This window comes from Roseivirga thermotolerans (genome assembly GCF_014653175.1).
In the GTDB taxonomy this organism is placed as follows: domain Bacteria; phylum Bacteroidota; class Bacteroidia; order Cytophagales; family Cyclobacteriaceae; genus Roseivirga; species Roseivirga thermotolerans.
Map to the genome: position 1 here is coordinate 1 of NZ_BNAG01000005.1, position 184,447 is coordinate 184,447.

General features: G+C 43.4%; 162 protein-coding genes, 3 tRNA genes and 2 riboswitches. Of the genes, 75 read left to right on the top strand and 90 right to left on the bottom strand.

Annotated features, from left to right (window positions below; translation table 11 throughout):
- Positions 1-218: 218 nt before the first annotated feature.
- Genes IE164_RS16825 through IE164_RS16840 form a run of 4 tightly spaced genes read right to left on the bottom strand, consistent with a single transcriptional unit; the run spans position 219 to position 4,574 of the window.
- Positions 219-1,487 carry an adenylosuccinate synthase gene (locus IE164_RS16825; protein ID WP_189631441.1) on the bottom strand — a complete coding sequence of 423 codons (1,269 nt, stop codon included), beginning with the start codon at positions 1,485-1,487 and terminating at the stop codon, positions 219-221.
- Between the two features lie 15 nt (positions 1,488-1,502).
- Complete coding sequence (locus tag IE164_RS16830; RefSeq protein ID WP_189631442.1) at positions 1,503-1,844, bottom strand: STAS domain-containing protein; 342 nt, start codon at positions 1,842-1,844, stop codon at positions 1,503-1,505.
- A gap of 2 nt (positions 1,845-1,846) precedes the next feature.
- Complete coding sequence (locus IE164_RS16835) at positions 1,847-2,305, bottom strand: Fur family transcriptional regulator (RefSeq protein ID WP_189631443.1); 459 nt, start codon at positions 2,303-2,305, stop codon at positions 1,847-1,849.
- A 49-nt stretch (positions 2,306-2,354) separates the two neighbouring features.
- Complete coding sequence (locus tag IE164_RS16840; protein ID WP_189631444.1) at positions 2,355-4,574, bottom strand: RelA/SpoT family protein; 2,220 nt, start codon at positions 4,572-4,574, stop codon at positions 2,355-2,357.
- 109 nt (positions 4,575-4,683) lie between these two features.
- Between IE164_RS16840 and IE164_RS16845 the strand changes: the two genes are divergently transcribed.
- From IE164_RS16845 to clpX, 4 genes are all read left to right on the top strand, one after another.
- A tRNA-Leu gene (locus IE164_RS16845) sits at positions 4,684-4,765 on the top strand.
- Between the two features lie 62 nt (positions 4,766-4,827).
- Positions 4,828-6,159, top strand: coding sequence for a trigger factor (gene tig, locus IE164_RS16850; RefSeq protein WP_189631445.1), 1,332 nt, complete (start codon positions 4,828-4,830; stop codon positions 6,157-6,159).
- Positions 6,160-6,251: 92 nt separating this feature from the next.
- The gene (locus IE164_RS16855) at positions 6,252-6,920 is read left to right on the top strand and encodes a ClpP family protease (RefSeq protein ID WP_189631446.1); all 669 of its coding nucleotides are present in this window, start codon (positions 6,252-6,254) and stop codon (positions 6,918-6,920) included.
- A gap of 6 nt (positions 6,921-6,926) precedes the next feature.
- The gene (gene clpX, locus IE164_RS16860; RefSeq protein ID WP_189631447.1) at positions 6,927-8,153 is read left to right on the top strand and encodes an ATP-dependent Clp protease ATP-binding subunit ClpX; all 1,227 of its coding nucleotides are present in this window, start codon (positions 6,927-6,929) and stop codon (positions 8,151-8,153) included.
- Positions 8,154-8,208: 55 nt separating this feature from the next.
- Here the strand turns inward: clpX and IE164_RS16865 are convergent, their stop codons facing one another.
- The 17 genes from IE164_RS16865 to lepA all read right to left on the bottom strand — a co-directional run bounded on the left by IE164_RS16865 (position 8,209) and on the right by lepA (position 34,037).
- Positions 8,209-8,628, bottom strand: coding sequence for a 6-pyruvoyl trahydropterin synthase family protein (locus IE164_RS16865; protein WP_189631593.1), 420 nt, complete (start codon positions 8,626-8,628; stop codon positions 8,209-8,211).
- A 71-nt stretch (positions 8,629-8,699) separates the two neighbouring features.
- Entirely contained in the window at positions 8,700-9,065 is a 366-nt protein-coding gene (locus IE164_RS16870; RefSeq protein ID WP_189631448.1) for an SxtJ family membrane protein, read from the bottom strand.
- 1 nt (position 9,066) lies between these two features.
- Positions 9,067-10,878 carry a carbamoyltransferase family protein gene (locus tag IE164_RS16875; protein ID WP_189631449.1) on the bottom strand — a complete coding sequence of 604 codons (1,812 nt, stop codon included), beginning with the start codon at positions 10,876-10,878 and terminating at the stop codon, positions 9,067-9,069.
- Between the two features lie 11 nt (positions 10,879-10,889).
- Positions 10,890-11,039, bottom strand: coding sequence for a DUF5989 family protein (locus IE164_RS16880; protein ID WP_189631450.1), 150 nt, complete (start codon positions 11,037-11,039; stop codon positions 10,890-10,892).
- Positions 11,040-11,086: 47 nt separating this feature from the next.
- Positions 11,087-12,052, bottom strand: a complete 966-nt coding sequence (rfaD, locus tag IE164_RS16885) for an ADP-glyceromanno-heptose 6-epimerase (protein ID WP_189631451.1) — start codon at positions 12,050-12,052, stop codon at positions 11,087-11,089.
- A gap of 48 nt (positions 12,053-12,100) precedes the next feature.
- Positions 12,101-15,427, bottom strand: coding sequence for a CRTAC1 family protein (locus tag IE164_RS16890; RefSeq protein ID WP_189631452.1), 3,327 nt, complete (start codon positions 15,425-15,427; stop codon positions 12,101-12,103).
- 185 nt (positions 15,428-15,612) lie between these two features.
- Entirely contained in the window at positions 15,613-17,472 is a 1,860-nt protein-coding gene (locus IE164_RS16895; RefSeq protein ID WP_189631453.1) for an SGNH/GDSL hydrolase family protein, read from the bottom strand.
- A gap of 62 nt (positions 17,473-17,534) precedes the next feature.
- Positions 17,535-17,963 carry a hypothetical protein gene (locus IE164_RS16900; RefSeq protein ID WP_189631454.1) on the bottom strand — a complete coding sequence of 143 codons (429 nt, stop codon included), beginning with the start codon at positions 17,961-17,963 and terminating at the stop codon, positions 17,535-17,537.
- 40 nt (positions 17,964-18,003) lie between these two features.
- Positions 18,004-18,510, bottom strand: coding sequence for a hypothetical protein (locus IE164_RS16905; RefSeq protein ID WP_189631455.1), 507 nt, complete (start codon positions 18,508-18,510; stop codon positions 18,004-18,006).
- A gap of 69 nt (positions 18,511-18,579) precedes the next feature.
- Complete coding sequence (locus IE164_RS16910) at positions 18,580-20,076, bottom strand: RagB/SusD family nutrient uptake outer membrane protein (RefSeq protein WP_189631456.1); 1,497 nt, start codon at positions 20,074-20,076, stop codon at positions 18,580-18,582.
- Between the two features lie 22 nt (positions 20,077-20,098).
- Positions 20,099-23,149 (bottom strand): SusC/RagA family TonB-linked outer membrane protein, encoded by a 3,051-nt coding sequence (locus IE164_RS16915; RefSeq protein ID WP_189631457.1) that lies wholly within the window; start codon positions 23,147-23,149, stop codon positions 20,099-20,101.
- A gap of 547 nt (positions 23,150-23,696) precedes the next feature.
- Positions 23,697-25,172 (bottom strand): RagB/SusD family nutrient uptake outer membrane protein, encoded by a 1,476-nt coding sequence (locus IE164_RS16920; RefSeq protein ID WP_189631458.1) that lies wholly within the window; start codon positions 25,170-25,172, stop codon positions 23,697-23,699.
- A gap of 13 nt (positions 25,173-25,185) precedes the next feature.
- Positions 25,186-28,401 carry a SusC/RagA family TonB-linked outer membrane protein gene (locus IE164_RS16925; RefSeq protein ID WP_189631459.1) on the bottom strand — a complete coding sequence of 1,072 codons (3,216 nt, stop codon included), beginning with the start codon at positions 28,399-28,401 and terminating at the stop codon, positions 25,186-25,188.
- A gap of 244 nt (positions 28,402-28,645) precedes the next feature.
- Positions 28,646-30,496 (bottom strand): OmpA family protein, encoded by a 1,851-nt coding sequence (locus tag IE164_RS16930; RefSeq protein ID WP_189631460.1) that lies wholly within the window; start codon positions 30,494-30,496, stop codon positions 28,646-28,648.
- 2 nt (positions 30,497-30,498) lie between these two features.
- Positions 30,499-31,128 carry a 7-carboxy-7-deazaguanine synthase QueE gene (locus IE164_RS16935; RefSeq protein ID WP_229838745.1) on the bottom strand — a complete coding sequence of 210 codons (630 nt, stop codon included), beginning with the start codon at positions 31,126-31,128 and terminating at the stop codon, positions 30,499-30,501.
- 138 nt (positions 31,129-31,266) lie between these two features.
- Positions 31,267-32,142: a bifunctional methylenetetrahydrofolate dehydrogenase/methenyltetrahydrofolate cyclohydrolase FolD gene (gene folD / locus IE164_RS16940; RefSeq protein ID WP_189631461.1), complete on the bottom strand. Its 876-nt coding sequence runs from the start codon at positions 32,140-32,142 to the stop codon at positions 31,267-31,269.
- Between the two features lie 107 nt (positions 32,143-32,249).
- Positions 32,250-34,037 carry a translation elongation factor 4 gene (gene lepA / locus IE164_RS16945; RefSeq protein WP_189631462.1) on the bottom strand — a complete coding sequence of 596 codons (1,788 nt, stop codon included), beginning with the start codon at positions 34,035-34,037 and terminating at the stop codon, positions 32,250-32,252.
- 138 nt (positions 34,038-34,175) lie between these two features.
- Here lepA and IE164_RS16950 point away from each other — a divergent pair, with 138 nt between their 5' ends.
- Together IE164_RS16950 and IE164_RS16955 are read left to right on the top strand one after the other, a co-directional pair.
- Positions 34,176-34,760 (top strand): DUF4924 family protein, encoded by a 585-nt coding sequence (locus IE164_RS16950; protein ID WP_189631463.1) that lies wholly within the window; start codon positions 34,176-34,178, stop codon positions 34,758-34,760.
- A gap of 104 nt (positions 34,761-34,864) precedes the next feature.
- Entirely contained in the window at positions 34,865-37,603 is a 2,739-nt protein-coding gene (locus tag IE164_RS16955; protein WP_189631464.1) for a hypothetical protein, read from the top strand.
- Positions 37,604-37,607: 4 nt separating this feature from the next.
- Here IE164_RS16955 and IE164_RS16960 read toward each other — a convergent pair whose 3' ends face one another.
- Together IE164_RS16960 and IE164_RS16965 are read right to left on the bottom strand one after the other, a co-directional pair.
- On the bottom strand, positions 37,608-38,885 hold the full coding sequence (locus tag IE164_RS16960) for a metal-dependent hydrolase family protein (RefSeq protein ID WP_189631465.1): 1,278 nt from the start codon (positions 38,883-38,885) through the stop codon (positions 37,608-37,610).
- 93 nt (positions 38,886-38,978) lie between these two features.
- A complete protein-coding gene (locus tag IE164_RS16965) occupies positions 38,979-39,668 on the bottom strand; it encodes a class I SAM-dependent methyltransferase (protein ID WP_189631466.1) in 690 nt (229 codons plus the stop codon).
- A gap of 305 nt (positions 39,669-39,973) precedes the next feature.
- Between IE164_RS16965 and IE164_RS16970 the strand changes: the two genes are divergently transcribed.
- From IE164_RS16970 to IE164_RS16990, 5 genes are all read left to right on the top strand, one after another.
- Positions 39,974-42,454 carry a DUF5916 domain-containing protein gene (locus tag IE164_RS16970; protein WP_189631467.1) on the top strand — a complete coding sequence of 827 codons (2,481 nt, stop codon included), beginning with the start codon at positions 39,974-39,976 and terminating at the stop codon, positions 42,452-42,454.
- Between the two features lie 14 nt (positions 42,455-42,468).
- Positions 42,469-43,068 (top strand): acyl carrier protein phosphodiesterase, encoded by a 600-nt coding sequence (locus IE164_RS16975; RefSeq protein WP_189631595.1) that lies wholly within the window; start codon positions 42,469-42,471, stop codon positions 43,066-43,068.
- Complete coding sequence (locus IE164_RS16980) at positions 43,065-43,508, top strand: hypothetical protein (protein WP_189631468.1); 444 nt, start codon at positions 43,065-43,067, stop codon at positions 43,506-43,508. The genes IE164_RS16975 and IE164_RS16980 overlap by 4 nt, the downstream gene beginning before the upstream one ends.
- Complete coding sequence (gene crcB, locus IE164_RS16985; protein WP_189631469.1) at positions 43,505-43,882, top strand: fluoride efflux transporter CrcB; 378 nt, start codon at positions 43,505-43,507, stop codon at positions 43,880-43,882. Before IE164_RS16980 ends, crcB begins: the two co-directional genes overlap by 4 nt.
- 283 nt (positions 43,883-44,165) lie before the next feature.
- Complete coding sequence (locus IE164_RS16990; protein WP_189631470.1) at positions 44,166-44,996, top strand: DUF3592 domain-containing protein; 831 nt, start codon at positions 44,166-44,168, stop codon at positions 44,994-44,996.
- A 191-nt stretch (positions 44,997-45,187) separates the two neighbouring features.
- Here IE164_RS16990 and IE164_RS16995 read toward each other — a convergent pair whose 3' ends face one another.
- The 9 genes from IE164_RS16995 to IE164_RS17035 all read right to left on the bottom strand — a co-directional run bounded on the left by IE164_RS16995 (position 45,188) and on the right by IE164_RS17035 (position 57,287).
- Positions 45,188-46,240: a M42 family metallopeptidase gene (locus IE164_RS16995; protein WP_189631471.1), complete on the bottom strand. Its 1,053-nt coding sequence runs from the start codon at positions 46,238-46,240 to the stop codon at positions 45,188-45,190.
- An 80-nt stretch (positions 46,241-46,320) separates the two neighbouring features.
- Positions 46,321-46,875: a hypothetical protein gene (locus IE164_RS17000; RefSeq protein WP_189631472.1), complete on the bottom strand. Its 555-nt coding sequence runs from the start codon at positions 46,873-46,875 to the stop codon at positions 46,321-46,323.
- A gap of 124 nt (positions 46,876-46,999) precedes the next feature.
- A complete protein-coding gene (locus IE164_RS17005) occupies positions 47,000-47,593 on the bottom strand; it encodes a hypothetical protein (protein ID WP_189631473.1) in 594 nt (197 codons plus the stop codon).
- 154 nt (positions 47,594-47,747) lie between these two features.
- Positions 47,748-48,581, bottom strand: coding sequence for a fimbrial biogenesis chaperone (locus tag IE164_RS17010; protein ID WP_189631474.1), 834 nt, complete (start codon positions 48,579-48,581; stop codon positions 47,748-47,750).
- Positions 48,582-48,591: 10 nt separating this feature from the next.
- On the bottom strand, positions 48,592-51,435 hold the full coding sequence (locus tag IE164_RS17015) for a hypothetical protein (RefSeq protein WP_189631475.1): 2,844 nt from the start codon (positions 51,433-51,435) through the stop codon (positions 48,592-48,594).
- A gap of 463 nt (positions 51,436-51,898) precedes the next feature.
- The gene (locus tag IE164_RS17020) at positions 51,899-54,304 is read right to left on the bottom strand and encodes a TonB-dependent receptor plug domain-containing protein (protein ID WP_189631476.1); all 2,406 of its coding nucleotides are present in this window, start codon (positions 54,302-54,304) and stop codon (positions 51,899-51,901) included.
- Between the two features lie 96 nt (positions 54,305-54,400).
- Positions 54,401-54,940 (bottom strand): hypothetical protein, encoded by a 540-nt coding sequence (locus IE164_RS17025; protein ID WP_189631477.1) that lies wholly within the window; start codon positions 54,938-54,940, stop codon positions 54,401-54,403.
- Between the two features lie 84 nt (positions 54,941-55,024).
- Positions 55,025-55,702 carry a response regulator transcription factor gene (locus IE164_RS17030; RefSeq protein WP_189631478.1) on the bottom strand — a complete coding sequence of 226 codons (678 nt, stop codon included), beginning with the start codon at positions 55,700-55,702 and terminating at the stop codon, positions 55,025-55,027.
- A complete protein-coding gene (locus IE164_RS17035; RefSeq protein WP_189631479.1) occupies positions 55,689-57,287 on the bottom strand; it encodes a sensor histidine kinase in 1,599 nt (532 codons plus the stop codon). The genes IE164_RS17030 and IE164_RS17035 overlap by 14 nt, the downstream gene beginning before the upstream one ends.
- Before the next feature lie 117 nt (positions 57,288-57,404).
- On the opposite strand from IE164_RS17035, the gene IE164_RS17040 reads away from it, so the two are divergent.
- Positions 57,405-58,265, top strand: a complete 861-nt coding sequence (locus tag IE164_RS17040; RefSeq protein ID WP_189631480.1) for a GLPGLI family protein — start codon at positions 57,405-57,407, stop codon at positions 58,263-58,265.
- A gap of 34 nt (positions 58,266-58,299) precedes the next feature.
- The gene (locus tag IE164_RS17045; RefSeq protein ID WP_189631481.1) at positions 58,300-60,987 is read left to right on the top strand and encodes a carboxypeptidase-like regulatory domain-containing protein; all 2,688 of its coding nucleotides are present in this window, start codon (positions 58,300-58,302) and stop codon (positions 60,985-60,987) included.
- A gap of 54 nt (positions 60,988-61,041) precedes the next feature.
- Here the strand turns inward: IE164_RS17045 and IE164_RS17050 are convergent, their stop codons facing one another.
- Positions 61,042-62,220 carry a DegT/DnrJ/EryC1/StrS family aminotransferase gene (locus IE164_RS17050; RefSeq protein ID WP_229838749.1) on the bottom strand — a complete coding sequence of 393 codons (1,179 nt, stop codon included), beginning with the start codon at positions 62,218-62,220 and terminating at the stop codon, positions 61,042-61,044.
- A 20-nt stretch (positions 62,221-62,240) separates the two neighbouring features.
- Between IE164_RS17050 and IE164_RS17055 the strand changes: the two genes are divergently transcribed.
- Positions 62,241-62,810 (top strand): DUF4287 domain-containing protein, encoded by a 570-nt coding sequence (locus tag IE164_RS17055; protein WP_189631482.1) that lies wholly within the window; start codon positions 62,241-62,243, stop codon positions 62,808-62,810.
- Positions 62,811-62,836: 26 nt separating this feature from the next.
- Complete coding sequence (locus IE164_RS17060) at positions 62,837-63,229, top strand: DUF1801 domain-containing protein (protein WP_189631483.1); 393 nt, start codon at positions 62,837-62,839, stop codon at positions 63,227-63,229.
- Between the two features lie 81 nt (positions 63,230-63,310).
- Here the strand turns inward: IE164_RS17060 and IE164_RS17065 are convergent, their stop codons facing one another.
- Positions 63,311-64,405, bottom strand: a complete 1,095-nt coding sequence (locus IE164_RS17065; RefSeq protein WP_189631484.1) for an alkene reductase — start codon at positions 64,403-64,405, stop codon at positions 63,311-63,313.
- 226 nt (positions 64,406-64,631) lie between these two features.
- Here IE164_RS17065 and IE164_RS17070 point away from each other — a divergent pair, with 226 nt between their 5' ends.
- Together IE164_RS17070 and IE164_RS17075 are read left to right on the top strand one after the other, a co-directional pair.
- Entirely contained in the window at positions 64,632-65,504 is an 873-nt protein-coding gene (locus IE164_RS17070; RefSeq protein ID WP_189631485.1) for a pirin family protein, read from the top strand.
- A gap of 79 nt (positions 65,505-65,583) precedes the next feature.
- Positions 65,584-66,039, top strand: coding sequence for a hypothetical protein (locus tag IE164_RS17075; protein ID WP_189631486.1), 456 nt, complete (start codon positions 65,584-65,586; stop codon positions 66,037-66,039).
- Here IE164_RS17075 and IE164_RS17080 read toward each other — a convergent pair.
- The 5 genes from IE164_RS17080 to IE164_RS17100 all read right to left on the bottom strand — a co-directional run bounded on the left by IE164_RS17080 (position 66,036) and on the right by IE164_RS17100 (position 69,466).
- On the bottom strand, positions 66,036-66,404 hold the full coding sequence (locus IE164_RS17080; RefSeq protein ID WP_229838751.1) for a SnoaL-like domain-containing protein: 369 nt from the start codon (positions 66,402-66,404) through the stop codon (positions 66,036-66,038). The genes IE164_RS17075 and IE164_RS17080 overlap by 4 nt on opposite strands.
- A 381-nt stretch (positions 66,405-66,785) precedes the next feature.
- A complete protein-coding gene (locus tag IE164_RS17085; RefSeq protein WP_189631487.1) occupies positions 66,786-66,941 on the bottom strand; it encodes a hypothetical protein in 156 nt (51 codons plus the stop codon).
- Positions 66,942-67,128: 187 nt separating this feature from the next.
- A complete protein-coding gene (locus tag IE164_RS17090) occupies positions 67,129-67,509 on the bottom strand; it encodes a DUF8817 family protein (protein ID WP_189631488.1) in 381 nt (126 codons plus the stop codon).
- Positions 67,496-68,983: a bifunctional metallophosphatase/5'-nucleotidase gene (locus tag IE164_RS17095; RefSeq protein WP_189631489.1), complete on the bottom strand. Its 1,488-nt coding sequence runs from the start codon at positions 68,981-68,983 to the stop codon at positions 67,496-67,498. The genes IE164_RS17090 and IE164_RS17095 overlap by 14 nt, the downstream gene beginning before the upstream one ends.
- Before the next feature lie 96 nt (positions 68,984-69,079).
- Entirely contained in the window at positions 69,080-69,466 is a 387-nt protein-coding gene (locus tag IE164_RS17100) for a hypothetical protein (RefSeq protein WP_189631490.1), read from the bottom strand.
- Positions 69,467-69,743: 277 nt separating this feature from the next.
- Here IE164_RS17100 and IE164_RS17105 point away from each other — a divergent pair, with 277 nt between their 5' ends.
- The 4 genes from IE164_RS17105 to IE164_RS17120 are packed head-to-tail and all read left to right on the top strand — an operon-like array spanning position 69,744 to position 72,277.
- Positions 69,744-70,289: a hypothetical protein gene (locus IE164_RS17105; RefSeq protein ID WP_189631491.1), complete on the top strand. Its 546-nt coding sequence runs from the start codon at positions 69,744-69,746 to the stop codon at positions 70,287-70,289.
- Between the two features lie 2 nt (positions 70,290-70,291).
- Complete coding sequence (locus tag IE164_RS17110; protein WP_189631492.1) at positions 70,292-70,897, top strand: hypothetical protein; 606 nt, start codon at positions 70,292-70,294, stop codon at positions 70,895-70,897.
- A complete protein-coding gene (locus tag IE164_RS17115; protein WP_189631493.1) occupies positions 70,876-71,673 on the top strand; it encodes a sensor histidine kinase in 798 nt (265 codons plus the stop codon). Before IE164_RS17110 ends, IE164_RS17115 begins: the two co-directional genes overlap by 22 nt.
- Positions 71,663-72,277, top strand: a complete 615-nt coding sequence (locus IE164_RS17120; protein WP_189631494.1) for a response regulator — start codon at positions 71,663-71,665, stop codon at positions 72,275-72,277. Before IE164_RS17115 ends, IE164_RS17120 begins: the two co-directional genes overlap by 11 nt.
- Here IE164_RS17120 and IE164_RS17125 read toward each other — a convergent pair.
- The 6 genes from IE164_RS17125 to mltG all read right to left on the bottom strand — a co-directional run bounded on the left by IE164_RS17125 (position 72,270) and on the right by mltG (position 78,097).
- Entirely contained in the window at positions 72,270-75,305 is a 3,036-nt protein-coding gene (locus IE164_RS17125) for a DNA polymerase III subunit alpha (RefSeq protein WP_189631495.1), read from the bottom strand. The genes IE164_RS17120 and IE164_RS17125 overlap by 8 nt on opposite strands.
- 161 nt (positions 75,306-75,466) lie before the next feature.
- Positions 75,467-75,538, bottom strand: a tRNA-Glu gene (locus tag IE164_RS17130).
- Positions 75,539-75,557: 19 nt separating this feature from the next.
- Positions 75,558-75,642: transfer RNA gene (locus IE164_RS17135), tRNA-Ser, on the bottom strand.
- Positions 75,643-75,706: 64 nt separating this feature from the next.
- The gene (locus IE164_RS17140) at positions 75,707-76,657 is read right to left on the bottom strand and encodes a YihY/virulence factor BrkB family protein (protein WP_189631496.1); all 951 of its coding nucleotides are present in this window, start codon (positions 76,655-76,657) and stop codon (positions 75,707-75,709) included.
- A complete protein-coding gene (locus tag IE164_RS17145) occupies positions 76,654-77,061 on the bottom strand; it encodes an acyl-CoA thioesterase (protein WP_189631497.1) in 408 nt (135 codons plus the stop codon). The genes IE164_RS17140 and IE164_RS17145 overlap by 4 nt, the downstream gene beginning before the upstream one ends.
- 1 nt (position 77,062) lies before the next feature.
- The gene (gene mltG, locus IE164_RS17150; protein WP_189631498.1) at positions 77,063-78,097 is read right to left on the bottom strand and encodes an endolytic transglycosylase MltG; all 1,035 of its coding nucleotides are present in this window, start codon (positions 78,095-78,097) and stop codon (positions 77,063-77,065) included.
- A 51-nt stretch (positions 78,098-78,148) separates the two neighbouring features.
- Here mltG and IE164_RS17155 point away from each other — a divergent pair, with 51 nt between their 5' ends.
- From IE164_RS17155 to IE164_RS17165, 3 genes are all read left to right on the top strand, one after another.
- Entirely contained in the window at positions 78,149-78,772 is a 624-nt protein-coding gene (locus tag IE164_RS17155; protein WP_189631499.1) for an L-threonylcarbamoyladenylate synthase, read from the top strand.
- Positions 78,772-79,407 carry a WbqC family protein gene (locus IE164_RS17160; protein ID WP_189631500.1) on the top strand — a complete coding sequence of 212 codons (636 nt, stop codon included), beginning with the start codon at positions 78,772-78,774 and terminating at the stop codon, positions 79,405-79,407. The genes IE164_RS17155 and IE164_RS17160 overlap by 1 nt, the downstream gene beginning before the upstream one ends.
- A 94-nt stretch (positions 79,408-79,501) precedes the next feature.
- On the top strand, positions 79,502-82,066 hold the full coding sequence (locus IE164_RS17165; protein ID WP_189631501.1) for an ATP-dependent Clp protease ATP-binding subunit: 2,565 nt from the start codon (positions 79,502-79,504) through the stop codon (positions 82,064-82,066).
- Positions 82,067-82,126: 60 nt separating this feature from the next.
- Here the strand turns inward: IE164_RS17165 and IE164_RS17170 are convergent, their stop codons facing one another.
- The 5 genes from IE164_RS17170 to IE164_RS17190 form a co-directional block, all read right to left on the bottom strand.
- Positions 82,127-83,254 carry an amidohydrolase gene (locus IE164_RS17170; RefSeq protein ID WP_189631502.1) on the bottom strand — a complete coding sequence of 376 codons (1,128 nt, stop codon included), beginning with the start codon at positions 83,252-83,254 and terminating at the stop codon, positions 82,127-82,129.
- A gap of 88 nt (positions 83,255-83,342) precedes the next feature.
- Positions 83,343-84,485: a cytochrome-c peroxidase gene (locus tag IE164_RS17175; RefSeq protein WP_189631503.1), complete on the bottom strand. Its 1,143-nt coding sequence runs from the start codon at positions 84,483-84,485 to the stop codon at positions 83,343-83,345.
- Positions 84,486-84,545: 60 nt separating this feature from the next.
- Positions 84,546-85,031: a Spy/CpxP family protein refolding chaperone gene (locus IE164_RS17180; RefSeq protein WP_189631504.1), complete on the bottom strand. Its 486-nt coding sequence runs from the start codon at positions 85,029-85,031 to the stop codon at positions 84,546-84,548.
- 10 nt (positions 85,032-85,041) lie between these two features.
- Complete coding sequence (locus tag IE164_RS17185; protein WP_189631505.1) at positions 85,042-85,356, bottom strand: hypothetical protein; 315 nt, start codon at positions 85,354-85,356, stop codon at positions 85,042-85,044.
- A 38-nt stretch (positions 85,357-85,394) separates the two neighbouring features.
- A complete protein-coding gene (locus IE164_RS17190; protein ID WP_229838753.1) occupies positions 85,395-86,069 on the bottom strand; it encodes an RNA polymerase sigma factor in 675 nt (224 codons plus the stop codon).
- Between the two features lie 543 nt (positions 86,070-86,612).
- On the opposite strand from IE164_RS17190, the gene IE164_RS17195 reads away from it, so the two are divergent.
- The 12 genes from IE164_RS17195 (at position 86,613) to pfkA (ending at position 97,783) form a co-directional block, all read left to right on the top strand.
- Positions 86,613-87,560, top strand: coding sequence for a succinylglutamate desuccinylase/aspartoacylase family protein (locus IE164_RS17195; protein ID WP_229838755.1), 948 nt, complete (start codon positions 86,613-86,615; stop codon positions 87,558-87,560).
- 2 nt (positions 87,561-87,562) lie between these two features.
- Positions 87,563-88,918, top strand: a complete 1,356-nt coding sequence (mgtE, locus tag IE164_RS17200) for a magnesium transporter (RefSeq protein ID WP_189631506.1) — start codon at positions 87,563-87,565, stop codon at positions 88,916-88,918.
- A 76-nt stretch (positions 88,919-88,994) separates the two neighbouring features.
- Entirely contained in the window at positions 88,995-89,552 is a 558-nt protein-coding gene (locus tag IE164_RS17205; RefSeq protein ID WP_189631507.1) for a 7-cyano-7-deazaguanine synthase, read from the top strand.
- A complete protein-coding gene (locus IE164_RS17210; protein WP_189631508.1) occupies positions 89,542-90,573 on the top strand; it encodes a hypothetical protein in 1,032 nt (343 codons plus the stop codon). Before IE164_RS17205 ends, IE164_RS17210 begins: the two co-directional genes overlap by 11 nt.
- A gap of 4 nt (positions 90,574-90,577) precedes the next feature.
- Complete coding sequence (locus tag IE164_RS17215) at positions 90,578-91,507, top strand: CBASS oligonucleotide cyclase (RefSeq protein ID WP_189631509.1); 930 nt, start codon at positions 90,578-90,580, stop codon at positions 91,505-91,507.
- Between the two features lie 22 nt (positions 91,508-91,529).
- Positions 91,530-92,075 carry a hypothetical protein gene (locus IE164_RS17220; RefSeq protein WP_189631510.1) on the top strand — a complete coding sequence of 182 codons (546 nt, stop codon included), beginning with the start codon at positions 91,530-91,532 and terminating at the stop codon, positions 92,073-92,075.
- Positions 92,059-92,709: a hypothetical protein gene (locus IE164_RS17225; protein ID WP_189631511.1), complete on the top strand. Its 651-nt coding sequence runs from the start codon at positions 92,059-92,061 to the stop codon at positions 92,707-92,709. The genes IE164_RS17220 and IE164_RS17225 overlap by 17 nt, the downstream gene beginning before the upstream one ends.
- Positions 92,710-92,979: 270 nt before the next feature.
- Positions 92,980-93,534 carry a thioredoxin family protein gene (locus IE164_RS17230; protein ID WP_189631512.1) on the top strand — a complete coding sequence of 185 codons (555 nt, stop codon included), beginning with the start codon at positions 92,980-92,982 and terminating at the stop codon, positions 93,532-93,534.
- Between the two features lie 301 nt (positions 93,535-93,835).
- Entirely contained in the window at positions 93,836-94,066 is a 231-nt protein-coding gene (locus IE164_RS17235; RefSeq protein ID WP_189631513.1) for a hypothetical protein, read from the top strand.
- Between the two features lie 144 nt (positions 94,067-94,210).
- The gene (locus IE164_RS17240; RefSeq protein WP_189631514.1) at positions 94,211-95,320 is read left to right on the top strand and encodes a DUF4934 domain-containing protein; all 1,110 of its coding nucleotides are present in this window, start codon (positions 94,211-94,213) and stop codon (positions 95,318-95,320) included.
- A 169-nt stretch (positions 95,321-95,489) separates the two neighbouring features.
- Positions 95,490-96,701: a DNA polymerase IV gene (gene dinB / locus IE164_RS17245; protein WP_189631515.1), complete on the top strand. Its 1,212-nt coding sequence runs from the start codon at positions 95,490-95,492 to the stop codon at positions 96,699-96,701.
- A gap of 98 nt (positions 96,702-96,799) precedes the next feature.
- Positions 96,800-97,783, top strand: coding sequence for a 6-phosphofructokinase (gene pfkA, locus IE164_RS17250; protein WP_189631516.1), 984 nt, complete (start codon positions 96,800-96,802; stop codon positions 97,781-97,783).
- A gap of 93 nt (positions 97,784-97,876) precedes the next feature.
- On the opposite strand, the gene fbaA is transcribed toward pfkA, so the two are convergent.
- A complete protein-coding gene (fbaA, locus tag IE164_RS17255; protein ID WP_189631517.1) occupies positions 97,877-98,941 on the bottom strand; it encodes a class II fructose-bisphosphate aldolase in 1,065 nt (354 codons plus the stop codon).
- Positions 98,942-99,331: 390 nt separating this feature from the next.
- Between fbaA and IE164_RS17260 the strand changes: the two genes are divergently transcribed.
- The 11 genes from IE164_RS17260 (at position 99,332) to IE164_RS17310 (ending at position 110,514) form a co-directional block, all read left to right on the top strand.
- Positions 99,332-100,375: a LacI family DNA-binding transcriptional regulator gene (locus tag IE164_RS17260; RefSeq protein ID WP_189631518.1), complete on the top strand. Its 1,044-nt coding sequence runs from the start codon at positions 99,332-99,334 to the stop codon at positions 100,373-100,375.
- A gap of 130 nt (positions 100,376-100,505) precedes the next feature.
- Positions 100,506-102,911, top strand: a complete 2,406-nt coding sequence (locus IE164_RS17265) for a glycoside hydrolase family 31 protein (RefSeq protein ID WP_189631519.1) — start codon at positions 100,506-100,508, stop codon at positions 102,909-102,911.
- 1 nt (position 102,912) lies between these two features.
- Positions 102,913-104,265, top strand: coding sequence for an alpha-amylase family glycosyl hydrolase (locus IE164_RS17270; protein WP_189631520.1), 1,353 nt, complete (start codon positions 102,913-102,915; stop codon positions 104,263-104,265).
- Positions 104,266-104,313: 48 nt separating this feature from the next.
- Entirely contained in the window at positions 104,314-105,627 is a 1,314-nt protein-coding gene (locus IE164_RS17275) for an MFS transporter (RefSeq protein ID WP_229838757.1), read from the top strand.
- Positions 105,628-105,696: 69 nt separating this feature from the next.
- The gene (locus tag IE164_RS17280) at positions 105,697-107,154 is read left to right on the top strand and encodes a M20/M25/M40 family metallo-hydrolase (protein ID WP_189631522.1); all 1,458 of its coding nucleotides are present in this window, start codon (positions 105,697-105,699) and stop codon (positions 107,152-107,154) included.
- Positions 107,155-107,172: 18 nt separating this feature from the next.
- Positions 107,173-107,919, top strand: coding sequence for a sulfite exporter TauE/SafE family protein (locus IE164_RS17285; protein ID WP_189631523.1), 747 nt, complete (start codon positions 107,173-107,175; stop codon positions 107,917-107,919).
- Positions 107,920-108,183: 264 nt separating this feature from the next.
- Positions 108,184-108,765, top strand: coding sequence for a Crp/Fnr family transcriptional regulator (locus tag IE164_RS17290; protein WP_189631524.1), 582 nt, complete (start codon positions 108,184-108,186; stop codon positions 108,763-108,765).
- A 59-nt stretch (positions 108,766-108,824) separates the two neighbouring features.
- The gene (locus IE164_RS17295) at positions 108,825-109,388 is read left to right on the top strand and encodes a DinB family protein (protein WP_189631525.1); all 564 of its coding nucleotides are present in this window, start codon (positions 108,825-108,827) and stop codon (positions 109,386-109,388) included.
- Between the two features lie 29 nt (positions 109,389-109,417).
- Positions 109,418-109,867: a YybH family protein gene (locus tag IE164_RS17300; protein WP_189631526.1), complete on the top strand. Its 450-nt coding sequence runs from the start codon at positions 109,418-109,420 to the stop codon at positions 109,865-109,867.
- Between the two features lie 5 nt (positions 109,868-109,872).
- Complete coding sequence (locus IE164_RS17305; RefSeq protein WP_189631602.1) at positions 109,873-110,055, top strand: glycine zipper domain-containing protein; 183 nt, start codon at positions 109,873-109,875, stop codon at positions 110,053-110,055.
- Positions 110,056-110,103: 48 nt separating this feature from the next.
- Positions 110,104-110,514, top strand: coding sequence for a GNAT family N-acetyltransferase (locus tag IE164_RS17310; RefSeq protein ID WP_189631527.1), 411 nt, complete (start codon positions 110,104-110,106; stop codon positions 110,512-110,514).
- A gap of 96 nt (positions 110,515-110,610) precedes the next feature.
- On the opposite strand, the gene IE164_RS17315 is transcribed toward IE164_RS17310, so the two are convergent.
- A complete protein-coding gene (locus IE164_RS17315; RefSeq protein ID WP_189631528.1) occupies positions 110,611-113,013 on the bottom strand; it encodes an ABC transporter permease in 2,403 nt (800 codons plus the stop codon).
- 130 nt (positions 113,014-113,143) lie between these two features.
- On the opposite strand from IE164_RS17315, the gene IE164_RS17320 reads away from it, so the two are divergent.
- Positions 113,144-114,004 (top strand): endonuclease/exonuclease/phosphatase family protein, encoded by an 861-nt coding sequence (locus IE164_RS17320; protein WP_189631529.1) that lies wholly within the window; start codon positions 113,144-113,146, stop codon positions 114,002-114,004.
- On the opposite strand, the gene IE164_RS17325 is transcribed toward IE164_RS17320, so the two are convergent.
- Together IE164_RS17325 and dusB are read right to left on the bottom strand one after the other, a co-directional pair.
- Positions 113,979-114,881: a DMT family transporter gene (locus IE164_RS17325; RefSeq protein ID WP_189631530.1), complete on the bottom strand. Its 903-nt coding sequence runs from the start codon at positions 114,879-114,881 to the stop codon at positions 113,979-113,981. The genes IE164_RS17320 and IE164_RS17325 overlap by 26 nt on opposite strands.
- Before the next feature lie 111 nt (positions 114,882-114,992).
- A complete protein-coding gene (gene dusB / locus IE164_RS17330; RefSeq protein ID WP_189631531.1) occupies positions 114,993-115,988 on the bottom strand; it encodes a tRNA dihydrouridine synthase DusB in 996 nt (331 codons plus the stop codon).
- A 35-nt stretch (positions 115,989-116,023) separates the two neighbouring features.
- Here dusB and IE164_RS17335 point away from each other — a divergent pair, with 35 nt between their 5' ends.
- The 5 genes from IE164_RS17335 to IE164_RS17355 all read left to right on the top strand — a co-directional run bounded on the left by IE164_RS17335 (position 116,024) and on the right by IE164_RS17355 (position 120,014).
- A complete protein-coding gene (locus IE164_RS17335) occupies positions 116,024-116,971 on the top strand; it encodes a CPBP family intramembrane glutamic endopeptidase (RefSeq protein ID WP_189631532.1) in 948 nt (315 codons plus the stop codon).
- Entirely contained in the window at positions 116,968-117,180 is a 213-nt protein-coding gene (locus IE164_RS17340; RefSeq protein ID WP_189631533.1) for a putative signal transducing protein, read from the top strand. The genes IE164_RS17335 and IE164_RS17340 overlap by 4 nt, the downstream gene beginning before the upstream one ends.
- Positions 117,173-117,985 (top strand): phosphatidate cytidylyltransferase, encoded by an 813-nt coding sequence (locus IE164_RS17345; protein WP_189631534.1) that lies wholly within the window; start codon positions 117,173-117,175, stop codon positions 117,983-117,985. The genes IE164_RS17340 and IE164_RS17345 overlap by 8 nt, the downstream gene beginning before the upstream one ends.
- A gap of 84 nt (positions 117,986-118,069) precedes the next feature.
- Positions 118,070-119,347, top strand: coding sequence for a Glu/Leu/Phe/Val family dehydrogenase (locus tag IE164_RS17350; protein ID WP_189631535.1), 1,278 nt, complete (start codon positions 118,070-118,072; stop codon positions 119,345-119,347).
- Between the two features lie 4 nt (positions 119,348-119,351).
- Entirely contained in the window at positions 119,352-120,014 is a 663-nt protein-coding gene (locus IE164_RS17355; RefSeq protein ID WP_189631536.1) for a phosphatidylserine decarboxylase family protein, read from the top strand.
- Between the two features lie 97 nt (positions 120,015-120,111).
- Here IE164_RS17355 and IE164_RS17360 read toward each other — a convergent pair whose 3' ends face one another.
- From IE164_RS17360 to ribD, 3 genes are all read right to left on the bottom strand, one after another.
- Positions 120,112-120,564: a hypothetical protein gene (locus IE164_RS17360; RefSeq protein WP_189631537.1), complete on the bottom strand. Its 453-nt coding sequence runs from the start codon at positions 120,562-120,564 to the stop codon at positions 120,112-120,114.
- An 11-nt stretch (positions 120,565-120,575) separates the two neighbouring features.
- Entirely contained in the window at positions 120,576-121,058 is a 483-nt protein-coding gene (msrC, locus tag IE164_RS17365; RefSeq protein WP_189631538.1) for a free L-methionine (R)-S-oxide reductase MsrC, read from the bottom strand.
- A gap of 93 nt (positions 121,059-121,151) precedes the next feature.
- Entirely contained in the window at positions 121,152-122,213 is a 1,062-nt protein-coding gene (ribD, locus tag IE164_RS17370) for a bifunctional diaminohydroxyphosphoribosylaminopyrimidine deaminase/5-amino-6-(5-phosphoribosylamino)uracil reductase RibD (protein WP_189631539.1), read from the bottom strand.
- Positions 122,214-122,259: 46 nt separating this feature from the next.
- Here ribD and prmC point away from each other — a divergent pair, with 46 nt between their 5' ends.
- The 3 genes from prmC to IE164_RS17385 all read left to right on the top strand — a co-directional run bounded on the left by prmC (position 122,260) and on the right by IE164_RS17385 (position 125,535).
- A complete protein-coding gene (gene prmC / locus IE164_RS17375; RefSeq protein ID WP_189631540.1) occupies positions 122,260-123,060 on the top strand; it encodes a peptide chain release factor N(5)-glutamine methyltransferase in 801 nt (266 codons plus the stop codon).
- A gap of 358 nt (positions 123,061-123,418) precedes the next feature.
- Positions 123,419-123,787: a BlaI/MecI/CopY family transcriptional regulator gene (locus tag IE164_RS17380; RefSeq protein ID WP_189631541.1), complete on the top strand. Its 369-nt coding sequence runs from the start codon at positions 123,419-123,421 to the stop codon at positions 123,785-123,787.
- Positions 123,784-125,535, top strand: a complete 1,752-nt coding sequence (locus tag IE164_RS17385) for a M56 family metallopeptidase (RefSeq protein WP_189631542.1) — start codon at positions 123,784-123,786, stop codon at positions 125,533-125,535. The genes IE164_RS17380 and IE164_RS17385 overlap by 4 nt, the downstream gene beginning before the upstream one ends.
- 66 nt (positions 125,536-125,601) lie before the next feature.
- On the opposite strand, the gene IE164_RS17390 is transcribed toward IE164_RS17385, so the two are convergent.
- The 5 genes from IE164_RS17390 to pnuC form a co-directional block, all read right to left on the bottom strand.
- The gene (locus IE164_RS17390; RefSeq protein WP_189631543.1) at positions 125,602-126,249 is read right to left on the bottom strand and encodes a hypothetical protein; all 648 of its coding nucleotides are present in this window, start codon (positions 126,247-126,249) and stop codon (positions 125,602-125,604) included.
- Positions 126,250-127,248: an ROK family protein gene (locus IE164_RS17395; protein ID WP_189631544.1), complete on the bottom strand. Its 999-nt coding sequence runs from the start codon at positions 127,246-127,248 to the stop codon at positions 126,250-126,252. It lies immediately after the preceding gene.
- Between the two features lie 294 nt (positions 127,249-127,542).
- Positions 127,543-129,999, bottom strand: a complete 2,457-nt coding sequence (locus IE164_RS17400) for a TonB-dependent receptor (RefSeq protein ID WP_189631545.1) — start codon at positions 129,997-129,999, stop codon at positions 127,543-127,545.
- A 50-nt stretch (positions 130,000-130,049) separates the two neighbouring features.
- Positions 130,050-130,164, bottom strand: a riboswitch (TPP riboswitch).
- Between the two features lie 65 nt (positions 130,165-130,229).
- A complete protein-coding gene (locus IE164_RS17405) occupies positions 130,230-130,739 on the bottom strand; it encodes an AAA family ATPase (RefSeq protein WP_189631546.1) in 510 nt (169 codons plus the stop codon).
- Positions 130,736-131,380 carry a nicotinamide riboside transporter PnuC gene (gene pnuC, locus IE164_RS17410; RefSeq protein ID WP_189631547.1) on the bottom strand — a complete coding sequence of 215 codons (645 nt, stop codon included), beginning with the start codon at positions 131,378-131,380 and terminating at the stop codon, positions 130,736-130,738. Before pnuC ends, IE164_RS17405 begins: the two co-directional genes overlap by 4 nt.
- A gap of 11 nt (positions 131,381-131,391) precedes the next feature.
- Between pnuC and IE164_RS17415 the strand changes: the two genes are divergently transcribed.
- From IE164_RS17415 to guaB, 3 genes are all read left to right on the top strand, one after another.
- A complete protein-coding gene (locus IE164_RS17415) occupies positions 131,392-131,970 on the top strand; it encodes a thioredoxin family protein (protein ID WP_189631548.1) in 579 nt (192 codons plus the stop codon).
- Entirely contained in the window at positions 131,960-133,120 is a 1,161-nt protein-coding gene (locus IE164_RS17420; protein WP_189631549.1) for an aminotransferase class V-fold PLP-dependent enzyme, read from the top strand. Before IE164_RS17415 ends, IE164_RS17420 begins: the two co-directional genes overlap by 11 nt.
- Before the next feature lie 104 nt (positions 133,121-133,224).
- On the top strand, positions 133,225-134,694 hold the full coding sequence (gene guaB, locus IE164_RS17425) for an IMP dehydrogenase (protein ID WP_189631550.1): 1,470 nt from the start codon (positions 133,225-133,227) through the stop codon (positions 134,692-134,694).
- Positions 134,695-134,796: 102 nt separating this feature from the next.
- Here the strand turns inward: guaB and IE164_RS17430 are convergent, their stop codons facing one another.
- A complete protein-coding gene (locus tag IE164_RS17430) occupies positions 134,797-135,210 on the bottom strand; it encodes a hypothetical protein (RefSeq protein ID WP_189631551.1) in 414 nt (137 codons plus the stop codon).
- 197 nt (positions 135,211-135,407) lie between these two features.
- Here IE164_RS17430 and carB point away from each other — a divergent pair, with 197 nt between their 5' ends.
- The 3 genes from carB (at position 135,408) to IE164_RS17445 (ending at position 140,134) form a co-directional block, all read left to right on the top strand.
- Positions 135,408-138,221 carry a carbamoyl-phosphate synthase large subunit gene (gene carB / locus IE164_RS17435; protein ID WP_189631552.1) on the top strand — a complete coding sequence of 938 codons (2,814 nt, stop codon included), beginning with the start codon at positions 135,408-135,410 and terminating at the stop codon, positions 138,219-138,221.
- A 2-nt stretch (positions 138,222-138,223) separates the two neighbouring features.
- On the top strand, positions 138,224-138,469 hold the full coding sequence (locus IE164_RS17440; RefSeq protein WP_189631553.1) for a DUF4834 family protein: 246 nt from the start codon (positions 138,224-138,226) through the stop codon (positions 138,467-138,469).
- A gap of 543 nt (positions 138,470-139,012) precedes the next feature.
- Complete coding sequence (locus tag IE164_RS17445; RefSeq protein ID WP_189631554.1) at positions 139,013-140,134, top strand: hypothetical protein; 1,122 nt, start codon at positions 139,013-139,015, stop codon at positions 140,132-140,134.
- Here IE164_RS17445 and IE164_RS17450 read toward each other — a convergent pair.
- Positions 140,115-141,185 (bottom strand): 3-oxoacyl-ACP synthase III family protein, encoded by a 1,071-nt coding sequence (locus tag IE164_RS17450; RefSeq protein WP_189631555.1) that lies wholly within the window; start codon positions 141,183-141,185, stop codon positions 140,115-140,117. The genes IE164_RS17445 and IE164_RS17450 overlap by 20 nt on opposite strands.
- 1 nt (position 141,186) lies before the next feature.
- Positions 141,187-141,774 (bottom strand): TetR/AcrR family transcriptional regulator, encoded by a 588-nt coding sequence (locus tag IE164_RS17455; protein ID WP_189631556.1) that lies wholly within the window; start codon positions 141,772-141,774, stop codon positions 141,187-141,189.
- A 188-nt stretch (positions 141,775-141,962) separates the two neighbouring features.
- Here IE164_RS17455 and accD point away from each other — a divergent pair, with 188 nt between their 5' ends.
- A complete protein-coding gene (gene accD / locus IE164_RS17460) occupies positions 141,963-142,805 on the top strand; it encodes an acetyl-CoA carboxylase, carboxyltransferase subunit beta (protein ID WP_189631557.1) in 843 nt (280 codons plus the stop codon).
- A gap of 235 nt (positions 142,806-143,040) precedes the next feature.
- Here the strand turns inward: accD and IE164_RS17465 are convergent, their stop codons facing one another.
- The 3 genes from IE164_RS17465 to IE164_RS17475 all read right to left on the bottom strand — a co-directional run bounded on the left by IE164_RS17465 (position 143,041) and on the right by IE164_RS17475 (position 146,114).
- Positions 143,041-143,961 carry a YeiH family protein gene (locus tag IE164_RS17465; RefSeq protein WP_189631558.1) on the bottom strand — a complete coding sequence of 307 codons (921 nt, stop codon included), beginning with the start codon at positions 143,959-143,961 and terminating at the stop codon, positions 143,041-143,043.
- Positions 143,962-143,973: 12 nt separating this feature from the next.
- Complete coding sequence (locus IE164_RS17470; RefSeq protein ID WP_189631559.1) at positions 143,974-145,155, bottom strand: threonine synthase; 1,182 nt, start codon at positions 145,153-145,155, stop codon at positions 143,974-143,976.
- A 62-nt stretch (positions 145,156-145,217) separates the two neighbouring features.
- Entirely contained in the window at positions 145,218-146,114 is an 897-nt protein-coding gene (locus tag IE164_RS17475; protein ID WP_189631560.1) for a LysR substrate-binding domain-containing protein, read from the bottom strand.
- A 123-nt stretch (positions 146,115-146,237) separates the two neighbouring features.
- A riboswitch (SAM riboswitch) is annotated at positions 146,238-146,364 on the top strand.
- 158 nt (positions 146,365-146,522) lie between these two features.
- Between IE164_RS17475 and IE164_RS17480 the strand changes: the two genes are divergently transcribed.
- The 4 genes from IE164_RS17480 (at position 146,523) to IE164_RS17495 (ending at position 151,731) form a co-directional block, all read left to right on the top strand.
- Positions 146,523-147,590, top strand: a complete 1,068-nt coding sequence (locus tag IE164_RS17480) for a homoserine O-acetyltransferase family protein (RefSeq protein ID WP_189631561.1) — start codon at positions 146,523-146,525, stop codon at positions 147,588-147,590.
- Complete coding sequence (locus IE164_RS17485; RefSeq protein ID WP_189631562.1) at positions 147,587-148,864, top strand: homoserine dehydrogenase; 1,278 nt, start codon at positions 147,587-147,589, stop codon at positions 148,862-148,864. The genes IE164_RS17480 and IE164_RS17485 overlap by 4 nt, the downstream gene beginning before the upstream one ends.
- 126 nt (positions 148,865-148,990) lie before the next feature.
- Positions 148,991-150,295: an NADH:ubiquinone reductase (Na(+)-transporting) subunit F gene (nqrF, locus tag IE164_RS17490; RefSeq protein WP_189631563.1), complete on the top strand. Its 1,305-nt coding sequence runs from the start codon at positions 148,991-148,993 to the stop codon at positions 150,293-150,295.
- 569 nt (positions 150,296-150,864) lie between these two features.
- Positions 150,865-151,731, top strand: coding sequence for a sugar phosphate isomerase/epimerase family protein (locus tag IE164_RS17495; RefSeq protein ID WP_189631564.1), 867 nt, complete (start codon positions 150,865-150,867; stop codon positions 151,729-151,731).
- A gap of 129 nt (positions 151,732-151,860) precedes the next feature.
- Here the strand turns inward: IE164_RS17495 and IE164_RS17500 are convergent, their stop codons facing one another.
- Positions 151,861-154,881, bottom strand: coding sequence for a cadherin domain-containing protein (locus IE164_RS17500; protein ID WP_229838759.1), 3,021 nt, complete (start codon positions 154,879-154,881; stop codon positions 151,861-151,863).
- Between the two features lie 299 nt (positions 154,882-155,180).
- On the opposite strand from IE164_RS17500, the gene IE164_RS17505 reads away from it, so the two are divergent.
- The 3 genes from IE164_RS17505 to IE164_RS17515 are packed head-to-tail and all read left to right on the top strand — an operon-like array spanning position 155,181 to position 157,801.
- Positions 155,181-156,140 carry a Gfo/Idh/MocA family protein gene (locus IE164_RS17505; RefSeq protein WP_189631566.1) on the top strand — a complete coding sequence of 320 codons (960 nt, stop codon included), beginning with the start codon at positions 155,181-155,183 and terminating at the stop codon, positions 156,138-156,140.
- 1 nt (position 156,141) lies between these two features.
- A complete protein-coding gene (locus IE164_RS17510; RefSeq protein WP_189631567.1) occupies positions 156,142-156,915 on the top strand; it encodes an HAD-IIA family hydrolase in 774 nt (257 codons plus the stop codon).
- Positions 156,916-156,943: 28 nt separating this feature from the next.
- Entirely contained in the window at positions 156,944-157,801 is an 858-nt protein-coding gene (locus tag IE164_RS17515; protein WP_189631568.1) for an aldose 1-epimerase, read from the top strand.
- A 5-nt stretch (positions 157,802-157,806) separates the two neighbouring features.
- Here IE164_RS17515 and IE164_RS17520 read toward each other — a convergent pair whose 3' ends face one another.
- Positions 157,807-158,631, bottom strand: coding sequence for a universal stress protein (locus IE164_RS17520; RefSeq protein ID WP_189631569.1), 825 nt, complete (start codon positions 158,629-158,631; stop codon positions 157,807-157,809).
- A 276-nt stretch (positions 158,632-158,907) separates the two neighbouring features.
- Here IE164_RS17520 and IE164_RS17525 point away from each other — a divergent pair, with 276 nt between their 5' ends.
- A complete protein-coding gene (locus IE164_RS17525) occupies positions 158,908-159,069 on the top strand; it encodes a DUF1328 family protein (RefSeq protein WP_189631570.1) in 162 nt (53 codons plus the stop codon).
- 73 nt (positions 159,070-159,142) lie between these two features.
- Here the strand turns inward: IE164_RS17525 and IE164_RS17530 are convergent, their stop codons facing one another.
- The 7 genes from IE164_RS17530 to IE164_RS17560 all read right to left on the bottom strand — a co-directional run bounded on the left by IE164_RS17530 (position 159,143) and on the right by IE164_RS17560 (position 164,702).
- Positions 159,143-159,508 carry a hypothetical protein gene (locus IE164_RS17530; protein ID WP_189631571.1) on the bottom strand — a complete coding sequence of 122 codons (366 nt, stop codon included), beginning with the start codon at positions 159,506-159,508 and terminating at the stop codon, positions 159,143-159,145.
- Between the two features lie 65 nt (positions 159,509-159,573).
- A complete protein-coding gene (locus tag IE164_RS17535) occupies positions 159,574-160,473 on the bottom strand; it encodes a mechanosensitive ion channel family protein (RefSeq protein ID WP_229838761.1) in 900 nt (299 codons plus the stop codon).
- A 6-nt stretch (positions 160,474-160,479) separates the two neighbouring features.
- A complete protein-coding gene (locus IE164_RS17540) occupies positions 160,480-160,674 on the bottom strand; it encodes a general stress protein CsbD (protein WP_189631572.1) in 195 nt (64 codons plus the stop codon).
- Positions 160,675-160,885: 211 nt separating this feature from the next.
- A complete protein-coding gene (locus tag IE164_RS17545) occupies positions 160,886-161,404 on the bottom strand; it encodes a Dps family protein (protein ID WP_189631573.1) in 519 nt (172 codons plus the stop codon).
- Positions 161,405-161,536: 132 nt separating this feature from the next.
- Positions 161,537-162,970, bottom strand: a complete 1,434-nt coding sequence (locus IE164_RS17550) for a PAS domain-containing sensor histidine kinase (protein WP_189631574.1) — start codon at positions 162,968-162,970, stop codon at positions 161,537-161,539.
- Positions 162,967-164,340, bottom strand: a complete 1,374-nt coding sequence (locus IE164_RS17555) for a sigma-54-dependent transcriptional regulator (RefSeq protein WP_189631575.1) — start codon at positions 164,338-164,340, stop codon at positions 162,967-162,969. Before IE164_RS17555 ends, IE164_RS17550 begins: the two co-directional genes overlap by 4 nt.
- Positions 164,337-164,702 (bottom strand): response regulator, encoded by a 366-nt coding sequence (locus tag IE164_RS17560; RefSeq protein ID WP_189631576.1) that lies wholly within the window; start codon positions 164,700-164,702, stop codon positions 164,337-164,339. Before IE164_RS17560 ends, IE164_RS17555 begins: the two co-directional genes overlap by 4 nt.
- Positions 164,703-164,810: 108 nt before the next feature.
- Between IE164_RS17560 and IE164_RS17565 the strand changes: the two genes are divergently transcribed.
- The 3 genes from IE164_RS17565 to IE164_RS17575 all read left to right on the top strand — a co-directional run bounded on the left by IE164_RS17565 (position 164,811) and on the right by IE164_RS17575 (position 167,839).
- Positions 164,811-165,587, top strand: a complete 777-nt coding sequence (locus tag IE164_RS17565) for an OmpA family protein (protein ID WP_189631577.1) — start codon at positions 164,811-164,813, stop codon at positions 165,585-165,587.
- A 105-nt stretch (positions 165,588-165,692) separates the two neighbouring features.
- Positions 165,693-167,138, top strand: a complete 1,446-nt coding sequence (locus tag IE164_RS17570) for an SDR family oxidoreductase (RefSeq protein ID WP_189631578.1) — start codon at positions 165,693-165,695, stop codon at positions 167,136-167,138.
- 113 nt (positions 167,139-167,251) lie between these two features.
- Positions 167,252-167,839: a hypothetical protein gene (locus IE164_RS17575; RefSeq protein WP_189631579.1), complete on the top strand. Its 588-nt coding sequence runs from the start codon at positions 167,252-167,254 to the stop codon at positions 167,837-167,839.
- On the opposite strand, the gene IE164_RS17580 is transcribed toward IE164_RS17575, so the two are convergent.
- From IE164_RS17580 to IE164_RS17630, 11 genes are all read right to left on the bottom strand, one after another.
- Entirely contained in the window at positions 167,836-169,365 is a 1,530-nt protein-coding gene (locus tag IE164_RS17580) for a GH3 family acyl-acid amido synthetase (RefSeq protein ID WP_189631580.1), read from the bottom strand. The genes IE164_RS17575 and IE164_RS17580 overlap by 4 nt on opposite strands.
- A gap of 501 nt (positions 169,366-169,866) precedes the next feature.
- A complete protein-coding gene (locus IE164_RS17585) occupies positions 169,867-170,727 on the bottom strand; it encodes a helix-turn-helix domain-containing protein (protein WP_189631581.1) in 861 nt (286 codons plus the stop codon).
- A 243-nt stretch (positions 170,728-170,970) separates the two neighbouring features.
- Entirely contained in the window at positions 170,971-171,546 is a 576-nt protein-coding gene (locus IE164_RS17590) for a c-type cytochrome (protein ID WP_189631582.1), read from the bottom strand.
- Positions 171,547-171,706: 160 nt separating this feature from the next.
- Entirely contained in the window at positions 171,707-173,518 is a 1,812-nt protein-coding gene (locus IE164_RS17595) for an alpha-L-fucosidase (protein ID WP_189631583.1), read from the bottom strand.
- A 98-nt stretch (positions 173,519-173,616) separates the two neighbouring features.
- Positions 173,617-174,888 carry a hypothetical protein gene (locus tag IE164_RS17600; RefSeq protein ID WP_189631584.1) on the bottom strand — a complete coding sequence of 424 codons (1,272 nt, stop codon included), beginning with the start codon at positions 174,886-174,888 and terminating at the stop codon, positions 173,617-173,619.
- A 60-nt stretch (positions 174,889-174,948) separates the two neighbouring features.
- Entirely contained in the window at positions 174,949-175,878 is a 930-nt protein-coding gene (locus IE164_RS17605) for a hypothetical protein (protein ID WP_189631585.1), read from the bottom strand.
- 433 nt (positions 175,879-176,311) lie between these two features.
- Positions 176,312-177,220: a pyocin knob domain-containing protein gene (locus tag IE164_RS17610; protein ID WP_189631586.1), complete on the bottom strand. Its 909-nt coding sequence runs from the start codon at positions 177,218-177,220 to the stop codon at positions 176,312-176,314.
- Positions 177,221-177,649: 429 nt separating this feature from the next.
- Positions 177,650-178,939, bottom strand: a complete 1,290-nt coding sequence (locus IE164_RS17615) for a TMF family protein (RefSeq protein WP_189631587.1) — start codon at positions 178,937-178,939, stop codon at positions 177,650-177,652.
- Positions 178,940-179,367: 428 nt separating this feature from the next.
- Positions 179,368-180,276 carry a pyocin knob domain-containing protein gene (locus tag IE164_RS17620; RefSeq protein WP_189631588.1) on the bottom strand — a complete coding sequence of 303 codons (909 nt, stop codon included), beginning with the start codon at positions 180,274-180,276 and terminating at the stop codon, positions 179,368-179,370.
- A gap of 428 nt (positions 180,277-180,704) precedes the next feature.
- Positions 180,705-181,712: a hypothetical protein gene (locus IE164_RS17625; RefSeq protein ID WP_189631589.1), complete on the bottom strand. Its 1,008-nt coding sequence runs from the start codon at positions 181,710-181,712 to the stop codon at positions 180,705-180,707.
- A 390-nt stretch (positions 181,713-182,102) separates the two neighbouring features.
- The gene (locus IE164_RS17630; protein ID WP_189631590.1) at positions 182,103-182,330 is read right to left on the bottom strand and encodes a hypothetical protein; all 228 of its coding nucleotides are present in this window, start codon (positions 182,328-182,330) and stop codon (positions 182,103-182,105) included.
- A gap of 109 nt (positions 182,331-182,439) precedes the next feature.
- Between IE164_RS17630 and IE164_RS17635 the strand changes: the two genes are divergently transcribed.
- Positions 182,440-182,796: a helix-turn-helix domain-containing protein gene (locus IE164_RS17635; RefSeq protein ID WP_229838762.1), complete on the top strand. Its 357-nt coding sequence runs from the start codon at positions 182,440-182,442 to the stop codon at positions 182,794-182,796.
- 50 nt (positions 182,797-182,846) lie between these two features.
- Here the strand turns inward: IE164_RS17635 and IE164_RS17640 are convergent, their stop codons facing one another.
- Both IE164_RS17640 and IE164_RS17645 read right to left on the bottom strand, forming a co-directional pair.
- Positions 182,847-183,275 carry a hypothetical protein gene (locus IE164_RS17640; protein ID WP_229838763.1) on the bottom strand — a complete coding sequence of 143 codons (429 nt, stop codon included), beginning with the start codon at positions 183,273-183,275 and terminating at the stop codon, positions 182,847-182,849.
- The coding region (locus IE164_RS17645; RefSeq protein ID WP_189631592.1) for an RHS repeat-associated core domain-containing protein at positions 183,256-184,447 on the bottom strand (1,192 nt) is incomplete at its 5' end. The genes IE164_RS17640 and IE164_RS17645, both read right to left, overlap by 20 nt.

Sequence of the window (184,447 nt, forward strand, 5' to 3'; positions counted from 1 at the left end):
ATTCCCTTGTTCCAAAAGCGGATGCAAAGGTAAAAAACTTATTTTATTAAGTGCAAAAGAATTTGAAAAATTTATTTCCAATCCCACACAGCCTCTCAATTTATCCCCCCGTTCCTTGCAAACGGGAGGACAAAAGTAGGAGATTATTTTTGATCTATAAAGCCCTTTTCGAAAATATTTTGAAAAGTTTTTGAGCCATTTTTAGATAGCTCTAGTTATCAACGGATTACGGTTTGAGTTCTGTCAGGCCCTACCGAAACTATCTTTATTGGAGTATTAGTTTTAGACTCAATAAACTCTATGTATTGCTTGAGTTGGTCTGGCATATCTCCATAAGATTTTACTTTGGTAAGATCTTTTTTCCAGCCTGGTAACGTTTCATAGACCGGCTCTACTTCTTCATCGAGCAACTGAAATGGCATTTCCTGAGTAAGGGTTCCGTCTTTGAGCTTGTATGCCGTACACACTTTGATCTCGTCTAAAAAGGAAAGAACGTCTGCCTTCATCATAAAAAGTTGGGTTACTCCGTTAATCATGATGGCATAGTTGAGTGCCGGAATATCTAACCAGCCGCACCTACGTGGCCGACCGGTGGTGGCTCCGAACTCATTGCCTTCTTTTTGTATGGCGGCACCAGTACTATCGAACAACTCGGTAGGGAATGGCCCTCCTCCTACTCTCGTACAATAGGCTTTGAAGATACCGAACACCTCTCCAATGTTTTTGGGAGCTACTCCCAAACCCGTACAGGCTCCGGCTGTCATTGTATTGGAACTGGTTACGTAGGGGTAGCTCCCAAAGTCGATGTCTAGCAACGATCCTTGCGCTCCTTCCGCCAGCACTGTCTGATTGGAGCGTATGCATTCGTTAATCTTATATTCTGAATTAACCAGAGTGAAGTTCTTCAGAAACTCTACTGCCTCAAAGAATGGTTTTTCTACCTGGTTGAGGTCATACTCAAAGTCATAATGCTGAAGTATTCTCTCGTGTTTATTGACGAGGTTTCTGTAGCGATCTTCGAAGCCAGGAGCCAGTATATCTCCAACTCTCAGTCCGTTTCGGGCAATTTTGTCCTGATATGAAGGCCCTATACCTTTTAAGGTTGAACCTATTTTATCTTTTCCTTTAGAATGCTCATAGGCAGCATCCAGCAATTTATGTGAGGGCAGAATGAGCTGAGTTTTCTTTGAGATAAAGAGGTTTTTGGTAAAGTCTATATTGAACTTGGACAAACCTTCTATCTCTTTCTTAAAGATCACCGGGTCTAGCACGACTCCATTACCAATAATATTGAGGATTTGCTCTCTGAATATACCTGATGGAATTTGATGCAAGACGTGCTTGTGGCCATCGAACTCTAGCGTGTGGCCTGCATTGGGCCCTCCCTGAAATCTTGCCACTACATTATACTTTGGAGCAAGGTAATCTACAACCTTACCTTTTCCTTCGTCTCCCCATTGTAAGCCTAATAAGACGTCTACTTTCATTATTTATTTATTCTATCAGGAAATTAATTCGTTAACGGCCTGCTCTACTGAGTCGGCTATTTTAAAGATTGCTGTGAGCTTGGTAATTATTAACAGCTTTTTTACGTGTTCTGAAGGGTTTACAATAATGACTTCTCCTTCTTGATTTCTAAACTTAGTGAGCAACGTAATGAGTACACCGATACCACTACTGTTAATGTATTTCACCTTTTCTATATCTATTGCACACTGTACGAGCCCATTGTTAATGGCATCGTTGGCAGCATCGAGCAGACCTGACCCTACTTCTTCGCCAATTAAATTACCTTCTATTTGGAGTACAATGACTCCCTGGTTTTCGTAGCTCTTAAATGTCATGATTAGTCGATTTTGGCTTTTTTGGCCCTTGGTTTAGCGAAAAAGTACAGGGTATGATGCATGATGTCTATATCGAACATTTCTTCCAGGGTGTTTTTGATGTTTTGGATTCTTGGGTCGCAAAACTCAATAACTTCAGAAGAGTTCATCATGAGAATGTGGTCGTGCTGTTTAAAACCGTATGACTTTTCGTATTGGGCCATGTTTTTACCGAACTGGTGTTTGGTAACCAGATCGCATTCAACGAGCAGATCGAGTGTATTATATACAGTGGCCCGGGAAACTCTGTAGTTCTTGTTTTTCATACTGATGTACAGAGATTCAACATCGAAATGACCGTCTCTTGTATAAATTTCTTCGAGTATGGCGAATCGTTCGGGCGTTTTACGCAACGTCTTGTTTTCCAGGTAGGCTGTAAATATCTGTTTTACCTGATCGAATACTTTTGGATTAAGCGCCATTACTCCGGGTTAGGGTGCAAATATAAAATAGTTTATGGAATAGCCGCAGCTAGATTTCATGAGTGGAATCGTAGCGCGTAACTCTCATCACACCAGTAACCTTTTCTAGTTTTCTTATGAGTTCATCGAGGTGCTTGGTGCTATTTACGTATAACCGAATTTGCCCATCGAAAATTCCTGTCTCAGTGTCAATGCTGATGGACTGCATATTTACTTTAAGTTCGCCTGAGATAATATCGGTTACGTCTCTCATCAATCCTACCCTATCGGTACCTATGATGCGGAGCACTGCCAAGAAGGCATTTTGTTGCTGAGACATCCACTTGGCCTTTACAATGCGGTTGCCATGGCGTGAAAGTAGTTCGGGAGCATTGGGGCAAGTGGTACGATGGATTTTTATCCCTTCATTGACGGTGATAAACCCAAAGACATCGTCTCCCGGAATGGGGTTACAGCATTTGGCAAAGCGATAATCCAGCACATCCATATCTTCTCCTATAAGGAGTATGTCTTTACCGCCATGCTCGGCCTTTTTAATGTCATCTGTAAACTCAAACTCTTCGGCCTTGACCTTAAGGGACTTTGTACGTTCTTTTTTAAAGTCTCTGAAGTTTTTTATTTGAGAGGGGTCAATTATTCCGCGGCCTACTTTATAATAAAAATCAATAATTGTTTTTTCATCGAAGTATGCCCTCAATTGGTTAACCACATCGCCATCGAAGGGAATCTTCATTTGCTTGAGCTTGCGCTGCACAATTTCCTTTCCGTCTATGGCTGCTTGTTTTTTTGCTTCTTTAAGAGTGTCTTTAATCTTGGATTTAGCCTTTGAGGTAACAACAAACCTCAACCAATCTTCATTGGGCTTTTGCTTGTTTGAGGTAAGTATTTCAATCTGATCTCCATTTTTTAACTGGTAATTGAGTGGTACCAGCTTGTTGTTAACTTTTGCCCCGAGGCATTTGGCCCCAATTTCGGTGTGTATATCAAAAGCAAAGTCCAGTGCGGTTGCGCCACTAGGCAGTATCTTGAGGTCTCCTTTAGGAGTAAATATGAAAACTTCTTCGTTGAAGAGGTTGGAGCGGAAGTCGTCCACAAATTCAATGGCATTGGTATCGTTTTGCTCCAACATATCTCTGACCTTCTGAATCCACATTTCCAGACCAGACTCATGAGATGGACTCATTCCGTCTTTGTACTTCCAGTGAGCGGCATACCCCTTTTCTGCGATATCGTCCATACGTTGGGTTCTAATCTGTACTTCAACCCACTTACCGGTGCGGCTCATTACGGTAGTATGGAGCGATTCATACCCGTTGGCCTTGGGGGTGCTTACCCAATCTCGTAGCCTGTCGGGGTTGGGTGTATAAAAATCTGTTACTATGGAATATACTTGCCAACAGGCCGACTTCTCCTGATCGTATGGCGTATCGAGAATTATGCGGACTGCAAACAGATCGTACACTTCTTCAAAAGGTATGCTCTGTTTTTTCATCTTATTCCAAATGGAGTAGATTGACTTTGGCCTGCCTTTTACCTCGTACTTTAGACCTGTCTTGTTGAGTTCGTCCAATATTGGGGCAATGAAGCCTTTAATAAAACGAGCTCTGGACGATTTGCTCTCGGCAATCTTTTCTACAATGTCCTGATATATCTCCGGTTCGGTGTATTTGAGCCAAAGATCTTCGAGCTCCGACTTAATGGCATATAGCCCCAGCCTGTGGGCTAAGGGGGCGTATAGATAAATAGTTTCAGAAATTATCTTGAGTTGCTTATGACGAGGCATGCTGCCCAATGTGCGCATATTGTGTAGCCTATCGGCCAGCTTCACCAAAATAACCCTAACATCTTCTGAAAGGGTAAGCAGCATTTTTCTGAAGTTTTCGGCCTGTTGAGAGCTACCATGATCGAACACTCCAGATATCTTGGTGAGACCATCGATAATTTTAGCCACTTTTGGACCGAAGGAGTTTTTTATTTCATCGAGCTCAATCTCGGTATCTTCTACCACATCGTGAAGAAGTGCCGCTATAATGGATGTAGTACCTAGACCAATCTCTTCAACGCAGATTTCGGCTACTGCCAGTGGATGAAAGATATATGGCTCTCCTGATTTTCTGCGCATCTCTTTGTGCGCATCCAGCGACAAATTGAAAGCCTTCTTAATGAGTTTGGCATCATTGTCTTTCAGAAAGGGTTTGGCCTTTCTAAGCAGTCTTCTATACCTTCTAAGAATCTCTTTTCGTTCCGCTTCAACATCAACTGCAATCATAAAGTAAAGTTAGCTAGAAGTAAGGTTATAAGTGTTAAAAAAATATGCAAACAATTTATTGACTTCAAAAGGAATTCCTATACCTTTGCAATCCATTTCGAAACAGCCAGCGGATGTGGCGAAATTGGTAGACGCACTAGACTTAGGATCTAGCGCCTCCGGGCATGGGGGTTCGAGTCCCTCCATCCGCACAAATTGAACCCTCGGTCGAAAGATTTGAGGGTTTTTATTTATTGACAAAAACAGTAAAGCATTGGACATTACTTTAGACAAAAAAGATTCGAATGTCGCTTCTATTAAAGTTAAATTAAACGAAGCTGATTATCAATCGAAAGTAAACGAAAAGATCAAGGACTATAGCAAAAAAGCCCAGATCAAAGGTTTCAGACAGGGCAAGGTTCCACAGGGTCTTATCAAGAAAATGTACGGCAAGTCTATTTTGGTTGATGAAATCAACCATATGGTAGGTCATGCTATCCAAGACTACATTAGAGATAATGAGCTTAAAATTTTGGGAGAGCCAATTCCCAACCAGCAGCAAATTGAATCGGTAGACTGGGACAATCAGGTGGACTTTGAGTTCGAGTACAACATTGGTCTTGTTGACGACTTTAAAGTAGACCTAACAAAAAAGGTAAAAGTAACCGAGTACGAGATTGACGTAAACGACAAGGTTATTGACCAAACCATTGACGATGTCAGAAGTCAGTTTGGAAAAATGACTAACCCGGAAGTGAGCGAAGAAGGAGATTTGCTTTATGGCACCCTAACTCAAGAAGGCACGGACTTTAGCCATGACACTACTTTCGATCCTTCTGTACTTACCAAAACCAATGCTAAGAAGTTTGTAGGCAAAAAGAAGGGCGATGTGATTGCTCTCGATTTGGGCAAACTTTTCAAAGAGAAAAGTCAGCAAGCCGCTCATTTAGGAAAAACACCTGATGAAATCGAAGGCATGGATCTGAACTTCAGTTTTGAAGTTAAGAATGTAAACCGAAGAGAATTGGCTGAGGTGAATCAGGAGTTATTCGACAAAACCTTCGGCCCGGATACTGTTTCGAACGAGGAAGAATTCAGAGCTAAAGTAGCCGATACTATATCTGAAAATTACTCAAGAGAAACCACGGCTTGGTTAAATAAAACCATTCAGGACGAGCTAATTAAGAATACCAAGATTGCCCTTCCCGATGGATTCCTTAAAGATTGGTTGAAGCTTTCTAGTGAAGGCAAAGTGACCGATGCTGACCTGGAGAAAGAATATGATATTTATGCCGATCAGCTAAGATGGAACCTCATTTCAGGTCAGGTAGCTAAGGAGAACGAGATTAAGCCTGAGCATGAGGACATTAAAGCAGCCACGCAAAAAATGATTGAGGCTCAATTTAGAGGATCAGGATTAGGACAGCTGGCCGATCAGATGGATTCGTTTGTTGAGCACTACCTACAAGGCGAAAACGGCCAAAATTATATGAAAATGGCTGAGCAGGTGCAGGAAGAAAAGGTGCTCGAATTCATCAAAGAGAAGATCGAAATTAAGTCGAAAAAAGTTAGTCTGGACGAGTTCAAGGAAATCGTTAATAAGTAAGCGAACCTTTGGTACTTGCAAGATGTTAAATGAAAGTCCTTTCTCGGAAGGGCTTTTTTTTTAATTTTGTTCAGTTAAGGTGAATTAAACTAATGATCAACAAAGACGAATTCAGAAAATACGCTATTCATAATCAGGGAGTTCAGGGTTCTACATTCGATGCTTATACGAATTGGGTAGAGAACATGACTCGTTCGGTTATTGAAGAAAGACCGACCCGATTTGCAGAAATTGATGTTTTCTCCAGACTTATTATGGACAGAATCATCTTTTTGGGCATGGGGGTAGACGATAATATTGCGAACATTATTACAGCACAGTTGCTCTTTTTGGAGTCGGTAGATCCTCAAAGAGACATCACCATGTATATCAACAGCCCTGGTGGGTCTGTATATGCCGGCTTGGGCATGTATGACACCATGCAGTTTGTTAAGCCCGATGTGGCTACCATTTGCACCGGTATGGCTGCTTCTATGGCTGCAGTGCTAATGAGTGCCGGAGCGGAAGGCAAAAGAGCCGCTTTACCTCACTCAAGAATAATGATTCACCAGCCAAGTGGCGGTATGCAGGGGCAGTCCAGAGACATGGAAATTACCCTAAAGCAGATGCAGGAACTACGAAAGGACTTGTACGACATTTTATCAAAACACACTGGCCAGCCTTACGAGAAAATTGAGCAAGACTCTGATAGAGATTATTGGATGCGTGCGGCTGAAGCTAAAGAGTATGGTCTTATTGACGAGGTACTCTCAAGAAAATAAAAGATTATGGCAGAGGTTACTTGTTCGTTTTGCGGACGCAACAAAAAAGATGTTGACTTGATGATATCGGGTATTCATGCCCATATATGTAATCACTGTATTACTCAAGCCAACCAGATTCTTTCGGAAGAACTTAAAACGAAGTCTTCTGAAGACTCTCCTAAATTCAACCTAATTAAACCGGTTGAAATGAAGAAGTATCTTGACCAGTATGTGGTAGGTCAGGATGAAGCCAAGAAGGTAATCTCTGTAGCTGTTTATAATCACTATAAGCGGCTTATTCAAAAATCTAACGATGATGATGTTGTGATTGAAAAGTCCAACATCATCATGGTTGGTGAAACAGGTACGGGCAAGACCTACATCGCTAAAACGCTGGCCAAAATACTTCAGGTTCCTTTTTGCATAGCTGATGCTACAGTTCTTACTGAAGCTGGTTATGTTGGAGAGGATGTTGAAAGTATTCTCACCAGACTTCTCCAAGCGGCCAACTATGATGTTGAGTCTGCCGAACGAGGAATCATCTATATTGATGAGATTGATAAAATAGCCCGCAAATCGGATAATCCATCCATTACGCGCGATGTTAGCGGTGAAGGTGTTCAGCAGGCACTTTTAAAGCTTTTAGAGGGAACGGCCGTAAATGTCCCCCCTCAGGGAGGAAGAAAACACCCTGATCAGAAAATGATCTCGGTAAATACGGACAACATTTTGTTTATCTGTGGTGGCGCTTTTGATGGTATTTCGCGACACATTGCCAACAGGTTAAACACTCAGCCTCTGGGCTTTGCTGTAGGTAAGGATGAACAGATGCAGGTTGATCGTGACAACCTTCACCAATATGTAAATGCTCAAGACCTTAAAAACTTTGGTCTGATTCCGGAGTTGATCGGTAGGCTTCCTATTGTCACTCACCTGAACCCTCTGGATCCGGAGATTCTCAAGAATATTCTAACAGCTCCTAAGAACGCTCTGATAAAGCAGTACACCAAGCTTTTTGATATGGAAGAAAAAAAGCTGGTGTTCGAAGAAAGTGCGCTTGACTATATAGTCGAAAAAGCGTTAGAGTTTAAGCTTGGTGCCAGGGGACTTCGCTCTATCTGTGAGGCGATTATGACCGATGCTATGTTTGAGTTGCCCTCTGACCCTGAAACACAGGAGCTAGTTATTGACAAAAAATACGCAAGAGAGAAGTTCGAGAAGTCTAAGTTCAAGAAACTTAAGGTGGCGTAAGAAGTCGAGCAAGGTTTAACCGAATCTACTTCAGGTTTCTTTTGCCGATCGACTCTTATTCCCCGAAGTACTCTACAAAGTTTCTTGGGGTCTCGTAGAGCTTTAACGAATGAAGCTTGCCGTGTGGAGTAATGGCATCTACCTTGGGTGCCAAAATTTTCCATATCTCCATCACTAATATCTCACAGCTCGCCATTTTACCTCTCATAAAATCTACATCGAGGTTGAGGTTTTTATGATCGAGCTTATCGATCACCTCGGCTTTAATAAGTTCAGAAAGTTGTTTTAAATCCACTACAAAACCGGTTTCCGGATCTGGCATACCCTTTACAGTGGTGATTAACTCAAAATTATGGCCATGCCAGTTGGCATTGGCACAGGGACCAAAAACCTCCTGATTCTTTTCATCGCTCCAATTGGGATTATACAACTTGTGTGCAGCGTTGAAATGTTCTTTTCTACTGACGTAAACCATACTTTCTAAAATTGGCTGCAAATATAAGTGTTTTCTGAGCAAGGGACATGTCTAATCGGAAAGATTACTACCTACCAGGGTAACTCAATATCCTGACCTGTAAATAGATGCGATCTGGACACAAAGGCTGTTTGGGCTTGCTCTACGCCTCTCTTCCTTTTTTTCCTATCCACCAACTTTCTGAGCAAGGCCAATGGAGTAAGGATAAGGAGATATAAAAGACTAAGCAAAACGGCTCCGTTAATTCTACCCAACACGTGCCCAAGCCCCAACCACAAGCTTGCCAGTGCGTGGGTTAGTTTGCCGGAAATGCTACACAAAACGGAAGTGGCTATAACCAGATATGTAATCCACTCCTCTTCAACAAAGTAGTTAATAACCAGCAGGCCGGCCACAAAGCCCAGAACCATAGCGTGGGGGTTCGTAGGTTTAGGCATTTTAAACATGGTCGTTTTCTTTAGTAATGTAAAAATTACCAACTGCCAGGCTGTCCATGTGAGTGCTCAAAAAGCATTGATAGGCCTCTTGAGGAGTACAAACAATAGGTTCATTGTTTACATTAAAGCTTGTGTTTACTAAAAGCGAATGCCCGGTTTTTTCTTTAAACTTAAGCAATAGCTCATATAAAAGCCTGTTGGTCTCTTTATCTACCGTTTGTATTCTGCTGGAGTAGTCTACGTGTACAATACCGGGAAAGCTCGAATTTACCCATTGACACTTTTCTTTAATGGTAAGAGCCTCGTAGTTATGCGGTCTTGGCTTTCTCCATTGCTCGGCTATCTGGGCTACAATAGCCATATAAGGACTTGGCTGATTCAGGTTAAAGTAGTCTTGCAAGTCTTCTTCTAAGAGTATGACTGCAAAAGGCCTGAACGATTCTCTAAACTTTATTTTTCTATTGAGTTGCTCCTGAATGCCTGGGTTAGCAGCATCGGCCAAAATAGACCGGGAGCCGAGTGCCCGAGCACCAAATTCCATTCTCCCCTGAAACCAGCCTACTACCCTACCTTGTATCAGGTCATCCACTACTCTATCTAAAAGTTCACCAGTCTGGTATGGCACTGTTGGACCGTCTACCGACCGCAAAACTGACGAAATTTCAGTATTGGTAAACTGAGGCCCCAAAAATGAGATCTCATTTTTGAGGTAGCGTGTATCTTTTGCCACATGGCCTAACAAGCTGCTGACCAAAAAGCCGGCTCCCACGGCCGAGCCTGCATCGCCAACAGCGGGAGGCACATGAACACTTTTAAAAATTTCTTGCTCTATTATTTTCCCATTGACCACACAGTTGTACGCCACACCTCCTGCCAGACAAAGGTTCTCCTCTCCGGTTTCTAACTTTAAATGGCTAACCAACTTTAAAACAACCTGTTCAGTAAAGTTCTGTATGGCCAGGGCCAAATCGCAATGTTCTTGCCTGATTTGATCTGCACTATTTCTCATTGGCAGTCCAAACATCTGTTCCCATCGTTTCTGATGAATCATTCGACTCCCCAGCTGAAAGCAAAAGAACTCCATATTCAAGCGAATTGAACCGTCTGGAAACACCCTTACCAGATGTTTTTTGATGGTTTCTTCTGCTCTCTTATAGGTATAGCTTTCACTGTTGCCATAAGGGGCCAAGCCCATCATTTTATATTCTCCATCATTCACCTTAAACCCCAGGTATTGGGTAAATGCAGAATAGAGAAGGCCAAGGGAATGTGGGTAATGCTGCTCTTTTATAAGTTGAATAGCTCCATCTTGTATCCGGTATAAAGCAGTGGTAGTCCATTCACCCACACCATCGATTGTAAGCACAGCGGCATCTTTAAAGGGAGATGTGTAATAGGCCCAGGCCGCATGAGACAGGTGGTGTTCAACAAACTTAACAGTGGGCAGTTTTTTTGCTGCTTTGTCTATGGTTTTTAGTTTGTCGTTGAGATACTTTCTGAAAAAAACTTTTTGCTTTACCCACGCAGGCATGTAGCGAACAAAGGCCAATACTCCCTTAGGAGCTATATCGAAAAAATTCTCCAGTACTCGCTCGAATTTCAATAATGGTTTTTCGTAGAAAGCCACATGGTCTATCTGCTCCAGGCTCAAATGAGTGTATTCTAAACAGAACCGAATGGCATTGACCGGGAATGTGGAGTCATGCTTTAGCCTGGTAAATCGTTCTTCTTGAGCAGCTACCAGTATTTCTCCATCGTGAATAATACAGGCTGCGGAATCGTGATAAAGAGCTGAAACACCGAGCACATACATTGCGGATGGAATTAAAACATACTATATATGAATGGTGCTACTGCAGAACCTTCTACAAAAACAATCAATAGGCCTAGCAATACCAAAACGATGATTATGGGTGCCAGCCAAAGCCTTTTTCGGGCAGCCATAAACTGAAAGAGCTCTTTAATTTGGTTCATAGGGCTTCACTAACATTATTCAATGCGTATTAGCATCTTTGCCCAAGCTAGCAATAATTATCGTTTTGCAAATAGTTCTTTACATAGTCGTCAATTCCTTCTTCTAAAGGAGTAAATGGTCTTGTGAAGCCAATGGCTTTTAACTTATCCATATTGGCCTGGGTATAGTATTGATATTTATCCCTTATGTCTGCCGGGGTATCGATAAAAGACACTACAGGTTCTTTGTCCATGGCCTTAAATGTGGCATTTACGAGATCTAGAAAGGTTCTGGCCTCTCCACTCCCCAGGTTGTAAATGGCCGAGTCTTTTCGGTGATGCATGAGGAAGTAACATACTTCTACCACATCCTTAACGTACACAAAGTCGCGCATTTGACCACCGTCTTTGAAGTCCGGATTATGGGATCGGAACAATTTCATTTGGCCTGTATTTCCAATTTGATTGAATGCATGGAATATCACGGAGGCCATTCTGCCTTTGTGGTATTCGTTGGGACCATACACATTAAAAAACTTGAGCCCGGCCCAAAAGAGCGGCTGTTGTTCCTGTTTCAGCACCCATTTGTCGAACTCATTTTTAGAGATACCATAGGGATTTAGTGGGGCAAGATTTTCGATAACGGAATGATCATCATTATACCCATGCTCTCCACCACCATAGGTAGCGGCAGATGAGGCATAAACTAATGGAATCTGATACTCAATGCACTTATTCCACATCTGCTTGGAGTAGTTCAGGTTTAATTCATTGAGCAGTTCCATGTCGAATTCTGTAGTGTCGGTTCGCGCTCCTAAATGAAAAACGAATTCAACCTGCTTATGATTTTGGTCTAACCAATGGAAGAATGAACCTCTCTCTACCTGCTCAGTTATTTTCTTTCCTTTCAGGTTTTTGTTCTTAGCGGGGGTGTCGAATTTATCGACTGCAATGATATTATTGAATCCTTCTTGATTGAGCTTGCTAATTAGACAGCTCCCTATAAACCCAGCGGCACCTGTTACAATGATCATTGTTGTTGTTTTGGTGCCAAAGATACCGGATAACTATGAAAAGGGGAATCAAAGCTTAGACTGACTTAACCAGTCTACCGAGTTTACCCTAAAAAGATGAGCCTTGTCTGCATTAAGAAGTGTAAGGATGTGTGAATCTCCATCTATACTAATTTTCTCTACAGCGGTTATGGCTCCTTCCATTATAAAACCTGAACCGAAAAGCGGCACTGCCTCAAACTCACCCTTTCCATTACCTCTCAAAAGAAGTGCGGTTTGCGCATCATAATTACCGGTAAATACCTCGGTACCATAAGAGTTACCGGCTAGTAGGATATCATGGTATCCGTCTTGATCGTAATCAAAAATGAGCATGTCGTTAACTCTTGTAAACTGTGCCTGAAGTGGCATTTCCTTCATTTGGAAGGTTCCATCGCCATTATTTATAAAGTATGAGCTCTGAAAATGTGTCGCCTTTACTTGATAAGCTCTTTCTAACACGGGTTGTGGTAAGACTTTATCTATAGTAGATTCAGCGTATTTAAGATTATTGGTAAACTTCTTCTTTATGGGAGGCATTTGCTGAGTAATTGTAGCCCGGTCGGCCAACGGATACTCCCTACCTTGATTGTAATAGGTAAGCACGGCATCGAGTGTTCCATTTCCGTCAAAATCACTGGCATATGCACTCAATGGCTCTGTAACAGATGCCTTATATCTGCTATTCAACCCTAGATTGCCTGCAATTATATCCATGTCGCCATCTCCCTCAACATCGAGAACTTCTATGGTATTCCACCAACCCACGTAATCTTCCAGCCCGCTTATACTGGCTCTGGGTTTAATAATACCATTAGCTACTTCAAAGATCATTAGGGGCATAAACTCACCGGCCACCAGCAGCTCCTTTTTCTCATCGCCTAATAGATTTACCCATTTAGCGTCTTTTACCATCCCTACATTCTTAAGCGATGGTGCGTATGCATCAATCTTATCGATGAATTTGCCTTTCTCATTAATTAACAATTGACAAGTGCCTGGCTTTGGGTAATTCTGGGGTAGTGATCGGCCACCAATAAACAGGTCGAGGTCTCCGTCTCCGTCTACATCATTAGCTACCACCACACTGCCACTATAGTAAGCCAGCGGAAGACTTTCTTTGCTTCGCACGAAATTGCCATTACCATCGTTTAAATAGAGTCTGTCGAGGTATCGTTCGTCTCCTACAGGAAATTCATTACTACCACTTACCACATATAAATCAAGATCACCGTCAGAATCTGCATCAAAGAACAAGGCTCCGGCATCTTCACTTTCTTTCTGATCTTCGATGAGGCGTTTTTCGAAAGTAGCTCCTTGTATTCCATGCTTTTGCAAGAAAATTGTAGCCGGCAGACCTGCCGATCCTCCAATGTAGAAATCTTCAAGGCCATCGTTGTTCACATCGCCCAATGCGGTAACAGGCCCTTCGGTCGATAGTTTGTGCGGCAGCATTGCTTCTCTTTTAAAGTCTACATAAGGAGACTCTTGATGAGTAAAGTCTATGCCTCTTTCTTCAGCTTTATCTACAAAGGCCTGGGCTACATTGGCTGAAGGCGCAGACTTCTTTATTTCTACTTTATTTTTCTCAACTGTTATTCGGGAGTTGATCTTAACATCGCTAAGAACAGACTCCGAAAGGTCGGGCCAAATCACCTTAACTTCCTTTATTGAAGAGGACTCACCAAGGCCCAAATGAACGGTCGGGTCTACGCTGGATTGGAAGCCTCTGTAAGGGTTAACCTCGGCCATTAGTTCTTCTCCTGAATTAAGCGCAACTACCACTTTTGTTCCAATGGCCAATTGTTGGTTGCCGTCTATACTGAAGTCTATTTGCAGATAGTTCTTCTTAAACTTCTGAGAACTCATGTTTTCGTAAAGAAAAGACGGGTCGTTCAAGTTGTTTACCACCAAGTCCAAATCGCCATCATTGTCCAAGTCGCCATAGGCTGCTCCGGTAGAAAAGCTTGGCTGGGTTATGCCCCACTCTTCTGAAACATTGGAGAACTGAAGCCCATTCGTATTTCTAAAAGCATAGTTTAATACCTTCTCGCCCTTAAGGTCTTGCAGTGCTCCTATAAGCACCTGAGGATCAAAGACTCTGTTTCTCTTTCTGGTTTCATTAACTACATAATCTCTAAAATCAACATCCGTAACATCCTTTACATAGCCGTTAGTAATGTAAATATCTTTAAGACCATCATTGTCTAAGTCGGCAATAAGCGGACTCCAACTCCAGTCTGTTGTACTTATACCAGCCAGATAGCCTATTTCCTGAAACTTCTCCTTCCCCGTGTTCAGTTGCAGTGTGTTGCGCATGTATTGCGGCAGATAACCTCTTGCCAATAGCATCTGCTGCCGATCGTAGTTCATTCCGCTCAGGAGCTTTTTCTGTCTTCTGTTGTCTTCAGGAAGCATATCTACTTGTAACAAATCTGGTTTTCCATCATTGTTTACATCGGCCAGATCTATACCCATACCGAAATTGCTGGTATGTTCAAAATATAGGTTTAAAGACTCTTTGAAGGTACCGTCTTGTTGATTGATATACAGAAGGTCGTCATAGGCAAAATCATTGCTAACATAAATGTCTAACCAACCATCGCTATTGAAGTCAGAGGTGTGAATACCCAATCCATAGCCTTCATGTATTATCCCTGCTTGTGCAGACACTTCTTTAAAAATCTCGCCATCATTTCTATATAACCTATCTTGGCTTACAGTATTGCCCGAGAGGTTCTTTGGTCGTATAACATTGGGGTCTTTATTGGGGTTGTTCTCATAATTAAGAAGATAGGCATCTAAATCGCCATCTTGATCATAGTCGAAAAACACCGTATGCGTGGTCAGTGAAGTGTCGGCCAAACCAAAGCGCGCTGCTTCTTCCTCAAAAAGCATATCACCTTTATTTACATAAAGCTTGTTAGCGGCCTGCGCAGATTTTTTTATCCCCCCCACACTTAAATAAATATCTTGAAGGCCGTCATTGTTAATATCTACGATGCTCACTCCATGCACCCAAGGAGTTACTCCTTGCAGAGGGAGTTCAAGTGGCTCAAATTGTAAATCGCCCTTATTCACATATACGGTAGTAGGAACCATATTTCCGGCCATCACTACATCTTTAAGGCCATCGTTATTTAGGTCGGCAATTGCAACACCTGAACCGTTGTAGATATATAGGAAAGTATAGGCGTTGATTGAATCTGATTCGGAAAGGATATTTTGAAAATTTAGTCCGGAGGAGCGCGTATCTATGGACTGAAAGATGGCATTTCTTCCACTTTTTTTGCCACAACCAATGCATACAACAACACTGATGGCAAGAACAAGACTTGTCAGATATCGATTATTCACAGCTTAGTTTAAGGTTGACACGGCAAAGCTGAACCTTGCCTAACAGACAACTTAAAAAAAGTTACGAACTCAAAAAAAGGGATTAGAATATAATTTTCAGAAACGGAGCAACTTTAACCGATAATCCTAAATTATGTAGAAAAAGTATCGATTCATTCGGACGCTAATATTAAGAACCAAATAATCTAGATACTACCAAGCCTTCTTTCTAACGATAATAACCTCTCGCTTGAGTCTCTGCCAACTTTCAGACTGCCTAGCAATTGCTGCGCGGCTTCTGATTTTTCAAGGAAAATATACCCCTCTAAAGCATCTAATAGGACTGATTCAGGCATTTCATGCAGTTTCTTCCCAGGCTCCAACAAAAGAATAATAGACTCAATACTCTTGAGTTGATTGGACAAGAGATAGTCTTTGGGTTTCTGACTAAGCAACTCTTTGGTCAACTCTGCCGCCAGATAGAACTGATTGTTGGCTAGAGCGTTTTTCTGCCGTAGTGTGGTAATTCTTACAGACTGTAATTGCTTTGGCATGGCAGACAGAAGCTGTTCAACTTTTTCGAACTGCCCCAAACGGAGGTAGGCTTCTCCTGTTAAAAGGTAAGGTTCTTCTCTATGAGGCGAATCCTGAAGCATTACTCTTGCCGTTTGCAGGGCCTGGTACGGAGTACTCCCCAACTGGGAATAATAGCTATCGAGTAAAACCTGGTCCCATGAAATAGCTCCTGAAAAAACCTGAGCTGCTCTTGAGCCGGGGTCTATGCGCTGTGACTCATCACCTCTGTTAAATGGCCAGTCGAGCAATAGTTGACTTATCAGTATTTCGGCATAAAGACTATCGGCCGGAGCAATGGCATATTGAAAGCCACCTCCTTGAGAGGGAAATAGCCCCCATTGTTCGGCAATTGTTTGAGCAACCGCAGTAAAAGCTCTATCGGCCATCAGCCGTTGCCCCTTTAAATTGGGATGCACATGTTCATGCATCAATTCACCACCAATTAATCGGTCAGGACTGTATTGTTCAAAAGCATCTTTTATGTCAATCAAACGCGCTTCATACTTATCGCTGAGTTGAATAATAAGGGAGTCGATACCTGATGGAGCTCTAAACTTTAGCAAGTCCATATCTTTAGCCTTATTGAATAAGGAAACCGCCTCCTCGAGTTCACCATTCCTTCTTTTCTCTAAACCATCATTGTATAAAGTCAGGGCACTCTCACTACCGTTTTCCGAAAGAAACGGGCTAAAATCTGCCAGGTTTGACACCAACGTGGAGAGCCCCACGCTAACTCCCGCCCTGCGATACTTATTGAGCAACCTCGACAAATTAAACTCATACTGTTTCAACCCTTTTACATAAAGGTCCGACCCGTAGGGGATAGCATCTTCTCTGATCATTCTGGCCATGAGCGTATGGGAACTTGAATTGGGCAAGTTAGCCTTCGCCCTTATGCTCTGGGTTAGCTTACTAAGCAACTGTACAATTCTGTACTTCTTTAAACTGAGATAGGTATTTACCAACCGCGGAGAACTACCCTTTGACTGGGTAGAAGCTACTCCAAGGGCTCCATAATACTCATTGTGGCCGCCATAAATAATGACCATATCGGGCTGAGCATTGATAATCTCATTGGCCATGTCAAGCATAGCATAACTGTTCGTAGCTACTAGACTGGTGTTAATAACTTCTACATTAAGCGTTGGGTACTGTGCTTGCAGTCTTTGCTCCAAAAGTTTTGGAAATGAGGCATTGTGATACGGAAAGCCTGCAGAGGATGAGGCTCCCTGAACGAAAATTCTGAACGTAGAGTCTCCTTTAGCCTTTTCCATAACCTCGTATTGTGGGGCGGTTGCAAACGCCTGGTCACTAAAGTAACGCTCTGCAAATCTTGGGTTAAGCGTCCAATATCCACTATCAAATTTGTCTGTTACAAAGAGCGGCTGAGGAGATTCTCCATAACCAAACATTCTGAGTAAAAGCTCCAACGCAATTAACAGAATGATAGGAGTAAGGAGAGTAATAGCATAGAAAACTATTCTTTTCATAAAAAAAGCCCTTTACCATACTTAAACAATGGCAAAGGGCTTTTGTCAATTCTATGACCCAATTATTTTATCACCGGATTGCCGGGCCCTTGCAGCCCAACCTCTTTGATAAATTCAAAGTCTCTCAGGTAATATAAACTATTTTCATTTGAAAACTTGAGCTGCCGAACGGCTTCTTCCATTTCAGGCTTAGTGGCAAAAAAGTGAATTAGCTTACTCGCATTAGGGTTCTTTAACCTCATGGCTTTAGCTCCTAACTGTTCCTTGGCTACTCTTAGTAACAATTGTTTATTGGTTGCCTGCACAGCTGACAAATTACTAACCAACATTTTCTTTGATACAACCAACGAGTCAGTATCAGTTAAAACTTGCAGTCCACTCTTGAGCTCAAAGTTGCCAAAAAAGTAAACCGTTGTATCTGCCGGGTTCCTAGTTTGTGCCTGGACAGCTACAGAAAGGCAGAATAAAACTGTAATAATTGAAAGTCTCATAGTTATATAGTTTAGTTAGCAGTCGTAAAATCATCAAATATCATTCCACTTTACGCACAGCGGCACCATATCCCTCACTGGTGCTCACCTTGATTTTCTTTCCATCATGCCTCATAAGGGTCATCTTACCACGTGACATGTCTAACGAGTGACCAGCAAACTTATATATCTGATTGCCTTGTTCATCGCTCTTCACTGCTAAATGTTTAAAAAGCTCAAATACCACCTGAGCATCGCCATAGGTAGAGAGAAACTCGTGCGATTCAGCACCGGGAATATAAATCTGCTGGAGAGTTGTGGGAAGGATATCAACGGTGTAGAATTCATTTTCCGGAATGGAGTCCTCCTTCAATGCCTCGTACGTGTCTAAGTGTTTAAAAGTAACACCATCAATAGAAATCCACTCATCTTTCTTAAGTGTATCATAATACTCTATCTCAACTGTTTCGGCTAGCACATACTTCACTTTATCTCCTCCAGAATTACAGCTCATAGCCAGGCTCAGAGAAAAGATTAATAATACGGCCAATCTTATTTTAGTCATCATCAATAAATGGATTAAAGGGAAATAAAAAAGCCCCGGTAAACCGGGGCTTAAAATTATCTAAATATGGTCTTATGCGCCACCAAAAGTGTACACATCAATACCAAGAATCTCAAGTTCTTGAGCCGGAACAGGCATTTGCTGAGGAGTTCCCGGCTGAAGCTGATACTGATCTACAGTAGTCATTCTTCTGAAGAACCAACCATTCAACGCGCCATCCCAGGTAAACTCTACCAAACGCTCATAGTAAAGTGCCTTAAGCATATCAGCATTAGACTCTAAACCAGTAAGAGCTGGAAGTTCACCATTATCTACTCTGGTGTTGTTGATATAAGCCGCAGCCTGCAACTTATCACCACCAGTTCTGATCAATGCTTCTGCTTTGATTAAGTTTTGCTCATTCAAAGTCAAGTGAGGCATAGGTCCTAAGAAAGCGGCCAAATAATCAGGATACTTTCTGAAATTGTAGCTTGAGAAGAAGTAATAACCTCTTGCTGACTGGAACTGCACACCTGTATTGTACTGATAGTACTTAGTGATTCTAGCATCTCTTGGATTGGTAATCTCAGGAAGAGTGCTAGTACCATCAGGCCATGGATATGGAGCTGTTGGATGATTAGGATCGTTGGTACTAGGACCACCGATACCACCTTCCATCATGTTGATCAATCGTTGTGAAACTCTAGACCATAGAGGGAACTGTCCTTGAATTAGAATTCTAGTCCACCAGAACTGACCATCACCAGCAGGTGAAATGTCTGCAGTAGTACCACCGTTAGCCAAAGTAAGAATTCTATTCCAATCGTTAGCAGCGGTTTCAGCACCAGATCTGGCTTTGTAAGCCAAAAGCTTAGCGGCATAGGCTCTACAGAACTGAGCAGCACCAGTGTTATCATAATTCAAACCGTTGATCGCAGTGTGAGTAGTTCCACTGTTTGCGGCAAACATAGTAGCAGCCTCAGTCAGCTTAGTCACAGCAGCCTCAATCACATCAGTGTAAGGACTCATCTCTAAAGCAGCAAGATCCTCAGCACTCAAAGACTCGTCAGCTATAAAGGCCTGGTCGAAAATAAGACCCAACCAACCTAGAGTAAGACCTTGAAGCATTTTGGCGTTAGCCACAGTTTGAGCTGTCAGGTCATTACCTTGATTATCCTGAATAGAGCCGTTAAACTCTGTTTCCAATACTCTTAACACTTCATTGGCCTGAGCCAGAGCGTTGTTAAGGTTATACCAAGGCGTTGTCATGAACGCTCGGTTGTTATAGGTCACGGTGTTTTGGATTGGGGCTCTTGGAATAGTACCCAAATCTTGCATACCCCAGTTACCCCAGCTTGAACTCAATGTTTGAGCCGCCACCGAAACAGGCATGTTAGGCGAGCTCAACTGAATTCCTTGCCACCAGGTAAGGAACGCACCGTCAATTACGCTAGGAAGAGAAGTTGCATCAGCATAAACTGCCCTACTATCGAGGTCATTTAAGTTCTCAACCTCCAAATCTTCACACGAAGTAAGAACGACAGCCAAGGCCACCATCATTACTCCTAATTTTTTGAACGTTTTTTTCATTGTTCTTTACTGTTTTTAATTATTAGAAAGTGAACGAAACTGAACCAGTAAATGTCCTTACAAGAGGGAAGTTGAAGTCATCAACTCTAGAGTTGAAGCCACCGGTAGCAGGATCGTATCCAGGGTACTTGCTAAGAAGCAACAAGTTTCTACCGATCAAGCTTACGTTCATTCTCTTGAACACATTATCCAATCCAATTTTAGCAAGTTGAGCCGAACCAAAATTGTAAGCAACAGAAAGCTCTCTTAGTCTCAGGTGCGTAGCATCTTCAACCCAGAAGTCAGTTGCTCTGTTTACGTTATAAATAGTCAACAAATAAGTGTTGTACTGTCTTTGTCCTTCAGGATACTGTCCTTGGCTAAACATTGGGTGTAACCTGTCTCTAGCCAACCACTGACCACCTTGGTAGTAAGTATCTCCACCGTTCTGGTATTCCCATGACATGAACACTGACAACCCTTTGTAGTTGAAGTTTGTTTGCATAGCCATGTTAAAGTTAGGCTGAGCATCACCAATCAACAAGTCATCTCTCTGCACACCAGACTCATCTGTAATATATACAGCAGCCTCGTTAGCAGTAAATTCGTTAGCAGCAACGATCAAGATACCATCTCTGTTTACCTTGAAGTCTGCAGGAGTCAAACCACCTGAAACGTTAGCCACTGTACCATCATCAAGAACGGTCAAATCACTTACAGAACGAGCAATTTTACGTCCGAACATGGTTGTTGGAGAGTTTCCTACATCCCAGATGTTCAATCCGGTAGGGAATCTTGGTCTGTCGAATTCAGTGATTTCCTGACGAGTTCTGTCAAAGATCAAGTTGAAATCTAGGTTCATGTCATTCTTCTGAATGGCAGTATAACCCAATGTGAATTCTATAGTGTTAGTTTCCAAGGTACCAGCGTTCTGCACCTGAGAGCTACGTCCGGTTGCAGCAGAAAGAGGTACAGAAAGAATCTGGTCTCTGTTGTCCTGCTTAGAATAAGAAGCAGCGGCAGTAAATCTGTCAAGGAACTCAACGTTCAAACCAATTTCAATCTCATCTGTAATACCAGGACCGATAAGTGGGTTAGGTAAATTAGTAGGGTTATTTACATTACCGTTGGTAACTGTGGCAATCTCGAATCTATCATCGAAGTTAGGAAGAGTACCTGCCTGACCCCATGATGCGTTAATCTTACCTTCCTGAACACCAGGGATATCCAAGTCCTCAGTGAATCTCCATCCACCTGAGAAACGAGCAAAAGTATTCCAACGGTTATCCTCACCAAACAATGAGCTACCGTCACGTCTTACCACGATATCGAAAAGGTACTTATCAAGGTAGTCACCACCTACTGAGAATGAGAAACTGTTCGATACGATAAGATCTTGATCGAATGAGTCACCATTTAGGTAAGGGATACCATCATTTGGAGAAAGAGTTACGTTATCAATATCATCGAAACCAGGGATACCAAGGTTTGAACCACTAATATTGAATCCAGTACCACCTCTTTGCTCATACAAGAAGAAGGCGTTTGATCGGATATTCCAGTCACCTAACTTCTTAGCATATGTCAACTTAATAGATGTGTTGATTGCTTGGTAGTCATCAAATGAACGAGAAAGGTTACCTACACCTGGAACACCTTGGTTAGCTAGGTATCCAATGTCTTGATAGAATCTCGTTTTATCCATCCAAGTATCTAAACCGAACTGACCTTCTAATTGAAGACCTCTAATGATTTCGTACTTCAATGCAGCAGAACCAACAAATCTTCTTCTAACAAACTCATTTCTCTGATTTGCCAACTGATAGAATGGGTTAAATTCTGACGTTGGAGAGAAACGGTTAGCATTGTAGTTGTAAGGAGAACCATCCTCTTCGTTAGGAGCGAAAAGATCAGCACTTGGATCCATCATGGTCAAAGTTCTGATGTTTCTTGGACGGTTGTCATTTTTCTGATGGATGAACTTCATACTGGTAGACAAAGTGAGTTTGTCTCCCAAGTATTGGTCAGCATTAAAGGCAATGTTGTAACGCTGGCTACCATCGTGTAGTTTAATACCACCAGTTTGGTCTTGGTACTCAGCAGAAACCACCATGTTTCCTGAAGTTCCTCTTGTACTCAATCTTGCATACTGAGTAAGGAAAGTTGAACCCTGGAAGAAATCTTTAATATGATCTCTGTAGCTAGGGAACTCCCCATCAGAGATACCACTTGGATCGTCAACAGCAGTACCAGTGTTATCCAAAAGGAAATCACCAGTAGCCGGGTCAATCTGGAATGGGTGATTAACCGCTTTCTCAGGAGATCTTGAGTTGTAAGCGTTTTGGTTACCCACCTCAGTTCTTACAAATACTTCAGTAGTTCCTACTTCAAGGTTTCTACCTCTTTTAGTAGTAATGGCAATTACACCATTAGCAGCACGTGAACCATAAAGAGTAGCCGCAGAAGCACCTTTCAATACTTCGAAACGCTCCACATCCTGTAGGTTAATGTTTGCCAAAGATCCTTCAACGAATACACCATCTAATACGATAAGTGGTGAACTTCCTCTGGCAAGAGAGGTGTTACCTCTAATCTGAATAGCTGGTCCTCCACCAGGTACGTTACTTGGCTGAACCCTTACACCGGCAATTTTACCTGCAAGTGCAGATCCAACGTCAGTAGCAGGTACTTGCTGGAATACTTTCTCGTTAACAGAACTTACTGTGAAAGGAAGTTTTTTAGCCGGAGTAGCTGCCGCCACACCAGTTACAACAACCTCTCCCAGGTTAGCCACGTCAGGAGATAGAGGCACGTTGATCACAGATCTGTCCCCTACTACCACTTCCTGAGTCACATAGCCCAAGAATCTGAATACTAAAACAGCATCCGGACCTGGCACCTCAATGCGATACTCTCCGTTGGCTTCAGTAGGTACACCTGTGGTCGTACCCTTCAACAAGATAGTCACACCAGGCAATGGAAGACCATCGTCTGAACCAGTAACTTTACCGGTAACTATCCTGCTCTGTGCAAATGCTGAGGTGGTTAAAACCATCAGCACCAACGAGAAACAAGTCAGTAAAATTCTCTTCATTTTGCTTTCGTTTTTAGTTTAATAGTTGATTAAAAAGTTTGTTTAGAAAGTCAAACATAAAATAAAATGTCATCAATTAATAATAATGACGAAACAAAATGGGGAGTCTGAGCAGCATGAAAATGTGCTCTATTTTTGGCTAAACGGCACTTTTGAGGTCAATCAAAAAATTTTATTCCGATGAGTAAGGGTCTTTATAGGCTAAGGTAGCGTTAACAAAAATTAACTTTTGGTTGACAATAGTGTGTTAGATTTTTATTAAAAATTAAAGATCAATTTGAAACATTATGTTTTCGAAAAAAATAAATATTCTGAATAGTTTTTCATTTACAACAATTAGCAATTCTCAACTATAATTTCTCCTGACCTGAATACCCCCAGATGGCTTGTTTTGAAAATAAACAATTATGGCAAATAATATTTGGCGGCATTTTTTTAAAAAAAATTGAGGAATGAACGACATTTTTTTTGCCGTAAACCTCATATCCTTCTACTAAAAAAGGGAGCCGACAGCTCCCTTTTACATATTAAGTAATTCAGCTCCTATTTAGTTAATGAAGGGGTTGTTCTGAATTTCCGCCTGAGGTATTTCAAAGGTCAGTCGGTCATCATCATAAGGAATAGGCTCACCAACGAAAGAGAGGTGATTAGAGCCCCTTACTATAGTAGCCTGATTTCTCTTCATGGCCAAGTATGACTTACCTTCAGCAAAGAACTCGATTCTGGTCTGCAGATAAATCTCATCAATCAAGGCCTGACCCGTAAGCAGATCTACATAAGCATAATCCAATGGGTCTGCAAAACGCTCAGCCAAAAGAGCCTTCAGAGAGTTTCTTGCCGTAATCAAATCACCGGTTTTCGCTGCGGCCTCTGCATTTAACAAGTACATCTCTGCCACTCTCATATAGATATAGTCTGTGGTTACTGTTCTCTGTCCACCGGTTACACGTGCCGGGTCATAGAACTTATTCTGTGCAACCAGATGGTAGCTGCTGTTAGGGTTGTTCAAAAACTGTCCCTTTCTCACATCATTTGCCGGAATCTGATCGAACAGACCTTGATCCAAAGCTTTTCTATCACCTGCCCATTGATAGCTATAGGTGTAGCGGTCCATCTGACCCCACCAAGACACAAGGTTGATACCATTGTCGGTGGTAATATCTACACCCCACATCCAACCCGGAGTATTCACATCATTGAATCCACCAAGAACTTCAGTGGCATCCATGATAGGATAGGTACCTGAGTTAATGACATCAGCTGTAAGTGTTTTTACTTCAGCATAGTTGCCCAATGCTGCATGAACGTAAGCTAAGATACCCTGTGCCACACTTTTATCGATTTGTGTTTTGGCGCTACGGTTGAATCCATCCAAAAGCGAAATAGCGTCTGTCAGGTCATCTACAATAAGATTGTAAACCTCCTGAGCAGTGCTCTTAGGCTGGTTAGGCAAACTTGGATCATCGTAAATCGGCAGTATTTCTTCAGAAAGATCGAGGCCTTCCTGGAAGAACTGAGCCAGATAGAAATACGAATGAGCTCTCATAGCCTTCGCCTGACCCATGATATAGCGGTTTTCGGCAATTTCGGGAGTAGCATCGTTACCACCCAAGGCGTCAATTACCAAATTGGCCGAACGAATGAGTCGGAAGTAGTATCTCCAAACCTGATAGTTATCATTGAACGTAAAGTCCTGTGTGGCCTGGAATTCCGTAATAGTTCTATACCAACCGTAGGTACTTACAGTGAGCGCAAGGTCTCCAGACAGCATATCGCTGAAGATGTCATATCCTTTTTGCCCAAAATCGTCATGTCCACCGGTTCCTCCTGTGAACGCCTGAAACATGAGCGTGTAAATACCGCTCATACTACCGGCAATAACCTCAGGGTTATTGGCCGCAGCCTCCGCAACCTGCTCTGCCGTTAGGAACTCAGATGGTTGCACTTCAAGGTAGTCTTCGCTACAACCCAGCATGCTGAGTATAGCAAAGCCACATAGAATAGAATATATTTTATTTCTCATGTTCTTCATTGTTTTAGAATCTAACCCTCAAACCAAGAGTGAACGTTGTTAATGGGTCGTATCTGTAAATACTAGAAGCACCAGTCTCTGAAGTTGAAGGGTTAAAGCCTTCTCTGGCGCTGAGCAAGAACAGGTTATCGGCAGAACCAGAAACACTAACTGCTTTCAATCCTGTACCGTTCAACCAAGCCTGAGGCAAGTTGTAACCAACTCTAATGTTATTTAAAGACAAGAAGTTGGTAGATGTAATGAATCGAGAAGACTGGCTGTTCACGTTTGTGTCGAAGTTATCCGAGAGTCTTGGCACATTGGTTACATCGCCAGCCTGTTGCCATCTGTCTCTGATATCCACATGCCAGTTTTGGTTACCCGCTTGAGGGTTCCCCATTAGGTTGGCATAGGCTCCGTCATACGCATGACCACCAAGGCTATATATAAACTGAGCACTCAAGTCTATTCCTTTGTAACTTGCTGCCAGTCTGAAAGCACCACTCACAACCGGAATTGGCGATTTGTCGAGGAATTTCTGAGTCGCATCGGAGTAAGATTTTGTTGTAGTCTTCTGAACATTAGCGTCAGGGTTTTCTACCAGATACTCATATAGGGAAGCGATCTCTTCACCACTATCATAAATACCATCATTGTTGGCATCATCATAATAGAGGTTCCACATGGCTCTACCATCTTGTGGGTCTACACCAGCCCACTCTCTCATGTAGAAATCGAAGAGAGATCGACCTGCTGTTCTACCGTAAGCACCATTGATGTCGAGTACCTTTTCTTTACCCGTGGCCGGGTCAATAGGCATTTTAGTAAGCTCATTACCCAGGAACGATCCATTTACGGTAAAGTCCAGTTTAAAGTCGCTCTTATTAAAGATGTGAGTAGTCAGGTCAAACTCCAATCCTGAGTTTCTCAAACGTCCATCGTTAACAGTTTCTGTAGCATAACCTACAGATGGCCCCACGTTTCTGTTGAAAATCAGGTTGGTCGTATTCTTAATATAGTAATCGATAGAACCGTCCAACACTCTACCAATGGTAAACTCGGCTCCTACCTGATATAGATTGGCTGTCTCCCATGTAAGGTTAGGGAAACCAATGTTTCTTTCAGAAATTGAAATAGCACCATTCAGGTTGTCTACATTAAAGGTGTTGTATCCTGGATACAGACCTACACCTGCCTGATCACCACTCACTCCATAGCTGGCCTTCAGTTTAAAGAAGTCAACAAATGGCAGAGCATCCTGGAAGAAGTTCTCTTCAGACATAATCCAGGAAGCACCTACAGAACCAAAGGTATCCCACTTGTTATTCACGAATCGGGAAGAACCATCGCGTCTTAGTGAGGCACTAAAGAAATACTTCTCTTTATAGTTGTAGTTGGCTTGGCCAAAGTAAGACTCCAAGCGGCTGCTGTTCTTAAAGGATGTTGGAGGCGAAGAAACAATAATGTAGTTATTGAACTCTGCCAGGTAAGGTAAAACAGCCTTCTCTTTGCTTTGCGAAGCAAATGTTTGGTCGAAGCTATTTGTTTCATGAGCGGCCAGAACTTCAATCGAATGATTTCCAAAGCTCTTCTCATATCGAGCCAAATTCAGGAAGTTTTGAACAAAAAGCTCAGTATCTGTTCTAAACAGTGAACCTCCCTGAGATGCTCCAGAACCATAGAATGGGTTTCTCAATGAGGTAGCTCTGTTATTGTAGTATTGAGCACCAAACTTAGACTGGAAAGAAAGCTCCGGTGTAATTTGAGCATCAAAAGTAAAGTTGGCGTTCAACTCATGTCTTTTACTTCCATTTCTGTCAAAATGTGCATCGGCAATAGAGTTAGTAAGCGCACCAAAACCTCTACCGGAATCGCCATAATCATACTGATTGCCTCCAAAGATTGGGTCTTGCACAATATTACCCTCTGAATCCCTTAGAAACAGTGGATAAATTGGAGGAAGATTATCTACGAACCAGAAGATGCTTCCTGAGTTACTCGATTGACCGTTGGTTTGGTTTTCAGAAAGGGCATAACCAATGTTTACGGAACCTGACAACCACTCTTTTACATTGTGGGTAAGGTTGAGTCGGGTTGAGTAACGCTCGTAGTCCGAGTTAACAATATACCCCACATCATTCAAGTAACCGAAAGAAGTAAAGTACTTGGTGTCTTCGCTACCACCACTCAATCGAATGTTTGCCTCGTTTCTTGACGAGTTCTGGAAACCATAGTCTTCCCAGTTTTCCGGGTTGTATCTACGGGTTACTCCAGGTCTCACTGTTCTGGTGTTAGGGTCGATAAGTTCGCCTCCATTGGCCACATTCCACATATTATAGAATGGAGCAATACCTCCACCTGAGAACAAGCGTGCATTAGCATATGCCTCAGGATCGGGCTCACCAGTAGCCACACCTCTATTGTACAAACTCTCCCAGGTAAGGGCAATGTACTCCTCAGGAGACTTGATGGTTTGTTGACGCGGCAACAGGCTCATGTTAACTCCAGACTTCAGGTCGATTTCTATAGAGTTGTTAGAAGCCGAACCGCTTTTCGTGGTGATCAAGATAACACCGTTAGCACCTCTGGCACCATAAATGGCAGTAGCCGTAGCATCTTTCAACACGGTAGTCGATGCGATATCGGCTGGGTTGATAGAGTTAATGCTTCCTGAAAATGGAACACCGTCTACTACATACAGTGGATCTCTGTTTCCGTTAACCGAGCCAAAACCTCTAATACGAATAGTAGAAGCTGTTCCCGGCTGGCCAGAAGTATTGATTACCGTAACACCAGCCACCTCACCGGCAAGAGCCTGTGATACGTTGGAGAAGTTTTTGGACTCAATATCCTCTTGTTTCACCGTCTTAGCCGTACCGGTGAAAGACTTCTTTGTAGACTCACCGTAACCGGTTACCACTACCTCTCCAAGAGATACGGCATCGGGCTCTAGTGAAACATTAATAGTTGTTTGATTACCTACAGTGACTTCCTTGGTGATGTACCCTAGGAATCTGTATACCAAGACAGTTTCCGCGCTGGGAACTTCCAGGCGGTAATTACCCTCAAAATCGGTAGTAGTACCGTTTGTGGTCCCTTTGATCATAATGGTCACTTGCGGTAGCGCAAGACCATCATCTGCTCCCGTTACTGTTCCCGTTACAGTTCTGGATTGACCATAGGCCACACCAGAAAACAATAAGCACAGCAAGGAGACCAAAGACAATGAAATTCTCTTCATCCCTTGTTAGTTTAGTTTAATAATAAATAGTTTGTCTATGATTAAATTGAATTAATCCTATACAGTTACGAACAACTGAGAAAGAACTTACCCTAAAGCCACTAGGGTTTTATGGATAAAAATACTCATCCCCAAATGTTCAATTGGCGAATTTATAACTTTAAGTAGACAAAACAATATTATCAGGCTAAGAGAAAGCTTTTTAAATGTACATACACAAATAAACACTTGGTAATCAGGCGGTTTATTTTCTAACCGTTCGTATAATAATTTCTACCCTACGGTTGTTTTGCTGGCTTTGAGGGTCTACTTCCGGGCTAATTGGGCGTTTTTTTCCAAATGAAGAAATGAAAACTCTATTATGGCCAATGCCATGGGCTTGCAACCAGGCGGCTACAGCCAATGCCCGTTTTTCAGAAAGCTGTTGATTATAGGCCTGCCCTCCTATACTGTCTGTATGGCCCTGCACTTCTATATCTAATTCCGGATGAGCTTTGAGCAGTTCCAGAACGCTCATCAATTGAGAACTTACACTTGGCTTTAACTCAAAACTATCGAAGTCGAAGAGTATGGGTTCGTTGAGCAGCGCCTGACCTACTGCGAAGGGTTCCATTCGAATGGTGGAGTCTGTAATGAACTCAGACCATTCCACCAGTTTGGTTCGATAACCGGTTTTTTTCGCTTTCACCTGGTTGGCCTTTTGCAATTCAAACACCCCACCTTCGGTTTCTAGCTCAATCAGGCCCGAGTTATTGAGAAGCTCTACTTTGGCTTGTAATGGACGTTCATCTCTTGCATCAATTACCCGACCAAACACCCTTGGCGTCTCTACTTGGGGCAGCACATTTTCAGGAATTTTGAATCGCTTCAGCCTCAAACTACCGCTGGCATCGCTTGCACTAAAATAGGCCCATAAGTCGGCCGATACACAGTAGCCAACCTGATCAAAGGCATCGTTGATGGGGTACCCCAGGTTCTCCGGTACACTCCATTTTGCATCGGCCAGCCTCAACGTTTTAAATAAATCGTATCCTCCAAGTCCTACCCTCCCCTTGGTGGAGAATATAAGTGTTTGTCCATCGAGGTAGATAAATGGTGAACAGTCGTCTTCCGGAGTGTTGACATCTTCTCCTAAATTAACAGCCTGCTGCCACTCTCCATCTTCCTTTCTACTCATCCAAATATCTTGTTTACCCATTCCTCCCGGGCGAAGACTCACAAAGTAGAGGGTTGCTCCATCGACTGTAAGCGAGGGTTGAGAATCCCACTCAGGGCTGTTTACGCGTTCATTTAACAATTCTGGCGCTGACCATTGCTGCCCTTGTTTGTACGAAACGTATAAGTCGCAGCTACCAATATTGTCAGGCCTGTTACAACTGGTGAACACCAATGTTCTGCCATCGGCAGAAATAGATGCTGTACCCTCGTTCCTGTCTGTATTTATCTGATCTGATATGTTTGCGGGTTTGGCCCAGCCTCTTTCGGTCAACTGGCTAAAGAATATATTTTCGTCCCCTCGCCCATTATTGTCACGAGTAGTAAAAACCAATTGCCCCTGTCTGGTAATGGATGGAAAATACTGCTGTTCGAAGGCATTAATGGGATGAGGAAGCTCTTCGAAAGTGAGCGGCATTGGGTCTGCCACTTGCTCTAGGGAAAACTGTATAGATGTTTTAAGAAACTCAACCTGCTCAGCCCCAACTCCATATACTTCATGACCCAACTGTGTTATATATTGCTGTGCCTGGGTATATTCTCCCAATTGATAGGCATAATTGGCCTGAAACAGCAAAAGTCTATTAAGGTAGGGTGCTTCTAGTTCCTCTCGTTTGGCAGCAATAAGTGCCACCGCCCTTTGAGGCTCATCTCTCTTCAGTAAAACCTCATGCAGCAATACGATCGCTTCATCAAAACCAGGATCCTTGTTGAGTACCTCGTTCAGAATTTCTGCCGATTTAAAAAGGTTACCTATACGAACCAGTTCTTCGGCCTGTTGGTACTGTTCAACGAGTTTTTTTTTCTTGGTGTGGTAGTCGATTTGCCCCCAACACAAAGTGGAGCATAACAGAAATGAAATAATAACGGCTTTTTTCAACGCTAAGGAATATGCATAAACTTATGTGTTTGTAGCGAAATTTTCCAGCGAGGGTTGTCTTTTACGTAATCAATTATTTGCGGAAGCATCTTGTCTGACTTGTCCCATTCGGGTTGTAGATAAAGTAAACACTCCGGTCTAACCTTGGCAGCGTGCTCTTCCGCCCACTTAAAGTCACTTTTGTTGTACACCACTACCTTAAGCTCATCGGCTGCGGCATAGAACTCTTCTTTGGGTTGCATAAACTTTTTGGGCGAGAAGCAGAGCCAATCCCATGTTCCGCTGAGTGAATGAGCTCCTGAGGTTTCAATGTTTGTATGGTACCCTTCTGCCCGTAACCTATCGGTCAATGCGTTAAGGTTGTACATGAGGGGTTCCCCTCCGGTAACTACAACAAGCTTCCCTTTGTATTTTTTTGCACCGCCAACAATCTCATCGATGGAATGAAGGGGCCAGCGCAATGCATCCCAGCTATCCTTTACATCGCACCAAACGCAGCCAACATCGCATCCTCCCAACCGAACAAAATAGGCTGGGTTTCCTGTAAAATGACCTTCGCCCTGGATGGTGTAAAATGCTTCCATTACAGGAAGCTTGCCGTGGAGTTCGGCTGTTTGTTTACTTTCTTTCATAGACAATTTTTTATAGCAGGTGTTGAAACTGCTTTACTATTGAATCTCTTTAAAACGTCATTCCCAACCCGATCAGCCAACTGCTATTCATGGAAGATATTCCCACAGCAAGGGACTGACGACAGTGTTGGATTTCAGTTATACTAATTTCTGACTGGCCAAATAGGTATTCCAAAGCAGTGAAGCGATGGTCATCGGCCCTACACCTCCCGGAACAGGGGTAATGTAACTACACTTTGGTGCTACTTCATCGAACCGAACGTCTCCCTTGAGCTTGAAGCCTGACTTAGTCTTATCGGAGGGCACTCGATGTATACCCACATCGATGACAATAGCTCCTTCCTTCACCATATCTTCAGTAACGAAACCTTCCCTGCCAATTGCTACAATAAGGATATCGGCCTGTCGGGTTACCTCCGCCAAGTTCTTGGTTCGGCTATGACACAAGGTAACCGTAGCATTTCCGGGCTTAGAATTGCGACTCATCAATACACTTATGGGCGTACCAACGGTGTGGCTTCTCCCAATCACTACACAATGTTTGCCACTGGTTTCAATACCGTTTCTCTCCAAAAGAAGCATCATTCCCTTAGGCGTAGCGGGTAAAAGTGTGGGCAGATCCAACAGCATTTTACCCAAATTGGTCGGATGGAATCCGTCTACATCTTTTTCTGGCAAAATAGCCTCTACAACTTTCTGTTCATCGATTTGCTTTGGCAAAGGTACCTGAACAATAAACCCGTCAATTTCAGGGTCTTTGTTCAGTCGGTCTACCGTGGCCAGCACCTCTTCTTCAGAGGTTTCTTCCGGCAAATGAAAAAGGGTAGAACCAAAGCCGATAGCCTCACAGGCTTTTACCTTGGCGTTTACATAGGTTTTGCTGGCACCATCTTCACCAACCAATACGGCCGCTAAATGAGGCACTTTTGCTCCTTTTGCTTTTATTTCATTTACTTTTTCGGTCAGCTCATCTTTTATTTGCTGAGCTGTGGCTTTTCCATCGAGTAACTTCATTTTAAGTTTTTTGGTGTTTGGTGCACAGTGCTCGGTTTACTTCTTCAAATCATTAATATCGGCTTGAACGAATTTCATTCAACGGATAGCTGACTTACTTACGCTTTTTAATCCAACTTCAGAACCGCCATGAAGGCCTCTTGCGGAATCTCCACATTACCTACCTGACGCATTCTTTTCTTTCCTTTTTTCTGCTTTTCAAGCAATTTACGCTTACGCGTAATGTCTCCTCCGTAACACTTGGCCAACACGTTTTTACGCATGGCTTTTACAGTTTCTCTGGCTATTACTTTTGTACCAATCGATGCCTGTACCGCAATTTCAAACATCTGCCGTGGAATAAGATCCTTTAGTTTTTCGCAGAGCCTTTTTCCCCACTCATAGGCTTTGTCTCTGTGCACTATAGCCGAAAGCGCATCTACTTTGTCTCCATTGAGCTGGATGTCCAGCTTTACCAGGTTGGACTGTCTGAAGCCTATCAACTCATAGTCTAATGAAGCGTAGCCTCTGGAAATGGTTTTGAGTTTGTCGAAGAAATCGAAAACTATCTCGGCCAGAGGCATTTCAAAGGTTAGCTCTACTCTGTCTGAGGTAAGGTAAACCTGGTTTTTAATGATACCACGCTTTTCCATGCACAGCCCCATGATGCCTCCCACATACTCAGACTTGGAAATAATTTGAGCACGGATAATCGGCTCTTCCATGTGAGACATCTTATTGGCCTCGGGCATTTCGGAGGGTGCATTGATTTTCTTCACCGTGCCATCGCCCATTATGGCATGAAACTGAACAGACGGAACGGTTGTAATCACCGTCATGTCAAACTCCCGCTCCAATCGCTCCTGCACAATTTCTAAGTGCAGCATTCCCAGAAAACCACATCGGAAACCAAAACCTAGTGCTGCCGAAGTTTCAGGCTCCCATACCAACGAGGCGTCATTTAACTGAAGTTTCTCCATAGAAGCCCTCAGTTCTTCAAAGTCTTGTGTGTCGACCGGATAAATTCCGGCAAAAACCATGGGTTTCACATCTTCAAAACCCTTTACCATTTTCTGAGTAGGCCTATCGACATGGGTAATGGTATCACCCACTTTTACCTCCTTGGCCACTTTAATACCGGAAATGAGGTAACCTACATTACCTGCCTTAATTTCTTGCTGTGGAGACTGTTTTAATTTGAGAATACCAATTTCATCGGCATCGTATACCTTGCCCGTATTCACAAACTTTACCTTATCTCCCTTTCTTATAGTTCCGTTGAAAACGCGGAAGATTACTTCAATTCCTCTGAAAGAGTTGAAGACTGAATCGAAAATCATGGCCTGAAGGGGTTCGTCAGGATCTCCGGTGGGTGCCGGAATTTTTTCTACTATGGCCTCCAGGATTTTATCTACACCAATCCCCTCTTTACCGCTAGCCAGAATTACATCTTCTCTCGCACAACCGAGTAATTCAACAACCTGATCGGTCATTTCTTCGGGCATGGCTCCCGGCAAATCAATTTTATTCAACACAGGAATAATCTCCAGATCATGCTCCAGGGCCAGATACAGATTAGAAATGGTTTGTGCTTCTACACCCTGCGAGGCATCCACAATAAGCAGTGCTCCTTCACAGGCAGCAATGGAGCGCGACACTTCATAAGAAAAATCAACGTGGCCGGGAGTATCAATTAAGTTAAGAACATACTCTTCACCCTTGTAGTTATAGTTCATCTGAATGGCGTGCGATTTAATGGTAATACCTCGCTCGCGCTCCAAATCCATATCATCCAACAGTTGATTTTGCATCTCCCTTTCCGACACAGTACCTGTGTACTGCAACAACCTATCGGCCAGGGTGCTCTTGCCATGGTCGATGTGCGCAATGATGCAGAAATTCCGAATTCTCTTCATATACCTCTAAACGAACCGCAAAAATAGAAAAAGTTGATGCATTTTAAGATTCTGACTACCACTCATTTTAGAATGACTGCTCAGGCTGCCACTTAAGCGGCATGTGCCCATTTGTTTTGGGCCGCTACGCCCCAGAAGATGATGAAATATATTCGGCATCACGGCCATATTGGCTACTTTTGCCGCATGCTTTTGGCCGACAAGAAAAAACAGGAAAACATTTCGGAATACATCATTTACATGTACCAGACCGAGATGCTCATTCGAAACTTTGATTTCGATCTTGAGAAAATAAAAATTCATGTTTTTGGAAATATCCCCGATGAAAAGATGACTGAAGCCCAGCGAGAAGAGGCCATTGACTGGTATGCTGAGGTAATTGCTCAAATGAAGAAGGAGAAGCTAGAAAAAGAAGGTCACCTGGCAGAAGTGCAACAGATTGTAGAACAACTGTCTGAGCTTAGTATTAGGTTACTGTCAGAAAATGAAGATTACCGTGCAGTATTCAATGCAGCGCGCCCGGCTATCCGCGAAAACATTGAAGCTTCTGAAGGGCTAATCTCAAACCCTGTTCAGGTTTGCCTCAACGGGGTTCTTGGGCTATTAATTGCCCGCATGAACGGCCGCCATATCCCGGACGACACTATGGCTCAGATTGAACACTTCGGAAACATACTTTCCCTGCTCTCCCACTTTTATAAAAAGAATCAGTCTTCGAGCTAGCGTAACAGTATTCGATTATACATACTTCATCTTCTCATTGTTTTATTTTGTAACTTATGGTTGCGATATTGACCTCAACCAGTTACTCAAGCCACACAATGAGCATGAAGCACATACATACACTGGCTCTATTCCTATTTGCCCTATGGCCTTTGAGCGCTCAAACCATTGAAAAGAGCTACATAAGCACCGATAAGAATATCTATGCCCCCGAAGACACCATTTGGTTTAAAACCTTTGTAGTGGGTATAGACAACCAATTATCTGACCGCAGCTTGGCCTACCATGTACTGCTAGCCGATAGTTTGGGCAATAAAAAAGCCGATACAAGCTGGCCGGTTTACAATGGCATGTCAGACGGTTACCTAATTGCCCCGGCCGAAGAGGGACTTTATACGCTTATGGGTGTTTCGGGGCAAATGGTTGGTTCAGACTCGTCCCTGTATTTTTCAAAGTCGGTTTTTGTAAGAAGTATTGAGCCCGATGCGTACAAGTTACTGGCCTTTCCCAGATACAGCAGGTTTAGTAAAGATGCCGCCAACCCTGTGGATGTTTATGCCCGAATTGACAATGACAAACCGGTTGCTCAGCTTAACCTTACCTACAGAGCTTTGGCCAACGGAGTGACCGTTGAAAGTGGAAAAATAAAGACGGATACTACAGGGGCAGCAAGGGTGTTTCTCGGTTCTTCCAAAAAATCTATACCAACTCCCTCTCACCTATGGATTCAGGTCGATGAAGCATCACTAAGCAAACCCATTCATCTTTATGTTCCTCTTCCGGCAGAGCAGGAAGAAAAGATAGACTTACAGTTCTTTCCGGAAGGTGGGCACCTAATTGCCAATACCATAAACCACATTGCTTTTAAAGCTATTGATCGAAGAGGCCGCCCTTTCGATTTCGAAGGATATCTGAAAGATGAAACAGGCACAATACTGGATACTCTCAAGAGCACCCACGCGGGCATGGGAAGTTTTGAACTCATGCCAGAACTCCACAAAGAATATTCAGTGGTCATAGCTAACTCCCCTCAGCCAGAAGAAATCTACTATTTACCAGAGAGCCATTTAACCGGTATTGCACTACACCTCAAGCGCCAGAACAATGATAGAGTTTTAGCAATAAAACCCAGCCAAAACCTAATGAATACGAAAGGCTTTCTTACGCTGAGCAATCAGACCGATACTATTATGCACCTAGACTTTACCTTGCAAGAGAACTTGGCCTGGAGAGTACCTGAACAAAATTTAATTGCAGGCATTTATAAGGTTACTGTGCAGAGCAAAACACTTGAACTCGTTGCAGAGCGACTCATATTTGTTAATGCCGAACGAAAACTGAACATAGACCTTCAACTGGACAAAAAAGATTATTCTCCTCGCCAAAAAGTAGAGTTGACACTTACTGTCAAAGACGAAACAGGTGCTCCGGTAAAAGGAAATTTTGCCTTGGCCGTAACCGATCAGGAGTTCTCTAAAGCCCCTAACAATCAACAGCCTCATTTGCTTTCGCAACTGTTGCTTACGGCCGAGTTAAGAGGAAAAATTCCTACTCCTAATTTCTACTTTTCTGGCCAACCCGGGGCCTTAGAAGGACTCGACCTGGTAATGCTCACTCACGGCTGGCGAAAATACAGTCCAAGCCGTTATAAAGATCCCGAAGCCATTGTTGGCCAGAGCCTATCCTTTATTGGTAACAACCCCATTACCGGTGTAGAAATACTTATTGCTACCAAATACTCTGAAAAACCTGACACTGTGCGCTCAGGAGAGAACGGACGCTTCATTGTTGAGTCATCTTTTTTCAAAAGTAAGGGAGACTCTGTCTTACTATTTCTGGCCGGGCAAGAGAAAGGGAAGAGAAAAGTACAATTGGTTTCAGACACGGAAAGACGTAAAGCATTAATAGGTTCTCTCATTAGAGGAATAGGGCATGAGAAAAACTCGTATGCCCCTCTTGAGATATATAAACTACAATTTAAGGTGGCAAAGAGCCGATTCAATAATTCTACTCTACTGAGTACTTTCAAAGTAAAGTCCAGCACTGTCATACCTCGAGGGAGCTGTAATGTAGAGGATTTTCACACTCAGTTTCCCTGGAAAACCAAAACCATTGAAGAACTAGATTTATCGGATAACGATATAATTGAGTTAATAAAACAAGTAAGCAACGAAGTAGAAGGTATTGGTGCCACCAAATTAAACCTCGATTACTCCGACCCCTTTTCAGGATCAAGAATTCCCATCAACGATGTTTTGAAAAGCAAAAAATGGCCACATGTATTTTCTATAAAGGTAAACTGTGACCCTCGCGGCATGCAAGCTGTTGGCAAACGCACAGTAAGAGAACCCATGGGAAGAGGTCAAGTTGAAGTACCCCGTGGCGGAGCCTATGAAACTCTCTACACCATTGACTGGAGCAACCTGGAGTCTATATCAGTAAGCTATCCTGCACCCTCATCTTTGATTTTAGGTCATGGAGACGATGGAAAGCCCAACGAGCTCAACTTTCCGGAGGTAATTCTGAGAACTAAGAACGGAGTGGTAATTCCTAAGCCTGCTATTAACGATCGAATAGTTCATCCGGTGCACCGCAATTACACCAAAGAATTTTACTCACCCCTATACGAAACCGATGAGCAAAAAAACGACCCTGTGCCGGACTTAAGAACAACCATATATTGGAATGCCAACGTGGTAACGAACGAAAACGGTCAGGCCAAAATAACGTTTTACAATGCCGATAGGCCCAATCCAATTCAAGTTACGGTAGAAGGCATTGGAGCCTACAGCCGTCTGGGTTATTCCAGTATAAACTATCAGGTTATTGAAAGCAACCAGTAAAGATCTATTGCTTAACTATTTGCCCACCTTTCATCACAAAGCTCACGCGAGTCATGACTGAGATATCTTTTATAGGATCTCCCTCCACAGCCACTATATCGGCCAGTTTCCCAACCGAAAGGGAGCCTACCGTATCATAAATACGCAACAGTTCTGCGGCTGTCTTTGTGGCCGACTGGATAGTCTCCATGGGGCTCATCCCCGCTTCCACCATATATACAAACTCCTTTCCATTCTCTCCATGAGGAAAAACACCCGCATCGGTTCCAAACGCAATCTTAACTCCCTTTCGGTAAGCTTTGGCAAATGTGTCTTGTATTTGAGGGCCTACCTCCAAAGCCTTAGGCACTACTACCGGAGGAAAATAACCCGGTATCTGTGCCTTCTCTACCACAAACTTTCCGGCCGAAATGGTAGGCACATAATAGGTGCCTTTTTCAATCATCAGATCCATGGTTCTTTCACTCATAAAAGTGCCATGTTCAATTGAATTAATACCTGCCTCAACAGCCCTGTACATTCCCTCATCGCCATGAGCATGGGCAGCCGTCACAAAACCGTATTCACGGGCTGTCTGCACAATCCCCTTAAGTTCATCCATTTGAAATTGAGGCCCCTGACCATCCTTGGCAACCGAAAGCACCCCTCCGGTAGCCGTAATTTTAATTACATCGGCTCCATTCTTATACCGCTGCCTAATAGCCTTTCTGGCCTCATCATAACTATTTACCACACCTTCCTTGGGACCCGGGTCTCCCATTAACTCAGCCTTTCCCCCATTAGTAGGGTCGCCATGACCTCCTGTGGTTGCAATGGTCTTTTCTGCAGTATAAATGCGGGGACCTAACACCTTTCCTGCATTAATGGCATTGCGAAGCGATACATTGACTCCGGTTCCTCCAAGATCTCTAACAGTAGTAAAACCGGCCATTAAAGTGCGTTCGGCATATACCTGAGCATCATAGGCTATATCTGCCGGATTGAGCGTATAGCGTTGTACTTGCGAATTCGGACTGCTCTGACTTTCAATGTGCACATGCATATCCATAAGTCCAGGCATTACTGTCTTACCTTTTAAATCGATCACCCGGTCGTCTTTTCCAGGCGCGGAAAAGCCGGAGTTGATGGCCACAATTTTATCGCCTTCCACTACAAGGGTCATGTTTTTTTGCACCCTGCCCAACTCAACATCAATCAACTGCCCGCAATAAATTAGCTGGCGTTGCGCCCATGCCTGAGTATAAAATAAACTGATGATAACAAGTACTATTAACCGATTCATTGCCTATAGATTTATTCAGAAAACTAAATATAGGAATTTGAAGCTTGTCGCAAGCAACTATCTATTGATGGCATTTTTTTTCGAAAAACGACTCTATTTCTTTCGAATGAGTCTGGCGAGATACTGATCGTTTTCTTCGTGTAGAATGTAGGTGTGCCAGCCAAGCGCATCAGCCTCCACAGTCAGGGTATCCGCATCAATATATACCCAATCGAACCAGTCGCCCCTCTTGCCTCTGTATTCATACTGAAAGCTTACTTCACCATAGTAGGAGTCTAAAGGCTTGACACTAGCCTCGTAGAGGTAAGAAATATCGCTCGAGTCCACAATAATTTGCCCTTCTTCACCCAATAACTCTGAAGCCTTTTTGAGAAAAACCCGAAGACTGCTAAGCCTGCCTATAAAACCAATGCCATTCATAAGACACAAAAGTGTATCGAAAGGAGCCGCTGTATAGCTGAAAAAATCGTGACACACAGCATTTTCTATACCTGATTCCTTTGCAATGCGCATAGCCTCTTGCGAGGTATCAAGGGCCACAACCTCATGCCCCCAATGTTGCAACACCAGGGCATGGCAACCTGTGCCTGCACCTACATCGAGCACACGACCTTCGCACACGGAGAGGGCCATTTTTTCCAGATCAGGCATTTCTTCATAACTCCTGAAAAAATACCACAATGGCATTTCTTCGGCCGGACCATAAGTGTTGTGAAGAAGTAGTTTATGCTCTTCGTTACCAGAGAAAAAATCGCTCAGGGCGCTATCGTAAGGTGTTTTCATGTGCTCCGGCAAACTTAGCCAAAATATCGTTGTACCCTGCAACCCCTTACCACAATGCACTACCGAACTTTCTTCGGTAATTAGCAAGAATAACCGAACAGAAAACCCGCATTCACAAACATAACCTTACGGAAAAAATGCCATGGGGAGAAAGTAAAAAATTCAATAAATATCAGTAGAACAGATAGTTACATGAGCGGTAACCATTCAAACCCAAAATAGACCGATTTGGATAATTCTGATATAGCCCCCAATTAACAATCGCGACTTTTACATGTTCATACATTGGAATGCTATTGCCAGACATGAAAAGGTCGATTCTTTTACTGCTACTACTCACTTCGCTAAATTTTGGTGTTGCGCAAGTTCAACCAAAATCCTTCAATGCTGTTCGTACTACCGAAAAGATAAAAATAGATGGGGTGTTCGATGAAGCTTCCTGGCAGGAGGCTCCTGTGCTTACAGACTTTGTACAACGCAGACCAAACCCGGGAGCTCCCTCTCAGCGCAAAACAGAAGTACGGCTAATGTATGATGACGAAGCTGTTTATATAGCGGCAAAGATTTATGAAGATCGGGATCAGGTTTTCAATATACTCACTAACCGTGATAACATAGGCAACTCCGACTACTTTGGCGTTGCTATAGACCCTTTTAAGGCCGGTCTCAATGGAGTAGGTCTATTTGTAACCGTGGCGGGCGTTCAGTACGATGCCCTTTATTCTAATGGTGGTAATGAAAGAATATGGCGCAACGACAACGACTGGAATGCAGTATGGTTGTCGGACACCAAAATAAATGACGATCACTGGACGGCCGAGTTTAAGATTCCTTATGCTGTACTTCGCTTTAATTCCAGAGAGGTGCAGGAGTGGGGTATTAACTTCTTCAGAAAATCTACCGCTCTCAATGAAGACTCGTTCTGGAACCCTATTGATCCTCAAATTGATGGTTTTCTAAACCAGGCCGGAGTGGTAAAAAACCTTAGAAACATAGAAACACCCACCAGGTTGTTCTTTTACCCTTATGTGTCTACAGTAGTAAGCCGCTCTACGGCTACTGGCTTTGTAGAGCCTCAATTCAATGGGGGAATGGACATTAAGTATGGTATAAACGATGCCTTTACCCTGGATGCAACTCTAATTCCCGATTTTAGTGGAGTGCGGTCAGATAATCAGGTGCTCAACCTCTCGCCCTTCGAAGTTCGGTTCGATGAAAACCGCCAGTTTTTCACTGAAGGTGTGGAGCTATTTAACAAAGCGGGTCTTTTCTATTCCAGAAGAATTGGTAGCACATTTGGCAACCTTACCGAAGAATTGAACGACAATGAAACTATAATAGTAAGACCGCAGGCCGCTCAGCTTATCAATGCCTCTAAAATTACAGGAAGAACCAACAGCGGTCTTGGCATTGGCTTCTTTAATGCCTTAACCGAGCGCACCTTCATTACTGTTCAGGATACTGAAACGGGAGCTGTTCGGGAGATAGAAGCCGATCCGCTCACAAACTTTAATGTAATTGTACTGGATCAAAACCTTAAAAACAACTCCAGCCTTACACTAACCAACACCAACGTTCTGCGAGGAAAAAATGCTGACGATGCCAACGTAACGGGCTTAAATTTCAACCTCAATGACGAATCGCTCACCTGGCGTGTTCGGGGTTTTTATGCCTATAGCCAGATTGCATCGCATAATATCGAAAACAACAACATTGACAGAAAGACCGGGTATAAATACAACATAGGCTTTTCTAAAACCCGTGGCAATTTTCAATTTGGTGTTAACAGAAATGTAGAAACAGACGACTACGACATTAACGACCTGGGCTTTTTAAGAAGAGCCAACCGAATAGACCATGAGCTAAACCTCTCCTATTTACAGTTTGAACCCAAAGGCATATTCAACGACTATCGCTACGGAGTTCGTCTCGAACACAACAAACTGTACAACCCCAACATGTTCTCAGAATTTCAGGTAAGTGCAAACTTTGGAGGTAGTTTTAGAAACTTTTGGGGTTTCTCTGTAGATGCCAATACCAACCCGGTAGAGAGCAACGACTACTTTGAAGCTCGTGTACCGGGCTACATTTTCAAGCGGCCGGAAAGCTACTCTTTTGGAGCCCGCCTAAACACCGATAGCCGAAAAAACTTTCGACTCTCCGGACGTTTAAGGTTTTGGAAACGACCCGACTGGGATCAGGTAGACAATTCTGCCAATATTGGCGCTCGCCTGCGAATGGGTACGAGAGTAGAAATTAACCACAATGTAGACTATTCGTTCCGTGAAAATGAAAGAGGCTATGTGAGAAGAATCTATGACAACAGCGGAGCACTGGAGCATGTGGTATTTGGAATTAGAAATGTGAGAAACCTCACCAATACACTATCCTCCAGCTACATCTTTACCAATCGCATGGGAATCACCTTTAGAATGAGACACTACTGGAGCCGGGTTGAGTACAACGATTTCCTTGAACTTACAGAAGACGATAGACTGCAAGACATTGATTATACCGGAACCGACTCTACTACAGGAGAACCACTCCACAACCGCAACTTCAACCAGTTTAACATAGACATGGAGTACAACTGGCAGTTTTTGCCAGGTAGTGAAGTGCGGGTAATCTGGAAACGATCTATTGGTACAGACGACCTGAATACTCAGCTCGACTTCTTCGATAACTTTGGCAATACGCTTTCCGCGCCCAACTTTGACACAATAACTATTCGTATGGTGTATTTTGTTGACTATCTTAAAATCAAGAATATTTTCAGAAAGTCTTAACAAACGTAAAACCTATTAACTTTTTAGCGCACCTCTATCTTTCAGGCCCCAACGCACAGTTAACTGTTGGCAACTTTATGGGTGACTTTGTGAAAGGAAGCCAATTGGGCCATTTGCCGGAGATGGTGGCAAAGGGCGTGATACTGCACCGCGAAATAGACCACTACACAGACCACCATCCAATCGTTGGTCTTAGCAAGGATAAACTCCGGCTAAAGTATAGGCATTATGCAGGAGTGATCGTGGACATGTATTATGACCATTTTCTGGCCAAAAACTTCAATGAATACTCTAGCCAACCACTATGGGCCTTTGCTCAGGAAAAATACGAGCTTCTTCAGGCCAACTACGAGTTCATTCCTCCACGCGGCCAACACATGCTACCCTACATGATCAAAGGCGATTGGCTGACCAATTATGCCCGCAAAGAAGGTTTACACAGGTCGCTCACCGGCCTTTCCCGTAGAACCAAATTCAACTCGAAACTTGAGCTTGCCATCCAGGACCTTACGGAGCACTACTCCGTTTTTGAAACAGAATTTCGTGAATTCTTTGCTGAAATAAGGGAGCACATTTCCCAATTCAGGCAAGATTTGATTAATTCGAAGCTATGATCGTTTCCCGTCCTAAAAGGAACACCATTTTTGCCCTGGGAGTGTCCACCCTTATCTGCGGTTTTGGGTCGCTCTATTTTATGCGCCAAGTATTAGCCGAACCCGATGGCGTGTGGAGATATATAGTACTGGGTATATTGTTGTTGTGTACCTCCATTCTTATATACAAGCTGCTATTCAATTATAAGGTCATTAAAATAAGCCACGATCTGGTGCATATTTATTACCCCTTTCGCTTCTTTAAAACGGTTCAGCCCATCAAAGACCTTGGTGCCTGGCAAGAAACTATTATTGAAACGAATAAAACTGAATTTAGAGAGCTAAAGCTGGTTTTTTTGAACAAAGGGTTTGTAAAAATTACAAACCAGGAAAATAGCGACTATGACAAGGTATATAAATACGTGAAGAAAAAAGCTCCCAAAAAAGAAGTGAAAGAATGATTAAAAACCTGCTCTTAGTGGCCTTAGGTGGTGGAGTAGGCAGTGCCTTGCGCTACTTTATTCAAGAAGGATTGCACAAGCAGCTAGAAGGCTTTGCTCCATACGGCACCTTTGTGGTTAATATAGTGGGCAGTTTTCTTATTGGCCTGTTTATGGGCTGGGCACAAAGTGAAAAGTACCTTTCCGAAGACACCAATCTGCTACTCATTTCCGGCTTTTGCGGTGGTTTCACTACCTTCTCTACTTTTGCTATGCAAAGCAATGAGCTTATGCTAGGAGAAAAACCTCTTCAGGCTATTCTATATGTTGGGTTAAGTGTGGTGGTGGGCATGACTCTAGCCTATTTAGGGTATAAGCTGGGGAAGATATCCTAATTGCACCCTTAGACTTATCTTTTCGGCTATATAGAGCTTGAAAAGACCTTAGAAGTAACAGGTTCTGCATTTCAGAAAACATATGCTAAGATGAATTAAGAAATTTCAGCTGCTCAAGAATGTTTCCTTACAAAGGAATGCTCTATTCTTTTATGGGAAATCATGAACTCAAAAAATCCTGGGTCAATTAGGTCAGCATAGAGGAATAGATCTTGATACAGCCATACCAAGCTGACTATTTTTATCTTTCACGTCTCGATCGATAAGATTAAAACTTATATTATTGTCAAAATCAATAAGTCAAGATTATTCCGTGAGCAGTGCATCGAGAAGTTTGAGGTTTTCTACGGTTCTCAACATTCTAAAAAAGAGACCAATATCAGCCGTCTTGGGAATTCTACCCATATTAATTCCGGGTTTTGTAGTGATTATCTTGATGATTGTATTTTCTTCTATTGATAACGATGTACCGAAAGTAGACTTAGACCTGATACACGCTAAAGGCGTAGACAAAACTGCACGAATCATTGATATTGAAACTCAATATAATATATCAATTAATGGCGTTCATCCAACAATAATACACTACAGTTACAATGACAATGGACAGGACAGAGTGTCTAAATACCGTGTTCTTGAAGATCGAAAAATTCAAGACTTCGGAGTAGGAACCGAAATTGATATTAAACTATATCAGGGAAGTAGTATAATACTCGGGCTAAAGCCTTACAACTTAGAGAAAGGCCTCTTCTTACTCATCCTATTCCCCTTTCTAGTTGTTGGAGCACCATTCCTAGCGTACTATGTGTATCACCTATTGAAAGAGATAAAGCTATACAAACATGGAAATTTGATGCAGGGTAGACTTATATCATCCATTCAAAAAAGAGGTCTACCGTTTTCAAATATTGGCCACAGTGTTTCTGTGCTCTACGAATATGAAATCAATGGCCAGAGAATGGTAGGTGAGTCAAAAACAGACGACTTGTCCTTCGTGAATAACCAACCAGGTGACTTAATCCCCATATTTGTCTCGAATAGCAACCCTAAAAACTCATGTGTGGTCCCAAAACAGGAAGCTTTTCGAAATAGTTGGAACATTAAGTTTGAATAAAGCCTCCACCAAAGAAGAGGAGACTAATAACTACCTTCGTAAGTCTTATTTGACAGGGAATACAGAACCATTCTACCAGAGGGAACTAGAAAATCAGGTCGCTCAATCATTACATCCCCCTAATCGGACTGTGGCAAGCTGGCAACATGATCTGAATATGCTTGTAAACAATCTCCTTGAGTGTATGGAGGCTAATGACTCCAATCATAGCCATCCAACCCCTCTAAACAAGCAATTAGCAAATCAATAGCACCTTGAATATCGTCTTTGTCGGCCATTTCAATCACCTGATGCAAGTGTCTGGTTGGAATGGAAATAGCGCCTGAAATAGCTCCTTCCTTACCCATTCGCTGCACTCCGGCCGTATCGGTACCTCCCGCAGTCAACACCTCAGGTTGCCATTTAATTTGAGCCGATGTGGCCGTTTTCTTCATGAAATCTACCATGCGATAATCGCAAATGGTGGAAGCATCCATAATTTTAATGGCCACCCCTTCTCCCAACTTTGTTACCATTTCGTGAGGTTGGGCTCCCGGCAAATCGTAGGCAATGGTAGTATCTAAACCAAAGCCAAAATCGGGATTAATAGTGTGTGCCGAAACATTGGCACCTCTCAAGCCAACCTCTTCCTGAACGGTAAACACACCATAAACATCATACGGATGGTTTTGAAGTTGTTTCAGCGCTTCTATGAGAATAAAAACCGAAACCCGATTGTCGATAGACTTGCAGTTTACACAGTTGCCCATCTCAATTAGTTCACGCTCTCTGGTAATGGGGTCTCCTATAGCCACCCACTTTTCTACCTCTTCTTTCTTCATTCCAAGGTCAATAAAGTAGTCAGAAGTTTTAGCCACTTTACCTCGTTCTTCCTGACTCATTACATGTATGGGCTTACTTCCCATAACCCCCACCACATCTTTCCGACCATGAATAATCACTCGCTGAGCAGTTAGTGTTTTAGGATCGAAGCCCCCCAGCGTATGAAAGCGTACAAAGCCATTGTCATCGATATGAGTAACTATAAAGCCAATTTCATCCATATGGGCAGCTACCATGGCTTTCTTTCCTTCCGGGTTATTCTTACCCTTTTTTACCGTGATTACATTGCCCATATTATCTACCCTCCACTCGTCTACATGGTTCTTCACTTCTTCAATAACCATCTCGCGTACGCGCTTTTCGAACCCAGGAGCACCAGCTACTTCACAAATTCGCTTTAGTAGGTCAACGTTAATAGACATATCGATTTAATTTTTGGTCGAATATAAAGCTTGAGAAAGGGGAATAAAAGAGGAAGGAAAAATAGAATACAGAAAGACCACTAAAGGTCTTCGGCCAGGGTAAACACAACGGTGAGCGAGTAAACTCCCGGTCTATATCCCATACCGGGAGTTAATTTATAGTCAATTCGGAAACGGTGGGTAAAAGGATCGTTTGAGCCATCACCAGGCGCATTGGTGCCTACTCCGGAGTTTACCCGAGCATCATCGGCTGCCGAACCTATTAAGTAAACCGGGTTAGATACATCCTGTAACTGAAAGAAGGTATTTTGCTGAGAAGTTCCACCCGGGCTAACTGCCCTTATTTCTAAAATTGAGACTGGTACTGTAGAGGAACCTGCACTGGAGTATGAGGTGAGCAAATCCCACTGACCGGGTGTGGTAGTTTGGGTGCCTACATACAAATCCCACTCGGCAGTAGACTCAATTCTAAACTCTGTGGCGTTGGGACGAATAATACCATTGGTGTATTGACGTATGGTATTAAAGGTAAAATCGATATCGGTACCTCTTGTAATAGAAATGTCCAGGGTCTGGGCAAAACAATAAGAGGCAATTAGGTGAAAAACAATCAGAAAGGTTACCCTTCTGCTCATATACAAAAATATGGAATAAAGTAATACAAAAAGAGGTAACATGAACTGTTACCCCTTTTACCAATCAACATAAATCGAACTAACTTATTTACTACGTCTTAGTAAAACTGTATTTCTTAATTTCTTAAAGGTCTTCTGCCAAAGTGTAGATCACGTTCAAACCATAGTAACCAGCCTGATATTGTGCTGTCAGAGTAGGGATAATTCTGTAGTCTACTCTGAAGAAGTGAGTATCAGGAGTTGTTAGGTAAGAACCAGCAGCAATACCGTCACCGGCAGCTACAGTACCTACAATGTCCAAGCGAGTATCTGTCAAAGAAGTAAAGTTGTTCAAAGCAGAGTTTCCGGCACCATCTATAATTCTTACCTCTAACAAAGTAGAAGGAATTGTTGAAGTACCTGCGCTTGAGAATGCCTGCAACTGAGACCAGTTAGCAGTTTCGGCCTGTACGTAAAGATCCCAAGGCACAGTAGACTCAACACGAAGTTCAGTTACGTTTGGCTTGATGATACCGTTTACGTAGCTAGGAATGGTATTAAAGGTGAATTCTACGTTAGGGTCTGTAGCCAGCGTAAGGTCCAAAACACCTTGCAAGTCCATAGCTACATACACGAATTCATTGTCGTCTGGTAAAACCTGAGCATTTGCCTGGTTTCCGAGAGCTAAGGCAAAAACTGCCGCTACGACAAATGCCTTAAAGTTTACTAATCTTTTCATGAGTATTAATGTTTAGGTTAAAAGTTTAGACATGTGAATATATGGACTTATATTCATATATACAAATATTCCTCAAAAATTTCTCAACTTTTTTTACCGCTTCGGCAAGCGAAGCCGTAGAGTTCTGCCATGTGAGAGCTTTGAGGGTGCCCATCTATTCTTTACTTTTTTCTTTAATTTCTATTTCAATTTCTGCGGCTGCCACTTCATCCCTATTGCCATAATCCAACACACCCAAAACAGAATACCTGCCCGGAGGATAATCTTTAGGAATAATAAATGTGACATCGCGATTGCTAGCGGGTAGTACCGTAAAGTTGCGTGGTTTAAGGCGCGTTATCTCACCCGTTTGCAGGTTGGTAAACTCCGCATAAGAATTGCATTTGAGAAAAGTCTCTCCCACATTTCTTAGTCGAAGCACCAATTGGTCTTCTTGCTGAGTAAAGTCGATCAACTCTCCTTTAGCGAAAACAGCATTTGGAGGAGTTTGGAAAATGTACACCCCAAAACGATAGGCCTGGTTTAGGTTAACGATTAGCCCATCGCTGTTTTCCTGAGTCGATTGTTTTTCTTCACTCAACCGGATGTAGGCCACTGCCCATCGTGCAACCAATGCACTGGAATCTTGTGGCACGTCCATCACTACTCTGATTTGCTGCGATTCTCCCGGATCTAATTCAAAAAGTGCGGGAGTCGCGCTCAACCAATCTGCACAAGAGCGAGGCAAGGTTCCTTTTTCCATGAACTTACTCTTACCCGCACGTGAAGCATCAAAGTCTCCAAAATCTACAGTAAAGGTTTGTCTACGGTCGGCATTGTTGGTCACAGTTATAAGTCCTGTTGATGACCCACCAGGGCTAACCTTGTAGTTCAACCTTGTCGGAGAAGTGGAGATTTTCTGACCGAAAGCATCAAAAAATGTAAGGCAAAGCAGCATTACTACCAGCGCTGCCCACCGCGTTCGACTGTGTTGATAAAATGATCTCATATGTTGATTGTTAGTTGTTGTCAAATCGTTTAATGTTCAGTTGCCTTCTTTTCTCAATGAGGTAAAAGGCCAGCTGGTAATTTCCTCCTAAGTTGTTGATGTCTAAAGTGTAACTAGACTGGGCAAACTCAAACTGGCTATCTACCGCCTGCTCATTCACCTTAATAGTATATTGGCCAAAAGGCACATAAAGCCTAAAGCTACCTTGCAAATCGGTTAGTGTAGAGTAGCTTTCGCCAGTAGCATCTGTAGCCGTTACCCGAATGCCGTTAAGCTTCATTCCTCCCTCACCTAGTGCCGAGTACTGTGCTTTTTGCAGAATGATATTCCCCATTATCTGCACTCCTCGCTTCAGGGGTATGTACACTGCCTGACTGGAGTTTACATCTACCTCCACGCCTTTAGATTTGAACCAGCCCTCTGAATTGGTCAGCAACTCAGTCTCTACAAAATATTTCCCTTCCGGCAGGTTTCTAAAGTAAACCACACCATCCTGGTTTGTCATAAGCGCCTGCCCGTTTACTCTTACAATCACATTTCGCTCAAACTCTTCCCCCTGGTCTCTCAGGTTGTTTCCATTTAAGTCTTTAAATACCACCACCTCAAGGTCATGTGCTTTTTTGCCCGGCTTTTTCAGGTTGAATTGTTTTTTTATTCCAAAGCGAAGAAATGCATTGGACTGGCTGAACGGGTTAAATGCCTGAGTGCCAAACTCAGAAACATTGGCCAGTGGGCTTTCTCCTTGTTTGATACTGAAATATTCAACCGTCATATTAAACTCCAGGCCGCTCTTCGAGAAGTAAGTGACTTGCGGTGCCATATTGGCTCTCCACCGGGCCAAAACTGACTCATAGGCCATAGTGAACATGGGACGAACAGAAATTCGTGCCTTTGTAAAATTTAGCTGAGCAAAAGCACTCAAAAACAAGGATTGTGGATTTATGCCATCTTCCACAACCCTTAGGTTGTCCAGCACATTAAAGGGGCCATAATAATAGCGGGCCGAAACGTTGAGGTTTTTATAACGCAAAGTGTTTTCCCAGCGAGACACCAGATATGGCTTCATGTTATAGTCGAGTGCTTTGGTAAAGCCAGAAAAGAAACGGGTAAACAAGCGGGCATCTGAACTTTTGTTGGTGCTAAAGCTTAATCCCATACCGGTGGTCGATGTTCTAAGGTCCAACACTTCCTCATAGGTATAGCGCGGATATACCATAAAATTGCCGTTCTCTGTGGCCCAACCATACTGCCCTTCAAAGGTATTGCGCACAAATTCTCTTCTGGGAAACAGAATACCCTTGCTGTATATCTCAGGGTTACGGCTGTTCATATTCACTCGTAAGCCCACATAAGTAGTTTCTCCCAAATTATACCTGGCATTGGTATTGAAATCTACAGAACCCCTGAACTGCGAGGAATAGTTGGGGCTGTTGTACCGCCCTTGCGCAGAAAGACTAACGCCCTGTATTCTTCCGGTGTAGCGAGCCGTAGCCCCAAAACCCGGCACAGAGAAGGTTCCGCTGGCCCCCTCATGCAGTTCTGTAGAGTACCCTACTTTAACATCCACAATGCTCTGGTTGGGTAAGCGATAGTTTGCCCTGAGTGTAGCAAGGTTGCGGTTTACCTGGTTGAACTGATCGTCTTGATTTACCAATTCGGCCGTGGCATTGAGCCCTTGAAAAACTCTGTACCGAACTGATGCTCCCATGCTATTCAGGTTGTTCTGCACATTGCCGTTTTGTGGCCGGGTAACATAAATGGCCGAAACACCCACCTTATCGAAATAGTAGGAGCCTTTTACACCAGTTCCATTAAGCAACAGCTCCATGTTCTGCCCTATGTCTCCGGCAGATACAGAATATTTAGGTGTGCGATATTCAGCAAATCGATAGGAGCCTAAAAACTGGGTTCCGGCAAGGCTATTGCTGGATATGATGGTCTGATAATAATAGCGAAGGAAGCGATCTTCTCCAAGATCGGCTTCCCCGCTAAGATCCAGACTGAAATTCGTGAACTGCGACAACACATTGTAAGTGTTGAACTCCAGGTTGATTGGAATGGTGGATGAACCATACGCTGTTTTAAACTTGTGTTCCTGATTTAGCTTCTTGAAATCTACTCTTCCGCCCCAGCTTGCACGGTTACCCGCTACATCTTTTACCTGAATATTGACCTTATACTCAGACTGATCGGTCTGCTCAGAATCTATGGCTCCTGCCGTGAAGAAATTCTCTTTTTTGGCCTCTTCGTCCAACTGAGCAGTAAAGGTAAGGGTGGTATCAATATCAACCGGGAGCTTAAGCGGTAGCGAATTGTCTGCAAAAGGATTTCCCTGCATGTCCAGAATTTTCACCTTCACATCCGGATTGAACAGAATCATCACATCTTCTGCAGAGTTGCCATTGTTCTTTAAGTTCACCTGGAATTGTGCCTCCTTTTTATCGGCCGGAAAAAACACCTCCGACTTTACGATTGAAGCGAACCAACGCGACACTTTTACCACTTGCATAGACCAGGGCGTGGAAGCCAACGGAATTCCGTTGGTGGTAAGTGCAGTAGCATTAATAAAGTAATTTACATTGCCTGTAGCCGATTTTTCAGGCACCACCCGAATGGGGATGAAGAGACTGTCGTTGTTAGCTACGTTATAAACTTGGTCTTCAGCCCTTACGCGAGACCAATTAGGTGGAGTAGCAATTTCTATTTTAAATACTGAGGTACGACCTGTTCTGTTCACCACCTTGAGCACATTGGAGGCTACTTCATCAACAGAACCGCTTGTTTGGGATTTTAAGAACTGTAAAGTGAGACCACTCGCTGTTCTCTCTTGGGCTACGACACTTGTCTGAAGCATTAATAAGAGCATACAGCTAGCGCATACCACAAAGGAGAGAAATCTCCTATATCTGGGATTACACGTAGTCAAAATAAGTTAGTTCTTACGGTGTTAGGTATTTCAAATATAAGTAGTTTATAGGTGAAATACGCAAAGATTTTCGGCCGATTTCTATTATAAATGGCGGTTTTGAGTGTGAAAAGATTTTTTTTGGTAGCCACTTACGAAGTTCTGAGTGCAAAAAAATACCCTCACGGACAATAAATCCACATTTGAAACGATAACCATCCCATTAGAGGCTTTTACCAGCTAGTCGGAATTTTGGATAAAACCAGGAGTCATCCACCCATAACTCACTGATAATAAGACCATATAACACCCGGATTCTTAAAAACTGCAGTCCAAAAAGCAAAAATGGGCAAGCAAGGGTTTGTGTAAACATCCTTGCTCGCCCATTGGACAATGCCATGTGGCCTGGGTATTAAAAATTTGCCCGCAATGAAATCATAAAGTTTCGGCCGGGAGCTGAAATACCTGAACTATATGGCCTGTAACGTTGGTCTGTAATGTTTTCTACACCTGTAGTCACCGTTAGCACATCGTTAAAACTGTATTGCGCTTTAAAATTGAGCGTGTACCATGCAGGTGCGTAAGGGTTACCATTTTCATCGGCAGCATATATTTCTGTTTTGCCTTTCTCATCTTCGGGCATTTCATGGAAAGACACTTCCTCGTGGTAGTTGGCATAGAGGCTAAGCCTCCATTTGTTGCCCAGATAATTGAGTCTGCTCACGCCAAAAGCGGGTGCTGCATGCCGCAATGGACTTTTGGAGCCATCATCTAATTCCTCCTCTCCTTGCTGAAAATTATACATGGTATTAAAACTAAAACCTACCGGTAGTTTTACTTCTGCTCCCAACTGAAAACCGTAGACCTCAGCAGCGGCAGCGTTTTGAATGGCCTGCACCTTGCTCATCTCTCCGTCATACATTATTTCAGTCATTCCATTGAGAGTAAAATCTCTTCTGACCAGCGCATTGTCCAGGTAGGTATAAAAGGCCGTTACATCTACCTTCAGTACTCCTGAGAATATTTTAGCAATGCCTATATCGGCATTGTATGCAGTTTCAGCCTTCAGGTCAGGATTGGGCACAACCACTGCTCCAGGCTCCGAATCGAATATTTTACCCATATCGTCTACATTGGGCGACCTGAAGCCAGAAGCCATGTTGGCACTAACTACCCAAGTAGCATCTGGACGTAATATGGCTCCTAAGCTCCCTGTCAACGCCCCTTCGTTCAGCGAGGCCTCCGTGAAAGGGAAGGGATAGAACCGGGTATCGAAAGTTGCATCTATTCCAAAACGATTATAGCGCAGGCCTGCCTGAAAGGTCAGGTAATCCGTAGGACTGTATTCCTGAGTAATGTATGCCGCATACGATGTCCATTCGGCCTGAGGGTACCGCGAGGGCCCTTCCGTTGAAGTGCCATCTTGTATATTCTGCTCATAACCGGTAGAGTTCACTTCATTAAGCACCCACTCTACCCCGTAGAACAGCTTACTTTTGTCACTCAATCGCTTGTTGGCGTCAATATTTACCGAATAAGCATCTACTTTTTCTACGCGTACCGATCGCTGATTACTGTTCAGGCTTCTGTCTCTGCGGCTTTCTTCAAAATGCTGGTAGGCGAGTCTAAGCGTAACGGCATCATACAAACCGGATTTTCTCTGATGACTGGCACTTAGGTTATTCATCATCCAGATTTGCGGCCCGTAACTCCACTCTCCATAGCGTGGCGCCCCATTGCGTGTTCTCAAGTGCCGGTCATACCGGCCATAATCAGATGTTTCTGAGTAGTGGAACCCATATTGAAAGTCCCAATATTGGCTGGGTTTATACCTTACCTTTTGAGTGATGTTGAACTGATAATAACCACTCGGATTTTGTACCCTTGGGTCGGAGTTGGTAAGCACCACATCCTCATTGCCTCTCCTTTCTACCGTGTAGGTTTTGAGGTAATCGTCAGGCCCGTTACTTCCCATTTTCAGGTCATCGAAATCATTGGCACTAAGGCTAGTGGCAAAAGCCCACTTTTTGAGTCCCAACATAAAGCCTACATGGCCAGTCATTTCGTTGTTGGCCGAAGCATAACGTAAAACTGCTTTTCCGCTAATCTGTGGGGTACCGGTTAAAGATAACTGTGGGGTGAGTGTCTGAAAACTCATTACTCCCCCAATGGCATCGCTACCATAAATAACCGAACCAGGGCCAAAAGCAATTTCGGCACTTTCTATGGCAAACGGGTCTAGCGAAATTACATTTTGAATATTCCCACTTCTAAAAATTGCGGTATTCATTCGCACACCATCTACCGTGTAGAGCAGGCGGTTAGTAGCAAAGCCACGAATCATGGGGCTGCCTCCTCCCTGCTGGCTCTTTTGCACATATATTTGGCCGGAAACCGAAAGCAAATCGGCCGCTGTTTGAGGGTTCTGAAAAGCCACCTCTCTTGGAGTGACAGTAATTACTTTTTGAGGCACTTCTGCAGAAGACTGACTCCATCGGGTAGCAGAAACAACAAACTGATCGAGCGAAAGACTAGTAGGACGAAGGCCTAGCTGAAAACCCATAGCTTCCAACTGTTCGAAGCTATACTCTGCTGTGGCATAACCTAAAATGCGTATCTGTATAAGTTCTGCCCCCTCCAGTGCGGCAATATCTGCCTGGCCTTTGGCATTGGTGGTGAGAACGGTATTGTCCTTTTCGCTGACAATAACAGCCAGCTCCAATGGCAGACCGCTTTCCTGGTCTACCACGGTTAAAACCTGGGCTTTGGCTACGCAACAAAGTAGGCACAGCCAGCCCAGAAGAATAGTTTTCTTCATGATTAAAAAGTGAATTGTTAAACATGTTCAGTCTTGCCGACTGAAAAACTGATAAAACAAGCCTCTTTGTGAGGTTGTCTTAAAAACCCGAAATGCTTAACAATAGATGGGTGGAGGAACGGGAGGACTCCAACAGATTGACCGATAAAAAACCGGAGCTTGCATGGCTTCATGGATATGAAAACCAAAGCCGATGGGTAGGTCTGAAACTATAACCGAATGATATAGGCCTTTGAGAAAACGTTCTATTTGCACCTGATTATGCTGTTGATCAGGATCGTGCTTCATGGCCATGGCCACCAGGCGATCGAGTTGGTACTTAATTTTGGTTTCTGCCTTATCCCACCAAACGTGGTAGATAATTTTCCCTTCAAGTTCTTCTTTTTCTACCACATCGTAGCTCTGGCCCTGGTATTCGAACTCCCGCTCATGCTCCCATTTCAACGTAGCAGCCTGCTCAGCTGTAAATGTAAGCTGAATGAGCTCCCCTTTGTCTACCCCAAGCAGAATCTGATGTTCAATGTCTTCTCTCAACTTCCACTGTTTGAGCTTAAGCATGGCATAGCTAAGCCCTAATGGGGCAAGAAAGCACATGAGCAGTGCTACAGAAATAAACTGTCTGGTTCGAGTGGCCATTTTACAGGCTTACAATCTAAGAAAGAATAACTGATTTGATAAGCAGAGAGTGACAGGAGGCACTTTATTACTGTAATGGGCAGATCAGCAAATGAGCTTGTATCCATAGCCTCTTACGTTTAGAATCTGTATGGAAGTATCTTGGCTAAGCTTTTTCCGGAGCTTGGTTATGAACACATCCATGCTTCGGGCATTAAAAAAGTCATCGCTCCCCCACAGGGTATTGAGTATTAGGGTTCTTTCTGTCAGGTCGTTTTTATGCAGGTATAATTCATGGAGCAGTTGGGCTTCGCGGTGCGTCAATTGCTCTTCCTGATCTTGAAAACGCAGTGTTTGTCTCGAAAAATTAAAAGTGTACTGCCCTATGGATACGTCTTCTGAGGGTTGACCTCCTGCGTGTCGGCTGAGCAGTGCCTTTATACGCACAATTAGCTCTTCCATAGAAAATGGCTTCCTTAGGTAGTCATTGGCCCCATAGCCAAACCCCTCCACCACATCTTCTGTACGGCTCTTAGCGGTTAGAAAAATAATGGGAATTCGGTCGTTCTTTTTCCTGATTTCCCTGACCAGAGAAAATCCGTCTTTTTTGGGCATCATTACGTCTAGCACCAATAGTTCCGGACCGGTTTGCTCATATTTGAGCCTGGCCTCTTCGCCATCGGCACAATAGATTACATCATAGCCTCTGGTTTCGAGGCTTTCTTTCACTATGGTGCCCAGGGCTACCTCATCTTCTGCCAAAAGTATCTTATGCTTTGCCATGGGGTACTTCTACTATAAAAGTGGTTTTACCGGGCTGCACACTAAGTGTTACCTCTCCGCTATGTTTTTCTACCAGGCTTTTGGTATAGAAAAGGCCAATTCCAAAACCTTTTACGTTGTGAATATTGCCCGTGGGTATACGATAAAATTTATCGAATATGCGCTGTTGCTCCTGCTTACCAATGTGCCCCCCGTTGTCTGTCACTCGCCAGGCTATTTTATCGGTACTGGCCGAAAGCTCCAACTCTATCTGATTACCTCCATACTTAATGGCATTGTCCAATAAGTTGCCAATAGCATTTTCCATATGAAACACATCCAGAAAAGCCGTTTCGCCAAGCAAATCGGTTTTAAAGCTCAGCTTTTTATCTCCTTTTATAAGGTAATAGCGTTCATAGATTTGCCGGGTAAAAGGCACAACCTCTACTTCCTCTAGCGAAATTTCAAGATCATCGGAATCCAAGGAAGCCGTTTCCAGTAGTTTTTCTACCATACCATTCAGCTTGCCGAGCTGATCTTTTGAAATATCCAGATACTTGGAGGTTTTCACCGGATCGTTGGCTTCATTGAAATTCGAAATACCTTCCAGAGCGGTAGAAATAGTAGCAATTGGGGTTTTAAACTCATGAGTAATATTGCTAATCAGGTCGTTCTTTATCTCGGCCAACTCCTTTTGCTCGCTGATCACCCTGTAGAGATACAGCAGGGAGCCAATAACCATAAAAGAGATAACCAGTGAAATGAGTAAATCCAGCCCTCCTCTTTTAAGAATAGCCAGAGAGGCATTTTCGAACCTCAATTGCAGCCGCTGATTTTTAGTTAGAAATGTGCTTTTGGAAAACACATCGAGCGGGTAATTTTCCAGATCATCGACAGGCTCTGATAGTAGTGTGTCAACCTTAGGCCTATTGAATGTAATCGCCCCATTTTTATTACTGCTTTCAACCACCTCTAGCCCTATCGGCACTGATTTGTAAAGCACCATCACATGGTTTACCCTTAGATTTCTTCGGTTCAACTCGTCTTGCAGGTGGCTTTTCAGAGCTTCGAGATTCAAATTGCTATTGGTTAACGATATGATTATTTTTTTGGCAAAGCCCTTAATCTGCTCCAGACTATCAGTAACCTTGATTTCTACATTGCCTGTATGCGACTGACTAAACAAAATACTATCGGAGATAGCCACAGAAGAATGGGCCATGTTTTGCCAGACACCAAATTTCTTAACGGGTGAGTCTAACTCTACTTTGGAGAGCTTGCCTTTCTGGAGACCTAGGGAATCCAGAAAAACAGACCAGTCGGTGGTTTTTCTAACCGAGTCTGACGAAGATGTCCATGCTCCGCGAAAAACGATACCCGGCATAAGGGTATCGTTAGGATCCAGTCGCCTATACATTATATCTTGCCGAACCAGATCGGCAAAATAGCTGTCTATGCTCACATCCAGAGCCCGTTGCATATCTTGAATAAACCGCTCTTTGTTCAGGTCATAGTTCTGAACATTCCGATACACCTGCGTAGCAATGGTAATTATGGCTGTGGCCGTAATGAGATAAATTATACGTTTGAGTTTCAGAGCGTTCACAAGGCAAATATACACACAGAACTCACTTTCAATTTTGAGCTTAACACACGTTAACACTGCTTAACTCAATGTTTTACAGCGTCTATATTCATTTGTAGAGTGATAAACTCAAGTATTATGAAAAAGACTATAAAAACACTTTATCTATTTTTTGCCATGCTGTTTTTTCTGAGCACTTCTGCTTTTGCTCAGAATTTCCAGGGCTACGCCACTTATCAGTCGTCTAGAAAGATGGACGGTTTCGGGGTTAAACTGGAGGGTGCCAGCCCCGATATGGAAGCCAAGCTAAAGGAGCAATTAAAAAAGCAATTTCAGAAAGAATACGAGCTCAAGTTTAACCTGACCGAGTCGGTCTGGAAAGAAGTGGAAAGTCTGGATGGTGGACCTACTTCGGCTTCCTCTGGCGGTGTGGTTGTTCGAATTGCGGGCAACATGAGTGGGGTTACTTATAAAAACACAGCCGAGAACCTTTATTTACGGGAGTCGGAAGTATTCAATAAACCTTTTCTGGTGAACGATGAACTGGAAAGTAGGGAATGGCAAATAACCAACGAAACCAAACAAATTGGTAATTATACAGCCTACAAAGCCATTTACAACGACATTCGCGAAAGCCGCGTCATTTCTTTTAGTAGTAATTCTAACAAGCCTAAAGACGATAAATCTGAAGCCGAAATAAAAACAGATACCGTGCAGGTAGTAGCCTGGTATACTCCACAAATTCCGGTATCGCAAGGACCTGGCGACTATTGGGGCTTACCCGGGCTGATTCTGGAGCTTACCGATGGCCCAACCACCTATTTATGTACAAAAGTGGTGCTTAACCCTGAAGAAACTGTGGTTATTAAAAAGCCTTCAAAGGGCAAAAAGGTAACCCGTGCAGAGCTGCAGGCAGAAATGGACGCCAAGATGGAAGAAATGGGTACCAAGTTCAGCAATGGTAAGGGGGAAATGAAATTCAAAATAGGAGGCAACTAATTCTAACACCAAGCCCAAGTCAAAAACTTATTATATGAACAAGCTAGTCCTTTTAATAGTGCTTTTAGCAGGAGCATTTTCAATTGCGCATGGTCAGCAAAAGGTAATTTTTAGTGGAGAGGTTCGCGATGATCAGGGGGCACCTCTGGAATTTGCCAATGTAATTGCCATTGATACGGTAAAAAAAACCATGGCGGCCTTTGCCGTAACTAACCCTCAGGGGCAGTTTAAAATCTCGCTGGAAAAAGACAGGGTGTATACCATTAAGGTAAGCTTTATAGGCTTTCTGCCATTTGAAAGAACCTATAAGGCAGAAGAAAGCAACTCTACCCCTTTTGGCATTGGCCTGACTACCGATGCCCAGCAGTTGGGCGATGTAGAGGTGGTGAGTGAAATGCCGGTGCTTATTCAGGGCGATACGATTACCTACAAAGCCGAGGTTTTTACACAAGGCAACGAACGAAAATTGGGCGATGTACTGAAAGACCTGCCGGGGTTTGAGGTAGATGCAGACGGAGGAGTGAAAGTGCAGGGTAAAAGTGTAGATAAGGTTTTGGTTGATGGCAAGGAGTTTTTTGAAGGAGACACCAAACTGGCAACCAAGAACCTACCGGCCAACGTGGTAGATCGGGTGCAGGTGCTTCAGAACTTCAATGACATAAGCCCACTGAGAGGGGTAAACAACAGCGAACAGCTTGCCCTGAACATTCAACTAAAGGAGGATAAAAAGAGTATGGTGTTTGGTGACCTGAAACTTGGTGGCGGACCTGAAGGGCGTTACCTGGCTCATGTAAACACATTTTACTACGACAAGAAAACCAATATCAACCTGATTGCCGATGCCAATAACGTGGGGATTCCGGCCTTCAGTATGAGTGACTATTTCCGGTTTTCCGGAGGACTGGGGGGCTTTTCGAGAGGTGCCGGCTCATCCATTCAAACCACATCCAATCAGCTGGGCATTCCAATGGCTGAAAGAAACAACGCCAAGTCGCTAAAAAATGAACTTGGGGCTCTCAACTACAATTTCACCCCTTCTAACAAATGGCATATTAATGGTTTCGCCATAGGGTCTCGGGTAGACAACACGCTTGGGTCTATCTCACAACGTACCTATGTGCTTCAGCCGGGCAACAATACCGAATTACTAACCTCCGAACAGCAAGTAGAGAGCACTTCCGGTTTGTTCAAGTATGGAATTAAATACATGCCTAACCCCAATCTGCAGGTAGACTATAGTGGCTTTGGGCGTTTGGCGAGTATAGAAAACCTCGACTTTCAAAACTCAACTTTTGGTAATCAGTCGAACGACATTAATGGCGCCACTACACAGGAACCTTACAGCATTCAACAGCAACTTAGGGCATTTTGGGCGGCAACAAACAAAGACATATGGTCTTTTGAAGGCAGCTATTCTCATGAAATACAAGACCCTACTTACAACCTTGTGAATTCAGGACAGCCGTTTGCTTCTATTATTCCGATGACTGGCAACAGCCCTTACAACCTCACACAGCTTAGGTATGTGGCTACCAATAAGTATGAGTCTGCCCTCAATTATTACCGCATTCTCAACAAAACGAACCACGTAAACTTTAAGCTGGGTAGCAATTCCACCAGTCAAACACTCAATTCAAGCATGTACGAAACGTTGGACGATGGCACGGTAAATGAGTTTAGTCAAAGCAACCTGATAAATCTGGTGGACTATACTTTTGAAGACTACTATCTGGGTATTCTTTACAAAACAAAGTTCGGTCCGTTAGAAATGAGCCCTTCGTTGAACTTGCACCGATACAAGGTGTGGAACAACCAAAATGATTCACAAAACGGTTTCGACAAGACTATGCTGCTCCCTGGTTTCTCTGCCCGCTATCAGTTTAGAAGTTCTCATACGCTCAACCTCAACTATGCCGTAACTGCAGAGTTTACAGATGTGCAAAATTTTGCTGAGGCTCTTGTGGTGAGAAGTTATAACTCGCTATTCCGGGGAAACACTGATCTCAAAAACAGTCTCTACCATAGCCTGAACCTTCGCTACTTCAACTTCAACATGTATAACTTCCTAAACCTGTATGGCGGGCTCAATTATTCCAAACGACTGGATGATGTGAGCAACATTGTGCAGTTTAACAACCTGGAGCGGGTAAACTCGCCCATCAACATTAATGCAGCCAACGAGGTGATGTCGGGTTATGCAAGTTTCGACAAACGATTGGATGCTTTCCGGTTCAACCTGAGCGCCAACTGGAGTAGAAGCACCAGCAATAACATTATATCTGACACCCCTAATCAAAACGTTAGCTTCAACCAAAGCTACAAGGCCACCATTACAACCACACTCTTTAAAAAGCTGTATCTCGATTTCGGATATAGCCTGGCTCTGAACAACTATGAGGCAAGGAATACCACCAGTCAGTTTGAAACCCATCAGCCATTTGGCAATCTGGAGATTGGTTTTCTTAAGGGCTTTACCCTAAATGCCAACTACGAGTACAATAGCTATGTATCTTCTACCAATCCCACTCAGACTTTCGATTTGCTCGATGCCGAATTGCGGTATAGAAAAGAGGGTTCACCCTGGGAGTTTAAGGTAGAAGGAATGAACCTGTTGAATACCACCGGCATTCGAAGAGACTCTTTTAGCGAGAGCCTCATTAGCACCTTTGAATATTTTATTCAGAAGCGCTACTGGGTATTTAGCGTAATGTACGACTTATAGAAATGACTGTTCTTCGCGAACCATATCTGAGCTCAGAGGTTCGCGAAGAACGGTTTAACTCCTATTAAAAAACTCGGTCATCTTAGCTATAACAAAATCCTGTCGGTCATGTTCCAGGCCAGGATAAACAGGTAGCGAAAGGGCTTGGTTCTGAAGTTTAAAGGCAACCGGAAAGTCGGTTGCTTTTGTGTTTACAGTTGAGTAGGCCTTGGTAAAGGGCAGGGCCTTCGGATAGTGGATCTGAGTTTGAACACCGCAATCCTTTAAGTAAGCCTTCAAATCATCACGATGCTCTATTAACACTTGAAAGACATGGTATACATGCTCATTGTTATCGGCTTTATGGGGCAATTGTACAGCTGAAATACCTTCTAAGCCCTTAAAATAGCGCAAGGCCAGCGCATTGCGCTCCTTATTCCAACCATCAATATATTTCAATTTAATGTTCAACACTGCCGCCTGTAGGGTGTCCATGCGGCTGTTCATACCTGCAAACTCATGGTCATGTTTGTCTAAAGCCCCGTGGTTGGCCATCTTTCGGCAAGCTGTGTACAATGCCTTATCGTTTGTTACAATCGCTCCGGCATCGCCCAAAGCCCCAAGGTTCTTGGTCGGATAAAAGCTAAAGACTGCAGCATGGCCAACGGTGCCTGCCATGGCACTCTTCTGTTGGGCAAAGTGTGCCTGGGCACAGTCTTCAACCACCCAAAGTCCATGAGCCTCGGCCACCTTCATAAGAGAATCCATATTGGCCATTTGACCATAGAGGTGTACCGGCACAATGGCTTTTGTACGCGGGGTAATCTTTTCTTCGAGTTGTGCCACATCAATGCAGTAAGTTTCTGCATCAACATCCACAAACACCGGTACCGCTCCAAGGTTAGAAACCACCTCAGCATCTGAAATCCAGGTCATGGCCGGAACCAACACTTCATGCCCCTGACCAACACCCAGCATCTTGAGTACTATAAAAAGCGCGTCTGTGCAATTGCCAACGGCCAGGCAATGTTCAACCCCCAGCTTTTGAGCAAAAGCCTTTTCAAAATTGGTGACGGCACTACCATGCACAAAATACGACTCATCCATAACCTGACGATAAGCTCCGTCAAGCTCTTCCCTTAGCGAGTCATGAATGGGTTTTAAATCTAAATAGGGAACTCTCATTGCTGAAAGATAAAGAAAAATACTCCTGAGAGCAGTCTCTGCTATGGGCACTATTATTAAATTAGACATTCATTTAACACATAGTAACTATGGCTAGTCCTGAAGAAATGTTGCAAACCATGATTGCCAATATGGCTGAGAAAACCGGAAAAACACTTGAAGAGTGGAAGGCCGTGCTCCATAAAGCAGCGCTTGGCAAACATGGAGAGATAATGAAGCTTTTGAAAGGCGAGTATGGTGTGAGCCATGGTTTTGCAAACACCATTGCACAGCTTTATCTGAAGCCCGAGTTGCTAGAGAAACAAACCGCCTCTGATGATTCGCTAGACCGGGAACTTTTAAAAGGTAAAGAAGATATTGCCCCCCTCTTTTACACAGTAAAAAATTTGTTCAAAGCACTTAAGGGCGAGGTAGAGTTTGCCTACAAAAAAACCTATATCAGCCTGCGCACTCCCAAAAAGCAATTTGCTCTTCTGCAGCCAAGCACAAAAACACGCTTAGATATTGGCCTTAACCTAAAAGGGATTGAGCCCGAAGGTAAGATTGAAGCTGCCGGAAGCTGGAATAGTATGGTCACCCACCGCATCAGAATTCAGCAGGTAGAAGACCTTGAGGGTTTGCAGGCGTGGTTTCAAAGAGCTTACGAAGCAAATCTTTAGGGGCTTGCCCGACAAATCTCCTCCCAATGCCCAACAAGTTTCAACCCATAGCATTTCAAGATTTAGACGATCTGTTTGCGTTTTTACCTGAAGAAGAGCTGAGTCTTGTCAACACCCTGAGAAACCTGGTGTATGAGTGTATTCCGGAAGTGAAAGAAAAACTAAGCTATAATGTTCCGTTCTTTAGAGCGCGAAAAACCATATGCTTTATTTGGCCGGGTTCCGTGCCATGGGGCGGTACATTTGAAGGTGTACAGTTTGGATTTGCACAGGGTCATTTACTTTCTGACCAAACCTACCTGACCTCAGGAAAACGCAAATATGTAAGAACCAGAACTTATAAGAAGTTAACTCCCGAAGATTTGGAAACCCTGAGAGGTCTGTTGTTCGAGGCTGCCGATTTAGACCGCTCAAAGTAATTAAGAACTCGTAAGCATTGCCACTCCACAAAGAGCCAATCCTTCTTTAGGAAAACCAATCTGTGGAGGGCAATATTCATTTTAGGCATTCACCGTAGCTGGTGCATATGTAGTATAGCCCTGAGCTCCCGGGGTATAAAAGGTGCTCTGATCGGGTTGTGCCAGTGGCAGGTTTTCTTTCATGCGCGTAACCAAATCAGGGTTGGCAATAAAAGGAACCCCAAAGGCTATCAGGTCGGCCTTGCCCTGCTCGATATCTTTCTGAGCAGAATCTTTTGCATAAGCTCCATTCAAAATCAGAGTCCCGGAAAACTCTCTCCTAAGCGTTTGCTTAATAGAATCCGGAACCGGAACTTGGGTCATGGCAGACATATCGGCCATATGTAAGTAGGCAATACCCATGGCGTTGAGTTGTCTGGCAATAAATTCATATTGCGCATCTATGCCTTCGAATGCTCCCATACTATTGAACACACCGTATGGAGAAATTCTCACTCCCACCTTGTCTTTTCCAATAGCATCAATAGTCGCTTTAGTTACCTCAAGTAAAAATCTGGACCTGTTTTCGCTACTTCCTCCATACTCATCGGTGCGCTGGTTGGATTTTGGATTTAGAAACTGGTTGATCAAATATCCGTTGGCTCCATGAAGTTCTACCCCATCAAACCCCGCCTCCACGGCCAGCCGGGCTGTTTCGGCATATTCCTTTATGGTGCTTTTTACTTCTTCCAGGGTCATTGCCTGTGGTTCGGAAATAGGCAGCATGCCCTCCCCATCCACATACATTTTGTCGAAAGGAGCTTCTACACCTATGGCCGAAGGAGCCAATACACGACCACCTTTCGGAAGATTCTTCTCATGAGAAACTCGCCCGGTATGCATTATTTGCAAGAAAATCTTGCTCCCCTTTTCATGAACGGCATCGGTAACCTGCCTCCACGAAGAAGCCTGCTCTTTGTTGTAAATAGCCGGAATTCGCGGATAACCGACACCATTGGGCGATGGAGACGCTCCTTCGGTAATTATAAGGCCGGCTTCTGCGCGTTGAGCGTAATACTCAGCCATCAGCTCGTTGGCCATATTGCCAATGGCTCTTGACCTGGTCATGGGAGCCATCACCACCCTGTTTTTCAGGTGCAGGGCTCCTTTTTCATACGGTTGAAATAAATTAGACATTACTTATTTGTTTGTTTTTAATTTTCTCAATCAGCCCTCACAACAGCGTGTATATACATATGATTTCATGAATTGGGACTTTTTTGCCCCACCGCCTTTAAAGCTCCTGTAATACAGGCAGATATCTCTTCACTTTTTTCTTACTGCATCAATTCACTCCAGCTTGCTCTCACAGAAAAGCACTGGCTCTGGCCATTTTACCATAGGCTATCGCTAAATTGAAGTCATGTCGAACACAGGGTTAATTATTGAAGAAAGAAGCCGCGACATTGGCGACTTTATGGTTGGGAGACTTATTCCTTTTCGAAAAAAGCGTATGGTGGGGCCTTTCATATTCATCGACCATATGGGGCCTTCTCTGATTCAGGATGGTCATTATATGGATATAGGCCAACATCCACACATTGGTCTTTCTACTCTTACTTATTTACTGGAAGGTGAAATAATGCATCGTGACTCTTTAGGTACAGAGCAGTTGGTAACGGCCGGTTCAGTGGGTTGGATGACTGCCGGCCATGGCATTGTGCACACTGAGAGAAGCCCGGATCATCAGCGAAATGGTGGCACATTTCCTATTCATGGATACCAGATTTGGGTGGCTCTACCTAAAGACAAAGAACAGATAGACCCGCAATTTTCATACACGCCCGGCCATGAACTGCCCGAATGGCAAACTGATTCCCTACGGTTTAAGCTTATTGCCGGACAAGGCTTCGGAAGGCAGTCGCCCGTTCCAGTATTCTCCTCTTTGTTTATGCTAAAAGTAGAAGCTAGCAACGAAGCTTCTTTACAAGTCAGTGGCGAGCTTAAGGGCGAAATTGGCGTATGTGTGGTTAAGGGGCACATTCTGGCCTGCAATGAGCGTATTGAAAAAGGCAATATGTTGGTATCTAAAGAGGAAGACATGTGCCACATAACACTGGCTAAGGGATCCTTGGTGTTGATTTTTGGTGGGGAAGCATTTCCTGAAGAACGGTACATTTACTGGAACTTCGTTTCTTCTGACAAAAGTGTGATTGAACAAGCCAAACTACGCTGGAAAAACAAGCAGTTTAAAATGGTTCCGGGCGAAAAAGACTACATCCCTTTGCCGGAATAATGTACTCAATCAGACGCATTATATACCGTTCCTTTGGTTGCCTAAAGGTTCTCCAGATCAATTGATTGATATTCGGCTTATGAAAGATTTTAGCCTGGTAATTGAAGAACTACAGGTTCGAGCAGAAGGAACCAATAACCCTCACCTTAAAGAAGCGCTTGAGAAAGTGATTGCTCTGCTAAAACATCTGGATCAACGGGGACTAGCTCCACAAGCATTCAGTAATGAACTAGCTACTTTGAAGAAACAACTCGCTGGCGACACCAAACCTTCACAAATCAGAGCATTTTATAATATGCTCACTGACCGTTTGCGAAAAAAACATGGCCTCACCGTACCGCACTTTTACAGAAACCTGTGGATGGGTATTGGAATGGGTGTATTCGGTGTGCCCTTGGGCACAGTCTTCTCTTCCCTACTCAATAATTTCGCATTCGTTGGAATAGGTATACCTGTTGGCATGAGCATAGGCATGGCCATTGGTATACAAAAAGATCATCAGGCTTTGGCCGAAGGTCGCCAATTGAACATTTAGCCTGGTGTGGGCATATTGTAGTAGAAGCGCTCATGTACAACCAGGTTATTTTTCCACTGCTTTACAGAGACCTGCTCCATCTTTATTCTGTTCCCGTCCATGAAGGTCACATCTATCCAGGTTTCTGTAGCGGTTTGCCCGGTTTCTTCGTTAGCGGTCAGTGCACCTACTCCACCACCATGTACTTCTTTTATCATGGCTAAAAACTGCTCTTGTCTCTTTCTGTTGGCAGCTTTGCCTTCAAATACATCGCCATTGCCCTCATGCATGACCACTTCTTCGGCATAAAACTTATCGAAAGCTTCAATTAGCTGGCCTCCTCCGGCCATTTGCTGTAAGTCTTGCTCTAATTGTAAAACACTCATGGTTATATTTTTTAATTTTCAAGGGCCATTCTCCTGGCTCGTAAAATCACCTACTCTCAATAAGTCAGAACCAGTTCACAGAAGAAAAGGCCCTCACGGTTGAAACCGGTCATTTGCGCTCATACAAAAAGTAAGGTCCGTTGTGATAAGTTAAGCAATTAACCTCAGCTGCTAAGCTTTTATTCTGCTTTTGAAATTTCTTTAGGCGAAGCGCATGGAACTGATACAGGGGTAAGTGTAGGTTATGCACCTCGACACCATGCAGAAATAACTCATTAATTGAAACCCACAACCATGTAAAGATTCAAAGGTTTGTAGCTTCTATACAGAGAGCTTCGGTTGAAATGTAAAGGCAATAAAAAAGCCCCTTTCGGGGCTCCTTTATTTACCTTTTCGGTAATAATCCACAATTATATCTCTCACTGAAACGCGCTGGTGATTGAAACTTTGTGAACTTCTTTCTTGATGCAAGCCTGCACCCGTTTTAACCTTGTTGGCGTTAGACTCGCTCATTTGACTAGACTTTAATACCTCCATTAGTTTACCTTACTTACAAAATTCTAAACTGCCCGTCAGGCTGAATCTCCATTTCCGATTGCAATATTATGCAATCGTTTGCATTATCCAAAAAAGCTTAGGCCCTTTTTTACAATTATTTAATGGAGAAAATCGGGGCTTAACAACAATTATACACCGAAGGTCAAGCACACCCTACTTTTGGCACTTACTCTTCTTCATTCCCTTGTCCAAAGCTGATCCTAAAACCATTGAGATCGTATAAATCAAAATCGGTCATTCCATAGTCAGCCTTCACCAACTCACTCACTTTCAGTCCTTTTGACTTGAACTCCCGGTAGAGCGATTCGACATTGCGAACAAAGACATAAAGCGTGGGGTGTACCCGCTGCAACTGAAAGTCTGTTGGTGCCTCCGAAAAATGAATAACCAGTTGGTCTCTTTTAAGAATAGCATAGGTAACCGGGGTTTCCCAGGTGAACTCCACTGTAAACCTCAATTTATCTTCATACCAGGCAATGGTTTCTTCTATATTGGTTACGGGCACCACAGGCGCAAAATGATCCAGAAAAGGTTTATCCGGCTTCATTTGATTGCTGTTTTAAATAGGCCATTATAATATCTCGCACATCGTTCTTTACCTGGCCAAAAGCCTCCGGGTTTCTAGCCGTATCTTCATAGTTTTTGAGAAACTCGAGGTTGGCTTCTCCGCCCCCCATTACAAATTGAGGTAGCGCTAACACATATTGCCTGGCCGGGTTTAGGAGCTCTCCTTTAATGTACCATTTACCTTCTCTCTTTTCTGCATTGGCCAACTGCAGGTAACCTCCCAACCCCACATTGGTTACGGTGCCTGTTTCAAGCACTCGCTCAATCACAGAGCCATTGAGTTTTACCAGCGATATTCCTCCTCCAAAAGGGAAGGAACGCAGGATATCGTACTCTGTTATGATACCTGTAAGTTGGTCGTCTAACCGAATGGAACCAGAGTTAAGAATGGCCAAATCGGCCTCTGGGGCAACATATAAAAAGGATTGGGCTGTTAGTATAGGATAGTTAGTAGGGCGGTATCGAATACTGCTTTCTCGGCCATCGAGTGTATCGGTCGTGGTCATTACCACCGCATCGGGGGTATAGCCCATGCCGGCCATACTTTCATTGCCAATAGCCACCCATTTGTCTACTACAGCCTTCACTTCCGGATCTTCCTCCACGGTATCATCAATAGTTACCAGTTCCGACTGAATGTCGGTTACTTTAGTGGCCTTATTGTAAGTGATTCGGTGCACGTATACGGTTTTGGCATTGGCATCGGCCTTGGTCAAAATGGTATTACCTATAACATACTTCATATTGGTATGATCGTGCCCTCCTAAAATGAGGTCTAACTCAGGCACAAAATACCTGGCCAATGAGTCATCCATTTCTTCTTCCAGATGTGTAATAGCCACCAGCACTTCTGCCTGATCCTTCACTTTTTCATACGTGGATTTTACCGACTCGTATTTATCGGTATACCCCACATAAGAGGCTTTATTGAACGGTACCGTTGACCCAAAAAAAGCCACATCAACTCCATTTATACTGTACATGACATGGTCAGGAAATGGCTGTCCTTTTTGCTTCCAGTCAATAAGCTTTCCGTCTACTCTATGAAAACAATTGGTGGTGGTCCATTGAAAGTCCGACTCGGCAATTCTTTTTAGGTGTTCTCCTTCCTTAATGTCGTATTCATGGTTGCCTGGTACCACAATATCTACTCCCACAGCATTCATTACTTCCACCATGTGTCTGCCGGCAATTTTCTCCCCCTCATAGGTAAGCGTACCCAACAACGATGGACTCACAAAATCGCCAGAAAGGGTTGTAATTACGTGTGGATTCTCCTGAAGGAGCTGCTTCTTAATGGTAGCCACCCGAGCCATGCCTGCCGATTTACCTCCTTCAATAGGTGCTATTTCATAGACATCGTTCATTTGGAGAATAATAAACTCAACCGTTTCACTCTTCTCGCAAGAATGAAAGATAAGAGCCAGAAGGGATAAAAGGAGTAACTTTTTCATGACGCTGTGTTTACCGCCAAAAGTTACGCTTTTGTGCTGTGTAAAAAAACCAAATGCGCCTTGCCTAGTGGGCACATTTGGCTAATTCAACCCTTGCTACCAATTAAAGATTACTTGATTAAACTCAGCACAGGCAATAAACAGGCATATTTTACCTCGTGCTACAACACGTCTTCTGTTAAAGTCTGCGCATACCTCGATAGAAACTTTAATACCATTCTCATCATATCCCCAGCCTACACATGGTTTCGTTTTCAAAAGGGTAGCACTACCTACTTTTACCCCATATATAAAAAAGTAGGCTCTGATTCTATCAGCCTCCTGACGGAGACAAATTCCCAAAGGCCCATAGGACCAGCAACTTTGCAGCTCAAAATCTGCGTAGTTATCAGCATCTAAACTGAAATCGGGTACCTGAGACAGATAGTTTACCTCATCCTTGCTTAGATCTGGCAAACGCTTAAAATAGAATTCTTCTTTCATGATTATAAATGTTTGATTTGACAACTTGAATCAAACATCACTCATGTTCAGCAGGGCTTCAATACCTCCCAAGGGGTAAGATTCCTATCTTTCTAAGTAATCTGATCAACGGTCAGCCTTAGCACGACCCTGGAATACACTCATGCTTTTCTGGGAAAGAATTAGTACTTTCATAAACATTCCGGCAAACACCCTCTCACCAAGAATACTCCCTGATAGGTATTGATCAGCGCACTTATGCAACTCAACTTGACACACAAACCAAACCAACCATACCATGAACATTTACAAGACCTTAACCTTCGTGTTTGCCACTCTCCTGGCGCTGGCGGTTATCAGAATACTGGTACCTACAGAAGATGATAAGTTTCTCGATAAGCTTAGTGCCACGCCAAGTCTTCAGCAAAAATTTCAAGGCAGCAGAATCGACCCCGAGGGTACCGGATCACTTATTTCGCTAAAGGAAGCTCAAGACAAAATGAAAGTGTTCAATCGGGAAAACCGAAGAAGCAGCACCGCTGACTCCTTACGAATCACCCCTTTTGCTTTCGCCTTTGGATCGGCTCACTTCGACACGTTGTTTTCTCGAATTAAAAGAATAAATGAAGACATTGGAGATGACCCTGAAGAGAGGGTACAGGGATTGAGAATTTACTTAACCTGGAACATCAAAAATACTCCAGGCCATATAGATCTGCTGGCCGTACCCGTACGAGGCAATGGAAAAGACTTTGTTCAGGTTAACCCTCCCAACTTTTTGGAAGAAGAAGTGGTACTCAACACTTCCGCCCCCTGCCCTAACAATTGTGACCCAGGTAAATAATAATGAATAACTGGGACTACATATTTATTTACTCATCTGTGTTTTCTCCACTTATTCCCATTGGTATTTACCTTACTCAAAAGCATAATGACCGGTTCAAAGTCATTATGCTCTTTGTATTTGTCTCCTTTGCCTCAGACTTACTCTCTATTTATGTGGTAAAGGGCTCTAATTACCTCTTTCTTCATGCCTATGGTTTAGTGGAAGCCATGCTCCTGTTTCTCTTTTTCTACAAAGTACTGGAAAACAGAAGGTGGATTCCCTTCTTGGCTGTATGCTACGGCATTTACTATACCATTAACTCACTGCTTTTTGAAATGGGCATGTTCAATACCATTGGCAGATCTATTGAATGTCTGCTTATTATCTTTCTATGTCTTCGTCTTTTCTATCAGTTTTTCCACAACGAAGAAGACCTGTTTTTGGAAAAATCACCCTTGTTTTGGATCACCGTAGGTCTTCTCACCTACTTCTCAGGTGCTTTTCTCACCTTTGTGTTTAGTCGGTACATTCTGGTCGATGAGCCTCTGTGGATTCTCCATAACATCTCCAATGTGCTCAAAAACACCTTTATTGCTATTGGCCTATGGAAAATGACACTCAAATAAACTACCAGGCATTTCTAATTCTGGGCACCATAGGCATGTTGCTGCTGGCTTTTGGAGTCACTTTTTTTATTTACTTCTACCAAAGAAAACTCCTCAAGAAAAAAATTGCTTTTCAGGAAATTGAAGACCTTCTGAAACAGCAAGAACTGCACTCGGCCTATACACTATTGAAAGGGCAAGACATGGAGCGTAAGCGTATTTCTCAAGAGTTGCATGACAATCTGGGCAGTCAATTGGTTACTCTAAAAATGTATGCCGACTCTGCAGTTTCAGCTCCATCAACCAACCAAAAAAATGAATTTCTAAGCAAAATAAGTCAACTGGTTGAACAGGCCAGCAACGAAACACGCAAGCTTTCGCACGAGTTAGATTCTGTAGCCTTGAAACACTTTGGCCTTGAAACGGCCATTGCCGACCTAAAATCCACCATAGAGTCGCTTAAGAAAATAAAAATAACCACCTCAGTAATTCTTGAAGACAACCTATCGAGCAATATGGCTTACCAGCTCTACAGAGTAATTCAGGAATTGGTGAATAACACTCTTAAGCATGCTTATGCCGGGCAAATCAGCATAGACATTCACCAAGACGAAAGGCAGCACCTTCACCTTATATATAAAGACAATGGTGTGGGCTTTGACATTGGAAAGGCCAAAAAAGGGATGGGGTTATTGAATATACGATCGAGAATAAACGAACTCTCCGGAGAACTGTACATTCTATCCAATTCCGGAGGAACTTCTATCACCATTGAAATTCCGCTCTATGAAAATTAAAGTATTATTGGCCGATGATCATGCCATTGTTATCGAAGGCCTGAAGGCTGTACTATCGGCACACCCCGAAATTGATGTTTGCGGAGAAGCACACAACGGAAAGGAGGTTTTGGACTTTCTGGATACTCACTATGCCGATGTGGTTGTTTTAGACATTAACATGCCCGTAATGGATGGGCTAACCTGTGCCCGAAAAATCAGACAGAAGCATCAACGTGTTAAAATTATAGTGCTCACCATGTATGCTCAGAAGTCTTTTATTGAAGAAATGCTCAGAATTGGCATAGATGGTTCTTTATTAAAAAGCAATACAGGGCAGGAACTAAAAGAGGCTATCTATCGGGTGCATAGTGGAAAATCGTACTACGATATGGTTCACACCTTTGACGATGCAAGCAATACCGTAAGCCAATACAAACTAGGCGACCGCGAAATAGAAATTATTAAACTCTTGGCCGAGGGGCTCACCAGCACTGAAATTGCCGATAAACTCTTTATTGCCGAAAGCACGGTGAAAACCCACCGTAGAAACATTCTTAGAAAAACAGAGTTACACAACACCTCACAACTCATACAATTTGCTCTCAATCAAGGCATTATATAGGATTTAAAGCACCCATTGTGGCATGCCGGGGCTCCTCTGCCACTCGCGGATCATGAATATACCGGAGCTTTCGCATAGAAATAACCTCCAGGCTCAAAAAGTCAAATTCTTCCACAATTTTACCTTCAATAGCATAAATACCCTTTCCCCGAAACGGATACCTTGCTGCAACAGGCGGAAAGTGCGTGCTGTCTATAAAGTGGCCCTCACGGTCTATCCAGGTACCAAACTGCATACGCTTGCCACCTGAAGTATTGGTGTTCTTTATGTGCACCAGATACCCCACCATAGTAACTACCTTATTCTTAAACCGCTCCATTTGGCTAACCAAAACCTCTTGTGCCGGCAACTCCTGAAGCAAATCGAAAGGATTACACAACGGAAAACCCAAAAGGTCAATCTGATCAAAAGCATCTTCCAGCCTATCATAGCTTAGAGGAGGTATGCTAAAACGCTTTACTTTGGGGTCGAAAAGCATTTTTACCGGCCGGGTCTTCTTTGCATGACTAAGCTGAAAATGTGCTTCCCACAACAACTCTTTCTTCGACCGTCCGGTAAATCTAAATGCATCAATTCTCACCAAAAGGGTCACTTGTTCCAGAGAAATAGATACCCGCTTCAAAAAATTATCAAAGCTCATAAAAACCCCATTGGCTGTTCTTTCTTCCAAAATGGCCGCTACAGTAGTTTTATCTAAATCGCCAATAAAACCGAGGCCTATGAAAATACTACGCCCATAAATGACACAAAGCTCTTCACTCAAATTTACACAAGGAGGCTGCACATCGCCCCCATGCATATAGGCCTCATGCGCATATAGCTCTACACTATAAAACCCGCCACCATTATTCATAGTAGCTACCATATACTCCAACGGATAGTGTGCCTTTAGGTACAAACTCTGATAACTCTCTACGGCATAGCTGGCCGAGTGCCCTTTGGCAAAAGCATAACCGGCAAAGCTTTCTATTTGACGCCATACATCAGCCGCCAATTCATACGAGTGCCCCTTTTCTTTGCACTTCTCAAAGTATTTATCCCGTACTTTCTGAAACTCCTCTCTGGAACGATACTTACCTGACATACCTCTGCGTAGCACATCGGCCTCTGCCAGGCTCAATCCGGCAAAATAGTGTGCCACTTTAATCACATCTTCCTGGTACACCATTACCCCATAAGTATCGGGCATAATCTCACGCAGAATAGGGTGCGCCTCCTTTCTTCTCTCCGGCTCACGAAACCTCAGAATATATTGCCGCATCATACCTGATTTGGCTACCCCGGGCCGAATGACAGAACTGGCAGCAACCAGCCCCAGGTATTCATCTACCCTCAGCTTTTTGAGCAACATGCGCATAGCCGGAGACTCCACATAAAAACAACCTATAGCCTTGCCCTCGCGCAGCAAATTCTTTACACGTTCGTCCTTCTTGAAGCAAGCAATATCATGAATATCAATTGGAGGCCTGTCGGGGTGGTTTCTACGAATAACTTCCAGGCTATCACGAATTTTGCCCAGTCCCCGCTGGCTAAGGATATCAAACTTATATAACCCAATGTCTTCGGCCACAACCATATCGAAATGAGTTGTAGGAAAACCCTTGGGAGGCAAATCGGTTGCCGTGTAGTAATGAATAGGCCTTTCAGCAATGAGAATTCCTCCGGCATGTATACTCAAATGACTCGGAAAACCTTCAATATAATGCCCGTAGCGCAGCACCAACTGCTGAGTATGATCCAACTTCCGAAGCTCAGCCTTTTGAATATATTCTATCTCATGGGGAGGAAGCCCCAGCACCTTGCCCAACTCCCTAACCACCGCTCTAAACTGAAAAGTACTATAAGTAGCCAACAGAGCCACATTCCCTCCCTCTCCATGCTGAAATTCTCTGAAAATAAACTCTGTAATATCTTCTCTATCCTTCCATGAAAAATCAATATCGAAATCAGGAGGATTTTGACGATAGAGATTAATAAATCTCTCAAAATACAAGTCCAGCTCAATAGGATCTACATCTGTAATTCGCAACAAATAAGCCACTACACTATTGGCTCCACTACCCCTTCCCACATAATAATATCCCTTCTCCCTGGCATACTTACACAGCTTCCAGTTAATAAGAAAATAAGACATAAACCCTTGTTGTTTTATTACATCCAACTCTGTTTTTACTCTTTGCTTTATTTTCTGAGAAGGATTGGGATAGCGATAATAGAGCCCTTCCTCACAAAGCCTTTCCAACATGGCATAGTCTTGCTCAGGGGTTTCGCAAAAACAACGAAGATTCTTATTCAGGTTCTCTCCCTCAAAATCGAAGTGTATCTCACAAATACTTAAAAGCTTCTCCGCATTTTCTATCAGGTAGAGATGGTTGCTATATAACCGCCTTAGCTCTTCGGCCGGATAAATAAAATCGCCAGGGTGTGCCTCTTCAGAGCGCGGCAATCTGCTCAACAACATGTTATTGGCAATGGCTCTTAACAACCGGTGAGCATTGAAATCGCGCTTTAATACCTCCCGCTCTCCGGTTTTGGTATTTACACTACTTCTAAAAGTGGCCGTTGGCATAGCCAACATCTTTTCTTTGTCAATTGCATGAGGAGGATAAACCAACCTTGGTAAATCTTTGGGTTTTACCCCCACATATTCATAATCATTGAGATTAAAGCCTGTATATTTTTCGAAAGGGTATATAACCAACGCCTGATTAAAACGAGGGGCACGGTACGGAATCTTTTCTCTGGAGTGCAAATATTTTGAGAGGTAATCATTGAGCTCTCTAAAGCCCTCATTATTTCGGGCAATAGCCACATACAATTGATCAGCTCCATTTCTAAAGTCTATGCCTAAAATAGGTTTAACACCATAGCGAGGAGCCAAACGTACAAAATTGAGGGAGGCCGCAGTACTATTAATATCGGTAAGAGCCATACTCTTTACCCCAGCCTGTTGCATCAGCTCCAATAAATTGGACGTTCGTATAGTGCCATACTTGAAGCTAAAATATGAATGACAGTTAATGTACATATTGCTATGTGCAACCGCGATAGAAAACGCTCATCCATTCACTGGACCGCAAGAACAAAGCTAATAAAAATAGCAAACTAATTTTATTAGTTTGTTAACTAAAATATAGCTGAATAGGTAAGGATAAAAAAAAAGCCCGGCAGCATTGCCGAGCTTTTAAGCAGTCCCTAGGGGAATCGAACCCCTGTTTCCAGGATGAAAACCTGGCGTCCTAACCCCTAGACGAAGGGACCGTGACATTGTCAATAAGTGCAGAGGAGGAGGGATTCGAACCCCCGGTACCTTGCGGTACAACGGTTTTCAAGACCGCCGCGTTCGACCACTCCGCCACTCCTCTGGATGTGATCTCCCGATTGGGACTGCAAAGATAAATGGAATTTTTTTTCTTCAAACAAGAATGCTCAAATATTATTCTCAGCTTTTAGCTTATCAAACTTGGCCTTGTCCAAAGCAGCATTCATTTCAAAGCCTACCAGCAATATGAGCGAGAGAATGAACAACAATAGCATGAGCACCAGTAAGACTCCTATTGAACCGTAGAGCTTATTATATGTACCGAAATTGTTGATGTAAAAGGAAAAGCCAAAAAATGCGGCAATGCAAGCCAAGGTAGAAAATATGGATCCGGCACTAAAGAAATGCCAGCGTTCATGAACCGCAGGGGCAAAGTAGTATATACAGGAAATAGCAATTTGAAAGATTAAATAAATAACCACAAACCGCAATACCAACACAAGATCCAGAGAGATTACATCTTGCACAAACTCCCTTACCTTATTGTCCTGCAACAATTGCTGCCCAACCACCAGTAGTGCAATTGAAATAATCACAGAGAGTGATAGTATAAAAATGAGCATGGTAGCAATAAACCTCATTTTAATGAAACCGCGGGTTTCAACTGTTTTATAACAGGCGTTGAATGCCGCCATCAGAGCATTCATTCCATTGGTAGAAAGCACCAGTGTAAGTATAAAACCAAAAGAAAGGAGCCCTCCTCTTTGCTTACTAATAATGTCGTGAATAGTGGTAGAAGCCGCATTGTACAGGTTCTTTGGCAATATATTCTCCATGAACATAATGATCTCCTCATTGGTGACCTCCGGAAAGAATATTTGAATATATGGGGTTAACGTAAACAGGAAGATTATGGCAGGGAAAATAGCCATAGTAAAACTAAAGGCAACGGCATTGGCTCTTCCTACTATTTCATCATCACCCATTTTTTGCAAAAAGATGACAATTGCCTCGTACAAACCTACCTTCTCTTTGCCAATCTTTATTCTCTGCAAAAAAGAGACGAACCTCTTATATGCCTGATGATTTACTACCAGATTGACTAAACGACTTCTCATTCGAAATGTGGCTTCAAAAGTTCCAGCAAATAGCCCGGTGCCCGGCAGGGTCTTCCCGTAGACTTATTGATAAAAGCCAAAGTAGTTTCTCCCTGATTAAGTTTAATACCCTGTTCATTGAACACTTCGTACAAAAATTTCATGCGCATTTCCGGCAAGGAGGGTATACTCACTCTCACAGTAAGTAGTTCATCGTATTTCGCTGGCCTGATAAACTTACAGTGGAGTTCGGTTACGGGCATCATCACCCCTTCTTCTTCCATTTTTTTATACTGAAACCCGGCTTGCCTCATAGCCTCTACCCTAGCTACTTCATAGTAGGTGGCATAGTTACCATAATAGGCATATCCCATCTGATCAGTTTCGGCATACCTTACGCGTACCTGAACATCGGCCTTATACATGTTATCTGTATATGTTTCTTTTGTTTAGTGCCTGCTGAAACAGCCTGGCATTTCGGTTGTGTTCGGCCAGGGTTTTAGCAAAGCGGTGGTAACCAGAGAAATCTTCCTTGGCACACATATAAATATAAGAATGCTCTTCGTAATTCAGAACGGCATTTAGGGAACTGATTGAGGGCAGATTAATAGGGCCGGGAGGAAGTCCTCGATAGCGATAGGTGTTGTAGGGGCTATCCACCTGCGTATCGGCTGTTAAAACACGTTTAATAGTAAAGTCGCCAAGAGCAAACTTCACTGTCGGGTCAGCTTGTAAAAGCATCTTTTTATTGAGCCTGTTAATGTACAAGCCGGCAATTTTGGGTTTTTCATCTCCCATTATGCTTTCATCCTGAACGATAGAGGCCAAAGTAGCTACCTCAACGGGGCTTAGCCCAATGGCAACCGCTTTGTTCTTTCGTTCTTCCGTCCAAAAGTTCATATACTCTTTGTGCATTCGTTCAAAGAGCCCTTTGGCCGATATGGTCCAATAGACCTCATAGGTATTAGGAATAAACATGGCCATAACATTCTGGCTGTTGAACCCAAATTCTGCCAGATACTCGTCATCGTTTAACAAGGCCTCGAACTCCTCGGTGCTCGCCCCCACATTAGAGGTGATTTTTTCCGAAAGTTCCGATTTAAAGCGCACGTTATTGAAGGTAATATCGACCGGAGTTTGGTTGCCGGCCCGCAGTTTTCTGATGGCGTCAAGGTTGCTCATTTTAGAGTCGAGCAAATAAACACCCGGCTTCACAGCTTTTTGGTAGCGCAATATTTTGGCCACAAAACTGAATGAAACGGCATCTTCGATAACCCTGGCTTCATAAAGGTTATTTCTTAGTGAATCGAAGGTATCGTCATGATCTATGAGTATGGTCTGAGCTTCGGACTCCGTTAGAATATTGGCTCCATAAAACAACTGATAGAAATAGAACGAAAAGGTGGTCAGCAACAGAGAGAAGATGACCATAAACAACACAAAGCGCTTTCTTTTCTGCATAGGGGCACAAAAATAGTGAATTTGTCCTAACTTCGGTTTTATTTCAAAGTGATGCCGGCTGAGTTCATTCGACTGTACGAAGAAAACCCTGAACCTCATAAACTCGATCAGATTGTGAAAGTTTTGAGAAATGGAGGAGTAGTGATTTACCCTACCGACACGGTTTATGGGATTGGATGCGATTTTAGCAACACAAAGGCCGTGCAAAGGGTTTGTCAGATAAAGAACACAAAGCCACAGGCGCTCTCATTTATTTGTTACGACCTGAGTGAGATCTCAGAATACACCAAACACCTGAGTACCCCGGTGTTTAAAGTAATGAAAAAGGCGCTTCCGGGCCCTTTTACCTTTATTTTGGAAGCCAGCAGCAAGGTGCCTAAAGTATTGAATGCCAAAAAGAAGACAGTGGGTATTCGAGTTCCCAACAACAATATTCCCCGGGAATTGGTGAAGCGGCTGGGCAATCCCATTATCACCACATCGATAAGAGACGAAGACGAAGTGATTGAGTATTCGACAGACCCTGAATTGATTTACGAAAAGTATGAGAATCTGGTAGACATTGTGATTGATGGAGGCTATGGCGGCAATATGCCATCGACTGTTGTCGACTGTTCGGGCGATTACTTCGAAGTAATCAGGGAAGGCTTGGGAGACATTGAAGAGTTTATGTAGTGAAAGTATTGATTGAAACACAATACATGCCTTCGGTGGCTTATTTCACTCTTTTATGCCACGCAGAAGAAGTATTTATAGAGGTAAGCGAAAATTTCGAAAAACAAACCTACCGCAACCGGTGCGAGATTTTAACCTCTCATGGCACACAAAGGCTCACTGTTCCTGTACAATCTGCCAACAGCAAGATTCCAATTCGCAACATGCAAATTGACCACCGCCAGAAGTGGATCAACAACCATTGGCGGGCTATTCAATCGGCCTATGGCAAAGCACCCTTTTTTGAGTACTATTCGACCTACTTCGAGAATGAACTTAAGAAGGAAAAAAAACATCTAATTGAACTAAATCAGTCGTTGCTGACATTATGTCTTAGACTGCTTCAACTGAATGTGAGCATCGAATTCACTAAAAAGTTTGAATTGACCCCGGCAAAGGGTATTTTGGATGCAAGGTCTGCCGTGCATCCTAAAAAGCCATTAGAAAGCATGACATGGTTTCAGCCAAAGGAGTACTATCAGATGTTTGGCAAAAACTTTGTACCTAACCTCAGCATATTAGACTTGTTGTTCTGTGTAGGGCCGGATGCCTTAATGGTTTTGAAGCAGTCAGGTGTATTCTTAAAGAACAAATAGGTTTTTGATACCGTTTTCTATTAAATCTTAACCATATCTTATTAAATTGTTTGGGGTTTAATAGACTAACATTAGACCAAGAGAAAGGCGATAAATGGAAGCAAAATTTTCAAATAGAGTAAAGGAAGTGATTTCGCTTAGTCGGGAAGAGGCGCTGCGTCTCGGCCACGATTACATAGGCACAGAACACTTGCTTTTAGGAATGATTCGTGAGGGTGAAGGAGTAGCCGTGAGCATCTTGAAAAAGCTTGGTACTTCTTTGGAAGAGCTAAGAGAAGCCATAGAAAGAGCAACCAAGGGAACAGCCAATCACAATGTAAAAAACCTGGCCAATATTCCCCTGACAAGACAATCAGAAAAGGTACTGAAAATCACCTACTTAGAAGCAAAAATATTTAAAAGCCAGCTTATTGGCACAGAGCATTTACTATTATCTATTCTGCGCGATGAAGATAATATTGCTACCCAAATTCTCGAGAAATTCGATGTGAACTATGAGGTGGTTAAAGAGATGCTCGAATACCAAACAGATAATCCTATTGCTTCGTCAGACACTGACGACCCGGACGATGACTCTTCACGTATGTTTAGCAGTGGAGCATCTGGCGGGGGCTCATCTGACCGACCTACAGGCAAAGGTTCTGAAAAATCAAGAACCCCGGTATTGGATAATTTTGGCAGAGACCTGACTAAATATGCCGAAGAAGGCAAACTAGACCCTATTGTGGGCAGAGAAAAAGAAATTGAGCGTGTAGGTCAAATTCTTTCGAGAAGAAAGAAAAACAACCCAATTCTTATTGGAGAACCGGGTGTTGGTAAATCGGCCATTGCCGAAGGACTAGCCTTACGGATTATTCAGAAGAAGGTATCACGTGTTCTATTCAACAAACGAGTAGTTACTCTAGACCTCGCCTCTTTGGTTGCCGGAACCAAGTACAGAGGACAGTTCGAAGAGCGCATGAAGGCCGTTATGAATGAGCTGGAAAAGTCTCCTGAAGTGATTCTGTTCATTGATGAGCTTCACACCATAGTGGGAGCAGGAGGAGCATCTGGTTCGCTCGATGCCTCCAACATGTTTAAGCCCGCTCTTGCACGCGGAGAAATTCAATGCATTGGAGCTACCACACTCGATGAGTACCGCCAGTATATCGAAAAAGACGGGGCTTTGGCGAGAAGATTCCAGCAGGTAATGGTAGACCCTACCACTCCTGAAGAGACCATTCAGATTCTCGAAAACATTAAAGAACGGTATGAAGATCACCACCATGTGAATTATACCGAAGAAGCCATAAAAGCCTGCGTTACACTCTCAGACAGATATATTTCTGACCGATTTTTGCCCGATAAGGCCATAGATGTATTGGATGAAGCCGGTGCCAGAGTACACATAAACAACATCCATGTACCCGATGAAATTGTAAAGCTGGAAGAATCGATCGAGGAAATAAAGAAGGAGAAGAATAGGGTAGTAAAAAGCCAAAAGTATGAAGAGGCTGCCCAACTGAGAGATAAGGAGAAAAAGCTCATTGATCAGCTAGACAAGGCCAAAGCGAAATGGGAAGAAGAGAGCAAGTCTAAACGATACGTAGTAGATGAAGATAATGTAGCAGAAGTTATAGCCATGATGACCGGCATACCTACCAAGCGTGTGGCTCAGAAAGAGCAAGCTAAACTGGTGGGCATGGCCAGCCAGCTTAGTGGCAAGGTTATAGGCCAGGAAGATGCCATTAAAAAGCTCACCAAGGCTATTCAGCGCACAAGAGTAGGACTCAAAGACCCCTCAAAACCAATTGGTACTTTCGTATTCCTTGGCCCCACCGGAGTGGGTAAAACAGAGTTGGCCAAAGTATTGGCCACTTATCTTTTCGATAAAGAAGACTCACTGGTGCGCATTGACATGAGTGAATACATGGAGAAATTCTCTGTTTCGCGGTTGGTAGGAGCGCCTCCCGGTTATGTAGGCTATGAAGAAGGTGGTCAGCTTACCGAAAAGGTGAGAAGAAAACCGTATTCTGTAGTACTGCTCGATGAGATTGAGAAAGCTCATCCCGATGTGTTCAATATTCTTCTTCAGGTACTTGACGATGGTATTCTGACTGATGGCTTGGGCCGAAGGGTTGATTTCCGAAATACGATTATCATCATGACCTCGAACATAGGGGTAAGAGATTTAAAAGATTTTGGAACTGGCATTGGGTTTAGCACTCAGGTGAAGCGTGACAACGAGGAAGCTATAATTAAAGACACTATCCAAAAAGCGCTTAAAAAGACCTTTAGCCCTGAATTCTTGAACAGGTTGGATGATGTGATAATCTTTAACTCACTTTCCAGAGAGCATATTCACGAGATCATTGATATATCATTGAAGAAACTCCTGAGCAGAATTGAAGCCATGGGTTACCAAATTACCCTAACCGAGAAAGCCAAAGACTTTTTGGCCGACAAGGGCTTTGATCCGCAATATGGAGCCAGACCTTTGAATCGTGCGATTCAGAAGTATCTCGAAGACCAAATTGCCGAAGAAATATTAAAAGGCGATATCAACGAAGGCGATACACTGATGGCCGATCATAAAGAAGGCGAGGCAGAGTTGACCATAAAGATTAAAAAGAAACGAAAAACCAGTAAAAAGACTGAAGAGGAAGACTCTACAGACTAATGTGGTAAACAGATAGTAAGCGAAAGCCGGTTTTGGGTGACCTTCCAAAACCGGCTTTTTTTATAACCGATTGATAAGTATTTGCCAGAAAAGCCTTGCTCCGGTGTTAATAATCTCATCGGGAAAATCATAGAAAGGATGGTGCAGAGGAAAACACCCTTCGCCACTGCCAAGCCCAAGCAGCGCCCCCGGAACTTCGTCTAGAAAAACACCAAAGTCTTCGCTCCAAAGATTGGGCTCGGGAAGTGTTCTAACCTCAAGACCAAGCTGTTGGCACGCCTGCCTTATCACCTCTTCTTGTTCTTTATGATTGGTGGTGGCCAGAAAGCTTTCATGCTTCGATACTTCCAAAACTAAACTTTGCTGATGGGCCAACTCGTTCGCCTGGCTCTCAATAGCCTGCAATAGCCCCCTCATTTCGTTATTGGACAACGATCGAATGGTCATCCAGACTTCTCCTTCACCAGCTGAAACACCAAAACTTTCATCGCCTAGATTTATATGGGTAATGGTATAAAAGGTATGACTATGAAGCCCCAACTGTCTAACCCTTTCCGGCAAACAAACAATAAACTGACCAATGGCTTGAGCGGGATTCTTACCTTTCTCCGGTTCACTAGCGTGTGAAGTATGACCTTTGAACAGCAACTTAAGCCCAATAGATGCCGCACAAAAAACTCCACCCTTACTGAGGATGGTGTGTAAAGGATAGCCGGGTAAATTATGTAAGGCAAAAGCTTCATCAGGCCTGTTTTCTTTAAAGAGAGGGTCGCTTACAACCCGGCCTGCGCCCTGCCCTGTTTCTTCAGCCGACTGAAACATGAGGCTGACTTTCCCTTTTTCAATCCCCTCACTTACAATTCGGCAAGCCAACTCTAACAATATGGCCATGTGCCCATCATGACCACACTTATGGCTTATACCTTTATTGACAGAGGCATATTCAATAACCGACTCCTCTTCAATGGGCAGGGCATCTAATTCGGCCCTAAACATAATATGCCTGCCCGGCTTCCCACTGTCCCAAATAGCCCATACGCTGCGGCCACCTATTGGAGCCATCAACTGTGTGGGCTTAAGTGGCCTCAGCCAGTCTACAATCTGGCGGGCCGTCTCTCTTTCATTACCGGACAGTTCCGGGTGTTGATGCAGCCAATGCCTTTTCTGAATAGCGTTGAGTTTGAGCATGGGAAAAAGATACCTAAAAAAGCAAAGGAGAGCTCCATCCGAGCTCTCCTTCTTCAACCAAAATATATAGTATATGAACTATAAATTCTCAATCATTACCGAAAGGGTTCGAGAACTTTTCATCGCTTATAAACGACTGATCGGTAAGTGTTCTCAAAAAGGCCACCAAGGCTTGCTGCTCCTCCGCATTCAAATTCATTCGAACAGCCCGGTTATTGCCTTCTCTCAATCGGTCATCAAGATTAGGATGGTTCTGAACACCCCGGTTATAGAAGTCGATTACTTCCTCCAAAGTTTCAAAACGTCCATCATGCATGTACGGGCTAGTGAGTTCAATGTTTCTCAATGAATTGACTTTGAACTTACCATTGTCGCGTTGATTGCCGGTAACTGCCCCAAGGCCCAGGTCTGTACTATTGGCGTTGAGCCCATTGTTTCTGGCTCTATCTCCACTAAACGCTACTGTTTCATGACAATTGGAGCACTGTGTTCTACGGCTAAAAAATAAATCTTTACCCAAATTCTCCAGTTCAGTAAAATTGGAAAAACGGGCATTACTGTTTCCGTTGGCGGCAACAAGCCCAAAATCGTATGGTGCCTGATATGAGACCATGGCTCTTACGAATTGGGCAAGTGCATTGGCTATTCTATCGGCAGTAACTGCCGAGCTACCAAAAGCATCGGAAAAAAGCGGCTCATAGTAAGGTTGTGCCTGAACTTTAGCCACCAGTTCATCTAAGGTTAACCCCATTTCCACCTCGTCCTGAATAGGCATCAGTACTTGTGCCTCCAGGCTTGTGGCTCGTTCATCCCAAAAGAAACTGCCATTGTTATAATACCTGGCGTTGGCCAAGCCCATGCTATTTCTGCCGGTCTCTTCGCCTTCAAAACCAAGGCTTCGAGTCCGCGAATCGGAAAAACCCTTGGCTTGCACATGACAAGAAGCGCATGAAACGGTATTGTTTGCACTTAACCGAACATCATAGAAAAGCACTCTACCCAGGGTTGCCCCTGCATTGGTTATCTGATTATTGGTAGGTGTATTGTCTATACGCCTTATATCATTGTCTAAAAAATGATCGGGAAGATCGGGGTTGGCATAGTTGTACCAACTGTCCGGTAAGTTCAAACCCTCAAGAGCATTTGGCTCTATGGTTTCTTCTTCCAGGTTTTGAGAGCAATTGGCACATAGCATGGCCAGGCTCAAAAGAAAAATCGCCTTTGTTCGCATAGTTTGTTTGGTTTTAAATTTTTGGTGCAGTCCGACTCCGGCTTTGAGGTTTCACAGGTCTTATGGCCCGCGCCTTTTCTTCTTTTGCGGTGGTGGCATACGGCTGTGCGGAGCCCCTTGCTTTAATACCGACATAATAATGGCATCGAAAACCTGTACCTGTTCTTGAGCGCACAGGTCTCGTATTTTCATGAAGTGGTTGAAGGTGGCCTGCTCTATCCGGGCCTGACTATCTCCTATTACCCGGCTCAAACTGTCCGTAAGGGCTACCACCTCCGGCTTTCCGTAAAGACCATGCAGTTGCTCACGAGCCTCGTGCATTCGGTCCCTCAGCCTATTCACTTCTATAAAATGGTTATGACGCAAGCGTTTTAACTGTTCCAACTGCTCATCGGTCAGGCCAAGTTCTTGTTCCAATATTAACAGCCCTTCCATACCGTTTTTAATGTGCTGATCTGGTTTGCCCCACCAAAGCAAGGTCAGGAGCACCACGTTCAATACCGCCAGAAACACTACCGCAATGCCTATTATTCTTGAACTTTTCATTTGTTTAGATTTAATAACCGAATTCGTTGGGCGGCATAAAGTATTCTCTAGACAGCGTTTCCCATGCAGTTTCTACAGGCAGAGGTCGCTCATACCCTAGCAGAACCAAGCTAAAACCATTGAAAACCAGAACAATAAGAAGCAAGAGCGTGCATAGCTTCATATTTTCTAAAAAGGCATAGCGGTTACTCTTACCCAACAACTCTGCTTCCATTCTGGCCTCCAGCCGGCTATAAAAAAAAGCAGGTGCCAACGCTCTTTCTACAGCATCCAAACTTGCTATACTCTGCTCTACCCTTTGTGCTATAATTGCTTTCTCTTTCATGGTATCTTATTGGATGCCAACCCTTTAATTTTCTTGCGTTAATCAATCATATTTTTTTCATAGAAGTTTCTCAGTTGCTTCTTTAGGTTTTGCCTGGCCCTGAACATGAGCGACTCAACCGATGACACACTTACCTGAAGTACCTGAGCCACTTCTTCATAAGAAAGCCCTTCCAGCTTGTGTAGAGTAAATGCCAATCGCTGATTATCCGAGAGCTTATCGATAGCCGCCAGCAAAGCCTTGGCATTTTCCTGTTGCTCCATAGCCACTCCCGGATGCATCCAATCAGCAGGCTGGAAGCCCTGCGCCACACCTCCTGAAAGGCTCCTCATCCACGCAAAGCGCTTTTTTGCTTTCATCCTTCTTAGTTTTTCAAGACTCTTGGTAGTGGCAATCCGGTATATCCAGGTAGAAAGCTTAGCCTCTGCCCTGAAACTCTCTACCGATCGATACACCTCCATGAATACATCTTGGGCGCTTTCTTCAGCCTCTTCTTCATTCTTTAAGAGGCTCAGGCAGGTGTTGTACACTTTGTCTTTGTAGTCTTCTACCAATTGCCTGAAAGCTTCTTCAGATCTGTTTCTCAAGGCCAATAAAAGTGTTTGCTCTGTCAATGGTTGGTCTAAGTTGAAGGAGGTGTTATCCTCCCTGTTTTGGTTCAGAAGCTTTTGGGCCTCCTCATTCCCTCCCCGCTTTATTGGCCTGTACAGCAATTGCCTGTTTAGTGCTAGCCGCTGCTCATCGCAAACAGGCTCTTTATTTCTGCCACACTTTCCACTTTTAGTACGAGGAGTTGTGCCCTTAAATCCGTTGTTCGCTCAATTACCCTACCCACCGCTTTCATATTTATTTTGTGGGCCAATTGAAGTTGCTCCATTCGGGCTTCTCCAATCCTCAGCCGAGCCTGCAAAGGCTGTTTCTCTTGTTCGGCTATTTATTTGGTCTGGTGTATACTGTTATTCTGTTCTTCGGAAAGCCCGGGAATATGATAGGAAACCTGACCAGACGGCTCGCTTTGGGAGACCTCTTCCCTTGTAACAAAAGGCTTTGTACAAAAGCCAAAGGCATAACCACTATTGAGGCCAACAGCAAGGTGACTCCGACAGTAGCTTTAAACATTTTTATGACCTTTTAGATTTTGTTTTTGGAAGGCTTAATGAAAAACAAGCCCCGGACTTGCTCCCTGAAAAGTTAAATTAGGCTAAGGCTATTCAGGGTTTGTGTGTAGATTTAGCCCAAACAATCAGCCAGCGATTTTGAGAACACCCTTTATAATTAGTGGAAAGCCCGTAATGCCGGGCGAAGAAGCAGTTATCAACGTAAATATTGCCCGATTGCCCTCTCACTCAGAAATTAACCTGAAGATTACGGTGGCCCGGGCTCTTGAAGATGGTCCCACTCTTCTTCTAAGCGGAGGCCTGCATGGCGATGAAATTAACGGAACGGAGATAGTTAGGAGAATTATTGAAAAAGACCAACACAAACCCAAAGTTGGAACAGTAATCTGCATTCCCATCATCAACATGTTTGGGTTCATTAACTTTAGCCGTTATGTGCCCGATGGAAAAGATGTAAACCGGTCGTTTCCCGGAAATAAGAACGGATCGTTGGCCTCGCGCGTGGCTCATTACCTTACCAATAATATCATACCCAAAATAGATGTGGGCCTCGATTTTCATACCGGAGGGGCCGACCGAACCAATTACCCACAAATACGCTGTGTACTTAAAGACGAACGCAACCGCGCCATTGCCAATGCGTTTGAACCTCCTTTTATTCTCAACTCCCCCTTTCGTCCAAAGTCGTTGAGACAAACAGCCGCCCGAATGGGTAAGCATATTTTGGTCTATGAAGGAGGGGAATCGGCTCGCTTCGATGAACATGCCATTCAGGCAGGAATAAACGGGGCTTTGAGGGTAATGAAGTACCTGGGCATGCGCGAGAGAGCCCCAGATGCCATGCAAAAAACCAGAGTCATCTACAATTCATCGTGGGTAAGGGCACGCTATTCCGGTATTTTTCTGGCCGGAGCAAAATCAGGAGACTTTGTAGAAAAAAATCAAATTGTAGGCTATATAGCCGAACCCTTCGGGGCTTTTAAGCACAAGATTAAAAGCCCGGCAACAGGCTATGTAATAGGCCTTAACAACAACCCCATAGTACATCAGGGCGATGCATTAATGCACATAGGCGTACAAAAGTAATCATGGAAAAAGAAATAACATTTTTGGAAGAACTCTCTTCGCTCATTGAACTAAAAGACAGTGAGAGCATTCATCAGTTGATGGAAAGCCTGAAAACGGAAGACCTGATCTATGCCTACAACCGGCTCTCCAAAGATGAACAGGTTTCGCTTATTGGCCTTTTAAGCCCGGAAGATGCCGCTATGCTTCTGGAGCGAATACCCCAAAACCAGGCCATAGAAGCCATAGAAAATGCTCAGATAGAAACCGCTGCTTCTATTCTTAATGAGTTGTATAGCGATGACCAGGTAGATATTCTGGCCGAGTTGGAAACGGAAGAAGCCGAGGCCATTCTTGAAGAAATGCGGCCTCAGGAAGCCGAAAATGTAAGAAAGCTCATACAGTACGATTCTGAGTCGGCCGGTGGGCTAATGGTAACGGAATACCTGGCCTATGACTCGGCCATGACGGTAGCCCAAACGGTAAAAGACCTTCAGGAAAAGGCCGAGGAATACGAAGACTACCACGTACAATACATCTATGTTACCTCCGACAACCGCTTTGTCGGGGTTTTGCAAATGCGCGATTTGTTACTTTCTCGTCCCAATACCAAGCTGGATACCATAGCCATTAAGAATGCTAAAACCATGCTCCCTAATGCCCGTTTGGAAGAGCTCATCGGTTTTTTCGATAAATATGATTTCTTTGGAGTGCCCGTGGTAAGCGAAACCGAAGAACTGCTGGGTATAGTACTCCGAAAAGACCTTCGCGAAGCAGAAACGGAAAGGTCTAACCTGGAGCTTTTGGAAACCCAAGGTATTGTGGGAGGAGAGGAGCTCCGCTCTATGCCGGTATGGCTTCGTTCAAAAAGAAGGCTTTCGTGGCTATCTGTAAACATTGTGCTCAACATTATTGCCGCAAGTGTTATTGCCTTTTACCAGGACACCCTCGAAGAAGTGATTGCCCTGGCCGTGTTCCTGCCTGTTATTTCCGACATGAGCGGCTGTTCGGGCAACCAGGCCGTAGCGGTAAGTTTGCGCGAGCTTTCCCTGGGTTTGGTTAAGCCCTATGAACTGGCCCGGGTACTTTGGCAAGAGATCAAGGTAGGACTGATCAACGGGTTGGTACTTGGCCTGCTCATTGGTCTGGCAGCCTTTATCTATATGGGCAATTTTTATTTAGGACTTGTTGTGGGTGGCGCTCTGGCCATTAACACCATTGTGGCCGTAAGCATTGGTGGCACCATTCCGTTGTTTCTTAAAAAAATGAATACCGATCCGGCTCTGGCATCGGGCCCTATTCTTACAACGGTTACCGATATGCTGGGCTTCTTCTTAGCTCTAACCTTTGCCGGAGCAGCAATGAGCTATTTAGTGTAAAAAAGAATCTTAAAATCATCTTCTATTCAAATGAAATAATTTTAGTGAATTATTTATATTACAAGAAAATATAAGGATGGATGAGACTATACAACTCCTTAGTGGTGGGGTTGATTCCACAGCTTGTATTCAGTTTTTTAAAAGCGAAGGGTTCAAAATTCGTCCTTTATTTATTGACTATGGACAACCCGCAGCATTAAAAGAAAGGGAGGCTTGTGAATGGGTTTGTGATTATTTCAATTTAAACCTAGAAATAATATACATCAGCTCACTAGGTAGTTTTAGTTCAGGTCTTATTGACGGTAGAAATCTATTTTTGCTTTCGTTAGCAATCATGAAGTCTAGTGCAAAAACAAAGTATATTTCAATCGGTATTCATTCTGGAACAGATTATTTAGACTGTAGCGAAAACTTCATTAGTAAATTTCAAGACACTCTTGATTCAAGTCTAAATAGTAATATTAGAGTTCTCGCTCCCTTTATTAGCTGGAGAAAACATCAAATATGGCAATATCTTAAAAGCACGAATATTTCATTCCAAAACTTGGTAAGCTGCGAAATAGGGACCGATGTACCATGTGGTCAATGTCCATCATGTTTAGAAAGGATTTTTTTAGAATCTCATGAAAAGTAGAACAATAAAGCACCCAACTGGGGTAGAAATTGAAACCCCACTACTAATTCCTTCTTTTTCCTCTAAGGGTTTTGCCCTTCTTAAAAAGAAGATCAATAATAAGCCCAAAGAAGTTTCCGAAATATATGATGTCCTTAATGTGCCAGCACAAGAACTATTACACGAGTCACTATTAGTGAGTGCTTATGATGTTTATCATGGATACATTCCACCGCTTTCAGAAATCGGCATAACAAACGTGGTTTTCATTGATAGCGGTGGCTATGAGACTTCTGAATCCTTTGATATCTCTGGGGTTAACAAGACACGGCATGAAGTTCTTGATTGGGGGGAAGAAGAACTGATACGTACACTTTCTAGCTGCCCTGAGGAAACTTCATTTGTAATTGTAAACTTTGATCATGGAGAAATTAGACTCCCATTTGAAGATCAAATCCAAAATGCCGATAAATTCTTCAGTCAATTCAGGAATAGAATGCTGACCGATTTTCTAATTAAGCCTGAAAAAAAACAACAGCCTAATGTTGTCATCGATGACTTGTTGAGAAGTATTCATAGTCTGAATAAATTTGACATCATTGGGCTGACAGAAAAAGAATTAGGCAATTCGATTTATGACAGGATGATCAACGTTAAAAAGGTTAGGAAATCATTGGACAGTAATGGTCTAGCCGATAAACCCATACACGTATTTGGTAGTCTTGATCCGGTAACCTCTGTTCTATATTTTTTTGCAGGTGCAGAGATCTTTGACGGATTAACATGGTTGAAGTTCTCGTATCATAATGGTATGGCCATATATACTCATAACTTTTCTGTTTTAAGTGAAGCTTTAGGGGTTCAAAGCAAAGACAAAGCAATTGCTCTTTCATCATTAATTTCGAATGTCAACTATCTGGAAAAACTTAAATTTGCCATGAGAGACTTCTCAAAGACCAGAAGTTTTGACTCATTCAATTATCTTAATAATGACAAATTGATAGAGGTATTTGAGGAATGTTATAATCGAGTTAAAGACTAATCAAATGGCAAGTTCAAAGGATACATATTTTTATCAAAAGCAAACACCTGATGAAATTCGCAAAAAAATTGAAGAGGCTCGAGAAAAATTAACAGACCCAAAATTTGATCAAGAGATTAATAATTTAATACGTGAGCTTTTATTATCTATTAATAGTCGGGATAGTCAAGCATTACAAACACACCTAAATGAGATTAGGAAAGCCTTAGAATCTGAAATAGCCGGGACTATTGACCTAAAATATGCTGGTTCAGTAGCAAAACATACATATGTAAATGGATTGAGTGATGTCGACACCTTAGCAATTTTGAATGGCTCGGAACTTAAGAATCTATCTCCTTCCGAAGTAAAGGATTACTTTTTTCATAAAATCCAACAACGGTTTCCTAGAACAGAAATAAAGAAAGGAAACTTGGCAATTACAGTCAGGTTTTCAGATGGAGCCGAAATACAAGTTTTACCAGCAGTTAAGTCTCAAACTGGAGTCAAAATATCCTCCTTGGATGGAGATAGCTGGTCTCCAATTATTAAACCCGAAAAATTTGCCGTTTCCTTGAGAGCTATTAACAGGTCAATGTCCGGCAAAGCAATCCCTGTAATTAAGCTCGCCAAGTCTATAATTGCTCAACAACCTGAGAAAAGAAGGCTATCTGGGTATCATATTGAAGCATTGGCAATCGAGGTCTTTTCAAAGTATAATGGATCAAAAAACATTAAATCAATGATCAAAACCTTCTTCAAAGAAGGAAGTGTTAGAATATTAAATCCTTTAAAAGACAAAACAGGACAATCAACGCATGTTGATGACTATTTGGGAAATGCAAACAGCATATCTCGTAAAATTGTCTCAGATGCATTTAGGGTGATGTCAAAAAGAATGGAGTCGGCTGACTCTAACAAAATGTCAAGTGTCTGGAAAAATCTTCTGACATAAAGTGACCAGTCTAGATAAAAAAATGAGGGTAATTCGAATGATGCTTGACATGCACTCATTTGAAAGGGATCGGTTTAAAAGAAAATCTCTCCTGTTGGATATTTTAATTATACTTTTTACTGTTGTGTTGAATAGCTTTGTTTTTACCGACTATTCTTTTCTAGGTGCTTTTGGTATTGAAAGAGACGCTCAAGTTTTTCAAGTAATTGTTCAATTATCTGGAGTTTTACTATTCGCGAGTTCGATTGTTTTGATGATAGTAAATTGGAAGGGCAAGGCCTCTGATCATGAGAATGCTACGAAAAAGCTCTTTTTATTAAAAGTGAAATTAGAGGAGGCTCACAGCAAAAGAGATGAATCTTTAATTGATAAATTCCTTCTGGAATATAAAAAAACGATGGATTCCATTGTTCCAATTGCAAACAATCGATTCAATCGTCTAAAATCACGACACCTTAGGAAAGTAGGACTGAGTAAGTATATCAGTGACAACCCCAATAAGCCATTTTGGAAGGCCAAATTTGACTTTTGGATAAACTCTCTAAAGAAAAATGACAAGAAGGACTGAAAATTTAGCAAATGCATATTTTGACATAAAAAAGCATTTGTTGTCTTCACCGTATTATCATGAAATACTATCAGAAGAAACCAAAAACCAACTACTTGATTTTACCGAGCAAGAATTACTTAGAGAGATAGCTTGGGTAATTCTTAATAGTGGAATGAAGGAGAATGTGATAAGAGGACTTTTTGAAAGATTCTCCAATTCATTTATGAATTGGGATAGTGCGTCTATAATAGTTCGGAACAAAGAAGAGTGCTATGAAAAAGCAATGAAAGTCTTCGCTCATACAGGAAAAATAAAAGCCATATGTGAGATTGCATATTTAATTTTTATTGAGGGGGTAGACTCATTCAAAGCTAAAATACAAAGAGATGGAATTGAATTCATAAGTTCTCTTCCTTATCTCGGATCAGTAACTGGCAGACATCTATTGAAGAATCTTGGATACGATGTTATAAAACCGGATAGACATCTAATTAGAATCGCAGAATATTTTGGCTACTCTTCGCCTGAAGAAATGTGTTCAGAATTATCGAATGTTATTGACGAGAAGGTATCGGTAATTGATATTGTGCTATGGAGATTTGCGAACTCTAACAGGAACTATCTGAACTATCTGGCATTAGAGATAGAGTAAGACTATAACTCTATAGTTCTTTTATTCTTAAACTTTAAGAACTACAGTTAGTTCAGAGAAACTTCAAAAGTCACTTGACGATCATACCATAGACTCACCAACCAAGTATGTCATAACCTGAGGCCCTTGTATTTCTCACACAATATTTACCCTCCTATTGGCATTTTTACTAACATGTGATTTGTAGTACTTCACTTTGTTCTAGTATTTCACTCTTTAAAATAATCTTGAACTATCCATGTAGATACCAATTACCCAATAACCAAACTCATGGCACGAACACCTTCCAATATGCTACCACTGGGCACTCCGGCCCCCGACTTTAAACTTCCGGACACCATCTCAGGAAAAAGCCTAAGCCTGGCTGAACTCAAGTCAGACAAGGCAACGGTAATTATGTTCATTTGCAATCATTGCCCATTTGTGAAACATGTAGACGAGGGCATAGTATCGCTGGCAAAAGACTATCAGGCAAAAGGAGTCTCGTTTATAGCCATCAGTTCGAATGATGTAGAAAACTACCCGCAAGACTCTCCGGAATTAATGAAAGAAGAAGCTGAAAAAGTAGGTTACACTTTTCCCTACTTGTACGATGAAACCCAGCAGGTGGCCAAAGCCTATGATGCAGCATGCACCCCCGACTTCTATGTTTTTGATGCAGACTTAAAATGTGCTTATCGTGGCCAACTGGACGATTCTCGCCCCGGCAATGGCAAACCTGTAACCAGCAAGGACCTGCGAGCTGCTTTAGACGAAATATTGGAAGGCAAGCCTGTTTCTACTCCACAAATCCCAAGTCTGGGCTGTAATATTAAGTGGAAGTAATTCTGCTCTCTCCCTGAGCCGGCCTGTCGGCAGGCAGGCTTAGGCCGACAACACCTTCAGGCAATCTTTATTCCTTCGCCTCAATCCTAAAATTTTTCTACATAAGCTAAATTATTTAGTAACCTTGCCTCCATTTGTGTCTTCACAAATGGTTGTAAAAAAAACGCTGTGAGGGCACAGCTTGTGTCTAGTATACCGGAATCTAATAAATACGATCTAAATGGGTAACCCTATAACTTAATTTCACCCAACGGGTTGATAATAATATTTTTTCACCTATTTGTAGTTAGACACTAATACAATGAAAAAACTATTATCTTCATTCTTAATCGTTATAGGGATAGCTATTGTAACTATAGTTATAAATCCTTACGAAGCAAAATCTTCTAGTGGCGGCTTTACCAAAGTAGATACGGATTGTTATGATGACACAGGTGCAATTCTGGCTAGCTCTAGTAACTGTGTATTGGGTGACGGAAGATGTATTGACAACACATGTCCTGAAGGACTAACAGAAGTTCAACCTGAATAATAGACATATGAGCACTCCGTTTTAATTCACTAGTTTCAAACTGAGTGCTCTTTTTTTCCTTACATAAGGCCATACTTATTAAAAGTCTCTTTTATTTATTCTATTATAGTTTTTTTCAACAGCACACATATCAATTTCCATCACTTGAAGTATCTATTTTTTATTCTCTTGTTCGCTATCTATTCGTGCCACTCCAAAAGTAGGGAGGAGGTATTAGGTGACATTCCTTTTTCAGAAATAGAGGTTTCACAATCCGAGCTAGATTTAACTAAAATATATCATTCAATCGAGCTAGTTGCCTTCCCTGACACTCCGTTCATAGGAAGGATTAAAGATGTTATCGTCAATGACAATTTTGTCTATGTTTTAGATGACATTAACAACGACATTAAGGTATATAATTTAAAACTCGATTACCTTTTCTCTTTTGGTAAACAAGGGCCAGGACCACAGGAGTACCACTCAATTACCAATATTGCACTTGTTGACAACCAAATAGTGGTACTCTCTCATTTTGATATGGCGATATTAAAATTCACTTTAAACGGAGAGTTTATAGAAAAGGTAAAACTAAATGACCGTCTTTTAGGTATGGTCGCATTAAAAGAAAACTTTGTTACCTATTCTAACTACAATTCTATTTTTCCTGAAAAACCAAATTTAATAGTTTGGGGACTTGATGGCACTCCTAAAAAGATGGGAGCAAATTATACAGTAGATATGCCATCACTAATAGGTTACTCTGGAGGTATAGCTCCAAACTACGACTCCCCATCCACATTCTATTTTCAGAAACCTTTATCGGATACATTGTATCAACTAGACAATAACCTCCATGTAAAACAGGTATTAAAGTTAAAAGTACTTCCCAACCCTTGGCTTGGGAAAATTAACGACCCTAACCTCACGAACATCCGACACGAATATGACTATATAACAGATATCAAAAGCGTAAAAGACAATTTTATACGCTTCTCATTTGTCAAAAATAAAAGGCTGAGACATGGAATGGCTGATGTAAAAACCAAGGTCGCATATATTGAGGATTCAATTCTACCTAAAGGATTGGTATACTTTATATCTAAACCAGCCGGGATTGGTTCAAATGGTTTCCACTATTCAATACCCGAGTATCGCTGGATATCATACTTTCCTGAAGGCAAACCCGAGAACATACCTTCAATTTTTAGTGATTTTAAAGACAAACTTGGTCTGGAGAACTTTAAATATTTGATAAGATACAAATTGAAGTAATTCGTGTTCGCCCAAACTACACCTGTAGCCTTCCCGAAAAAACAAGCAGGCTACATGATGATACGACCGAAAGTCGGGTGGTTGACGGCTAAATTTTTCTACGTAAGCTAAATTATTTAATAAACTAAAATAATTAGCTTTGTGTGATAAGTCCGTAACAACCTAAAGCGTGGAGAATACCATATTACATCTTGACCTGGACACTTTTTTTGTGTCGGTGGAGCGGCTGCTAGACAGTCGCCTAATGGGTAAGCCCGTGCTCATTGGGGGTACGAGCGATCGTGGTGTAGTAGCCTCATGTAGCTATGAAGCCCGGGCTTACGGTGTTCATTCTGCCATGCCCATGAAACGCGCCAAAGAGCTTTGCCCCGATGCCATTCAGATTAGAGGCAACTCAGGCACCTACACCAAATACTCCGAAATGGTGACGGAGATCATCAAAGAAACGGTACCTCTTTACGAAAAAACCTCTATCGATGAATTCTATGCCGACCTTACCGGGATGGATCGTTTTTTCAACAGCTACCAGATGTCTACGGAGCTACGAAAACGAATTATTAAAGAAACGGGCCTTCCTATTTCTTTTGGCCTCTCCAAAAACAAAACGGTCTCTAAGATTGCCACCGGAGAAGCCAAGCCCAACAATCAGTTGCGCATAGACTATGGCAAAGAAAAAACCTTTCTAGCTCCGCTTTCCATCAGTAAAATTCCCATGGTAGGTCAAAAGACTCAAATTACCCTTTATGGCTTGGGGGTTAAACGCATTCAAACCATTCAGGAAATGCCTGTAGAACTTATGGAAAAGGTTTTGGGCCAAAATGGTATAAGCATTTGGAAAAAAGCTAATGGAGTGGACACTTCGCCTGTAATACCCTACAGCGAGCGGAAATCTATTTCTACAGAAAGAACCTTTGATCGTGATACCATTGACGTATACAAGCTGAGAGGCATACTTACTGCCATGGCCGAAAACCTGGCTTTCCAACTCAGAAGAGGCCTTAAGCTCACCGCCTGCGTAACGGTAAAAGTGCGTTACTCCGACTTTAACACCTACACCTTACAATCGCGTATTCCTTACACTTCTGCCGACCACATACTCATTCCTAAAACCCTTGAACTTTTTGAAAAACTCTACCAAAAACGACTACTAGTTCGGCTCATTGGTGTTCGGTTTAGCCACCTGGTAGAAGGAGGACTACAAATCAACCTGTTCGATGATTCTGAAGAAATGATTAACCTCTACCATGCCATGGATAAAATAAGGGATAAGTATGGCGACCGAAGTGTTTTGAGAGCTTATGGCATGGAAGCCAAAACCATTAGTCGTTTTAACCCATTTACCGGAGAACCTCCACCTTTGCTGGCCAACAGGCGGCAATGATTAAACCCAACCTCCTTCAATCGTTTGCAGTGGAATAGGCTCATGCATAGCATCCCGTTCGCACCGAAAAGAGTATTTTTGATTATACTTAACGCAACATGACCACTGAAATTAAAAAGATAGGGGTACTTACCAGTGGGGGCGATGCTCCCGGAATGAATGCTGCTGTAAGAGCAGTAGTAAGAGCCTGTATTTATTACGACATAGAAGTTTTTGGCATATACAAAGGCTACGATGGCCTTATTAAAGGCAATATGGAACAGCTCTATGTAAGGTCTGTTTCAAACATTCTTAGCCGTGGAGGTACTTTTTTGCTCTCGGCCAGAAGCAAAGAGTTTCGTACAAAAGAAGGCCGTAAGCAAGCCTATGAACATTTTAAAGCCAATGGCTTAGATGCTCTGGTGGTGATTGGCGGAGACGGGTCGTTTACCGGAGCCGACATCTTCTCTCAAGAGTTTAATGTACCGGTAATTGGGATACCCGGAACCATAGACAACGACCTCTCCGGTACCGACTTTACCATTGGGTTCGACACGGCCTGTAATACGGCCCGCGAAGCTATTGATAAAATAAGAGACACAGCTTCTTCGCACGAGCGCCTCTTCTTTGTAGAAGTAATGGGCCGCGATGCCGGGTTCATTGCCCTCAACTCTGCCATTGGCGGTGGTGCCGTGGCCATGATTGTACCCGAGCACAATTGGAGCATTGAGGCACTCATTAATCGACTAAGAAAAGGAGCTGCAAACCAAAAAGCTTCTAACGTGGTAATAGTAGCCGAAGGCTGCCACCTGGGTAGCTCCTATGAGATAGCCGCCAAGGTAAAAGAACAACTCGACTACTTTGACATTCGGGTTACCGTACTGGGGCACTTGCAAAGAGGGGGCACCCCCACTACCTTAGACCGAGTACTGGCCAGCCGCATGGGAGTAGCCGCAGTGGAAGGGCTTCGCAATGGTCAGTCCAACGTTATGGTGGGCATTATTAACAACCGCATTGCCTATACTCCAATAGGAGAAGCCATTAAGACTATTAAGCGACTGGACGATGAGGAGTTTCGTATAGCTAAAATTCTCTCCATCTAACCACATGCTACAAAAAAATGGGCGATGTCCGATCAACTCAAACATCGCCCCAACCAAGATTAATTCGTTTATCTAATCTGCCTGTTCCGCCTATTAGTTTCTGCCAATAGCATTCAACTCATCGAAAGCTCTTTCCAGGCGCTTCACTACAGACTCCTCTCCTTTTCTTAACCAAACCCGTGGGTCGTAGTATTTTTTGTTCGGAGAGTCTTCACCATCAGGGTTACCAATTTGCCCCTGCAGATAATCTTTCTTCTCTTTATAGTAAGAATGAATACCATCCCACATAGCCCACTGCACATCCGTATCGATATTCATTTTTATGGAACCATATGAAGTAGCTTCTTTAATCTTTTCCGGCTCAGAACCAGACCCTCCGTGGAACACGAAGTATACGGGCTTTTCTTCCGTGCCAAATTTCTTCTGAATAAACTCCTGAGAGTTTTTCAATATTTCAGGTCTTAGCTCCACATTACCGGGCTTATACACCCCATGCACGTTGCCAAACGAAGCCGCTACAGTGAAAATATCACCAATCTTGCGCATCGCGTCCCATGCTTCGGCTACTTCTTCTGGCTGAGTATACAAGCGCGATGAATCTACATCGGTATTATCTACTCCGTCTTCTTCACCACCGGTAATACCGAGCTCTATTTCAATACCCATACCAAGTGGAGCCATTTTCTTGAAGTACTCAGCACTAATTTCAATGTTTTCATGAAGTGGTTCTTCAGAAAGGTCGAGCATGTGAGTACTAAAGAGCGGCTGCCCGTTTTTGGCATAATAGTTCTTGCCGGCTTCCAGCAGTCCGTCAATCCATGGGAGAAGCTTCTTAGCACAGTGGTCAGTATGCAAAATCACAGGCACACCATAGTGCTCGGCCATCAAATGCACATGCATTGCTCCGGATATAGCTCCCTGAATAGCCGCATTTTGCCCATCGTTAGAAAGTGATTTACCAGCATAAAAAGAGGCTCCGCCATTAGAAAACTGAATAATTACCGGGGAGTTAACTCGTTTGGCGGTTTCCAATACTGCATTGATGCTATTGGTACCCACTACGTTAACGGCCGGTAGTGCAAATTCATTTTCCTTAGCATAGCTGAGACAGTCTTTCAACTCCTGACCGTACAGCACCCCGCTTCTGAATTTTCCCATTTCGAATTTGATTATGTTTTTAAAAGTGATGCAAAGAAAACAATTGTGAAGTTAAAACTTAAACCTCTTAACAGAAATGGTATAAAACACTTATAGCGCAAAGGTTTGCGCTATAAGTAAAGTAAACTATAATAGAAATGGAGGAAATTACTGACAGTTCATCTCAGAAAGTGCTCTGTCAGGGAACCAAAGTAGGCATTAATCTATAATTAGTCAATCTAACCCATTGAGCCCTAATTACCTATGAATATTCTGCAAACGATTGAAATAGCCAAATTTGCTCAAATTCGCACAATACATTTTTTGAAAAAATTTTGCAAAAACTAGATTATTCAAAACATATAAACTTATTTAAGAGTCCATTCCAAAGTCTGTTTGAAGAAGGCCTCCATGAAGAAGGGACAGGTTACCATTAAGGATATTGCCAAGGAGCTCAACATTTCTTGTTCTACTGTTTCCAGAGCATTGAAAGACTTTCCGGGCATAAGCCCCAGCACAAAAAAGGCCGTTACCGAACTGGCCAACAAATACAACTACAGGCCCAACTCCATTGCCCTAAGCCTAAGAAACCAACGCACCAATGTAATAGGTGTAATTATACCCGAGACTGTCCACTTTTTCTTTTCCACGGTCATTAGCGGCATCGAAGATGAAGCCATGAAAGAGGGCTACAACGTAATGATCTGCCAATCGAACGAAAACTACGAACGGGAAGCCGACAGCATTGACGCCCTCATGAGCGCCCGCGTAGATGGCTTACTGGTTTCTATTTCGAGAGAAACTTCCGATCTGGAACACCTCAAAAAAGTAGTGAGTGAGGGCACTCCCATGGTGTTTTTCGACCGACTGGTAGAAGGCATGAATGCCTCATCGGTTATTGTAGACGACTATCAGGGTGCTTACGATGCGGTAGAACACCTCATTGAACAAGGCTGTCGCCACATTGTGCACCTCTCAGGCCCCAGCAATTTAATTATTGGCCGAAAGCGCAAAGAAGGATACATAAGTGCTCTGGAAGATTACGAAATACCTATCAACGAAGACAATATTATTGAATGCCGCAATGGCACCGAGCAAGAAGCCGAACGCGCAATGACTCAGCTGTTGGCATCTGGAAAGAAAATAGATGGAGTATTTGCCAGCAACGACATGGCCGCACTGGGTGCACTAAAAGCCGTAAAAAAAGCCAACATCCGAATTCCGGAAGAAGTGGCCATTGTAGGCTTTAGCAACTGGCAGTTTTCTTCACTCATTCACCCCACGCTTAGCAGTGTTGCCCAACCCGGCTATGAAATGGGGCGCGAAGCAGCCAAGCTAATTTTTCAGGAGATCAATGAGTCTTCTAACGGCAAAAGCATTATAAGAATTCTCGACACTGAGCTTATTGTTCGCGAATCGTCTGACAGAAAGACGGTTAAGGCAGCCATGCCATAAACCGTCCATGCAAACGTTTGTGACAGCATTTCTGCCCGTTCTCCATTAAACCACCTCTCAAAAACACTATTTTCACATTACAATTGTGCAATAGAGAAGCAAGCTATTGCCCCTCCAACCCCAAATCCCAATGAATTTGAGAAACGAGTCCATAGGAACCATTCAGCATTTTTCGTGGCAAGAAAACGGATTGTCCGGCCTTGCAGGAAATAAGCAATTCAGTATAAAGTTTTACACCAGCAAAATTTGCCGCATTCAGGCTTCCAAACACGAGGCTTTCGATGAAAACCCTTTTTCAGTAGTTCTGCCTCCTCAAAAGGTGAGCATTGATGCTAAAGAAACAGACCAGAGCCTGACGCTAAAGACGGCTGATATTCAACTGGAAATTAAGCGTTCTCCGCTCAGATTGTGCTTTAAAAACAACCACGGACAAATACTGAATGAGGACGACCCTGCCTTTGGTATTAGCTGGTTGGGGCATGAGGTGACCAACTATAAAACTCTGAGCCCTAATGAGGTTTTTCTAGGGCTAGGCGAAAAGGGAGGAGGGCTGAACAGGCGCGGATCTTCATTTGTAAACTGGAACTCCGATGCCTTTGCATTTGGCAATGACACCGACCCGCTCTATTTGTCGGCCCCATTCTATATTGGCATCAGAGAAGGTCAGCCCTATGGTATCTTCTTTGACAACACCCACAAAACCCATTTCAATTTTGGGGCTTCTAACAATAACCGATTTAGCTACTTTGGAGCCGAAGCTGGTGACCTGAACTACTATTTTATTCAGGGCGATACCGTTTTAGAAGTAATTCAAGAATATGCGCGGCTCACCGGCACGTCACAACTTCCTCCAAAATGGAGCCTTGGCTTTCAGCAATGCCGTTACAGCTACTACCCGGATCATGAGGTATATACGGTGGCTGATACGTTTAGAAAAAAGCGTATTCCGGCCGATGTTATTTATCTGGACATCCACTACATGGAAGACTACAAGGCCTTTACCTTCGATAAAAACCGATTTCCCGATCCTAAGGGGCTCATAGAGAAACTGGAGGCCCAGGGCTTTAAGGTGGTGGTAATTTTAGATCCGGGTATAGCTACACAACCGGGCTATGGCACCTACGACCGGGGAGTTGAAAAAGACATATTTGTAAAATACCCCGATGGCAGCCGTTTTGAGGCTAGCGTATGGCCAGGCAACAGCCATTTTACTGACTTTACAGCTAAGGAAGGTCGTGATTGGTGGGCCGATGAGCTCAAGTTTTACACCGATAAGGGGCTGGAAGGTTTTTGGAACGACATGAACGAACCGGCCTGTTGGGGACAAGACATTCCCAACCTCATTGAGTTTGACTACGAAGGCCAAACGGCAAGTCACAAAAAGACCAGAAATATCTATGGCTTTCAAATGGTGCGGGCAACTTTTGAAGGAGCCAAAAAACAACTGAACAACAAAAGACCCTTTACACTCACACGGGCAGGGTTTGCCGGAGTGCAGCGCTATTCGGCTGTGTGGACAGGAGACAACGTGGCTGGCGATGAAGACATGCTATTGGGAGTTCGGTTGGTGAATAGCCTTGGTATGACAGGAATACCCGTTTCCGGTTACGATGTGGGCGGTTTTGTGGGCGAATCGGCCCCAGCGCTATTTGCCCGCTGGTTGGCTGTAGCCACTTTTGCTCCATTTTTTAGAGTACACAGCATGGTTAATGTAAGAGACTCCGAGCCCTGGGCCTACGGAGAGGAAGTAGAAGAAATTTCCAGAAACTATATTAACCTACGCTACCAGCTTATGCCTTATTTGTACAGTCTGTTTTTTGAGGCACACCACAAGGGCAACCCCATTAACCGATCGTTGGCCGTAGACTATTACAACGACCAAAACATTTATCAGGGCAACGCTCAAAATGAGTTTACGCTGGGGCAGTGGTTATTGGTTTGCCCAACCACCACTACACAAGAGTATGCCAAAATTTACCTGCCTCAAGGCAAATGGTATAACTTCTTTACAGACGAACTTCATGAAGGAGGTTGCCATATGCTGGTAGAAACCCAGATGGAAGACCTGCCGGTATTTGCCAAAGAGGGAGCCATCATTCCTTTGCAAAATGTGGTTCAAACCACTCAGGAAAAAACGGATGGTATACTCAAGCTGCACCTCTATTTTGGAGAAGTAGAGACTCATCAAACGTACTATGAAGACGATGGCTCTACTTACAACTTTGAGCAGGGCCAGTACTGCAAACGCGAAATTTACTTTAATGGAAAAATGAGTACGCTACAGGTTGCCAAACAGGAAGGAAGTTATACTTCTGAATTCCACAGCCTCAAAATACACCTTCATGGTTTTGAAGCTAACTCCTTTGAAATCAATGGCGAATCGGTAACTTTCCATGTGGAAGACCTTCAGCTACTGGCACCTATTACGGAGTTTGATCCATTGCCACAACGGCCCAAACGCGATTACTGGAGCAAAGGAGTAAAGACATTGGAAATACCGTTTACGCAAGAAGAGATTAATCTTAACTGGAAATAGCATGAGACTGAAAGCATTTTTTGCAAGCCTATCGCTAATTCTATTGGCTTGCGGGGGAAATGAAAAAACCAATCGGCCGGAAGATCACGCAGCGAGAGTGAAGCATCCGGAGTGGAGCAAAACGGCCGTAATTTATGAAGCCAACATAAGGCAACATACCCCCGAGGGCACCTTCAATGCCTTTGCCAAAGAAATACCTCGCCTGAAGGCTATGGGGATAGACATAGTTTGGCTAATGCCCATTCACCCCATTGGAGCAAAAAACAGAAAAGGCAGTCTGGGAAGCTACTACTCCATAAAAGACTACACAGCCATAAACCCCGAGTTTGGATCCGAAGAAGAGTTTCGACATCTGGTTAACACCATTCACGCCCATGACATGAAGGTGATTATCGACTGGGTGGCCAACCATACAGCCTGGGATCATTCATGGACAGAGACACACCCTGAATACTACAACCGAACAGAAAGCGGTGAATTTCAGCCGCCCGTTGCTGATTGGGAGGACGTAATAGATCTGAACTATAACAATGAGGAGCTGAGGAAAGAAATGCTCAATGCCATGAAATATTGGGTCAGCGAATTCGACATTGATGGCTACCGCTGTGATGTGGCCGGCATGGTACCCATTGACTTCTGGAACACCGTGAGAGCAGAGCTAGATGCCATTAAGCCTGTATTTATGCTTGCCGAGGGAGAAGAACCGGAACTCCACGAGGAAGCCTTTGACATGACTTACTCCTGGGAGTTGATGCACCTGATGCGCAGAGTTGCGAGCGGTGAAGAAAGCCCTGAGGCCATTAAAGCCATGTACAAAAAAGACTTTGAACGCTATCCCAAAGGCTATTATAAAATGAATATTATTACCAACCACGATGAAAATTCATGGAACGGTACGGCCGAAGAATTCTTTGGTGAGGGACAGGAGGCGTGGTTTGTTTTTGCAGCCACCACTTATGGCATGCCGCTAGTCTACTCGGGGCAAGAGGCCAATAATACGAAGCGACTGGAATTCTTCGAGAAAGATAGTATTGATTGGTCTGGTGGATATGTTTTCTCCAATCTGTATAAAACCCTGTTCCAACTGAAGGAAGATAACCCTGCCCTGTGGAATGGAGAGTTTGGCGGAAGCCTGGAGTGGATAGAAACATCGGCAAACGAAAGTGTATTGGCCTATAAGAGAAAAAAAGGAGAGCATGAGGTAGTGGTATTCATTAACATTCAGGGCCAACCCATAACGCTTACTTTCGAAGAAGAGTTGGGGGCAATGCGCAACGTAATGGACAATATAGAAACAGTAGTTTCCGGTGAGCTTTCGCTGCCACCCAACGGATTTAAAGTATTTGCTAAATAGATAATTATGGCCATCAAACCTCGCTTAAGTTTTATCCAAATCTGGAACATGAGTTTCGGGTTTCTGGGAATTCAGATGGGCTTTGCCTTGCAAAACGCCAACGCCAGTAGAATTCTTCAGATTTTTGGAGCCAATGTAGAAGAACTATCCTGGTTCTGGATTGTAGCCCCTCTGACCGGAATGATCGTACAGCCTATTATTGGCCATTACAGCGACAAAACCTGGACCCGGCTTGGCAGAAGAAGGCCATACTTTTTGGCAGGTGCCCTTTTAGCCTCCGTGGGTCTAATTCTTATGCCGCAGGCAGATATGTTCATTGCCTTCCTCCCTGCTCTTTGGGTTGGTGCAGGTTTTTTAATGATTATGGACGCCAGCTTTAACATTGCCATGGAACCTTTCCGGGCTTTGGTGGCCGACAAACTCCCGGGCGACCAAACCACATTGGGTTTTAGCATTCAAACAGTGCTCATTGGTATTGGAGCCGTGATTGGTTCGTGGTTGCCCTGGGCCGTCACCAATTGGTTTGGTGTTGCCAATACTGCAGAACCGGGCTCAGTACCACCCAGTTTAATCATTTCCTTTGTTTGCGGAGCGGTGGTACTTATTGCAACCATATTAATTACTGTAATTACCACCAAAGAATATACGCCTGAAGAAACAGCTGTATTCGAAGAAGAATTTGAAAAATCTATTGCCTCCCCGACCGAAGGTAAAGGCATGAGTCAGATTGCTAAAGACATTGCCAGCATGCCAACTACTATGAAGCAGTTGGGGCTGGTTCAATTCTTTTCTTGGTTCGCCCTATTCGGAATGTGGGTTTATACCACTCCTGCAATTGCTCATCATATTTGGGGGCTGCCCGTTGATGATAACTCCTCTCAGGCCTATCAAAATGCCGGAGATTGGGTTGGAATCATCTTCGGGGTTTACAACTTAGTATCGGCTATATACGCCTTCTTGCTTCCTTCAATTGCTGCAAAAATTGGCAGGAAGCAAACACACGCGGTGTCACTCTTTATTGGGGGCTTAGGATTAATATCCATGTATTTCACTCCAGACAAGTACTGGCTTATTGGTTCAATGTTTGGAGTTGGCATTGCCTGGGCAAGCATATTAGCCATGCCCTATGCCATTCTTGCAGGCTCAATTCCTCTCAAGAAAATGGGAATCTATATGGGGCTCTTTAATTTCTTTATAGTATTCCCTCAGATTGTCAATGCAACTATAGGCGGGCCAATAGTAAAAAATCTGTATGGTGGAAACCCCATGTATGCTATAGTTACCTCGGGAGTATTCATGCTTTTGGCAGCCTTCTCCCTCCGATATGTCAGAGACAATGACGACCCGGTGCTTAGCACATAAACCAATCATTTAAAAAGCAGCTCAACGGCTGCTTTTTCTTTTTATCTTCACCGCTCAACGCTAATTCAAATGAAAAAACCAATCATTCTACTTTTTGCACTTGCTGTAGTATTTGGCTGTTCGCCAAAAAAAGATGATCAAGCCACTGTTTTTAAAAAAATAAACGAAGAGGTTTTAGCCAATTCCAGAGCCTATGAAACGCTGGAAGAAGCCACCAAAACCATTGGCCACCGACTCACAGGCTCTGAAGAAGGGGCCAAGGCAGAAGAATATACCTACAACCTTTTGAAGAGTTACGGCCTTCAGGTAGAGTATCAGCCTTTTGAGGTAGAGTCTTGGAGCAGAGGAGATATTGAAGTACAGATTGGTTCTCAAGGCAGCCTGGCACCTATGCCTGCCGTAACCCTGGCACACTCGCCAGTCGAAGCTGAGATAACAGCTGAAATTGTAGACATGGGCAACGGAGTTGACGCTGACTATGAGGCAAAACCGGGAGCCGTAGAAGGTAAAATTGCGCTTGTTTACATAGGCACTTTGCCCAACAGCCCTGAAGGCACTCCCGGGCTACACCGATCCGAAAAAACTGCCCTGGCCATAAAGCATGGGGCCATAGGCATCATCATTATCAACCAGGTAGATGGTGGCGTTTTACTCACCGGAACTGCTTCGGTAACCGGCAGCCTAATTTCTATACCGGCCGTTTGTATTGGCAAAGAAGACGGACTGGCACTGAAAGAAACGCTCACAAAGAGCCGTCAGTTTGCTTCCATCAGAATGACCAACAAGTCAGGACTCATTAAAGCCAGAAATGTAATAGCCACTATTAAGGGCAGCGAATTGCCCAATGAAAAAGTAATTGTTGGCGGCCACCTCGACTCTTGGGATTTGGCCACCGGAGCCATAGACAACGGCATTGGCTCATTTGCTGTGTTAGACATGGCCCGAACCTTTGCTGCACTGAATCTTAAACCAAAGAGAACTGTTCAGTTTGTGATGTTTATGGGTGAAGAAGAAGGCCTTTTAGGTTCAAGGCATATGGTAAACCAAGCCATTGAAAATGGCACAATCGACCAGATTAAGTACATAATGAACCAAGACATGTCTGGCAACCCTGCCGGTTTCGGAACAGGCGGAAGACCGGAAGCAGAGCCTTTCTTTAAGCAAATCGGTAAAGAAATCATGGCCATTGACTCTACAACTTATAAGAATGTAGTCTCCAATGGCGCAGGCCTCCACAGCGACCACCAGCCGTTTATGTTGCAAGGAATTCCCTACACATCTCCTGCTTCCAGACTAGATAGAGCCATTTATGGTTGCTATCATTCAGACTGTGACGACTTTGATTTGGTCAACAAAGAGCATATGGTGAATAACGTACGCTTCAGTTCCATGATGCTGTATGCCTTGGCAGATGCCGATACACTTCCCGCTCAAAAGCTGACGGACGTTGAAACCAAGGCTTTTTTAGAAAGACATAATCTTAAGCTCAAGCTTCAGATCGGTGGCGACTGGAGATGGGATGATTAATTGAGTGAACTCAATGATATGGACGTACTGAACATCCTCCTGCTTTTTGGTGTCGGTCTTGTGGCCGGGGTCATCAATACGCTTGCAGGAGGAGGTTCATTACTCACCCTTCCTGCACTTATTTTCCTGAATTTACCTCCCAATGTGGCCAATGCCACTAACAGAATAGGCGTTTTCTTTAACGGCCTGATGTCTTGGAGAGGCTACCACTCTAAGGGAGTGAAAGCCGAAAAATACGACCTTTGGCTCAGTGCCACCTCTTTTATTGGAGCCATCCTAGGCTCATACGTTGCTGTAGACATTAAAGGAGAAACCTTTAATAGAATCTTGGCAGCTATCATTGTATTTATTGTGGCCTACATGGTGTTTGGCAAAAAGCTGCAGTCAGGCAACCAAATTAAAACCACCAAAAAATCTAAAATCATCGGACTCATCACCTTCTTCTTTATCGGAATCTATGGTGGGTTCATTCAGGCAGGCGTAGGCTATCTCATCATTGCCTCCATGTCTTTTATTCACAACTATGGTATGGTCAAGATCAATATGATTAAGTCGCTAACCGTGTTGATATACACCCTTTCTGCCTTGGGGATTTTCATCTATTCGGGATTGATCAATTGGGAATTAGGACTTGCTTTGGCTGCCGGAAATGGTGCCGGAGGTTGGCTCACCAGCCGATGGAGCACCAAGGTAAACGAAAAGTACATCCGCTACTTTGTAATGGTTACGGCCATTGCTTTTGCAATCAAACTGTTTTTGGGATAGACATCAGAGGCCAGATAAGGTTCAACTTTATACTTTTTTATAGTTGCGCGTTTCTCTTTTCATCCCAAAAAACCTGAGGGTTTGCCAGGCAATAAAGGTTTGGTCAGATTAAAAAACATATAAGAATTTGAGCCCGGTCGCATTTTTTACGGCTTTCGTTTCCTGGCAGAATAAACTTCGACTTCTTCATAGTTTTTATGGAACTTCACCTCCTTAGCCATACTTAGAGCTGTAAAAAATGATTCCATTTTAATAATTTCCAATATGGAAGAAGTCTACACCGGTTTAAGAAAAAGTATTGAACAATACATTTCGCTAAACGAAGAAGAGTGGCAACAAATACGAACCTGTTGGAAGCCCTTTCACTACCACAAAAATACCGTTATCACTTCCGTTGGTCAGGTGGAAAAATACTTCTACTATGTACACGAGGGGTTAATAAGAGGCTTTTTTGAGAAGAATGGAACAGAACACAACATGGGCTTTACCTACAACGGAGAGTACAGTGGTGTATACGACTCTTTCATTTTTCAACGACCGTCTGACTGGAGTCTTGAAACACTGGCCGACAGCTCCGGAGTGCGAATAAGCTACCATCAGTTAGAAATGCTTTACTCCAAAGTACCCATACTCAAAGAATGGACGTTCCGGTTCAACCGGCAGGTAATGTTTGGACTTGGTATATTCATTCGCAGTTTACTGGCCGACTCGGCAGAAGAGAAATTTGAACGCCTAATGAGCCAGAGCCCTCACATTATTCAGATTGTGCCTCAAAAGCACCTGGCTTCCTATTTGGGCATGACACCCGAAACCTTTTCGCGCATGCGAAAAAAATGGGCTCAGTAAAAACTTGATCTATATCAAGACACCAAAGAGCAGGCCGTAGTTACTTTGTAAGAAAAACAATGAAGGTCAGGTCAGAAGATTTCGTCAATCAATCCATTCACCGATTGAACGACATACTTAGCCACGTAGAAGCGCTAACCCAAGATCTCTCATACGAAGAGCTAAACACGCAGGAAGCAGCAGGCAAGTGGAGTATTTTGCAATGCCTAAAGCACCTGAGCTTGGCCAATGGCATTTATGTAGAGAATATTGAGAAAGCTTTTAAAAAGTATCCTCAGCAAAAAGACGAAGTATTTTCGGGCCATTGGAAGGGTAACTGGTTCACTAGCATGATAACGCCCAAGGAATCGGGTGAGATTAAAAACACCATGAAAACCATGAAGAGCATGGATCCGGAAAAAGCTCTTGATGCCCAGGAAACCATCGATGAGTTTTTTCGCATACACCGTGCGTTTATAGGTCTTATGGATCAGTCTAGAAACTATAGCCTAAACAAGGTAAAGGTGCCCACGGCACTGGGCCCATTGGTTAAACTCAGATTGGGCGATGCCTTCCGCTTTTTACTCGGCCATACGGAAAGACACTTGCTGCAAATAAAAAGAATACGAAGTGCCGTGGCCTAAAGCCATCAGTATTCGTTACATTCAACACAATGAAACGAATAGCTTTTACGGCATTGTTACCGCTGCTCTTTGCCTGCTCCTCTTTCCAAAGCAGCTATGAGGCAGAGCTTGAAGCTATTGCTGCCGCTTCAAAAGCCTTTTCGCAAGCCTATGTTGCCGGCAATCTGGAGCAGCAAATGAGCTTCTACACCCAAGACGCGGTAATTATGCCGGGGAATAGGGAAATGATTCGCGGAAAAGAAAAAGTGACCGACTACTGGCGGCTGCCGGCTTCAGTAAGAGTGCTTGAACACTCCGCCACCCCCGTGCAAATCGAGTTTTCCGGAAACCTTGCCAAAGACTATGGCTACTATCAGGGCAAATCGGTACGCAACAACACCGACACCATTTCTTTTAGAGGACAATATTTAATTATCTGGCGAAAAGAAGCCGATGGCCAATGGCGTATGTCGGCCGATATGTGGAGCCCTTTAAACTAGTGGCCATGAGCAACGAAGAACAAGGAGAAAATGGAACCGGAAGACCCCGCAGAATGGGAATTGGTACCGGCATTGCTATAGGCGCAGGCATTGGTATTGCCATGAATAACCTGGCCATTGGCATTGGCGTGGGCATTGCCATGGGTATTGGTTTTGAGCTAATTAATAAGCGCAGAAATAGGGGCTAGAACAAAGAGCATACACTCTGAAAAAGAGAGCCTTGACGACCATTGACAATGAAAATTGAAGTAAAAAGATATAATCACTCAAAAGAGTACCCCGAGCTTCTGAAAATGATAAAATCGGAAGGCGAAGAATGGAGGGATTATTTTACTTCGGCCTATAGTGAAGCTTTAAAAAACTCGATCACTTACGTAGCCTATATTGAAAATGAACTATGCGGATACTCTCGGTCAATCAATGATTCCGGGTTGTTTATATGGGTTATAGACTTGTTGGTAAATAAGACGCACAGAGGCAAAGCCATTGGAAAAAGTTTGATGGAATGCCTTTTAACCGACTACCCCAACCAGGCTGTGTTTGTAATGTCTGATGTAGACGGCTACTATAAAAAACTCGGGTACCAAAAGGAAGGCTCCATATTCAGGGTTAAAAAAACAACCCCGAAAGCAGCTAACTCTTTTTAGGCAGAAGTGATCGAAAAGAGCAATGACTTGTAAAAACATACACAATGCATGACTAAAGCTTTTCTCAAGAGTCACGCATTGTGTACTACAAAACCACTAATCCTCCCTCAGTCTTGTAGCCGGGTTGGCAAATGCCGCTTTAAAGGTTTGCATACTAATAGTAACAAAAGCAATGAGTAAGGCTACTCCCCCAGCCACCAGAAAAGGTAAAGCTCCCATATTTACACGGTAGGCATATCCACCCAGCCAATCGCTCATAAAGTACCAGCCCGCCGGTGCTGCCAGCAACAGGGCAATGCCCACCAGCCAGATAAACTCTTTACTGAGTGTTGAAACAATCTGCTTTACGGAGGCACCGAGCACTTTACGTATACTTATTTCTTTTCCTCGCTGTGCTACGGTAAATGATGCTAAGCCAAACAAGCCCAGGCAAGCTAGAAATATAGCTAAGGCAGAAAAAATAGTGAACAACTCGCTGCGCTGCGATTCAGACCGATACAGGTTATCGAATCGCTCGTTCAGAAAGTTATAATTAATAGGTGACACAGGAGAAAATGCAGCATAAGACTCTTCAATTTGTGCGACCGTGTTTCTCAGATTCTGTCCGTCAATCTTTATGGAAAGAAATCTTAGTCTATTGCGGTTGTTTTGAAAGATTACCGGTACTATTTCGCTCTGCAACGACTCAAAGTGAAAGTCTTTCACCACACCAATTACCTGCCCGGCAATACCTCCATAAACCATACGTTTGCCAATGGCCTCTTCCGGGCTTTTCCAGCCTATAATTCGCACGGCCTTTTCATTAAGAATCACATGGGCGGAGTCGCGGGTAAAATCTTCCGTAAAATTTCTCCCCGCCAACATTTCCATTTGGTAGTTAGGAATAAAATCATGGTCTACCTGCAACTGTTTTATTACAACCTGTGTAGGCAACATTTCTCCATTTACCTCCGCTTGCGCCCCCTGTGAATCGAGCAACTGACCGGACGGCACACGGCTGGAAGCCCCCACCGAACGAACACCGGAAACATTGAGCACTTCATTCTTAAAGGTAGTTAGATTGGCGGCCAACTCGTTACTCACACTCAACACCATCATTTGCTCCTTATCGTAGCCCAGGTTTTTGTTTTGCATATAGCTGAGCTGCTGAAAAACGACTACCGTAGAAATAATGAGAATGGCTGATATTGCAAATTGAACCACAACCAGCACCTTTCTCAAAAGGCCAGACTTTGCCGGGCTGCTTCCCTTACTGCCCCTCATTACTTCGAGCGGCTTAAAAGCCGAAAGAAAAAAGGCCGGATAACTACCTGCTAACACTCCAACCAATAATGAAGCGCCCGCAATAAGAATAATAAGTTCCAGGTTCTGCGTGAGGCTAAAGGCAAGGTTTAGCCCGGTGAAGTCCCTGAAAAAAGGCAATACAAGAGCCGTTATTCCCACAGAAAAAACAACCGCTATCAGTGTGAGCACAACCGACTCCATTAAAAACTGATAGACCAGATTGAGTTTACCGGCTCCAAACACCTTGCGCATACCCACTTCTTTGGCCCTTCTGGCCGAACGAGCAGTTGAAAGGTTCATGTAGTTAATACAGGCTATAAGTAAAATCAGGCCTGCAATGGAGGTGAAAATGTAGACATAAGTAATGTCCGAGTTCTGCCCCAATTCATCCGAAAGATTTGACCTTAGGTGTATGTCGGTGAGCTTTTGCACATGAAGCCTGGTCCAGGTGGGTGCGTTCTCACCCAAGTGGGCTATGAGAAAGTCTTCAGACCGCTCCAAGATACCCTCAACCGAACCGGTAGATGTAAGTGTAAACAATGTGGTGAAATTATTAGACCCCCATGCGTTCAGCAGGTTTTGTCTACCTCCGTAAAACTGCTCAACCAGGGTAAAATCTCCCATCATATCCAGTTGAAAACTAGAGTTATCAGGCCAGCTCTTATAAACTCCCTGAACCATTAAATCTATTTGATTAGAGAAGTTAATGGTCTTACCCATGGGATCCTCCGCACCAAAATACTTCTCTGCCAACCGATCCGATATAACCACAGAACCAGGCTTGCTCAGTGCTTCTTTCAGGTTACCCTGAAGGGTTTCAAAAGTGAGAATATCCACTATTTCAGGATCGGCAAAGCCAAAATTAGGTTCTACAAAGAGCTTGTCGCCATATTGCACCGTGCCGGAAGTAGTAATGAACCGACCGATGGTTTCGATATCGCCTTCGTAGTAATCTTTCAGGTAGTGACCAAATGGAGGCGCTACTCGCGACAGATGAAGTGAGGTGGTTCCGTCCTGGCTCATGAACTCGCGGGTAAACCGATATGTCTCCTCAGCTCTATCGTGAAAAGTATCGTAGCTCATTTCTTCATTGATGTAAAGACCAATGAGTATGCAGCAAGTAAGGCCAACCGAAAGCCCCAATACATTTATGGCCGTAAAGCCTTTTTGTTTCATAAGGCTTCTTAGAGCCACCTTAAAATAGTTTTTCAGCATAGTGTTGTTGTTTAGATTTTGAGCAGACCCAAGAGCCTCCAGTTATTGATTCACAGAATCAAAGACCTGCGCTCAGAAGCAAGGTTGCACGAACTCCTGAAATAACCGTTTAAATCCAATAATTTGTCTATTGCCTGCATATTTTGCAGATTTGGATATGCGTGCTGTAGTGCTGTTTGGGACATTGCTATACTTTTTGCTCATGGGTCAATCGCTGGCTCAAGACTTTCAGGTAGTTTCGTTCAATATCCGCTATGGCACCCCCGGAGATGGCGAAAACAAGTGGAAGAGCCGAAGAGACCGGGTCATGTCTATTTTCAAAAAATACAAAGACGGTATCATTGCCACTCAAGAAGCTCTCCCCCTTCAAATCGATGAGATTTTGGATGAGGTTTCGCAGTTAGATGTGGTGTATAGATCCAGAACCATCGATGAAAAAGGCGGAGAATCCAATGCCATTTTTTATAATAAGAAAACCTGGCGGGTCATTGAAAGCGAAACCTTTTGGTTCTCTGACACGCCCTCTGAACCTGCCTCTAAAAGTTGGGGCAATACCCTGCCCAGAATAGCCACTTTGGTTGTCATGGAACACAAACCCTCTGGCAAGAAGCTTCGTCTGCTCAATGCTCATCTCGACCATCGCTCGGACAATAGCCGAGAGCGCAGTACGGAACTACTTCTGAGAAAGTTAATGACCGAGGTGGCAGAAATGCCAACTATTTTACTTGGCGATTTTAATGAAGAACCAGAGGGTGAGAATATTCTGAGATTAAAAGAATATTTTACCGATGCCTACTCAGGCAGCGAGTTGGAAGGCTGTACATATCACAATTGGAATGGCGGTAGCCACTGCCCCAGAATCGACTATATTTTTTATCTCAAAAGTGGGTTGAGACTTAAAGGGTTTGTCATAGACCGGTGGAAAAACAAATTCTTTTACCCCTCAGACCATTACCCCATAGTCGCTAGTTTTGCTTTTGAGCAGCCTTAGCCTTCTTACGGTTATTGATAAATACCCCTAAAAGTATGGCTGCAATACCTATGATTTGTCCCAAAATAAGCTGCTCCCCATCGAGCAAACCCCATGTTAGGGCAACAATGGGTATAAGGTAAGTAACCGTGCTGGAAAATATAGGCGTGGTCATTTGCACCAGTTTATTGAAAAGAATGAGAGCCAACGAAGTACTCATAACTCCCAACAGTGCCACATAACCCAAAGCTCTGACGGCTTCCGGGCCGGAAGCTACTTTATTGGCAAAATCGGCATCGAAAGCCAGGTAAAGACCGGCCATTGGTCCCACCAAAAGAATACTGACACTGGTGATGACCAGAGGGGTTAAGTCGGCCAGGTAATACTTAATCACATTGAGGTTGGTGCCGTAACAGGCGGTGGCCAATACAATAAAAAGGGCGTAGAAATTGAATTCGCTCACCTCACCTCCGCTTCCGGCAGTTAACAACACCACAGTACCAATAAACGCCAAAGCTATGCCCAGGTAGTTGGCGGTGGTAAACTTCTGGCTAAAAAAAACTGCGCCAATGGCGAGGGTAAAGATGGGAGTTAGCCCGTTAAGCACCCCGGTTATTCCACTATCTAGCCGGGTTTGCCCCAGGGCGAAAAGAAAAGCAGGAATAAAAGTACCCACCATACCTATGAGTAATAAAAGCTTGAGTTGGCGAGCCGAAAGTTTTCGAATAAGAGGAATACTTATGGGCACCAAAAACAAACAGGCGGCTAAAATGCGTAAAGCTCCTACCTCACCCGGGGCATAAACCTCAAGCCCTCTTTTAATAAGAATAAAACTGGTACCCCATATTAAGGCCAAAACAATAAGAATAGACCAGGCGGCTACGTTGGTGTTTTTCATAGAATGTTAAGAAGCCCAAATGTATAGGAATTAGTTCAAGAAATGGAGAGATTTTTCCCCACACTATGGGGCAATCCTGTTCTGCCAAATCCTATACGCTTCGCGTATGTCTTACACCATCGAATAGGCATCTTCAAACACACTACCTGCTTCGTCTAAAATAGCAAATAACTCATCGGGATTTTCTGACTCAACTAAGCGGGTACGGTAGGGCTTAAAGTTGGGTATTCCCCTAAAGTAGTTGGTATAATGCCTTCTCATTTCATAAATACCCTGCTTTTCCCCCTTCCACTCCAGTGAAAAATCCAGGTGTTTCTTAGCGGTTCTCACACGCTCTTCCATAGAAGGAGGGTCTAGTAGTTGGCCCGTCTTCATGAAATGCTTTATCTCATTGAAAATCCACGGATAACCTATGGATGCCCGACCAATCATGATACCATCTACTCCATATTTTTGCTTGTATTCCAGCGCTTTTTGAGGAGAGTCTATATCGCCATTCCCAAAAATAGGAATGTGGATATCCGGATGATTCTTTACTTCTGCAATCTTGGTCCAATCGGCCACACCTTTGTACATCTGTACCCGTGTTCGGCCATGAATTGTCAGGGCTTTGATGCCTACATCTTGCAGTCGCTTAGCCACTTCTACAATTCGGATAGTACTGTCGTCCCAGCCAAGGCGAGTCTTAACCGTTACCGGAAGTTGAACCTGCTTCACTATCTCTTCGGTCATTTTCTGCATTTTAGGGATATCGAGCAAAATACCGGCACCGGCACCCTTGCAGGCTACTTTTTTAACCGGACAACCGTAGTTGATATCGATAATCTCCGGCTGAGCTTCTTCGGCTATGGCCGCAGCCTGCCGCATAGACTCTATCTTATCGCCAAAAATCTGAATACCTATGGGGCGTTCATAGTCATAAATGTCCAGCTTCTGCACACTCTTCTCTGCGTTTCTAATAAGCCCCTCCGAAGAAATAAATTCCGTATACATAAGGTCGGCCCCATTTTCTTTGCAAACCGCCCTAAATGGCGGGTCGCTCACATCTTCCATGGGGGCCAACAGCAACGGAAATTCTCCAACCTCTATGTTTCCTATCCTTACCAAGTCCTATTCAAATTTTCGCGTAAATTTACGCCATTATGACGAGACTTGACAATGGCATAGACCTAACTGGCGGAAGAACTGAAAGTAGTTCCTTTTTAATCCTTCTCGGTTTGTTGGCAGCCGGCTTTTTTGTAGGTCAGTTTGTTGGTGGTTTAGTTGGGGCAATTCTGGCCCTAATCAACGGCATGGGGCTGGATGAATTCCAGAAGAACCCCGAGATTATGTTCGATTACCTGAGCCTGATAGAAGTATTGAGTACCCAAATACTTTACACGCTGGTCTTTACCTTTCTGGTACCCTGGTTTTACATAAAGATTTTTGCCGAAAAGAAGCTATCGACACTCAGCAATGAGACGAAAGTGAGGCCAATAGCGGTTGTTGTGGTGGTGCTTGCCACATTTACTTTTATGGTAGTAAACTCCTATTTCATTGAGTGGAACCAGAACATTAAGTTTCCGGAGTTTATGTCGGGCTTTGAAAAGTGGGCTCGCGAAACAGAAGACCAACTGGCCAAAGCCACTGAAAAATTCACCACTTTCAACAATTTTGGCGAGTTCCTATTCGGTTTTATTGCCATAGCCCTACTTCCGGGAATTGGTGAAGAGCTGCTGTTCAGAGGTTTGTTACAAAACAGTCTTCAACGCCTCTCTAAAAACAAACATTTGGCAATTTGGCTATCGGCCCTCTTGTTTAGTGCCATTCACCTTCAATTCTATGGCTTGGTACCGCGCATGCTATTGGGTGCCTTGTTTGGGTATTTTTATGTGTGGTCGGGCAATATCTGGTACCCCATAATTGGACACATCGCCAATAACGGTATTCAGGTAATTTTGGTCTACACCGCTCAGGTTTCAGGTGCAGAGATCATTCTGGATGATTCAGAGACCATCCCAGTTGTAGGACAAATTGTAGCCGTTGTGTTCTTTATTGTCCTCATGTTTTTCTTTAGAAATGAGTATCTTAGACCAAAACGATTGGAGTGAGTAACTGGCAAACGGTTTATAGCACAACATTGCCTCACCAGGCCGAAATTGTGAAAGATTTGTTAATTAATGCCGGACTAGCAGCCATCGTTTTCAATCTTCAGGATCATTCTTACCGCATTGGTTCGCTTGAAGTAAAGGTTAAACGAGAAGATGTTTTGCGAGCCATCAAACTGATCAACGAAGATATAAGCTTCAGTCATGAGTAATTTATTGCAGCGTATTATTACTGCCTTTATTGGTGTTGCCGGCATAATTGCTGCCATCGCATACTCTCCTTATGGATTTGCTATAGTCTTTGCCCTGCTCATGTTGGCTTGCCTCAAGGAGTTCTATGGTTTAGCCAAAAAGGATGGGAAAAGCCCTTATGAAATTTGGGGCTTAGGTTTGGCACTGGCTCTTTTTAGCGGACTTTTTGCCTTCTATCAGTTTAACCTTTCGGCCGAATATTTCTGGTTTTTGCCGGCCCTTTTTGCCATTGCCTTTATTTACCCGCTACAGACCATCAAAACATCTCATGCCATTAACTGCCTGGCCATTTCCATATTGGGTTTTGTGTATATAGCCTTTCCGTTTTCGTTGGTCAACGCCATAGCCTACATTGAAGGCGCCTATGCTTATCCGTTGGTTTTGGGCATTCTGTTTTTGCAGTGGGCCACCGACACCGGAGCTTTTTTTGCCGGAAGATCACTCGGCAAGCGAAAGCTTTTTGAGAAGGTTTCGCCCAATAAAACATGGGAGGGAGCCATGGGTGGCCTGGCTCTGGCCCTGGTTATTGCCTATTGTCTGCATCAGCTCTTCGGAATCATAAGCCTCTACGAATGGTTTGGACTGGCACTCATTACGGCAGTATTTGGCATATTGGGCGACCTGGTGGAGTCTCTTTTTAAAAGAACATTGGCCATAAAAGACTCTGGACGCATATTGCCGGGGCATGGTGGTTTTCTCGATAGGTTTGATGGGCTGCTGCTTTCTTTACCGTTCACTACCGCCTACCTTCACTTCATACTTTAATTCGAAAAATAAGGGCAATTCTGTTGGACATATTCGGTTAAAATTTCCTTAATTTTGACCCGTCTTAAACAACAAATACTCCCTATGGGTTACATAGAACCGGCTCCCATAAAGGATAAATCCAATCCTTTTGAGTCAATGATGTCCAGGTTCAATATTGCAGCCGAGGTGCTGGGACTGGACGAACAAGTTTACAACGTATTAAAGTCACCCTCAAAGCAAGTATCTGTTTCACTGCCGATCACTATGGACGATGGCTCCATTAAAGTGTTTGAAGGTCACCGTGTGATCCACTCGAACATTCTTGGGCCTTCTAAAGGTGGTATTCGCTATGCAATGGATGTACACTTGGATGAGGTAAAGGCGCTAGCCGCCTGGATGACCTGGAAATGTGCTGTAGTGGACATACCCTACGGTGGTGCCAAAGGAGGCATTAAGTGCAACCCAAGGCAAATGTCGGCCGGAGAAATTGAACGATTGACCCGCGCTTATACGCAAGCAATGACTGGTGTTTTTGGTCCAGACCGGGACATTCCTGCCCCAGATATGGGTACCGGACCAAGAGAAATGGCCTGGCTGATGGATGAGTACTCACGCTCTATGGGAACCACAGTCAATGCCGTTGTAACCGGTAAACCGCTTGTACTAGGAGGCTCTTTAGGTAGAGTGGAAGCCACCGGACGCGGAGTAATGGTTTCGGCCCTTGCCGCCATGGAGAAGCTAAAAATCAACCCTTATCATGCCAATATTGCTGTTCAAGGATTTGGCAACGTAGGTTCATTTGCGGCCTTGTTGCTTGCCGAAAGAGGCTGTACTGTTGTAGCAGTGAGCGATATTTCCGGTGCTTACTACAACGAGAAAGGAATTGACATTAAGAAAGCCATTGAGTACCGCGACAACAACAAGGGCTCTTTGGAAGGTTGGGATGGTGCCGAATTGATGGCCGATGCCGAGGAACTTCTCTTACTTGACGTGGACGTATTGGTGCCAGCAGCTGTCGAAGATGTAATTCATTCGGGCAACGTAGATAAAATTAAAGCTAAGCTGATTGTTGAAGGTGCTAATGGACCTACTTCTGCAGAGGCCGACCGCGTAATCAACGAAAAGGGAATTATGGCTGTGCCCGATATTCTGGCAAATGCCGGAGGGGTTACAGTATCTTACTTTGAGTGGGTACAGAACCGATTGGGATATAAGTGGACTCGTGAGCGTGTAAACAGAAGATCTGACAGAATTATGAAAGATGCCTTCGATAAAGTTTACCAAGCTTCGCAAAAATACGACATCCCAATGCGTATAGCCGCTTATGTGGTAGCCATAGACAAGGTAGCTGAAACCTATAAGTTCAGAGGAGGATTTTAATCTTATGAAAATACACAAAGAAGGAAGAGGATTCTTAACGATCCTCTTCTTCGTTTTATTGGTATTGAACGCGACTGTTCTTTACCTTATTCAGGCCGCTCCTGCCATAGCAATTATTGTGGGTGGCATATCCTTAGTTGTTTTCCTTTTTTTCCTGCAGTTCTTCAGAGACCCTGCACGAAAGGTAGAACTCAATGAGAAGCACGTACTTGCCCCGGCCGATGGTAAGGTGGTAGTAATTGAAACCACTACAGAAGATGAATACTTTAAAGGCAAGGAGCGCTTACAAGTGTCTATTTTTATGTCGCCTTTGAACGTGCACGTGAACCGAAACCCGGTAACAGGATTGGTGAAATACTTTAAATACCATCCGGGCAAATACCTGGTGGCATGGCACCCCAAATCAAGCACAGAAAACGAAAGAACCACCATTGTGTACCAAATCCACAAAAACGTAGAGATACTCATCAGGCAAGTAGCCGGAGCTGCCGCCAGACGTATTAAGTGGTATTTGCATGAAGGCGACAGCGTGATTCAGGGCCGGGAATTTGGCTTTATCAAGTTCGGGTCGAGAGTGGATATTTTCCTTCCGCTTGATGCTGAAATTAAAGTAACCAATGGTCAGATTACCAAAGGTGGCCAGACGGTTATCGCAGAGCTGAAATAGTTTCTCGTCACCTTATTAACTTCGCTAAATTTTCTGATGACTTGTGGGGCATGGAGTCAGTCATTGTTGGTCAAAAACGGGAGTGAAAGGGGGAAGCTCAGTTCTGTAAAACTGGAACTGTCACAAGCCCATCGAAGTTCAACTTTCGAGGCAGCTCATTTTTCAGTGACATTTTATACTTTCTTCCTCCTTCGGTAACCCAGATCAGTGTATCCGATTCAATTTTCAAAGGATAAATTTCGTCTGACTGATAATAACCTTTGTATTTACCGTCAACAAAGACTATTGATCTGCTCACTCCTTTGCAGCTAATTCCTATGCTGGTGTGTGTTGCGAGTATAATAATATTTTGGTCAACTGAAACGATCTCTTCAATTTTCTGGTCACAGATTTCAGTTTCGGAAAACAGCACCTCAGGCTGCCCTTTATTGAGGTCATTAATTAACTTTTGGGTTAATGGAGAGAGTTTGGCTTCAATTTTAGCCTCTTGAGAACAACTCAATGAAAAAAGAGAACAAAAAAGAATAACCGATAGGATAGCACTTCTCATTGAAACAAACGTTAAAAAAGCTCTTCAACTATTCTCATGAGTTGCTCCAGATACTTCTGGTCTACCGAATCGAAATCGTTCAGTTGGTCAGAGTCTACATCAAGAATCAAAGCTACTTCTCCATTCTTAAAAGCCGGGAGCACAATTTCAGACTTAGAGTCTGAGCTACAGGCAATGTGCCCCGGAAACTCATCGACATTGGGTACCAAAACCGTTTCGGCCTTGGCCCAGCTAGTTCCGCACACCCCTTTTCCTTTTCTAATTCGGGTGCAAGCAATTGGCCCCTGAAAAGGCCCCAAAACCAGCTCATTGTCTTTCACCAAATAGAAGCCTACCCAAAAGAAACCCATGCCATATTTAAGTGCAGAAGCTATATTGGCCAAGTTTGCTGTAAGATCGGGTTCACCGGTTACAAGGGCTTTTATTTGCGGTATAAGCGTTTGGTATTTTTCTTCTTTCGTTGCGGTGTTATCGATAATAAGCTCTTCTGCCATGGCATTTAAAATTGAATGCAAAGGTAACTGAGAGAATGGAATTTCGGTTCAGAATTAAGGTTCAATGCTGGAAAAGTTCAGTCGGGCGTCAGTTTATCGATTCCGGTAAACCTTCAATTCATCGCCTGTTATATTGGATTCTGCAATAGGCTGACCGGAGAATCTGGGAGCCTCAATGCCTGTTCCAAAGTTCATAGCTGATGTAAAAACCCTGGCTTCATCCCATAAATCGGCATTTATGAAGGCATTTAAAACAGCCGCTCCCCCTTCCACAATAACCGACTGTATTCTTCGCTCACCCAGGTCTTGAAGTAGGGATTCCAGAAATTGCTCCTCATCTAACTTTATCCATTCTATATTCTCTTTGTTGCCAGTCTTTTGACAGTTATAAATGAGAGTAGGAATGGAGCCATCAAAAAGTTGAAGTGCATTATCCAGCCTCAGTTTCCGATCAATGACAATCCGTATGGGGTTGGCCCCCACCCAACTTCTCACATTTAGGTTTGGGTTGTCATACAAAGCTGTTCCCGGGCCCACCAGAATGGCATCTTCTTCGGCTCTCCACTGGTGTACAAGGCTACGGGAATATGTGTTGCTAATCCACTTCGAATCGTAATTCTGACGAGCAATGTAACCATCGCGTGTCTGAGCCCACTTGAGTATAACATATGGTCGGTTTTTCTCTATGAGTGTAAAAAACCTAATGTTCTGTTCCCATGCCTCACTTTGCAGGCAGCCGGTTTCTACCTGAATTCCGGCAGCTTTCATTCTGTCAATGCCTTGTCCGCCTACGAGTGGGTTAGAATCAACAACGGCAATTACAACCCGCTTCACTTTCATACTGATAAGCAGATCAGCACATGGCGGTGTTTTACCATGGTGGGCGCAAGGTTCCAGGGTAACGTAGCACGTAGATTCAGGCAAAAGGCTTTTATCGGCCACTGAGTTAATGGCATTCACTTCAGCATGGGCCTCACCATACTTTCTGTGCCATCCTTCACCAATAATCTTGGCGTTATGGGTAATTACGCACCCCACCATAGGGTTGGGACTCACCCTTCCACGGCCATAAGCGGCCAGGTCAAGTGCCCGTTGCATAAAGCGAATATCGTCTGCACTAAAGTGGGAAGTGATATTTGCTTTACTTTGTATCATGTCTCAAAAGCCTGCGAAGGAATTGTTGCGCCAAGTTATTAATGAATTGGCAAACTTATACGAGGAGCGCGAGCTTACCGCATTGGCTCGGCATTATTTGCACGATCGCTTTCATGTCGATAGCATTAAACTGGCTCTGAACAGCCCAGTGCATTTCGATGAAAAACTGATGTCACACGACCTGAAACTACTCCGGGCAGCAACTCCCCTACAACACGTAGTTGGCTTTGGGGTGTTTTATGGGCGTAGGTTTAAGTGTGGCCCTGAAGCGCTGATTCCCCGACCTGAAACAGAAGAATTGGTGAGCTGGGTGATTCAGGGAATTGGAGAACTGAAAGATTCACAGGTGCGTGTTTTGGACATTGGAACCGGAACCGGGTGTATTCCAATAACACTGGCGCTTGAGCGGAAAGGCTTGAAGGTGGAAGGTCTTGATATTTCTAGTGAAGCTTTGGCTCTCGCACAAAAAAATGCTGAACAGCTAAAAGCCGATGTAACTTTTAGCCGGTTGGATATACTACAAGAAAACCTGATTGGCCGGTACCATGTAATTGTGAGCAACCCTCCGTATATACCCGAATCGGACAAAGCCCAAATGCACAGCAACGTTCTAGATTATGAGCCCGGCCTTGCTTTGTTTGTACCCAACAACGACCCTTTATTGTTCTACAGAGTAATTGCACAAAAGGCTATGCCTGCACTTTTAGAAGGAGGGAGCCTTTATTTTGAAATACATGAAACCTACGGACATGAGGTGATGAAGCTACTTGAGAGTGAGGGATACCAAAATGTGAGTCTCAAGCAAGATATGCAAGGCAAAGACAGAATGATAAGAGCTCGTATTTAGATTTCTGATATGGGAATCTAGAAAGCCTAGAATCAATAATACCTCGATTTAAAATGGCTCCTTTTCGTAAAGCCTGGTCCACCTTTTTTCAGTTGAGCAATCATTACAACATAGTCATCTTTGCCTGCTGCTGCGTGGAGCGTGAGAGCATACAAAGTATAATGGTTTAAAGAAAATTGGTGGTTCGTATGTGTTTTAGTGAGGGAACTACCAAAAGTTAGTCATATAACTTTACAGCCCCAATAACACCAACCCTCTGCAATCCATACGCTGTCTATAGGTACCTATCTCTACTATTTTTTTCGAAGATCTACTATTTAAATAGTAATTCTACTATATTTATAGTAGATTGAGAATTATGAAAGAACTAACTAAAGCCGAAGAGCGCATAATGCAAATAGTATGGCGTCTTGAAAAGGCCTTCACCCGTGAAATATTGGAGGAGTTTAAGAAAGATGCACCGAGTTATACTACAATAGCTACGGTACTTTCTGTGCTCGAACAAAAGGGCTTTGTTGCTCACGAAATGATGGGCAACAGCAAAAGGTATTATCCGCTCATCAGTAAATCCAAATATTCAGACTTTGCCATGAGCAACGTAATGAGCAAGTACTTTGAAGGTTCGCTCACCCGCCTTGTTTCATTCTTTGCCGATCGCAAGAAAATGGACATTGACGAGCTAGATGAAATCATTAAGATTCTGGAAAGCAAAAAGGAGGCAGAATGATTGATGCAGTGTTTTATTGGAGCTTAAAGGTCAGTATTATTCTAAGCATACTCTTTTTGGCCTACCTCATGTTGTTTCGGAACAACACGCAATTTCAATGGAGGAGAATACTCGTTTTGGGTATTCTCATACTGAGTGCCATTGCTCCCTACCTTTCATATAAGGTTACTGAAGAAGAACCTATTATTGTGCATGAGGCTCTTGCCCTTAAAACCAAGCTTGAAAATACTGCCACAAGCCTTCGCCCCTCACAATCTATCTCAAAAAACACAGATTCTAAAACAGTAAGGGCCAATCCTTCAATTTTTACCAGGCAAAGCTTCATAACCATTTACTCCATTGGTTTAGCCCTGTTTGCCTTGTTGCTGATTATAGAAATTCTCAGGCTCTTTATCTGGAAACTCATGTCGGGTAGAGATGTTATCCTTGGAAATAACATTTTAAGACATCCCTCTGTTAAAGCACCATTTTCTTACTGGAGTTGGATTTTTATACCGCAATTTAAGAATTACCCAGCCTCTACCTGGCACATCATACACCAACACGAAAAGGTACATATTCAACAAAAGCACAGTATAGACCTTATGTTTATGAGAGTCTTTCAGGCGCTACTTTGGTATAATCCGGTGGTATACTGGGTTCTCAGAGAATTAAAAACCTTACACGAAGCTCAGGTTGACCATAGGGTGCTAAAGAGTGTGCCTCTTGAGTCTTATGCCGAAACTCTTCTGAAAGTGACACTGCCCGGTTTCGAAGGTGGCGTATCCCATTCATTTGCGCGAATTTCCAGCCTATCTAAACGGATAAAACTTATGAAAACACACAAAACAACCATTCGAAAAACCATTCTGCTAAGCCTTGTTTACGGCCTCCTTGCCTTTGGGTGCCTCACCTGGACTTCTCTTTGGTCTCAAGAAAAGCAAACATCTTTTGAGTTCGATGTTTCTGCAGATACAAGTGCTTCTAAACAAACTAATATCTCAAACTCAAGCCTTCTGGCCAGTCTCTTCGAGTCGGGCTGGATTAACAAACTAACCACTGCTCACGAACGGGTCTTCCTCCTACTCAAATCGGAAAACCCAGACAAAAAAATTGCTTACCGATATTTTAAAGAAAATAACTTCCACCCTTACTTCGAATCATTTAAGCCCGGCTATAATCCCCTTTTCGTGGCTAAGCTTAATGAAGCTCAACAATCAGAACTAATTGGACTCCTGTTAGCAGATACTACCGGAATTACGTTTAACTCTGATAGAACTATCATAAACAAATGGACCTACTCCGATCTTTTTACAGAAAAACAGTTAAAAGACCAAATACTTCCCAACACCAAATACCTGATGATTTATGAGTCAACCCCCGTTTCATTAGAGTATGATGAAAGCAGTATTTTCTCTCCCGAAGAGGTGGATGTGCTACCCCAGGTAATGGGCGGTCTTGAAAACCTGGCTAAAACCATTGCTTTAGAAATTAAACTACCCGAAGGAATCGACCGCTCCAGGCTTCCGAAAACCATCGACTTTGAATTTGTTGTGCAGGGAGGCCAGTCTATTTCGCACCTCAACCTGCTGACCGAAATGGCCGGATCAGACAAACGAAACAGGGCCTACTATCTTTTCTTCGGACAGGTTCACGACACTCTGAGAAGTAAGATTGCTTCACTTTATCCCTGGAAACGGGGAGTTAAAGACGGTAAAGAAGTATTGGTTCGGATGAAAATTTCTATTCCTACACGGTACATGATGTAGGATGTTTTGTTTAGTTAAGATTGAAGGGTGCGGCTTATATAGCAGGCACCCTTTGCTATTTCTCTTCTACAGATACAAATCCGTCTTTATACTTTCAATCAACCAAAAAGGCCGTTGGTTAGACTCTACTCTCGCCTTACCATTTGTAGCACATGTAAGCTCAAAAGGTTCCAGATACATCTCGTTTTCCAGATTCTGATAAAAACCTTCGGTTTTAAAGAAAGTACCTTCTACCACAGGATGTACAGCAACTACATCGCCAATATTGAGCCACTTTTGAAACACTCCTCGGCTGGAATAAACCCACTTCTGATCATTATAATAAAGTACCGAATCGAACGTATCGGCATACAGTCGAATGGTATCCAGACAAGAACTATTAAAAGCATTGGCCAGCACATTTACCGCATTGTGCCCTAAATCTTTGAGGGCTATAAAAGCAGAAATCAGCAAATCGGCCGAATCGAAAACCAAAAGCTGCAATGGTGACTGGGCTTTGAGAGAAGGCCGTAGTTCTTCTACCTCATTGGGCCTGGCAATTACGGTATCTATTTTCACTCCCCACTTAAGCACAGCCCTTACTGCGTTGGACGTCACCACTACTTTGGGCGACCATTCCAGCAACAATTCAACAAACTCGAAACGCAAGGCTGAAGCATCATCGATCAGCAGCGCGGGTTCTTGCTCATCTCTAACTATGTGGTGAGAAGACATTTATACGGCTCTGGCTTGTTGGGGCACACGAATACCTTCGTTGTGAGCAATTTCGCTCCATACCAACGCACTGGCTCCCAACACCGCGGCATTCTTATCCATCAGGTCGGACAACCTAATTTCAATCTTACCCTTGTAGCCAGGATACAGATATTCGTTAAACGATTTTTTGGTAGCCTCAATGAGTATATCGCCTGCCTTGGCTAAGCCTCCAAAAAGGAAAATGGCTTCGGGGCTGGTAACAGCCGCAGCATCGGCCAGCTTCAGCCCCAGTATATCACTGGTATATTCGTAGGCTTCAAGGGCTATAGGATCACCCTCCAGTGCCATTTCCGTAATCTTTTTTGCAGTTAACGACTCGTATGTATATGAACGAAGAGGCGTTTCTACATTGTTGGTAGCCAATAACTTAAACACGGTCCGTTTAATACCGGAAGCCGAGGCGTAGGTTTCTAAACACCCTCGTTTTCCGCAATTACACTCTCTCCCATCTGGATACACGTTGGTATGACCCAATTCACCCGCCAGGCCATCATGGCCATAAATGAGTTTACCCCGGGTTACTAATCCGGATCCCAGCCCGGTTCCCAGAGTTATCACAATAAAGTCGTTCATGTCTTTCGCTCCACCAAACACCTTTTCGCCTATGGCAGCCGCATTGGCATCGTTGGTAAGCACCATGGGCAGGTCAAAGTACTCGCGAAACATCTCTATAAAGGGAACAATGCCCTTCCAGTGAAGATTGGGAGCGTATTCTATGGTACCTTTATAATAATTGCCATTGGGCGCCCCTATTCCTATCCCCATAATTTCTATGGGCTCATTCAGCTTATCCAGGTTTTCCTGAATAGCCTGGCTCAAGGCATCGAGGAAAGGCTTAATTTCCTTGTGGGTATATGTTGGAATGGACCCTTCCATCAGGATATTACCCTCCACATCGCTCAGGCCAAACTTGGTAAAAGTTCCGCCAATATCTATTCCAATGGCTGTCTCTCTCATGACATCACTTTTTCATACCAATCACTACATATTGCGAATTAAGCCAAATTAATGCGTTCGCAAATGCGATGATTTAAAATTAGTACAATATGCAGATTCGCTGTTGATAAGCAGGAAAGGCCGAATGAGTTTTTAGGTAAACGATTGCATAAAAATAATTGGCTCTTACAGAGCTCCGGCACGTCATCAGGCTATCGGCTATCGGCATACTTTGAAACCTTTCGGTTGGCAAAAAAATTCCGGTGACAGTAACCGCTTTCGGGCTACCATCACCGGAAATACAATAGGCTGGACTTAGAAATTAAACCCTACAGAAAAAAGGAAGTTTGTACCAGCCTGTGGGTAGTAATAGTTTTCTCTTACCTCATAGTCAAGACCACCATAATAACCAAAGGTATAGCCATTGGACTCATACTCTACATTGAAAATGTTATTCACTAGCAGGCTTAGATCTATCTGGCGGATGAAGCGAGTAGCCAAGGTGTAGTTGAAGCGAACATCGTTGACAAAAAACGCATCGATTTTACGATTCTCATTAGAGGTATTGTCAAGATACTGATCGCCCACATACTTAGACAACAGACTAACTTCGAACGACTGCGCTGGAGTGAACGTAAGCTGTGCGCCCGCAATAACATTTGGCGAAAAGCTAATGTCGGTATCGTTAAACTGAGTTCTTATCTCATTAAACTCATCGAAGGCCGGCCCGTAGTCATAAATAATTTCTTCGAAGGCCTTTATTTTATTTCGGCTGAGCGTAAGGTTGGCCTGCCACTTGAACCACTCGGCAACTTGCATGCCTCCGGCCAGTTCTACCCCCATGCGGTAGCTGTCCGGCACATTGGTGCGAATACCCGCCCCCACATCGTTCACATCGCCAGTTAGTACAAGTTGGTTCTTGTAATCCATCAAATAATAGTTAACCTCAAAAGCTGCCTTAGCAGTTCTTTTTCTAAAGCCAAACTCTATGTTGTTGAGGGTTTCGTGAGATGGAGCCGTGCCTGGCACAGCGTCAATAATATCTGATCGGTTAGGCTCTTTATTACCAACAGCAAAAGAACCATACAGAGCGGTCTGCTCACTTAAGTTGTAGGTAAGACCAAACTTGGGGTTAAAGAAGGTGTAGTTATGGTCGAAGTCTATAGTGCGCAAATCATTATCGGTCCCCTTTCCTCTGTAACGTACCGTTCTTATTTGTGCATCGGCAAATAAGTTGAGTTGTTCAGTAGCCTGCAAGTTTACCTTTAAATAGGTGTTGAAATCTGTTTTATCAGAGCGGCTCTCATACCAGCGATGGCGTATGTCTCCGTTGCTGGCATAGCGCGCCCATATTACTTCGCCAAAATGCAAACCATCATATTCGTTAAATGCTCCACCCAAGGTGGCTTGCACCTTAGAGGCCTCATAGTTCAGGTCGTAGGTAATTCCATAAAAATCATTGTCGAGCCACCTTCTTCTAATCAGATCTGTAGAGCTAATGGTAGAATTACCTACGGTTACTTCTTGCAAGCCATAATCTACCAGATCTTCATCTTCTTTGAACTCCTCAAAAAAACCGGCTCCACGGGTGTAGTGCAATGCAGTATTCAGGTTCCAACCTTCGGCCAGATTTTGGCTAAAATGAAGCTGATAATGATCTTGCCCGTAATCGTCTACCTGATTATCGTATAGGTAATAGTTGAATGTTCTACCTGAATTTCTAAGGTTGGCGGCCTGTTGAGCGTTGTAGCCATTGTTGGCAATAACCTCTTCTATGCCTGCGGCATCGTTTCTCAATCTAGCCTCGGGAGTTCCCCACCAGCTCTGATAGGTTTTCTCATTTCCGGCAAAATGAATTAACTGAAGACTGGTTTTTTTACCGAAATAGCCTCCGGAAACATAGTAAGACTCAAGGTCTGAAGAGGCCCGGTCGATATAGCCATCTGATGCTATACGAGACAATCTCCCTTCAAATGCCCAGTTATTGGCCAATAGTCCGGTTGAGTAAATGGCATTGTATTTTTGCGTATTGTAAGAACCCACGCTGGTGTTTACCTGAGCTTTCGGTACAGAGCTCACTCCATTGGTCAAAAGGTTAATGGATGCGCCAAAAGCTCCGGCTCCGTTGGTCGATGTGCCCACTCCTCTTTGTACTTGTATGGAAGAGGTTGAAGATGCAAAATCGGGCATATTTACCCAATAAACTCCCTGCGATTCTGAGTCGTTTACAGGAATTCCGTTGATGGTAACGTTGATTCTTGTGGGGTCACTTCCTCTCACACGAATGCCTGTATAACCAACACCCGCCCCGGCATCGGAAGTAACTACTACTGAGGGAGTCCAGTTAAGCAAGAAAGGCAAGTCTTGCCCAAGGTTTTGCTTTTCAATTTCCTCAGCTGATACATTGGTAAAGGTGGTGGGCGTTTTTTCATTGGCCCTGGTGCCGGTAACAATTACATCTTGCAACTGTCGGGTGTCTGGCACTAACTCCAACAGAAGCTCTACCGTTCCGTTGACAGTTACTTTTTGCGACAGCTTCACATAACCAATCATAGATACCATAAGTGTGTAATTACCCGATGCAACATTGGGCAACTCAAATTCTCCACTCACATTGGTTACGGTACCCTGCTGTGACGGACTGAGCATAACACTGGCTCCAAAAACAGCTTCTCCCGTGGTGCTGTCTACCACTTTTCCTTTGATGTTGCTTTGAGCATACATCTGTGTGAACATCAGCATTAGAACCGATGCCACGAACAACTTTTTCATTGAATTGATTTTTAATGGTTCAACAATGGCGGCTAGGGGAAGCCAACCTAAAACGTTAGACCACCACGTCCCTGCGTCAGCATTACCTGCATCAGGTTCTATGGGTATAATCTCAGCCTGTATTTCATCCCGAATGAACGGGAAAAGGCACCCCTATTACTGGGCGCAAAAGTAAACTTAGTTTATCAAAAACGAAAAACTATTTTACCCTGGCGCAAGCACTGGTTGTGCTATAGGATAGAATTTATTTTTTGAATGGCTGTTTCCAGCCTTTTTTGAAAAGAACCTTGCACTACCTCATAAGCAACCCCATACTCTTTCAAGGCCCTTTCATACAAATCGAAAAGCTCAGGACGATTTTCGGGGCTTTCCCGTAGCGGATCCTCTTCGTAGGGCACATCGTAGTAGGTGAGCAGGTAATAAGAGGCCTGATTCATGGATAGTTGCTGCAATATCCAAGGGTCGCAATGGCCATATTTAAACTCGCTCCAAATTTTAATAACAAACAGGTCGGTATCTAAAAACAGTAAGTCTTTTACCTGCTTTCTATACTTCCTTTCTTCACGCAACTGTCCTTCAGCAATTGCAATAAGGTCGTTTTGTATATAAGATCTGTTAAGGTTGGTTAGAAATTCTCTTGAATATTCCGGCACCCAAAGGGTTTTATAGTGTGCGGCCAAAGCTTCAGTAAGAGTAGTTTTTCCTGTACTTTCCGGCCCCACTACGGCAATTGTAATCATTCGCTAATCGGGTTGAGGTGCATACTCTTTTTCCAAGCCAGGTACCCGGCCACCGCCATTGAAATATACACCAGATATAAAACAGAGTAGAAATAAAGTTCTTTGTAAAAGTAGATGCCCGTAGCCAGTACGTCTATGGCAAACCAGTAGTACCAGTTGTCCAGTTTTTTTCTGGCCGTAAGCCACATGGCCGTTACGCTCAACATAGAAGTGGCACTATCCCAGTAAGGTAAGCTTGGTGCATCAATTCCTTCGAACCACACCGGCAGCTGCATTAAAAACTGGGCAAAGAGGTAAATAAATAGACCTGAAACAGCGAGGTATGTGAGACCCGAACCAAGCGAAAGTCGGGTAACAGGCAGGGCTTCTTGTTTCTTTTCCTTACCCTTAATCCAGTGTATCCAACCATAGACATTCAGCACCAAAAAGAAAATATGTAGCAACAAGTCGCCATATAATCGCGACTCATAGAAGACAAACAGGGAAATAATGGTGTAGATAATCCCGAACGGCCAGGTCCATATATTCTCCTTAATAAGGTAGACTACGGCCAGAATTCCGGAAACAAAAGCAATGAGGCCCCAAAAGTCAAAAGCTTGAACATTGGCGACAATATCCTGCCAAATCTCGTTTAGGTGCATGGCCCAAAGATATGATTAATTGGTATATTTCGTTGGTTGAAAAAACAAACATGGAAATGCTCAAAGCAATACTGGCCCTGATAGTGATAATGGTAATATTCCCAACGTTTATCACCGCACAAGAAAAAGAATACAATGTAGAGACCGAAAGCGTATCTGAATATGTAGATAAGATTTTGAACGGGCCTATAACCAAAGAAGGCCTGAGCAAAATGCCATACAAAATATGGTTCAACACCAATTACAAAACGTATCTGGTCGATACAGAAACCCTTAAAGACATTAGGAAGAAAAACCTCAAAGGGCTGCGTATTCTGGCTTTTATGGGCACCTGGTGTCATGATAGCAACCGCGAAATACCAAGACTCATTAGAGTTTGTGAAGAATTGGGCATAGCCGACCGGCTGGAATTGTATGGGGTAGATGTAAATAAAAAAAGCCGCTTAGAGAAAGAAAAGAACTGGGACATTAGAAAAACTCCGACCATCATATTCTTGCGCAACGGAGAAGAAATTGGGCGAATTTTGGAGGAACCGGAAGTTTCATTCGAACACTCCATGGAATTAATCATCAACCAAAATGCTAACTAATCAAAAAGAGCTCTTCAGTCTACCGGACGACATCACCTATCTCAACTGCAGCTATATGTCTCCGCAGCTTAAAGCGGTAGCCGAAGTAGGGGTTAGGTCTTTGTATGGCAAAGACGACCCCACCTCTGTAAAACCGGAAGACTTCTTTAATAATACTCGCGCACTCCGCACAGAGTTTGCCAAACTCATCAATGCCCGCTCCGAACAGCAATGTGCCATTGTGCCTTCTGTATCGTATGCGCTGGCCAATGTGGCCAAAAACCTGAAAGCCGGTAATGGAGACAACATTGTATTGGCCGATGAGCAATTCCCCAGCAATGTGTATGCATGGAAAGCGCTGGAAAAAGAAAGAGGAATTACCATTAAGTATATAACAGCGCCTCAACTAAAAACCGGACGTGGCCAAAGCTGGAATGAAAAACTGCTTGAAGCCATTGATACCAACACAAAAATGGTTGCTTGCGGGCATGTGCATTGGGCCGATGGCACCAAATTCGACCTGAAAGCCATTCGCAAAAGAGCCGATGAAGTAGGTGCCATTCTGGTAATAGACGGAACACAGTCCATTGGTGCCCTACCCTTTAATGTACAGGAATTCAAGCCCGATGCCGTAGTTGCAGCAGGCTATAAATGGCTAATGGGGCCCTACGGCTTGGGCATAGCCTATTTCGGAGAATACTTTAACGAAGGCAGCCCCATAGAAAACAACTGGATGAACAGAATTCATAGTGAGGATTTTCGAAATCTGATTAATTACCAGAATGAATACCAACCCGGTTCAATCCGCTACGAAGTGGGCGAAAGTGCCAATTTCATTCTTACGCCTATGCTCACCAGAGCCATTCGTCAGATCAATGAGTGGGGACCGGCCAACATTCAGGCCTACTGTAAAAACATCACAGCCCCTTATCTCAAAGAATTGAAAGACTTGGGTATTCAGATTGAAGATGAAGCCTTCAGGGGAGAACATCTGTTTGGACTCAGGTTGCCGGAGCATATGAATATGGAAGAGGTAAGGCAACGTTTTGAAATACAAAGAATCTATGTCTCTATTAGAGGAAATTCCATTCGGGTTTCACCACATTTATACAACTCCGAAGCTGATCTGGAAAAATTAGTAGAGACCTTTAAGGTTAAAACTATGGTCTGAACGTGCCAGGCAGAAGATTGAAATTTATTTGTTGAAACATATTTTTTTCAATCCTACAATCTGCGTAATTTTGTCCGGCAAATAAAACCACGTATTTATTTGCTATGCCACTCGATACTGACAAATTCCTTTTTGAAGCACTGACCTATGACGATGTGCTTCTTCTGCCGGGTTACTCCGAAGTTCTTCCAAGAAATACAGTTACCAAAACATGGCTCACCAAGAACATTCAACTGAATATTCCATTGGTGTCGGCTGCTATGGATACTGTTACCGAATACAAGCTGGCCATTGCCATGGCCCTTGAAGGAGGCCTTGGGTTTATTCACAAAAACATGACTGTGGAGCAACAAGCTCTGCAGGTAAGAAAGGTGAAACGTTCTCAGAGTGGAATGATTTTAGACCCCATCACTCTGCACGTAGAAAGCACCGCCAGAGAGGCCGAGCAAATAATGCGTGAGAATAAGATAGGTGGTATTCCTGTGGTAGATGCAGACAAGCTTCTGGTAGGAATAGTTACCAACCGCGACATGCGCTTTATCAAAGACATGACCACCCCGGTCAGAGAAATAATGACCAGCGAAAACCTCATTACAGCCAAAATGGGCATTGGTCTTGACGAGGCTGAAGGGGTATTGGAGAAATACAAAATTGAAAAACTTCCCATTATTGACGAAAAAGGTAAGTTAACAGGACTTATCACCTACAAAGACATTCTTAAAAACCGAAACAGGCCCAACGCTTGTAAAGATGAGTACGGTCGTTTACGCGTGGGAGCGGCTGTTGGAGTTACTCCAGATATTGACGAGCGTATTCAGGCACTGGTCAATGCCGGAGTAGACGTAGTGAGCATAGACACTGCTCATGGGCACTCCAAAGGGGTGATTGATACAGCCAAGCGTATAAAAAAGGCATTTGCCAATTTAGATGTGATAGTAGGAAATATTGCTACAGCCGAAGCGGCAAAAGCCCTTGCCGATGCCGGAGCCGATGCCATTAAGGTGGGAGTAGGCCCGGGTAGTATCTGTACAACCCGTGTAATTGCCGGAGTAGGTATGCCACAACTTTCGGCCGTATATGAGGCCGCCAAAGCAGTGAAAGACGCTGGTATTCCGATTATAGCCGATGGCGGAATACGATACTCTGGCGATGTGGTTAAAGCCATAGCAGCCGGAGCCAACACCATAATGATTGGTTCGCTACTGGCCGGAACCGAAGAAGCTCCGGGCGAAGTAATACTCTACGAAGGCAGAAAATTCAAGTCTTACCGTGGCATGGGCTCTGTAGAAGCCATGGAAGATGGCTCTAAAGACCGCTACTTCCAGGATGCTGAAGACGATATTAAAAAATTGGTACCCGAAGGTATTGTGGGCAGAGTGCCCTACAAAGGCCTGGTGCAAGAGGTACTTTATCAGATTACAGGAGGCTTGCAGGCCGGCATGGGCTACTGTGGTGCCGCCACAATAGAGGAGCTTCAAAAAGCCAAGTTTGTAAAAATAACTGGAGCAGGAGTGCGAGAAAGCCACCCTCACGATGTGTTCATTACTCGTGAAGCTCCAAACTATAGCCGATAACTCATTTCATACAGCCTGAGAATATTGGGCAAAAAAAGCGAGCGCCTAAAGGTACATGAAACCTCTCAGGCGCTCGCTTTGTGTTTTATGTGGAGGAGGAGTTTATTTACTCACACGCTTGCCCGACATAGGGAAAGTATCCTGCCCCATGTAAACAGCTCCATCCATAGTATCTCCATCAAACTGGCACTCAATCTCTGCCACCGTACCCATTACTTCAATACTTCCGGTGAGGTTTCTGTCCTGCACCGTTACGCCATTCATCTCCAATACTCCAAACTGATCAGTTTCAAGACTGGCAGTGTAGGCTCCCGGGTTACCGCTAATTCGCATAGTACCTGAACTACCACCATCGGGCGTATTGACAAAATACTCCCATACTCCGGTTGGGTCATATACCTTAGCTTTAACAGCCTTTTTGGCCGAAGAATTAGTGGTGGTACCCGATGCAGCACAGCCTGCAAGCACCACAGAAAGCAGAGCAAAGGCGCACATTATCTGTATCGATTTTTTCATTTTCATAACCATTGTTTTAGAATATCAGCGCATTGAAAATAGCACAATTTTTCTATAAAAAGAGGCTTTATGCCCTTCAAGAATTGTCTCAGCCAATATATACCACATTAATATCAAGCTGGTTTTGATTGTAAGCATTATGGCCTAACTTTGTGCCAATTTGTACCTAAGTCAACAAGTCGTTCTCTACCTAAAAAATGCCTAAAGACAACAGCATCAAGTCCATCCTAATCATCGGAAGTGGACCTATCATTATCGGACAAGCCTGTGAGTTTGATTATTCAGGATCTCAAGCCGCCAGATCGTTGCGGGAAGAGGGAATAGAAGTAACCCTCATTAACTCTAACCCGGCAACCATTATGACCGACCCGGTTATGGCCGACAACATTTACCTCAAGCCATTAACCAAAAAATCGATCATAGAAATTCTGGAAAAACACCAAATCGATGCAGTGCTACCCACCATGGGTGGTCAAACTGCACTTAACCTGGCCATTGACTGCGACAAAGCAGGGATATGGAAAAAATACGGGGTGCGCATAATCGGTGTAGATATTAATGCCATTGAGACCACGGAAGACCGTGAAAAGTTCAGGCATAAAATGATTGAAATTGGTGTAGACGTTTGCCGCGGAGAAACTGCCACCTCTTTCTTAAAAGGAAAAGAAATTGCTCAGGAAATTGGCTTCCCACTAGTAATACGCCCATCATTTACTTTGGGCGGCTATGGTGGCGGATTTGTAGATAATCCGGAAGAATTCAACGAAGCACTGAAAAGAGGCTTAGATGCCTCACCCATTCACGAAGTGCTAGTTGAACAAAGTATTCTGGGCTGGAAAGAATATGAGTTAGAGTTGTTAAGAGACAACCTTGGCAACGTTATCATCATTTGTTCCATCGAAAACTTCGATCCAATGGGGGTACACACCGGAGACTCCATTACTGTTGCTCCGGCCATGACACTGCCAGACACCGTGTATCAGAACATGCGCGACATGGCCATCAAAATGATGAACGCCATCGGCCAGTTTGCCGGAGGGTGTAACGTGCAGTTTGCCGTAAACCCCGAAACAGACGATATCATTGGTATAGAAATCAACCCACGCGTATCGCGCTCATCGGCACTAGCCTCGAAAGCCACCGGATACCCCATTGCCAAGATTGCCGCAAAACTCGCTATTGGATACAACCTGGACGAGCTAAAGAACCAGATCACTAAAACCACTTCGGCTTTCTTTGAGCCTGCACTGGACTATGTGATTGTGAAGATCCCACGTTGGAATTTCGATAAATTCAAAGGTTCCGATCGAAAACTAGGGCTTCAAATGAAGTCTGTAGGAGAAGCCATGGGTATTGGCCGCAATTTCCAGGAGGCACTTCAGAAAGCCTGCCAATCGCTGGAAATAAAAAGAAACGGACTTGGTGCCGATGGCAAAGAAGTGACCGATCAGGCCGCCCTGCTTCATAGTCTTGAAAACCCAAGCTGGAACAGGCTTTTCCATATTTACGATGCCTTTAAACTAGGTATCCCGTTCAAAACCATTCAGAAGAAAACCAAAATCGATAAGTGGTTCCTTCAGCAAATTGAAGAACTTATTGAGCTTGAAACTGAAATTGAACAATATTCACTCGATACCTTACCCGAGCGCCTGTTGAGAACAGCCAAAGAAAAAGGCTATGCCGACCGACAAATTGCTCATCTGCTGAAATGCTGGGAAAGTGAGGTGTTTAAGAAAAGACACGAGTTGGGCATTAAGCGGGTGTACAAGCTGGTAGATACCTGCGCGGCCGAATTCGAAGCCCAAACTCCATACTACTACTCTACTTTCGATCAGGAAAACGAATCGGAGGTAAGTAACAACAAGAAAATTATAGTGCTTGGCTCTGGCCCGAACCGAATCGGACAGGGAATTGAGTTTGACTATTGCTGTGTGCACGGCTTATATGCCGCCAAAGAGTGTGGCTATGAGACCATCATGATCAACTGTAACCCTGAAACGGTTTCGACCGATTTCGATACAGCCGATAAGCTCTACTTTGAACCCGTATTCTGGGAACACATATACGACATCATTCTGCACGAAAAACCTGAAGGTGTGATTGTGCAATTGGGTGGTCAGACCGCGCTTAAACTGGCTGAAAAACTAGACCGTTATGGCATTAAGATTATAGGCACAAGCTTCGAAGCGCTCGACCTGGCCGAAGATCGCGGAAGATTTTCTACCCTCCTGGCCGAAAACAATATTCCTTACCCTAAGTTCGGAGTAATTGAAGATGCTGACGAGGCCCTTGAGCTTTCTAAAGAGCTTGGCTTTCCTCTGCTGGTAAGGCCTTCTTACGTATTGGGAGGTCAAAGCATGAAGATTGTGATCAACGAGCAGGAGCTAGAAGAGCACGTAGTGAACATTCTCAAGGACATTCCCGGCAACAGAGTGTTATTAGACCACTTCCTGGACGGAGCCATAGAGGCGGAGGCCGATGCAATCTGTGACGGTGAAGAGGTTTATATCATAGGTATAATGGAACACATTGAACCGGCCGGAATTCACTCGGGCGACTCGTATGCTGTATTGCCTCCATATAGCTTGGGCGACTTTGTAATGCAACAAATTGAAACCATTACTAAAAAGATTGCTCTGGCTCTAAAAACCGTTGGCCTGATTAATATTCAGTTCGCCATTAAGAATGATACCGTTTACGTGATTGAGGCGAACCCACGAGCCTCACGAACCGTTCCATTCATAGGCAAAGCTTACCAGGAACCTTATGTGAATTATGCCACAAAAGTGATGCTCGGTGAGAAGAAGCTGAAAGACTTTGAATTTAAGCCGGTTAAGAAAGGCTACGCCATTAAAGAACCGGTTTTCTCATTCCACAAATTCCCGAATGTGAATAAGGAACTTGGGCCTGAGATGAAGTCTACAGGAGAAGCCATCTACTTTATCGATGATTTAATGGATGACTACTTCCTGGATATTTACTCAAAACGTAACCAATATTTAAGTAGATAAAGTTGATTCGGTTAATCCTTATTTTCGTCCTTATTTTCTGGGTCATACGATCCGTTTTTAAGTTGTTTTCTGTAGGACTCGGACAAGCCCAGCAACAACAACATAGAGGTTTTTCCAATAGCGGCAGATCGCACAGAAAACCTTCTGATGGAAATGTAAACATTGACTATGCCCCGAAAAAACCTTCGAAAAAGTCTTCGGAGAACTACAAAGGTGGAGACTACGTAGATTATGAGGAGGTGAAATAAGCCAGTATGATATAAAAAAGGGGCGATTTGAAATCAAATCGCCCCTTTTTTGTTTATGCATATTTTACTTAAACATTTGAATTGAACCCAAATAGAAAAGTCGAGCATGCCGCAACCAATTTTAAATAAACTTTTAGGGTTACTCATTTAGATCGCATTAGTTAGATCCCAGTATACTAGCCACAAGCTGTGTCCTCACAGCGTCTTTTAACAGCCATTTGTGAGGACACAAATGGAGGCAAGGTTCAGAAATATATTTCTTGCAACTCAAGTAAGTAACCCTATAAATTTTTATAAACTAAGAATAAATATATTTTTTAGTTTATTGCTATTAATAGTTTTGCCGAGGATGTTACACCAATGACACGGTATATGTTTGTGGAGAAGATGAGATTGAGCAACTAAGAAATAATGCAAATCTAAATTGCTGTTCTGGTTCCGTTATCTATTACATAGATGTATGTAGAAACATTGATGGAACACATGGTGTAACTAAACATGGAACAAATTTGAGTTGTGCACCGCAATAAGATGAGAAATTTAATGATCAAATTGCCGATACTCTTATGTATCGGCATTTTTCTCGGTTGCAACAAGTTTGAATCTAAAACCAATACAAACGAGCTATCATTTAGAATAGAGGTAAGTAAATCTGAGCTTTCACATGGCGAACTACTTCTTTCTAGCTACCCTTTATTAAATAAAGTAATTGGTAAAGACAGTCTTTTAGTATTTGACGGTGTAAGCTCGCAACTAATACTGTTCAATTTAGTGACGAAAACGCCTATTTTTAACCTTGAGTTAGAAAAAGATGGCCCTAATTTCTTCGAAGGCCATGTTTTAGATGCAGACATCAAAGATGATAAGCTTTACGTTGTAACGAATAATTACTTCACAATTGCTGACCTTACGGGTAATGTAAGTGTTAGAAGAAAACTAAAATCATTAACATCTAATGGCAATTTTCGAGTATTGGGATTCAATAGGCTTTCAGACCAATCTTTTCTATTTAGCAGGTGGCTAGAATCTTCAATTTTTGCTCATCGAAAGGACAGCGTTGACCAAAGTATATTTTTTGTCTACAATTTGAGGGAGAATTCCTTCTATGATATACCTATTTTCTCACCAGAAGAAGCATTGATTAATGATTCAACTCAGGGCTTTTATGATGGCCTATCTAGACACTCCTTTGTATACTTAGACTCAACTATAGTCTACAATTTTAAGTTTTCATCAAAGCTTTATTCTTATGATTTGAGAAATCAGTTGGCACAAGTAAGCAATGGAGAATTTGATCATATTCCCAATTTGCGAGAAGCATTTCCCTCTAACCAAATAAGTGATGTCAAAGCCACCACAAATTACCTATACAACGGAGTTCAGTTTTCAGATATCGCATATGATGAAAAAAATGAACTATTTGTTCGGGTTGGATCCGAATATGTAACAAATGAGAATGGAACAAACAATGACGTAAGATACCTTATGTTGCTAGATAAGCATCTAAACAGAGTTAAGGAGTTTAAAATAAAGGATAGAATATTTGATAAGCCCTTTATAAATGATGGCATTATTTATTTCGTCTCAGGCAATCAAACCAAAGAATCTACATATGAATTGATTACTTTCGAAATTAAGAATGAATCTATAATCGAAAAACCATAGCATTAATATGCATACCCGCTCCCACAGAGGCAAAAACCAGGTGGTCGCCAGGTTTAATTTCATGCCCCTCCAGTTCACCTTTAAGAATAAGATCGAGCATAGTTGGAATAGTAGCCACTGAACTATTGCCCAGCTTCTGAATAGTCATTGGCATCAGACGGTTTACATCGGGCTCATAGCCATACAACTTGTAAAGCTTTAGTAAAATAGCCTCATCCATTTTCTCATTGGCCTGGTGAATGAGTACTTTGTCAATATCGTTTAGGTCTAAGTTAGCCTTCTCAATGGCGCTCTTTATAGCCTCGGCCACATTAATGAGAGCATACTCGTAAATCTTACGCCCTTTCATTTTTATGAACTTATTCCCATTGGCACTTAGCTCGGGCTTATATGACGGGCCCATGGCCAAATACTGTAACTCTACGGAAGCGTCAGTTCTGGAAGCCTGACTAAGGAACCCTCCTGTTTGGTTTTGAGTAGCCTGAAAAATAACAGCTCCTGCACCATCGGCAAAAATCATAGAGTCCCTGTCGTGCTTGTCCACAATTTTACTTAGTGTTTCGGCACCTATAACCATTACTGCACGTGCATCGCCACAGCGAATCATTTGGGTAGCCTGAATGGCACCCTGTACCCAACCGGGACAACCAAAGATAATATCGTAGCAAGAGGTAGCCGGATTTTCAATGGCCAGATTGTGTTTTACCTTAGCCGCCAGGCTGGGCATCATATCAATTCGGTTGGAGCCTTCATCCAAATCTCCAAAGTTGTGTGCTACAATAATGTAATCGAGCTCCTCCTTACTAACCGTGCTATTTTCAAGTGCTCTGGAAGCAGCTACTGAAGCCAGTTCCGAACATAACTGCCCTTTGGCCGCATAGCGCCTTTCTTTAATTCCGGTAATTTGCTCAAACTTCTTAATGATCACTTCATTGGTGTAGGCAAAGGGCTCTCCGTTTTCCTGATAGAATTCATGATTCAGAAAATCTTCATTCTTTACAATACGGTCAGGAATGCAACTTCCCACACCATTGATAATTACATTCGGCATATTATTCTTCAGATTTATAGGCAACCGCATCCCAGCAAGCCTCGGCTGCTTGCTCCAGGCGGTCATTGGTTAATTGTTGATTATGATCGAGGTGTAGTTTGGCCAATGATACAATTGGCCCATAAAGCAGGGCAATAATAGTGTACAAAGGCAGATCCTTCATTGCTTTGGCTCTTTTCGACTCTATAAAAAACTGCATAATGGGGGCCAGAATAATGAAGGTCTCTTCGCGCGTCATATTGCTCACAAAGGGAGCATATCTATACTGCTCCACGAATTGAAATTCTTTAGGATGATCAATACAGTAGCGAATAAGGTTCTTCCACAAGTGTTTGAACCGTTCTTTAAAAGTACCTTCTTCGCGGTAGTCTTGCAGCATGGCTTTAATTACCCGCTTTTTAATTTCGGTAAACAATTCATTAATGAGGTGCTCCTTGTTGTCGAAATACCGATAAATGGTGCCAGCACCAATACCCGCATGTTGCGCAATAAGCGATATGGGAGTAGCATGAAAACCATACTCAGTCATGAGATCGAGCGTAGTTTGCAAGATTAGCGTTCTTTTGTCTGCGGTTAAATGTTCTACCATTATTTTGCGGAATGAACGTTCATTCCGCACAAAGGAAAAGACTATATGATTAGAATTCAAAGGTTTTTACATGAAAATTGCCTGTAAATGTTAAATGCACGCATGCATTTGGCTTTGCTTTGGCTGGTGATGACTTTTGATGTATTTTTGCCAACTCACTTGAGTAAACTCAACAAAAACCAGTTGATATGTCTTGGTTTCAAAGAAAAGTTAAGGGTATAACCACACCCACTGAAGAGAAGAAAGATGCGCCTGACGGCCTGTGGTTTAAAACCCCCGGTGGAACGATAGTTCACACCCGAGAATTGAAAAACAATGCGTATGTAAGCCCTGAAGATGGCTTCCATGTAAGAATAGGCTCCAAAGAGTATTTCGAAATATTGTTCGATGGCAACAAGTTCACAGAGCTGGATGCCAACATGAGCTCTGGCGACCCGCTAAAGTTTGTAGATAGCAAGCCCTACCCCAAACGAATAGCAGCTACTCAGGAAAGCACCCGACTTAAGGATGCTGTTCGCACGGCTCACGGTAAAATGAACGGGCTGGATCTTGTGGTAGCTTGTATGGATTTTGCCTTCATTGGTGGCTCCATGGGGTCAGTGGTAGGAGAAAAAATATCTCGTGCCATAGACCATGCACTGAAAACAAAAACACCCTTTCTGATGATCTCAAAATCGGGTGGTGCTCGTATGATGGAGGCCGGCTACTCGCTCATGCAAATGGCGAAGACTTCTGCCAAGCTTGCTCTTCTGAGCGAAGCCAAAGTACCTTACATTTCTCTCCTCACTGACCCTACAACGGGAGGAGTAACCGCTTCATATGCCATGTTAGGTGACTTTAATATTGCCGAACCCGGTGCTCTTATTGGTTTTGCAGGCCCAAGGGTAATTAGAGATACAGTGGGTAAAGACTTACCCAAAGGATTTCAAAGTGCCGAATTCGTGCTAGAGCATGGTTTCCTTGATTTCATAGTTGACAGAAGGGATTTGAAAAACCAACTGACCACGTTGCTCAAAATGCTTAAAGACTAAACTACTAAAGACTTGACCGAAAGGGTGTTGCCGTGCAACACCCTTTTTTATTCCCCCTACTCCATTTACCTACTGGGTTTAAAACATATAGGGTTACTCATTTAGATCGCATTTGTTAGATACTAGTATACTAGCCACAAGTTGTGTTCTCACAGCGTCTTTTAACAGCCATTTGTGAAGACACAAATGGAGGTATGGTTCAGAAATATACTTCTTGCGACTTAGGTAAGTAACCCTAAAACATTATTTGAATAACTAAAGCTGAAGCTAAACCAATAAAAACCCACAAAAGCACTCCATACACTAGAGGTTTAGCCCCTAAACTTTTGAGCATATTTAAAGACAGTGAACCACCCATTAGAAAAAGTACGGCAGACATTAAGGACTTAGTAGTTCCCAAAGTGAAAGTCTTTAAATGGGGAGGTATAGAGCAAAAAGAAGCCAACGTAAGAGCCGCTACAAACAAAACAATAAACAGTGGCGGAGAACCCCAACCGTTTCTTCCTTTGCGAAGCGAGTAGTAAAGAATTAAAGGCAATATCCACAGCGCCCTCATTACCTTAGCAGTAGTTGCCAACTCAAGTGCCTCGTCTCCAAAAACACCCGCTGCGCCAATTACAGAACTCGTATCGTGTATTGCCACAGCACACCACAATCCAAACTGATGGTTACTCATGTTTAATGCTGCGCCAACTGCCGGAAAAATAAAAACAGCAAGAGCGTTGAGCAGAAAGACCACCCCCAGAGCGGACGATGTATCCTTAGGCGTAGCCCCAACCAAGGGAGACACGGCAGCAATGGCACTACCTCCACAAATAGCAGTTCCGTAGGTGATTAATTGTGGCAACTTCCCCTTTAAGCCAAGGCGGAAAGCCAATAACACCCCTCCCAAAACAACCACCAACACCGAAAGTGATGTGAGCCAAAGGCCTTCACTGCCCACGGCAAATACCTGATTAAGGTCTATGCTAAACCCTAAGCAAACAATGACTATTTGCAATAAAAAGTGTCTGACCTTGGCCAGTTGATTTTCGATGACCGCCCCAAGGCTATTTCTAAAAACGAATCCTAGACTTAATGATATGGCCGGATCTAAGGCAAGCGCGAAACACAGCAGCAAAGCCAAAACCGTAAGCCCTTTTTGCCAAAACCCCACAGCTGCGTTTAGCTAGTCTAAATTCTCTAAGTACTTATAACCACTACCGGTGTTGATCATCAGTACGCTGTCAGTATCAGAAATATGCTGTGACGCTTTTAGTTTAGGTATAGCCTTAAGCAATGCAGCACCCTCAGGAGCCACCAATACACCTTCCGAAGCGGCCATTTCTTTTACTCCTGCAACCATTTCTTCTTCACTAATGGCAATACCCGTTCCTCCCGACTCATAAAGAACTTCCATGATCATATCTTCCCCAAAGGCTGTAGGCACAGCCAAACCATTGGCCAGCGATTCACGATAGGCTTTGGTTGACCTGTCAACCCCATTTAATCGATCCACTATTGGGGCACAATTTTGAGCCTGCACAACAATCATACGCGGCAATCGTGCGGAAGAATCGAGCCAACCTAAGTCCATCATTTCATAAAAGGCCTTCCAAATACCTAGAAGCCCGGTTCCTCCGCCAGTAGGATAAAGAATCACATCGGGCAGATTCCAGTTGAGTTGCTCCACCAACTCATAGCCCATGGTCTTTTTACCTTCTAAGCGATACGGCTCTTTAAGTGTAGATATATTAAACGCCCCAGTCTCTTTCTCAAGTTTTGTGGCCAAAGCACCACACCGATCAATCAGCCCATCAACCAAAATTAGCTCCGCACCAAAATACCGGCATTCGTCCTGGAAAATCCTGGGCGTATGCTTTGGCATTATTACGGTAGCCTGCATACCTGCTGCGGCACAGTATGCACTCATAGCCCCACCTGCATTACCTGCTGTAGGAATTACACAGTGTTTCACTCCAAACTCTTTGGCTTTAGAAATTGCCATGCTCAAACCACGTGCTTTAAACGATCCGGTTGGGTTCAGCGACTCGTCTTTCATTTTCAAAGACTCTAAACCATAGGACTGTGCTAATTTCTTCAGGTTAAGAATAGGGGTCATCCCTTCACCCAGCGATACAATATGATCATCCTTCAAAATGGGCAGAACCTCCTGATACCTCCACATGGTAGCAGGCCTGCCGGCCAGGTCTTCCGGGCGAAGCGACTGGGCAAAGTCATACTTAGCAACCAATGGTTTCTGGCAACAGTGGGCATAGGTCTGAAGAGTGTTTAGAGGGTAGTGCTTATTACAATGAGAGCACTCCAGATGAGTGGCCAGTGAAATGGAAGGAGCTATAGACTGATGCATGCCGCAAAACTGCATCGTCAATCATAACCAATCAAATGAATTAATGTAACAACCTATAACCGTTAGTTATAAACACTCTTTGCCTCGCGGATAAACGCCCGGGTGGTGTCGGTGAGGCTTTCTCCCGTCCTTGTGACAAAATTAAAACTTCTCTCTATGAGTAGCCCCGGAATATTCACCTCCTGAAGAAGCCCCAGAGCCACTTCACGCTTTATAGCCAGCGGAGAGAGAAACCCAATAGAATCATCTTCAATAAGAAAGTTCTTTAACACTTCCGTGCCACCAAGCCTAACTTTTATATTGAGATCGCTCGCTTTAATATTCCATTTAGACATGGTTCTGGACCAAGCCGAAAGAGTTCCTGAACCAATCTCTCTCATGGCCAGTGGTGCGGCCTTAAACTCATCCATAGAAACCTCTCGCCCGGCAAAAGGACTACGCGCAGAACACACTGGCACAATGCGGTCGTTCATAAAGAATTCATAATGCAGCGCATTAGACTCTTGCTTATCTTCTACCACCGCCAAATCGATTTCATGTGCTTTCAAAGCTTTAAGTACATTTTCTGTATTCCGATTGATTAGGGTAATTTTAACCAGCGGCCATTTTTTACGAAAAGAAGAAAGCACCCTAGGCAGTACGTAAAGCGAAAGTGTGGTGCTAGCTCCAATTTTAAGCTCGGCCTTTGCTGTCATCCGGCTTTTTATGATCTCTACATCCGCCTCCATTCGGTTCTGAATCAACTTGGCTTCTCTTAAATAGGTAAGCATTTTTTCGCCCTGAGGAGTAAGTGCAATGGCATTCCCCTGGCGCTCAAAAAGCGGCACTTCAATAAGCGATTCCAGCTTTTTTATTTGCTTACTTACGGCAGGCTGAGAAATACAAAGCACCTCAGCCGCCTTAGAAAAACTCAAGTGGCAGGCTACAGCATAGAATACTTCATACGATACAGACAGCATGGTTGCAATATAAGAAGCTCTTTGAGCTTACTTAAATTTCCTTTGGCTTGTTTTGAAATGTGAAAAACGCCTGTTACGTTTGCACCATCAAGTCATTCAATCCCGATTCAAAGGGAACGAATCGATTTATAAAGAAGCGTGGAGAGACAGGCTCTATGAAGCGCTAGCAACCACTCCCGATCCATCGGGAAAAGGTGCTAAATCCTGATCCCAAAATGGGTGCCAGGTGGCATTCGGGAGAATATAAATTGGTTAAACATGCTTTCTAATCCAATTACAAAACCTTTCAGAGGTTGGGTGAAAGCCACCCAACAGGCAGCGCTTATTACCATTATTTGTTCTGATCGAATGTGTTGTGCCTAGGCCATACACCTTCTAATCCACTTTTCACACAAATCATTTCAGAACATGTTAATTCAAAGCCCTAAAGGGTCGGCTGTAGCCAGTGCTCAGCCAGACGCTATACAACAATTTATTATAAAAGGAGATTTTAGCCTGGAAAACGGCAGCTTTCTTACCGATCCGGTTATAGCCTATCATACCTTCGGAAAGCTAAATGCCAGTAAATCTAATGTCGTATGGATTTGCCATGCCCTTACAGCCAATGCCAACCCGCTGGAATGGTGGCCCGGACTGGTAGGCGAGCAATACCTCATTAATCCGAGGGAACACTTTATTGTTTGTGCCAACATACTAGGCTCATGCTATGGGAGTACAGGGCCTAAAGACTTCAACCCTGCCACCGGTGAGCGCTATTTGAGAGACTTTCCATTGCTCACTATTCGAGACATGGTAAAAGCCCATGAGCAGCTCAGGCAACATCTGGGCATAAACCGCATTTATCTGGGCCTTGGAGGTTCTATGGGTGGGCAGCAAATTTTGGAGTGGGCTATTGAAAGCCCTACACTTTTTGAAAACCTCTGCATTATTGCAGCCGGGGCCAAAAGTTCGCCATGGGGAATAGGCATACGCTCTGCTCAACGCATGGCTATTGAAGCCGACCCAAGTTTTTTCTCGAGCTCGCCAAAAGGTGGCTGGAAGGGACTGGAAGCTGCACGCGCCATGGCTATGATTTCTTACCGAACGGATAAAATCTATAATGAAAACCAGGAGGATGGCCAGGAAAAGATTGACGGCTTTAATGCCGAGAGCTACCAACGCTATCAGGGTTTAAAACTTCAGAAACGCTTTAATGCACACAGCTACTATGCGCTTTCCAAATGCATGGACACGCACGATGTAGGTCGCAAAAGAGGCGGAGTACAGCAGGCGCTCAAACGGGTGAAAGCCAACACACTGGTGATAGGTATTAATTCAGATTTACTATTTACCCGCAACGACCAGCAAATACTGGCTCACGGAATAAAACATTCAAAACTCACTTTTATAGACTCAAACTATGGACACGATGGCTTTTTAGTAGAAGCCAAAACCATTTCAACCCACATCGAAAACTTCTTAAACGAGCACCCATGAAAAACATCAATATCGGACTCTTTGGCTTTGGCTGTGTTGGCCAGGGACTTTACGAAACGTTGAATAACTCCCGAAACTTTGCGGGTGAAATCAGCAAAATCTGCATTAAAAACCCCGAGAAGAAAAGAAAACTGCCGGCTCAACTCTTTACTACCAAAAAAGAGGAGATAATCAATGACCCAACCATTGACATAGTGGTTGAACTAATTGATGATGCCGAAGCGGCATTTTACATTGTAACAGAATCACTCAAAGCGGGGAAATCGGTTGTTACGGCCAATAAAAAAATGGTGGCCGAAAACCTGGAGACTTTGGTAGCACTGCAGGAGCAAACAGGAAAAGCGGTGCTCTACGAAGGAGCAGTCTGCGGCAGTATTCCTATTATTCGTACCCTTGAAGAATATTTTGGACATGAACCGCTGCTAGAGGTTAGAGGCATATTCAACGGCTCTACCAACTACATCCTCACTAAAATATTTAATGAACGGCTCGACTACCCTAAAGCTCTTAAACAAGCTCAGGAACTCGGCTTTGCCGAAAGTGACCCCACGCTGGATGTTCAGGGCTATGACCCCAAATACAAACTAAGTATTCTGCTTACCCATGCCTTTGGCATTCATGTGCACCCAAACGACATTACCAATCTGGGTATTGACCGCCTTAAAGCGGCCGACCTGGAGTATGCCAGAGCTCATGGTCTAACCATTAAGCTGGTAGCCCAGGCACGCAGAATTGGTGACAAAGTATATGGCTTTGTTATCCCTCAATTTGTAGAACCTAATCACAGCCTGGCTAGCATTGAAAATGAGTTCAATGCAGTGACCATTCATGGTGAATTTTGCGATGAACAATTATTCATTGGCAAAGGAGCCGGAAGCTTGCCAACCGGAGCAGCCGTGCTCTCCGATATATCGGCATTGAGCTACGACTATAAGTATGAGTATAAAAAACACTATAACTTAGGTCAGCTACCTTTCAGTAATCAATCGCCCGTGCAAGTATATGTCAGCTATAATTCACCGGAAGAAGTAGATCTTACCGACTTTGAAAACATTCAGGAGAAATACTTCAGCTTTGATCACTGCTATATTGTGGGGCACGTTTGTATTGGCAAGCTTCAGCAAAGCCAATGGCAAAACAATCCCAATATTAATGTAGTTCTCACAGCAGAAGCATGTCAGACCAGTCTGGGCAACCTGTGTGTATCTGACTTAAAAGAGGAAATTTCAGAACTAAAGAAAGGACAAAAAATCAGGGAAAGAATCACTGTTTAGGCCATTTTCCGGACAACTATCTTTTTTCAGGTTCTCTTACTGATTTAATCTTTTAGTCAATATATTTGTAGCCCTAACGGCCAGTCTGGCTATAACACAAAATATTGATTTAAAATCGCTTAGTAGATGTCATCTATCATTATTACTTCAATAGTTGCGTTCTCTGTGGTAATCTTGCTATTGGTTCTGATTCTGCTCTATGCACAATCAAAGCTGGTGCAGTCGGGAGACGTTAAAATCATCATCAACGGAGATGAGAAGAATCCCGTCATTGCTTCGGCAGGTTCTACCCTCTTGAACACACTATCGGGTCAGAAGATTTTCCTCCCATCCGCATGTGGTGGCGGAGGAACTTGCGCCATGTGCAAGTGTACAGTGAAAGAAGGAGGAGGAGATGTGTTGCCTACAGAAGTAGGCCACTTGAGCAGATCCGAACAAAAAGAAGGTGTTAGACTTTCTTGCCAGGTAAAAGTGAAGCAGGATATGCGTATTGAAATACCGGAAGAAATCTTCGGTATTAAGAAATGGGAATGCGAAGTAGTTTCTAACTACAATGTGGCATCTTTCATTAAAGAATTTGTGGTGAAGCTTCCTGAAGGAGAACACCTTGAGTTCGAAGCGGGAGGTTATATTCAGGTAGACGTTCCGCCAATTACCTGCGACTTTAAGGATATTGACATAAAACCTCATCCGGAAGACCCTGCCGGCCCGGACAAGTTTAAGGGCGACTGGGATAAGTTTAACCTGTGGGATCTGAAAATGGTGAATAAAGAACCCGTGTTCAGAGCTTACTCTATGGCCAACCACCCGGCTGAAGGAAACATAATTATGCTGAACATCCGAATTGCTACCCCACCTTGGGACAGAGCAAACAACAAATGGATGGATGTGAATCCGGGTATCTGCTCTTCTTATGTATTTACCAGAAAGCCTGGCGACAAAGTAACCATTTCAGGACCTTACGGAGAGTTCTTTATTAAGCCTACCGATGCAGAGATGCTCTACATTGGTGGTGGTGCCGGCATGGCTCCAATGAGATCTCACCTCTTCCACCTCTTCCACACCCTAAAAACCGGAAGAAAAGTAACCTACTGGTACGGTGGTAGATCTAAGAGAGAGCTTTTCTACCTGGAAGATTTCAGGAAAATAGAAAGAGAGTTCCCTAACTTCCAGTTCTTTGTGGTGCTTTCTGAGCCTCTTCCTGAAGACAACTGGAAAGTGAAGAAAGATATTCACGATAAAGAAGGAGACGGTTTCCTCGGCTTTGTTCACCAGGCGGTTATAGACCAGTATTTGAGCAAACACGATGCCCCTGAAGAAATAGAATTCTACTTCTGCGGACCTCCAATGATGAACGCAGCGGTTCTCAAAATGTGTGACGATTGGGGTGTGCCTGATGAAAACGTTTCTTTTGACGACTTCGGAGGTTAAATAAACCCAACAAAATATTGAAAGCCATCTGTGAAAGCAGATGGCTTTTTTGTTATTCATTTTTCCACAACACAAGTTTACCTACCACACAGATACTAGCCAGTTACAAACAATGGGCAGGTCCTTCGACATCGCTCAGAATGAAAACAATCAGACTTAGACATCCACATAGGCAGACAAGATGCATGGCAAGCCTGATCTTATCGAACTTCTCACCACAAACTGATACTCAGAACAAATAAAAGGAGAGCGAAGTAATACAACCCTACGAAGACCTTCACCCAGAGAGCTTTCTCTCTTAGCCCCTCAACCTCATTCTCCAAAAGCCTGTACCTCATAAACCAAGGGCCAAACACTTCCAAAAAGTGTCCAGAGGTAAAATCATCAACTCCCTTTATTTCCCCTCCTTTGAGTAAATAGTATATATGCAATACAATCTTTACTATCATAAACAAGAATGCCAGAAACAGGGATACAAAAGGGAAAAGCATACTACAAAGGGCCAACTATTCTTAGCTTCATCCAATTAATGTAGTCATTTTGTATATTCAACACTGAACCTTAATACTATGACACTGAAACGCAGAAACTTTTTGAAAAAAGCCGGTGGTTTTGCAGCCGGTCTGGCATTAGCGCCCTATGCCTGCGCTACCGAGAAAGAAGCTGAAGTAACCGCAAGCAATGCTTTTGGTATTCAGCTGTATACCTTACGCGAAGATTTTCCCAAAGACCCCAGAGGAGTATTAGCTCAGTTGGCCTCTTTTGGCTATAAGCAAATAGAAAGCTACGAGGGACCTCAAGGCATGTTTTGGGGCATGACCAATAAAGAGTTTAAAGCCTACATGGACGAGCTGGGTATGGAAATAGTGGCCAGCCATTGCGACATTGACAAAGACTTTGAACGCAAAGCGGCCGAAGCGGGAGAAATTGGCATGAAGTACCTCATTTGCCCCTGGCGAAGTATGCAAACGCTCGATGAATATAAAAGTGCTACTGAAGATTTTAACCGGAAAGGGGAAATATGCCGAGCCAATGGTCTGCGTTTTGCCTACCACAACCATGCCTACAGTTTTACCCAGTTAGACGGGGTGTATCCTCAAGACATTTTTATGAAAGACTCTGACACCAATCTGGTAGACTTTGAAATGGACATATACTGGGTGGTAACGGCCAATGAAGATCCCATAGAGTGGATGAAAAAATACCCCAACCGATTTAAGCTTTCGCATGTGAAAGACCGGGAGAAAAATGCAACCACCCACGATGCCAGCTGCACTTTGGGTACTGGCAGCATCGACTACCCAGCCATTCTGAAAGCCGCCAGGCAATATGGAATGGAACACCTCATAGTTGAACAGGAGAAATACGATGGCACTACACCCCTGCAAAGCGCAAAAGACAATGCCGATTATCTGAGCAAATTGGTTAAAGTCTAAGTCTAACCGAAGGTTGATGGAATGATCCATTTAATCCTTCATTCCAATTAGAGCGAGAAACTCTTTTTAGAATGAAGGATTTATTTTTCAGGTACCAATCGGCACATGCAGTATGAAATAGGAGCTTGCTTAGCGCACCACCAGAATTTTTTTGCGTACTACCTTGCCCTTGGCATCTCGAATGCTCAGTAAATATATGCCCTCCTGAAAACGAGAAACATTGATTTGCGACTCCTTTGCCTGTACCTCTTTCGTAGGCAATACGGTATTCCCTGCCAAATCGAACATTGACATCTGAAATGGAAAGGCTTGCGAGGCCATTTTAATGGTAATCACATCCGATACGGGATTGGGATAAGCTCCTTCCAGAATTTCAGCATCAACCTCCAGGCCGGTAATTACTTCAACGGTTACCGTAAAAGCTTTTTCTACCGCTTGTCCGGAAGCATCGGCCGAGCGAACCCGAATGGAGTAAGAAGACTGCGAATCGAAATCGAAGGAGGCCGTGGTGAGCAGGCTGTTTTCTGCTATGGAAAAGCTGGCGTTATCGGTGTCGCCATCGCCCGCCACTAGCGAATAGGTATGGGTGTCTTCAGCGTCTTCATCGGTTGTTGAAAAGGTTCCTACCTCAGTGCCCGCATCTTGTTGCTCCTGAACAGTCGCGTTACTCAGTGCAATATCTGTAGGTGCATCGTTGGCATTGGTAATGGCAATTGTGAGTTGCTGATCAAAGGTTGCCCCTTCGCTATCTTCCGCTCTCACTAAAATCGAGTACTCGTTTTTTGCCTCAAAGTTGAAAAGGTCAGCAGTTTTAATTACTCCTCCCTCAATGGTAAACGAAGCATTATCCGTATCACCTTGTCCGGAAACCAGGCTAAAGGTGTGCGTATCATTCGCGTCATCGTCCGTAGCCGATAAGCTACCCACGGTTGCTCCCGCATCCAGATTCTCAGCCACCTCATCCTCGCTCAGCTCAATACCTGTTGGCGCATCGTTGATGTCATTGACCGTTACAATAAAACTCTTTTCAAAAGAAGCGTTATTAGAGTCGGTTGCTTTTATGACTACAGTATAACGGCTCTTTTCTTCATAATTGAGTACCTCTTGCGCCAGCAGTTTATTGCCATCAATGGCAAACTTATCGTTGTCTTCAGCTCCTTCTATAAGCACCAGCTCATGGGTATCTTCCGAATCCGGGTCTGTTACTGCAAGCAGGCCAATCTCTGCTCCGCTTTCGTTGTTTTCGTCCAGACTGGCCGCACTGAGCGAGATATCTGTGGGATCATCGTTCGGATCCAGACTCACCCGTTCTACGGCCCCCGAGTAGAAAGCTATTCCTACCTGATTCCCCGGATCGGTTACCATATCACGATAGGCAATAATGGCCAGCGATCCATCGGCACTCATGTAAGACCATTGCGACTGCTCCCCTCCACCCTGGCCTCCGCCACTTGGCTCCGAGCCCATCATTTGTTTCCCGTTCTGATAAAAGACCTGGACATTGCGATCCAGCTTGGCCACCAGTTCATCGTTGGCAAAAAAGTGAGTTTCAGCTCCTTGCCTCAAAAAGGCAATGTATTCGCCTGTTTCAGCATCCATCATGTCTCCGCCAAAATTCACCACATACCGATCGTTATCAGAAAGCTCTGCTTCGAGCGAACCTGTATCGTTAATCCAAACCGTTTCTCCTGTAGCCACATCTACACGCGCCTGGTCGAACGATTTGGTGCCGGTAATTATAAAGGAACCATCCGATGAAAATTTAAGCCCATTTACAAAAGGCCAACCACCAATAAATGCCTTCCAGATGAGTTGTCCATCGGCCACCCTCACCTTTCTCAGGTGGTTATCTCCAGAACCCACATAGAGGTACTCATCGGCCTCATCGAAAGCCAGAAAGCGTATTTGACCCCAGTTGTCTCCCTGATCGGGTGCATTAGGCACCTGCCTGACAATGTCACCGGTATTGGCATCAAAAAGTGTAACCACTCCGGTTGGTACCGTTCCCACAGCTACCAGAGAGGCATCGTTACTGAGAACCGCCTCAAGACCTTCTATAGCCCTGGCAGAAGAATTAAGCTGAGTAAATTCTTTCTTCCAAAGCAGAGAGCCATCTTCTCCATTGAGCACTCCAACACCGTAAGTTCCACCATTTGGAACAAGTTGATAGACTACTTTAGAACCATCAGGGCTCATATCGCCTCCCCAGCATTCGTATCCGGGCTGATACTCCCATAGTTTTTGTCCATCAAAATTGTATTTGTAAATGGTGGACTGAACCCTGTAGACGTTTTTCTCTGTATCGGAATTTCCGAACCAATTTTCCTGGCCAGGAATAAACACGACTGTTCTTTCTTGCTCTGAAACCGCCCCCCTCCAAAAGCCGGTGGGGGTTACAATGGCTTGTGTAAGACTGAATTCCACCTGATACTCATAGTCTAGAGGAGCCCAATCAATCTCAATTTTTGTCGGGTCGTCAAAAGAGGCTACTTTAACTGTTTTGTTAGGGAAATTTACATTGGGCATATCCTGCACATTTCCACTCAAAACCAAAAACCAGTCAGATCGGTCGGCAGCCTCAAACTCAAAGCTAAGGAGTCCTTCTCCGGCAGGCCGGGTTTCTACACTGTACTCCTGGCTTTTAATAGTTTTAACCTTCAGGTTGGCTTGCGGCATATAGCCTCCGGCTATTCGAATGGTACCGGCAATAGTCATATTATCACCATCCGTTAGTGCCGGCTCTGTTCGGCCACCATCGTTTATTATGGTAAAAGATTCTCTCAAGACAAATTGCTCTCCTGCCTTTTCAAACCTGAATTCACCCACATGCTCAGAAGTACCCTGAGGTAACTGAAGACCATCGCCAAAATAGCAATTGGACCATACAGAAACTACGGTAGACTCACCAGGTTCCAGATTTATAAAGCCTCCATTAGGAAAAGTGGCACAGCCGGGAAAATTTTGTGGCTGATCATCGGCCCTAAAGTCAAAAGCAATATGGGTTACTGCATCGTTTCCATTGTTGGTTATTTGAACTCTAAGTTTTGGTTGCCCATCGAGCGACCAACGAATGGTACGCTGGGTCAAAAACTCGAATTCCAGATTTTGTGCCCATGCCGGGGTGTTATTGGCATATGTATGCAGCGGCAAAAGGAGGACAAGCAGTATAAGGCAAAAAAATTCCCTGCATGAAAAATGAAGTGATTTCATGGTCGTGTCGTTTGGTCAATAAAATTTAACAATTATTGCTCACTTTAGGAGCACAGTACTCTGATAGGCCTCTGTGTTGTACATCAATCATACGAACAAGCTAAAAATTACCCTACTTTTTCCCGTTGGCAGGCCTTAAAGCTATCGCTCGAAAACCGGCAAATTCATACCTAAAAGGGACAAAACAAGAATTAAATATTTTCCTTAGGCTTATTGCCAGAAATACAGAACTTAGAAATATGAACTGGGGATTTATTGGTTTTGGAAGAATTGCCCGCAAGTTTTTAGAGAGTCTTTTTGCTGTTGAAGGCGAAGTACCTTATGCCTTTGCATCGCGTTCGAATGCACAGACTTTGCAGCAGGAGTTTCCTCATGTAAAGGTTTATGACAGCTATGAGGCTCTGCTACAAGACCCAAAAGTGGATGTGGTTTATATAAGCACCACCCACAATTTTCATTGTGAAAACACCATTGCGGCTCTTAAAGCCGGCAAGCATGTGCTTTGCGAAAAACCCATGGGGGTTAACAGCCATGAAATAAGAAAAATGACGGAGGTGGCCGAAGCATCGGGCAAGTTTCTAATGGAGGCCATGTGGACACGCTTTTTACCGGCCTATAATGAAGCCTTGAGAAGAGCAAAAGCAGGCGCTATTGGGCCACTCAATTACCTCACAGCCAGTTTTGGCTTTAGGTCTGAAGATAAGCTTACCGCGCAAGGTCGTTTATTGAATCCTGAGCTGGCCGGAGGGGCCTTTTTCGATGTGGGAGTGTATCCTTTAACTATGGCTGCCGATCTTTTTGGCTGGCACCCTGAGCAGATTCAGGTAACGGCCCGGGTTGGCCATACAGGAGTTGATGAAAGTGTACAGGTACAACTTTCTTACCCAGAGGGAGCCCTGGCTCAGCTTTTTGCCAGTGTAACCACAGGCACAAACAAAGAGGCCTGCATATACGGACAAGACGGATTTATACGCCTGCCTCTCTTTTGGAAAGCACAAAGTTTTGAGATAGTAAAAGGCGATGTGATAGAAAAAGTAGAATTGCCTTTTATAAGTACCGGTTATGCCCATGAAATTATAGAAGTGAGAGACTGTATAAGACGTGGCGACAGGCAATCGGCCAGGGTTTCGCTGAATGAAAGCCTGAAAAGTGCGCAACTGGTAGAAAAAATTCGTGGTCATATTTTCAAAGAAGTATAAAATGCCAAAAGGATTCTTAATCGATCAGGATGGGGTTATTTATGTGGAAAACAAAATGATTCCCGGAGCTGACAAATTCATTAAAACACTGCAAAAGGAAGGCATTCCCTTCACTTTTATGACAAACAACAGCCAGCGTACTCCGCTGGATGCGGTGCGTAAACTATCTAAAATGGGCATTTATGTAGAGCCTGAAAATGTGTATACATCAGCCATGGCAACGGCTCATTTCATGGGGCAGCAGTTTCCCAAAGGTACGGCCTATGTACTGGGAGAAGGGGGCTTAATTTCCAGTCTACATGAGCATGGCTTTACACTGGTGCAGAACGACCCGGACTTTGTGGTGGTAGGCGAAGGCATCAACTTTACGCTTGAGATGGTGAGAAAGGCTATTGACTTTATTCTGGATGGAGCCAAACTTATTGCAACTAATCTGGATCCGTCTCCCCGCAAGCCGGGCTGGAATAATCTGGGGATTGCGGGTATTGTAGCTATGATAGAAGCCGCCACCGGTAAAACGGCTTTCTCTGTAGGCAAACCCAGCCCTGTAATGATGCGCCAGGCCAGAAAACACATTGGACTGGCTACGGAAGAAGTAACAGTGATTGGCGACACCTTGGCCACAGATATTCAGGGAGGTGTTCAAGTGGGCTATAATACAATACTTACCCTTAGTGGTATGTCCAAAATAGACGATCTTAACGACTATCCTTTTAAACCTGATTTAGTGATTGATTCCATTGCCGACCTAAAGTTGCCCCTTCCCTGGTGGTAGACTTTGAAAATGAGCAAGCGTATGCCTTATGGAAGAATTATCGTATAACGGAAACAGCATAGTAGTGGACTGCAAACGGGGAGCTGCACTTATGCAGTGGACCTGCCGCAAGGGGCAAAACCTCCTGCCCCTAATTCACCACAGTAAAACCTATCTGTTCGAAGGTTCCTGGCTATTTCCCTTTCCCAACAGGGTCAGCGGAGGCCGCTACCAGTTTCAGGGGAGCAGGTATGAACTAGCCACTAACGATCTGGATGGGTTACCAAATGCATTGCACGGGCTAGTGCATGATCAGGCCTTTAAGATAGCCCGAAAAGAAGATAACTGTCTGGAACTGGCCTATTCCTACGAAGGTGACCAACCGGGTTTCCCTTTTCCCTACGAACTCCGGCTCTGCTACCAACTAAAGGGTGAGGCCGAGCTGATACTGAGCATTGAAGTGGTAAATCTGGGAGAAGCAGATATGCCCTGTGGGCTGGGCTGGCATCCTTATTTCAACCTGAGTATGACACCATCTGCCCGTCTTAAACTCCCTCCTGTGACGCAGATGGAGGTTGATGAGCTGATGTTGCCCACAGGTAAGGAAAGGCCTTTTAACGACTTTAAAAATTTTGAATGGCTCCATGGGCATCGCTTCGACACCTGCTTTCGGCTTCTAAAAATGGAAGAGAAAAACAGTGTGTTCCTCAGCTTCCCCAATCAGGGTACCCTGGAGCTCTGGCAAGACTTTAACTTTCCTTTTCTGCAGGTTTATAAAACGCGCGAAGATGCCATTGCCTTAGAACCCATGACTTGTGCCATAGATGCACTCAATAACGGCATTGGCCTGAAAGTACTGAGCCCCCGGCAAAGCTGGAGGCTCCAAATGGGGCTTAGGTTTTTCTAAGGTTCCTATTCGTGCAAGACCATTAGAGGAAGCGGTATATCTAACACCATTTTTTTGGTGTGACTGCCGTGGCGTAGTCGCTCAAAGAAACCATGATGACGCGCAATCATTACCAACAGGTGTATGTTGAGCTCTTTGGCCGTTTGTTGCAGTCCTTCCTCCACATCTTCATACTTTCTAAAATGAAAACTATGGTTGGTATGCTTCACATATTTTTCCATTCGTCTGGCAATATCTATCTGGTCTTTCTTATCAACCTCACCGGTATCGATATGAATGACATGAATTTGAGCATAGAAAGCTTTGGCCAAATCGACTACTACATGAATAAGATCGGGGTTTGGAACAGATAAGAAGTCTCCGGCCAAACCAATGTGAGTCATTCGCGTAATGTCGGCATCTTCCGGCAGAGCGATTACAGGCACAGGCACGTGTTTCATTACATGGTAGGCATTGCTACCAATTAGTGCTCTGGCAAAGCCGGTAGCACCATGGGTGCCCATAACTACCATGGCCACCTGCCCTTCATCATTAATTTCATTGATGCCTTCGTGCAGAGGGCCATAGAGTATATGTCTTTTGTGTTTGAGCTTTTCCAACTGCGGAAAGTCTTCAACCAACTTATTCATATCGGCCTGGGCTCTTTCCTGCAGCTCATCTAAACCGTATTCTACACCTGCCACGGGAGCTCCCTCTGCAAAGCCAAGAGGCATGACTACCGAGTGAAACAACACCAACTCAAAGTTGGCCCGCTCGGCAATCTTAATGGCATTGGCCAACGCATTTCTGGCACAGGCAGAAAAATCTATGGGTACAACAATCTTTTTCATAACAACCTCCTTTTTTAAGTGTACTTCAATCTACTTTCAATTCCTTTCTTATTGGCTGATCTAAATCATCAAAAAAAATGATTTGTGTTTTCCCTGTCGGGCTTCAACGCCTGCAATAATTCTATTTCTGACAGCGGATTTCTCAATTTGAAAAGGCTTTGAGATACAAGCTGCCCCTTCAGCCACATACACATGGTCTGTTGTTTTGGTTGAATTTTTGAAACCAATAAGGTGTGCAAGGCGCACACACTATGTTCAACTAAAACTTTTGAAACTATGCTTACATGGGCCATTATATTCTTTATTGTAGCCATCATAGCAGGTTTGTTTGGTTTCAGAGGTGTGGCTACAGCCTCTTCTAAAATTGCCAAATTCCTGTTCTTCATATTCGTAGTCCTTTTTGTGATATCGCTGTTTTTACAGCTACTGGGCTACTAACCCTCATGGGTTTAAACGAAAGAGGCTGTCTCGTTACCACGAGTCAGCCTCTTTTTTATGCTTAGGGGTAATTTTAGCCATTGCCTGATTTAAAGAAGTCTTCAATATCATTGAACGTACTTTCCACCCACTTTTTGGTGTCGTTCCAGGTCTCTTCTGTGGCATTGGCCACGTCTTCTTTGGCTCTTTCCAAAGCAGACTTACGGTCGAGCAATTCATCTTTCTTTTCTCTTAGATTTTCGGCCACATCTTCCGAAGCATCTTTTAAGTCTGCGTTTACTTCTTCCAGGGCGTTACCCACATCGGCCAGAGCTTCATCTATCTTTGCCTGAATCTCAGCCTTTTCTTTCTCCCATTCAGATTTTGATGAGTTGCCGCAGGCCACAATACCCATAGTGACCAAGGCAATTGATAAAATAGTTACGGTTAATCGTTTCATGTTTATTTTCTTTTTGGTTTAAATGATGTTTGCTAAAGTTTCAAAGGTCGTACCACTCTGGCTGTTCAGGCTTGGAGCTCCTTAAGGTGGCCGTTTAGTTTTTCGCCTCCCTTAATACCAAAGTCGAGCGTACGAATAGGGAATGGAATGGTAATATCGTTGGCATCGAAGGCTTTTTTAATTTCCATTACTGCGCTACTCCTGGCCTGCAGGTAGTTGGGGTCTTGTGGAGAGTAGTTGATCCAGAACATTACCCTAAAGTTGATGGAGGAGTCGCCAAACTCTTCGAAAACCACGTTTACGTCTTTTTCTGAAGTGAGGTATTCATTTTTGAGAACGGCTTCTCTGGCTATTTCTTTAACTCGCTCCAGGTTATCGCCATAAGAAACTCCAACGGAAAGGTCTACCCTACGCCTATAAGTTTTGGTATAGTTGGTGAGCGCATTCTGAAAAACCAGTCGGTTAGGAATTATGACGTGTAAGCCCTGAAATGTCTCTATAACGGTAGCTCTTAACTGTATGTCTTTGACAAAGCCCATATAGCCGTTAGTTTCTATAATATCGCCCACACTCAGCGGCTTTTTAAAGGCCATAATTATTCCTGAAATAAAATTGGCCGAAATGTCTTGAAAGGCGAATCCAATAGCCAAACCGGCAATACCTGCACCGGCTAGTAAGGAGGTAACTGCCTTGCTCAAATGCAACAGGTTAAGGGCTATAACCAACCCAGAGCCAATGACCAGAATGGAAATAATGGTAGAAAGAAGACCAATTATGGCAGGCTGTTCAATAAATCGGGCCATAACTTTTCGGGCTCCGTACCTCACCATTTTAGAAAGAAAATAAAAGAGAACTAGCACTAAAATGGCCACCACAAAATTGGGCAGCATATTGGTAAGTAGTTCGAGCCATCCTTCTACCTTCTCTATTACTATGTTGATTGCTTTTGATATGTTAAAGTCCACAGTGTTTTATTTTTTGGTTATTAATGCTTTCATCTCACGAAAGAGCTCTTGTCTGTCGCAATCGAGCTTACGCTCCAACCTTCGGAGCAGCTCATTCTCTTCCCCATCTTCCCAATGCAAATCGCGTTCGCTCAGCTGGCCGTAGCGACTTCTGAGCCGTGGGGCTATTTGTGACCAGTTACTTTCGAGAAATCGTTTCATTGGTATTCTAATTCGCCATAAGGCTCAAAAAATCCATACCAATCCCGAAATATGCGTTTTGGTGTTTTCTGTGAGGTTGAAGGCCTTTGCTGTGTAGAATATTGGCGTGAGCAAGTGTGGAATATTATCCACAAAAAACCCTTCGGAACAAATGCTCCGAAGGGCTCTGTCTACTTATTAACCTCACTAATACAAAAGGTTGACTCAAAAATTATTTCTTTGAAAAGGCGGTAAACATCCAGTGGTTTTTCTCCGTTTTCTTCACCATAGCGTTCATCATATCTACAGTTCCGCTATCACCTTTATCGAGTCCGACATTAATCACATTGAACATGTGTTCTAGCAAAATCTCATAGTCTTTCAGAATTTCGGAAACCATTTCCATGGCTGTAAGGTCTGAGCTGGACTCTTTTATTTCCGATTCGTCCAGATATTCTTTCATAGTACTATAGGGTGTTTGACCAAACACTCTTATACGCTCTGCGATGTCGTCTATGGCCACTTTGGCATCGTTATACTGATCTTCGAACTTTTCATGGATGTCGAAAAAATCGGCTCCTTTTACATTCCAGTGAAAGTTTCTCAGCTTTTGATAATGTACACTGTAATTGGCCAATAATTTATTGAGGGCTTCAACAATTTCGGCTGTTTCCAATTTCGTATAGCCCAATCGTGAATAGGCTCTTTTCTTAGTTTCTGAATGTATTTTAGTTGCTACTCCGTTATCCATATATTTTTTTCGTTTGTTTCTGCCCTAAGTGTTGCCAATACCGTTCCAGTATGCCCTGGCGCCCCAAAAGAGGGGTATAGCAGAAACTTTCGGGAAGGGAGTTCCTCACTGTTGTGGAATTGCCGCTACGAACTAAAGAGCGATGGATATGGTAAAACGGGTACCCTGGTCTTCTTCGCTTATTACTGTTATCTCGCCAAGGTGGCTTTGTACAATGTTCTGAACGCTGGTGAGCCCCAGCCCCATGCCTCCTTTTTTGGCCGTGAAAAATGGGTCGAAGAGTTTCTTCTGATTTTCTTTAGAAATGCCCTTACCGTTGTCTTCTATGTGAATAAGAATGTGCTGTTGTTGTTGCAGAGTGCTCACCCGCAAAACACCTTCGCCTGCTTTCATGGCTTCTATGGCATTAATCATAAGGTTTACCAACGCCATTTTCATTTGGTCTTTGTCAAGCGCTACTGCCGGCAACCCCTCATGAAGTTGCAGCTCCAGTTTCATCTGTTGCAGGTTAATGCGGTCTTCAACCATCTGCACAGCGGCTTTTACTACTTCATTGACTTGACTGTTTTCCAAGCTAAGGGCTTTGGGTTTGGAAGACTCGAGCAGCCCTGAAATGAGTTCTTCTATGCGCCTGGCATTCCTACCTATGATGTTGAAGTAAAGTTCTGCATCTTCCAGGTGTTCGGGCACTTCGTCTTTGAGTTGCTCAAGAGCCAAGCTCAGATTGGTTAGCGGATTGCGTACCTCGTGGGCAATGCTGCGGGCAATTTTACCGGTCATGGAAAGCTTCTCTGCCAGTAACAATTCGGCTTCGGCTTGCTTGCGCTTGCTGATGTCTTTAATGACTCCCTGATAGAGCCCTACCTGGGCCTGGCTTTTCTCTAGAGCTACCAGGTTGATAAGACAAACCACAGTTTGTCCGTTGGCCATACGCATTTCGGCCTCAAACTCTTCTACCTTGTTGTTTTTATACAACTGTTTATTGAAGTGCCAGAAGGTTTCCTCATCAGAAAACAGCTCGGAAAGGCTCAGAAAACGTATCTCTTTTTGGTCGTAACCAAACAGTTGAAGCATGGATGCATTGGACTCCAGAATAAGATATTCGTTGTTCATGAGAAAAATAGAGTCCATGCTCTCCTCAAAGAGTTGCCTATACTTGGCCTCGGATTGGCCTAGCTCCAGGGCATGCTGTTTCTCTTCCGATACATCTACAAAACTAATGGTGAGCCCATCGGCAAACCGTGTGGCATGAATGGAATACCAAAGGGACTCCTGCCCTCTTCGAAATTGCACTTCGCGTTTAAGTCTTTCACCTGTTTCTACCACCTCTTTGAGGGAGTCGAAAAGAGCGTTGGTCACTTGCCCGGGAAAGCTCTCTAAAAAACCTGCTCCTTCAATATCCTCTGCCGAACGCCCCAGTATGTTCAGGCCCTCCGCATTAATAAGTTGTACCTGAAAGTCTTCAATCCCCCCTTTGGTGTTGCGTACGGCCTTAAGAGCCACAATGCCATGGGGAGTAGTGTTTAAAATACTCTTCAGTAGTTTTTCGCCTTCTGTGAGTGTCATGAGAGGTTATATGCTTTTAGCTTGTTGTAGAGTGTTTTTCGGTCTACCTGCAAGACTTCTGCCGTCTTACTTTTATTGTTATTGGTTCGTTTCAGGGCGTTGATAATGGCCGTTTTTTCAGCGGCTTCGGTTACTGCCTTTAGGCTTGGAGGGGCTTCTCCATCTATGAGTATTTCAAAATCGGGCTGATCATCTTCTACCGGAAAGATTATTTCTTCGGGCAAATGTTCTTTGCTCAAAGCAGGCCCATCGCACAACAAAACAGCCCTTTTAATTACGTTTTTGAGCTCTCGCAAATTACCATGCCAAGTGTAGTTTTCTAGTATTTTGAGTACTCTCTTGTCTATAGATTCCACATTTTTTAGCAACTGTTCATTGGCCAGTTTAAGAAAATGTAAGGCAAACACTTCAATATCTTCCTTGCGCTCTCGCAAGGGCGAAAGCTCAATTTTGAATTCGTTTAAACGGTGATAAATATCTTCTCTGAATTCGCCTTTTCGAACGGCTGTTTTCAAGTCTTCATTGGTAGCCACAATAATGCGAACATCTACTTTGCGTTCTTGGCTGCCTCCCAGAGGTTTTACTTTTCGCTCTTGCAATACGCGTAGCAGCTTTATCTGATTCTCGTAGCTCAGATTACCAATTTCATCTAAGAAAAGTGTGCCTTCATTGGCCAACTCAAAACAGCCTTTCTTGTCGCGCAGGGCCCCGGTAAAAGCCCCCTTTACATGTCCAAACAATTCGCTCCCGGCCAGGTCTTTGGGCAGAGCTCCACAGTCTACTGCAATAAACGGTGCTCCAGAACGAGCACTCTTTTGGTGAATGGCGCGCGCAACATACTCCTTTCCGGTACCCGTTTCTCCCAAGATAATCACCGACATATCGGTAGGGGCAATAAGTTCAATATGCTTATTCACCTTCTGAGCTGAAAGGCTTTTGCCAGAGATAAAGTCCGTTTTGCTTGCCTCCGGCCTAGAGGGCTTTTTGGGTACAGGCGCTGCCTGTTTATGCTCTGTTTCCAGCGCATTGGTAATGGTAAGCATTATTTCATCGGGATAGAGCGGCTTGGTTACATATTCAAAAGCTCCTTTTTTGAGTGCCTCCACGGCTATGCGCACATCGCTGTAGCCGGTAATGATGATCACTTTGGCAGCTGGCCTTATAATCTTAATCTTCTCCAGCATTTCAAGACCATTGTAATCGGGCAGTTTAAAATCGCAAAGAATTAAATCTACCTCCTGCTTCTTTAGCCATTTTTCGGCTTCTTTTCCGCTCAGCGCTTCATGGGTTTCGAAACCCTTTTTGGTCAGATATTTTCTCAAAAGGAGACATATTTCTCTGTCATCATCTATTATGAGTATCTTCTTCATAAACGTATCTGGCTTACTGCTTCTAAAATTTCTTTTTTATTGAAGGGCTTGTTCACAAAAGCGTTCACCTCAAAAGCTTTTGCCCGTTCTCTTTCTTGCAATCCATCATAGGCACTAATAATAATTATGCCTGAAACCTCAGGCTGTTGCCTGATTTCCGGAATAAGATCAAAGCCACTGCCATCAGACAGGTTCAGGTCAAGAAAATACAGGTCGTATTTTTTTTGTTTCAGCTTTATTCGCCCCTCAGCCACACTGGTGCAAAATTCTGTATGATAGCCTGCCTTTTGAAGCAACCGGGAGAGCATCAGGCCTATATCTTCCTCATCGTCAACAATTAAAACATGTGCTTTAGCTTCCATTCTATTGAGTGTCTTACACAACGCTTTTGTAGAAAAAATTACACACCTCAGCTTAATAAATGGCCCTGAGCATATTTTGTTCGAAGCGGCACGAACTTTTCTCCTTAAATGACCAAAAAAAGAATTGATATGATGATTAGAAATAGAAACAAATGGATTGGAAGCCTGCTGGGAGTAACGGCTCTTATTGCCCTGAGCTCCTGCTCAGCCCAAAAAGACCTTATTGCTACCCAGGCAAGTAACATTGACAGTCTACAAACCAGCATGCAACAGTTGGTAGCCGAGCGCGACAACCTGCTGCAATACAATGAAGAATTGCTGAAAGAGAACGATCGAATGCAAGAGCAAATAGCGGTGTTGAGAGCGAATATTGAGGCTCAAGACGAGCTTTTGGAAGATAAAACGGATAAAGCCGAGCTTGTTGAAGAGTGGCAGCAGGAAACTGAAGCCATTGTAGCTACTTTTAAAGACTATGGTATTGATGTGATGGTAGAAGAAGGCATGATTCGGCTTTCGGTAGATGAAGGGCTATTATTTGAGTCGGGCAGTGCCAAAATCAACAATAGAGGCCAAATGCTGGTTGATAGAATAGCAGAAGGTATTATGCAAATGCGCCATGCGGAGATTATAGTGGAAGGTCATACGGACAGCGACCCACTCATTGGCCCCGAAAACAATTGGGATCTTTCGGTAGAGCGCTCCATGGCAGTTGTAGAGCGTATGATCCGTGAACATGATGTTTCGGCCCAAAAGCTAATGGTTGCGGGTAAAAGCAAGTTCGACCCGGTGGCAAAAAATACCTCAGAAGCTATGAAGGCCCTGAACAGACGAGTTGAATTCATTATTGTTCCCAATGTTGAAACTCTACTGCAAGAGGTGGAATAGATTGAAACATCCATTAAAAATAGATATTTCCCAAAGCCCGAAATTCGGGCTTTGGGATTTGCTGAATAAAAAAAGATTCTAAATGAATTTTATCCTGAGCCAAGCATGAAAGTATTACTGACGGGTGCTAACGGATATATAGGCAAACGCTTGCTTTACCTCTTACTGGAAAGAGATTTAGAGGTGGTGTGTTGTGTGCGCGATGCCGGCCGATTCAACCATGCTTTGGTCGATCATCCTCGACTAACCATAATAGAGGCCGATTTTCTAAAACCTGACACGCTCAATCACATCCCTCAAGACATTGATGCAGCATATTACCTGATGCACGCCATGTCTGTTTCCGGCAATGGTTTCGAAGACAGAGAAAAGCAAATGGCACAGAACTTTTTAGCCATTGCCACCCAGCGAAGCTTTGAACAAGTCATTTACCTGGGTGGAATTGCCAACGACAACGAACTATCGCCTCACCTGAGATCGAGGCTTAACACAGAAAAAATACTAAGTCGGGGGGCCTATAACTTCACTGCTTTGAGAGCCGGTATAATCGTGGGGTCGGGCAGTGGATCATTCGAAATAATCAGGGATCTGGTAGAAAAACTACCTCTAATGATTGCTCCTCGGTGGCTCAAAACCAAATCGCAACCTATTGCGGTGAACAATATTCTTGAAATACTCGACAAAACCTTACTCAACAAGGCCCTTTACAATAAGACCTTCGACATAGCCGGGCCTGAAGTAATGAGCTACAAGGAAATGCTGCTTCGCTTTGCCCGGGTAAGAGGCCTCAGGCGATTGATAGTGTCTGTGCCGGTACTAACCCCTCGACTGAGCTCCTACTGGCTATATTTTGTAACCTCAACCTCTTACGGACTGGCGCGACACCTGGTAGAGAGCATGAAAACTGAAGTAATTGCTAAACCCAACACACTAACCAAGCAACTGGACATTGAACTAATTACTTATGAAGAAGCCGTTAGAAGAGCATTTTCGCGCATAAAGCAAAACCAATTGATATCGAGTTGGAAAGACGCTATGTCTAGTGAAACCATTAACAAGAGGTTCGAAGATCTGGTAGAAGTTCCTTCTTTCGGGTGCTTTAAAGATCACCGTCAAAGACCTGTTACTCATGAAACTGCTGTGCTTAATAACCTATGGTCCATAGGGGGAGAAAGAGGATGGTACTATGGCAACTGGCTTTGGAAGTTGCGAGGACTTATAGATAAAATGGTGGGCGGTGTAGGGCTTAGAAGAGGTCGTACCCACCCCACTGCGATCAACTCGGGCGACTCGCTGGATTTTTGGCGGGTAATTGTAGCCGATAAAACCAATAAACGGCTCTTGCTTTTTGCCGAAATGAAACTACCTGGCGATGCCTGGCTGGAATTCAAAATAGATAAACACAATGTTCTCCATCAAACCGCCACTTTCAGGCCTAAGGGCATTTGGGGCAGGCTGTATTGGTTGGCCGTATGGCCCTTTCATGGTTTTGTATTCAATGGCATGATCAGTGGTATAGCTCAAACGAAATCTGTGGAGCCCAAAATCTAATGGCAATAAAGTTATTGAAAATACTCTTTAGAAGCTTGCTACGGAGTAGCCGCCAAAAAACGCAGACTAAGCCTTGAAGTGTAATGAATTAAATACAATTAAAAACGACTGTTATGAAACCTATAGAGACCTTTGGTTATAAGAAAACCATACCCGAAGAAATTTACTTTCCTGCATTGAAGACACTTTCTTTTTACCCGGAGCTCAAAAATGTTCGCATCATTTTTCGCTTTAATAAGCCCAATGGCCGAACGGTAATGAGCGCCCGGCCGGTAATTAAAAGTTTGTTTGGTGTGCTGGTGGAACGAGCTTATTACGTGAACATTAGCCGATTCATAAAACTAGGTAGCGAAAGTTTAAAAATTGAAGACCTTCCTGAAGATGTTCTTATTGGCTGGCTGGGGCATGAGTTAGGTCATGTAATGGACTATAAAAACCGGTCAGTGCCCGGCATGATTTGGTTTGGACTCAACTATTGGCTGTCTGGCCACTTTGTGAAAGGAGCGGAACGGAAAGCCGATGAATATGCCGTGCAGCATGGCCTGGGCGACATGATTGTAAAAACGAAAAACTACATTTTGAGCCATGCCCAGATACCAAGAAAATACAAAGAGAAGATCAAGCGGCTATATCTCTCTCCAGAAGAGATTATGCAGATGGTAGAAACCAATCAGCATAACAACGCGCAGCCCGCTCTTTAAGCTTCTAAAAAATGTTCGAACTCCTTTAGCGACTCCTCGTTCATCATTCGAGGGGTTTTTACCTGGCCTCCCTTCTGCTTTTTCTCAGCATTCCAACGGTGAAAGTCTTCGGCAGTAATTAGCCTTACATCTACTCCTTTCAATGCTTTTGACCGGGCCACCCTGTAGTTTTTATTCTTGGTTTTGAGCAGCTCGTCCAGAGCCTCTGAAACCTCCTGAGCATTGAGGTCTTTTGCAGTTCCCAGGCCCAAAAACCACAAATGATAAAACTCTCCTTCGCGTTGAACCGCTCCCACTGTAAACTCAGGAATTTCTGCTCCAAACCTTTCTTCCAACTCCTGAATAGCCTCATTCATTTTAGCCACCGAAAGCTGTGACCCCACTACATTGAGAAAGTGTTTTGTTCTGCCTGTTATTTTGATTTCAGCTCGCTCCAGATCAGTAAACTTTACTGTGTCGCCAATGCTATATCGCCAGGCTCCGCTCACAGTAGAAATAAGAATAGCATAATCTTTCTCTAGCTCAACTTCATTCAACGAGAGAGCCGGAGCCTCAGGAAACGGGCTCCCGTATTCATCGAAATACTTCTGCTCAAAGGGTATGAATTCAAAATAGATACCTGTGTTGAGCGACAGTTGCATGGCCATATTTTGGCTGGGTCTGGCCTGATAGGCCAGAAAGCCTTCAGAGGCAAGGTAGGTATCGAGGTAAAGCATGGGTTTGCTGGTGAGGCTATCGAAACTAGCCCTGTAAGGCTCAAAGGCTACCCCTCCCGAATTGTACACCGCCAGATTGGGCCACAAGTCGTGAATGCTCTCCACCTTATTCCATTCAATAACCTTTTTTAGCATCAGCTCAATCCATGAAGGTATACCGGAAATGGCTCCAATATCCCATTCAGGTGCTTTTTTTGCTATGGCTTCCACTCGCTCGTCCCAATCGTCTATACCGGCAATCTCCTCCCCCGGTTTGTAGTAGCCACGAAACCAAAAAGGTATATTACTGGCACTTATTCCACTAATTTCGCCTTCATAATGCCCATCCACTTCTTTTAAATCGGTGCTGCTGCCCAGCATCAGAATTTGTTTCTCAAAAAAACTATCGGGCAAGTCGTGTTCCGAAAGACTTAATACCTGTTTCAGACCGGTTTCACGAATGGCTTCAATCATCTCCTGAGTGACGGGGATGCGCTTGCTCTTGTTGCCGGTAGTTCCTGAGCTCAAGGCAAAATACTCCGGTGTACCCGGCCAACTAATATCAGGTAGTCCTTCAATAGTTTTGTGCCACCATGCCTCCTTCATCCGTTTGTAGTCAAATGTCGGCACACGGCTGCGAAAATCTTCCACAAGTGTCTCAGACCGGAGAAGCTCTTCAAAGGCATAGGCCTTGCCAAATGCTGTATCTTTCGCCCGTTCGAGCAACTCGCGAAGCATGGTTTGCTGCAATTGGGAGGGGCTGTCGTTCGTTTCGGCTATTTGGCCTCCTACATCTATCGCTTTTTTAATGATTTTTCCGAGTAATGGCATAGTGTTATTCTTGTTTGCGCCCTATTTAATTCAAAGTTTAGACCAGATTAACCTTTACGGCTCAAGGGTTATTTGAAATGGTGAAATGACCTGGCGTAACTTTCTATCCAAAGGTCTCCCTAAGTCGAATTGGTATTGGAGAGATTTTTGAATCACTATGATCAACTCAATAGCCTTACAGATGTTGGTGTGGATTATAATTTTTCTAATTATCACGGTGAGCACAGCCTTTCTTGCCTTTACGCAACGAAGTATTTCGCGCTCCAGGATACCTCGTTTCTTCTTTTTTTTGTTTGCTACGCTATTGCTGGCCACCTTATTTATTGAAATGATAAAGATGTAAGCAACGGAAGTTCAGCAACAACATACTGTGAAACCGGCACTGACAAAGCCCATTTGCTGAGTATTTTACTTTATCAAATTGACAATGGAATTACCTATTTGGAAATAACCGGGAAAAATGCTTTTCGCCATTGCCTCTGACTTTTTTAAATAAACTTACTACTTAGCCATAACCCGATGAATGGACGAATCGGCCAGGTTAGTACTAGACGGAGTAAACCCCGCAAAATATTTAAACTCCCGAACCAGATGTGCTCTATCGGAATAACCCAGTTCATCGGCCAGGGTATTCCAGCAAGGTTTGGGGTTTTGGGTAATGCGCTCAATGGTATGGCTGAAGCGGGTAATGCGCTCGTAGGCCTTGGGACTCAATCCAAAATGACTTTTAAACAAGCGTTGTATTTGCCTGTCGCATAAATAAAAATTATCGCGTAAAGCTTTAGTGCTGAAAAGAGCGTTTCCGGTTCGCGTGGCTCCCACTGCTCTTACGAAAAACTCATTGGCAACCTTCTGCTCATCCATCCAGTCAATGAGAAACTCATCTACCAAAGCCACCTGCTTTTCCAAATTCTCTTCTTTAAGAAGGTGGTTTCTAAGCAAAGAGAATATGGGGTTGTCTAAAAATTGAGCTTCAATGAAAGCATTGTGTACACTGTTTAGCGGAAATCTGAAAATGGCAGAAAACCACTCGGGCTTTAGCGATATGCCGATAACCTGGCTGTTACCATGCATTTTCCAATGCACGGGTTTGTCCATGAGTCCTACGACATAGTTGCTCGGAAACACCCTCCATTCATTATCAATCTTACCCAATTGAAGCTCTCCTCTTACCTGAATAATCCACTCGGCCGTACCCAGAGGCAAACAGGTTTGTTCCGTGGTAAGGCTGTTAGGCTCAAAGTCTGTTGTGGTTACCCAATAATGGCTAACAATTCCCGATAAATGAGCCGAAGGTTTAAAAGTGTAGTAAGAAGGCCTCATAAATGAATACCAGACTTTGCCAATACTGTATTTTGCCAAAGAAGGTTGCAGCAGGTAAAGAATACTGCTGCAACCTCTCTGTTTCTATGGGTTGAGTTTCTGATAGGTAACCTTTGTTTTGCATCCGGTGCCCCCCTCTAACTCGATGGTTGTAAAACTTGTACTACCTGCCTGACGAATTAGCTGATAGCTATTGCACTCGGCTTCATTATTTCGACACACATCCATATGGCTGTAATGTATCTGATATTCATTTTAGGATTCTTAAATAGTGAAAAACGCCTATAAGGTTTCGAACGGTCGTGCTGCCGGAACAATATTGCGGACGGGAGGAGTAGATTTGAGGTATTTAAAAATAGCCCTGAGTTCGTCTTCCTCCAGCTGAGCATAGTTTGGCCATGGCATTGGCGGCAGCAAATCGCGACTGGCTTCAACACCCTTATATTTGCCTTTGGTCATGGCTGTTTTAAACTGCTCGAAAGTCCAGTTGCCGATTCCTGTTTCGTCCGAACTAATGTTTGCCGCATAAGAGACGCCCCAGGGGCCCACGGCCACTGTGCTTTGGTGGCCAAAAAGTACCCATTCGCTTACCAGTTCTTTATTGACCGCAGGGAGTGGTTCGTTTTGAGGGTGCCCCGAGAGCAAACGGGTGTTATCTTCTTCCGGACCAAATGCCGTAAAAACCTTGGGCGAATGACAGTCGCCACAACCAATGGTGGTAACCAGCTTTTTCCCTTTTAAAATTTCCTGCTGCTCTGTAAGTATTGGAGCCGTTATTTGCTGCTCCATAACAGGCGGTTGGCAAGCGGCTATTAGTCCCACTGCCAATGCCATCATGTAATTGACCTTGCTTTTCATAATATTTGTTGTTGTAAGTTTTGAGTATGAATTTTTATGAAATTCAGTCACGAAATTAGAGCAGAGCCATCGCTGAAGTATTGAAAAAAAGCGACATTCTAGCGAAAAGCACCTTGCTTTCAGAACTTTGCAAAGTGTGTAACCCAAAAAAACGGAAGGTCTACCGACTCAGACGAAAAACCCAGGCATGTTTCCCTTCTACACGACTGAACTTTATACCGGAGGTATCGATAATCAGCTTGCCTTTTCGGTAGTGCCAGGGCAGGTCGATAGAGTCATAACCTAAAAGATTGATTCGGGTTTCGCTATTGGGCCGGGGAATAGACAAAACCAACTCATCATCCGGCCATTGCATGGTAATGGCATATATATTACCCCGGTTTTGTGTATAGGCAATGTGTTGCTGCAGCGATTGGTAAGTGGCCTTCAACCCGTTTTCATTGCCTGCGAGGTTTACCAGTAAATTTTTCTGAGGGATGACTTCTTTCTTGCCATTGGGTGTTATCCAGTAGAGTTCCAGACGGGCATTGTGAGTTTTCTCAAAATATTCTATTCGTATAGGATACCTATTGTTTGCCTTTAAATTCAACACTCCCTGACTTACTACTACCGCATCATTACCCATAACAAAGCCATTGGCTCCCTCGGGCGCATTCTTCCATTGGTTAATAACGAGTTGGTCATTGATCCACACCCGAACCCCATCATCGGCCAGTGCTTCTATCCGGAACGGGCCGCTTTGGTCTGGCCTCAAGTATCCTTCCCAAATGGCTGTAAACTCATCTTCCCTTATAGGACCTCCGGGGTTATTCCTTACCCAGTTAAAGTTTATTTGAGCATCCACTCGCTGCAAAGTGACCTGGCGCTCCTCACCACTTACGGTATACGTTTCGGCTCCATAAATGGCTTCCCCATTAATGGCCAGCCAGTCGCCTAATTGTATTAACCGATCTTGCTGTAAAAGCGGAATCTGACCATCAGCTGTTGGTCCCACATTAATAATCATTCCCCCACCATTGGCCACAGCTCTTACAAAACTGTGTACAAGTTCAGTACCGGTTAAGTAGGCTTGCAATTTTTCGAATCGGTTCAATCCAAACGAGCGCCCCAGGCCTCTTACCTCTGCCCATGGCCTGTCTGAGGTCTTTATTCCTGAGCTGTATTCCGGTGTAATAAAGCCCATTCCTTCGCTACCATTGCCCCACCGGTCGTTTACCACAGCGTCTGCTCCCACCAAATTAAAGTACCAGGCTATTAATTCAGCGGCATGCCATTCTTCAGCCGAATTGAACCACTCTCCATCTGCAAAAATCAGATCTGGCCTGTAAGTGGCGACAAGCTCTTTGAATTGCGGAATCATGTGTTGCTCTACATATGGGCCAATGTTACGATGCGGGTCGGTATCCCAACGATGCAATGGGTGGTTCCATTCAGGCAATGAATAGTATAGCCCCATTCTAAGTCCTGCGTCTTTCACAGCCCGGGTCAGTTCTCCCACCAGATCACGCTTAGGCCCCACTTCCATACTGTTCCAGTTGCGGGCATACCGGCTTGGCCAAAGCGCATAACCATCGTGATGCTTGGCAACCATTACCACATATTTTGCACCTGCCTTGTGGAATATATGTGCCCATTCATCAGGGTTAAAAAGTTTTGCTTTGAACAATGGCGCAAAGTCGTTGTAGGTAAATTTTTCGCCATAATTTTTCTTCATGAAGTTGGTTCTCAGCGAATCACCCAGCATCAATCCGCGCAAATACCATTCTGCATAATCTTCTTTATTGCTGTATGCCGGAACAGAATAAACGCCCCAATGAATAAATACACCGAGTTTAGCATCGGTAAACCACTTGGGGTAAGGGCGGTTCTTCAATTCTTGCCAATTGGCCGAATAGACTTTTTGCCAACCGAAAGCCGGGGTATAACACAAAGTAACAACCAACAACACAACAGAAACTAACCTCTTTTTCATGGGGCCACAGGAGTAAACCTCTAAGTTAAAGGAAATGGGGTGGAGATCTCGTTGAGGGAAAGCAATAAAGGCAAGCAAACCTTAGTCAGGAATTCTGGTTAGAGCTCAAAGCCTAATCTAATTACCCATGATCTTTTATTTGGACTACGCGAAGGGTCATAGAAGAAGTCATAAAGTACGGTGGTATTAATTTTTATTTTCTCCTTAAGCACAAAACGTCTTCCAATACCAGCAAGTAAAGTATTATGCCATAGACTAGAGTATAGGTTGTCTTGTGAGTTGGTTAAATTATACTGGGTGGCCTCATAATTGGCTTGCAGGTAAAGGGCGGAGGTCACTTGATAGCGGGAAATACTTCTGATGCTTAACAAATTCTTTGCTAGATCATTATTTGTTGTGGTTTGGTCTATCTTCCCCAACCTAGCTCTTCCTGCTATTTCGAATCCGAATGCTAAACGTTTGTTTATTGGGTAAATCACATTGCCAGCAAAATCTATGGAAACTGGTTTTTCGGGAACGTAGGTAAGATTACCTCCAAACTTAAGCCTTTTCAGAAAAGGCTGATCTCTATAAGGATTGTACCTTTTGGGGGCTTCTTCCAAACTTTCCAAGCTTGGAAACTCTTCCTTGGCTTCCTGCATTTTAACCATAGCATCATCGAACCTCCCTTGCAGGCTTTCTCCAACGCTTTCTAGTTCCTTTGCCTTACTTTCTAATTTTTCTTTGACAAAATCGTTGGTCTGAAACTGATCCATATTTTGTCTGTAACCTTCAGGAAGTGGCTTATAAGCTTTCATCTTATCTATTTGCTTTTTGGCCAGTTGGGCTTCGGGTATACTCTCTACCTGAGCCAGCAATTCCTTATCCCAATCGCTGAATTGCGATTTATACTGTTCTAAATCTTCGAACAACTCAGCAGCCCTCTTATTCACCTTTCTCAGATTCTGAGCATTGAAAACATCTCTGGCCTTTAGACTATCGCGCTTTAAGGTTTCAATAGCTTCCAACTCCTTTATCTCGGAGATACTTTGTTTTACTTCATCCGATACCGGTAATTTTTCAGGCGTTTTCTGAATGTCTTCAACCAGTTGTTTGCGAATATCGGTAAAAGCTGTCTGCGTAGTATCATGCAATTCTTTTTCAAGATTGTTCTTACGCTCTTCAATGAGCCTATCAATCTCCTCATCTGACAACTCAGGATATTCTTTGGAGAGCCTGGCCTTACCTCTCTTCCTCAATTGTCTAAGCTCTTTTAAAAATTTGTTGTTGGAAGTTTGAAGCTCCCCAGAAGAGGTTTCAATTCCATTGTCATTCGAGAAATCAATACTCTGAGATAGCAAAACATTACTGGTGGTTAGTAATCCTAGCAATAGTAGAAGTAAATGTGTGTGCTTAAAGCCATTCATAGTAGCAATCTAGTCAATATATCTCTACTGTTTGCCCTTATTTTTCAGTTCAAGAATTTCTTGTTCCAACTGAAGTACTTTTTTATTCTGTTCAATAATATACAGGGTCAGCTCTTCAATCTTCTCCAAAAGTTTGAGCTGCATATCGCCAACGTCCTGGCCGTTGGCTTCCACTTCTTTGGCACTTGGCATGTTCGGAAGGTGGGAGTTGGCTTTGATATAGCTTTCCAATTCCGGTAGGCTTCTCAGTTCATAATCCGGCTTGAACACGTAATCGGGGACTGTTCCGGGAGTGGCGGTCACTTTGACCTTTTTGGATTCAATGTCATTGTCAACTATCATTTTTTGGCCAAAAAAGCTTGTGCCGTTGTGAACTAATGCCCCTGCATTGTTGATACTGAATACCTTCCCTACTGCCGTAGTAACCCCAAAAGCATAATATAAGGGGTTCGAACCCGTGTTATCTATCCACAGGTCTGGTGCATTCGTAAAGCTATAACCAGAAGATAAATCGTTGACTCTTAAGAGTGCCTGCCTTGTGCCTTTAATCAAACCATCCGCAGAGAGTCCGCCACTGGGTATATCAACATCACCAGTATTACTTATTGTAAATAAAACACTGCTTAATCCATCACCACCCACTGATCCTTTGCCGAACAGCAGCCCTTGGCTTTCACTTAGTATCATACCCGCATTTAAGGTTTGAGCATTGTTTCCAGCTGAACCTAAATACAGATAATCGGCATAATTGGAAGCCCAGCTACTATTCAGCAGAAAGTGGTCTGTATAACCCCAAGAGCTGACTTTTCTCAGTATTGACCTTTCAGTGATTTTCAGTTTTTGGTCTGTAGTCCCGCCTTCCACATATAAGTCTCCGTCTACAGTTTGGTCTTGTGCATTTGAGTATGTAAAAACAGCCATCAGGCAGGCTATGATCAGTATTCTTGTTCTCATGTGAGTTTATTTTGAAGGTTAAAAATCAACTTTTGTTAAGGCTTATATGGCCGATCCTAATTTAGTATTTTAATAATAAAAAATATTTCATTGATGTTAAGAAAGCAGCCTCAGTTTTCGGAGCCATAGAAAGTATGTCTTACCGGCTAATACATGAGATGCCCATTTTTTTTGCGGCATGGTTTCATTAAAAGAAGGATGTCTCCAAAGCCTCAAAACTGTTCATTCCGATCTTGTCTACCGACAAGCAGGTTTGCTTTAGAATCTATACGCTTGATACTCTGTGCTATGAAGACCCTGAAACCTGCCTTTGCCACAGGCAGGTTCAGGGTAACGCTTATCTGGCTGTTGAGACAGCCTTATTCTTTCTGCAGTCTTGTAAAAGAATGATGTAGTGCTTTTTTTGTGAAAACCCTTTACTCAGTCTACAGCACTACTCCTTTTGATTGGCTTTCAAATCTTCGATCTCCTTGGATTGCTTTTCAACTATTTCTTTAAGTGCCTTGACTTCTTTATTCTGTTCAATAATATACAGGGTCAGCTCTTCAATCTTCTCCAAGAGCTTCAACTGCATGTCCCCAACGTCTTGGCCGTTGGTTTCCACTTCTTTGGCACTGGGCACGTTCGGAAGGTGGGAATTGGCTTTGATATAGCTTTCCAATTCCGGTAGGCTTCTCAGTTCATAATCCGGCTTGAACACGTAATCGGGAACACTGCCAGGAGTGGCCGTGACCTTGACCTTTTTGGATTCTATGTTTCCTTCAACATAAACATGGGCATCAAATTTGAAAAAATCATAACTTCCATTGTAATAAAGAGACCCCTCACCGCTGGTATCATTGAAAAGTATCCCAGACCATAAGTCTGTGGAGCTTACCCTAATCGGAGCATCATTATCCGTACTTATCGTAACGACCCCGTTAACCGTGCCACCCCCTGATAACTTGAGATAGGAAGCGTCAAGAACAGATGCGTAGTTACTATTGTCCAGAACTCTTTTCCAGCCAACCCAAGAACCATTATACCTTTCCCTAAAGAATATAGACCCATCTGTATACGGAATGGCCAGTTGTGTAAGATTGCCAGAACCATCTTTGGAAACGTACTCAAATGAAAACGGGTGATAATAAGTACTTCCCCCCATTCCATTAGACGCACTTCCTCTTAGTAGAGTATATCCGTTACCACTTCTTGCGTTAGTAACGTGATTCCAATCAAGTGTACCAACAGTTGTCTTTGTTCCAAAGCCTCCAATAAGTTGACCATTGACCGTTTGGTCTTGTGCATTTGAGTATGTAAAAACAGCCATCAGGCAGGCTATGATCAGTATTCTTGTTCTCATGTGAGTTTATTTTGAAGGTTAAAAATCAACTTTTGTTAAGGCTTATATAGCGAATTCTAATTTAGTATTTTAATAATAAAAAATATTTCATTGATGTTAAGAAAGCAGCCTCAGTTTTCGGAGCCACAGAAAGTATGTCTTACCGGCCAATACATGAGATGCCCATTTTTTGCGGTATGATTCAATTAAAAGAAGGGTGTCTCCAAAGCCTCAAAACTGTTCATTCCGATCTTGTCTACCGACAAGCAGGTTTGCTTTAGAAGCTACGCTTGATATTCTGTGCTATGAAGACCCTGAAACCTGCCTTTGCCACAGGCAGATTCAGGGTAACGCTTATCTGGCTTTTGAGACAGCCTTATTCTTTCTGCAGTCTTGTAAAAGAATGATGTAGTGCTTTTTTTGTGAAAACCCTTTACTTAATATACAACACTACTTCTTCTGATTGGCTTTCAAATCTTCAATCTCCTTGGATTGCTTTTCAACTATTTCTTTAAGTGCCTTGACTTCTTTATTCTGTTCAATAATATACAGGGTCAGCTCTTCAATCTTCTCCAAGAGCTTCAACTGCATGTCCCCAACGTCCTGGCCGTTGGCTTCCACTTCTTTGGCACTTGGCATGTTCGGAAGGTGGGAGTTGGCTTTAATATAGCTTTCCAATTCCGGTAGGCTTCTCAGTTCATAATCCGGCTTGAATACGTAATCGGGAACACTGCCAGGGGTAGCCGTGACCTTGACCTTTTTGGATTCGATGTCATCTTCAACGATCATCTTTTGGGTAAATCGACTGGTGCCACTAACGTCTAGCTGGTACAACGGAGAAGAGTTTCCAATGCCTACTTTACCCATGCCATCAATGATCATCCTATTTCCTCCGTTGTGATAAAAGTAAAACTTATCATCCATAAAGTTTGATGTCAATTGGCTTCTATTTACTCCAACTTCTTTAAAATAAATTTGCTGTTGCCCATTGCTATTTGATTGATCAAGAGATAAACCTAAACCATTATTTAGAGTCATCGTTCCATTCACAATCGTATTGCCACCAAGTAAATTTTCATTGCCTGTTGTTATCAAGCTGCCGTAGATCGTCTTTGATTGATTTGGGGCATTGATACCATCCCACATCTGAGTGATATGGGTTGATGTTCCAGAGACATCGGTTCCAGATTCGTTCTTAATTGCAAAAGTACTTGCATTTGAACCTCCTGATGACGTATAGCCACTACTATAAACCGTTACATCTTTAGAGTTAGTCACAACATAATATTTCTTACCCCCCCTTAGATAAACCACTATTTGACCAAAAGACCTATTGCCCCTATAAATACCCAGTATTGACCGCTCATTGGCATGGTAAAGATTGTTATAGACTTCATATTCCGGGGCTAAATCCTGCCAACCACCACCACGAGCAACTGCAGTGATGGAGTGCATATTATATGCTTCTCCACCCGACTGAGATAGCATCTCGATATTAAAAAAATGTTTGAGACTAGCTACCTCACCCTCTATCACTACAGGGTAAAAATTTGTACTGCTAAGCCCATTCAAATTGGCTTCATGCCTTTTTACTGGGTATGTTAATAATCCACTTTCAATTACTGATGTTGTACTGATGTTTCCAGTAACTGTAAGGTTTCCATTCACAGTTTCATCCTGTGCATTTGAGTATGCAAAAACAGCCATCAGGCAGGCTATGATCAGTATTCTTGTTCTCATGCGAGTTTATTTTGAAGGTTAAAAATCAACTTTTGTTAAGGCTTATATGGCCAATCCTAATTTAGTATTTTAATAATAAAAAATATTTCATTGATGTTAAGAAAGCAGCCTCAGTTTTCGGAGCCACAGAAAGTATGTCTTACCGGCTAATACATGAGATGCCCATTTTTTGCGGTATGATTCAATTAAAAGAAGGGTGTCTCCAAAGCCTCAAAACTGTTCATTCCGATCTTGTCTACCGACAAGCAGGTTTGCTTTAGAATCTATGCGCTTGATATTCTGTGCTATAAAGACCCGAAACCTGCCTTTGCTACAGGCAGGTTCAGGGTGACGCTTATTTGGCTTTTGAGACAGCCTTATTCTTTCTGCAGTCTTGTAAAAGAATGATGTAGTGATTTTTATGAAAACCCTTTACTCAGTCTACAGCACTACTTCTTCTGATTGGCTTTCAATTCTTCGATCTCCTTGGATTGCTTTTCAACTATTTCTTTAAGTGCCTTGACTTCTTTATTCTGTTCAATAATATACAGGGTCAGCTCTTCAATCTTCTCCAAAAGTTTGAGCTGCATATCGCCAACGTCCTGGCCGTTGGTTTCCACTTCTTTGGCACTCGGCACGTTCGGAAGGTGGGAATTGGCTTTGATATAGCTTTCAAGCTCTGGTAGGCTTCTCAGTTCATAATCCGGCTTGAACACGTAATCGGGAACACTGCCAGGGGTGGCCGTGACCTTGACCTTTCTGGATTCTATGTTTCCTTCAACATAAACATGGGCATCAAATTTGAAAAAATCATAACTTCCATTGTAATAAAGAGACCCCTCACCGCTGGTATCATTGAAAAGTATCCCAGACCATAAGTCTGTGGAGCTTACCCTAATCGGAGCATCATTATCCGTACTTATCGTAACGACCCCGTTAACCGTGCCACCCCCTGATAACTTGAGATAGGAAGCGTCAAGAACAGATGCGTAGTTACTATTGTCCAGAACTCTTTTCCAGCCAACCCAAGAACCATTATACCTTTCCCTAAAGAATATAGACCCATCTGTATACGGAATGGCCAGTTGTGTAAGATTGCCAGAACCATCTTTGGAAACGTACTCAAATGAAAACGGGTGATAATAAGTACTTCCCCCCATTCCATTAGACGCACTTCCTCTTAGTAGAGTATATCCGTTACCACTTCTTGCGTTAGTAACGTGATTCCAATCAAGTGTACCAACAGTTGTCTTTGTTCCAAAGCCTCCAATAAGTTGACCATTGACCGTTTGGTCTTGTGCATTTGAGTATGTAAAAACAGCCATCAGGCAGGCTATGATCAGTATTCTTGTTCTCATGTGAGTTTATTTTGAAGGTTAAAAATCAACTTTTGTTAAGGCTTATATAGCGAATCCTAATTTAGTATTTTAATAATAAAAAATATTTCATTGATATTAAGAAAGCAGCCTCAGTTTTCGGAGCCACAGAAAGTCTGTCTTACCTGCCAATACATGAGATGCCCATTTTTTGCGGTATGATTCAATTAAAAGAAGGGTGTCTCCAAAGCCTCAAAACTGTTCATTCCGATCTTGTCTACCGACAAGTAGGTTTGCTTTAAAATCTATACGCTTGATACTCTGTGCTATAAAGACCCGAAACCTGCCTTTGCTACAGGCAGGTTCAGGGTGAGGCTTATCTGGCTTTTGAGACAGCCTTATTCTTTCTGCAGTCTTGTAAAAGAATGATGTAGTGATTTTTATGAAAACCCTTTACTTAGTCTACAACACTACTTCTTCTGATTGGCTTTGAGTTCTTCGATCTCTTGCCTGAGTTTGGTCATTTCCTTGTTCTGCTCAATCATGTAAAGGGTCAGCTCTTCAATCTTCTCCAAAAGTTTGAGCTGCATATCGCCAACGTCCTGGCCATTGGCTTCTACTTCTTTGGCACTCGGCACGTTCGGAAGGTGGGAGTTGGCCTTGATGTAGCTCTCTAGTTCTGGTAGGCTTCTAAGCTCGTAATCAGGTTTGAACACGTAATCGGGAACACTGCCAGGGGTGGCGGTGACCTTGACCTTTTTGGATTCTATATTTCCTTGAACTACAGCATTACCGTTCAATGTGGTATTTCTAAAACGGTCAAAATATATTGCTGCGTAAGCCAAATTGCTTTTACCAATTGGCAAGTCTCCACTCGTTGTGCCAATACCAAACCCAGCAGTTTCATCTTGAGCATTAATAAAAACATCCAGATACCTGGGACTTCCAGAAGTATTTTTTGAGTTAAACCTAATCCCTTTATTAATATCACCTGTAGAACTAAGAGAGTGTGCGAATCTAGCCATCAAAGCATTAGTTGAAGAGTTGTTTGACACCGAGAACTTCTCACCTGACAAAGTTGATATGCCAATGCCTAAGTCTCCAGTGACAGTACCTCCCATTGTGGTAATCACTCGGTTTCCATGTTCATAGATATTCCCGTTGCTATTACTCAGATAAGTTGTAGGGTGAGAGTATGGAGAGATATCTCCCAAAACCCTTAGTTTGCTTCCCACAAACACCCCATTGGCAAAATCACCACTTGAATTAATGTAAAGGAAGTTACTCCCAGTACCGATTGCATATTTTGAGTCTATGTTTAAGCGAGCTGCTGTTACAATTCCTGACACACCTAGATGTCCAGTTATGTTCTGTCCGACACTGAAGTTATTATTGACATTCGTATAAGCTTCATTTTGAGCTTTAGCAGATAAAACAGTAGCCAATAAGCAGACTGTAATAAATATTCTTTTCCTCATGTGAGTTTAATTTGATGGTTAAAAATTGGTTTCAGATAAGGTTTTAAGATCGTGATTTCCCTTCTACTGTAAAAAGAATAAACAACATGATTTCGCTGCCTTAAACCATCCCTAATCCATTCAGCTTTTACATAACATGCTCTTACACAACTGCGCCTCGATGCCTGGCTCAACCAAAGCCGTTATATAAGCATATTATGTAAAGCAGTTGGTCATACCTGCGGCAGGTAAACTCCCTTTGGACTGACAACCTACACGCATTGAGCCCTCAAACAGATTGTAAATTGCCTATAGCATTATGTACCTATGCCACCGTGGCACAATAAAAAACCAGCCCTCGTTTCTGAAAGCTGGCCTATCTCTTTAATACTGTATAAAATGCTATAATATTTAATCCTCGTTACAAACGAGGGTTCGTGGGTTGTGCCGGATGGAAAGGTGTTCTACCTGGACTTTGAGCGTTGTCCTTAACCTGTCAAGCCCGTCAAGCCTGATTCCGCCCAGGATGGTGATGTGTATGCTGTCGTATGAGTATTTGATGTGTTCTGCATTGGTGGTGTCTAAAGTCCGTCTGGGGTTTTTCATTGGCCTTTGATTTTTTGTTGACTCCTGACGCATATATCAGGCTCTTACAAATATGCATTATATACATATTTAAGCCAATGAATAATTCCTTTATTTGACACCTAAGTCATTAAATAATACTTTAGAGTTATAAATAGCGGATATGATTGATATTGGACACCGGATAAAGCAGCTTAGAACGCTTAAAAAGCTCTCTCAGAAGGAAGTAGCCTTAGAGTTGGAGATGAATCAGGGCCAGTATTCGCGTATTGAAAGTGGTAAAGTAGAACCTACTCTTTCTTCCCTGGATAAGATCGCCACCGTGTTTGACATTTCTCTTTCAGAGCTATTGAAGGATAGCGGAGACATTAATGAAGAGATTAACCTACCACTGCTCGAAAAGGTCAAAATGATTGATCAACTGGAAGAGAAGGAACGAGAGTCTTTAATGAACATTATCGACATGGCCATCTCTAAAAAGAAGCTTAAAGACAACCTTTCAGGATTATTAGCGCAATAAAAAAGACCAGCTTGCGGCTGGCCTTTTCACTATTTGTATCTTCTTGTTTTTTAGTCAAAGACTAAACCATAGTTCAAGAAAACTCTAAAAAACCTTTCTCTATCCGAAGCCTTCAGGTCGAATAAACTTACCCGAACCCTTTCCCCAGTCTTGAGAGCAATACACACTCTTTGCGGTGTTTCCTTTTCTAATGAAGCTATTTCACTCACTTTGAATTCAGCACTAGAGAAGAACTTGATCACCTTGACACTACCACTTTGTATAGTTACGACTTTGACTTTAAATACTTTCAGCAAAAGGAATATTGCAGCAAAAGCATTATATCCGATAAGTACCCAATTCCAGTAAACACTATCACTCAAATAGCCTGATAACCAAATTGCGTCAACAACGATTAATGATATCAGTATACTCGTGTAAGAATAGATTGATCTTTTAAAAACTGTGTTTTCCATTTTATTATCTAATTCGTCTACCATTCGAATTCACTCCTCCTGAACCGTACCTTATCGTACAATTATTACATTGATTGTTCTGGCCTTGTCTAACTAAACCTGCTCTTCCCCGAGCAGCAGAAGCATTAACACCTGCAGCAATAACACCTGAAGCTATACCAACACCAGTAGCCACAGGGCCCGAAAGAACCTCAAATGCCCCTGCTACACCCGTACCAACACCTCCTACAGTAGCAGCATTATTGAAATTAGTCATACCAGCATCATGCCTTGCAATTTCATCCGCAAAATCATTTCTGTTAGTAATCGATAAACCGCCATTCGCTCCCCTATAACCAACAGCCGCACCAACAAATGCAGATACGTTATCCGAGACATCTGGTGAATCCACATTTGTGGTAGTTGTACTATTTTCTAAAACAGCACCACCGCCATCACCACCAAAAGGATCCTTAAAGTGAACTTGTGTTGTTGTATTAGTTGTTACTGACTGACTAGTGGATCGTCCAATTTCATTGCCCTGATCATCGTACTTTATCTTAACAGTTGTTGTCGTAGTTGAAACTGTTCTTGTGGTCAAAGTGGCTCCATCTACTATCCCATTCGGGCTCACATTTCCATTTTTGGCAGCTTGAAGTAATGCAGCCTGAAACTCCTCACTATCATTCGAAATCTGTCTACTAGTTTGTGAGGTACTTGTTGAAGTTTCAACTATCTCGTCAGTTGAATTAGTTGATGAAACATCAGTTGACACTACATCATCAGGCATCATCCCATCAGGGTCAATAAACCTGATCGGGTTATCAAAGGCATAGTTGTAAGGAGAGTGTCTGCGCATCAGGTCTGCCGCAGGATCAACTTGCATAAACCTGCCTAGCTGTGGATCATAGAATCTGGCTTGGTAATCGTACCAACCTAGATCAAAATCGGTCTGTTCTTCGAAGCTGTTGTACTTAAAGTTGTTAGGCTTAGATAGTGGCGCACTTGAGCTAAGCGCATTTATTGACATCCCAAAAGGATAATAATGATCTTCCTGTAGTATCTGGCCCTTGGTGTGGGTAATTCTAAAGTCATCGAAGTACACATTGTGATTGGTGTTGCTCTCATTGGAGAGGTAGATGTAGATATACCCTCCCTGGGCAATAGACTTATTAAGGGTGAGTTGATGGTGAACATTAGCCGTACTGCCGACTTGA

What these genes read in the sequence shown, in the direction of transcription:
- IE164_RS16825 (WP_189631441.1), bottom strand. Translation starts at nt 1,487, where the DNA reads ATGAAAGTAGACGTCTTATTAGGCTTACAATGGGGAGACGAAGGAAAA.
- IE164_RS16830 (WP_189631442.1), bottom strand. Translation starts at nt 1,844, where the DNA reads ATGACATTTAAGAGCTACGAAAACCAGGGAGTCATTGTACTCCAAATA.
- IE164_RS16835 (WP_189631443.1), bottom strand. Translation starts at nt 2,305, where the DNA reads ATGGCGCTTAATCCAAAAGTATTCGATCAGGTAAAACAGATATTTACA.
- IE164_RS16840 (WP_189631444.1), bottom strand. Translation starts at nt 4,574, where the DNA reads ATGATTGCAGTTGATGTTGAAGCGGAACGAAAAGAGATTCTTAGAAGG.
- IE164_RS16855 (WP_189631446.1), top strand. Translation starts at nt 6,252, where the DNA reads ATGATCAACAAAGACGAATTCAGAAAATACGCTATTCATAATCAGGGA.
- clpX (WP_189631447.1), top strand. Translation starts at nt 6,927, where the DNA reads ATGGCAGAGGTTACTTGTTCGTTTTGCGGACGCAACAAAAAAGATGTT.
- IE164_RS16865 (WP_189631593.1), bottom strand. Translation starts at nt 8,628, where the DNA reads ATGGTTTACGTCAGTAGAAAAGAACATTTCAACGCTGCACACAAGTTG.
- IE164_RS16870 (WP_189631448.1), bottom strand. Translation starts at nt 9,065, where the DNA reads ATGCCTAAACCTACGAACCCCCACGCTATGGTTCTGGGCTTTGTGGCC.
- IE164_RS16875 (WP_189631449.1), bottom strand. Translation starts at nt 10,878, where the DNA reads ATGTATGTGCTCGGTGTTTCAGCTCTTTATCACGATTCCGCAGCCTGT.
- IE164_RS16880 (WP_189631450.1), bottom strand. Translation starts at nt 11,039, where the DNA reads ATGAACCAAATTAAAGAGCTCTTTCAGTTTATGGCTGCCCGAAAAAGG.
- rfaD (WP_189631451.1), bottom strand. Translation starts at nt 12,052, where the DNA reads ATGATCATTGTAACAGGTGCCGCTGGGTTTATAGGGAGCTGTCTAATT.
- IE164_RS16895 (WP_189631453.1), bottom strand. Translation starts at nt 17,472, where the DNA reads ATGAAAAGAATAGTTTTCTATGCTATTACTCTCCTTACTCCTATCATT.
- IE164_RS16900 (WP_189631454.1), bottom strand. Translation starts at nt 17,963, where the DNA reads ATGAGACTTTCAATTATTACAGTTTTATTCTGCCTTTCTGTAGCTGTC.
- IE164_RS16905 (WP_189631455.1), bottom strand. Translation starts at nt 18,510, where the DNA reads ATGATGACTAAAATAAGATTGGCCGTATTATTAATCTTTTCTCTGAGC.
- IE164_RS16910 (WP_189631456.1), bottom strand. Translation starts at nt 20,076, where the DNA reads ATGAAAAAAACGTTCAAAAAATTAGGAGTAATGATGGTGGCCTTGGCT.
- IE164_RS16915 (WP_189631457.1), bottom strand. Translation starts at nt 23,149, where the DNA reads ATGAAGAGAATTTTACTGACTTGTTTCTCGTTGGTGCTGATGGTTTTA.
- IE164_RS16920 (WP_189631458.1), bottom strand. Translation starts at nt 25,172, where the DNA reads ATGAGAAATAAAATATATTCTATTCTATGTGGCTTTGCTATACTCAGC.
- IE164_RS16925 (WP_189631459.1), bottom strand. Translation starts at nt 28,401, where the DNA reads ATGAAGAGAATTTCATTGTCTTTGGTCTCCTTGCTGTGCTTATTGTTT.
- IE164_RS16935 (WP_229838745.1), bottom strand. Translation starts at nt 31,128, where the DNA reads ATGAAAGAAAGTAAACAAACAGCCGAACTCCACGGCAAGCTTCCTGTA.
- folD (WP_189631461.1), bottom strand. Translation starts at nt 32,142, where the DNA reads ATGAAGTTACTCGATGGAAAAGCCACAGCTCAGCAAATAAAAGATGAG.
- lepA (WP_189631462.1), bottom strand. Translation starts at nt 34,037, where the DNA reads ATGAAGAGAATTCGGAATTTCTGCATCATTGCGCACATCGACCATGGC.
- IE164_RS16950 (WP_189631463.1), top strand. Translation starts at nt 34,176, where the DNA reads ATGATGAAATATATTCGGCATCACGGCCATATTGGCTACTTTTGCCGC.
- IE164_RS16955 (WP_189631464.1), top strand. Translation starts at nt 34,865, where the DNA reads ATGAAGCACATACATACACTGGCTCTATTCCTATTTGCCCTATGGCCT.
- IE164_RS16960 (WP_189631465.1), bottom strand. Translation starts at nt 38,885, where the DNA reads ATGAATCGGTTAATAGTACTTGTTATCATCAGTTTATTTTATACTCAG.
- IE164_RS16965 (WP_189631466.1), bottom strand. Translation starts at nt 39,668, where the DNA reads ATGAAAACACCTTACGATAGCGCCCTGAGCGATTTTTTCTCTGGTAAC.
- IE164_RS16970 (WP_189631467.1), top strand. Translation starts at nt 39,974, where the DNA reads ATGAAAAGGTCGATTCTTTTACTGCTACTACTCACTTCGCTAAATTTT.
- IE164_RS16980 (WP_189631468.1), top strand. Translation starts at nt 43,065, where the DNA reads ATGATCGTTTCCCGTCCTAAAAGGAACACCATTTTTGCCCTGGGAGTG.
- crcB (WP_189631469.1), top strand. Translation starts at nt 43,505, where the DNA reads ATGATTAAAAACCTGCTCTTAGTGGCCTTAGGTGGTGGAGTAGGCAGT.
- IE164_RS16995 (WP_189631471.1), bottom strand. Translation starts at nt 46,240, where the DNA reads ATGTCTATTAACGTTGACCTACTAAAGCGAATTTGTGAAGTAGCTGGT.
- IE164_RS17000 (WP_189631472.1), bottom strand. Translation starts at nt 46,875, where the DNA reads ATGAGCAGAAGGGTAACCTTTCTGATTGTTTTTCACCTAATTGCCTCT.
- IE164_RS17005 (WP_189631473.1), bottom strand. Translation starts at nt 47,593, where the DNA reads ATGAAAAGATTAGTAAACTTTAAGGCATTTGTCGTAGCGGCAGTTTTT.
- IE164_RS17010 (WP_189631474.1), bottom strand. Translation starts at nt 48,581, where the DNA reads ATGAGATCATTTTATCAACACAGTCGAACGCGGTGGGCAGCGCTGGTA.
- IE164_RS17015 (WP_189631475.1), bottom strand. Translation starts at nt 51,435, where the DNA reads ATGCTTCAGACAAGTGTCGTAGCCCAAGAGAGAACAGCGAGTGGTCTC.
- IE164_RS17020 (WP_189631476.1), bottom strand. Translation starts at nt 54,304, where the DNA reads ATGAAGAAAACTATTCTTCTGGGCTGGCTGTGCCTACTTTGTTGCGTA.
- IE164_RS17025 (WP_189631477.1), bottom strand. Translation starts at nt 54,940, where the DNA reads ATGGCCACTCGAACCAGACAGTTTATTTCTGTAGCACTGCTCATGTGC.
- IE164_RS17030 (WP_189631478.1), bottom strand. Translation starts at nt 55,702, where the DNA reads ATGGCAAAGCATAAGATACTTTTGGCAGAAGATGAGGTAGCCCTGGGC.
- IE164_RS17040 (WP_189631480.1), top strand. Translation starts at nt 57,405, where the DNA reads ATGAAAAAGACTATAAAAACACTTTATCTATTTTTTGCCATGCTGTTT.
- IE164_RS17045 (WP_189631481.1), top strand. Translation starts at nt 58,300, where the DNA reads ATGAACAAGCTAGTCCTTTTAATAGTGCTTTTAGCAGGAGCATTTTCA.
- IE164_RS17050 (WP_229838749.1), bottom strand. Translation starts at nt 62,220, where the DNA reads ATGTCTAATTTAATAATAGTGCCCATAGCAGAGACTGCTCTCAGGAGT.
- IE164_RS17055 (WP_189631482.1), top strand. Translation starts at nt 62,241, where the DNA reads ATGGCTAGTCCTGAAGAAATGTTGCAAACCATGATTGCCAATATGGCT.
- IE164_RS17060 (WP_189631483.1), top strand. Translation starts at nt 62,837, where the DNA reads ATGCCCAACAAGTTTCAACCCATAGCATTTCAAGATTTAGACGATCTG.
- IE164_RS17065 (WP_189631484.1), bottom strand. Translation starts at nt 64,405, where the DNA reads ATGTCTAATTTATTTCAACCGTATGAAAAAGGAGCCCTGCACCTGAAA.
- IE164_RS17070 (WP_189631485.1), top strand. Translation starts at nt 64,632, where the DNA reads ATGTCGAACACAGGGTTAATTATTGAAGAAAGAAGCCGCGACATTGGC.
- IE164_RS17075 (WP_189631486.1), top strand. Translation starts at nt 65,584, where the DNA reads ATGAAAGATTTTAGCCTGGTAATTGAAGAACTACAGGTTCGAGCAGAA.
- IE164_RS17080 (WP_229838751.1), bottom strand. Translation starts at nt 66,404, where the DNA reads ATGAGTGTTTTACAATTAGAGCAAGACTTACAGCAAATGGCCGGAGGA.
- IE164_RS17085 (WP_189631487.1), bottom strand. Translation starts at nt 66,941, where the DNA reads ATGGAGGTATTAAAGTCTAGTCAAATGAGCGAGTCTAACGCCAACAAG.
- IE164_RS17090 (WP_189631488.1), bottom strand. Translation starts at nt 67,509, where the DNA reads ATGAAGCCGGATAAACCTTTTCTGGATCATTTTGCGCCTGTGGTGCCC.
- IE164_RS17095 (WP_189631489.1), bottom strand. Translation starts at nt 68,983, where the DNA reads ATGAAAAAGTTACTCCTTTTATCCCTTCTGGCTCTTATCTTTCATTCT.
- IE164_RS17100 (WP_189631490.1), bottom strand. Translation starts at nt 69,466, where the DNA reads ATGAAAGAAGAATTCTATTTTAAGCGTTTGCCAGATCTAAGCAAGGAT.
- IE164_RS17105 (WP_189631491.1), top strand. Translation starts at nt 69,744, where the DNA reads ATGAACATTTACAAGACCTTAACCTTCGTGTTTGCCACTCTCCTGGCG.
- IE164_RS17110 (WP_189631492.1), top strand. Translation starts at nt 70,292, where the DNA reads ATGAATAACTGGGACTACATATTTATTTACTCATCTGTGTTTTCTCCA.
- IE164_RS17115 (WP_189631493.1), top strand. Translation starts at nt 70,876, where the DNA reads ATGGAAAATGACACTCAAATAAACTACCAGGCATTTCTAATTCTGGGC.
- IE164_RS17120 (WP_189631494.1), top strand. Translation starts at nt 71,663, where the DNA reads ATGAAAATTAAAGTATTATTGGCCGATGATCATGCCATTGTTATCGAA.
- IE164_RS17125 (WP_189631495.1), bottom strand. Translation starts at nt 75,305, where the DNA reads ATGTACATTAACTGTCATTCATATTTTAGCTTCAAGTATGGCACTATA.
- IE164_RS17140 (WP_189631496.1), bottom strand. Translation starts at nt 76,657, where the DNA reads ATGAGAAGTCGTTTAGTCAATCTGGTAGTAAATCATCAGGCATATAAG.
- IE164_RS17145 (WP_189631497.1), bottom strand. Translation starts at nt 77,061, where the DNA reads ATGTATAAGGCCGATGTTCAGGTACGCGTAAGGTATGCCGAAACTGAT.
- mltG (WP_189631498.1), bottom strand. Translation starts at nt 78,097, where the DNA reads ATGCAGAAAAGAAAGCGCTTTGTGTTGTTTATGGTCATCTTCTCTCTG.
- IE164_RS17155 (WP_189631499.1), top strand. Translation starts at nt 78,149, where the DNA reads ATGCCGGCTGAGTTCATTCGACTGTACGAAGAAAACCCTGAACCTCAT.
- IE164_RS17165 (WP_189631501.1), top strand. Translation starts at nt 79,502, where the DNA reads ATGGAAGCAAAATTTTCAAATAGAGTAAAGGAAGTGATTTCGCTTAGT.
- IE164_RS17170 (WP_189631502.1), bottom strand. Translation starts at nt 83,254, where the DNA reads ATGCTCAAACTCAACGCTATTCAGAAAAGGCATTGGCTGCATCAACAC.
- IE164_RS17175 (WP_189631503.1), bottom strand. Translation starts at nt 84,485, where the DNA reads ATGCGAACAAAGGCGATTTTTCTTTTGAGCCTGGCCATGCTATGTGCC.
- IE164_RS17180 (WP_189631504.1), bottom strand. Translation starts at nt 85,031, where the DNA reads ATGAAAAGTTCAAGAATAATAGGCATTGCGGTAGTGTTTCTGGCGGTA.
- IE164_RS17185 (WP_189631505.1), bottom strand. Translation starts at nt 85,356, where the DNA reads ATGAAAGAGAAAGCAATTATAGCACAAAGGGTAGAGCAGAGTATAGCA.
- mgtE (WP_189631506.1), top strand. Translation starts at nt 87,563, where the DNA reads ATGGAAAAAGAAATAACATTTTTGGAAGAACTCTCTTCGCTCATTGAA.
- IE164_RS17205 (WP_189631507.1), top strand. Translation starts at nt 88,995, where the DNA reads ATGGATGAGACTATACAACTCCTTAGTGGTGGGGTTGATTCCACAGCT.
- IE164_RS17210 (WP_189631508.1), top strand. Translation starts at nt 89,542, where the DNA reads ATGAAAAGTAGAACAATAAAGCACCCAACTGGGGTAGAAATTGAAACC.
- IE164_RS17215 (WP_189631509.1), top strand. Translation starts at nt 90,578, where the DNA reads ATGGCAAGTTCAAAGGATACATATTTTTATCAAAAGCAAACACCTGAT.
- IE164_RS17220 (WP_189631510.1), top strand. Translation starts at nt 91,530, where the DNA reads ATGAGGGTAATTCGAATGATGCTTGACATGCACTCATTTGAAAGGGAT.
- IE164_RS17225 (WP_189631511.1), top strand. Translation starts at nt 92,059, where the DNA reads ATGACAAGAAGGACTGAAAATTTAGCAAATGCATATTTTGACATAAAA.
- IE164_RS17230 (WP_189631512.1), top strand. Translation starts at nt 92,980, where the DNA reads ATGGCACGAACACCTTCCAATATGCTACCACTGGGCACTCCGGCCCCC.
- IE164_RS17235 (WP_189631513.1), top strand. Translation starts at nt 93,836, where the DNA reads ATGAAAAAACTATTATCTTCATTCTTAATCGTTATAGGGATAGCTATT.
- pfkA (WP_189631516.1), top strand. Translation starts at nt 96,800, where the DNA reads ATGACCACTGAAATTAAAAAGATAGGGGTACTTACCAGTGGGGGCGAT.
- fbaA (WP_189631517.1), bottom strand. Translation starts at nt 98,941, where the DNA reads ATGGGAAAATTCAGAAGCGGGGTGCTGTACGGTCAGGAGTTGAAAGAC.
- IE164_RS17260 (WP_189631518.1), top strand. Translation starts at nt 99,332, where the DNA reads ATGAAGAAGGGACAGGTTACCATTAAGGATATTGCCAAGGAGCTCAAC.
- IE164_RS17265 (WP_189631519.1), top strand. Translation starts at nt 100,506, where the DNA reads ATGAATTTGAGAAACGAGTCCATAGGAACCATTCAGCATTTTTCGTGG.
- IE164_RS17270 (WP_189631520.1), top strand. Translation starts at nt 102,913, where the DNA reads ATGAGACTGAAAGCATTTTTTGCAAGCCTATCGCTAATTCTATTGGCT.
- IE164_RS17275 (WP_229838757.1), top strand. Translation starts at nt 104,314, where the DNA reads ATGAGTTTCGGGTTTCTGGGAATTCAGATGGGCTTTGCCTTGCAAAAC.
- IE164_RS17280 (WP_189631522.1), top strand. Translation starts at nt 105,697, where the DNA reads ATGAAAAAACCAATCATTCTACTTTTTGCACTTGCTGTAGTATTTGGC.
- IE164_RS17285 (WP_189631523.1), top strand. Translation starts at nt 107,173, where the DNA reads ATGGACGTACTGAACATCCTCCTGCTTTTTGGTGTCGGTCTTGTGGCC.
- IE164_RS17290 (WP_189631524.1), top strand. Translation starts at nt 108,184, where the DNA reads ATGGAAGAAGTCTACACCGGTTTAAGAAAAAGTATTGAACAATACATT.
- IE164_RS17295 (WP_189631525.1), top strand. Translation starts at nt 108,825, where the DNA reads ATGAAGGTCAGGTCAGAAGATTTCGTCAATCAATCCATTCACCGATTG.
- IE164_RS17300 (WP_189631526.1), top strand. Translation starts at nt 109,418, where the DNA reads ATGAAACGAATAGCTTTTACGGCATTGTTACCGCTGCTCTTTGCCTGC.
- IE164_RS17305 (WP_189631602.1), top strand. Translation starts at nt 109,873, where the DNA reads ATGAGCAACGAAGAACAAGGAGAAAATGGAACCGGAAGACCCCGCAGA.
- IE164_RS17310 (WP_189631527.1), top strand. Translation starts at nt 110,104, where the DNA reads ATGAAAATTGAAGTAAAAAGATATAATCACTCAAAAGAGTACCCCGAG.
- IE164_RS17315 (WP_189631528.1), bottom strand. Translation starts at nt 113,013, where the DNA reads ATGCTGAAAAACTATTTTAAGGTGGCTCTAAGAAGCCTTATGAAACAA.
- IE164_RS17325 (WP_189631530.1), bottom strand. Translation starts at nt 114,881, where the DNA reads ATGAAAAACACCAACGTAGCCGCCTGGTCTATTCTTATTGTTTTGGCC.
- IE164_RS17335 (WP_189631532.1), top strand. Translation starts at nt 116,024, where the DNA reads ATGACGAGACTTGACAATGGCATAGACCTAACTGGCGGAAGAACTGAA.
- IE164_RS17345 (WP_189631534.1), top strand. Translation starts at nt 117,173, where the DNA reads ATGAGTAATTTATTGCAGCGTATTATTACTGCCTTTATTGGTGTTGCC.
- IE164_RS17350 (WP_189631535.1), top strand. Translation starts at nt 118,070, where the DNA reads ATGGGTTACATAGAACCGGCTCCCATAAAGGATAAATCCAATCCTTTT.
- IE164_RS17355 (WP_189631536.1), top strand. Translation starts at nt 119,352, where the DNA reads ATGAAAATACACAAAGAAGGAAGAGGATTCTTAACGATCCTCTTCTTC.
- IE164_RS17360 (WP_189631537.1), bottom strand. Translation starts at nt 120,564, where the DNA reads ATGAGAAGTGCTATCCTATCGGTTATTCTTTTTTGTTCTCTTTTTTCA.
- msrC (WP_189631538.1), bottom strand. Translation starts at nt 121,058, where the DNA reads ATGGCAGAAGAGCTTATTATCGATAACACCGCAACGAAAGAAGAAAAA.
- ribD (WP_189631539.1), bottom strand. Translation starts at nt 122,213, where the DNA reads ATGATACAAAGTAAAGCAAATATCACTTCCCACTTTAGTGCAGACGAT.
- IE164_RS17380 (WP_189631541.1), top strand. Translation starts at nt 123,419, where the DNA reads ATGAAAGAACTAACTAAAGCCGAAGAGCGCATAATGCAAATAGTATGG.
- IE164_RS17385 (WP_189631542.1), top strand. Translation starts at nt 123,784, where the DNA reads ATGATTGATGCAGTGTTTTATTGGAGCTTAAAGGTCAGTATTATTCTA.
- IE164_RS17390 (WP_189631543.1), bottom strand. Translation starts at nt 126,249, where the DNA reads ATGTCTTCTCACCACATAGTTAGAGATGAGCAAGAACCCGCGCTGCTG.
- IE164_RS17395 (WP_189631544.1), bottom strand. Translation starts at nt 127,248, where the DNA reads ATGAGAGAGACAGCCATTGGAATAGATATTGGCGGAACTTTTACCAAG.
- IE164_RS17400 (WP_189631545.1), bottom strand. Translation starts at nt 129,999, where the DNA reads ATGAAAAAGTTGTTCGTGGCATCGGTTCTAATGCTGATGTTCACACAG.
- IE164_RS17405 (WP_189631546.1), bottom strand. Translation starts at nt 130,739, where the DNA reads ATGATTACAATTGCCGTAGTGGGGCCGGAAAGTACAGGAAAAACTACT.
- pnuC (WP_189631547.1), bottom strand. Translation starts at nt 131,380, where the DNA reads ATGCACCTAAACGAGATTTGGCAGGATATTGTCGCCAATGTTCAAGCT.
- IE164_RS17415 (WP_189631548.1), top strand. Translation starts at nt 131,392, where the DNA reads ATGATTAATTGGTATATTTCGTTGGTTGAAAAAACAAACATGGAAATG.
- IE164_RS17420 (WP_189631549.1), top strand. Translation starts at nt 131,960, where the DNA reads ATGCTAACTAATCAAAAAGAGCTCTTCAGTCTACCGGACGACATCACC.
- guaB (WP_189631550.1), top strand. Translation starts at nt 133,225, where the DNA reads ATGCCACTCGATACTGACAAATTCCTTTTTGAAGCACTGACCTATGAC.
- IE164_RS17430 (WP_189631551.1), bottom strand. Translation starts at nt 135,210, where the DNA reads ATGAAAAAATCGATACAGATAATGTGCGCCTTTGCTCTGCTTTCTGTG.
- carB (WP_189631552.1), top strand. Translation starts at nt 135,408, where the DNA reads ATGCCTAAAGACAACAGCATCAAGTCCATCCTAATCATCGGAAGTGGA.
- IE164_RS17445 (WP_189631554.1), top strand. Translation starts at nt 139,013, where the DNA reads ATGATCAAATTGCCGATACTCTTATGTATCGGCATTTTTCTCGGTTGC.
- IE164_RS17450 (WP_189631555.1), bottom strand. Translation starts at nt 141,185, where the DNA reads ATGCCGAATGTAATTATCAATGGTGTGGGAAGTTGCATTCCTGACCGT.
- IE164_RS17455 (WP_189631556.1), bottom strand. Translation starts at nt 141,774, where the DNA reads ATGGTAGAACATTTAACCGCAGACAAAAGAACGCTAATCTTGCAAACT.
- accD (WP_189631557.1), top strand. Translation starts at nt 141,963, where the DNA reads ATGTCTTGGTTTCAAAGAAAAGTTAAGGGTATAACCACACCCACTGAA.
- IE164_RS17470 (WP_189631559.1), bottom strand. Translation starts at nt 145,155, where the DNA reads ATGCATCAGTCTATAGCTCCTTCCATTTCACTGGCCACTCATCTGGAG.
- IE164_RS17475 (WP_189631560.1), bottom strand. Translation starts at nt 146,114, where the DNA reads ATGCTGTCTGTATCGTATGAAGTATTCTATGCTGTAGCCTGCCACTTG.
- IE164_RS17480 (WP_189631561.1), top strand. Translation starts at nt 146,523, where the DNA reads ATGTTAATTCAAAGCCCTAAAGGGTCGGCTGTAGCCAGTGCTCAGCCA.
- IE164_RS17485 (WP_189631562.1), top strand. Translation starts at nt 147,587, where the DNA reads ATGAAAAACATCAATATCGGACTCTTTGGCTTTGGCTGTGTTGGCCAG.
- nqrF (WP_189631563.1), top strand. Translation starts at nt 148,991, where the DNA reads ATGTCATCTATCATTATTACTTCAATAGTTGCGTTCTCTGTGGTAATC.
- IE164_RS17495 (WP_189631564.1), top strand. Translation starts at nt 150,865, where the DNA reads ATGACACTGAAACGCAGAAACTTTTTGAAAAAAGCCGGTGGTTTTGCA.
- IE164_RS17505 (WP_189631566.1), top strand. Translation starts at nt 155,181, where the DNA reads ATGAACTGGGGATTTATTGGTTTTGGAAGAATTGCCCGCAAGTTTTTA.
- IE164_RS17510 (WP_189631567.1), top strand. Translation starts at nt 156,142, where the DNA reads ATGCCAAAAGGATTCTTAATCGATCAGGATGGGGTTATTTATGTGGAA.
- IE164_RS17515 (WP_189631568.1), top strand. Translation starts at nt 156,944, where the DNA reads ATGGAAGAATTATCGTATAACGGAAACAGCATAGTAGTGGACTGCAAA.
- IE164_RS17520 (WP_189631569.1), bottom strand. Translation starts at nt 158,631, where the DNA reads ATGAAAAAGATTGTTGTACCCATAGATTTTTCTGCCTGTGCCAGAAAT.
- IE164_RS17525 (WP_189631570.1), top strand. Translation starts at nt 158,908, where the DNA reads ATGCTTACATGGGCCATTATATTCTTTATTGTAGCCATCATAGCAGGT.
- IE164_RS17530 (WP_189631571.1), bottom strand. Translation starts at nt 159,508, where the DNA reads ATGAAACGATTAACCGTAACTATTTTATCAATTGCCTTGGTCACTATG.
- IE164_RS17540 (WP_189631572.1), bottom strand. Translation starts at nt 160,674, where the DNA reads ATGAAACGATTTCTCGAAAGTAACTGGTCACAAATAGCCCCACGGCTC.
- IE164_RS17545 (WP_189631573.1), bottom strand. Translation starts at nt 161,404, where the DNA reads ATGGATAACGGAGTAGCAACTAAAATACATTCAGAAACTAAGAAAAGA.
- IE164_RS17550 (WP_189631574.1), bottom strand. Translation starts at nt 162,970, where the DNA reads ATGACACTCACAGAAGGCGAAAAACTACTGAAGAGTATTTTAAACACT.
- IE164_RS17555 (WP_189631575.1), bottom strand. Translation starts at nt 164,340, where the DNA reads ATGAAGAAGATACTCATAATAGATGATGACAGAGAAATATGTCTCCTT.
- IE164_RS17560 (WP_189631576.1), bottom strand. Translation starts at nt 164,702, where the DNA reads ATGGAAGCTAAAGCACATGTTTTAATTGTTGACGATGAGGAAGATATA.
- IE164_RS17565 (WP_189631577.1), top strand. Translation starts at nt 164,811, where the DNA reads ATGACCAAAAAAAGAATTGATATGATGATTAGAAATAGAAACAAATGG.
- IE164_RS17570 (WP_189631578.1), top strand. Translation starts at nt 165,693, where the DNA reads ATGAAAGTATTACTGACGGGTGCTAACGGATATATAGGCAAACGCTTG.
- IE164_RS17575 (WP_189631579.1), top strand. Translation starts at nt 167,252, where the DNA reads ATGAAACCTATAGAGACCTTTGGTTATAAGAAAACCATACCCGAAGAA.
- IE164_RS17580 (WP_189631580.1), bottom strand. Translation starts at nt 169,365, where the DNA reads ATGCCATTACTCGGAAAAATCATTAAAAAAGCGATAGATGTAGGAGGC.
- IE164_RS17590 (WP_189631582.1), bottom strand. Translation starts at nt 171,546, where the DNA reads ATGAAAAGCAAGGTCAATTACATGATGGCATTGGCAGTGGGACTAATA.
- IE164_RS17595 (WP_189631583.1), bottom strand. Translation starts at nt 173,518, where the DNA reads ATGAAAAAGAGGTTAGTTTCTGTTGTGTTGTTGGTTGTTACTTTGTGT.
- IE164_RS17605 (WP_189631585.1), bottom strand. Translation starts at nt 175,878, where the DNA reads ATGAGAACAAGAATACTGATCATAGCCTGCCTGATGGCTGTTTTTACA.
- IE164_RS17610 (WP_189631586.1), bottom strand. Translation starts at nt 177,220, where the DNA reads ATGAGAACAAGAATACTGATCATAGCCTGCCTGATGGCTGTTTTTACA.
- IE164_RS17615 (WP_189631587.1), bottom strand. Translation starts at nt 178,939, where the DNA reads ATGAGAACAAGAATACTGATCATAGCCTGCCTGATGGCTGTTTTTGCA.
- IE164_RS17620 (WP_189631588.1), bottom strand. Translation starts at nt 180,276, where the DNA reads ATGAGAACAAGAATACTGATCATAGCCTGCCTGATGGCTGTTTTTACA.
- IE164_RS17625 (WP_189631589.1), bottom strand. Translation starts at nt 181,712, where the DNA reads ATGAGGAAAAGAATATTTATTACAGTCTGCTTATTGGCTACTGTTTTA.
- IE164_RS17630 (WP_189631590.1), bottom strand. Translation starts at nt 182,330, where the DNA reads ATGCGTCAGGAGTCAACAAAAAATCAAAGGCCAATGAAAAACCCCAGA.
- IE164_RS17635 (WP_229838762.1), top strand. Translation starts at nt 182,440, where the DNA reads ATGATTGATATTGGACACCGGATAAAGCAGCTTAGAACGCTTAAAAAG.
- IE164_RS17640 (WP_229838763.1), bottom strand. Translation starts at nt 183,275, where the DNA reads ATGGTAGACGAATTAGATAATAAAATGGAAAACACAGTTTTTAAAAGA.